The organism is Skermanella mucosa, assembly GCF_016765655.2.
In the GTDB taxonomy this organism is placed as follows: domain Bacteria; phylum Pseudomonadota; class Alphaproteobacteria; order Azospirillales; family Azospirillaceae; genus Skermanella; species Skermanella mucosa.
On sequence record NZ_CP086106.1, the window covers coordinates 1,222,006 to 1,449,654 of the forward strand.

A 227,649-nucleotide genomic window follows, 5' to 3' on the forward strand; every position below is an offset into this window, starting at 1 on the left:
GGTCCCGCTCGATGCCGCGCTTCTCCTCCAGCAACCGGGCGCGCCGCCGGTTGAGGTCATCGAGGCCGGTGCGGCCGTACCATTCCTTCTGAAGGTCGCACCGTTTCCGCAAGGCTACGATGCGCGCCTTGTGCAGCCGCTTGGTCTCCCCCTGCTTCGCCGGGTCCGGATGGAGGCTCTGGCGGAAGTGGCGGGTCAGCTCGGCCTGCGACGGGCGCCGCGACATGGTGGGCGGAAGCCCCAGGGCCGCCATTTCCTCCGGCGTCCATTCCGGCCAGCCGGTCACCGTCCCGGTGCCCGTGGGACCGGGACACAGGCTTTCCGGGATCGACAGCAGCGTCCGGGCGCGCGCGGCCTCGGTTTCGCGAAGACGCAGGCCGGTGTCGCGGTAGCGGTCGAGCAGCGCGAAGACAGGCTGCGGAACGCGGGACGGAAGGGAAGCCCCCGCCGCAGCCGAGGCGACCGGGATCGACGCGGCGACGGATAACAATGACCGGCGCGAAACCGCGCCGGGTGTGCTAAGGCTGCCATCAGCCATGATGTAGTCCTCAAAGTGTGCATCGTGGTCAGGCCGGGCTGGGGAAGGCCAATTCCCCGGTCCGGCCGCCCCTCGCGGTTGCGAAGGTGGGCCGACACTGGACCGAATACGTCCGCACGTCAAGAAATATGGATTATCAGGATAAGGCGCCGCGGACGGTTCCCGCGATGCGCGTGAATGCCGTTGCGCATTCCATCGCATTCGCCCAAATTCGGCCGCGTCCGAGATGCGCGAACATCCCGGACGCGAACCGAAAGGAGGTGATGCGTTTGGTAGTCAAGGTTCGGGTCCAGTGGGGCCGGGTCAGGTTTGAACTCCTGATCAGGCTCTAACTTCGACCGGGGAGACGGGAGAGTGCAACTTCCGTCTCTCCACCGGACCTTGGCCCCATTTTAAGCGAAATCCCGACCATACAGCAAGCGCCATCGGTTGCCGCCATACCCTGGTCCGCACGGGCATCACAATCGTAGTGTCGCATCCTGCCCGACCTGCGGGCTGTTCAGACGTGCAAACAAGTCGATGCCTTTATGCGACGATGAGCGGCCAGCCGCCGGAAGGTCCGTAAGTTCCTTCCCCGCCTGCGGCAAGATAGTTTGCGAATGACTCCATCCCGGCACTGACTCTCGCGCGCATCGATGATAGGTTCCTCGCGCTTTGAGACTGCCGAGGCGTGGGATCGTGCCGCTGGTCAATCGACTGTCCATATCCACCAAGATCGCCCTCCTGTGCATCCTCGCGATCGGGGCGATCGGCATCGTCAACCTGGTGGCGCTCCGCGCCGTGCTCCTGGCGGAGGGCGAGCGGCTGGGGTTCGCGCGGCAGGAAGCCAACATGCGCGTCGCCTGGGAAATGCTTCGGCACCTGGGCGCCCCGCGGCTCGACGACAAGGGCAAGCTGACCGCGGGCGAGACGCCGCTGGAAGGCAACATGGACCTGGTGGACCGCATCGGTTCGCTGACCGGCGGGGCGGTGACGCTGTTCTCCGACAGCCGCCGGGTGGCGACCTCCGTCCGCGATTCGACCGGACGCCGGGCGGTCGGGTCGGGGCTGGTCGATCCCGCCGTGATCGATACCGTGCTGAAGCGCGGGCAGCCCTTCCGGGGCGAGGTCGCGGTGCTGGGGGAGCCCTATCTCGCCGCCTATGATCCGATCGCCGATCCCCAGGGCAAGGTGATCGGCGCGCTGTTCGTCGGCGAGCCGCGGGCCTCCTTCATGACCATGGTGGACGCCATGGTCCGCGTCGTCGGATTGCTGGGCGGGGTCGCCGCCTTGGTGGTGGCCGCCGCGTCGTTCCTCGCGATGCGCGGGCTGCTGGGGCCGCTGACCCGCCTGCGCGCGGTCATGGGGCGGTTCGCCGCCGACCAGCTGGACGAGGAGGTTCCCTGTCTCGACCGGGCCGACGAGGTCGGCGCCATGGCCGCGTCGGTCCAGGTCTTCCGCGACCACGCGCTCAAGGTCCGCGCCATGCGGGTGGAAGAGGAACGGCTGGAGGAATTCCACCGCGACGAGGTGCGGGCCGCCATCCGCGGCATGGCCGACAAGGTGGACGGTCAGACCCGCAAGGCGATCGAGACCGTGACCGGCCAGACCGACGGCATGCGCGACGCCACGGCCGGCCTGCATGCCGCCGCGCGCAGCATGGACCGGAACGCCCGCGAGATGTCCGACACCACGGCCCAGGCGCTGGAGGCGGTGGAGACCGCCGCCTCGGCGGCGGGGCGGCTGTCCGACTCGGTGGACCGGATCAACGCCCGGGTGAAGGAGGCCACCGCCGCCGCCGGGCTCGCGGTCGCCAGCGCCCGCGACGCCGCCGGCGTCATCCGCACGCTGGATGAGGTCGCGGCCGAGATCGGCGGGATCGTCGGCCTGATCCGCAATGTCGCCTCGCAGACCAACCTGCTGGCGCTGAACGCCACCATCGAGGCGTCGCGCGCCGGGGAGGCGGGCAAGGGCTTCGCCGTCGTCGCGGCGGAGGTCAAGGCGCTGTCGCGCGAGACCGAGAGCTCGACCGACCGGATCGGCGACCTGATCACCCGCATCCAGGCGGCGGCCGGGGACGCCGGCGCCGCCGTCGGCCGGGTCGGCGACGCCATCGCGGCGGTGGACGGCATAGCGGGCCGGATCGGCACCGCGATGGAGGAGCAGTCCCTGGCCATCGCCGAGATCGCCGGCAATGTCGAGGCGACCGCCCGGGCGACCCGCGACGTCTCGGTCCATGTGGACGCCCTGTCCGGCGACGTGAGGCGCACCGACGACCTGGCGGAAAGCAGCAAGCTGGCGGCCTCGGCCCTGAGCGACGGGATCGGGGCGCTGGCGGAGGCGCTGACCCAGATCGTCCGCACCTCGACCGAGGAGGCCAACCGCCGCGCCCACACCCGCCACCCCTGCCACGTCACGACGGAGGTCGCCGGCCCGTTCGGCGCCGGAGAGGCCGAACTGCTCGACGTGTCGCGCGGCGGCGCCCTGATCAGCAGCGGCATCAAGTTCAAGGCGGGCGACCGGCTGAAGCTGCGCATCCCCGACCGGGACCAGCCCCAGCACGCCCACGTGGTCGGGGTCACCCGCCACGGCATCCACCTCCAGTTCGACCCGCCGCCGCTGGGCGAGGGGGAGGTGGCGAGGGTGGCGGGAGCCTCGTGCTGAGCGTTCGGCCTCAGGCCGGGATGGTGAAGGTCTGGATCCAGGAGACGCCGGGCTGCGCGTCGTCCTTCTGGTAGGAGAACGGCTGCGTGATGTCGCCGATCGTCAGGGCGCCCCGGTAGTTGGCCGCGGCGCTCCAGTTGACCCCGACCAGGATCAGGACGTTGAGGCCGGACGTCAGGTAGGGATCCAGGTCGGTGACGTCGTCGAACGTGGCGTCCTCCTCCTGCTCCCGGGCATAGACGACCAGTCCGTTCAGGAACACGACGATCTCGTTGTCCGCGTTGGTCACCCTCAGGGATACTCTTGCCATCTTGTACTCCTGCCGAACGATGTGGGGTTTGCGTGGAATGTGCAGCGCTGAGGAATTCGAGGCGGCGACGGCCCGGACTCCATGGGTCGCCGGAACATAGGGAAAGAAGTTTCCGCTATGCTTGGTGCATCATAATTACCCTGTTTGGAGAATGGTATATTATTGTACGTCTGTAATATAGCGATGAACATACCCTTGTATGCTGAAGAATTGGCGGATCTTTCGTCTGTCCGCTCGAAGGCCGGTCCCCTGCGGCGCCGCCCCGCCGGCCGTCCGATGCGCGCCCCCGCGCACTAGCCTTTCGCCCGTCGGAGCACCACTTTCCGTGCATGGCAAACGGCACTGAACAGAACTCGTTCGGCGGGCGCATCGCCCGCTATGCACGGGTCTCCACGGCGATGGGCGGGCTGGCGGCGCGGCTCGCCGGACAGCGCTATCTCGGCATCAAGCTCGAACGCGGCGAGCACGCGAAGGAACTGAGGGACGCGCTGGGCGGGCTGAAAGGGCCGCTGATGAAGGTGGCGCAGATCCTGTCCAGCATTCCCGACGCCCTGCCGCAGGAATATGTCCAGGAGCTCTCGCAGCTCCAGGCCGACGCGCCCAGCATGGGCTGGCCCTTCGTCAAGCGGCGGATGGCCGCGGAACTAGGTCCCGACTGGCAGAAGCGGTTCGCCAAGTTCGAGCACGAGGCCGCGTCCGCCGCGTCGCTCGGGCAGGTCCACAAGGCGGTCGGGCTGGACGGCAGGCAGCTCGCCTGCAAGCTCCAGTACCCCGACATGATGTCCGCGGTCGAGGCCGACCTCGGGCAGCTCGGACTGATTTTCTCGATCTACGAGCGCTACGACAAGACCATCTCCACCCGGCAGATCCACGCCGAGATCTCGGCACGCCTGCGCGAGGAGCTGGACTACGCGCTGGAGGCCCGGCACACGGCGCTGTACCGGGACATCCTGGAGCCGGTCGGCACCGTCCAGGTGCCGGAAGTGGTTCCGGAGCTGTCCACCAAGCGGCTGCTGACCATGGGCTGGCTCGAGGGCCGCAAGATCCTGGACTTCGTCAAGGACCATCCGGAACGCCGCAACGACCTGGCGCTCAACATGTTCCGGGCCTGGTACACGCCGTTCTACACCTGCGGCACGATCCATGGCGACCCGCACCTGGGCAACTACACCGTCCGGCCCGACGCCTCGATCAACCTGCTCGATTTCGGCTGCATCCGCATCTTCAAGCCCAGCTTCGTCAAGGGCGTCATCGACCTGTACCATGCCCTCCAGACCGACGACCGCGACCTGGCGGCCGAGGCCTACCGGGTCTGGGGCTTCAACAGGATCGACAACCAGCTGATCGATATCCTCAATGTCTGGGCCCGCTTCGTCTATGCCCCGATCATGGACGACCGGACCCGCAGGATCGACGAGACCAACAGCGCCATGTACGGGCGCGAGGCGGCGGAGAAGGTCCACCGGGCGCTGCACGAGGTCGGCGGGCTGGAGATCCCCCGGGAGTTCGTCTTCATGGACCGGGCGGCCATCGGGCTGGGGTCGGTGTTCCTGCACCTGCAGGCCGAAGTGAACTGGTACCAGCTCTTCCATGATCTGATCGGCGACTTCGACGTGAACGCGCTGGAGACGCGCCAGACCGGGCTGCTCAATCGCCATGGGGTGCCGCTGCCGACCTGACCTCCGGCGCGTGTTCCCGGCGCGTGTTGTCGATTTTCCGTGAGAAATTACGGAACCAACCCGTCAAAACCTTTGTTGAGGGGGCCAAAGGTTGCCGAACGGCGATCGGATCGCCCCCAAGACGAGGATCAATCCCCATGAACAAACTGTATTACGGTGCAGCCGTGCTGGCCCTGGCCATTGGCGTCTCCGGTCAAGCCCTGGCGCAGCAGGACACCGGCCTGAAGACCGGCCAGACCGACGGCTCCCAGACGGGCCGCGCGGCTGCCGGGGCGCAGAGCTCGGGCACCGGCGATGCCACCTTCCCGACCGGCACGACCAACCTCCAGGTTCCCTCCTCCTGCGGTCCCACCGACGTGGCCGCCGTCCGCTCCGATCTGGAAAGCGTCCAGAACGACCTGATCCGCGAGCGCATCGGCGTGCAGCTCCAGACCGCGGAGAACCAGGCGCAGGACGGCAACCGCGCCCGTTGCGCCCAGATCCTGGCGGATGCACGCAATTCGATCGTCAAGGCCGGCGGCCAGGTCAACGACATGAGTGCCGCGGCCGGCGGCGGCGTGGTCCCGCCGGCGGGCGCCCAGGGCGCCGGCAGCGGCGGTGTGGCGGGCGGCGGTCCCGTCGCGGGTTCGACCGAGACCCGCCCGATGGGTACCGGCATGAGCCGCGACGCCAACGGCAGCCTGGCGGCGGGCACCGCCAGCGGCCAGCCGATCCCGCAGCGCTACACGATCAACGACTGCCAGCCGACCACCTGGGCGTCGCTGGAGGACCGGGCCAGCCAGGTTCCCGAAAGCCGCCAGGGCGAGGTGCAGCAGCTGCTGATCCAGATCGAGCAGGAATACAACGCCGACAACAAGGGCTCGTGCGCGCAGTTCATGAACCAGCTCGCGTCGATCCTGCCGGGCGGTTCCCAGGCCCGGTAACGACCGCGGGCTTTATCACGTCCGAAACCGCCGAGGAGGGCGGCCGATCCGAAAGGGTCGGCCGCCCTTTTTCGTGCCGCATGCGACCATTGTCCACTGTGCATGGCGCGGTGCCGAAGGTTTAGTGGACATAATTCAATTGGAAAGGTTAGTGGCTAGAGCGCTTCACAAACTTTCCAGAATGCGGCATTTTGCCGTCGCATCAACCGTCCGCCATAATTCTCGGCAAAAAAATCAGCGCCAAGGGAACCAGCCAGGATGAAAGTCGCCATACCGAAGGAGCGGCGCGCCCATGAGCGCCGCGTCGCGGCCTCGCCGGATACCATCAAGAAATTCAAGCAGCTCGGGCTGGACGTCGTTGTCGAAACCGGCGCCGGTGAGCACGCCTCGATTCCCGACCAGGTCTTCGTCGACGCGGGTGCCACCATCGCGCCGGACGAGGCGGCGGCCCTCGGCGACGCGGACATCGTGCTCAAGGTCCAGCGTCCCCTGACCGAGGCCGAGGGCGGCCCGGACGAGGTGGCGCTGATGAAGCCCGGCGCCATGCTTGTCGCCATCCTCCAACCCTACCAGGCGCGCGACCAGATCCAGGCCTACGCGGACGCCAAGGTCAACGCCTTCGCGATGGAGCTGATGCCCCGCATCACCCGCGCCCAGTCGATGGACGTGCTGTCCAGCCAGGCGAACCTGGCGGGATACCGCGCGGTGGTCGACGCCGCCTCGGAGTTCGGCCGCGCCTTCCCGATGATGATGACCGCGGCCGGCACCGTGCCGCCTGCGCGCTGCATGATCATGGGCGTCGGCGTCGCCGGCCTCCAGGCGATCGCGACGGCCCGCCGGCTCGGCGGCGTCGTCTCCGCGACCGACGTGCGCCCGGCGACCAAGGAGCAGGTGCAGTCGCTCGGCGCCACCTTCGTCGCGGTCGAGGACGAGGAGTTCAAGGAGGCCCAGACGGCCGGCGGCTACGCCAAGGAGATGAGCAAGGAGTACCAGGAGAAGCAGCGGGCCCTGATCGCCGAGACGATCAAGAAGCAGGACATCGTCATCACCACGGCGCTGATCCCCGGCCGCAAGGCTCCGATCCTGGTGACCGAGGCGATGGTCCGCTCCATGAAGCCGGGTTCCGTGCTGGTCGACCTGGCGGTGGAGCAGGGCGGCAACGTCGAGGGCTCGAAGCCGGGCGAGGTCGTGGATGTCGGCGGCGTCAAGATCGTCGGCCACATCAACGTGCCCAGCCGCAACGCGGTCGACGCCTCGATGCTCTATTCCAAGAACCTGCTGAACTTCCTGACCCCGCTGATCGACAAGGAAAAGGGCCTGACGATCAACTGGGACGACGAGATCATCAAGGGCACCGCGCTGACCCGCGACGGCGCCGTGGTGCATCCCAATTTCGCCGCCGAAGCCGCGGCCAAGAGCTGAGGGGAACACAGCCGATGACAAGCCAGGAACTGGCCCAGCAGGTCACCAACCTGCAGCAGGCACTGCGATCACTCACCATCGAAGCCGACCGGCTCGCCGCCGAGACGTCCCGCCTGGCGGCCGGCGCCGTCGAGCAGGCTCCGGCGGACCACAGCTTCTTCATCACCGGCCTGACGGTCTTCGCGCTGGCGTGCTTCGTGGGCTACTACGTGGTCTGGCGGGTGACGCCGGCGCTGCACTCGCCGCTGATGAGCGTCACCAACGCGGTATCCTCCGTGATCATCGTCGGCGCGCTGATCGCGACCGGCAGCACGGCCGGCTTCACCTTCTCCACGATGCTTGGCTTCCTCGCCGTCATCCTGGCCTCGGTCAACATCTTCGGCGGCTTCATTGTCACCCAGCGCATGCTGGCGATGTACAAGAAGAAGCAGAAGAAGGCATAAAGGGAGCCCTGAACCAACATGGCCACATTAGCCCCGCTGGCATACCTCGTCGCCGCCATCTGCTTCATCATGGCGCTGCGCGGCCTCTCCAGCCCCGAGACCTCCCGCCAGGGCAATAATTTCGGCATCGTCGGCATGGTGATCGCGATCGTCACCACGCTGATGCTGCCGGGGCTGATCTCCGGCCTGTCGATCACCCTGATCCTGGTCGGGCTGGCGATCGGCGGCACCGCCGGCACCATCATCGCCCGCCGGATCGAGATGACGGCCCTGCCGCAGCTGGTCGCGGCCTTCCACAGCCTCGTCGGCCTCGCCGCCGTGTTCGTCGCGATCGCGGCGTTCTACGCGCCGGAGGCCTACGGCATCGGCACCTCGGGTGCCATCCGCACCGGCAGCCTGATCGAGATGGCACTGGGCGTCGCGATCGGCGCGATCACCTTCACCGGCTCGCTGGTCGCCTTCGCCAAGCTCCAGGGCCTGGTCAGCGGCAAGCCGCTGGTCTTCAACATGCAGCACATGCTGAATGCCGGCATCGGCATCGTGCTGGTGCTGTGCATCGTCTGGCTGTGCGTGACCAACTCCACCGTGGCGCTCTGGATCATCGTGCTGCTGGCGCTGGCGCTCGGCTTCCTGCTGATCCTCCCCATCGGCGGCGCCGACATGCCGGTGGTGGTGTCGATGCTGAACAGCTACTCCGGCTGGGCTGCGGCCGGCATCGGCTTCACGCTGGAGAACAACCTGCTGATCATCACCGGCGCGCTGGTCGGGTCTTCCGGCGCCATCCTGTCCTACATCATGTGCAAGGGCATGAACCGGTCGATCTTCAACGTCATCCTGGGCGGCTTCGGCGGCGACAGCGCGGCGGCTGCGGCCGGCGGCCCTGCCGGCGACCGGGCGGTCAAGGCGGGCTCGGCGGAGGACGCCGCCTTCATCATGAAGAACGCCTCCTCGGTCATCATCGTGCCGGGCTACGGCATGGCGGTGGCGCAGGCCCAGCACGCGCTCCGCGAGATGGGCGACATGCTGAAGCACGAGGGCGTCGAGGTCCGCTACGCGATCCATCCCGTCGCCGGCCGCATGCCCGGCCACATGAACGTGTTGCTGGCCGAGGCCAACGTGCCCTACGACGAGGTCTTCGAGCTGGAGGAGATCAACCGCGACTTCGGCCAGGCCGACGTGGCCTTCGTGATCGGTGCCAACGACGTGACCAACCCGGCCGCCAAGACCGACCCGACCTCGCCGATCTACGGCATGCCGATCCTGGACGTGGAGAAGGCAAAGACCGTTCTGTTCATCAAGCGGTCGATGGCCGCGGGGTACGCCGGCGTCGAGAACGAACTCTTCTTCCGCCCCAACACCATGATGCTGTTCGGCGACGCCAAGAAAGTTACCGAAGAGGTCCTGAAGGCCCTGGACTAAGCTGTCCGGCGTCTTCAAGGATAGATCAAAAGGCGGTGGCGCCGCGGGGCGCCACCGCCTTTTTCATGCCTGTCGTTCGACTTGCGCACCGGCTCGATCGGCGTGATATAGTTTTCTCCTGACGGCGGCCCGAGAGGGGAAAACACGATGCTCGCCTCTCTCCAGGACGCCGTGGATCGGCGCAACGCGATCCTTCAGGCGATCGCCCACGGCGCCGCCGCGATGGTGGCCCTTCCGGACTGGCGGGCCGGGATCGATGATCTGCTCGGCCGGCTCGCCGCCGCCGCCGGCGTCAGCCGGGTCTATCTGTTCGAGGTCCACGAGGTAGCGGGGCAGGGGCTGGCGCAGACCTGCCGGCACGACTGGGCGGCCCCGGGGCTGGCGCCCCTGGTCGGCGATCCGCGCAATACCGACGAGAAGCTGGTCGGCACCGACCCGACGCTGACGGACTGGACCGAGCGCCGCCGGCGCGGCGAGCTGATCCAGGGACTGACCCGCGACCTGTCCGGATACCTGCGGGAGGACTTCGAGTACCAGCGCATCCTTTCCTTCGTTTCGGTCCCGATCCTGTTGGACGGCGTCTGGTGGGGGCATCTCGGCTTCGACGACTGCGAGAGCGAGCGGGTCTGGTCCGAGCTTGAGCTGGACGTGCTGAAGACGGCCGCCGCCCTGATCGCCGGCGCGGTCGAGCGCAGCCGGGCCGCCGGCGTCCTGCGCACCAGCGAGGCGCTGAAGAGCGCGATGCTCGACACCGCGCTGGACTGCGTCATCACGATCGACGACGGCGGGCGGGTGGTGGAGTTCAACCGGGCGGCGGAACGCACCTTCGGCTGGCGCCGCGAAGCGGTGATCGGGCGGTCGCTCGCCGAGGTGATCGTCCCGCCGGAAATGCGCGGTCCCCATGAGACCGGGCTCGGCCGCTATCTGGCGTCGGGGGAGACCCGAGTCCTCGGCTCCAGGATCGAGGTCGAGGGCCTGCGGTCCGACGGCAGCCGGATGCCGCTGGAACTGGCGATCACCGAGGTGGCGACGGCGGAGGGCCGGTTCTTCACGGCCTATCTGCGCGACATCACCGAGCGCCGGCAGGCCCGCGCCCGGCTGGAACGCATGGCCTATTTCGATGCCGTGACGGGCCTGCCCAACCGCGCCCAGCTGCTGAAGCGGGTGGCGGAGCGTCAGGCGGCGTCCGAGTCGCCCTGGATCGTCGCGGTGGAGCTGACGCGCTTCGGCAGCCTCAAGATCAGCCTGGGCACCGCCTTCGCCGACACGCTCCTGCGCGCCCTGACCTCCCGGCTCGGGGAGCGCCTGGGCGACGACGCCCTGCTGGCCCGCACCGGCGACCGGCAGCTGGCCGTCCTGGGGACCGCCGCCGGCGGGGCCGAGGAAGAAACCGCCCGCCGGTTGGGCCAAGCGCTCTACGAGCCGTTCCACCTGGATGGCAGGACGGTTTTCATGACGGCGAGCTACGGCATCGCCGCCGGCCAGGTCGAGCCCGAGGCGCTTCTGCGCAACGCCGAGGTGGCCTGCGAGCGCGCGGTCGAGGCGGGCGGCGGGACCTGCTTGTATGACGAGACCATGCACGCAGCGCAGCTGGACCGGTTGAGCCTTGAAACCGACCTGCGCCGCGCGATCGATGCCGGCGACCAGATCTGGGTCGCCTACCAGCCGATCGTGGCGTTGCGGGAAGGCCGCCTCGCCGGGTTCGAGGCGCTGGTGCGCTGGGACCACCCGACCCGCGGCAGGGTGTCGCCCGGGGTCTTCATCCCGATCGCCGAGGTCACGGGGCTGATCGTGCCGCTTGGCCGGCTGGTCCTGCACAGGGCCTGCCACCAGATGGTGCGCTGGACGGCGATGCGGGGGCAGGGCGCCGAGCCGCTGTTCATGAGCATCAACCTCTCCGCCCGGCAGCTCGGCGACCGCGACCTGCTGGATACCGTGGCGGAGGCGCTGGCGGAAAGCGGCGTCGATCCCGCCCAGATCAAGCTGGAGCTGACCGAGACCGCGGCCATGAGCCAAGCCGGGGAGATGATCGGCGTTCTCTGGCAGCTCAAGGCGCTGGGATTGCGGCTGTCGATCGACGATTTCGGCACCGGCTACTCGTCGCTCAGCTATCTCCACCGGTTTCCGGTCGATTCGCTGAAGGTCGACCAGTCCTTCGTCGCGGCGATGTGCCGGTCGACCGAGAGCCGGGACATGGTCCGGATCATCGTCGACCTCGCCCATCTGCTGAAGCTTGAGGTCATCGCCGAGGGCATCGAGACGGCGGAGGACGCGAAGCTGCTGTCCGACATGGCCTGCGGCTTCGGCCAGGGCTATCTGTTCAGCGCCCCGCTGCCGCCGCAGGAGGCGGCCGGCTGGATCGCGCCCGGAAGTGCCGAGCGGGAGATATCGCTGACCTGATCAATCGTAGGTCGGCCTTCGCCCGTCAGGGCGAACGCCGACACCCTGCGTCAACGTTCCGGCCACGCTGTCGGCGTCGGCCTTCGGCCAAGGCCGACCTACAAGACTACGAGAATCTACAGCCGCGTCCGATCGCCGTAGATCACCAAAGCCGAAAACCGCCACCGGACGGTGCCGGGGCGGTTTTTGCAAGCTTGGCCTGGAATCCGCGGTCTCGACGGGCGCGGACCGTCAGTCGATCAATAGCCTTCACGCTCCATGCGCTTGCGCAGCAGCTTGCGGGTGCGGCGAACGGCCTCCGCCTTCTCACGCGCACGCTTCTCCGAGGGCTTCTCGTAGTTGCGCCGCAGCTTCATTTCACGGAAAATCCCTTCGCGCTGCATCTTCTTCTTCAGCGCGCGCAGGGCCTGATCGACGTTGTTGTCACGAACCAGCACTTGCACGGTTTGGTGTCTCTCCAACAGTTGAATTCAAACGCACGATGCGCAAAAGGCACCCGTCCGACTTTGGTCGCGGGTTCTAGCATGCCGGGGAGCCCTTTCTCAAGGACTAAACGGTTGCCGACCGCATCCGTTCCGTCAAACCGGTGCGGCGCGGGCTTTGCTTCCGCAGCTTATACACCCATACTGGGGCCATGGCTATTCTGAAGATCGCCCGCATGGGCCATCCCGTCCTGCGCCGGGTCGCCGATCCCGTCGAGGACCCGTCCGACCCGGAAATCCGGCGGCTGATCGCCGACATGGCGGAGACCATGGCCGACGCGTCGGGCGCCGGGCTGGCGGCACCGCAGGTCCATGTGCCGAAAAGGGTCATCCTGTTCATCGTGCCCGGCGAGCGCGCGACCCTGGAGGGGGAGGAGGACCGGCCGCGCGGGCTGTCGGTACTGATCAACCCCGTGATCGAGCCGGTCGGCACCGGGATGGTGCCGGGGTGGGAAGGCTGCCTGTCGATACCCGGCCTGCGCGGCATCGTGCCGCGCCACGCCCACATCCGCTACCGCGGGCTGGATGCCGAGGGCCGGCCGGTGGAACGCGAGGCCAGGGGATTCCATGCCCGCGTCGTCCAGCACGAGCTGGACCATCTCGACGGCGTGCTCTACCTGGACCGGATGCCCGACCTCGCCCTGCTGACCTTCAACGAGGAAATCCGCTACTTTCCCGACGACCTGTCGGAGTTGGCTTTGCGAGGCCGCGACGCCACATCCTTTAACCAAACCAACGATGGGAACGGGACCCAGGAATGAACGGGGCTGGAATGGAAGAAGACGGGTTCGATCTCGACCGGATCAAGGACGAAATCCTCGAAGCGATGCTGCCCAACGTCATTTTCGATGGCTGGACAAACCAGTCCCTGCGCGACGCGGTAGCACTGACCGGTCATGACGGCGGCACGGCGCAGCTGGCCTTTCCCGGCGGCATCCCGCAGATCGTCGAGCATTTCAGCGGCTGGGCCGACCGCAGGATGCTGGAGGAGCTGGACAGGCACGACCTTGCCGCCATGAAGGTGCGCGACCGCATCACCCTGGCGGTCCGGGCGCGGCTGGAGATCCTGGCGCCCCACGAGGAGGCGGTCCGGCGCGCGCTGACCTTCCTGGCCCTGCCGCAGAACGCGGGGCTGGGGGGCAGGATCGTCTATCGCACGGTCGACGCCATGTGGTACGCGGCGGGCGACACCTCGACGGACCACAACTACTATACCAAGCGCGCCCTGCTGGCCGCCGTCCTGACCTCGACCACACTCTACTGGCTCAACGACCAGTCGGACGGCAAGGCGGAAACCTGGGCCTTCCTGGACCGGCGGATCGCCGACGTCATGCGGGTCGGGCGGACCACCGGCAAGGTCTCGGGCATCGGAAACATGCTCGCCAACCTGCCGTCACCCTTCCGGTTCGCCCGGAACGTGCGCCGCCGGGCGTCCGGCTACTGACGCCTACTCGGCCGCGATACCGCGGGAGACCGCCGCCAGGGTTTCCCGCAACCCCTCCGCGACGGGGGTGTCGGCGGTAAAGCCGAAGGCTTGCGCCGCCCGGCGCGGATCGCCCAGGGACTCGCGGATGTCCCCGGCGCGGGCGGGGCCGTGGATGATGCGCGGCTCGACCCCGCCGATGCGCGAGATGATCCGCGCCAGTTCCAGCACCGTGGTCGGCCGGCCGGTGCAGACATTGTAGACGGCGCTGCCCTGCGGCTTGCCGTCCATCGCGGCCACCAGGTGCCTGACCACGTCCGAGACATAGACGAAGTCGCGGGTCTGGCCGCCGTCGCCGTTCACGGTGATCTCCCGGCGTCCGGCCACGCGGTCGGCGAAGATCGCTATCACCCCGGAATAGGGCGATTTCGGGTCCTGGCGCGGCCCGTAGACATTGAAGAAGCGGAAACCCGTGGACGGCACGCCATGGACCCGCCACGCCACCCGGCCGTGAAGCTCGCAGCCCAGCTTGTCCGCGCCATAGGCCGACAAAGGCGCGGTCGCCGCGGTCTCGGCCAGCGGCATGTCGGGGGTGTCGCCATAGACCGCCGCCGACGAGGCGTAGACGACCGGGACGGGACCGCGCGGGTTGCAGGCCCGGGCGGCGTCGAACACGGCGACGGTGCCGGTCAGGTTGATCCGGTGGGTGCCCAGCCAATCCTCGTTGCCGCGCTGTACCGATGCGACGGCCGCCAGGTGGAAGCATCCGTCCACGCCGGCCATGGCCCGGGACACCGCCGCGGCGTCCGCCACGTCCCCGACCATCAACTCGACGCCCGGCGGCAGGTTGGACCGTCGCCCCGTGGACAGATCGTCGAGCACCCGCACGCGGTCGCCGCGCGCGACCAGAGCGTCCGCCAGATGCGAGCCGATGAAGCCGCAACCACCGGTAACCAGCCAGAAAGCCATGGAATTCCCCAGAACATACGGACCGGGGGAAAACGATCGTCATGGCGCCGGGTTGCCTCGGCTGCCGCCGTGCAGAAGCATTGCTTCGAAAGGACGCTCCTCCCGGCAAAGCGGCAGCCATCCGGCCGCCGGCGGGTTATAAGGGGACGAAAGCCCCACCCGCCGCCCCATCCGTTGCCCTATCTGCCGGAGGAGAGATCATCGTGGAAGAAACGAAAATCACGGCCGCCCTGCCGACCGCGACCGTCGAGATGACGGTCCGCGAGCATCGGGACGACGGATCGGAAGTGATGACCATCAGCATACGCGCCACCCCGTCGTTCCGGTCGGTCGGCGACGCGTTCCGGCCGGCGGCCCTGATGTGGGCCAACCCGGTCGGGCTGTGGATGCGGATGGCCGCGCTCGCATGGCAGCCCTGGCTAGACCTGGCCGGAAGCGCCGCCGCCCCCCGGCTGCCGAAGCCTGACGGCCCCGCTACTCGGTGATGGCCTTGCCGGCCTGGGCCTTGTGCGCGGCCAGGGCCATCAGCCGGCGGTCGCGCCAGTCCTGCCGCGCCTGGAGCCGGTCTTCCGACAGCAGCAGGCGGCGCTGCCGCTCGATCCGGCCGGTGGTGTTCTCGTCCCAGGCCCGCGGCTCCGCCTGGCTCTGCGCCAGTTCGTAATACATCTGCCCGTAGCGCGCGATGTAATCGACGATGCCGCCCGGCGCGTTCAGGTCGATCGTCTCGAACGGGCCCATGAAGGACCAGCGCAGGCCCAGGCCTTCGCGGATGGTCTTGTCCACGTCCTCGACCGTGACCACGCCGTCCTGGACCAGCTTGAACGCCTCGTTCAGCAGCGCTCCCTGGAGCCGGTTCAGCACGAATCCTGGGATCTCGCGCGTGGTGCGGATCGGCTCCTGCCCGAGGGCCGTCATCAGCGCCTGGGTCCGCAGGACCACCTCCTCGTCGGTCCAGGGGGCGGGGATCAGCTCGACCAGGGGGATCAGGTAGGTGGGATTTACGGGATGGGCCACGAGGCATCTCGCGCGGCCCGCCAGATGCTCGGTGAAGCTGGAAGCCGGCAGCCCCGACGAGGAACTGGCGATCGCCGCCTCGGGCTCGGCCAGGCGATCCAGTTCCGAGAACAGCGCGCGCTTCACGGCAACCTGTTCGACGACGCATTCCTGCACGTGGCTGGCTCCGCCGACCGCCTCCGCCAGGTCGGAACTCGGTTCGATCCGCTCCAGCAGCCGGTCCGGCTCGACCGCGATCAGGCCGAAATTGAACAGGTCGCGCAAATTGCCTTCGATGACCTTCATCGCCAGGGGCAGGGCTTCGGGATTGCTGTCGAAAAGGGCGACCCGGCGATTGGCGCGGGCGCAGACGATCGCCCAGCCGCGTCCCACCAGTCCGGCGCCGACAACGGCGATCTTGTCCACCATGGCCATGGGGTTTCTCCACTTTCTTCGGTATCTAGCGGATCAATGACAGGAACCTCTTTCCCGCGCCGGAAGGGACCGGGAAGAGCGTCTGGCTGCGCGACCCTAGGCCCTCGAACAACCCGAATCGAGTCCGAAACGATTTATATCTCATATATTTCGTTTCTACTTTGAAATGAAGTTGAGAGTAGTCGTCGAGACTGCTTCCCTGGCCTGATCCGGTGCGCGTCGCCCTGGCGAAGCGCCCTGCCGAGGTCAGGCGACGCGGTGTCGCGGCGCACCGCCTGCCAGCACGGCGGCGACGTCCGAGACGACGTCCATGCCCATCCGCTCCATCGACTCCGCGGTGGCGGCCCCGATATGCGGCGTGGCGACGAAGTTGGGCAGGGACAGCAGGGGATGGTCGCGGGGCGGCGGTTCCACCACGAAGACATCCGTGGCGGCGCCGGCGAGGGTGCCGCCGGCGAGCGCGTCGCGCAGCGCCGCCTCGTCCACGATGCCGCCGCGCGACAGGTTCAGGACCATGGCCTCCGGACGCATCAGGGCCAGCCGGCGCGCGTCGATCAGCTTTTCGGTGTCTCGGCTGAGAGGAATGTGCAGGGTCAGCACGTCGACGCGGGGCAGCAGCTCCTCCAGGGTGGCGCAACGCTCGGCGCCGGCTTCCCGGAAGGCATCCTCGGCCGCGAACGGATCATATGCCAGGATCGGGGCGCCGAATGCCGATCTGAACAAGGCTGCGGTGCGCCGTCCGATGCTGCCCAGGCCGACCACCCCGACGGTCCTGCCGGTCAGCTCGATCCCCCGGGGCGGCGGACCGGCCAGACTGCCGTCCCGCAGCATCCGATCCAATTGGGCGATCCGGCGCGCCACGGAAAGCGCCAGGCCGACCGAGAGTTCGGCCACCGCGTTGGCATTGGCCCCGGGGGTGCTGATCACCACCACGCCGCGTTCGCGGGCGGCGTCCAGATCGATGTTGTCGACGCCGACGCCGTGCTTGCCGATCACCTTCAGCCGGAGAGCCGCCGCGATCAGCTCGCGCGGGATCTTGCCGGTCCGGACGATCAGGCCGTCCGCATCCTCGTGCCACCGCGTCCGGGCGGGGTCGTCCGCGTCGATCACGTCGCAACTTTGTCTCAGGGTCGCGACCGCGCTCGACGCGATCGGTTCCAGCACATAGACGAGAGGGCGTTCCACCATGTCAGTTTCGCATACCTGTCTTCTTCGCCCGGCCGTCGGCGTGCCCGCTGCGGACACCCTTTCGCGCCAAGCCCCATCGACGTCGTGGCTACCGCCGCCGGTCACCCCGGGGTAGACCGAAGGTAACACTCTGCTGACGCGGAGGTTCATGCCTGTCCGGCAAGCCTTTCCAAGCCAGCGCGACAAGTATGGCAGACTGCGGAAAAATCCATTGAAAAGGGACCGACTCCGGCGGGCATCGACCGGATTCCCCTACCGAATCTCTTTTTCGAGGTAACTCCCCTCGATACGGGCGACGACGCTGAACTCGTGGACGGCGCGGTCGCGCCGGTAGCGGACCGTCTTCAACTTGCCGTCGCGGCACCTCAGGTCTATGCGGTGCGGCACCAGTCCCGCCTCGCCGAAGGTGCGCGGCAGTTCCAATACGTCGCCGATCCTGACGACCCCGGCGCCCTGACCGTCCGCCACCCCGGCGGAGCGGAACCGCAGCGTCACGGCGCCGCCCGCGCCCGGCAGGTCGATCGGGCCGAAGCTGACCGGCGGCGCACGGTCTCCCTCCTCCAGGAGTTCCAGCGGGATCTCGACGTTGGCGGTGCCGAAGCCGCGGCAACCCGCCAGGGTGACGGCGACCGGCTGGGCGGAATGGAGATAGGCCGACAGGAAATAGGCCGCGGTGCCCGTCACCGCTCCCAGCGTTACGAGCAAGGCCGCCGCCATCCCGCGGCTCATGCCGCGTCCGGCAAACCTGCGCATCGGACCGGGCCGCCCGCGGAAGGCCGGGCGCTCAATAATAGTGGTCCCGGTACTCCCTGTCCCGCATCAGTTGGCCGACGATGGCCTGCAGCTGGGTTTCGCTCGTGTCGGCGACGATGACGTAGCTCTGCTCGCCGTTGCTCCAGTAGCCGACCCGGACTCCTCCGACCTCCGCCATGTGCAGTCCGTCGGCGGGGCCGTCGTCGCGCGGCGACAGGCAGATGGTCAGCCGATGACCTTCCCTGTCCTCATAGACGAGGCCGGCCAGGGGATGCTCCAGGCCCCCCATCACCCGGCCGCCGACCAGCTTCAGGCCGATCGGCGACAGTTCGGGGATATCGACCTGCTCGCCGAGGCGGGCCGAGAGCAGCCGGGCGAGGTCGGCGCCCGTCGGGCTCGCGGTTCCGACCTGCGGAACGGGGCCTTCGGCGAAGACCAGGTGGGCGCCGGTGGCCTCGACCACATAGGTCGGCAGGCGGTCCGCGATCACGTTGTGATACAGCTCGTTGGTAGTCCAGCCCGCCGCGACGAGCGCCACGATCGCCGCCGCCTGCCGGAGCCACAGCAGGGGCCGCCGCCGGCCCAGGGACCGCTGCAGGCGGGTGCCGAGCTCGTCGGCCAGCTCCCGGGTATGCTCGGGATCGGAGTCGTGAGCCGTCTCCGCGGCCCCGATCGCCGTCAGGAGCTTCTGTTCGGCATAATCGTGCAGCCGCCTCCGGGCATCCGGGTCGGACTCGAGCCATGCCAGCACGACGGCCTCCTGCTCCGCGGCCAACTGGCCGTCGAGGAACGCATGAAGGTCATTCTCGTCGATTTCGATCGTCATTCCGACCCCCCGACCAGGCGAAGCTTCGGCCGCCTGGCCTGATTGAGCATGGAGCGCAGTGCCGCGCGGCCTCGGCCGAGCCGCGACATGAACGTGCCGATCGGGACGCCCAGGCGCTTGGCCGCCTCCTCGTATTTCAACTCTTCCGTGGCGATCAGGGTCACGGCCCGGCGCTGGTCCTCCGGCAGCCGGGACAGCGCGGCCATGACGTCCTTCACCTCCAGGTGGCGGTGCTGGGCAGGCTCCGTCACGGCCTCCAGGCCGGCGGTCTCGGCGTCGGCCTTGACCGCGTTCTCCAGCGTCCGGCGCCGCAGGCCGCTGACATGGACATTGTGCAGGATACGGAACAGCCACACGCGCAGGTCCGCATCCGGCCGGAAGGTATCGGCCCCGGCGATCGCCTTCGAGAGGCATTCCTGCACCAGATCCTCCGCCTCGTCCGTATTGCGGGTGAGCGCGATGGCGTAGCGGCGCAGGCTGGCGATATGGGTCGCCATCTCCTCCTTCAGCTTGCCGTGGGGCATGGTGGTCGCCGTCCCGTCAGGCCATGGCCAGGGAGGGCATGCGCCGTCCGCCGGTCATCATGCGCTGAAGCTTCTCGACCGCCCGCGCCTCGATCTGGCGCACCCGCTCGCGGCTGATGCCGAACTGGCGCGACAGATCCTCCAGGGTCAGCGGCTCCTCGGCAAGCCGGCGGGCCGCCAGGATGGAGCGCTCGCGCTCCTGCAACTGTTCCATGGCCCGCTTCAACTGCTTCCTCCTGCGATCCATTTCCTGGCGCTGGGCCAGCAGTTCCTCCTGCGTCTCCGACGGGTCGACCAGCCAGTCCTGGGCCTGGCCGTCCTCCATGCCGGGCAGCGGCAGGTTGAGCGACTGGTCGGGGCCGGCCAACCGGCCGTTCATGCCGGTCACGTCGGCGACCGGCACCTTCAGGGTTTCGGCGAGCTGCCGGGCCTCCTCGGGGCTCAGGTCGCCTTCCTGCAGCAGGTTCATGGCGCTCTTCGCCCGGCGCAGGCTGAAGAACAGCTTTTTCTCCGCCCCGGTGGTGCCCATCCTTACCATCGACCAGGACCGCAGGATATATTCCTGCATCGCCGCCCGGATCCACCACAGGGCGTAGGTGGTGAAGCGGTATCCCCTGTCCGGGTCGAAGCCGTTCAGCGCCTGGACCATGCCCATGTTGCCTTCGGCGATCATGTCGGTCATGGGCAGGCCGTAGCCGGAATAGCCGCGGGCGACCTTCGCGACCAGGCGGAGATGGCTGCCGATCAGGCGTTCGGCCGCGTCCGGGCAGCGACGGTCACGCCAGGCCCGCGCAAGTTCCTGCTCCTCGGCCGCCTCGAGCATCGGATACTCGCGAATCCTGGAGAGATAACGCGTCAGATCCGTCCGGCTTGGCGAAGGCTGCATCCAAGTGCTCCCGTGTTCTCTGAATGTTTTCTGGTTGATCGGTTCGATCGGCTGCGTTTTGTCCAATTACGCGGGGGTCCCGGTTTTCATCCCGATTTTTCCAGTCATTTCGCGGCCCCGGTCATTTCGCGGCGTAGTGCGAATCCGGGCCTGCGTCCGCGCCCTCGGCGACCATGGTCCGGACGACGGGAAAATCCTTGGTCCTGCCGCTCCTGCTGACGTACTGCACATGCGCGACGACGTCGTTCCGGCAGTGCAGCAGGATGCGGCGGGGCGGGTCTTCGGGATCGCCGATCCGGACCGGCAGGTGGATCACGTCGTTCACCCGGCTGACGGTAGGCCCGTCCCCCCGGGCATCGGCGCTGAACCGCAGCCGAACCACGTCGGAGGTTCCCTGGTGGCGGAACGGCCCGAGCCAGACCGGCACCCTGTGGGCGTTGCCGGACTCCAGGGACGCCTGCGTGACGTCGAACAGCGGGGCGGGCAGGGAGAAGCTGACCGTCTGCTTCGGAAGTCCGCAGGCGATCTGCGCCACCTCGACCGGCTGCGGGGCCGACCGGCCCGCCAGGAACCCGGCTCCCGCCGGCACGAGCAAGGCGGCCGCCGCGATCGCGACGACCCGCCCCCTCTTCAAAGTCCACCACTTCTCCCGCCGCACCGCGCTCTCCCAAGGCCACCAGCCCGTTTCGCGACGATTACGCGGGATGAAGCGGTTTAATCCGGGGAGCGGGCGTGTCGGCGATTTATTCTTCGATCCGCGGCAAAGGCAACGGGAGCCGCGGCGCCGCCTTGACCCCCGGCCTCCGCCTGCCTAAACTCCCGGCATCATGTTGGGCTTGACGCATATGGCCGCCCCGCGGCCCCGGCGAATTAGCAACCCGGTCCTCCGCTGAGGGCCGGGCATTCCGCCTATTGACGGCGCCATCCAAACGTCGCTTCCCCGCCGCCACGGCTGGACGCGGGAGCCTCCGCGATGCTATCGCTTTTCCCTGATTTCACCCGACGACCTGCCGGTGCCTGCACCGGCCTGCCTTCGGCTGCCTGGACCCGATCATGACCCGCGACTATAAATCGACCGTTTTCCTGCCCCGCACCGATTTTCCCATGCGCGCCGGCCTGCCCGCGAAGGAGCCCGAGCTGCTGCGGCGCTGGGCGGAGCAGGGACTCCATGACAAGCTGCGCGACCTGTCTGCCGGCCGGGAGAAATTCATCCTCCACGACGGCCCGCCCTATGCCAACGGCAACATCCATGTCGGGCACGCGGTCAACAAGATCCTGAAGGACGTGGTCAGCCGGTCTCAGCAGATGCTCGGCAAGGACTCTGTCTATGTGCCGGGCTGGGACTGCCACGGCCTGCCGATCGAGTGGAAGATCGAGGAGAAGTACCGCGCCGCCGGGCAGGACAAGGACGAGGTTCCGATCCTCCAGTTCCGGGCGGAGTGCCGGCAGTTCGCCCAGGAATGGGTCGATATCCAGGCCGAGGAGTTCCAGCGGCTCGGCGTGATGGGCGACTGGTCGCACCCCTACATGACCATGACCTTCCCGGCCGAGGCGACGATCGTCCGGGAGATCCACAAGTTCCTGATGAACGGCGGGCTCTACAAGGGCGCCAAGCCGGTCATGTGGTCGGTGGTCGAGAAGACCGCCCTGGCCGAGGCGGAGGTCGAGTACCACGACCATACCTCCACCACGGTCTGGGTGCGGTTCCCGGTCTCAGCCCCCGCCACGCCGGAACTGGACGACGCCTCGGTCGTGATCTGGACCACCACGCCCTGGACGCTGCCGGGCAACCGCGCGATCGGCTACGGCCCCGACATGGAGTACGGCGTGTTCAAGGTGGCCGCCGTGGCCGAGGGCAGCGGCGCCAGGGTCGGGGAGCGGCTGGTGGTCGCCACCGCGCTGGCCGGCGACCTCGCCAAGACGGCCGGCATCACCGAATGGCGCCAGCTCTACACTCTCCCCGGCGCCCGGCTGGCCGACACCCGCTGCGCCCATCCGCTGCACGGCCAGGGCTACGATTTCCCGGTGCCGCTGCTGCCGGGCGACTTCGTCACGGCCGACGCCGGCACCGGCTTCGTCCATATCGCCCCCGGCCACGGCGAGGACGACTTCAACCTGGGCCGCAGGCACGGCATCCAGGTGCCGCAGACGGTGGACGACGACGGCTCCTACTATCCGCACGTGCCGCTGTTCGCCGGCAAGCGGGTCTACACCCCCGCGGGCAAGCCGGGCGACGCCAACGGCGCCGTGATCTCGGCCATCGCCCATGCCGGCGGCCTGCTGGCCAAAGGCAAGCTGGTCCACAGCTATCCCCATTCCTGGCGGTCGAAGGCGCCGCTGATCTTCCGCACCACGCCCCAGTGGTTCATCTCCATGGAGACGAACGAACTGAGGCAGGTGGCGCTGAAGGCGATCGACGACACCCGCTGGGTGCCGCCCCAGGGGCGCAACCGCATCGCGTCGATGATCGAGAACCGGCCGGACTGGTGCATCAGCCGCCAGCGCGCCTGGGGCGTGCCGATCGCGCTGTTCATCGACAGGAAGACCGGCGAGCCGTTGAAGGACCAGGCCGTCCTTGACCGCATCGCCGATACCTTCCAGACGGAGGGCTCTGACGCCTGGTTCGCCCGGGACCCGCAATTCTTCCTGGGCGATGCCTACGCGGCGGCCGACTACGACCAGGTGTTCGACATCGTGGACGTCTGGTTCGAGTCCGGCTCGACCCACAGCTTCGTGCTGGAGGCGCGGCCCGACCTGCAATGGCCGGCGTCGCTCTACCTGGAAGGCTCGGACCAGCATCGCGGATGGTTCCACTCCTCCCTGCTGGAAAGCTGCGGCACCCGCGGCCGGGCGCCCTACGACGCGGTGCTGACCCACGGCTTCGTGCTCGACGAGCAGGGCCGCAAGATGTCGAAGTCGCTGAAGAACGTCACCGCCCCGCAGGAGGTCGTGGACAAGTACGGCGCCGACATCCTGCGCCTGTGGGTCGTCGGCTCCGACTATTCGGAAGACCTGCGCATCGGGCCGGAGATCCTGAAGTCCCAGGCCGACCTGTACCGGCGCCTGCGCAACACGCTGCGCTACCTGCTGGGGGCGCTCGCCGACTTCTCGGAGGAGGAGCGGATCAACGTGTCCGAGATGCCGGAGCTGGAGCGCTGGGTGCTCCACCGGCTGACCGAGCTGGACGGGACAGTCCGCCAGGGCATCCACGACTACGACTTCCACAGCCTGTTCACCGCGCTGCATAACTTCTGCGCGGTTGACCTGTCGGCCTTCTACTTCGACGTGCGGAAGGACAGCCTCTACTGCGACCGGCCCGATTCGGTCCGGCGGCGGTCGGTGCGGACGGTCCTGGACCAGCTTTTCTCGTGCCTGACCGCGTGGCTTGCCCCGGTCCTGTGCTTCACCACGGAGGAGGCTTGGCTCAGCCGCCACGGCGGCGACGGCCCGTTGCCGAGCGTCCATCTGCGTACCTTCGTCGACATCCCCCCGGAATGGTCGTCGCCCGAGCTGGCGGAGAAGTGGGAAACGGTCCGCGACGTCCGCCGCGTCGTCACGGGCGCCCTGGAACTGGAGCGGGCGAACAAGCGCATCGGCTCCTCGCTGCAGTCGGCTCCGGTCGTGACGGTGACGCCGGAGCTGCACGCGGCGCTGGAAGGCATCGACCTGGCCGAGGTCGCGATCACGTCGGCGATCCGCGTCGTCGACGGCCCGGTGCCCGACGGCGCCTTCACGCTGGAGGACGTGCCGGGCGTCGGGGTCGTCCCCGAACCGGCCGACGGCGACAAGTGCGAGCGCTGCTGGAAGGTGCTGCCCGAGGTGGGGACCGATGCCGCCCATCCGTCCCTGTGCCACCGTTGCGCCGACGCCGTCGAGCACATGCCGGAGGCGGCGGAATGACCGACCAGACCCGCGGCGAGGCCGGCCGGATGGCGCGTCCCCGATCGATGATCCGTCTCGGCCTCATCATCGCCGTTTTCGTGATGATCCTGGACCAGGCGTCGAAGTGGTGGATGCTCGAGATCGTGGGAATGGCACGCGATCCCCGCGTGATCGAGGTCACCTCCTACTTCAATCTGGTCATGGCATGGAACAGGGGTGTAAGTTTCAGCCTGTTCTGGCATGAGGCGGAGTTCATGCCCTATGTGCTATCGGCGGTTGCGCTGGGCATCGTGGGCTTTCTCCTGTCCTGGCTGCGCCGGGCGGACCGCCCGTTCCTCGCCGTGTGCATCGGCATGGTGATCGGCGGTGCGATCGGCAACGTGATCGACCGGTTGCGGTTCGGCGCGGTGGCGGACTTCCTGGACTTCCATGTCCTGGAATACCACTGGCCGGCGTTCAACGTGGCCGACATGGGAATATCGGTCGGCGTCATCCTGATCGTGCTCGACAGCCTGTTCGGAGGCGGTCGGGACGGAACCGGGCCGGAGACGGACGATCGGGACCGGGCCTGAAGACAACACGAGCTGGATAAAGAGAAAACGGCAATGGACGTGATCAGCACCACTTACCCCCGTCACAACCCGCCCGTCTGCGACCGGCCGGGCCGGCGGCCCATAACACCGCTGGTCTGTCTGGCGCTGGGCGCCCTGGTGCTTTCCGGATGCAGCGGCGCGCGCCAGACCTTCGGCCTGGACCGGGCGCCGCCCGACGAATTCAGCGTGGTGACGCGTGCCCCGCTCGCCGTCCCGCCCGAATACCGGCTGCGCCCGCCCCAGCCGGGAGCTCCCCGCCCGCAGGAGGCGGAGACCCGCCAGCAGGCGGCCTCGGCGGTGTTCGGCTCGGCGCCGGAAACCCGCCAGCAGGCGGCGGCGAACAGCCCCGCCGCCACCACCGGGGAGGCGGCGCTGCTGGCTCAGGCCGGTGCCGTCGATGTCCAGCCGGGCATCCGCTCGACGGTGAACCGGGAATCGGTCACGCTCGCGGCGCAGGACAAGCGGTTCATCGACAGCCTGCTGTTCTGGCAGACTCCCGACGCGCCGGGGACCGTCGTCAATGCCCAGCAGGAGCAGCAGCGCCTGCGCGAGAACGCGGCGCTGGGCAAGCCGGTGACGGAAGGGGCCACGCCGATCATCGAGCGCCGGCGCAAGGCGCCGCTCGAAGGCTTGTTCAATTAGCCCTCCGCGCCCAGCTACTTGTCTGTCCGACTGGGACCCGCGGCATGCCGCGCGCGGGTTTCCGTCCTGCATTGGCCTTTCCAGTGAGGTGTTGCCGTGGCCGAACCGTCGCGCAGGCTGATCGCCGCGCCCGTTCTCGCATCCCTGCTGCTGTTCGGAGCCTGGGGGCCGTCCCTGGCCCAGGAGCCGCCGAGGCCCGCCGAGCCGGTCCCGGCCGCCGCCCCCGAGCCCGAGGCCCGCAAGGGGGTCTTCTTCCCCGAGAGCTTCATGCTCGACAACGGCATGCAGGTGGTCGTGGTGACCAACCAGCGGGTGCCGGTGATCACCCACATGGTCTGGTACAAGGTCGGCGCCGCCGACGAGGAGACCGGGAAGGGCGGCATCGCCCATTTCCTCGAACACCTGATGTTCAAGGCGACCGACGAGCTGAAGCCCGGCGAGTTCAGCCGGATCGTCGCCCGCAACGGCGGCCGCGACAACGCCTTCACCTCCTGGGACTACACCGCCTATTTTCAGAACGTCGCGGCGGACCGGCTTGAACTGGTCATGCGGATGGAGGCGGACCGCATGGCCGACCTCCGCCTGACCGACGAGACCGTCCTGCCGGAGCGCGACGTGGTGCTGGAGGAGCGCCGCCAGCGGACCGAGAACGAGCCGGGCGACAAGCTGTCCGAACTGGTCCAGGCCTCGCTGTTCGTCCACCACCCCTACGGCACGCCGATCATCGGCTGGGCGAACGAGATCGCCGGGCTGACCCGCGACGACGCCAACCAGTTCTACCACACCTGGTACGCGCCCAATAACGCCGTCCTGGTGGTCGCCGGCGACGTGACCGTCGATCAGGTCCGCCCGCTCGCCGAGAAATATTTCGGGCCGATCGCGCCGCGACCCGTTCCGGCCCGCGTCCGGGTCGAGGAGCCGCCCTTCGCGGCGGAGCGCCGCGTCATCCTGCGCGACGCCGAGGTGCGCCAGCCGAGCCTGCGCCGCCTGTACCACGCGCCCAGCTACAACAGGGGCGAGACGGCCCATGCCTATCCCCTCCAGGTGCTGAGCGAGATCGTCGGCGGCGGGGCCACCAGCCGGCTCTACCGGTCGCTGGTGGTGGAGCAGCGCCTCGCGACCTCGGCCGGCACCGGCTACTCGCCGGACGCCTTCGACACCTCCGTCTTCGGCGCCTATGTCAGCCCCAACTCGGGTGTCGACATGGACAAGCTGGAGGCGGCGCTGGTCGAGCAGCTGGAGAAGGTCGTCAGGGACGGCGTCACGGCGGAGGAGGTCGCGACGGCCAAGACCCGGCTGGAGCGCGAGGCGATCTTCGCCCGCGACAGCCTGCGCGGCCCGGCGATGAGCTTCGGCGTGGCGCTCGCCACCGGCCGCACGGTCGAGGACGTCGAGGCCTGGCCGGAACGGATCGCTTCCGTCACGGTCGAGCAGGTCAACGAAGCCGCCCGCGCGGTGCTGGGGCAGGCCAACCCCGTCACCGGGCTGCTGCTGCCGGCCCCGGTCCGGGAGGCGGCCGCCCAGCCCGAGCGGACCGGGCCGGCAGCCGGTCCGTCCCAGTCTAACAGTTCAGGGGCCAATAATTCGGGCCCCAACAGTTCGGGAATGATCCGATGATGCGCCGCCTTTCGATGCCGGCCTTCCTGTCCGTCCTCCTCCTCGCTATAGCCTGCTTCGCCTCGGACGCCCGGGCGATCGACATCAAGCGGGTGGTCAGCCCCGGCGGCATCGAGGCGTGGCTGGTCCAGGACAGCAAGATCCCGCTGCTCGCCATCAAGTTCGCCTTCGACGGCGGGGTCGAGACCGATCCGGCCGGCAAGGAAGGGCTGGCGAACCTCGCGTCCACCCTGCTGGACGAGGGGGCCGGACCCTATGACAGCCAGGAGTTCCAGCGGCGGCTGGCCGACAATTCCATCTCGATCAGCTTCACCGCCACGGTGGACGGCTTCTACAGCGGGGTCGAGACGCTGGTGGAGACCCAGGAGGAGGCCTTCGAGCTGGCCCGGCTGGCCCTGACCGAGCCCCGGTTCGACAAGGAGGCGGTGGAGCGGATGCGCAGCGGCGTGCTCGCCCAGATCCGCCGGGAGCAGGGCGACCCCGACTTCCTGGCCCGCCGCGCCCTGTACGAGACGGCCTTCCCCGACCATCCCTACGGCAGGCGCGCCCGCGGCACGGCGGAGAGCGTCCAGTCGATCAAGCGGGACGATCTCCGCGCCTTCGTCCGCCAGCGCTTCGCCAAGGACAACCTGACCGTCGCCGTGACCGGCGACATCACGCCCGAGCAGCTCGGCCCGGTCCTGGACCGCATCTTCGGCGGCCTGCCGGAAAAGGCCGAGGTCAAGCCTCCGGCCGACACGGTGCCGAAGGGGGCGGGGGAGACCGTGCTGGTGCCGCGCCCCCTGCCGCAGACCGTCGTCCTGATGAGCCAGCCCGGCGTCAAGCGCAACGACCCCGACTGGTTCCCGGCCACCATCATCAACTATGTGCTGGGCGGCGGCAGCTTCAGCTCCCGCCTGATGGAGGAGATCCGCGAGAAGCGCGGGCTGACCTACGGCGTCTACAGCTATCTCGTGCCGTTCCAGCACGCGGCCCTGGTGATGGCCGGCGGCTCGACTGCCAACCAGAACGCCGGCACCATGGTCGACCTGATGAAGGAGGAATGGCGCAGGATGCAGGAGCAGGGCGTGACCCAGGAGGAGCTGGACAATGCCAAGACCTACCTGACCGGCTCGTTCCCGCTCCAGTTCACGTCGAGCGAGGCGGTCGCCGACGTGCTGCTCCAGGTCCAGCGCGACGGCCTCGGCATCGATTATCTCGACCGCCGGTCCGACCTGATCAACGCCGTCACCCTGGAGGACGTCAAGCGCGTCGCCGGGCGGCTGCTCGATCCGGCGGCGCTGCTGACGGTCGTGGTGGGCCGGCCGGAGGGGATCGAGCCGACCCGGACCAGGGACGACGTTCCGAGCTGACGGCATTCCAGGCGGGGCGCGGGTGCGATAGCATGATATGCGTACCCGCGCCGGAGATGCGCTGGCAAACGCGGGGCCGAAACGGCGTCTGCCGCGTTCATCCGGTGACCCTTGGATAGACCAACGAGAGGTAAACATCTCCATGTCCGCCCTGACCGACTCCCCCGCCTGGCAGGCCCTCGCGGCGCACCGCTCCCGGATGGAGGGCGTGCATATGCGCGACCTGTTCGCGAGCGATCCCGACCGGTTCGCCCGGTTCTCGGCGCGGCTGGACGGACCGGGAGGGGGGCTGACCCTGGACTACTCCAAGAACAGGGTCACGGAGGAGACCATGGGGCTCCTGTTCGACCTCGCGCGCCAGCAGGACGTGGCCGGTTGGCGCGACCGCATGTTCGCCGGGGAGCGGATCAATACTACCGAGGACCGGGCCGTCCTGCACACGGCGCTGCGCAACCGGTCCGACCGGCCGGTCCTGGTGGACGGGCGGGACGTGATGCCCGAGGTCAACGCCGTGCTGGCCCGGATGGGGCGATTCGCCCAGGCCGTCAGGGACGGCGCCTGGACCGGCCATGACGGCGGCCAGATCACCGACGTGGTGAATATCGGCATCGGCGGCTCGGACCTCGGCCCCTACATGGTCTGCGAGGCGCTGAAGCCCTACGCCCATCCCGACCTCCGGATGCATTTCGTCTCCAACGTGGACGGCACCCACATGGCGGAGACGCTGAAGAAGTGCCGGCCGGCCACCACCCTCTTCATCATCGCGTCCAAGACCTTCACCACCCAGGAGACCCTGGCCAACGCGCACACCGCGCGCTCCTGGTTCCTGGAGACGGTCGCGGACGAATCCGCGGTCGCCAAGCACTTCGTCGCGGTCTCGACCAACGCGGCGGAGGTCGCGAAGTTCGGCATCGACCCGGAAAACATGTTCGGCTTCTGGGACTGGGTCGGCGGGCGCTACAGCCTGTGGTCCGCGATCGGGCTGCCGATCGCCATATCCATCGGCATGGACGATTTCGAGGCGCTGCTGGCCGGCGCCCACGCTATGGACGAGCATTTCCGGAACGCCCCGCCGGAATCCAACCTGCCGCTCCTGCTCGGGCTGGTCGGCATCTGGAACGCCAACTTCCTCGGCGCCGACAGCTACGCGGTGCTGCCCTACGACCAGTACCTGCACCGCTTCCCGGCCTATCTCCAGCAGCTCGACATGGAGAGCAACGGCAAGTCGGTGGACCGCCAGGGCAACCGCGTCGATTACGCGACCGGGCCGATCCTGTTCGGGGAGCCCGGCACCAACGGCCAGCACGCCTTCTACCAGTTGATCCACCAGGGGACCCGCACGGTGCCGGCCGACTTCCTGGCGCCCGTCGAGACGCAGAACCCGGTCGGCAGGCACCATCCGATCCTGCTGTCCAACTTCCTGGCCCAGCCCGAGGCGCTGATGCGCGGCAAGACCGCCGAGGAGGTCCGCGCCGAACTCCAGGGAGCCGGCCTGATCGGCGACGCGCTGGAAGCCCTGGTGCCGCACAAGGTTTTCGAGGGCAATCGGCCGACCAACTCGATTCTGTTCCGGAGGCTCGATCCGCACACGCTCGGCATGCTGATCGCCCTTTACGAGCACAAGGTCTTCACCCAGGGCATCGTCTGGAACATCAATTCCTTCGACCAGTGGGGGGTCGAACTGGGCAAGCAGCTCGCCAAGGCGATCCTGCCGGAGCTTTCCGAGGCGTCGCCGCCCGCCGGCCATGATTCGTCCACATCGGCGCTGATCGAGGCATGCCGGGAGTAGCGCGGACCCGCCCGCGCACGCTATGCTGCTCTTGGTATTTCGAAGTAACCAATTCGGCGCGCGCAGGTTCTTATGTCCCAGTCCCGTCCTCTGACGCGGATCGATCAGGCACAGCTCGACAACATCGTCCGTCGGCACGAGATGTTCCGCAATGCCCGCATGGGCGGATCGCGGGCGACGCTGTCCTTCTTTGACCTGTCCGGACTGAGCTTGGCGGGGCGGGACCTGGCCCACGCCGACTTCGTCGGTTCCGCCCTGCGCGGGGCCAACCTGGCCGGCGCCCGCCTGGACTGCGCGGCGATGTTCGCCTGCGATCTCCGGCAGTCCAACCTGGAGAACGCCAGCCTGGTGAAGACCGACCTGCGCGGCGCCTGCCTGCGCGGCGCCGTGCTGATCGGCGCCAACCTGTTCGAAAGCGACCTGCGCGACGGCACCCTGGCGGAGACCGACCGGGGCGGCAATTTCAAGATCGTCCAGGTGGAGAGCCAGCCGACCGAGGCTTCCGGGGCGGACCTGAGCGGCGCCAATCTGACCAACGCGCGGCTGTCCGGCGCCATGGCGCTCCATACCGACTTCACCGACGCGGTCATGCGCGGCTGCAAGCTGGTCCGCGCGACCATGCGGGGCGCCAATTTCAGCGGCAGCAACCTGGAGGGGGCCGATCTCAGCGGCGCCGACCTGCGCGGCGCCTGCCTGCGCGGCGCCGTCCTGACGGGCGCGTCCATGACCATGACCGAGACCGCCGGCGCCGACATGGAGGACATGCTGACCGACCAGCCGGCCGGCCAGTCCGCCGACCAGCTCGGCAAGCCGCTGGACGAGCTGGCGCGCCTCCACACCCTCTGGATCGGCAGCGGCGGCGCCCAGGGCAGCAAGACCGACCTCAGCGGCTACGACCTGCGCGGCTGCCCCTCGCTGGCGCGCATGTGCCTGACCATGGTCGCGGCGGCCGGGACGACCTTCTACGGCATGAACCTGGAGGCGGTGCAGTTCCAGGCGGCCAACCTGGAGGGCAGCGATTTCCGGACCTGCAAGCTCGCCGGGGCGGATCTGCGCGGCGCCAACCTGAAGCGCGCGAAGCTCAACAATGCCGACCTCAGCGGCGCCAACCTCCGGCCGCTGATGCTGGACGAGAAGCGGGCGATGCGCTCCGACCTGGAGGGCGCCAAGCTGCGCTACGTCAACCTGAGCGGCGCCTGCCTGCGCGGGGTCAACTTCGCCGGCGCCGACCTGTCCTTCGCCAACCTGCTGGGCGCCGACATGACCAAGACCGATTTCCGGAACGCCAAGCTGTTCGGCGCCCGGGTCGAGCGCAGCGCCGTCCAGACCGCCAACCTGGAAGGCGTGGCCGGCCTCAAGCTGTGATTTTCGTCAATGGCTGGTGACAGGGGCGGCCGGGATGCGTACATGTTGATGCATGACAATCCGCCGCCTGCCTGAAACCCTGGTCAACCGCATCGCCGCCGGCGAAGTCGTCGAGCGCCCGGCCGCCGCGGTCAAGGAACTGGTCGAGAACGCCCTGGACGCCGGGGCGACCCGGATCGACGTGATCGTGCGCGATGGTGGCCGCTCGCTGATCGCGGTCACCGACGACGGCTGCGGCATGACCGGCGACGAGCTGGAACTGGCGGTCGAGCGCCACGCCACCTCCAAGCTGCCCGGCGAGGACCTGCTGAACATCGCGACCCTCGGCTTCCGGGGCGAGGCGCTGCCCTCGATCGGCGCGGTCAGCCGCATGACCATCACCAGCCGGGCCAGGGGGGCCGACAGCGCTTGGTGCATCTCCGTCGAGGGGGGCGCCAAGGGCGGGGTGGCCCCAGCGTCCCATCCGCAGGGCACCCGGATCGAGGTGCGCGACCTGTTCTACGCGACCCCGGCACGCCTGAAGTTCCTGAAGCAGCCGCGGACCGAGTTCGACCACGCGGTCGATGCGGTGGAGCGGCTGGCGATGGCCCATCCCGGCGTCTCCTTCTCCGTGTCGGGCGACGCGCGCACCCCGATACGCCTGTCCGCCTCCCAGGGCGAACTGCTGGACGCCCGCCTGACCCGCCTCGGCGCCCTGATGGGCCGGGAATTCTCCGACAACGCGATCCCGGTCGTCGCCGAACGCGGCGCGGTCAAGCTGACCGGGCATATCGGCCTGCCGACGCTCAACCGGCCGACCGCGCGCCACCAATACCTGTTCGTCAACGGCCGGCCGGTCCGCGACAAGCTGCTGGTCGGCGCCGTGCGGGGCGCCTATGCCGACTTCCTGGCCCGCGACCGCCACCCCATGCTGGCCCTGTTCCTGGACATCCATCCGGAGGAAGTGGACGTCAACGTCCACCCGGCCAAGGCGGAAGTCCGCTTCCGTGATTCGGCCCTGGTCCGCGGCCTGATCGTAGGCGCGCTCCGGCATGCGCTGGCCCAGGCGGGGCACCGCGCCTCCAACACCGTCGGCGCCGCGACCCTGGACGCCTTCACCCCGCGGACCGAAACCCCCGCCTTCCCGCAGCAGGCGCCGTCCCGGTTCGATTTCCAGTACGCCCCCGCCGGCGCCCGATCGTCCCACATCCCGCGCGACCTGGCGGAGGCGGTGTCGTCCTTCCAGGCGCCGCTGACCGGCTTTGCCTCCCAGCCCTCGGCCCGGCCGGCGACCGCGATGGCATTCGCTGCGGAGCAGGCCCCGCCGCCCGACCATCCCCTGGGCGCTGCGCGGGCGCAGCTCCACAACACCTACATCGTGGCCCAGACCGGCGATGGCATCGTGATCGTGGACCAGCACGCCGCCCACGAGCGGCTGGTCTACGAACGGGTCAAGCAGGCGCTGGTCGACGGCGGCGTCAAGCGCCAGGGACTGCTGATCCCCGAGGTGGTCGAACTGGACGAACCCTCCGCCGCCCGTCTGGTGGCGCGGGCCGACGAGCTGGCCGAGCTCGGCCTCGTGCTGGAGCCGTTCGGCGACGGCTGCGTGGTGGTGCGCGAGTTCCCGGCCCTGCTCGGCAAGGCCGACATCAAGGGCCTCGTGCGGGACCTGGCGGACGAACTGGCCGAACTGGGCGACGCCCTGAGCCTGCGCGAACGTCTCGACGCAGTCTGCTCGACCATGGCCTGCCACGGCTCCGTCCGCGCCGGCCGCAGCCTGAACCAGGACGAGATGAACGCCCTCCTGCGCCAGATGGAGGCCACGCCCCACAGCGGCCAGTGCAACCACGGCCGCCCGACCTACGTGGAGCTGAAGCTGTCCGACATCGAGCGGCTGTTCGGCCGGCGTTAGCCCGGCATCGCCAGTGCCGCGGCCCGACGCCCGGACCTCATCGAAACCACCGGGCAGGCCACTGATCAGCTCGGCCCGACGCGCTTGCGCCGATGCAGCAGCCGCTTCTTGGCGGCGAGGGTGATCCCGCCGGCCGAGAGAACGCAGAAGGCCTCGACGGCCCACCGCCCCAGGGCATCGATCGCGAGTTCGACATTGCCCGCGCCGAGCCCCATGCCGACCAGCGCCATGCTCGGCACCAGCGCAAGGGCGATCATGACGCCCGTGGCGAAGACGGTCTGCCGCGAAGACGTGATGACGCCACCCGCGATCCCGGCGATCAGCGAGGTCGCGACCCCCGTCGCCTCGACCTTCGACCAGTAGTTCACCCAGTGCAGGCTGGTCAGGTCGGAGACCGTGTTCCCGTGCAGCGCCAGGGCGAGGGCCATGCCGAGCGCCGCCCCGAACGCCAGCAGAAGGTATCCCGCGGCGGTCGACTTGATCCCCGCCATCATTCCGCCGCGATGCCCGAGCGCTCCGAAGGCGATGCGCAGCAAGGGCGCGAAACCCGGCGCGATCAGCATCGCTCCGATCACGACATGGAGGGTGTCCGTGACCAGCCCGAACGCGGCGACGGCTCCGGACAGGGTCATGAGGAGAAGATAGTTGATGGAGAGGTTCGACTCCCGCCGCAACAGCGACCCGACCTCCTCCCAGATGGCCTCGTTCCCCTCCTCGTCGAGGGGGCGCGCGTCGCCGGAGGAGATCACCACCGAAGGCTCGCTGACCGTGACCGATCCTGCCTCCAGCACTCCCATGGCGTCCAGGAGCCTGATCACGTCCAGGGCGGCATTGTTGGTCAGGTCCACGGTCAGGACATCGTCGTCGGACCCCATGGCGGCGCCTCGGTGCAGGGTGACGCTCGCGATCCCGGGCTGATCTCGCAGGCGTTCGGCTATGCGATTCCGCGTGTCGGGCGAGGTCGTGATGGTGATCGTGCGGGGCAATGTGCCCTCCATGCATCGGGGACGGGATCACCCCTAAACCGGTGGAGAGGCGTGTCGGGCACGCGAAGAGTGGCCGGAAATTCCATCATCACGTCGGCCCGCTTCCGGCCTGCCTTGAACGAGGCCGTTATGGAACAAAAAAGATTGGCCACAGATGCACGCAGATGAACGCAGATAAGTAATTTATAAATATCTGTGTTTATCTGCGTGTATCTGTGGCTAAACAAAAATACCTGTCGTGGACGACGCTGGGTCGGAAGGAAAGGATTTTGCCACAGATTTCAGTGATATACTCAGATGATCCGGTCCGTATCTATGTCCATCGCCGTAATCTGTGGCAGAAACCTGAATCACGCTTGCGTCCCTCCCGCTATCCCAGCCAGCGGTCGATGGCGAGCCGGGCCTTGGAGTTCCCGCGCGTGTCGGATCATGCGCCTATTTGGGAAGGGTTTTGCGCAATAATGCTCCCCATACGGTTACCCCGCTGCTATCCTGCGCGCATTGGTTGGCAATGCTGTTCCGGGCGGGGCGGACGATGGGCTGGGACTACGACATCTTCTTCAGCTACGCCCACGCCGACGGCAAGGCGGCACTGCCGGTCATCGAGGCGCTGCGGGCGCGGAACCTCCGCGTCTTCCACGACGACCGGGAGATCACGGACGGCCAGTCCATCGTCCGGCGAATCGTGGAGGGGCTTGGCCGCGCCCGGATGCTGGTGGCCTGGTACTCGGCCACGTACCCGACCCGCCGCGCCTGCCAGTGGGAGCTGACCTCCGCCCTGATCGCCGCCCGGCACGAGTTCCCCGACGGCAGGACGGTCGAGCACCGCATCCTGGCGCTGAACCCGGAAGCGGGCGCCGGGCACCTCCATCCGGCCGACATCCTGGCGAACAAATACGTCGATGCGCGCGGCATCCCGGCGGAGGAACTGGCCGCCCGGGCCGCCGCCCTGCTGGACGGGCTGGCCGGCAGCTTCGGCGAGATCCGGACGCTCGGCGGCCCGCGCTGGCACGGCGGCAACCCGCGCGCCGGGTCCAGCCGGTTCGTCGGCCGATTCCCCGACATGTGGCGGATCGACGAGCGCCTGTCGAAGAACCGGATCGCGCTGATTACCGGCGAAAGCGTCGGGCTGGTCCAGGTGCAGGGCATGGGTGGCATCGGCAAGACCCTGCTGGCGGAGGAATACGCCCGGCGCTTCGCCGCGGCCTATCCCGGCGGCATCTTCTGGCTCAACGCCGCCAGAGGGCAGGACCTCGGCGCGCAGCGTCAGGGCTTCGCCGGAAACCTCGGAATCGCCACCGCCGGCCTGGGACCGGAACAGGTCGAGGGCGCGCTGAAGGAGAAACTGGCCGACCTGGACGGCTACCTGTGGGTCGTGGACGACCTGCCGCCGGGCGCCGGCCCGGCCGACCTGAACGCCTGGAGCGCCCCGACCGCCAACGGCGCCACCCTTGTCACCACCCGCGGCACCGGGCTGGGCGGCACGGGCTTCGTCCACCGGCTGGGACTGCTGTCGGACACCGAGGCCCACGAACTTCTGACCGGCCGCCGGCCCCCGCGCACCGACGCGGAGCGGGCGACGGCGCGGGAGATGCTGGATCTCCTGGGCAACCACGCCCTGGCGGTCGACGTGGCGGGTGCCGCCGTCGAGATGCTGGGCTATGCAGCCTTCCGCGACCGGCTGCGCGATCCCGCCGAGGACGCGACGGAACTTGCCGCCGAACTGGCCGACGACCTGCCGACCGGCCACGCCCGGCAGATCGCGGCCACCCTGCTGACCAGCATCGACCGGCTGGACGCGGCCGGCCTCCGCTTCCTGCACCTCGCCGCCCTGCTGGCCCCGGCACCGATCCCCCTGTCCTTGTCGGCCGATGTCTTCGCCCGGCTGCCCGGCGGCGCTGATGGCTTGGCCGAGGCCGCCCGCGCCGTCAAGGCGGCCACGCGGGAAGCCCTGGCCGAACACATCCCGGGCGACGGGGAGGATGACGGCGACGCCGCCTCGGTCCACGTGCTGGTCAGCCGCACCCTGCGCTTCCACAAGGGCGCCCCGCCGCCCGCCATGCGCGACGCCGCCTTGGCGGCGCTGACCGAGGCGATGGAGGAGGCCGGCGACATCCGCAACCATGCCACCCTGCTGCCCCTGGTCCCCCACGCCCGCGCCCTGACCGAAGACCTGCCGGATGCCCCGGCAGCCACGCTCCTGGGGTGGCTTGGTAGCTTCAACCGTGTACGGGGAGCCTACGCCGATGCGGCGGCGGATTTCCATCGAACAGTTGATGCAAGCAAAAGCCTGCTGGGCGCCGAGCATCCCGCCACCCTGCGCAGCATGAGCAATCTGGCCGAAACACTCCGGGCACAGGGCGATCACGGCGGCGCCTGGGCACTCCAGGAGCAGGTGCTGGCGCTCACCCGCTGGGTGCTGGGCGCCGAGCATCCCGCCACCCTGATCAGCATGAACAATCTGGCCGCAACGCTCTGGGCACAGGGCGACCACGGCGGCGCCCGGGCGCTCGAAGAGCAGGTGCTGGCGCGCCGCCGCTGGGTGCTGGGCGACGAGCATCCCGACACCCTGCGCAGCATGAACAATCTGGCCGAAACACTCCGGGCACAGGGCGACCACGGCGGCGCCCGGGCGCTCCAGGAGCAGGTGCTGGCGCTCCGCCGCCGGGTGCTGGGCGACGAGCACCCCGACACGCTCAGCAGCATGAACAATCTGGCCGCAACGCTCCGGGCACATGGCGACCATGGCAGCGCCCGGGCGCTCTACGAGCAGGTGCTGGCGCTCTTCCGCCGGGTGCTGGGCGACGAGCATCCCGACACCCTGACCAGCATGAACAATCTGGCCGAAACGCTCCGGACACAGTGCGACCACGGCGGCGCTCGGGCGCTCCACGAGCAGGTGCTGGCGCTCCGCCGCCGGGTGCTGGGCGACGAGCATCCCGATACCCTGACCAGCATGAACAATCTGGCCCGAGTGCTCCTGCATCTCGGTGATGCTCAGGGAGCGCGGGCGCTGGCGGCCGAGGCGTTGCCCGTCGCGTTGCGGAAATACGGGCGCGCGCCCGGGCTTTCGCGAGCCTTGATCGCCTTGGCTGAGCATCTCGGCGTGCCCATGCCGTAGTCCGCCGCCCGGCGCTGATCTTCGGACGGGAGGCGCCGAGCCCGCTTTCGGCAGGATCGCCTCGGCCGATAAGCGCGGGTCAATAATCGGTTGTTCGACCTTAGGTTGGGTAGAGCGAAGAGGCACCCAATGAAGCCGGAGCGTCGCTGTCGGCTATCGCTTCGCGATGAGAAAACTACCGGTTTAAGCGGTTTCCGGACAGGTTGAACCGCACCGGTCCATCCAGCCTGCCGTTCCATTCGCCGCGATGCGTTGGGCCCCGGTCCAACCTATGGTTTGATGCAGGGCAGAAGTGATGCAAATCGTCAATCGTAGGTTGGGCCGAGGCCCAACGCATCGGCCCGGCTGCCACGGCCGGATCGACCTGATTGGGCACGGCTCTAACCAAGGCGCTGCCTTACGTGGAGGGGCGGCGTCCCGCCGCCCATGGTGCGCGGGACGTGCACCCTCCCCCCCGGAGCGTTGCTGTCGGCTATCGCTTCGCTGGAGCCGACCTACAGGGTACCGAGGGTGCCATGCCTCTACTCGGCCGGTCCCTACCAAACGAGCGTCGATCGCCCGATGGCACCGCGCGGACCAACCTGCCGCAGCACGCCCCAGGAAAGTATTCCTTCACCAGTTCCCGCTATGCTTCGGCGTGCGCCTCGCGCCGGATCTTTGCATAGTGAATACGGACCCCGACGCGGGCGACACCGCGCCGGAAGCGCCCGTGGCTGGTCCCGCGAACCGGAAGCACGCGCCCCGCCGCGTCGTTTGTTGACATTCGCGTACATTCCCCGGGGGGAGGGGGGCGAGCCGCAGTCGCGCCTTTCCCCGCGTCCCGCCCCCGAGGATGTAGACGAATCATGACATCTGCCCCGGTTCACACCCGCTCCGCCGGCCCCCGCCGGGCCGGGTCCGGTACCGACGCCCGCAACAACACCACGGCCTCACCGCGTCGTTTGTTGACATTCGCGTACATTCCCCGGGGGAGGGGGCGAGCCGCCGGCGCGCCATCCCCGCGACCCGCTCCGCCGTCCCCCCCGGATGCTGACGGATGCTGACATCCGCCCCCGTCAGATCCGGTCCGCCAGCCCCCGCCGCGCCAGGTTGGCGACCAGCGCCCGCACGCCGAATTCCCACTTCGGCGCCTTGTCGCTCGTCGTCACCCGGTTGACCAGCGCCCCCAGCTTCGGCGTCGCGATCCGCACCACGTCGCCCACCTTGTGGGTGAAGCCGGCGCCCGGTTCGTCGCGGTCCTCCACGGGGGCGAACATGGTGCCCAGGAACAGCACGAAGCCGTCCGGGTACTGGTGGTTGGCGCCGATCGCCTGTTCGACCAGGTCCAGCGGGTCGCGGCTGATCTTCGCCATGTTGCTGCTGCCGGTCAGGGTGTAGCCCTCGGGGCCTTCCACCGTCATCGCCAGCTCGGCGCGCCGCACGTCGTCGATGCCGAACGTGTCGTCGAACAGGCGGATGAACGGGCCGATCGCGCAGGAGGCGTTGTTGTCCTTCGCCTTGCCCAGCAGAAGCGCGCTGCGGCCTTCCATGTCGCGCAGGTTCACGTCGTTGCCCAGGGTGGCGCCGACGGTCTTCCCGGCGGACGACACCGCCAGCACGATCTCCGGCTCCGGGTTGTTCCAGGTGGAGGCCGCCAGGATGCCGATCTCCGCCCCGGTGCCGACCGAGGCCATGGGCTGGGTCTTGGTGAAGATCTCGGCGTCGGGGCCGATGCCGACCTCCAGGTACTGGGACCAGACGCCGCGCTCGATCAGCAGTTCCTTCAGCCGGGTGGCGCTGTCGGAGCCGGGCTGGATCTCCGACAGGTCGGTGCCCAGCGCGTCCATCATGGTCTTGCGCACCGCCTCGGCCTTGCCGGCGTCGCCCCGGGCCTGTTCCTCGATCACCCGCTCCAGCAGGCTCGCCACGAAGGTCACGCCGCTCGCCTTCACCGCCTGAAGGTCGATCGGGCACAGGAACCACGGCTTCGACGGATCGCAGGCGTCGTGGGCGCTGTTCGCCAGGATCGCGGCAAGGTCGCCGATGCGCGGCAGGTCCGACGATTTCCGGACCAGCGCCGCCGGGTCGTCGGCGTCCAGCAGGGTGCTCATGGTCGGGGCCAGGGCGGTCAGGTCGTAGACGCCGTCCTCGCGGACCACGACCACGGCCGGGCCGGCATCGAGCTGGACTCGGCCGACCAGGGTTCCGGCGCAGCCGTCTTCCGGCAGGCATGTCTCGGGATTCAGCAGAAGGCTATTCACTCGGGTTCCTCCACGCGCGCCCTCGGGCGCGGCTTTCTTGTTCTGACACCAATCACAGCGATCAGGGATTCAAGTGGACATACCAATCCGTCCAATGACCCCGCGTCAACCATGGAATGCGCCATACGCCGGTCTGGCGCCGTGCCATCCCCTCGACATCGCCTGTTGGATGCCCACTTGACATAACGACGAACGTTTGAGGAGGCAAAGGCCCGATGCCCTCGCGTGATCCCCGAATCTGGATGTGGGCGGAAGCTCTCGACATGATGGACAAGGCGGAGCGGATGCGCCGCCAGTTCTTCCAGCCCGGCTCTCCCGGGAACCCCGGCGCCGCGCGCCGCCCGACCTGGCAGCCGCCGGTCGACCTGATCGAGACCGCCGAGGAATATTTGGTCGTCGTGGCGCTGCCCGGCGTCCGGCCCGATCAGGTCCAGGTCGTGATCGACGGCGGCGTGCTGATCGTCGTCGGCGAGCGGGCCTTGCCGGTCGGCGACCGCGCCGGCCTGATCCACCGCATGGAAATACCCCACGGCCGGTTCGAACGGCACATCGAGCTGCCGCCCGGCCCGCTCGAACTGGGCCGGCGCGAACTCGCCGACGGCTGCCTTGTGCTGTCCCTGCGCAAGGCCGGCTGAGGAGCTGACATGGCGACATTCACCCTGAACGACACCACCCCCGCCGCCGCCAACGGCGATCCCGCCGCCAACCCGGCCAATACCCCCGAGAACACCCTGGCCCTCCCGGAAGACGCGATCGCGATCGTCTCGGTGCGCAACCTCGTGCTGTTCCCCGGCGCCGTCCTGCCGATCACGGTCGGCCGCCCGCGCACGATCGCGGCGGCCCAGAACGCGGTGCGTTCCGAGAAGCCGTTCGGCGTCGTGCTCCAGCGCGACGAGACGGTGGACGAGCCGACCGGCCTCGACCTCCACCGGGTCGGCACCGTGGGCGGCGTCCTGCGCTACCTGACCGCCCCCGACGGCACCCACCATGTGGTGACCCAGGGGCAGCAGCGGTTCCGCGTGCTGGAATATCTCGACGGCTACCCGTTCCTGGTCGCCCGCGTCCAGATGATGCCGGAGCCGGAGGCCACGGACACCGAGATCCAGGCCCGCTTCTACAACCTGCGGCAGCAGGCGGTCGAGGCGGTCCAGCTCCTGCCCCAGGCCCCGCAGGAGTTGCTGGCCGCCGTCCAGAACATCCCGACCGCGTCGGCGCTGGCCGACATGGTCGCCAGCTACATGGACCTGAAGCCGGAAGAGAAGCAGGAGGTGCTGGAGACCTTCGACCTCGCCCGCCGGCTGGAGAAGGTCGGCAATTTCCTCGCCCACCGCATCGAGGTGCTGCGCCTGTCCCGGCGGATCAGCGAGCAGACCAAGGAGACCATGGACGAGCGCCAGCGCGAATACGTGCTGCGCGAACAGCTCCGCACCATCCAGAAGGAACTGGGCGAGACCGACGCCAAGCAGGTCGAGATCCAGGAACTGACCGAGGCCATCGCCAAGGCCGGGATGCCGCCGGAGGTCGAGACCCAGGCGACCAAGGAACTGCGCCGGCTGGAGCGCATGCCCGAGGCCGCCGGCGAGTACGGCATGATCCGGACCTACCTGGACTGGCTGATCGAGCTGCCCTGGTCGAAGCTGAGCGAGACCTCGATCGACATCGCCGCCGCCCGCCGCATCCTGGACGAGGACCATTACGGGCTGGAGAAGGTCAAGCGCCGCATCCTGGAGTTCCTGGCGGTGCGCAAGCTGAACCCGGAAGGCCGCAGCCCCATCCTGTGCTTCGTCGGCCCGCCCGGCGTCGGCAAGACCTCGCTCGGCCAGAGCATCGCGCGGGCGACCGAGCGCGCCTTCGTCCGGGTCAGCCTGGGCGGATTGCACGACGAGGCGGAGATCCGCGGCCACCGCCGGACCTATGTGGGCGCCTTGCCGGGCACGGTGATCCAGTCGCTGCGCAAGGCCGGCACCCGCAACCCGGTGATGATGCTGGACGAGATGGACAAGCTGGGCCAGGGCTTCCACGGCGACCCCTCGGCGGCGCTGCTGGAGGTCCTCGACCCGGAGCAGAACGGTACCTTCCGCGACAACTACCTGGGCGTGCCGTTCGACCTCAGCCGGGTCATGTTCATCGCGACCGCCAACGTGCTGGAGAACATCCCCGGCCCCCTGCGCGACCGGATGGAGGTGATCGACCTGCCCGGCTACACCGAGGAGGAAAAGCTCGAGATCGCCAAGCGCTACCTGATCCGCCGCCAGCTCGAAACCAACGGCCTGACCGCGGAACAGGCCGGCATCACCGACGACGCGATCCGGGAAATCATCCGCTTCTACACGCGGGAGGCCGGCAACCGGAACCTGGAACGGCTGATCGGCGGCGTCTTCCGCAATGTCGCGATGCGGATCGCCGAGGGGACGATCTCCAACATCATCGTCGAGCCGGGCCATCTGCCGGAGATCCTGGGTCCCCACCGGTTCGAGAGCGAAACCGCCATGCGGACCAGCGTCCCCGGCGTGGCGACCGGGCTCGCCTGGACGCCGGTCGGCGGCGACATCCTGTTCATCGAGGCGACCCGGACGCCGGGCAACGGGCGGCTGATCCTGACCGGCCAGCTCGGCGACGTGATGAAGGAGAGCGCGCAGGCGGCGCTCAGCCTGGTGAAGTCCAGGCCGGAAGTGGTCGGTCCGGAGCCGGTGGAGTTCGACAAGTTCGACATCCACGTCCACGTGCCGGCCGGTGCCATCCCCAAGGACGGCCCCAGCGCCGGCGTCGCCATGTTCATGGCGCTGGTCTCGCTGCTGACCGGCCGGACGATCCGCAGCGACATCGCCATGACCGGCGAGATCAGCCTGCGCGGGCTGGTGCTCCCCGTCGGCGGCATCAAGGAGAAGGTGCTGGCGGCCCAGCGCGCCGGGATCACCACCGTCATGCTGCCGGCGCGCAACCGCCGGGACTACGAGGAGATCCCGGAAGCCGCCCGCAACGCGCTCGAGTTCGTCTGGCTGGAACGGGTGGACGACGCCATCGCGGCGGCGCTGACCTGAACGGGCACAGCTCTAAATCGGCTCCAGGGGGGCGCTGCGGCCGAACTGCCGCGGCGCCACGTCGCGCGGGGCGGCCCAGCGCACCGCGTTGGCGATCACCCGCTGGACGGTCGGGTGGTGGTACGTGGGATAGGTCTCGTGGCCGGGACGGAAATAGAAGATCCGTCCCTGGCCCCGGGTATAGCAACAGCCGCTGCGGAACACCTCCCCGCCCTGGAACCAGCTGACGAAGACCAGCTCCTCCGGCGGCGGGATGTCGAACGGCTCGCCGTACATCTCCTCCGGCTGAAGGTCGAAATGCTCAGGCACGCCCTCGGCGATCGGGTGGCCTCGGGCGACCAGCCACAGCCGCTCCCGCTCGCCGGCGACCCGGTGCTTCAGGTGGCAGGTGGTGCCCATCAGCCGGACGAAGATCTTCGAGAAGTGGGAGGAGTGCAGGGGGATCAGCCCCATCCCGTCCAGCACCCGCTTCCAGACCCGCTCGACCACCGCGTCGTCCACGTCGCGGTGGTGCCGGTGGCCCCACCACAGCAGCACGTCGGTGCCGGCCAGCACCTCCTCGGTCAGGCCATGCTCCGGCTCGTCCAGGGTGGCGGTGCGGACCTCGTGGCCGGCGGCGCGCAGGGGGGCCGCCAGCGCCTCGTGCATGCCGTCGGGATAGAGGGCTGCCACCTCGGGATTGGCTTTCTCGTGGCGGAACTCGTTCCAGATCGTGACCCGGAGGGGCTTGCCGTTCATCGCGCTTCCTGTCTTACGGCCCGGATTCGCTGCGCTGCACAAACGAGCGGTCTGGGCGTTGGAACTTAAGCCCGTCCCGCTGGTTGCACGACGAACCCACCACATCATAGATCTCTGGCATCGGGAGACCAAGTCCATGGGGCTTTTCAGACATCGCCCGAAGCCGATCGAGCATCTGCGCCGAGACGCGCGGACGCCGAACGGCACGATCTGGACCTGCTTCGCCACCCCCGCGGAGGAGGAAGCCCTGGAGGAACCGGAGGTCGTGGACAACAGCTATCAGCTGAATCCCGGCGATATCGTCAACGTGAAGCCGTGCCGAAGCCGCCGGCGCTTCAGCATCCGGGTCAGGGACCGGCACGACGCCGTGGTGGCGATCTCCAGGATACGCTGAGACCTAGGCCTCGACCGTGTCCAGCAGTTTCTGCAACTCGGCGATGGTCCGGTCGTAATCGGCCTTCGCCGCCTTGGAGGGAGTGGAGGCCTTATGCTCGTAAAGCTTGGTGATGTAATCCCTCAGCGCGCCGGCCACGTGTCCGCGCAGTTCTCCCTCGATGGTGACGGTCGTCATGGGGCGGCGTCCTCAGGCTGTGATGACGAGGAGCAGCAGGATCGCGATCGCGATCGAGGACAGCACGATCACGTGGTTCATGTTGTTTTCCATGGGGATCTCCTGGAGCAAGGCTTCATTGAACGGGCGTTCAGATTCAATCACCCGCCGGGGCCGATTGTTCCCTGTCTCCCGAGCCCGGCCAGGAAAAGGTGAGATTTTGCCCATAGTCGGGATATCGGGCTCCTATGGCGGGTTGAACCTGGGTGACGAGGCGATCCTCGCCTCGGCCATCGTCCAGTTGCGGAGCGCCTTGACCGGCGTGGAGATCGTCGCCTTCTCCCGCAATGCCGATCACACCCGGGCCAACCAGGACGTCGACCGCGCGATCAATCCCCGCACGGCACTCCGCGACGAGATCATCCCGGAGGTCGAGCGGTTGGACGTCCTGCTGCTGGGCGGCGGCGGTATCCTCTACGACACGGAGGCGCGGACCTACCTGCGCGAGGTGGTGATCGCCCAGGCCCGCAACGTCCCGACCTTCGCCTTCTCGATCGGCATCGGCCCGCTGAAAGGGGCCGAGGAGCGGGCGGCGGTCCGCGACGGCATGAACATGATGGCCGGAATCACCGTGCGGGAAATCGGCGCCAAGCGGCTTCTGGAGGAGATCGGCTGCACCCGGCCGGTGACGGTGACGGCGGACCCGGCCCTGCTGCTGGATCCGGCCCCCTTCACCGACGACATGCTGCGCACGGAGGGCATCCCGGCCGACCGCCGCCTGATCGGCCTGTCGATCCGAGAGCGCGGCGCCGGGGCGCCCGACCTGGACGCCGGCGGCTACCATGGCCTGCTGGCCCAGGCCGCCGATTTCATCGTCCACCGCTATGACGCCCAGGTGGTGTTCGTCCCCATGGAACGCGCCGACCTGCGGGAGGCGCACCAGGTGATCGCCGCCATGTCCTCGCCGCACTGCGCCAGCGTGCTGCGGGGCTTCTATTCTCCCCGCCAGATCCTGGGGCTGATGGGGCATTTCCAGTTCGCCCTGGGCATGCGGTTGCACTTCCTGATCTTCGCCGCCATCTCCGGGGTGCCGCTGATGGCCTTGCCCTATGCGAGCAAGGTTGCGGATTTCCTCGACGCCCTGGGCGTGCCCCGGCGCGCCGGTGTCCACGAGGACAGTGCCGGCTCCATGCTGGCGGCGCTGGACCGGCTGTGGGACAACCGGGACGACCATTGCCGGGAGGTGCGGGAGCGGATCGTCCTGCTCCAGGACCAGGCGCGCCGCACCGTGCCGCTGCTGGTCGAGACGCTGAACCTTCGGTCCGCGGCGCCTGTTGACTCTTGATGTAATTATTCCTAAGTTGGAGGCGTAAATGCCTGTCCTGCGGCCTTCCCCCGATGCAGGCCCCAACCGGCCCACCATCCCGCTGCCGCCCCGCCGGGCGATCCTGGCCGGCACCGCCGACGTGCTGGTGATCGGGGGAGGCCCGGCCGGCATGGGCGCCGCGCTGGGGGCGGCCTGGGCCGGGGCCGACGTGGTGATGGTCGAACGGCACGGGTTCCTGGGCGGGAACGCGACCGCCGCGCTGGTGATGCCCTTGATGTCTTTCCACACCCAGCGCGGCGCGCCTGCCGATGTTGACAATACCCGGCTCATGCCGTCCGACCATGGTCCGGGCGAGCCGATCGTGGCCGGGGCATTGGCATCGTTCCTGGAGCGGCTGATCGGGGCGGGCGGCGCCATCCCGCCTTCCGGCGCCACCGGCTACACCGTGCCGTTCGACCCCGAGACCTACAAGGTCGTGGCGCAGGAGGTGGTCGAGGAAGCCGGGGTCAAGCTCCTCTACCACGCCTTCGCGTCGGGTATCCTGGGCGAGCCGGGACGGCCGGAGGGCGTCGTGTTCGAGACCAAGTCGGGTCCGGTCGCGGTCCGGGCCGGCACCATCATCGACTGCACCGGCGACGGCGACGTGGCGGCGCTCGCCGGGGCCCGCTTCGATGTCGGGCGGGACGGCGACGGCCGGGTGCAGCCGATGACGCTGATGTTCCGGGTCGGCGGCTTCGACCGGCAAGCCTTCGCGGATTATGTCCGGGCGCATCCCGACCAGTGGCGCGGCGTCCATGGCTTGTGGGACCTGATCGCCAAGGCCACGGCCGACGGCGAACTGGACCTGCCGCGCGAGGACATCCTGTTCTTCGCGACGCCGCACGAGGGCGAGATCGCCGTCAACAGCACCCGGGTCACCGGCGTGCTGGGCACCGACGTCTTCGACCTGACGGAGGCGGAACGGCTGGGCAAGGTTCAGATGGGCCGGATCGCCCGCTTCCTGCGCGGCTATGTTCCCGGTTTCGGGAAGTCCTACGTGATCCAGAGCGGCGTCACGGTCGGCGTGCGCGAGACCCGGCGGATCGTCGGAGACTACCGCATGACCGCCGACGACGTGCTGGAGGCCCGGAAGTTCGACGACGGCATCGCCCGCGGTTCCTACCCGATCGACATCCACAACCCGGCCGGCAAGGGCACGGTCTTGAAGCGCCTGCCGCTCGGCGAATACTACGAGATCCCCTTGCGCTGCCTGCTGCCGCAGGGCGTCGACCGGCTGATGGTGGCCGGCCGCTGCATCTCCGGCAGCCACGAGGCCCATTCCTCCTACCGCGTGACGCCGACGGCCATGGCCACCGGGCAGGCGGCCGGGATCTGCGCCGCCCTGGCCGCGCGGCAGGGAGGAGCGGCGCGCCAGATGCCGGCGATCGAAGTCCAGCGGGAATTACGCCGCCAGGGAGCCAGCCTGCGCGATCCGGCCTGAACCGGTCTGCAACAGTTACTATCGGAAGCAATCAAATCGGCTTCTATAAGGAATTACCGCAGGCGAAGTCTTCATGGACTTCGTAATTGGTATTATTTTGCATTGCTACCCTGTTGTGTCGAGTCAATACTGTTCGATGACTTCTCGGATCATCTGCCAGTTCTGTGGCAAAAAATCAATCCAGAGGGAGAGTCGAATGGCACCCGTCATGCAGCATGGCATCGTGGTTCCCGAAGCCCTGGCCGATCATCTCAAGATGAAGCTCAATCGCGAGGGGCCGTTCGATTACATGATCGAACAGGGCGGCGTCATCCCGAACCTGGAAGATCTCACCCTGCTCGAAACCTTCCTGCGCGACAGCGTCGGCGCGGAGAACGACAGCAGGAGCATTCCGGCCGGCTTCACCTTCCTGGGGCAGTTCATCGACCATGACATCACCCTGATGGAACTGAAGATGAACCAGGACGACCTGTCCCGGCGCTTCCCCGTCAACGCGTTCGTAAACCGGCGCACGCCCTTCTTCGAACTGGACTCCGTCTACGGCCTGGGCCTGGAGGCGCAGGGTTCGGGCGAGATCCTGTTCCACCCCAGCGGCAAGTTCCGCCTGGGCACCGATACCGGCGGGATCGAACAGGACGTGCCCCGCGATGCGGAGACGGAACGGGCGCTGATCGGCGACCCCCGGAACGACGAGAACAAGATCATCCAGCAGATCCACAACCTGTTCCAGCGCCTGCACAACCGGTTCATCGACGAGGGGCAGGGCTATGCCGACGCGCGCCTCTCGGTCATGCGCCATTACCAGTACATGATCCTGAACGACTATCTGGCGCGGACCATCCGCAAGGACGTGCTGGAATGGGTGATCGAGCACCAAGCGCCGGCCTATCGCGCCCTCAGCGCGCGGCATGGCGGCGTCCCCGTCATGCCGTTGGAGTTCTCGGTGGCGGCGTTCCGCTTCGGCCACAGCCAAGTCCGCGGCGGCTATGCCCTGAACGACCAGTTCGGTGCCGCCATCTTCAGCGACAATCCCGCCGTCCCGGATCTCAACGGCGGCCGGAAGCTGGAGCCGCGCCAGGCCATCGACTGGAAGTTCTTCTTCGGTACGATCGGCGAAGGCTCGGTCGTCCAGCCGAGCCGGCGCATCGACCCGCTGCTGTCACCGGCGCTGCGGCTGCTGAAATCACCCGGCATCCCGGACGCCACGGTGGACAGCCAGGCCAGCCCGCGCTCGCTCGCCAAGCGCAACCTGTTCCGCGCCGCCCAGACGGGGCTGATCAGCGGCCAGTCCGCGGCGGCCGCGTTCGGCTACAAGCCGATCGCCGACGACCAGCTCGGCCTCGACATCGTGCCGCCCCCGGCCGGCCAGAAGCTGATCCGGCACACCCCGCTCTGGTACTATGTCCTCCAGGAGGCGCATGTGCAGGAGGACGGCCAGCGCCTGGGCGAAGTCGGCAGCCGCATCCTGGCCGAAACCTTCGTCGGCGGCATGCTGGCGGCCCACTACTCGGTGCTCAAGGACGGCTGGAAACCCGCCAATCCTGCCCTCGGCACCATGGAAGGCATCGCGGCGCACGTCACGGGCTGACGGCCCCGGCGGCGCGGGCATGAAAAAGGCGATGCGGGCATCATGCCCGCATCGCCCCGACCTGCCTAGGTGACCGGATACCGTCAGAGCGTTTCGATGCTGACGGCTTCCAGGCCCTTCTGACCCTGCTGGACCTTCATCCGCACGCGCTGGTTTTCCTGCAGCGCGCCGACGCCGGACCGCTCGACGGCGGTGATATGGACGAAGACATCCTTGCCGCCGCTGTCGGGAGCGACGAAGCCGAAGCCCTTGGTGGTGTTGAACCACTTCACGGTGCCCTCGACCTCCTCGGCCGGGCCGGAGCTGCGGTCGGCGTAACCGCCGCGGTCGTTGCCGTAGCCGCCGCGATCCTGGCCATAGCCGCCACCGCCGTAGCCGCCGCGGTCATTGCCGTAGCCGCCGCGGTCCTGGCCGTAGCCACCGCGATCCTGGCCATAGCCGCCACCGCCGTAGCCGCCACGGTCGTTGCCGTAGCCGCCGCGGTCCTGGCCGTAGCCGCCGCGCGCGGGGGCGCCCATGCGTCCGGCGGGGCGGGCGGCGTCGTCACGGCGCGGGCGCGGGGAAGCGGTCGTGGTGTCCACGTCGTAGATCCGGCTGACCTGATTGCCCTTCTGGCCCTGGACCAGATCGACCACGACCGTCGAGCCCTCGGGCAGACGGTCATGACCGACCGCCGTCACCGCCGAAGCGGGCAGGAACGCGTCGGGAGACCCGTCGTCGGGCGCGACGAAACCGAACCCCTTGTTGGGGTCGAACCACTTTACGGTCGCCTTGATCTTTTCGGCGACGGGAGTTTGCTGCTGGAAGGAATGACGCGGGGCGTTGAAGCGCATGGGATAGCCGATCCGTGGAGTCTCACGAAGAACGCATTTTGTCCGCCGAACACGTCAAAAGGGTCACGGTCTCCCATGCCCCTCGGGTCAGATCTTGCCTACCCATCCCTGCCATGCCCTGCAACAAAACGCGCCTACAACCAATTATTACAGTCACGAGCGCCGCTTTCGGAAAAAGTCCCTCAGCAGCTCCGCCGCCCGGCGCTCATCCAGCCCGCCATAAGTCTCGGGAACGTGGTGGCAAGTCGCCCGGTGGAAGAAGCGAGGTCCGTGCTCGACCCCGCCGCCTTTTACATCATAGGCCCCGAAGTACACTCGGCGCAACCGAGCAAAACTGATTGCCGCGGCGCACATGCCGCAAGGCTCCAAGGTCACATATAGATCACAGTCCGGCAGGCGCGGTTCGGCACGCAAAGCGCATGCGGACCGGATCGCCAGCATCTCGGCATGGGCCGTCGGATCGGCCAGTTCCTCGGTCCGGTTCCCCGCCGACGCGAGCACCCGACCGGTCGAAGTCTCGACGATCACCGCGCCGACCGGAACCTCCCCGCGCGCGGCGGCATCCTCCGCCTCGGCAAGGGCGAGCGCCATGGGGGACGGTGTCGGGGGAAGCCTGATCATGGGGCAGACTGGCCGGCCGGCCGGGGCGGCGTCAAGGGGACGGCGCACCGGCAAACTTGCCGCACCCCGCGTTCCGCGCGGCACCGTTGCGCCGCAGCGCGAGGTCTGCCCATGCTTCAACCTCAACCCCCAGGGAGCATTCCGGCATGAGCGACCACATCTACCAGAAGATCGAGATCATCGGATCGTCCTCCATCAGCATCGAGGACGCGATCCAGGGAGCGGTCGCACGCGCCGCCAAGATGCACGACCACCTCAACTGGTTCGAGGTGGTCGAGACGCGCGGCCATATCTCGGGCGGCAAGGTCGCCCATTACCAGGTCGTCATCAAGGTCGGCTTCCGGCTGGAAGACTGACCGCCGGAAGAGGCCGTCCCTTGCGGCGGTGCCGCCGGCCCCGTAATGTCGCGGCATGTCCGAACACATGCCGCCGCACCGGGCCGGAGCCCGCCGATGACCCCGTCCGACACCTCTCCCGAAGAGGCCTCCGGCGGCCCCGAACGCATCGCCAAGCGGCTCGCCCGCGCGGGCCTGTGCTCCCGCCGCGACGCCGAGCGCTGGATCGCCGAGGGCCGCGTTGCAGTCAACGGCACGGTGCTGACGACTCCCGCGGTGGTCGTGGGGCCGGGCGACACGATCGTCGTGGACGGCAAGCCGTTGCCCGAGATGGAGCCGACCCGGCTGTGGCGCTACCACAAGCCAGACGGCCTGGTGACCTCCGCCCGCGACGAGAAGGGCCGGCAGACGGTGTTCGACACGCTTCCGGCGGACCTGCCGCGCGTCGTGTCGGTCGGCCGGCTCGACCTGACGACCGAGGGGCTGCTGCTGCTGACCAACGACGGCGAGCTGGCCCGCTTCCTGGAGCTCCCGTCCACCGGCTGGGCGCGGCGCTACCGGGTTCGGGTGAACGGCATCGCCGACCCGGCCCGCCTCGCCGGCCTGTCCCGCGGCGTCACGATCGACGGCGTGCAGTACGGCCCGATCGAGGCCCTGCTCGACCGGCAGCAGGGCTCCAACGCTTGGCTGACCATCACTCTCCGGGAAGGCAAGAACCGCGAGGTCCGCAATGTGATGGAAAGCCTGGGGCTGACCGTGAACCGGCTGATCCGCGTCGCCTACGGCCCGTTCCAGCTCGGCAAGCTGGAGCGCGGCGAGGTCGAGGAGGTGCCAAGGCGGGTGCTGCGCGACCAGGTCGCGAAGTTCTTCTCCGACCGCGGCGACGAGCCGGTCAAGCCGAACACCGGCACCGCCAAGGCGAAACCCCAGCCCAAGCCCCACGCGAAGCCGCGGACGCCGGGAGCCGGGCCGGCCAAGCGACCGGCCCCGGGGAGGCCCGCAGGCAACAGACCGGACAGCGGCGGACCGGCCGCCGGCGGGGGACCAAGGGGCAGGCATGAGACTCGTCGGCGGTAGCCTGCGCGGCCGGCGCCTGGAGGCCCCCGCCGGACGCGACATCCGCCCGACCGGCGACCGCACGCGGGAGGCGGTCTTCAACATCCTCGCCCATGCCGACTGGGCGCCCGACATCAAGGGCGTCCTGGTGCTCGACGCCTTCTGCGGCACCGGCGCCCTGGGGCTCGAAGCCCTGTCGCGCGGCGCCCGGCGCGCCGTCTTCATGGACCAGGGCCGGGACTCGCTGGATCTCGTCCGGCGCAACATCGCGTCGCTCGCCGTCGCGGACCGCTGCGACGTCGTCCGGGCCGACGCCACGCGGCCTCCCCGCGCGCAAGCCGCCTGCGGCCTGCTGCTCCTGGATCCTCCCTATGGAAAGCAGCTGGCCCCGGCCGCCCTGTCGGCCCTCCGGGCGCGCGGCTGGTGCGCTCCCGATGCCGTCGCCGTGGTGGAGATCGCCCTGGAGGACCCTTGGGAGACGCCCGCCTTCGCGGAGGCGCTGGACGACCGCACCTACGGGGACACGCGCGTGCTGTTCCTGCGGATCGGGTGATGCCGATGTCCGCTAGCAAAAATACCTGCATATAAATGCCTGAATATTCATTAATATTGCTAGAGGGAGTGAAGATTTGATATGAGTAGCCTTTCACCTGCAAAATAATCTTAAGGCGTGATTGGTGCAGATGGCCGAAAAATTTTTGCCCATACTTGCTTCGCTTCTTCCAACGATGGGCAGTGTTTAAGAGTCTGTCCGGTATGATTATTGCTAGAGCTGAAGCCGAGCGATGCGGCGCATCATGGCCAGTCGGAGGAATGCGAGTGCCGATCTGGCCAGGTTCTCGACGTGCCTGGACAGCCGCCGGCATCGGCCGATCCATGACAGCGTTCGTTCGACGATCCATCGCTTGGGTAAGACGACGAACCCTTTGGCGGTGTCGGAGCGCTTGACGATTTCCAGGTCCCAGGCGCCGATCCGGGCGACGGCGGCGGCCGTCGCCGCGCCCTGGTAGGCGCCGTCGGCAAAGATCCTCTCGATGAAGGGAAAAAGGCGGCGGGCCTCGGCCAGAACCGGGAGCGCCCCGTCGCGGTCCTGGACATCGGCGGGATGGATCTGACCGGCCAGCAACATGCCCAGGGTGTCAACCACGACATGGCGCTTGATGCCCTTGACCTTCTTGCCCGCGTCGTAGCCGATCGGATCAAGTTCAGCCCCGCCGCGTTCCGCGCTCTTGCCGCTTTGGCTGTCGATGATGGCGGCGGTGGGGCTGGCCTCTTTTCCCGCGTGTTCCCGGACCTGGACGAACAGGCTGAAGTGGATCCGCTCCAGCGTGCCGTCCCATTCCCACAGCTTGAAATACTCATGCACCGTGCTGCGCGGCGGAAAGTCCTTGGGCAGGGCGCGCCACTGGCAGCCCGTGGACAGCACGTAGAAGATGGCGTTCACGACTTCCCGGACGTTGACCTCGCGGTGACGGCCATAACGCTTCTCCGGCGGGATCAGCGGTTCGATCAGCCCCCATTCGGCATCCGTCATGTCGCTCGGGTACCGCAGTCCCTTCCTGTTGTAATGCTTGCAATTATCCTCGGTCCACACAACCGCCCCCCATCTTGCCACCCTGCAAGAGAATCATAAACGATTCCAATGACTCAAACTTTTTTCGGACAGACACTAAGGAGGGGAGACCATGAAAGATCGCATTCAATGCATTCGGTCATGCTCTACCAACGGACCGCTCACCACCGCCAGAGCCGTTGTGTGGGACAGGTGGACGATCAAGGCATTTCGGCAACGAAGACTTCTTTGATGAAAGCTGTTCAGGCCGTACGGCTAAGGCAGTATTCGGCTTGATCTTGGCGCTGAACACCCTAAAAATTAGATTAATTTGTTCTGCACCAAATCGGTTTAGGCGACCGGCCCACACCTCGGGGGCGTAAGGTGGCTCAGAATGAGCCTGCCGCGTCAATCCGCGGCAAGCAAATCTTCCGGAGCCGGGGTTTGCCCGCATTGGCGTGGGTCACGCCCTCCTGCGCGCTGGCATTGCGCCGACGGCACCTGTCGGTGAAGGCCGACGAATACAACTCTTCCCGCCGTAGCATGGCGCCAATGTCGCCAGGGATCGCGGCGACCCGATCGGCCACTTCGAGTACCCGCGATTTTTCTTTGACGCTGAACACACGCCCCTTAAGCTGTAACGTATTTTTCGGCGAAATCCTGCCGGGGCCGCCACCATCGTCAGCCCACGGCCTTCCTCGGGGACGTGACCGCAAGTACATTTTCCTTTGCTCGCACCGGTAAGCTTTGGGGGGAGCAAGCTGTCTCTCACATTGGCATGGCAGGGGCTTTTCTCTATTTAATGTTCTGATCGAAGCAGATACATTCGCCGGGGCGAAAGCCAGTAGACAAAGAATCTTCCGGGTATGGGGCAAGCTGGTTGGACTACAGTTCGAAATTCAGAGTGGCGGACCTCTTCGCTGGGGCCGGCGGATTTTCGCTCGGCGCGATCGAAGCTGGATGCGACGTGATCTTTGCCGTCGAGTTCAATCCCAGTGCCGCACTGACCTATAGGAACAACATCGGGAAACCGGCTCGCGCCGAGAACGTGATGCTCTACAACGAGGACATCACCAAGCTCGATCCTAGCGTCATTGCAGCCAGGCACTTCCATGATCGCGCCGAATGCGACCTGCTACTCGGCGGCCCGCCATGCCAAGGCTTCTCTCGCCATCGTATCAAGAATGCAGGCGTCGCGGATCCCCGCAACGCACTCATCCATGAATATTTCGGTTTCGTGCGGACGCTACGCCCGCGCGCCTTCCTCATGGAAAACGTACCGGGCATGCTTTGGCCGCGCCATAAGGACTATGTCGACGAATTCTATGCGCAGGCCCATGCCAGCGGCTACATGATCTACGATCCGATCAAGATCGATGCGCGCGACTATGGCGTGCCGCAAGCACGCCAGAGAGTATTTATCCTGGGGCTTCGGCAGGACGTAGTGGTCGATGGGTTCGACTGGCCGCCTAAGCCGACGCATTGCGCACGGCGAGACCCGATGCCCCCGAACCTCAAGCCATGGAACGACTGCAGCCTTGCCTTCACTTCGGCCCCCGAGAACGACCCGAATGATGTGCACATGCGACACGGTCAGGTGCTGATCGACGCATTCGCCACCACGCCGCCTAACGGCGGCAGCAGACACGAATCCAACCGAATCCTCGACTGCCACAAGAACCACGACGGTCACGCGGACGTCTATGGACGGATCAACCCGGCTACTCCGGCGCCGACCATGACGACGGCGTGCATCAACCCATCAAAAGGTCGCTTCGTGCACCCGACCCTCAATCACGGAATCACGGTACGGCAAGCGGCCCGAATTCAGACATTCCCGGACGACTTCGTGTTCGCAGGCGGACTAATGGCGGCAGGTCAACAGATTGGCAATGCCGTTCCTGTGGCCCTGGCTAAGCTGCTTGTCGGCCACATCAAGGCGCTCCTCTCTTCAGCAGCCAACGCCGAAAGCCGGGCATCCAAGGCGAAGGCTGTGTGATGAAGACCGTCAGCTTCAAGACCCGGGCCAGAACCGTTGACCACCTGGGACGCGAGCAGATCGCGGACGTTCCCACTGCAATATCGGAGTTGTGGAAGAACTCCTACGACGCCTACGCTCGTAATGTGTCGTTGACGATCTTCGACGAAGTTCCTCTGGTCGTCTCTATTACCGACGATGGTCACGGGATGAACTACGACGAACTCGTCGACAGATGGCTTGTCGTGGGCACGGAGTCCAAGCTCTTCGAGGACACCCGCACCCCAACCGACATGAACGGCCTGCTGGCTCGCTCCCGTCAGGGGCAGAAGGGCATCGGCCGGCTTTCCTCCGCCCATTTAGGCCCAATCATGCTGCTCATCAGCAAAAGGCGGGGCCAGGAAACGGCTGCCGCGCTGATCGACTGGCGACTATTCGAAAACCCATACCTTATCCTCTCAGACATCGAGATCCCTGTCGTTACGCTCCCGAACCCCAGAGCGATCAGCCAGCGATTGCCTGAGATGATCTCGGCCCTGTTGCAGAACGTCCGAGGCGACGGCTCGGGCACCGAACGGGACCGGCGCATAACGGCCGCTTGGAGCAGCTACGACCATGTCGCAGCATCAAACGCCACCGATCTGCTGTCGAACGCCCCGTCACAGCTGATTGTCGACGGATGCAGCGATTTCCGCATAATCGATCACCACCTATGGCTATGGCCGGTCTGGACCGCGGAGCTCGACCACGGAACAGCCATGGTCGTATCCGGAGCCACGGACGAGTTCGCAGCATTTCTGCCCGTGAACAAGAACCTGACCGTTTCCCAAACCGACCGCGACAGGTTTGTAGCCACGCTCGGCGGATTCGTTGATCCGCTGTTCGATCCCACCCGCCCTGACCTCGAGGCGGTGAGACCAGATTTCGACTATCGGGTGGATGTCTACACAAACGGAGAGCGGATCGGGATCATCGGATCGCACGACGAGTTTAATCGCACATTGACGGACCAAATGGAACACATCGTCGATGGGCGCATAGGTGAGGACGGAGTGTTCCGCGGCCAGATCAAATCGTTCGGTAAGTGGCGCAAGACGGGCAGCGACTACGTCATCCTGCGGGACTATCGGGAATTTCGTGCTTGGCGGGGTTATCCTGAAACAGAAGGAGACCCTGAATGGCCCGACGCAAAGATCCTGTTATCCCTGACGCGATCCTTGACCAGCTGCTGGCTGGAGCCGATGCGAAGACGGCATTCGACCAGAACGGCCTGCTCGACCAGCTGAAGAAGGCGCTGACGGAGCGGGCGCTGAAGGCGGAGCTGGATCATCATCTGGCTGGAGATGAGAGCGGCAACCGTCGCAACGGTTACGGCCACAAGACGGTGCTGACCGATGGCGGCTCGATGGGTCTGTCCATTCCCCGCGATCGGTCGGGGACGTTCGATCCGGCGCTGATCGGCAAATACCAGCGGCGCTTCCCCGGCTTCGACGAGAAGATCATCTCAATGTACGCACGCGGCATGTCAACCCGGGAGATCACGGGACACCTGCGGGAGCTCTATGGCATCGAGGTGTCGGCCGACCTGATCTCCACGGTGACGGACGCCGTGATCGAGGAGGTGACGGCCTGGCAGAACCGGCCGCTGGAGGCGATCTACCCCCTGGTGTTCCTGGATGCCATCCGGGTCAAGATCCGCGACGAAGGTCTGGTCCGCAACAAGGCCATCCATGTCGCCATCGGCGTGCGGGCCGACGGCGCCAAGGAGGTGCTGGGCCTGTGGATCGAACAGAACGAGGGCGCCAAGTTCTGGCTGCGCGTCCTGAACGAGTTGAAGAACCGGGGTGTGGAGGACATCCTGCTGGCCGTCGTCGATGGGCTGAAAGGCTTTCCCGAGGCGATCGCGGCTGCCTATCCGGAGACGATTGTTCAGACTTGCGTCGTTCATCTGCTGCGCCACAGCATGGAGTTCGCGTCCTGGAAGGACCGCAAGGCCATCGCCGCCGCCCTGAAGACGGTCTACGACGCTGTCGACGACAAGGCCGCCGAGATGGCTCTGAGCGCCTTTGAGACCGGGCCTTGGGGCGAAAAATACGCGGCCATCGGCAAGGCTTGGCGGCGGGCGTGGCCGGAGGTCATCCCCTTCTTTGCCTTCCCGCGCGAGGTCCGGCGCATCCTTTACACGACCAATGCCATTGAAGCGTTGAACTCAAAGCTGCGCCGGGCGGTCCGGGCCAGGGGGCATTTCCCCAATGACGAGGCCGCGCTGAAGCTCCTGTTTCTCGTCTTGAACCGCGCGGAGAAAGACTGGAAGATGCCGCCCCGGGAATGGACGGCCGCCAAAGCCCAGATGGCTGTCATCTTCGGCGACCGGTTCGCAAAGGCGATGACCGCCTGATACTGAACCCGCCCCGCCAAGCACGGAATTCCCGACAGTCCCCATCCTGCCCCCAAAAGAACTGGCGATACCCGTTGGTCCGGTATCCAGGCTTGGGCCGATGGACATCTACATCGCGACCTTCGAGCAGGAGCCGAAGAACTCTACCCATACGCCACGCGACATCGAGCGCATGAAAGAGCTGACAGAGAACCACGCGGGCTTGATGATCTACCGCGATTCCTTGCGAGTTCTTCCGTATGGCCGTGAGGACAACGACTTCTTCGAGATTGAGAAGCGCCGGAGCATGAACGCGGGCCGTGAATATTGGAACGCTCGGCGTATCTTTGGTCGTATCTCGATAACCAGGACGGGCAATCCAAATCTCAAGGACAAGGCCGGCCGCGAAGGCTTCATCGTCAACAAGGCGGCCAAGACCCTCAAGGCCCTAGTGGTCAACATCCTCAAATCGACCGCCTACGACTATTTCGGTTCGAACTCCGATGACCGGAAACTGGAGACCGCGATCACTGAGGAGAACTATCGCGCGCATCGAGCAAAGGAGCATCAGGAAAAACTGAAGAGAAAGTTGCGCTCGACCTTCAGGAAGAGCCTGCGCGCCAGCCTGACTTCGATCCCCACGGTCTCCGAACGTATTCGCAGGGATATCGAGTCGATCAGGATTGAAACCGTCGATGACATATCCGCGGCTCAAGAGGTGCTTGAGAACGCTCAGACCCAGATAGCCGAACTGCGCCTTCCGGGAGCGCCTTCACCGTTAGGGCCCTTGGAAGAAGAATACCGGCGATACCGCGGCTCGATGAACGAGCTTGGTCAGATCGTCGGTGGTTTCTCGGAAAAGGTCTCAGCCGCCGTCGAGCGGATAGCCCCACCGCTGCCGCAGGAGGTGTTGCTTAAGCAAATTCAGCGCAACGAAGCGCAATTGGCCTCTCGCGTGACTAGGTGGTCTCGTGAGATCCGAACGCTTCAGGACGAAGAACGCGAGCGGATCAACTCGCTCACGGGTGAGCGAAACAAGCTTCTGCGATTGGAAACTGCGCCCTTGCTGGAGCAGTTGGCGAAGCAGGAGGTCTCATTGTCAGCTGCATCCAAGGCCGTGTCGGACGCCAAAGGGCGGATCGATGCGGACAACGAGCTGCTGTTCAGGAACTACATCTTCGCGCTCGAGAACCTGCGGGAAAGCATCGACCTGCAGGCGGTCGCCATTCTCGGCGGCGAGGAGAGCGCAGAACTGAGGACGCAGGTCGACCGACTCAACGGTTTGGCACAGTTAGGCATCACCGTGGAGTTCCTGGATCACGAATTCAGAGGGTTCGACTCCACTATGTCCTACGCCCTGCAGCACTTGGCGACGGACCCGAGCGATAAGGCTGCGTTGAACCGGGTGACGACAGCTTATGCGGGTCTGAAGCAGATCATAGATTTCCTCGGGCCGCTGAGAATGGCGGGCCGTATAGAACCACGGAACATTTCCGGTCGGTACATATTCGATTACGTCGCCGATTTCTTCTCGAGAGCGATCCAAGAGAACGAGATTGCGTTCGATGCCAGTGAAGCTTTCCTTAAATTTACCGTGCTGGAACTGCCATCGCGGTTGCTGCCAGTTTTCATCAACTTAGTGAACAACAGCATCTACTGGTTGGTCAATGCACGCGTTGACGAGCCACGCGTTCAATTCGATGTCCGGGGCGACAGTATCGTCGTAGCCGACAACGGGCCGGGCATCGACAGCATTGATGTAAAGCGGCTGTTCACCTTGTTCTTTACACGCAAGATCGATGGAGGGCGCGGTGTCGGCCTCTATCTCTGCCAAGCCAACCTGGCCGCAGGCGGCCACCAGATCAGCTACGTCCAGAATCAGGACGATCGGGTGCTGCCGGGAGCCAATTTCGCAATCAAATTTCGGGGCGCGAACTTCAATGTCTGAAGCAGCGGCGGTTACGGCGCCGGAAGCCAATTTGTCCACTTTGATTCGAGAAGCTTTCATCGAGCCGATCAGATCGGTGCTCATCATCGACGACCGTTACCCTACCTGGGAGACAATCTTCGGGGAGCCGGGCTATGATCCGAACAATCGGAAGTGGGCCGGTCGCGAGCAAATGCTTGAGGTCGTGAGCCAGTTCCGGGCGAAGTCTCCAGCGCTGACTGTGGACATCCACGACGGCACCGACAACGCCCAGATCAGCAGCTACCTGCATCAGTCGGACCTGCTCGTCCTCGACTACCATTTGGAGCAGGTCGCTCCGTACGGACAATTGGCCGCCGGAATTCTGCGGCGCCTGATGAACAGCACCCACTTCAATTTGGTGGTCGTGCACACCGAGATCGACGACTTGATCGAGCCGTTCAACACCATCCTCCTCTCGCTGTTACCACCCATCGCGAACGAGACGGATAAGATCGCGTGCGGTCAGGAGATTATCGAGAAGGCCGAGGACGACGTGGCGGATGATATTCAGACACGGCTCGCGTCCTCCCTGAATGCTGCTGGCTATCTGGCGTATCGTCGAGCCTTGGACAAGAGCATTGCTCCCAAAGAATTCATCAATCGGGCTCCCGAGGCTGCCAGCTTCCGAGCGATCTGCGAAGAGGCGAAATGGAAGTCTGGCGAATGCCGCGTGATGTGGTATTGGGCATTGGCGAAGCATGAAGGACGGATGTCTGGGACGGCCCAGGAAACGTCACGGTACAAATGGAAGGGCCCAGACGAGACACAGTGGCCGTGGATACGAGCCAGCGGTTGTTTCGTCGCCTTCGCCCGGAAGCAAAACGCCGATCTTCTTGAGACCCTGCGTTGCGCTCTCGAGGAGTGGAAGCCGTCCCCATCACGTATGATCTCCTCGCGCATTAGGGCAGAAATCAGTGCGTTGGGCGTAATGGCGGAAGATACGACCTTCAGCGATCGACGTGCCTACTGGAAATACTACCAGGAACTTCTGGCGGCTGACATTTCCGGCGACGCCGGTGACAGCCATCGCAGGACGTTAATCGAGGCTCACGCGGCCCGCCATACCGAACGACTGCTGGACAAGGTTGGAGCCAAAGCCGTCGATTTCGGACTCAAGCTCGTCAAGTGCGATCCAAGTTCCTTGGACCCGAGCGCCGAAGGCTTTGCTTCTCACTACGAGGTCGATGCTCCAGCCGAGGGCGAGCCGGACGTCGCGCTTAATCACTACAACGCCTATATTTCCACCAAGCCCGTATCGGGGTGGCATCTTCAACCGGGCCACATTCTTCAATTGGGGACCGAGCTTTGGGTCTGCGTCTCGCCCGCATGCGACTTGGTGCCAAAGCAGAAGAACCAAATCGGCATCAGTGGATCCTCAAAGTCGTCGACGAAACCTTTCCTCGCGGTGAAGCTCCATGCCCGCCCCGCAGTTGAGCGCGCCGACGTGAATTCAAACACGATGGTCTTCCTGCTCGACGAGAAGAGGCACAAGGTAGATACCTATAGCGTTTTCCCCAAAAAGGGCGAGCATGGATCGCCCGTATGGCGGATGATGTTCGCGAGCAACCACGGTCAATTCAAGATTGAGGCAGACAAGACCGCCGATTTGAACCTTCAGATGGTGAGCGGTGAATCTGGGGCGCTCGAGATCAAATCAGTAGATGCTCGTATCTTCGCCCAACTCCGTTATGAATACGCATTGAACTTGGTCAACAAACTGGGGGTAGAATTCACCAGAATCGGCCTCGACTTCGTCGCGCCGCCAGCCGCTGAGGAAAAGAATGATGGAACGAAAACCTGAGGGAGGCGGAGAAGTAATGCCGGTTTCGGCTCTTTCAGGTGCCGAAGTCTCTGCGGAGCGAAGCCGAAACATGCGGGCGGTCCGCAGCGGAGACACGAAGCCTGAGATAGCTGTCCGAAAACTGCTCCATCGTCTCGGCTACCGGTTTCGGCTGCGGCGAGCGGATCTCCCGGGCAAGCCCGACATTGTGCTGCCTCGCTATAAATTGGTCGTCTTCGTGCATGGATGCTTCTGGCATCGGCACGACTGCAAGCGGGCGACCATTCCAAAGACGCGAACCGACTTCTGGGAGACAAAACTTTCGGCGAATGCAGCACGCGACGCGCGAGTGCTGAAATCGCTGCAGGAACTCGGATGGCGAAGCGTGGTAATTTGGGAATGCGAGACTCGTGACCATGATCTCATTGCTGGACGCATCGCCGATGCGCTTACGTCCGCAAAATCTTAAATTTACGCGAAGCGGAAATTCGGTTTGAGATGGCCCCTGTTTTCCTGGACAGTTGCCTAAGCTTGGTTTGCCCATGATAAAGATGGACCCGAAGACGGAGAAACGGAAGCAGTATTCAGGGATGCGTGCGGTCGATCATCGCGCGACGCTCGGCCAAGCCTACTTGCCGAGCCTCCTGACCGAAGAATCGTTTTTGACCTTCAGCGGGCCGATCCGGCGATAGAGTTCACCGACCTGGGTTTCGCTGATGTTGTCGTCACGATCGCTGCCGCTCTCGAACACGCCGGTCGCGCCGTCGAGCAGCGCCTTCTTTCAGGCATGGATCTGGCTGCCATGGACACCGTACTCGCCGGCCAGTTCGCCGACCGTGCAGTCGCCCTTGATCGCCGCCAAGGCCACCTTCGCCTTGAACGTCGCGCTGTGTTTCTGCCGAGACTGCTTCACTGACTGCTCCTGCTTCTAAGCCGCAATTAGGAGCAGGAGCAGTCACATACTTACCTTTCTCATTTCCGGAGTCCATCTCAGTCCGGATCGGCGGTCCTACTCCACCGTGACGCTCTTCGCCAGGTTGCGCGGCTGGTCCACGTCGGTGCCCTTGATCACCGCCGTGTGGTAGGCCAGCAGCTGCATCGGGATCGCGTAGAGAATCGGCGACACGAAGGGGTGGACGGTCGGCAGGGTGACGGTCCAGCGGACCTTGTCGCGCATGCGCTCGACGCCCGCCGCGTCCGACAGAAGCAGCACCTTGCCGCCCCGGGCCGCCGCTTCCATGATGTTCGACGCGGTCTTCTCGAACAGGGCGTCGTTGGGCGCCAAGGCGATGATCGGGACGTCCTCGTCGATCAGGGCGATCGGGCCGTGCTTCATCTCGCCGGCGGCGTAGCCCTCGGCGTGGATGTAGGAGATCTCCTTCAGCTTCAGGGCGCCTTCCAGGGCGATCGGGTAGCTGGTGCCGCGGCCCAGGTAGAGAGCGTCGCGCGCCTCGGCGACCTCATGGGCCAGCACGCGCAGCCGCTCGTCATGGTTCAGCACGTCGACCGCGCGGGCCGGCACCTCGCGCAGCGCCGCCGAGATGGAGGCTTCCTGCTCCGCCGTAATGGCGCCGCGGGCGCGGGCCATAGCGAGGGCGAAGCAGGCCAGCACGGTCAGCTGGGTGGTGAAGGCCTTGGTCGAGGCGACGCCGATCTCCGGACCGGCGAGCGTGCCGAGCACGGCGTGGCTCTCGCGGGCGATCGTGCTTTCCGCGACATTGATCACCGACAGGATGTGCTGGCCCTGGCGCTTGGCGTAGCGCAGCGCCTCCAGCGTGTCCAGGGTCTCTCCCGACTGGGAGATGAACAGGGCCAGCCCGCCCTCGGGCATGGGGGCCTCGCGGTAGCGGAACTCCGACGCGATGTCCAGTTCGACCGGAACGCGGGCGACCTGCTCCAGCCAGTACTTGGCGACCATGCCGGCATAGAAGGCGGTGCCGCAGGCGACCACGGTCACGCGCGGGATCGCCGCGATGTCGAAGGGCAGCTCGGGCAGGGTGATGCGGCCGGTGGTCGCCTGGACGAAGGCGTTCAGCGTGTCGCCGATCACCTGGGGCTGCTCGTAGATCTCCTTCAGCATGAAATGGCGGTGCTCGCCCTTGCCGATCATGGCGCCGGACACGGCCGACAGCTTGATCGGGCGGTCCACCGTCTCGCCGGCGGCGTTGCGGGTCACCACGGAGCCGCGGTTCAGCACGACCCAGTCGCCGTCCTCCAGGTAGGAGAGGCGGTTGGTCAGAGGTGCGAGGGCGAAGGCGTCGGACGCCAGGTACATCTCGTCGTTGCCATTCCCGTAGCCCACGGCCAGCGGGGTCCCGCGGCGCGCGCCGATCATCAGGTCGTGCTCGCCGGCGAAGATCAGCGCCAGGCTGAAGGCGCCCTCCAACCGCTTCAAGGCTTCGGCCGTGGCCTCGACCGGTGCCAAGCCCCGGTCGAGATAGAACGTCACGAGGTGGACGATCACCTCGGTGTCGGTCTGGGTCTCGAAGACGTAGTGGTGACCTTCCAGCTCGGCCTTCAGGTCCTGGTAATTCTCGATGATGCCGTTGTGGACGACCGCCACCTTGCGGGTGGCGTGGGGATGGGCGTTGGTCTCGGTCGGGCCGCCATGGGTGGCCCAGCGGGTGTGGCCGATGCCGATGGTGCCGGACAGGGGCTGTTCCTGGACGCGCCTGTCCAGGTTGACCAGCTTGCCCTCGGCCCGGCGCCTGTCGATCCGGCCATTGACCAGCGTCGCGACGCCGGCGCTGTCATAGCCGCGATATTCCAGCCGGCGCAGCCCCTCGATCAGCAGGGGGGCCACTTCGTTCTTGCCGATGATGCCGATAATCCCGCACATGTTCTCTTTGCTCAACTTTCACACGTCGATTCCGCACTGCACCTTACTGCCATACGGAGGCGCGGCAACCCAAGTAAACTTATGTTTCACCATGTTGCGCAGGCGTTCCGTCCCGGCGCGTGCGGCTTATGACTTGACGATCACGGGAACCGGCGCTGAAGTGCGCCCGTTACCCCAAACTGTAACCATTGCATGCAGGAAGACGATGCCGCCCAGAGTGAACCCGCTGAAGCTCAACCCGCTCCAGCTCAAGACCTTGACCCTGCTGCAGGAACTGGGCCGGCTGATCGGCACGCCCGCTCCCGACGAGGGAGAGGGCGCCCTTCTGGTCAACCAGTTCCCCCATGCCCACGGCAACCATTTCCACATGGGTGACGCCGTCGTTTCGACCGCTGACGCCAACGGCCTGAGCAACCCGGCGGTCTGGGTGGCGCTGGAGCGCAAGGGGCTGATCAAGTCCCGGTTCCCCCACGCCGCCGTGATCACTCTCGACGGCATGGGGTATGATACCGGCCTGAGCGACAAGATCCTTCACCGCTCGGACCACTGACCGCACGGACCCGGGGAGGGCAGGGGCGTCAGGCGACCACCGGCTCGACCCCGCGGGCCAGTGCCAGCAGCCGGCGGTCATGGCCGCGCTTGCCGACCAGCATGACCCCGACCGCCAGCCCCTCCGGGGCGCAGGGCAGGGTGATGGCCGGGCGGTCGAGGAAATTGAACAGCGACGGGTTGCGCAGGACCGTCATGTTGAGGCGCGTATAGTCCGCGTCGTCGGCCAGCTCGTCGAACCGGGGCGCCACGATGGGCACGGTCGGCAGCAGCAGGGCGTCGAAGTCCCGGGTCTGCTCCGCCGCCTCGGCCATGATCGCGTCACGCGCCTCCAGCAACTCGATATAGTCCACGGCGCTCATCTGGGAGCCGCGCAGGATGCGCGACGCGACGCGGGGGTCGTATCCCGCTCCGCGGGCGGCGATGAGGTCCTTATGCCAGGCCAGCGCCTCGGAGGTGACGAAACCGCCCTTGGCGTTGACCGCGGGGATGCGGGCGAGCGCCGGCACCGACAGGTCGGTGATCCGGGCGCCGGCCTTGGACAGGCGGGAGAGCGCCTCGGTGAAGGCGGCGGAGACGGTGGCGTCCAAGCCGTCCAGAACGATCTCCTGCGGGACCGCCAAGCGCAGGCCCGCGACCGGGGCGGCGTCCGGCACGGCGGGGGACTCCCCGGCCAGCACGGCGTCGAGCAGGGCGCAGCAGGCGACCGAGCGGGCGAGCGGGCCGACGGTGTCCAGCGTCCGGGACAGCGGCAGCGCGCCGGTGCGGGGAACCCGCGCCTGGGTCGGCTTGAACCCGGCCAGCCCGCAGAAGGCCGCGGGGATGCGGACGGAGCCGCCGGTGTCGGAGCCGATCGCGGCAACGGCCATGCCGTCGGCCACCGACACGGCGGCCCCCGACGACGAGCCGCCGGGGATGCGGTCGCGGTCGCGCGGGTTGCCGGGAGTGCCGTAGTGCGGGTTGACGCCCAGGCCGGAGAACGCGAATTCCGTCATGTTGGTGCGGCCGACGATCACGGCTCCCGCGGCCCGCAGCCGCGCCACCACCGGCGCGTCGGCGGCGGCCGGGGCCGCGTCCTTCAGCACGGCCGAGCCGGCGGTGGTGACCTGTCCGGCGATGTCGAACAGGTCCTTGACGGAGATCGGCAGCCCGGCGAGCGGCGACGGCACGATCCCGGCGGCGCGCAGCCGGTCCGACGCCTCGGCCTGGGCCAGCGCCGCGGCCCGGTTGACGGCGACATCGGCCAGGATGAAGACGCGGGCGCCCTCGCCGGCCGGGTCGGCGATCCGGTCGAACGCCGCCTCCGTCAGCTTGAGGCTGGTGGTGCGGCCGGCGGCGAGGTCGGCCGCCAGGGAGGCGATCGTCTGGACTGTGGGCATTCGGGAACTCTCTCCAGGTGACGTCGTGTGACTTGGCGATGATACAGGCCCGGACATGGTCGATCACGCGGGGCCGTCGGAGGAACCGGATTGTCGAGGCTCGCCCCGCTTGCCGGCCATGGCAGCCGCGACCCTTTTCCGTTTGCCCAACCGGGCCGGTTCCGATACTTACCGGCCCGGTGCGTCCGGTCGAGGCCGGACCCTTGAAGCGAATCCGGGACCCATTGCCGGCATGACCGAAACGATGAACAGAGCGCTGCTGCCCGCCGGCCTGCACGACGTGCTGCCGCGCGAAGCCGCCTTCGAAGCCACCATCGTCGAACGGCTGATGGCCGAGTTCGCGCTGAACGGGTTCGAGCGAGTTAAGCCGCCGCTGATCGAGTTCGAGGCCAGCCTGCTGTCCGGGCCGGGGGCCGCCATGGCGACCCAGACCTTCCGGCTGATGGACCCGATCTCCCAGCGCATGCTCGCGATCCGGCCGGACATGACCCTCCAGGTCGCCCGCATCGCGGTCACCCGCCTCGCCAACGAGCCGCGCCCGCTGCGCCTCAGCTATGGCGGGCAGGTGCTGCGCGTCAAAGGATCGCAGCTCCGGCCGGAACGGCAGTTCGGGCAGGTCGGCGTGGAGCTGATCGGCGCGTTGCAGCCGACGGCCGATGCCGAGGTCGTGCTGCTGGCCTACGCCGCCCTGAAGGCGGTGGGTGTGACCAACATATCCGTGGACCTGAACGTTCCGACCCTGGTCCCCTCGGTCTGCCGCGGGCTGGACCTTCCGGAGGACGAGACCGCCCGACTGCGCCAGGCGCTGGACCGCAAGGACGCCGCCGAGGTGGCGGCGGTGGGCGGCAGGGCCGCCGACCTGCTGGCCGGGATGATGGGGGCTTCGGGGCCTGCCGACCGGGCGGTGGAATTGCTGGCACGCCTGGACCTGCCGGAGGAGGCCGAGGCTGACCGCCGGCGGCTGACCGAGGTGGTCCGGCTGATCCGGGACGCCGCACCGGAACTGATGCTGACGGTCGATCCGGTCGAGCACCGGGGATTCGAGTACCAGACCGGCACCAGCTTCACCCTGTTCTCGCGCGGGGTACGCGGCGAACTGGGGCGCGGCGGCCGGTACCGGGCGGGAGGAGGCCCATCGGGCGAGCCGTCGACCGGCTTCACCCTGTATCTGGATACCGTACTGCGCGCGGTGCCCGATCCGGCGCCGCTGCCGCGCCTGTTCCTGCCGATCGGGACGGACGCCGCCGAGGGCGCGCGGCTCCGGTCCGAGGGCTGGATCACGGTGCGGGCGCTGGAAGCATTGGACGACCCGGCGGCCGAAGCGCGCCGGCTGCGCTGCACCCATATTTTCACCGGCGGCCAGATCCATCCGGCCGCCTGATCACCGAGGACCGGCGCGCCGTTCGGCCGCCCGGCCGATTGTCCGGAGGGGGCGCCAACCTTCTCCGCTGAGTAGCGTGGAGAGACGAGATGGCAAACGTAGCGGTGGTCGGCTCCCAGTGGGGCGACGAGGGTAAAGGCAAGATCGTCGATTGGCTGTCCAGCCGGGCCGACGTGGTGGTTCGCTATCAGGGCGGCCACAATGCCGGCCATACGCTGGTCATCAACGGCGTCGAGTACAAGCTGAGCCTGCTGCCGTCGGGCGTGGTCCGGCCCGGCAAGCTGTCGGTCATCGGCAACGGCGTCGTGGTCGATCCCTGGGCGCTGGTGCGCGAGATCGAGGCGATCCGGCAGAAGGGCGTCGAGATCTCGCCGGAGAACCTGTTGATCGCCGAGAACGCGACGCTGATCCTGCCGATCCACGGCACGGTGGACCGCGCCCGCGAGGAGGCGCTCGGAACGCTCAAGATCGGCACCACCGGCCGCGGCATCGGCCCGGCCTACGAGGACAAGGTGGCCCGCCGGGCGATCCGCCTGTGCGACCTGGCCGACGACGCGGTGCTGGAGGAGAAGGTCGAGAAGCTGCTGTTCCACCACAACGCGCTGCTGCGCGGATTGGGGTCGGACGAGATCAGCCGCGACGAGGTGCTGCAGGGCCTGCGGGAGATCGCGCCCCAGGTGCGGCCCTACGCGGCGGTGGTCTGGGAGAAGCTGGACGAGATGCGGCGCGCCGGTAAGCGCATCCTGTTCGAGGGCGCTCAGGGCGCCATGCTCGACGTGGACCACGGGACTTACCCGTACGTCACCTCGTCCAACACGGTGTCGGGCAATGCCTCGACCGGCTGCGGCATGGGGCCGGGCGCCGTGGGGTACGTGCTGGGCATCACCAAGGCGTACACCACCCGCGTCGGGTCCGGCCCGTTCCCGACCGAGCAGGTCAACGAGATCGGCGACCGGCTTGGCCAGCGCGGCCGGGAGTTCGGCACCGTGACCGGGCGCAAGCGCCGCTGCGGCTGGTTCGACGCCGTCATGGTCCGCCAGGCGGTCAAGGTCGGCGGCATCAACGGCATCGCGCTGACCAAGCTGGACGTGCTGGACGGCTTCGAGGAGCTGAAGGTCTGCGTCGGCTACCGCTACCAGGGGCAGGAGTTGCACCACTTCCCCGCCGGGCAGTCCGCCCAGGCCGGCGTGGAGCCGATTTTCGAATCGATGCCCGGCTGGAGCGAGAGCACTCAGGGCGCCCGGAGCTGGGCCGACCTGCCGGCCACGGCGATCAAGTATATTCGCCGGATCGAGGAGTTGATCGAGGCGCCGGTCGCCATGCTCTCGACCAGCCCGGAGCGCGACGACACCATCCTGGTGACCGATCCGTTCCAGGACTGAGACCGGGTGGAAACCAGGGAAAGCGGCGGGCCTTTGCCCGCCGTTTTCCGTTCAGGCCTCGAAGACGTCGTCCCACGCCGCCTTCAGCGCCAAGTCCACCTCCGGCAGGGTCGCCAGGTGGCCGAGGGCGTGCAGGCTGGTGACCCCGTGCCCGCTGATCCCGCAGGGCACGATGCCGGCGAAATGGCCCAGGTCCGGATCGACGTTGAGGGCAACGCCGTGGAACGTCACCCAGTGGCGGACGCGGACCCCGATGGCGGCGATCTTGTCCTCCTGGCCGGGCAGGCCGCCGTAGGGGCGCTTGTCCACCCAGATGCCGACCCGGCCGCACCGCCGCTCGCCCTTGACGTTGAACTGGGCCAGCGTTTGGATCAGCCATTCCTCCAGCCGGTTGACGTAGCCGCGGACATCAGGGCCTTCCATCCCCGCCCGCGGGCGCTTCAGGTCGATCATCACATAGGCCACGCGCTGGCCCGGCCCGTGATAGGTGTACTGGCCGCCGCGGCCGGACTGGTATGTCGGAAACCGGCCCGGCTCCAGCAGGTCGCCTTCCTTCGCGCTGGTGCCCGCCGTGTAGAGGGGCGGGTGCTCCAGCAGCCAGACCAACTCCGGGGCCGTCCCGGCGCGGATCGCCGCGGCCCTTGCCTCCATCTCCGCGACCGCCTCGGGATAGGGGACGGGGTCGTCCGAGATGCGCCACTCCACGGCCGACCGGATGGGGGAGGCGTCGGCGGAAGCGGCGAGGGGGGCGGGCGGCGGAGGAGCGGCTGTCATGGCCATATCCGGGTGTGATCCTGTTTTCTTCGAAGAAGCCGCTTCAATCGCTTGATCGCGGCATCGGGATTTGGTATTCCCCCCGCACGCTTCAAGCAAGCCCCGCGCTCAATGAAGCGGACGATGTATGCGGTCGTGGCGGAATTGGTAGACGCGCAGCGTTGAGGTCGCTGTGGGCTAACCCCCGTGGAAGTTCGAGTCTTCTCGACCGCACCATCTCTAAGTGCTTGATAATACGAAAAAGCTGTGCCGGAACCTTGACGGCACGGCTTTTTTGTTGGTCGTTGTGTCACACGAATTGTGACACAAGAAGGCTGCGCTGTCGTACAAGCACCTGCTCAAACGAGACGACAATTCCCACTTCAAGATGCTTGTTCCCGCTGACCTACTTGAATCGGTCGGGAAAGAATTTTGGCAAATCAGCCTGCGCACTGGGAACAGGCTGTCCCTCGTTTCTGCGCCGAAGTCTGGACGCGTAGCCGCGGCTGAAAGGGTTTGGACCGACGTTCCTGGCCGGATACGGGTCGGTACCGACGGCCGTCACGACGGCTCTCCCGCCGATATGTGCACGACAATGGGCTCGCCGAGGAGCATCGGCTTGAGCGGCGCCATGAAGCGCGCGTGCGCGTCGCTCGGCTCGAAGCCTTGCGTGTGGGCTTCGAGGTCACGCCAGACCACCTCGAGCAGGTAAACGTCGGGGACGTCGAGCGTCGGCACGAGGCGGTACCGCAAGCAGCCGTCCGCTCCGGCGAGCAGCGGCGCGACGCCGGCGAATGCGCTCTCGAACGCAGGGGCGGAACCAGGCAGAAGGCGCAGGAGCGCAAGCTCGGTGATCATTCGTTCTCTCCTCTCGGGGCGGACGGCCGGGGTGAACCTTCCCGACCGTCCGCGCGATGTGTCAGAGGGTTTGACGGGCGGCGGGCGAGGCGGACGCCTCGCCCGACACGTCGATCACGACCTTGCCGCGCAGTCCGCGTGCGGTGCCGTTCTCCAGCAGTTCGTGCGCCTCGGCCATGCGGGCGAGCGGCAGCGTCGCGCCGATCACGGGCTTGACCAGGCCGCGCTCGACGAGGCTTGTGAGCGCGTCGAGCTTGCCTCGGTTCTGGCGGGTGAACACGAAGTGGTAGGCCGCGTTCTTGCCCCAGGCCTCGACGAGGTTCTGCGGCTGCGCGATGTCGACGAGGCTGACCACGCGCCCGAATGCCGCGAGCGTGAGCGGGCTTCGCGTGAGCGTGTCACCGCCGATCGTGTCGAAGACGACGTTCACGCCCTCTCCCCCGGTCAGCCGGGCAACCGCCTCCACATAGTCTTCGGCGGTGAAGTCGATCGCCTCGTCGGCGCCGAGCGAATGCACGAAATCGTGGTCGCGGGCGCGCGCCGTCGTGATCACCCGCGCGCCGATCGCCTTCGCCACCTGAACCGCGATCGTGCCGACACCGCCCGCGCCGCCGTGGATGAGGATCGTTTCGCCGACCTTCAGCTGCGCGCGCTGGACGAACGCCTCCCAAACCGTGCCGCCGACAAGCGTCAAGCTCGCCGCCTCAAGGTGCGTGAGATTCCTGGGCTTGCGGCCGACGAGTTCGACATCGGCGACGTGCTGCTCAGCGTAGGAGCCGGCGTCGCCGAAGATCTTCGGTGTGTAGTAGACCTCATCGCCGACTGCGAACTCGCGAACGTCCGAGCCCAACTCCTCGATAACGCCCGAGATGTCATGGCCGATGATTGCGGGCAACGGCACGTAGTCCGTGTAGTCGCCGCGGCGGATCTGGTAATCGAGCGGATTGACGGCAGTGGCATGCACCCGCACCCGCACTTGGTGCGGACCGACCTCCGGCACCGGCACCTCGCGCAGTTCGAACGCGTCCGGCCCGCCGAAGCGGGTGAGGACGGCTGCCTTCATGGTCTTGGTCATTACGACTTCCTCTCGGTAGTAGAGGCATAGGTGGGCTCCATGGCCCAGGGTCCCGTTGGGACGCTGCCTATTTGACTTGTCGTGATTGCCCTCGGTAGCGGGTCTGACCTAGGATCAGTTTCAACGAAGCTTTGAAAGCGACGCCATGGACGTGAACGACGTGCACCTGTTCGTGCGCATCGCTCAACTCCGGAGCATCAGCTCTGCAGCCCGCGACCTGGGCCTCACTCCGGCGGGAGCGAGCGCCAGACTGGCGGCGCTCGAGAGAAAGCTCGGGGCCAGGCTCCTCCACCGAACGACGCGACAGGCGACCTTGACCGAGGACGGCCTCGCCTTTCTGCCGCATGCAGAGCACGTCGTGCTCGCAGCAGAGTCCGCCCGAGCGGCGCTCGGGCGGGAGCAAGCCGTACCGCGCGGCACCCTGCGGGTGGCGGCTCCGGCCTCGTTCGCGCGCATGCATATCGTGCCGGGTCTGCCCGATTTCTGCAGGCAGTATCCCGAGTTGGCCCTCGACTTGCGCATCTCGGACAGCGTTGTCGATCTCGTCGAAGGTGCCTTCGATGTGGCGGTTCGCTATGCCGAGCTCAGCGACTCGTCCTTCGTCGCGCGGCGGCTCGCTCCGGATAATCGGGTGCTGGTCGCGTCGCCCGAGTACATCGAGCGGCGTGGGCGGCCGAATACGCCCGACGACCTCGCAGAACACGCTTGCCTTGTTGTCGGTACGCTCGATCTCTGGACATTCCGAGAAGAGGGTGGAGAGCTCATCGAGCGGCGTATCGCCCCAAGCCTACGCATCAATGACGGCGGTGCCGTGCGCGATGCGGCCTGTGCGGGGCTCGGCGTCGCCCTGATGGCCACTTGGTGCGCCGCGGACGAGCTTCGATCCGGCGCCCTCGTACCAGCCCTTCCCGAGTACCCGCTCGTCTCGACACAGACGCTTTGGGTTCTTTACCCAAGTTCGCGCGAACTGGCACCGAAGGTGAGGGTCTTCATCGACTGGCTTGTCGAGCGATTTGGGCGGCAACCGTACTGGGACCGAGGCCTAGAGAGGATCTTAGGGAACAGCCAATGACGCTCGCTTCCGGGCACTCAGATCGCTGGGAAATTTTCGTTCACCTTACCTGATTGATGCTGGTGAGAAATTGCCTGCGGCGTTGCCGTTGCGGGGAGAGCCGGATAAAGGAGCAGCCCATCCGCTGCCTCGGAGCCTTGCAGCCCTACACGGCGAAAGAATCCCGCCGCCACAAGATCCCGTGGGCGCGCTACAAGTTCGAGAACCGGGCCGAGTACGACGCGGCGCTGGTGTGGCGAGGCAACGTGGACCCCGGCGCGGACTGGACGGCGGGGCCGACCGCAAACCTATTCCGACGTAGCGGTGGAAGCCGGGTTGATGCTGCGGCTGGCGTTCGGCTCGTGACCGGCCTCGGCATGCCGTTGTCCCGCCGGGTCGCCTGACCGGTACGGGAGAACGGCGAAATCCGCCCACTTCCTCATTCCTGCACAAAAGTCCCGCAACGGCCTCAACGTTGCGGCGCTCTTTCATGTTCGGAGCTTCACGCCGGCGTCGGCGTGGCCTCTGCGAGGGTCGCGCGGTGGTCCTGCACCGCGCGCCAGACCAGCACCACCAGGAAGAAGTGGAACAGGAACCCCACGACCGAGTAGGCGGCGATCGCGACATCCACGTCGGCGATCCAGGCGGCCACGGGCAGCACCAGGAAGCGGGGGATCAGGGTCAGGATCTCCAGGATCAGGAACCGGCGCTGCAGGTTGAGCACGGGGACCAGCATCAGCGCGGGCAGGCTGATGAAGCGCATCGCCCACCAGACGACGATCCACTGCGCGAAATAGCCGGCTTCCCGCCAGGCCTCGCCGAAGGCGAAGGCGTAGAGCCAGGGACCCAGGACGATCATGACGAGCACGGGAAGCGCGACCATCGCCGCCAGCCCGCCGGTCGTCCGCAGGAAGAGGGCCGACAGATCCTGGCCCTTGTGGAACATCTCGGCCGCGCGCTGGTAGAAGACCCGGCGGACCGCGTCGCCCAGCAGCGTGATCGGCATCTCGAACAGGCGGTAGGTGAACCAGTAGAGACCGGCCACATAGGGGCTGAACAGGGCGGCCAGCAGGATCGACGGCACGGTGATCGTGGTCGAGGAGAGCAGCGCCTGCGGCATGCTGTAGAGCGGAAAATCGCGGTGCTTGGCCGCGAGCTGCTTCATCCGCTGGCGCGTGACCATGCGCCGGAGCGACGGCAGGTCGTGGCGGATGATCTGCCAAGCGATGATCAGGGCGCCCATCGCCGTCCCGAAGATCAATCCGAGCACGAGGCCGTCCACGCCCATGCCGACCAGGCCGGCCGCCATCTGGGCGGCGGCGACCCCGAAGGATCGGCTGATCGTCGACATGGAGATGCGCTTGTACTGCTTGTGCCGGGTCGCCCACACGGCCAGCACCGCCGCCGCGGTGTTGGTCAGGATCAGCAGCGGCAGGAACCACAGCAGGCCGCGCAGCTCCTGGTATCCCAGCAGGTCGAGCAGGGGATCGCCGAGGACCCATACCGCAAAGCCCGACGCGATGCTGACCGCCACGACGATGCCGAGGCTCAGGGCCAGGATGTTGGCCGCCTCCGTCTCGGACTTCGCCATGACGATGGCGAGCTCGTACCGTCCGCTCGCCACGACCACGAAGGTCATGTTGAGCGCGCCGAACAGGGCGAAGAGGCCGAACTGGTCCGGCGTGAAGAGCCGCATCAGGATGGGATACGCAAGGACCGTCAGGACCTGGGCCATGGCCGTCCCGGAAGCGAGGACCGCGATGTTCTTCAGGAAGGGGCCACGCAGGATACGAAGTGCTGCTTGCGACAGACGGTTGGTGTCGACTCGGGCCGTCAAGGGAACTCTCTCACACAATCATTCGCAGGATGAAGCGGCGCAACACTGCCATAAACATCGGCCGGTCGCGCCGGTTCATGGGGTGAACGCATTCACGCTTTTGCTCCCCGGGATTGGGAAGGGCAAGGGATCCCTCCATCCGGGTGTGCAATATACCCCATCGGTAATCCTGGACGATCGTGTCCCGGGGGCGGTCAGTCCGAGCCGGCGGCCACCGGTTCCGCTGCCCGCGCCGCTTCGGCCGCTTCGGCCGGGGCTTCCGAATTCGCTCCGGCGAAGGGCTGGCGCCGGTCGGAACCTTCCCTATCCGCGTGGTAGGTCGCGTCCCACAGGTCGCCGAAGATCACTTCGGTGAACCGGCGGGCCGACTGCTCCCAGGTCAGCCAGGGCATTTCGGCAGTGCCGCGCACCTTTCCCGCCTTCTGGTCCCGCATCCACCGGCGCAGCGCGTCCGCCAGATCCCGTGGCGACGTGCCGGAGAAGTAGCTCGCGTGATCGCCGGCGATTTCCCGGAACACCGGAAGGTCGCGCGCCAGGATCGGCTGCGCGTGCTTCGCCGCCTCGATCAGCGGCAAGCCGAAGCCTTCATCCAGGGAGACCGCCAGCAAGGCCGAGCAGCCGCCGTAGAGCGCGTTGAGGTCGGCGTCGGATGCCCCCGCGAACCAGTGCAGGCGGCGGCCGGCCTCCGGATGGCCGCGCAGTTTTTCCACCAGAGCTTCGACTTTCCAGCCCTGCTTGCCGACGATGACCAGCTCGGCTTCCACACCCTCGGACCAGAGCTGCTCGAACGCGGCGAGCGCCTGCGCATGGCCCTTGCGGGGCTCCACGGTACCGACCGTCAGAAACACCGGATGGCGGCTGCTCAGCACGCGAGCCACTTCCGGCCCGGGCTCGCCGGCGGTGGTCCCGGCGGCGGTCGTGCCGATATCCGCACCGAGATGGAAGTGGCCGATCCTGAGCGGGGTGTCGCGCTGGACATCCAGTCTGGGCAGCCAGTCGAAGAGCTGGTCGGCGACCGACCGGGAGATGCAGATCAGCCCCTCGCAATGGATCGCGATCTGCTGAACCCAGATCCGGAAATGATGGAACGGAACGAACCAGTCCGGCTGGATGAGCGGCAGCAGGTCGTAAACGACGAAGTAGCTTCGGATGCCCCTCGACTTGAGGCTTCGGTTGAGGGCGGCCCGTCCCTCGACCAGATGGGAGGTGAGGTCGAGGCCGATGAACACGTCGCCGTTCCGGGCATCCACCAAGTCCTCCGGCAGGCCGAGGTCCGGAACGCCCATGATCCGGGCGGCGAAGCCGCGGGCGTAACGGAGGGTGCCGCTGCCATCGTCCAGCACCGGTTCGACCCGGAAGCCGGCGGGAGGGTTCTTCAGCAGCTCGATCAGGATATTCTTGGCAACCCGCTGGATGCCGGTCCCCGCGTCGCGCAGGCCGACTTCAGAGACGTCCACGAGGATCTGGCGCAGGCCGCCGCCCGAGGGCAGGTTCTCGGCGGCGCATCGCAGGACGGTTTCCCAGGCCGCCGTCCCGGGCGGCTCCGGGGATGGGATCGCCACGATGTCTTCCGCCAGATCCCGCAGGATCGACAGGCGCGCGTGCCGCCCCCAGGTTTCAATCGCTTCCACGAACCGGGCCGGCGTGGCATCCGGGCCCAGGTCGATCAGGTCTGCCGGACTCCACGTTTCCGAACCCGCCCGGGGGTGCGCGTCGCCGGCCCGGCTCACGATGCCGGCAGCGGCGGCCGCGATCCCCTCGAGACAGGGGTACCTGCCGCACGCCTCCTCCCGGTCGGCGGATCTCGCGACCTCGACGGCCGCGGTCCAGCCGTGGGACAGGTAGACTTCGCGCAACAGGAAGGGCTCGCCGGTTTCAGCCTCCAGGTCGGCGAGTGTCCGGCGGATCCCGCCGTCGTACAACACCACCGTACCGGTGACGCGGCGCAGCAGATCGAGCATCCAGGGCAGGCAGGCCCGGTCGTCCCCGATGGCGTAGACCACCCGGTCGAACTCCGCGGCGTTGGCCGTGAACCATTCCACCGTCCGGACCGGCGTCCCCGCGGCGGTCACCGGGGGGAGGATTTCGCCCCGGGCGGCGACGCATTCGACATCGTAGTGCCGGACCAGCTCGGCCGCCAGGGAGGCCGACCACGCGGCCACGGAGGACCGTTCCGGCGGCAGCGGGCCGACCAGGGCGAGCCGCGGGCGCCTCGCGGCATGCGCAGGCCACGCGGCCGGGCCGGAGGTCGGACAGGAGTGGCGCGCATGAAGCTCCTCCAGGGCGTCGAAAGCCTTGTCGGCGGTGGCCTCCCAGCTGTAGCGCCCGGCACGTTCCCGGCCGTGACGGGCCAGGTCGGCGAGAAGTCCTGGATCGCCCAGGACGGCCGCCATCCGGGCGGAAATCGAGTCAGGCGAATGCGGGTCGAACATCGCGTCGGCGCGGCCGACGACCTCGGGAAAGCTGGTCGTGTTCGAGGTGATCGCCGGCGTTCCGCAGGCCATCGCTTCCAGGGCCGGAAGCCCGAAGCCTTCGCGGAACGACGGACAGACGAACAGCCGGCATTCGCGGTACAGCTCTACCAGATCGATGTCCGATAGCTGGCCGGTCAGCACATAGTCGCTATCGGACAGCCCGGCCTCGCGCGCCATGATCGGGACCCTGATGCGGTCAGGCGGATTGACGACGCAGACCAGCACCAGCTGGTGGCTCTTCCTCAGGTCGCGCGGCAGCCGGGCATAGGCCTGGAGCAGGCCGGCGAGGTTCTTGTGGGGATCGACCGTCCCGACGAACAGCACGAAGGGCCGCGTGATGTTCAGCCGCTTCAGCAGGGCCTTGCCGCCGTCGCGGCGGGCCTCCGCCGCGTCGGCGGGGCGGAACCTGGGATCGGCAGCGGAATGGATGGTGCGGATCCGGTCGCCCCCGATGCCGAGCATTTCTGAGGCTTCCCGGGCCGAATGGTCCGATATGGCGAGAAGCATGTCGGCCCGCCGCAGGGACATCAGCTTGCGGGCGTACCATTCGGAACTGCGGGGATCGTCGGGCAGCACCTCGGGATGGGCGAGCGGTATCAGGTCGTAAAGGGTGACCGCGGTCGGAAGCCCCGGCACCGCCCCGGCGACCGACGTCGTCACGTCGTGGTAGAGTCCTTCGAACAGGCTGCTGACGTGGACGACGTCGGGGCGCAGCCCCTGGAGGAAGCGTTCGCGGATCCGCTCCGCCGCCTCGATGCGCCACCGACTCTCCCCGGTGAGGAAGCTGACGCCGGTCGGCTGCGACCATACCGGCATGTTTTCCCACGGCATCAGGCCGTCGAAAGCCTGCCTGATCGGCTCGACCGTCTGGTCCAGGGCGCCGTTCATGGCGATGAGGATCTCGTGGCCGCGCGGCGAGCGGGCCATGGCCTTGGCCAGTTCGAGGGAGTAGCGGCCAATTCCGCGCAGCCGGCTCGGCGACTGGCAGGCCTGGAGGTCCAGGACGATGCGCATGGGGGATCTCCTGCTCAGCGGGCTCGTGTCAGTGCATGCCGGAGCATTGTTTCTACGCTGCGTTCCGCCGCGGACAGGGGCCGCCCGGCCAGGGTGGCCGTGTCGGCGCCGGCCGGTAGCGGTAAGTCCTCGGCGGCCTGCGGCGGGGACGGGATCGGGGGGTGGGGCTGCGGTGCCGGCTCCTGCCGTGCCAGCAGGGCGCGCGCCCCGCGTTCGAGGGCGGGATGGCGCAGCAGGATCGGCAGGACCGCCTGCCTGATCAGCGGCCGGGCGGCCGCCCAGCGGGCCGCCTTGCGGGCGGCGCGGACGGCAAGCGCGCGGGTCGACGCCGGCTCGGGCGGCCCTCCTGATCCGATCCCGACCGCCGCCAGCGCCCGCTTCGCCCGGCGGACCGGAGCGGTCAGGCGCCACGATGTGCTGACCCGGACGGCTTCGATATAGCCGTTCAGCGAGGCCACCACGGCATCGAGTTCCGCGATCCGCCCGTGAAGGGCGGCGTTCTCGTTTCCGACCCGCTGCCATTCGGCGAGGCGGGCGTCCACGTCGGCGCGCCAGGCGGCCCGTTCGGCCGCACGGTCGGCAAGCTCCGACTGCCGCAGGGCGATCTCGCGGTCACGGGCCTGAGCCTCCGCCCGGCGAAGCTCGGCGTCCCGGAGTCGAGACTCGGTTTCCTGCCGGCGGATCTCGATCTCGCGGCGCCGTGCCGCCGTCTCCGACATGCGTGCCGTCGCATCCGCCGCCCGCGCGGCCGCCTCCATCGTCCGGGCACCGACCTCGCGGCGGCGGACTTCGATTTCGGCGGTGCGGATCCTGGCTTCCCGCTGGCGGGCTTCCGTTTCGGCGGTGCGCACCGCCGCCTCGGCGCGCCGGACCTCCCGCTCGACATCCGCGGAGGTGCGCTGCTCGGCGATCTGCCGGTTTAGATCCTGGGCCTGCTGGCGGGCGACCCAGTCGTGAGCCCGGAACCAGTCGTCGAAGATGTTCGGCGGCGTTTCCAAGCGCGGAACGAGCGCTGATTTCTCCTCCGCGACGTAGAAGCGGTTCAGCCCGTCGAAATAGACGAAGCGATAGCCGCGGTCGGTCAGCAGCGGTTCCCAACCCTCGTGGTTCGGGATCTGGGTACGGGCTACCGTCGCCTCGACCAGGATGATCCAGGGCCGTACCGATTTCAGCGAAAGGCCGCGCAGAACTGCGGCCTCCATCCCCTCGACATCGATCTTCAGGAAGTGGACGACCGATACCCCGTGCGCCGCGAGGATATTGTCCAGCGTGTCCACGGGAACCTGACGCTCGACCCAGGGAAGGCCGGAGCATTGGTGCGTCCGTGCCAGATCGGCATCGGCGGTCGACAGTTCGCTGCCGGGAATGTCGTAGAAGGTGATCGTTCCCACGGAATCGCCGGCCGCCACCGCCAGGTTGATGTCGTGGGGCCTCGCCGCCGCGAGCTGCTTGTCGAAGCCCTGGGCCGGCTCGATGTTGATGCCGCGCCACCCGCGCTCGTAAAACGCCCGGGTGACCGACTGCTCGTCGGGACTGTTGGCGCCGACATCTACATAGAATCCCTGGACGACATCGCGCAGCGCGCGGTAGAGGACGACATCTTCGAGGTTCTGGGCGAAGGAAATGAACGGCATCAGCGCTCGATCCTGATGGTAGGCGGGATCCAGGCGGTTCCGATGAAATACGGCCTGTCGTGGTTGCTCACGGTGAATATCAGTGCCAAGTCCCGCCACTCATAGTTGTTGACCAGGTGCGTGTCGGAACTGACCAGCGCGGTCGCGACCGAATAGCTGCCGGGACCCAGAGCCGCGTTGAAGGCGGCGGTGTAGGTGACGACGCTGCCCGCCGGCACGTCCTCGAGGATCTGCCCGGTGTGGAAGGTGTTGGTTCCGAAGATCGTCTGTCCAAGCCGGTCCTTGATCATGTAGCCCATGACCAGCCGCGGCAGGGCCTGGTGTACCCGGACCTGGACGCGCAACATGACCGCTTCGCCGACACCCACGAACTCCACCGGTTCGCCCCTTTGGTTCAGCAGCGCGATGTCCTCGGCCGTCGCCTCGTAGCTGCCGGAAACGGTCTGGACCGCGCCGCCCTCGCTCCGCCGCACCTCGACGGTCTGGCCTTCTCGTTCCGCCAGAAGCGCGTTGTAATAGTCCATGACCTCCTCCGGGGCGCCGTCCTTGACCTGGGTGCCGCGCTCCAGGAGGATCGCGCGGTCGCACAATGTCTGGATGGCGGACCGGTCGTGGGAGACGATCAGCAGGGTCGTGCCGCTTTCCCGGAAGGCGCGGATGCGGTCGAAGCTCTTGTGCTGGAAATAAGCGTCGCCGACCGAGAGCGCCTCGTCCACGATCAGGATGTCAGGCTTCACGGCGGTCGCGACGCTGAACGCGACGCGCATCTGCATGCCGCTGGAATAGACCCTCAGCGGCTGGTCGAAATACTCGCCGATCTCGGCGAAATCCTCGATCCCGGGCATCATGCCCTCGATCTGCCCGTGGCTGAAACCCATCAGGCCGGCGACATGGTGGACATTCTGGCGACCGGTGAACTCCGGGTTCATCCCCATGCCCAGTTCCAGGATCGCCGCGATCCGGCCGTGCACCCGGACATTTCCCGTGGTCGGCCGCAGGGTCCCGGTGATCAGCTTGAGCAGCGTGCTCTTCCCGGCGCCGTTCTGCCCGACCAGGCCGATCGCCTCGCCCGCGTGGACGCGGAACCCGACGTGGCGCAGGACCCAGTGCTCGGTCAGCGCCGCGGCCGGCAATCCGAACCAGGAAAGCACGCGCGACCACTCGCTGCCGTAAGTCCGGAAGGACTTGCCGAGGTTCTCGACTTCCAGCACGGGGGCCGTCATAGCACGTCGACCATTTCGGCCCCGGCGCGCCGGAACATGACCAGGGCGACGGCCAGCAGCGCCAGCGCGAGAACGGCCGTTCCCGCGAGAGCCGGCATGTCGGGCATCCTGCCGAACACCAGGACATCGTGAAAGGCCCCGACCAGCGGATACAGGGGATTGAAAGACAGGAGCGGCCTGATTTCCGATGGCAGCACGTCCGGCACATAGACGATCGGCGTGAACCAGAAGCCCACCTGCAGCACCAGCGGCACCACGTGGCCGATATCCCGGATGAAGACGTTCAGGATACCGAGCACGAGGCCCAGGCCCAGGGCGAGGGCCAGCGTCAGCGCGATCAGGACGGGCAGCATCAAGAGCGAGGCGATCGGAAGGCCGTGGCCCAGCACGGCGAAGACGACGAGGATCGCCAGCAGGAGCAGGGAATTCGTGACCAGGGCGCTGCCGGCCGTCACCAGGGGCAGGCAGATGCGCGGGAACACGACTTTCTTCAGCAGGTTGCCGTTGTCGATGAAAACTGTCAGGCAACGCGTTACGACATCGGTGAACAGCGACCAGCACAGGATCCCGGCGGTCAGGTAGATCGCATAGGCATAGGGTCGGTCGGCCATGTCCGGTAAGCGGGCCGAGAGAAGGGAGGAGAGGATGAGCGCGTAGATGCAGACCTGGACCAGGGGATGCGCGATCATCCAGAGCCCTCCGATCCGGCTGCGGATGAATCGGCCCATGAACTCGGTCCGGATCGATGACAGGATGAAGTACCGGTAAGCCCATGCGCCTTTGAGCATTGACAACATTCACCGATTCCCATTGCCACCGACGTATCTGATCCGTTTCGTCAACTTCGTGTTCCACGCCCGGGCCGGTTCGCCGAGGCCCTGGCGCACTGCGGGCGAAGGCGCCCGAATGAGTTAATCCGAACGCCGGGCGTATAGCATGCCCCTCAATGTTTGACGAGCGCTTCCGTACGGTTTTTCTTCGGAACTGAACAGAATATTACGATATGCACGTTTTTGATGCGTTTGCGCCGGAAATCTCTCCCCGTTGACATGGATCATCCGCGGCTCCCTGTCTGCACGTTATGATCGAGGGCTGATCCGACGCCGCCGGTTGAAGCGGCGCGATGGGGGAAATGCGGATCCGGCGGGGGCGGTCTGTTGCCTTGCGGGGTCGGGGGGCGGTGCATGGGCGACAGTGCTTGCAAAGAGATTCCGGCCGACGGGCGCGACGACATCGACGGAAGGCCGGCCAGGGGCGCCTCCGGGCGGCCGCCGCGTGCCGGCGATGTCCGCGCGGCGGAGGAAAACCGGCTGTCCCAGATCGTCGACGGGTGCCCGGTACCCGTCTTCGTGATCGATACCTCCCACCGGGTGACCCACTGGAACCGGGCCTGCGAAGTCGTGATCGGCGCCAGCGCCGCGGACATGGTCGGCACGCGAAACCAGCGGCGGATCTTCTACGGTATCGAGCGGCCGTGCATGGCGGACCTGATCGTGGACGGCGCGCCCGACGATACCGTGCGCCTGTTCTACCAGGACAAGTTCCGGCGGTCGGCGACCGTCTCCGGGGCGTTCGAGGCCGAGGACTATTTCCCGAACCTGGGCGGCGGGCCTTGCTGGCTGTCGTTCACCGCCGCCCCGCTGTTCGACGAGGACGGGGTGATCATCGGCGCGATCGAGACCCTGCAGGATGTCACCGGCCGCCGGAACGCGGAGGCGGCGCTACATGCCGGCGAACGGCGCTTCCGGGAGCTGTTCGCGAGCATGCGCGACGGCGTCGTGATCTTCGCCCCCCACGACGACGGCCGCGACTTCGTGCTGGCGGACATCAACCCGGCGGCCGAGGCGCTCTACCGCATGTCGCGCAGCCGCGCCCTGGGGCGCCGCCTGCCGGAAGTGCTGGCGTCCCCGGCCCAGCCGGAGACCACCGCCGAACAGGCGGCGGAGCTGGCCGAGGCGGTCCGGCGGGTCTGGCGCTCGGGCGTTCCGGAAAGCCTGATGACGGTCCACCTGGATTCAGGCGGCAAGCCCCTGGACTGCCGGCACAACCGCCTGGTCCGGCTGCCCACATCCGAGGTCGCCTGCCTCTCGGAGGACATCACCGACCGGCAGCGCAGCCAAGCCGAGCAGGAAATGGTGGCCAGCGTGTTCCGGCACACGGTCGAGGGCATCTTCGTCACCGACTCCGACGGCGTCATCATATCGGTCAACCCTGCCTTCACCCAGATCACCGGTTACCAGGAGGGCGAGGTAATCGGGCGGTCGTCGCGGCTGCTGCGGTCCCCCCTCCAGGAGGAGGCCTTCTTCGACGAGCTGCGGTCCCGGCTGGAAGCCGAAGGGAGCTGGCAGGGCCAGATCTGGAACCGCCGCAAGAACGGCGAGAACTTCCTGGAGTGGGTGACGATCACCCAGGTGCTCGACGCGGCCGGGCGGCCCTACCGGTACGTCGCCATTTTCAACGACATCACGGACCTTCACCGCAAGGATGAGCAGATCAAGCACCAGGCCTACCACGACGCCCTGACCGGACTGCCCAACAGGCTGCTGCTGGCCGACCGGATCGAGCAGGCCATCGCGCTGGCCCGGCGCCAGGACCATGGCGTCGCCCTTCTGTTCATCGACCTGGACCATTTCAAGACGATCAACGACTGCCATGGCCACGACATGGGCGACCGGCTGCTGGTCGAGGTGGCGCGGCGGCTGAAATCGTGCGTGCGCGAAAGCGACACGGTCGCCCGGCTGGGCGGCGACGAGTTCATCGTCGTCGTGGGCGACGCCGACGTGGCCGAGGGCGCTCCCCAGGTCTGCCAGCGCATCCTGAAGGCCCTGCGGGCGCCGTTCTCCCAGCCCCCGGTGGAACTGGTGACCGCCAGCATCGGGATCAGCCTGTTCCCGGACGACGGGGGGGATGCCGATACCCTGCTGAAGCACGCCGACATCGCGATGTACGAGGCCAAGCGCCGAAGCCGCAACACGATCAGCTTCTTCACCTCCGAAATGACTCGTACCATGATGCGGCGCCTGGAGATGGAGAGCGACCTGCGCCGGGCGATCGAGCACGACGAGCTGGCGGTCCATTACCAGCCCAAGGTGGACATCCAGAACGGCACCATCTACGGCATGGAGGCGCTGGTCCGCTGGTTCCACCCGACCCGGGGGATGGTGCCGCCCGACGAGTTCATTCCCCTGGCCGAAGAGATCGGCATGATCGTGCCGATCGGCGAGTGGGTGCTGCGTACCGCATGCAGGGACGCCATGGAACTGCGCCGCCAGGGCATCCCGATGCAGCTTTCGGTCAACCTGTCCATGCGGCAGTTCCGCGAGGCGGACCTGGTCGAGCGGATCGCCGCCACCATAAGCGAGATCGGCCTGGACCCGTCCTTCCTGGAACTGGAGCTGACCGAGTCGATCCTGATGACGGAGGCGACCCAGAGCATCGCGGCGCTCAACGAGATCAAGCGGCTCGGCGTCACGCTGTCCATCGACGATTTCGGCACCGGCTATTCCAGCCTCAGCTACCTGACCAAGCTGCCGATCGACATCCTCAAGATCGACCGGAGCTTCATCCAGCATTGCGGCCACGACGGCAACAGCGCCACGGTCGTGTCCGCGATCATCAACCTGGCGGACCAGCTCGGCCATTCCGTGGTGGCCGAGGGGGTCGAGACGGTCGCCCAGCTGGCTTTCCTGAGGGAGCGCCGGTGCAGCAGGATACAGGGCTACCTGATCGGCAAGCCGGTCCCGCTGCACACCTTCGTGGCGCAGCTCGACCGCTGGCGCAAGATAGCGGTCGCGCTGGCGAACCCGATCATCTAAGAGGCTTGCCCTGTCAAGGCAATTTCCTCCGGAGCGACGATGCCTCATTCACGGGCGAGACACCCTGCCGTAACCACCCTGCCGGCCGTCTCGGAAGAGAATCCCTGGAAGACCCTGAGCGGCGAGGTCCGCTACGAGAACAAGTGGATCCGCGTCACCGAGCACCAGGTGGTCAATCCGTCGGGCAACCCCGGGATCTACGGCGTGGTCCATTTCAAGAGCGTCGCCATCGGCGTGCTGCCGGTCGACGCCGAAGGCTGCGTCCATCTGGTCGGGCAGTACCGCTACTCGCTGAACGCCTACAGCTGGGAAATGCCGGAGGGCGGCGGCGCGCCGGACATGCCGCCGATCGAGGAGGCGAAGCGCGAGCTGCGGGAGGAGACCGGGCTGGTGGCGCGCCAGTGGCTGGAACTGCTGCCGATCCATACCTCCAACAGCATCTGCGACGAGCACGGCGTGATCTATCTCGCCTGGGACATGGAGCTCACGGAGTCGGAACCGGAGGAGACGGAGCAGCTGACAATCGTCCGGATGCCGTTCGCCAGCGTCGTGGACCTGGTGATGGAGGGCGCCATCACCGATTCCATGACGGTTGCCGCTGTGCTGAAGGCTCAACTGCTGGCTGAGAGGGGCGCATTGCCGGAGGCCCTCTCCCGATTGATGCTCCGCCGCTGAGCGAGACGGCCGGCCAGGGACAGGAGGCAATCGAATCAAGCCTGTCCGGCCCGCGCCGCCGCGCGCACTCAAGCCTGGACAAAAGAGGGTGGCGCCTATATTCCGTGCCTCAATCGGGCACGGATGCACCGTCGCCCGTCGTCATGGCCGGGGGGAGCAATGGCTGAAAATCTGCGGGACGCAGCACTCGATTACCACCGTCAGCCGACGCCCGGAAAGATCGCGGTCACGCCGACCAAGCCGCTGGCGACCCAGCGCGACCTGGCGCTGGCCTATTCGCCCGGCGTCGCCGCCGCCTGCGAGGCGATCGTCGCGGATCCCGCAGAAGCCAGCACCGTGACCAGCCGGGCCAACCTGGTCGGCGTGATCACCAACGGCACCGCCGTGCTGGGCCTGGGATCGATCGGGCCGCTGGCCGCCAAGCCGGTGATGGAAGGCAAGGGCGTCCTGTTCAAGAAGTTCGCCGGCATCGACGTTTTCGACATCGAGCTGGACGAGAAGGACCCGGACAAGCTGGTCGAGATCATCGCGGCGATGGAGCCGACCTTCGGCGGCATCAATCTCGAGGACATCAAGGCGCCGGAATGCTTCTACATCGAGGAGAAGCTGCGCGCCCGCATGAAGATCCCGGTCTTCCACGATGACCAGCACGGCACCGCGATCATCGTCGGCGCCGCGATCCTGAACGGATTGCGGGTGGTCGGCAAGCGGATCGAGGACGTGCGGCTGGTCGCGTCCGGCGCCGGCGCCGCGGCGCTGGCCTGCCTTGACCTGCTGGTCGACATGGGCATGCCGGTCTCCAACATCACCGTGACCGACATCCTCGGCGTGGTCTACAAGGGCCGCACCGAGCTGATGGACCCGCGCAAGGAGCGCTACGCGCAGGAGACCGACGCGCGTACCCTGGGCGACGTCATCGCCGGCGCCGACATCTTCCTGGGCCTCTCCGCGCCCGGCGTGCTGAAGCCCGCCATGGTCGAGCATATGGCCCCCGACCCGCTGATCCTGGCGCTGGCCAACCCCGTGCCGGAGATCATGCCGGAGGAGGCCAAGGCGATCCGTCCCGACGCGATCCTGGCGACCGGGCGGTCGGACTATCCGAACCAGGTCAACAACGTCCTGTGCTTCCCCTTCATCTTCCGCGGCGCCCTCGACGTCGGCGCCACCACCATCAACGAGGCGATGAAGATCGCCGCCGTCCGCGCCATTGCCGACTTGGCCATGGCCGAGGCGAGCGACGTTGTGGCCTCGGCCTATGGCGACCAGCTCTCCGGCTTCGGCCCGGAGCACCTGATCCCCAAGCCGTTCGATCCCCGCCTGATCCTGCAGATCGCGCCGGCGGTGGCCCGCGCCGCCATGGACAGCGGAGTCGCGACCCGGCCGATCGAGGATTTCGCGGCCTACGAGGACAAGCTGAACGAGTTCGTCTTCCGCTCCGGCCTGCTGATGCGGCCCGTCTTCGTCCGCGCCAAGGAGGACCCGCGCCGCGTGGTCTATGCCGAGGGCGAGGAGGAGCGGGTGCTGCGCGCCGTCCAGGTGGTGGTGGACGACCGGCTGGCCAAGCCGATCCTGATCGGCCGCCGCGACGTGGTGATGCGCCGGATCGAGAAGGCGGGGCTGCGGATCAGGATCGGCGAGCATGTCGATCTGGTCGACCCGGAGAACGATCCCCGCTACGCCGACTACTGGAACCTCTACCATCGCCTGATGGAGCGCAGCGGCATCTCGCCGGATGTCGCCCGCACGGTGGTCCGCACCAACACCACCGTGATCGCGGCCCTGATGGTCCGGCGGGGCGAGGCGGACGCGATGATCTGTGGCACCATCGGCAAGTACCGCAACCATCTGGGCGACATCCGCGACGTGATCGGGCTGCGTCCGGGGGTCCGCAACCCGGCGGCGCTCAGCGTGCTGATCCTGAGCAAGGGCACCTTCTTCATGTGCGACACCTATGTGTCGCCCGACCCGACCGTGCCGGAAATCTCGGAGATGACGGCGCTGGCGGCGGAGGAGGTCCGGCGGTTCGGCCTGGCACCCAAGGTGGCCCTGCTGTCCCACAGCAATTTCGGCAGCCATGACAGCCCGTCGGCCGTCAAGATGCGCCAGGCGCTGGTCGAGATCACCAAGCGCTGCCCGGACCTGGAGGTCGAGGGCGAGATGCATGCCGACAGCGCCCTGTCCGAGGAGATCCGCGCCCGGATCTTCCCGAACTCGCGCCTGAAGGGCAAGGCCAACCTGCTGGTCATGCCCGACCTGGACGCCGCCAACATCGCCTTCAACATGACCAAGGTGATGGGCGACGGCCTGTCGGTCGGCCCGGTGCTGCTCGGCGTCGCCCAGCCGGCGCATATCCTGACGCCGTCGGTGACGGTCCGGGGCATCGTTAACATGTCGGCGCTCGCGACGGTCGATGCCCAGGTCTCGGCCGCGGAGGCGGCTCCGAAGCCGTAGGCCCGACCGACCGGAGCCCGGGCGGAAGGGCCGGGCTCCGTCCGTTCGATATCTTATCGGCCGAACCGGCGGCGAGAATGAGGGCAGGATGACCGAGGCGGCTCCGGAGATCGAGCGGCCCGAGCCGGTTCGGCCCGGGCCCGACCGCGACGACGAGGCAGAGCACGAGTTCGGGGTCTCCCACGAACTCGTCAACGGTGTTCGCGAGAAGCTGGAAGACGGCAGGCTCGGCGAGGTGGAGGCGGTGGTCTCCGACCTTCACGCCGCCGACCTGGCCGACCTGGTGGAGCAGATCGGCCCCGATCACCGGGGCGCGCTGATCGATATCCTGCGCCCGGGCTTCGACGCGGAGATCTTCGCCTATCTGAGCCCGTCATTGCGCGACATCCTGGTCGACCAGCTGGAGCCGCGCGAACTGGCGGCCGCGGTCGCCGAACTGGAGAGCGACGACGCGATCGACCTGATCCAGGACCTGGACGCCGACCAGCAGCGCGAGATCCTGGAGAACCTGCCGCCGGAGACCCGGGCGCTGGTCGAGGAAGGCCTGACCTTCCCGGAATACAGCGCCGGCCGCCTGATGTCGCGCGACCTGGTGTCGGTGCCGCAGTTCTGGACCGTCGGCAAGACGCTGGATTACCTGCGCACCGAGACCGACAATCTGCCCGAAGACTTCTACGACATCTTCATCGTCGACCCGATGCACCGGGTGGTCGGCGCGGTCCCGCTGAGCCGGATCATGCGGCAGAAGCGTTCGGTCAAGGTCGGCGACATCCTGACCGAGGACATCCGCACCGTTCCCGCCAACACCGACCAGGAGGAGGTCGCCTTCCTGTTCCGACAGTACGGGCTGGTCTCCGCCCCGGTGGTGGACGGCGCCGGCCGCCTGTTGGGCGTGATCACGGTGGACGACGTGGTCGACGTGATCGACGAGGAGGCGGAGGACGACCTGCTCAAGCTGAGCGGCGTGCCGGACACCGACATCTACCGGGCGGTGCTGGACACCACGCGGTCGCGTTTCTCCTGGCTGTTCGTCAACCTGCTCACCGCGATCCTGGCATCGGCGGTGATCGCCGTGTTCGAGGGGACGATCGAGCAGATCGTGGCGCTGGCCGTGCTGATGCCGATCGTGGCGTCCATGGGCGGCAATGCCGGCACCCAGACGCTGACGGTAACCGTCCGCGCGCTGGCGATGCGCGAACTGTCCGAGGCCAACGCCGCCCGCGTCGTCGCCAAGGAGGCGCTGGTCGGAACGATCAACGGCGCGCTGTTCGCCGTTATCATCGGGCTGGTGGCCGGGCTGTGGTTCGGGGACCAGCTGCTCGGGATCGTCATCGGATCGGCGATGATCATCAACCTGTTCGTCGCCGGCCTGTGCGGGACGCTGATCCCCCTGGGGCTGGCGCGGCTGAAGATCGACCCCGCCGTCGCCAGCGCCGTGTTCCTGACCACGGTCACCGACGTGATCGGCTTCTTCGCCTTCCTGGGGCTGGCGGCGCTGATCCTGCTGTAGAACCGGCTTCCCGGACGGGGATTTCGACGGGGATCACCAGTTCAGGGTCGGCAGGACGGCGCGCGGGCGCCTGCCCGCGGCGGCGCAGAGGGCCGCCAGCCGTCCGGGATCGGGCGCTTCGCCCCAGGCGGTGCCGAGGTCCCGGCAATGGAGCCCGCCGGTCACCAGCACCGTGTCCAGTCCGGCGGCCTCGGCCCCGGCCAGGTCGGTCGCCAGGTTGTCGCCGATCGCGAGGATACGGCTGCGGTCGCCGATCCCGAGCAAGGAGAGGCAGCGGTCATAGAGATCGCCGAAGGGCAGGCCGCAATAGTCCACCTCGCCTCCCAGCTCGGCATAGCGCCGGGCGAGTGCGCCGCCGCCCGGACGGCGGTCGCCGCCGGCCAGGATCCAGCGCTCCGGATCGGCGCACAGCATCGGAAGTTCCGCCCGTGCGCAGATCCTCAGCACTTCCTCGTAGTCGGCGAGGCCTTCCTCGACGTCGTTCAGGCCGGTGCACAGGACGAATTGGGCGAGATAGGGTTGATCGACCGCCTCCATGTCCAGCCCGTGGATCAGTTCGGCGTCCCGGATCGGCCCGAAATGCAGGCAGGCCGTGCCGAGATCTTCGAGCCAGGGTTCCGGCCTGTGGCGCAGCCACTGGTGCGCCAGTTCGCCCGAGGTGAGCAGGTGGTCGAACAGCCCGGACGGCAGCCCCATGGCGTCGAGCAGGCGCGCCGCCGATGCGGTGCGGCGGGCCTGGTTGGTCAGCAGGCAGATCCGCTTGCCGGCGGCCTTGAGATTCTCCAGCACCGTCACGGCCCCGGGATAGGCCGCCGAGCCGTCGTGGAGCACGCCTCCGGCGTCGATGACGAAGGCGTCGTAGCCGTCGGCCAGCCGGGCGAGCCCGCCCAGGAGCGGGATGTCTTCATGCGTGGTGTCGGCCATGGTCGCTGTTTCCGGCTGGACGAAGGGTCGGAGCAGTGTCCCATGCCGGCCGTTGCGGACGGGTAGCCTTGGTGTCGCACCCGGCTTGCCCGAAAGATGGGGTTGGTCCCGCAGCGCCTGTGGGACCATATCGTTATGGTGGTTCCGGAAGTTCGGATCGCGGGGCTTGCGCAACGAACGATCCGGCATCCTGTTAGGCGGTGGTTAGGGGCTTCTTCAGGATGACTGACTCAAACTGAGCCGGAGACGGTTGCAAACCCGCGCTGGGAGGGGACGGACAGCATTATGGTATTCTTTTCCATCATGGCCCATCAGGCCTACGCCTGTGCGGCCTTCTGGACGTACAGCGCCGAGATGACCCTGGCCATGTACAAGTGCGTCAACACCTCCATGGACGTCTATCTCTCGACCCTGGCGGGGACGGACATTCCCGTCCGCTTCACCGACAAGGAGGGGCGCCTGTCGGGCGAGGGCAGGAGCGCGGACGTGATCCCGTTTCCGTTCCACCGGCTGGGCTCGACCCGCGCCAAGTGACGGCTCGACGGGATAAGCCCCGGGACGGCCGTCACGCCGCCGTCGCCAGCCGGTCGCGCGTGGCGGGGACTGCGGTCAACATGGCCTTCTGAAGCTTTTCGAAGGCCCGCATCTCGATCTGCCGGACCCGCTCGCGGGAAACGGCGTATTCGCGGCTGAGTTCCTCGAGCGTCGTCGGCTCGTCCTTCATGCGCCGCTCGACCAGGATGCGGCGTTCGCGGTCGTTCAGCTTTTCCATGCCGAGGGCCAGCAGGCGCCGGCGCGATTCCAGTTCGTCCGCGTCGGCGACGATGCTTTCCTGGTCGGGCCGCTGATCGACCAGCAGGTCCTGCCATTCCATTTCGCCGTCGATCGACGTCACGGCATTCAGCGAGCTGTCCGCGGCGGCCAGACGGCGGTTCATGTCGACCACCTCGGCCTCCGGAACCTCAAGCTTCGTCGCGATCGAGGTGATCGTCTCCGCCGAAAGGTCGCCGGACTCCAGTTCCTGCATTTCGCGCTTCAGGCGGCGCAAGTTGAAGAACAGCTTCTTCTGGGCGGCCGTGGTGCCCAGCTTGACCATGGACCAGTTGTGCAGGACATAGCCCTGCATGGCGGCCCTGATCCACCACATGGCATAAGTGTTGAACCGGAACCCGCGTTCCGGATCGAACTTCTCGACCGCCTGCATCAGGCCCACGTTGCCCTCCGCGATCAGGTCGGCGACCGGCAGGCCGTAGCCGGCGAAATTGCGGGCCATCTTGATGACCAGGCGCAGATGACTGCCGACCAGCAGACGCATGGCGCTCCGGTCGCCCTCGTCGCGCCACCGGCGGCCCAGATCGATCTCCTCCTCGGCCGTCAGCATCTTGAAGCGACGGGATTCCTCGATGAACGGGGTCAGGGTGTCGTCGGTATGAATGCTCAAAACGAACCTCCAAGACACGTAGTGTTCCCGCACACGAGGCCCTGACAACGAGACAGGACGGCCCGTCGCCTTTTCCGCCGCTTCTGGACGGCGAAGGCGCGACGAGGGTGCTTATGTCGGGAACGACATCTGATATGGGGATTGCGGTCCCGGCTTCAAGAAGCTGCATGGTAAATGCATCTTTAACCCGCGGCCCGGCTTCGGCCCGGCGCGCGGCGTGCGTCACCGCCCGGGCGGCCAGGACCGGTTGCCGGACGGCGGTACGCTGCCCCGGCGCCTGAACGTGCCGGGGGGCGCCATCTCGAACGGCCGGGTATGCGGCCCCTCGAACAGGCGCACCTCTCGGCGTTTGAACAAGGGGATCAGGGCCGCGCCGGCCACGAACCCGCCGACATGAGCCCAGAAGGCCACCCCGCCGTCGTCGCCGGTGGTCGGGGTCGTGGCGCCGCTGACGAACTGCAGGATGAACCAGAGGCCCAGCACGACCGCCGCCGGCACGCTGACGATCCGGATGAAGAAGAGGATGATGAACAGCATCCGAACGTTGGCGCGCGGGTGAAGGACGAGATAGGCGCCCAGCACCCCACCGATCGCGCCGCTGGCCCCGATCATCGGGATCTGCGACTGCGGCGCCGCGAACCCCTGGACCAGGGCCGCAGCGGTGCCGCACAGCAGGTAGAACACCAGGAATCGGCCCCGCCCCATGCTGTCCTCGACATTGTTTCCGAAGATCCAGAGATAGAGCATGTTGCCCAGCAGGTGCATCCAGCCCCCGTGCAGGAACATGGAGGTGGCCACGCTGGCCGGAGCAGGGACCAGCCGCAGCTCCGGCGGCAGCTGGGCGGAGCCGAACAGCACGGCGGGGATCAGGCCGAGGGAATAGACGATGGCCTGGCCGGCCCGCGGACCCAGCGACACCTGCCACAGGAACATCCCGACGCAGGCGGCGATGATCACATAGGTTACGACGGGCGTTCGCCGGACCGGGTTGTCATCGGAAAGGGGAAGCGTGAACATCGTGTCCTCGACCAGCCAGGGAGTGTGCGGCACGCCCCGCCGCGGGACCGGCACCCGGAACAAACCCGCCCGTGCCGGACGCGTTCCCTGCACCATGAGTTTCGGGCGGCAGGAGGGGAAGTTGCGGCGGACCGGGGTTCAGAAAAATTTCACGCAATAATACGACGTTTCCGGCGTGACCTGAACTAGCTTCGGCAACCTATCCAATCGATCGAAGGACTCCGGAGCCATGGGTCTCGCGCAGACTGTCGTCAATCACAGGGCATTCGTCAACGAACGAACCGTCCTCAGTCAGGGTGCCCAGACTGTTCTGGCCATAGCATTCATCCTGGGGGCCGTGGCCCTTCCGGCCCGCGCGGACGTGACCCTGAAGGAACTGGGGCGCTATTCCAACGGTGTGTTCGACAAGGGTGCCGCGGAAATCTCCGCGTATGACAAGGTTTCCAAGCGGCTTTTCGTGGTCAACGGCGCTTCGGGAGCGATCGACGTGCTCGACCTTGCCGATCCGGCCAAGCCGGCGCTGGTGACCCGGATCGACGTCAAGGCCTATGGCAAGGCCGTCAACAGCGTGGCCGTGCGCGACGGCGTGGTCGCCGCCGCGATCGAAGCCGATCCGAAGCAGGCCCCGGGCGTGATCGGCTTCTTCACGACCGACGGAACGCTGATCAGGACCGTTCCGGCGGGGGCGCTGCCGGACATGGTCGGCTTCTCGCCGGACGGACGCCATGTGCTCACCGCCAACGAAGGCGAGCCGAACGCCGACTACACCGACGATCCCGAAGGTTCGATCACCATCGTCGACATCTCCAAAGGCGTCGCCAACCTGACCGACGCCGACGTCCGGACCGCCGATTTCAAGGCCTTCGACGGAAAGCCCCTGCCGGCCGGCATGCGCCTGGCCAAGCCGGGTGCCACGGTGGCGCAGGATGTCGAGCCCGAATACATCGCGTTCTCGCCCGACGGCAAGACCGCCTACGTGACGCTTCAGGAGAGCAACGGCCTCGCCGTGGTGGATATCGCAGGGGCCAAGGTGACCGGCCTGGTCGGGCTCGGCTACAAGGACCACCTGATCCACCCGCTGGACGCCAGCGATAAGGACGGCGGCATCAATATCAAGCCATGGCCGGTCAGGGGCCTGTACCAGCCGGACACGATCGCGTCGGCCGTGGTGGGCGGCAAGACCTATCTGGTCACCGCCAACGAAGGAGACTCGCGCGACTACAAGGGGTTCAGCGAGGAGGCCCGCGTCGCGAAGCTGAAGCTCGACCCCGCGGCCTTCCCCAATGCCGCCGACCTTCAGAAGGACGAGGCGATCGGCCGCCTGAAAGTCACCAGGACGCTGGGCGACGCCAACGGCGACGGCCTGTACGAGGAGATTTATGCGTACGGCGCGCGGTCCTTCTCGGTCTGGGATGCCGAAGGGAAGCTGGTCGCCGATACCGGCGCGGGAATGGAATCCACCCTGGCCGGCCTGATGCCCGGCCAGTTCAACAGCACCAGCGACAAGAACGGCAGCGCCGACGACCGCAGCGACGACAAGGGGCCGGAGCCCGAAGGGATCGCGGTCGGCACGGTGGACGGCAAGCCCCATGTGTTCGTCGGCCTGGAGCGCGTCGGCGGCATCATGATCTACGACCTGTCGGTTCCCGCCGAGCCGCGCTTCGTGGACTACGTCAACACCCGCGATTTCAAGGGTGACGCCGCAGCGGGCACGGCCGGGGACCTGGCTCCGGAAGGCCTGCTCTTCATTTCCGCCGAGGACAGTCCCAACGGCAAGCCGTTGCTGGTCGCCACCTTCGAGGTCAGCGGGACGACCACCGTGTTCGAGGTGGCCAAGCGCTGACCCGGAGGCCCGCCGCTCCGCAGCATGGCGGAGCGGCGGGCGCGGTCGGGCAACATCAGGCCACGGCCGTGACCGTCAGGTCCCCGGACAGGCTCTCCGCCAATGCGCCGGCCTTGCAAACCGACATCATCGCCTCCGTCAGTGCGTCGATGCCGAAGGGCTTCATCAGGAAATGCCGGGCGCCCGCGGCATATGCGTCGCGGGGGCTGGCGTGGGCGCTGCAGACGATTACGGGCACGCCCAGCCGGCCCGATATCTCCCGGGTCGCCGCCAAGCCGTCGGTTCCGTCCGCCAGCGCCACGTCGACCAGCGCCAGGTCGGGACCGCTCGATTCGGCGAGATCGACGGCCTGCCCGGCGGTTTGCGCTGTCGCACAGACCAGGTGGCCCAGCTGCTCGATCACCATTGTCAATCCCATGACGACGAGTTCATCGTCCTCTGCAATGAGAAGTCGCAGTTTGGCCGCCATCCTTGGATCTCGCACTTCATCTCTGGCCGCGCGCGGGCGGACCGTCATGATTTCTTTCCCTGATAATGTCCGAAGGACGGTTCACTCTGCCATCGTCATTACGGCATATTTCCGGACCTGTAAGAGGGTCGACCGCCGGGTACGCACAGCCTGCGGGCATTACTCCCTATCCTGTCCGATCGCGGCACCCGGCCCGTGTCCCCGGTCGAAGGCTTGAAGCCCATGACCGCTTCCGGCAGCGCGGCGGCAGCCATCCGGCATGGCCATCCGGCATGGCCATCCGCCATAAGACCGCCGGGTAAAATATCTGTTACGAATGCTTGACGGTGGGGGGGTACATCCTTATTATCCGCGGACCTTTCCGGGAGGCAGGTAGTAGGCCGTTCGCGGGCTAGACGCTGCCGCCCTAGAGGCTCCGACCTGACATAGCCGCACCCGAGCTTTTTCGGACGGCGTTTGATGATTTACCCGCACGAGGCGGAGGTTACGCTTCGACGGCGGGTTTTTGCATCGTCTGGCATCTGGTTTGCCGACGACGAGATTGAATGGAAGAAGGGCTCTGATGCCGACGATCAGTCAGTTGATCCGTAAGCCGCGCCAGCCTCTGGCGGCGCGCAACAAGGTGCCGGCACTGGAAGAGTGCCCGCAGAAGCGTGGTGTCTGCACCCGCGTGTACACGACCACCCCGAAGAAGCCGAACTCGGCGCTTCGTAAGGTCGCCCGCGTGCGCCTCACCAACGGCTTCGAAGTTACCAGCTATATCCCGGGTGAAGGCCACAATCTTCAGGAACACTCGGTGGTGATGATCCGCGGTGGCCGCGTGAAGGACCTTCCCGGCGTCCGCTATCACATCATCCGCGGTTCGCTCGATACCCAAGGCGTCAAGGACCGTCGGCAGCGCCGGTCGAAGTACGGCGCGAAGCGTCCGAAGTAAGGAGATCCTGAAGAATGTCTCGTCGTCGTCGCGCGGAGAAGCGCGAGGTTCTGCCGGATGCCAAGTATGGCGACCGCGTCCTCACCAAATTCATGAACTGCCTGATGCTGGACGGCAAGAAGTCGGTCGCGGAAGCGATCGTCTATGGCGCGCTGGAGCGCGTCGAAGGCCGCGCCAAGGCCGATCCGGTCCAGGTCTTCCACGATGCCTTGGGCAACGTGAAGCCGCACCTGGAAGTCCGGTCGCGCCGCGTCGGCGGTGCCACCTATCAGGTTCCGGTCGAGGTCCGTTCGGACCGCGCCCAGGCCCTGGCCATCCGGTGGCTGATCAACAGCGCGCGCGCCCGGTCGGAGAACACCATGACCGAGCGCCTGTCGGGCGAGCTGCTCGACGCCGCCAACCAGCGCGGTTCGGCGGTCAAGAAGCGCGAAGACACCCACCGCATGGCGGAGGCCAACAAGGCCTTCTCGCACTACCGCTGGTGATCGCCCTGGCGATCTGAACCAGACAGCAGTCCGAGACCTCGACATGTCACGCTCCACGCAGCTCGACCGGTATCGCAACATCGGCATCATGGCTCACATCGATGCCGGTCGGACGACGACCACCGAGCGGATCCTCTACTACACCGGCCGGCCCGGCAGGCCCGCGGAAGTTTCCGCGGCTTCCGGGGCCGATGCCGCGTGGGCGGACGAGGACGAGGAGCGGGGCATCACGATCACGTCGGCGGCGACCACCTGTTTCTGGAACGGCCACCGCATCAACATCATCGACACGCCGAGCCATGTCGACCTTCCGGTCGAGGTGGAGCGGACGCTGAAGGTGATCGACGGCGCGCTGGCGGTCTTCGACGCCGCGGTCGGGATCGAGCCGCAATCCGAAGCCGCATGGCGGCGGGCGGACCAGCACCGCGTCCCGAGGCTGTGCTTCGTCAACAAGATGGACCGGCCGGGCGCGGACTTCTTCCGCACCATCGGCATGCTGGCCGAGCGGGTCGGCGCGACCCCGCTGCTCCTGCAGCTGCCCATCGGCGGCGGCGACGGGTTCAGCGGCGTCGTGGATCTGCTGGGTGAGCGGGCGCTGGTGTGGCGGGACGACGGGCTGGGCGCCTCGTTCCAGGAGACCGGGATCCCGGCCGACCTGGAAGGGCAGGCCGCCGAGTACCGCGCCAAGCTGGTCGAGGCCGCGGTCCAGGTCGATACCGAGGCGGCCGAGGCGTTCCTGGCCGGGACCGTCCCGGACGTCGCGACGCTGAAGGCGCTGATCCGCCGGGGCACCTGCGCGGCCGAGTTCGTGCCGGTGCTGTGCGGGTCGGCCTTCCGCAACAAGGGTGTGCAGCCGGTCCTGGACGCCATCGTCGATTACCTGCCGTCCCCGGCGGATATCGGCGGCATCCGGGGCATGGAAAGCCGGGGCACCGACGGCGAGTGGCGCGACGAGGCGGTCCGTCCGGCGGACGACGCCGCGCCGTTCTCCGCGCTGGTCTTCAAGGTCATGTCGGACCCGGTCGCAGGCTCCCTGGCCTTCGCCCGGATCTATTCCGGCACCCAGGCGATCGGCGGCACGGTGCTGAACCCGCTCAAGGGTGAGCGGGAGAAGATCAGCCGGATGCTGCAGATGCAGGCCACCGCGCGCGAAGACGTGAAGCAGGCCTACGCCGGCGACATCATCGCCTTTGCCGGCCTGAAGCATACCGCGACGGGCGATACCCTGTGCGACCCGTCGCATCCTATCGTGCTGGAGCGGACCGAGTTCCCCGAACCTCTGATCGAGGTGACGGTGGAGCCGCGGACCGGGGCCGACGCGGAGAAGATGGCCGCGGCCCTGCGGCGCATGGCCCAGGAGGATCCCTCCTTCGCCGTCGTCGCCGACAAGGAGCCGGGCCGGACCGTCCTCAGGGGCGTCGGCGAGTTCCAGCTGGAGATCCTGGCCGACCGCCTGAAGCGCGAGTTCAAGGTCGAGGCCAAGGTGGGTGGCCCGCGGGTAGCCTATCGCGAGACCGTCTCGCAACGGGCCGAGGTGGACCACACCCGCCGCAAGCAGGTCGGGGATGCCAGCCAGTTCGCCCGCGTGCGGCTGGCGGTCGAGCCGGCGGCGTTGGCGAGCGGCGTCCGTTTCGAGAGCAGGGTCGCCGCCGGCACCCTGCCGAAGGAATTCGTCCAGGCCGTCGAGAAGGGCGTCGAGGCGGCCGGGAGCGCGGGAGTCGTCGCCGGCTTCCCGGTGACCGACGTGGCGGTGAGCCTGCTGGACGGCGCGCGCCACGACATCGACAGCTCCGCGCTGGCGTTCGAACTGGCCGGCGCCGCGGCGTTCCGCGACGCGCTGGGCAAGGCGAAGCCGGTGCTGCTGGAGCCGGTCATGAGCGTCGATATCGTCACCCCGGCGGACTTCGCCGGCGGCGTCATCGGCGACTTGAGAAGCCGTCGCGGACGGATCGAGCAGGTGGACCAGCGCGGGGCCGCGGCGGCAGTGACCGCCCTGGTTCCGCTTGCAAACCTGTTCGGGTACGCCAATATCCTGCGGTCCATCAGCCAGGGCCGCGCGCATCACACGATGCAATTCGATCACTATGAACCGGTGCCGCAGGCCATCGCCGATGAGGTCCGCGCCAGGGTGGCGTAAGGCTCTCGAGTGAACTGCCGGTGACTAAGATAGATTATGGAGACTGAGGACCATGGCGAAGGCGAAATTTGAGCGGACCAAGCCGCACTGCAACATCGGCACGATCGGTCACGTCGACCACGGCAAGACCTCGCTGACGGCGGCGATCACGAAGGTCCTGGCCGAGACGGGCGGTGCGACGTTCACCGCGTACGACCAGATCGACAAGGCGCCGGAGGAGAAGGCCCGCGGCATCACGATCTCGACGGCCCACGTCGAGTACGAGACGGCCAACCGCCACTATGCCCACGTCGACTGCCCGGGCCACGCCGACTACGTGAAGAACATGATCACGGGCGCCGCTCAGATGGACGGCGCGATCCTGGTGGTCTCCGCGGCCGACGGCCCGATGCCGCAGACCCGCGAGCACATCCTGCTGGCCCGCCAGGTCGGCGTCCCGGCGATCGTGGTGTTCCTGAACAAGGTCGACATGGTCGACGACCCCGAGCTGCTGGAGCTGGTCGAGCTGGAAGTGCGCGAGCTGCTGAGCAGCTACGACTTCCCCGGCGACGACATTCCGATCGTCCACGGCTCGGCGCTGATGGCGCTTGAGGACAAGAGCCCGGAGATCGGCAAGGAAGCCGTGCTCAAGCTGATGGCCGCGGTGGACGAGTACATCCCGCAGCCGGAGCGTCCGGTCGACCGTCCGTTCCTGATGCCGATCGAGGACGTGTTCTCGATCTCGGGCCGCGGCACCGTGGTGACCGGCCGCGTCGAGCGCGGCATCGTCAAGGTCGGCGAGGAAATCGAGATCGTCGGCCTGAAGAACACGGTCAAGACCACCGTGACCGGCGTCGAGATGTTCCGCAAGCTGCTCGACCAGGGCCAGGCGGGCGACAACATCGGCGCGCTGCTGCGCGGCACCAAGCGCGAGGACGTCGAGCGCGGCCAGGTGCTGGCCAAGCCCGGCTCGATCACGCCGCACACCGTGTTCAAGGCCGAGGCCTACATCCTGACCAAGGAAGAGGGCGGCCGGCACACGCCGTTCTTCACCAACTACCGTCCGCAGTTCTACTTCCGGACCACCGACGTGACCGGAATGGTGGCGCTGCCGGAAGGCACCGAGATGGTGATGCCCGGCGATAACGTCGCCATGACCGTCACCCTGATCGCCCCGATCGCCATGGACGAAGGCCTGCGCTTCGCCATCCGCGAGGGCGGCCGCACCGTCGGCGCCGGCGTCGTCGCCAGCATCATCAAGTAAATCGGTTCGGGTTCGCTGTGGGGTTGGTCCCCACGGGCGCAACAAGTTAGCCGGCGAAGAGGGGCCGCTCCCCGGAGCGGCCCCTTCAGCGGCAGAGAAACGGGTTTTGAAGACGATGGACAGTCAGAATATCCGGATCCGCCTGCGGGCGTTCGACCATCGCGTGCTCGACCAGTCGACCAGCGAGATCGTCAACACCGCGAAGCGGACCGGCGCACGGGTTCGGGGTCCGATCCCCCTGCCCACGCAGATCGAGAAGTTTACGGTCAACCGCTCGCCGCACATCGACAAGAAGTCGCGCGAGCAGTTCGAGATCCGGACGCACAAGCGCCTGATCGACATCGTCGACCCGACCCCGCAGACCGTGGACGCGCTGATGAAGCTCGACCTCGCCGCCGGTGTCGACGTCGAGATCAAGCTCTAAGCACGAGTGCTTCAAGAATAGGGTTAAGGGACCTCTCCCCCTGAGGATGTCCCTGGTTAAGGAGAAGTAAACCATGCGATCCGGTTTGATCGCGCAGAAACTGGGCATGACCCGCGTCTTCACGGACGAGGGCGAACATGTGCCGGTCACTGTGCTGAAGGTCGACAACTGCCAGGTTGTCGCCGTGCGCACCGAGGAGACCGACGGCTACACCGCCGTCCAGCTCGGCGCCGGTACCGCCAAGGTCAAGAACGTCACGAAGCCCCAGCGCGGCCACTTCGCTAAGGCGAAGGTGGAGCCCAAGCGCAAGGTGGTGGAGTTCCGCGTCGATGCCGACGCCCTGATCGAGGTCGGCGCCGAGATCTCGGCCGCCCACTTCATCCCGGGCCAGCTCGTGGACGTCACCGGGACGACCATCGGCAAGGGCTTCGCCGGCGGCATGAAGCGGTGGAACTTCGGCGGTCTGCGCGCGACCCACGGCGTGTCGGTGTCGCACCGCTCGCATGGTTCGACCGGTAACCGCCAGGACCCCGGCAGGACCTTCAAGAACAAGAAGATGGCCGGTCACCTGGGCGCCGAGCGCGTGACCACCCAGAACCTGAAGATCGTCCAGGTCGACGAGGACCGCGGGCTGATCCTGGTCAAGGGCGCCGTCCCGGGCTCCGAGGGCGGCTGGGTGCTCGTCCGCGATGCCGTCAAGCGCAAGGCTCCGGAAGGCCTGCCGTTCCCGGCCGCGATCCGCGCCCGGACCGATGGCGCCTCCGCTGCTCCCGCACCCGAGGCCCCTGCCGCCGAGACCGGCGCCGAGCCGACGGAGTGAATGAGATGAAGACGACCGTCAAGAATCTGAATAACGAAGAGGTCGGCGAGATCGATCTCGACGAGGCGGTGTTCGGCGTTCCGCTGCGTACCGATCTCCTGTCCCGCATGGTCAATTACCAGCTCGCCAAGCGGCGGACCGGCAACCACAAGACCAAGGGCGTCTCGGAGATCAGCGGCACGACCAAGAAGCCGCATCGCCAGAAGGGCACCGGCCGCGCCCGCCAGGGCTCGCTGCGGTCTCCGCAGTTCCGCGGCGGCGCCGCGATCTTCGGTCCGGTCGTGCGCAGCCATGCCCACGACCTGAACAAGAAGGTCCGCAAGCTGGCCCTGAAGACCGCGCTGTCGACCAAGCTGGCCGAAGGCAAGCTGGTGGTCCTGGAGACCGCCACGGCCGACAGCCACAAGACCAGGGAGATGGTCCAGCGCTTCAAGCAGCTCGGCCTGACCTCGGCGCTGATCATCGACGGCGCCAACCTGGATGAGAACTTCGTGCGCGCGTCGAGGAACGTCCCGTTGATCGACGTGCTGCCGGAGCAGGGTGCCAACGTCTACGACATCCTGCGCCGCGACACGCTGGTTCTGACGCGCAACGCTGTCGAGCAGCTGGAGGCTCGTCTGAAATGAGCAAGATCTCGAAACCTTCGGTGAGCCAGGAGCGGATGTACGATCTGATCACCGCCCCCGTCATCACCGAGAAGTCGACGATGGGTTCCGAACACCGTCAGGTCACGTTCAAGGTTCCGATGGACGCGACCAAGCCGGAAATCAAGGCGGCGGTGGAAGGGCTGTTCAAGGTCAAGGTGACGGCGGTCAACACGCTGATCACCAAGGGCAAGACCAAGCGCTTCAAGGGTATCTTGGGCCGTCGTTCGGACTTCAAGAAAGCGGTCGTGACCCTGGCCGAAGGCCACACGATCGACGTTACCACTGGCGTCTAAGGCTGAACTGACCGATGGCACTCAAGAACTTCCGGCCCATCACGCCGTCGCTCCGCCAGCTCGTGCTGGTGGACCGTTCGGAGCTGTGGAAGGGCAAGCCGGTCAAGTCCCTCACCGAGGGCCTGACCAAGAGCGGCGGCCGCAACAACACCGGCCGCATCACCGCGCGCCGGATCGGCGGCGGCCACAAGCGCCGCTACCGCCTGGTCGACTTCAAGCGGCGCAAGTTCGACGCGCCGGCCGTCGTCGAGCGGCTGGAGTACGATCCGAACCGCACCGCGTTCATCGCGCTGGTCCGCTACGAGGACGGTGAGCTGGCCTACATCCTGGCGCCCCAGCGCTTGAAGGTGGGCGACAGCGTCGTCTCCGGCGAGCGCGTGGACGTGAAGCCGGGCAACGCGATGCCGCTCAGGAACATCCCGGTGGGCACGATCGTCCACAATGTGGAGCTGAAGGCGGGCAAGGGCGGCCAGCTGGCCCGTTCGGCCGGCACCTACGTCCAGCTCGTCGGCCGCGACCAGGGCTATGCCCAGTTGAAGCTGGCGTCGGGCGAGCTCCGCATCGTCCGCGGCGAGTGCCTCGCCACGATCGGCGCGGTGTCCAACCCGGACCAGTCCAACATCAACCTGGGCAAGGCCGGTCGCAATCGCTGGCTGGGCAAGCGCCCGTCAGTCCGTGGCGTCGCCATGAACCCGATCGACCACCCGCACGGCGGTGGCGAAGGCCGGACCTCCGGCGGTCGCCATCCGGTGACCCCGTGGGGCAAGCCGACCAAGGGCAAGAAGACGCGGAACAACAAGAAGACGGACGGGCAGATCCTGCGCCGCCGTCATTCGAAGTAAAGGAGTTACGTCGTGGCGCGCAGCGTCTGGAAGGGGCCGTTCATCGACGGCTACCTGCTGAAGAAGGCCGATAAGGCGCGGGCAAGCGGGCGTAACGAGATCATCAAGATCTGGTCGCGTCGCTCCACCATCCTGCCCCAGTTCGTCGGTTTGACCTTCGGCGTTCACAATGGTCAGAAGTTCCTCCCCGTCATCGTGACCGAGAACATGATCGGCCACAAATTCGGCGAGTTCTCTCCGACCCGGACCTATTACGGCCATGCGGCCGATAAGAAGTCGAAGAGGAAGTAGCCATGGGCAAGGCAGCGAATGCGCCTCGCATCGCCGAGAACGAGGCGATGGCGTTCGGCAAGATGATCCGTTCCTCGGCCCGCAAGCTCAACCTCGTCGCCGAGCTGATCCGCGGCAAGAGCGCGCAGGCGGCCGTCGCCGACCTGACCTTCTCCAAGCGGCGCGTCGCCGACGAGGTCAAGAAGGTCCTGCAGTCGGCGATCGCGAACGCGGAGAACAACCATCAGCTCGACGTGGACCGGCTTTACGTGGCCCAGGCCACCGTCGGCCGCGCCCTGGTGATGAAGCGGTTCCACGCCCGCGCCCGCGGTCGCGGCGCCCGGATCGAGAAGCCGTTCAGCAACCTGACCGTGGTCGTGCGCGAGCGCGAAGAAGCGGTGGAGGCCGAGTAACATGGGTCAGAAGATCAATCCCGTCGGGCTTCGGCTCGGCATCAACCGCACTTGGGATAGCCGCTGGTATGCGGATCGGGACTACGCCGACCTGTTGCATAGCGACCTGAAGCTGCGTAGTTTCCTCCAGGGCCGGCTTCAGCAGGCCGGTGTGTCCCGCGTGGTGATCGAGCGGCCTGCGAAAAAGGCCCGCGTGACCATCCATTCGGCGCGCCCGGGGGTTGTTATCGGCAAGAAGGGTGCCGATATCGAGAAGCTTCGCGGCGAGCTGGCGAAGATGACCGGTTCGGACGTCAACTTGAACATCGTCGAGATCCGCAAGCCGGAGATCGACGCCAAGCTGATTGCCGAGAACATCTCCAACCAGCTGGAGCGCCGCGTGGCTTTCCGCCGCGCCATGAAGCGTGCCGTGCAGTCCGCGATGCGCCTGGGAGCCCAGGGCATCCGGATCAACTGCTCCGGCCGCCTCGGTGGTGCGGAAATCGCGCGCATGGAGTGGTATCGCGAAGGTCGCGTGCCGCTGCACACGCTGCGTGCCGACGTGGATTACGGTGTCGCCACCGCGAAGACCACGTACGGTACCTGCGGCGTGAAGGTCTGGGTGTTCAAGGGCGAAATCCTTGCGCACGATCCGATGGCGCAGGACAAGCGCGCCAATGAACAACAGGCCGGTCCCAGCGGACGGCCCGAGCGCGGCGAGCGCGGCGACCACCACCGGGGTGATCGCGGCGAGCGTGGCGATCGCGGCGATCGCTGAACGGCAGGATACTAGTAGAGGGCACATGCCATGCTAAGTCCTAAGCGTACGAAGTACCGCAAGGCACACAAGGGCCGTATCCACGGCACGGCAAAGGGCGGCACGCAGCTCAACTTCGGCGCCTATGGCCTGAAGGCCATCGAGCCGGCGCGCATCACCGCGCGCCAGATCGAGGCGGCCCGCCGCGCGATCACCCGTCACATGAAGCGTCAGGGCCGCGTCTGGATCCGGATCTTCCCGGACGTTCCGGTCTCGACCAAGCCGGCCGAAGTCCGCATGGGCTCGGGCAAGGGCTCGCCCGAGTTCTGGGCGGCCCGCGTCCACCCCGGCCGCATCATGTTCGAACTGGACGGCGTCCCCGGCGACCTGGCCAAGCGGGCTTTCGAGCTTGCCGCCGCCAAGCTGCCGATCAAGACCCGGTTCATCACCCGCCTGGGCGAGGAGTTGGATCAATGACGAAGCCGACCGATCTGCGCGCCAAGACCGCCGACGAGCTGAACGACCAACTCCTGACCCTGAAGAAGGAGCAGTTCAACCTGCGCTTCCGCCGGGCCTCGGGCCAGCTCGAGAACACCGCGCGCGTCGGCCAGGTGCGCCGCGACATCGCGCGCATCAAGACCATCCTGGGCGAGCGCGTGCGCTCGTCCGCGTCGTAGGAGTTTACCCATGCCCCGGCGTGTTTTGCAGGGCACGGTCGTCAGCGACAAGGGCGATAAGACGATTATCGTCCTCGTCGAGCGTCGCGTGATGCACCCCGTGTACAAGAAGTTCATTCGGCAGTCGAAGCGTTATGCTGCCCATGACGAGGCCAACCAGTTCAAGACGGGCGACCAGGTCTTCATCGAGGAATGCCGCCCGATCTCGAAGCGTAAGCGCTGGATGGTCCTTACCGACGCCGCAGCAGCGGCAGCCGCCGGCGCCTCCGCCGGCTGATTGAAGAGGTCTGACATATGATCCAGATGCAAACCAACCTGGAGGTCGCCGACAACAGCGGCGCGCGCCGGGTGCAGTGCATCAAGGTGCTTGGCGGGTCCAAGCGCAAGGTGGCCGCCGTGGGCGACGTGATCGTCGTCTCGGTCAAGGAGGCCATCCCGCGCGGACGCGTCAAGAAGGGTGATGTGCACCGTGCGGTCATCGTCCGCACGTCCAAGGAGATCCGGCGCACCGACGGCAGCTCCATCCGCTTCGACCGCAACGCCGCCGTCCTGATCAACAAGCAGGGCGAGCCCATCGGGACCCGTATCTTCGGGCCGGTGACCCGCGAGCTGCGCGGCAAGAAGTTCATGAAGATCATCTCGCTCGCGCCGGAGGTGCTGTGATGTCCGCAGCCAAGATCAGGAAGAAGGACAAGGTCGTCGTCATCGCCGGCAGGGACAAGGGTAAGACCGGCGAGGTGATCGAGGTCCTTCCCAAGGAAAACCGGGTCAAGGTGCGTGGCGTGAACATCGTCAAGAAGCACCAGCGCCAGACCCAGACCTCTGCCGGCGGCATCCTGGAGATCGAGGCGTTCATCCACGTCTCCAACGTCGCCCATGTCGACCCCAAAGACAACAAGCCGACCCGAGTGGGTTTCAAGACCCTCGAGGATGGCCGCAAGGTGCGCGTCGCCAAGCGGTCCGGCGAAGTCATCGATCTGTGAGCGCCACCATGACGACCAGGCTGAAGAAGCAATACGACGACGTCGTACGCCCGAAGTTGAAGGCTGAGTTCAACTACGCCAACGACATGGAAGTGCCGCGGATCGAGAAGATCGTCATCAACATGGGTGTTGGCGAGGCGACTACCGACGGCAAGAAGGTCAATTCGGCCGTGGCCGAACTGACCGCTATCGCTGGCCAGCGGCCGGTGGTGACCAAGGCCCGCAAGTCGATCGCGCAGTTCAAGCTGCGTGAAGGCATGTCGATCGGCTGCAAGGTGACCCTGCGTCGCGAGCGCATGTACGAGTTCCTCGACCGTCTGGTGACGGTTGCCCTGCCGCGTGTCCGCGACTTCCGCGGCGTGCCGGGCAACAGCTTCGACGGCCGCGGCAACTACGCCATGGGCTTGAAAGAGCAGATCATCTTCCCGGAGATCGATTACGACAAGATCGACGAGATCCGGGGTATGGACATCATCATCGTGACGACTGCGAAGACCGACAAGGAGGCCAAGGCGCTCCTCAAGGGCTTCGACATGCCGTTCGTCAGCTGAGCGGCAGGAGGTTACAGCCATGGCCAAGACAAGTGCCATCCAGAAGAACAAGCGCCGCGAGCGCATGGTCAAGCAGTTCGCCAACAAGCGCGCAGCGCTGAAGGCGATCGCCAAGGACCCCTCGCTGACGCCCGAAGATCAGTTCGCCGCCCGTCTCAAGCTTGCCGAGATGCCGCGCAACTCGAGCCGGACCCGCGTCCGCAATCGCTGCGAGATGACTGGTCGTCCGCGCGCGTTCTATCGCAAGTTCAAGCTTTCGCGCATCACGCTCCGCGACCTGGCCTCCAACGGCCAGATCCCGGGCATGACGAAGTCGAGCTGGTAAGGGGGGATCGGAAAGATGTCTTTGAGCGATCCTTTGGGCGATATGCTGACCCGTATCCGCAACGGTCAGCGGGCCCACATGACCAGCGTCGACAGCCCGGCATCCAAGCTGCGGGCGAGCGTGTTGGAAGTCCTGAAGCGCGAGGGTTACATCCGCGGCTATTTCCAGGAGGAACTGCGCCCCGGTATCGCGCAGCTCCGGATCGAGCTGAAGTATCACGAGGGCGAACCGGTCATCAAGACCATCAGCCGCGTGTCCAAGCCCGGCCGTCGCGTCTACTCGAAGATCAAGGACCTGCCGCGCGTCTACAACGGTCTCGGGATCTCGATCCTGTCGACCCCGCGGGGCGTGATGTCCGACAACGAAGCCCGCGCCGCCAATGTCGGCGGTGAAGTGCTTTGCCGCGTGTTCTAAGAGGCAGCCATGTCACGAATTGGTAAACACCCCGTGCCGGTCCCGGCTGGCGTTGACTTCGCCGTCAACGGCCAGACCCTGACGGCCAAGGGCAAGCTGGGCCAGCTCAGCATGACCCTGATCGATGACATCGCGGCCTCGCTGGACGAAGGCAAGGTCGTCGTCAAACCGCGTCATGCGGACAGCAAGCGCGGCAAGATGATGTGGGCGACCTCGCGGACTCTCGTGGCCAACATGGTCAAGGGCGTCAGCGAGGGCTTCACGGTCAACCTCGAAATCAACGGCGTCGGCTATCGCGCCGCCGTGCAGGGCAGCGACCTGGTTCTCCAGCTCGGCTACTCGCACGACGTCACGTATCCGATCCCCGCCGGGATCACGATCAAGACCGAGCGTCCGACCGCGATCTCCGTTTCCGGGGCCGACCGCCAGAAGGTCGGCCAAGTCGCCGCAGAAATCCGTCAGTTCCGCAAGCCGGAGCCCTACAAGGGCAAGGGCATCAAGTACGCGACGGAAACTCTGCTGCGCAAGGAAGGCAAGAAGAAGTAGGGGTACGGCCGATGAAAACGTCAAGGGAACTGAACGTACGCCGCAAGATGCGGGTGCGTACGCAGATCAGGAAGAAGGCGGGCGGCCGGCCCAGGCTGTCGGTTTTCCGGTCCAGCAAGCACATCTACGTCCAGGTGATCGACGACAGCGAGGGCAAGACCCTCGCGTCCGCGTCGACCATCGACAAGGATCTGCGCGAGTCGCTGAAGACCGGCGCCGACATCGAAGCCGCCAAGCTGGTCGGCAAGCTGATCGCCGAACGGGCGACGGCTGCCGGCGTCACGCAGGTGGTCTTCGACCGCGGCGGCTATCTCTTCCACGGGCGCGTCAAGGCGCTTGCCGACGCCGCGCGTGAAGCCGGCCTGTCGTTCTAAGGGGACCCGAATATGGCACGCAATGAAAGAGGCGGCGAGCGCGACCAGCGCGGCGGCGACAACAGGGACCGTCAGAACCGGGGCGGCGATCGCGAAGAAAGCGATCTGGTAGAAAAGCTGGTCGGCATCAACCGTGTCGCCAAGGTGGTGAAGGGTGGCCGTCGGTTCGGCTTCGCGGCCCTGGTGGTCGTGGGCGATGCCAAGGGCCGCGTCGGCGTCGGATCGGGCAAGGCCCGCGAGGTGCCGGAAGCGATCCGCAAGGCGACCGACCAGGCCAAGCGCACCATGATCCGCGTTCCGCTCCGCGAGGGCCGGACCCTGCACCACGATGTGCACGGTCACTTCGGCGCCGGCCGCGTCGTCCTTCGGGCGGCTCCGACCGGTACCGGCATCATCGCCGGTGGTCCGATGCGCGCGATCTTCGAGGCGCTGGGCGTGCAGGACGTGGTGACGAAGTCAATCGGCACCTCGAACCCGCACAACATGATCAAGGCGACCTTCGACGCCCTGGCGCAGGTGGTCAGCCCCCGGGCCGTGGCCGCACGCCGCGGCCGCCGGGTCAGCGACATCCTGGGCCGTCGCGACGCGACCGGCACCGAGATCAAGGAGGCCTGATCATGGCTGACGAGAGCAAGAGCACCGTCATCGTGACGCAGATCGGCAGCCCGATCGGTCGCAAGAAGGATCAGCGCGAGACCCTCGTCGGTCTCGGGCTGAACAAGCTGCACCGCACGCGGGAGCTGGAGGACACCCCTTCCGTCCGCGGCATGATCGCCAAGGTTCAGCATCTGGTTCGCGTCGAGAGCCAGGGCTGAGAACGGGCGAGGGGATAACAAGATCATGAAACTCAACGAGATCCGGGACAATGCCGGCGCCCGCAAGAACCGCATCCGCGTCGGACGCGGTATCGGTTCGGGCAAGGGCAAGACCGGCGGCCGCGGCGTGAAGGGTCAGACCTCGCGTACCGGCGTCGCGATCAAGGGCTTCGAAGGCGGTCAGATGCCCCTGCATCGCCGCCTGCCGAAGCGCGGCTTCACCAACATCTTCGCCAAGGACTACGCCGTGGCGAACCTGGGCAAGATCCAGCAGGCCATCGAGTCCGGCAAGCTGAACGCCTCGCAGCTCATCACCGGAGAGATCCTGGTGGCGGCCGGCGTCGCCCAGAACAGCCGCGACGGGGTCCGCCTGCTGGCCAAGGGCGAGCTGACGACCAAGGCGAGCTTCAAGGTGGCGGGCGCCTCGGCGTCGGCCATCGCGGCGGTCGAGGCCCTGGGCGGCACCGTGGAAGTCACGGTGCCCAAGAAGACCGAAGAGGCTTCCGCGGCCGAGTGATCGACCGCGAACGTCAGGCCGGCGCCTCCCCAGGGGGCGCCGGCCATGCCCGTTACGACATACTTCGCACGTGAGCGTCGAGGAATAGAATATGGCATCAGCGGCCGAACAGCTCGCCGCCAATATCAACTTTGGCGCCTTTGCGAAGGCTACCGAGCTGAAGAAGCGGATCTGGTTCACCCTCGGGGCCCTGATCATCTACCGGCTCGGCACCTACATCCCGCTGCCGGGCATCGATCCCAACATCCTGGCCGACATCTTCCGCCAGAACTCCGGCGGCATCCTGGACATGTTCAACATGTTCTCGGGCGGCGCCCTGTCGCGGATGACCATCTTCGCCCTCAACATCATGCCGTACATCTCGGCATCGATCATCATCCAGCTCATGACGGCGGTGTCCCCGACGCTCGAGCAGATGAAGAAGGAGGGGGAGAGCGGCCGCAAGAAGCTCAACCAGTACACCCGCTACCTGACCGTCCTGCTGGCGACCGTGCAGGCGTACGGCATGGCGGTAGGCCTCCAGGGCATGACGGGGTCGACCGGCCCCGCGGTGGACAACCCCGGCGTCTTCTTCCTGGCGACGACCGTCATCACGCTGGTCGGCGGCACCATCTTCCTGATGTGGCTGGGCGAGCAGATCACGGCCCGAGGCGTCGGCAACGGCATCTCGCTGATCATCTTCGCCGGCATCGTCGCGGAGCTGCCGCGGGCGCTGGCCGGCACGCTGGAACTGGGGCGCACCGGCGCGCTGTCGACCTTCTTCATCATCTTCCTGCTGCTGATGGCGGTGGGCGTGATCTTCTTCATCGTGTTCATGGAGCGGGCCCAGCGCCGGATCATCGTCCAGTATCCCAAGCGCCAGGTCGGCAACCGGATGTTCGGCGGCGAGAGCTCGCACCTGCCGCTGAAGCTCAACACGTCGGGCGTCATCCCGCCGATCTTCGCCAGCTCGCTGCTGCTGCTGCCGCTGACCGTGGCGGGCTTCTCCGGCGGGCAGGGGCCGGAGTGGCTGACCGCGATCACGACCTACCTGGGCCACGGCCAGCCGCTGTACATCATCCTGTACGTGGCGCTGATCGTGTTCTTCTGCTTCTTCTATACGGCGATCGTCTTCAATCCGACGGAGACGGCCGACAATCTGAAGAAGTACGGCGGCTTCATTCCCGGCATCCGCCCGGGCAAGAACACGGCCGACTATCTCGACTATGTCCTTACGCGACTGACCGTCGTGGGTGCGGCATATTTGTCCGTCGTCTGCCTATTGCCCGAAATCCTGATTTCGCAGTACGCCGTCCCGTTCTATTTTGGCGGCACCAGCCTCTTGATCGTCGTCACCGTCACGATGGATACCGTCGCGCAGATACACTCTCATCTGCTGGCGCATCAGTACGAAGGCCTGATCAAGAAGGCCAAGCTGCGGGGGAGGAGAGGATGAATTTGATACTGCTGGGACCGCCGGGAGCGGGCAAGGGGACCCAGGCGAAGCGTCTCGAGGATCGGCACGGACTTGTCCAGCTTTCGACCGGGGACATGCTGCGGGCGGTCGTCGCCAGCGGTGCGCCGCTGGGCCAGCAGGCCAAGGAGATCATGGCCGCCGGCAAGCTGATGCCGGACGAGCTGATGATCGAGATGATCGCCGACCGCATCTCCCAGCCGGACTGCGCGGCCGGCTTCATCCTCGACGGCTTCCCGCGGACGGTCCCCCAGGCCGAGGCCCTGGACCGGATGCTGGAAGAGAAGGGACTGAAGCTCGACCACGTGATCGAGATGAAAGTGGACGACGCCGCGCTGGTGGAGCGGATCACCGGGCGCTACACCTGCTCCAAGTGCGGGCGCGGCTATCACGACACGTTCCAAAAGCCGGCCGTCGAAGGCGTCTGCGATGCCTGCGGCTCGACCGAGTTCACCCGGCGGGCCGACGACAACGCGGAGACCGTGACCACCCGGCTGGCCGCCTACCACAAACAGACCGCACCGATCCTGCCCTACTACGAGGCCCGCGGTGTACTGGAAGCGGTGGACGGTATGGCCGACATCGACGAGGTGACCGGGCAGATCGAGGCGCTGCTTAAGGACAAGGCAGCCTGAGGACTTCGGCATCCTGCCGATGCTGCCTCCTCGATTACGGTTGTGAGACAGACACCGGTTGACTCAAGGGGCGCGGCGAGTATACTCCGCGCTCCTTGGTTCCTGAGGGAACCGAGACGTGAATACTCGTCCTGATTCGGCACGGCTGGTCAGGACCGTGACCGAGACGGACGGCCCCTTACGGGCCACAGATCAAATGTTAAGGAGACGAGCGTGGCGCGTATTGCTGGCGTCAATATCCCGGCGCAGAAGCGCGTGGAGATCGGCCTGACCTATATCCATGGTATCGGACCTTCCAAAGCCAAGGAAATCTGCGGCAAGGTCGCCATCCCCGCTGAACGCCGTGTCAACGAACTGACCGACGACGAGATCCTGAAGATCCGCGAAGTGATCGACAGCGACTACCGTGTCGAGGGCGACCTGCGCCGTCAGGTGGCGATGAACATCAAGCGGCTGATGGACCTGGGCTGCTACCGTGGCCTGCGGCACCGCAAGGGCCTGCCGGTCCGTGGCCAGCGCACGCACACCAACGCGCGCACCCGCAAGGGGCCGGCCAAGCCGATCGCCGGCAAGAAGAAGTAAGAGATAGGACGGACAGGATCCATGGCCAAGCCTTCTGCCGCTTCCGCGCGCCTTCGTCGTCGCGAGCGCAAGAACATCACCTCGGGCGTCGCTCACGTCAACGCCTCGTTCAACAACACCATGATCACGATCACCGACGCGCAGGGCAACACCATCGCCTGGTCGTCGTCGGGCTCCCAGGGCTTCAAGGGATCGCGGAAGTCGACCCCGTACGCGGCGCAGATCGCCGCCGAGGATGCCGGCCGCAAGGCGCAGGAGCACGGCATGAAGACCCTCGAGGTCGAGGTCAAGGGTCCTGGTTCGGGGCGTGAGTCCGCCCTGCGCGCGCTGCAGTCGGTGGGCTTCGCGATCACCTCGATCCGCGACGTCACGCCGATCCCGCACAACGGCGTCCGCCCGCCGAAGAAGCGCCGCGTCTGATTTATCGGACGGCTCTCTGCCGGATCAGCCTTCGTCGAAGGAATCCGGGGAGGCGTTCACTACCGCGCCTCCAGTTGCCCGCCGTTCCGGGAAAGCCGGCCATAGAGCCATCATGGCCGGTCAAGCATGGGGATGGCGGCCGAGATTGCCGAAACCCTTCCTGTTCAGGAAGGGTATCGGCATTTCTGCGTTGGCACACTGGATATGGCGCGTCAACCCGATGGCATGAGGTCAAGACGTGATCCAGAAGAATTGGCAGGAGCTGATCAAGCCGAACAAGCTCGACATCCAGCCGGGCGACGATCCGCAGAGGGTCGCGACCGTGGTTGCCGAACCGCTGGAGCGGGGCTTCGGCCTGACGCTCGGCAACGCGCTTCGTCGCGTCCTGCTGTCCTCCCTCCAGGGTGCTGCCGTCACTTCGATCCAGATCGAAGGCGTGCTGCATGAGTTCTCGTCGATCCCCGGCGTGCGCGAAGATGTCACGGACATCGTCCTGAACATCAAGACCATGGGCCTGCGCCTGCACGGCGACGGACCCAAGCGGATGCGCCTGCGCGCCGACGGTCCCGGCGAAGTGACCGCCGGCATGATCGAGACCGGCGCCGACATCGAAGTGATGGATCCCGACCTGGTGATCTGCACCCTCGACAACGGCGCCCGCCTGGTGATGGAACTGACGGTCGAGAGCGGCAAAGGCTATGTCCCGGCCAGCCAGAACCGCCCGGAAGACGCGCCGATCGGCCTGATTCCGGTGGACGCGCTGTTCGCGCCGATCCGCAAGGTTTCGTACAAGGTCGACAATACCCGCGTCGGCCAGGTGACCGACTACGACCGCCTGTCCATGCAGGTCGAGACCAACGGCGCCGTGTCGCCCGAGGACGCGGTGGCGCTCGCCGCCCGCATCCTCCAGGACCAGCTCCAGCTCTTCATCAATTTCGAGGAGCCGACCCACGCGGTCGCCGAGGAGCGGGGCGAGGAGCCGCCGTTCAACAAGAACCTGCTGCGCAAGGTGGACGAACTGGAACTGTCGGTCCGGTCGGCCAACTGCCTGAAGAACGACAACATCGTCTATATCGGCGACCTGGTGCAGAAGACCGAGGCGGAAATGCTCCGCACGCCGAACTTCGGCCGCAAGTCGCTGAACGAGATCAAGGAAGTCCTCTCCCAGATGGGTCTCCACCTGGGCATGGAAATCCCGAACTGGCCGCCCGAGAACATCGAAGAGCTGGCCAAGCGTCTCGAAGAGCCGTACTAAGCACGACCAAGCACCATCTCCGTCCGCCGTACCGGTACCCGCCTTCCAGCGGGCCGGGCGGCGGACTTCACCATCGGTCCCGTGAGCGGGGCCAAGCCAGAGGAAGGAGCACGCAACCATGCGTCACGGTATGAGCGGCCGGAAATTCAATCGCACGTCCAGCCACCGCAAGGCGATGTTCAGCAACATGGCCGCCGCGCTGATCAAGCACGAGCAGATCAAGACCACCCTTCCGAAGGCGAAGGACCTGCGTCCGATCGTCGAGAAGCTGATCACGCTCGGCAAGAAGGGCGGCCTTCACAACCGCCGCCTTGCCTATGCCCAGCTCCGGGACGACACCGTCGTCGCCAAGCTGTTCGGCCCGATCGCCGAGCGCTACACCGACCGGCCCGGCGGCTACACCCGCGTGCTGAAGGCCGGCTTCCGGTACGGCGACGCCGCTCCTCTGGCTTTCATCGAGCTGGTCGATCGCGACGTCGCGGCCAAGGGCCAGGACAGCGGTCCGGTCATGGTCGATGACGAGGACGAAGCCCAGGGTTGATCCGACGGACCCAGCGGTTGAGAAAACGAAAGGCAGCCCTCGGGCTGCCTTTTGCGTTCAGGAGTCAGTCTCACCCTTCAGGGAGCAGGTCATGGTGGCGAAGTCGAGTGGACTTGTGCGGGCGGCGTTGGCGCTCGGGTGCTTGGTTCTGGCCTCCTGCGCCGCCCCGGAGCGCGGACCCCGCAGCGGTACCGTCGTCGCTCCGTCCGAGGGTGGCGGCGCGCCTGCGCGCGCGCCGGCGGACGACCTGCGGCCCAACGCGACCCGGGACGACCGCTATTCCTGCCGCCGCGCCTGCGACCGGGATTATTCCGTCTGCATGGATGCCGGGGCCACACGGCGCGGCGGTGTCCTGGGTAATTCCGGCTATGCGAGCGCCACCTGCGAGCGTCAGCTGAACATGTGCATGGTCCGCTGCAACTCGATCCAGTGACGCTTCGGCTTCCGGGTTTCCGGAACCTCTTCTTCTCCCCGTCGCGAATACCCAGATTTCGGTGCATGATGCCGCAGTTTCCGTTCCTCCGCCTCGTCCTGCTGCTGGTCGCCGGCCTGGGGCTCGCCGATCCCGCCTTCGCCCAGCAGCGTGCCGTCCCGGACACGCGCCAGCAGATCACGCTGTCGTTCGCCCCGCTGGTCAAGCAGACCGCGCCCGCCGTCGTCAACATCTACACCCGCCGCGTGGTCCAGCAGCGCATGTCGCCGCTGTTCGATGATCCGTTCTTCCAGCGCTTCTTCGGCCAGTCCGCACCGTTCGGGATGCCGCGGGAGCGTGTCGAACGGTCGCTCGGGTCGGGCGTCATCGTGGGCGCCGACGGGCTGGTGGTGACCAACGACCATGTGGTCAAGGACAGCGACCAGATCACGGTGGTGCTGGCCGACCGGCGGGAATTCGAGGCGCGGATCGTCTCGACCGATCCCAAGACCGATCTCGCCGTCCTGCGCATCACGCCGCCGCGCGGCGAGCGCCTGCCTTTCCTGGCGCTGCACGACAGCGACGACCTGGAGGTGGGCGACCTGGTGCTCGCGATCGGGAACCCCTTCGGCGTCGGCCAGACCGTGACCAGCGGCATCGTGTCTGCGCTGGCCCGCACGGCGGTGGGCGTCAGCGACTTCAACTTCTTCATCCAGACCGACGCGGCGATCAATCCCGGCAACTCGGGCGGTGCCCTGGTGTCCATGGACGGCAGGCTGGTCGGCATCAATTCGGCCATATATTCCCGGAGCGGCGGCTCGCTGGGCATCGGCTTCGCCATCCCGTCCAACATGGTGCGCACCGTGGTCGAGGCCGTGGCGAGCGGCGGAAAGCTGGTGCGCCCCTGGCTCGGCGTGGACGGCCAGCCGGTGACCGCCGACATCGCCAATTCCCTCGGACTCGACCGGCCGGCCGGCGTGCTGGTCAACGCGGTCGACCCGAAGAGCGCCGCGGCAAGGGCCGGCCTGCGGGTCGGCGACGTGATCACCGCGATCAACGGCCGGACCGTCGATGACCCGGAGGGGCTCAAGTTCCGCATCGCCACCATGCCGGTGGGCGGGCAGGCGGCGCTGACGGTGACGCGGGGCGGCTCCGTCCGCCAGGTCGCCTTCAAGGTGACGGCGCCGCCCGAGGATCCCCCGCGCGACACGACGCCGCTCGACGGGCGTCAGCCGCTGGCCGGGGCCACGGTCGCCAACCTGTCGCCGGCGCTGGCCGAGGAGATCGGCTTCTCCGGCCCTGCCGAGGGCGTCGTCGTCCTGGAGGTGACGCGCAACAGCCCGGCCGCCCGGGTGGGCGTCCAGCCGGGCGACGTGGTGCTCCGGATCGACGACCGGGAGGTCTCCAGCGTGGCCCAACTCGGCAAGCTGGTGTCCAGGCCCCAGCAGAGCTGGCGGGTCACCGTGCGTCGGGGCGACCAGGTGCTGACCTCCGTGGTGGCGGGATGACGCTGTTCTCGGCATCGGCCCCGCGTCCCCTGGCGGATCGCCTGCGTCCCAGGACCCTGGAGGAGGTCGTCGGGCAAGACCACCTGCTCAAGCCCGCCGGCCCGATCGGGCGCATGGTGACGAGCCATCGCCTTGCCTCCATGATCCTGTGGGGTCCGCCCGGTTGCGGCAAGACGACGATCGCGCGGTTGCTGGCCGACCAGACCGAATTCCACTTCGAGCCGCTGTCCGCCGTCTTCTCCGGCGTCGCGGACCTCCGCAAGGTGTTCGAGGCGGCCAAGCAGCGGCGGGTCGCCGGTCGCGGGACCCTGCTGTTCATCGACGAGATCCACCGCTTCAACCGCAGCCAGCAGGACGGCTTCCTGCCCTATGTGGAGGACGGCACCGTCACGCTGGTCGGCGCCACCACCGAGAACCCGTCGTTCGAGTTGAACGCCGCGCTGCTGTCGCGCGCCCAGGTCTTCGTACTCAACCGGCTCGACGACGCCGCCCTGGAACTGCTCCTGTCCCGCGCCGAGGCCGAAACCGGCAAGACGCTGCCGTTGGACGCGGACGCGCGGCAGGCGATCAAGGCGATGGCCGACGGCGACGGCCGCTTCCTGCTCAACCTGTGCGAGGAGCTGTTCGCCCTGGCGCCCGACCGGCCGCTCGACACGACCGCGCTGGCCGGCACCATCCAGCGGCGCGCACCCCTCTATGACAAGTCGCAGGAGGGCCACTACAACCTGATCAGCGCGCTGCACAAGTCGGTACGCGGGTCGGATACCGACGCGGCGCTCTATTGGCTGGCGCGGATGCTGGCCGGCGGGGAAGACCCCCGGTTCATCGCCCGGCGGCTGGTGCGGATGGCGGTCGAGGATATCGGCCTGGCCGATCCACAGGCGCTTCCCCAGGCGCTGGCCGCGTGGGAGACCTATGAGCGCCTGGGCAGCCCCGAGGGCGAGCTGGCGCTGACCCAATGCGTGATCTACATGGCGACCGCGCCCAAATCCAACGCCGCCTATACCGCGTCCAAGGCGGCGATACGGTCGGCGCGGGAGACCGGTTCGCTGATGCCGCCCATGCATATCCTGAACGCGCCGACCAGGCTGATGAAGGGCCTCGGCTACGGCAAGGGATACGAGTACGACCACGACACGCCGGAAGGCTTCAGCGGCCAGAACTATTTCCCCGACGGCATGCCCCGGCAGCAGTTCTATCGTCCGCCCGAGCGGGGCTTCGAGCGCGAGATCCGCAAGCGGCTGGACTACTGGAGCAAGCTGAGGGCCCAGAAGGCCGCCGATCCGGACCCGGAATGACCGGCTCCTTCGACGGCCATTTCGACGGCTTCATCGGCATCGACTGGTCCGGCGCCGCGGGCAAGCGGTACCAGGGAATCGCGGTGGCCGAGTGCCCCGCCGGCAGCGCCGCCCCGGTCCTGGTCGATCCTCCCGGCGGCGGGCGCGCCTGGACACGCATCCAGGTGCTGGACTGGCTCGACGCCCGGATCGGCCAGGGCGGCCGGCTGCTGATCGGGATCGACTGCGCCTTCTCCCTGCCGTTCGACACGGCGGCGGGGTATTTCCCGGACGGGACCGGCGACGTGTTCGCCTTGTGGGACCTGGTCGAGCGGGCCTGCCATGCCGATGCCGACCTGTTCGGCGGGGCTTTCCCCCGCGATCCGGCCTATGCCGCCGGTTACTGGACCGCCGGTCCGCGGGCCGAGGGGATGGTTTTGGGGCGGCGGGCAACGGAGGACGCCTGCCGGGCCGACGGCTACGGCTCGCCGGAAAGCCCTTACAAGCTGATCGGCGCCAAGCAGGTGGGCAAGGGAGCGCTGGCCGGCATGCGCCTGCTGCGCGCCCTTCGCGCCCGGCGGGACGACGTGGCGGTCTGGCCCTTCCAGGAGCCCGGGAGCGGCGGAACGCTGGTGGAGATCTATCCCAGGCTGTTCCTGATGCGCGCCGGCTGGGGCCTGCGCAAGGTCCGGAGCTGGGCCGACCTGAACCGCTGCCTCACCCTGTTGGACAGCGACCCGGTGGAGGAGGACCGTCCGGAGCCCAGCGACCACGAGACCGACGCCCTGGTCTCCGCCGCGGGCCTGCGCGTGCTGTCCGGCCTGCCCGAGGTCTGGAATCCCGCCGCGCTGACCGAGCGCGCCCGCCGCCAGGAAGGCTGGATCTTCGGCGTCGGCCTGCGGCGCTGAACGGGTCGCCATGCCTTGCCCCGACCGTCCCGCCCGGCTAGGCTGCGCGCTTCATCGAGGAAGCCCGACCGCATGACGTTCTCTCCAACCCTTCTGCTCGCGGTCGCCGCCGGCGGCGCCGCCGGGTCGGCCGCCCGATTCGTGGTGATGTCGGCGATCGGCCATTGGCTGGGCACCGCGTTCCCCTTCGGCACCCTGGCGGTCAACGTGGCCGGCTCGTTCGTCATGGGCGCGCTGGTGGAGCTGTCCGCGCTGGCCTGGAGCCCGTCGCCGGAACTGAAGGCGCTGCTCACCGTCGGGGTGCTCGGCGGGTTCACCACGTTCTCCACCTTCTCGCTCGATGTCGCTGTCCTCATGCAGCGGGGGGAATTGGCGGCCTCGGCCGCCTATATGGTGGTCTCGGTACTGTTTTCGGTCGGCGGATTGTTCGCCGGCCTTTTCTTGATCAGGGGCATGCTCGGGTGAGCGAGGTCGAAACACGCACAGTCGCCGGCGAGGAGTCGGAGATCCGGCTGGACCGCTGGTTCAAGCGGCATTTCCCGCAGGTCAACCATGGCCACCTGGAGAAGCTGCTGCGGACCGGGCAGATCCGGGTCGACGGCAAGCGGGCCAAGGCCAATGTCCGGCTGGAAGCGGGCCAGACCGTGCGCATCCCGCCGCTCGGGGATCTCCTGGCCGAGCCGGCGCCGGGAGCGGCCAAGCCGAAGGTCAGCCGCAAGGACGCGGCGGAGATCCAGGGGCGGGTGCTCTACCGCGACGCCGACGTGCTGGTGATCGACAAGCCGCCAGGGCTGGCGGTCCAGGGCGGGACGGCGACGCCCCGGCACCTCGATGCCATGCTGGACGCCCTGCGGTTCGACGCGGACGAGCGGCCCAAGCTGGTCCACCGGCTGGACAAGGACACGTCGGGCGTGCTGGTCCTGGCCCGCAACGCTTTCGCCGCGACCAAACTGGCGGCGGCGTTCCGCGGCAAGGACGCCCGCAAATACTACTGGGCGGTGACGGTCGGCGTGCCCCGCCCGTTCCAGGGCAAGGTGGACGCTCCCCTGGCCAAGGAGCCGACAGGCCGGGGCGAGCGGGTCGCGATCGACGACGAGGAGGGCAAGCGCGCCGTCAGCCTCTATCAGGTGATCGAGCACGCCAACAAGAAGGTCGCCTGGGTGGCGCTGTGGCCCTTGACCGGCCGCACCCACCAGCTGCGCGTCCACATGGAGGCGATCGGCACGCCGATCCTGGGCGACGGCAAATATGGCGGCCCCGACGCCTTCCTGGCCGGCGCCGGCGTTTCCGGCAAGCTGCACCTGCATGCCCGCCGCCTGATTCTGCCCCACCCCCGCGGCGGCCGGATCGACGTGACGGCGCCGCTGCCCGAGCACATGGTCAGGACCTGGGATTACTTCAGCTTCGATAAGGAGAATGACGGCGATCCCTTCGCGGCGCTCGATTGACGCCGGGCGGGCTTAGCGCCGCCGCGTTTTCGTGCTATTGGGACGAAAAAGCAGGGTGCTAAGAATACAAGGAAAAACCCGACCATCATGCCCTTCAGCGACACATCCCGGCCTGCTTCCAGGCCGCTGCGCCTTGCCCTGTTCGACTGCGACGGGACCCTGGTGGACAGCCAGTTCGCGATCGTCGCCGCCATGAACGCCGCGTTCGTGGCGCTGGGGCTGCCGCTGCCCGACGCGGCCGCCGTCCGCCGCGTCGTCGGCCTGCCGCTGGTCCAGGCGATAGCCGTCCTGCTGCCGGACGGCCAGCCGAGGCTCCACATGGCTCTGGCCGACCGCTACAAGCTGGCCTTCTCCGATGCGCGAAACCGGGGCGCCCACGAGGAACCGCTGTTCCCGGGCATCCGCGATGCGCTCGACGCGCTGGAGAATGCCGGCCTGCTGCTGGGCGTCGCGACCGGCAAGTCGCGCCGGGGGCTGGTCGCCACGCTGGACCAGCATGGGCTGCTGGACCGCTTCGCGACCCTCCAGACGTCCGATACCGGCCCCGGCAAGCCTCATCCGGACATGGTATTCCGCGCGCTGGCGGAAACCGGGGTGGAAGCGGCCGACACCGTTGTCATCGGCGACACCACCTACGACATGTTGATGGCCGGCAGCGCCCGCGCCGGCGCGGTCGGCGTCGCCTGGGGCTATCACGAGGTGGCGGAACTGACGGGAGCCGGGGCGCAGCGGGTCTGCGAGACGGCCGACCAGGTGCCCGTGGCCGTCCTGTCGCTGCTCGACCGCTAGAACGCCCATCGGGCGCAATGGATGAAGTGAGAGATGAAGAGGTTCTACAAGGAAGTCACGGTGGCGCAGACCGACGCCGGCCATGAGGTCCGGCTCGACGGCCGGCCGCTTCGCACCCCGGCCAAGGCGCCCCTGGCGCTGCCCAAGCCCGACCTGATGCGCGCCATCGCCGACGAGTGGGATGCCCAGCGGGAAAACATCAAGCCGGCCGAAATGCCGGTGACCCAGCTGGCCAGCACCGCCATCGACCGCATCCCCGCCCAGCGGGCGGAGATCGTCCGGGCGGTCGCCGCCTATGCGGAAACCGACCTGCTGTGCTACAGGGCCGACCATCCGGCCGAATTGGCGGAGCGGCAGGAACGCATCTGGCAGCCGCTGCTGGACTGGGCCGCCGTCCGCTACGGCGCCCAACTTGAAGTCCATACCGGCATCATGCCCAAGCCCCAGCCGGCCGAAGCCTGCGCGCTGCTGGCCCGGGCGGTGGAGGACCTGGACGATATGGCCCTGGCCGGCCTTCAGAACGCGACCTCGGCGCTGGGTTCCCTGGTGCTGGCGCTGGCCCTGATGGAGGGCAGGATCTCCGCCGAGGAGGCCTATGCCGCGGCCCAGCTGGACGAGACCTTCCAGATCGAGCAGTGGGGCGAGGACGCGGAGGCCACGGCCCGCCGCGCCGCCCTGCGGGCGGACATCCTGGCGACGCGGCGGTATCTGGATCTGGTTAAGGCTTGAATGGTATCAATGGGAACCGGTTACCTTCAGATCACACCACGGCGGCCATGACCCTCGACCAGATTGAAGCCAAGATGCGCAAGCGTCTGACGCAGTTCCGCGCCTTCAACGGCGCAGCCCGATTCGACTTCGGCAAGGACGGCCTGCTGCGGCTGGACGCGACCAAGACCCCGGCGACCCTGCACCGGGAAGACGGCGATGCGGTCTGCACCATCCGCATGACGCTGGAGAATTTCGACCGGATGCTCGACGGCGACCTGAACCCGACGCTGGCCTTCGCGACCGGCAAGCTGAAGGTCCAGGGTTCCATGGGCTCGGCGCTCAAGCTGGCGTCGCTGCTGGAGGAGTGACCGCCAGCAGCTCCCGAAACGCTTCCGCGGCCGGCGGCAGCGAGCGGCCGGTCTTCAGGACCAGCGTGATGGAGCGGCGCAGGCGCGGTTCGGCGATCCGGAGCGACGGGATCGCCGGGTCCAGGCGCAGCTCGATCGCGGTGGAGGGTAGGATGGCGATGCCCAGGCCGGCCCGCACCAAGCCCAGCGCCGTGCTCATGTAGGTGACCTCGTAGGCCGGCGCGGCGAGGTGGCCCAGGTCGAAGGCCCGGTCGGTGAGGCGGCGCACGCTGCTCGACATGTCCATCAGGATCAGCGGCTCCCCGGCGAGCCGTTCGAGGCTGACCTCCCGCTCATGGCGCAACGGGTGCGTCGCCGGGACCACCGCCCGCATCTCGTCCTCGAACAAGGGAACGTCCGTCAGGCCGGCTTCCGGCTCCAGGTCGGCGCCGATGCCGAAATCGACGCTCTCGTCGCGGACCATCATGTTGATCCGCTCGACCACGGAATCGCGGATCACGACCCGGATGAGCGGATGCCGTTCCTTGAACCGGGCGATCAGCGGCGGAAGCACCGTGGCGGCGACGGAGCCTACAACAGCCGGTATTTCGGCCCGGTGGCGACTGCCGTCGTAACCGGAACCGCCCGAGCACTGCTAATCAACCGATCCATATTCTCTTTCTAAATCGGCAAGCTGTCCGGGACCGGAGGCCTGGTCACGGCGGCGACCGTGAAGGAGCAACTCCTGTACGAGGTCACCGACCCGTCCGGCTATGTCACCCTCGACGCGGTCGCCGACTTCCGCGGCGTGCGGATCAGGCCGGTCGGTCCCGACCAGATCGAGGTCACCGGCGGAACGGCGCGACCGCGTCCGGACACGCTGAAGGTCAGTGTCGGCTATCATGCCGGCTTCGTCGGGGAGGGGGAGATTTCCTACGCCGGGCCAACGCGCTCGGCCGTGCCCGGCTCGCCGGCCGGATCCTGGCCGAACGGCTGAGGCCGCTGGTCCAGGATCTGGCCGTCGAGTGCCTCGGCGGCGAGGCGGTCCGGCGGCACCTGTCGCGCACGGTCACGGGCGAGTTGGTCCGTTTCGAGATGCCCAACGTGCGGCGCTCCAGTTCGTCTGCCGCCAGGCGCTCCACAGCGGGGTCACGACCTCCCTGGCGATCGATCCCGATGGCAAATGCCTCAGTTCCGAACTGCTCGAACTGGAGATCGATGCCGGGGAATTATGTGCCTCAGGGTTGATTTCAATTTTGGGGTTGATTGCAATTAACTTTAATGTAATCCGGATGCGGAATGATCTCCTCCAGCCGGGACGGTTTGGTGCCGTCCGCATCCGGAGGGTGAGCATGTCGGTTGGGGCTGGATCGGTTGCGGTTGGACAGTGCTTCGTCAAGGCGGGCGCCTCGTACCCCGATGTCTGGCAGGTCGTCAGCATCGACCGGCCGCCGGGCTCCATCGCCCACGCCCGCTTGGTCCGCCTGAGCAATCCCGACGACAGGAAGACGCTGTCGCTGGTGGCCCTGGCCGATCGGCGGCAGTACGTGCCCCACGAAGGCAGCAAGATCCTGCGCCGCCGGCTGGGGGCGCTGTAGGCGCTCAGGCCGCCGTCTCCGTCAGGCCCAGGGCTGCCAGGGTGTCCTCCAGCGCCGATTCGAGGCGGGCCAGCAGGCGGAATGCCTCTTCGGGGGGGTGGTCGGCATCCTCCAGCAGATGGGCGATCGCCTGCACCCGTGTCGCGCCGAAGCTGGCAGCCACTCCCTTCAGGCTGTGGGCGGCGCGCCGGGACGACCCGGCATCACCGGAGTCCAGTGCGGTGCGCAGGGCGGCCAGTTCCTCCCGCGCCGAGTCGGGGAACATCTCCATCATCATCGCGTAGCTCTCCCCGACGGCCGCGCGCAGCTCGTCGAGCCGGCCGGCATCGATCAGCGGCAACTCGACCAGCAGGTCCGTCCCTGGTTCCGGAGGGCAGTCGCCTGCGCCGTCCGGGGGCGTTCCGCCTTCCTCGGCCTCGCCGGCTTTTCCGGTGCCGTGGGTCAGGGCTGCGATGGCCGAGGCCAGCGCGCTCCAGTCGATCGGCTTGGTGAAATAGCCGTCCAGCCCTGCTTCCAGGTATCGCTCGCGGTTGCCGGAGACCACGTCGGCGGTCAGCGCCGCGATCGGAACGCGGCCGGCCGGGCCGGGCAGGGCACGGATCTCGCGGGTGGCGGAGGCGCCGTCGAGCACCGGCATCTGCATGTCCATCAGGATCAGGTCATAGCCACCGCGCCGCGCCGCTTCGACGGCCGCCCGGCCGTCCTCGACGGCATCGACACGGTGGCCCAGCCGTTCCAGCATCCTGACCACCATCAGGCGGTTGACTTCGTTGTCCTCGGCCAGCAGGACGCGTGCCCTGCGTCCGGCCGCCGCGGGAGCGGCCGGGGCCGGCTCCGGCGGGGGAAGCTCGGCACGGCTTCGTCCCAGCCGCACCGTGAAATGGAAGACGGAACCCTTCACCAGGGCGCTGCGGACGCCGATCTCGCCGTCCATCGCCTCGACCAGCCGCTTGCAGATGGCCAAGCCGAGGCCGGTTCCGCCGAACCGGCGCGTGGTCGTGGTGTCCGCCTGGACGAATGCCTCGAACAGCCGGGATCGCTGCTCTTCGGTCATCCCCATGCCGGAGTCCGTCACCTCGAACCGCAGCAACACCCTGTCGCCTTCCTCGTCGCGGAATTCGGCGAGCCGGACCCGGACGGAACCCGCCGCGGTGAACTTGATCGCGTTGCCCACCAGGTTGAACAATACCTGACGCAGGCGGGTCGGATCGCCGGACACGACGGACGGAGCGCCGGCCGGGATGTCGGCGGTCAGCCGCAAGCGCTTCTCCGCCGCCCGTCCGGCGAACAGCTGGATCACGTCGGCGACGGTCCGGCGCAGGTCGAAGGGGATCGTCTCCATCTGGAGCTGGCCGGCTTCGATCTTCGAGAAGTCCAGGACGTCGTTGAGGATGGTAAGCAGGATCCCGGCCGAGGCGGCGAGCGTCTGCACGTAGCCTCGCTGCTCCCCCGACAGCGGTGTGCCCATCAGGAGGTCGACCATGCCCATCACGCCGGTCATGGGGGTGCGCAGCTCATGGCTCATCATGGCCAGGAACTGCGATTTCGCGTCGCTCGCCTGCTCCGCCACGCGGCGCGCCGCGTCCAGGTCGATCGCCAGCTTGCGAAGCTCCACCGCCTGGGCGGCCAGCCGATCGCTCGCCTCGCGAAGCTCCTGCTCGTAGCGGACCCGCTCGGAGACCTCGCGCATCGCGGTCAGCAGTCCACCATGACCCTCGGGCGTTCCCTCCAGCCTGCCCGCCACGCTTTCGAACCAAAGCCAGCGTCCGTCGCTGTGCCGCAGGCGGAACACCGCCGGCCCGGGCAGGCCGTCCATCATCTCGGCGTGCTTGCGCTCGATCAGCGGCAGGTCACCGGCATGGATGAACTCACCCAGGCGGCGGCCCACCATGTCTGCCGGAGCGCGTCCGAGCTGCTTCTCGCAGGAAGGCGACACATAGAGGATCGTCGTGTCCGGAGCGTGCAGGCAGATGATGTCGGTGGCGCTGTCGGCCAGCAGGCGAAGCCGCCGCTCGCTCTCCCGGACCTTCGCCTCCTGCTCGCGCAGGGGGGTGATATCGGTCAGGATGCAGACGATGCCGCCGTCGCGGGTTCGCCTTTCAGAAACCCGGAAGTGCCGGCCGTCGGGCAGGCGCTGCTCGGTCGGCGTCTCCGGCGGGAAGCGGTGCGCTGCAACCCTTTCCGCCACCCAGGCTTCGCGGTCGGCACCCGCGTCCGGGATCTCGCGGCGGGCGATCCCGGCCCGCAGGATCTCCTCGAAGGTGACACCGGCGGGGGAGTCGAAGGCGGCGAGCTGGGGCGTGGCCGCGACGTAGTTGTCGTTGTACAGCACCAAGCGGTCGTCGGCGTCATAGAGGGCGAACCCTTCGGATATGCTGTCGATCACGTCCCGCAGGCTCTGCTGCGCCGTGCGCATGCCATCCTGGGCAAGCTTGCGGTCCGTGACGTCGGTGCCGACGCTCTGGTATCCCTCGATCCGGCCCGCCCGGTCAGCGAGGGCCACGTTGCGCCAGCGGATCCAGCGCTGCTCGCCCGACGCCGTGACCACGGCGTTCTCGTTGACCATGACCGGCGAGTCGCCATCCCCAAGCGCGGTGCGGCTGCCGAACAGCGTGACGACCCGCTCGCGGTCCGAGGCGGGCAGGGTATCGGCGAAGCGGCGGCCGACCAGGGAACCCGGTGTTCCGCCCAGCATCCTGGCATAGGCGTCGTTGAGATAGGTCAGCGTGGTGTCGGGCAGGAAGCGCGAGATCAGATCCTGCTGCTCGTCGAGCACGCCGCGGTAAAGCTCCGCCATCCGGGCCAGCTCCTGCCCGGCGGTCCGACGGGCGGTGACGTCGGTCGCGGTCCCCATCAGGCGGGCGGCCCTTCCGGCGCAGTCCAGCAAGGGGACCACCCCGATCCTCACCCAGTGCGCGTGGCCGTCCAGGACGAACTGGTGGTCGAAATCGACGGCGCCGGACACGTCCAGGCAGCCACGGAGCCCTGCGCCCGGGTCCCGCTCCACGAAGTCCCGGAAATCCTCCTCGGAGAACCCCGACATTGTTCGGAACCGCCGGTTCATGCAGAGGGGGCGGAGCCGGCCGTCCTCCGTCGCGTCCACGACGAAGGCCGGGGCGCCGACGGTCTCGATGATCCCCGACAGTTCGTTCTCGGCACAGGTCGCGAGCATCGGTGCGTCTGTTCTTTCCCGGTTCGAACGAAGAGGAGCGGCACGTTCCCGGCATCCGGTACGAAACCCCCAGGCCGCCGGGCCGGACTGCACCATGTATAGAGAAGGGTTGCGTTTCGTCAATCCGGACGTGCGCCGGCTTCAAATCGGTCGCAGGCCGTGGCGACCGATTGGGAGAACGTCGCGCTTCGAACCATTGCCGTGACTTCGCTGCGCCATGCACGATACGCTCGTGTCCAGCCCGTCCGGGCTCAATCGATCGGATCGACCCGACCATGAACGGCACGCCAAGCCAACCATCCCACGATCCGGACGGCCGGGAGCCGTCCACCCTGTTCGACCGAGCCCGCGAATATCTGCTGGCCGGGAACACGGCGACGGCCGACACGATCCTGCAGCGCGGCCGGCTGCTGGCACCGGACGACGCCGCCATGGCCTATCTCCATGGCCTTTGCCTGATGCAGGCGGACGATCCGCGGTCCGCGGCGGAAGCTTTCGCCGCTGTGCTCCGGCTCGATCCCGGCAACGGCAGGGCCGCCCTGTTGCTCAGCCGCGCGCTGTGCCGGGCCGGCGACCGGGCGGAGGCGTCGCGGTGGCGGACGGAGCTGGAGCGCCGCCACCCCGGCGATCCCGCGCTGTTGAACGAGCTTGCCGCCGACCTGCTGGAGGAGGGGGACGAACCCGCCGCCGCGCGCCTGCTCGACCAGGCGATCCAGGCGTCTCCGGACGATCCGGACGTGCTGCACAACCTGGGTGTCGCCTGTGCCCGGCTCGGCAGCCTGGAGCGTGCCGAGATGCTGCTGCGCCGGTCGCTGGAGCGCCGGCAGGGCATGCCGGCCCGGCGCGACGCGTCGGAAGCGGCGCTGGCCGGCGTCCTGGCGACGCGCGGATTCTTCGACGAGGCCGAGGCAATCGCGGGCGGGCTGCTCGACCGCGGCGCCGAGGAGGTCCATGCCTGGACGGTCCTCGGCACCGTGGCCGCGCGGCAGCGGCGGCCGGCGGCGGCGGTCGAGGCATTGCTGAAGGCCGAGGCGCTGGCTCCGGCCGATCCGGGCGTCCTGTCCAACCTGGCGGCCGCCCTGGACGAGGGAGGGCGGGTCGGGGAAGCCGAGGAGCGCTGGCGGCGCTTGGCGGCCTGCGGTCATGGAGAAGCGGAAGCACGGACACGGCTTGCGTCGCGCACCCCCGCGGCGGGTGAGGCGATCCGCCGGCTGCTTCCCCTGGATGCCCTGAAGCCCCCGGACGGCGGTCCGGTGGAACTGTCCGGGATAGACCTCTGCATCGACCAGTGGCATCTGGTCCAGGACGACCGTCTGGCGCTCGACCTCGTGTTCACGCCGCCGCTCGGCGCGAGCAGCTTCGTTGCCGCCGCCGACGGGACCGGCTTCGTGCTGGTGCGCGACGACCTGGACCGGCACCGGATCGACGAACCGGCGGTCTTCCTCGGCGGCACCGGCAATTACTATCACTGGATGCTCGACACCCTGCCTCGGCTGGCGGCGGTCCAGGGGCTGGACGGGCGGCTGCTGGTCAATTCAGCGCCGAACGGCTTCCAGATGCGGACGCTGGGGCTGATGGGCGTTCCGTCCTCCCGCCTGATGGTGCCCGACGCGCCGGCCCTGACGCGATTCGCCCGCCTGACCGTTCCGGGCCTGGTGTCGCGGCCCCGGCGCGCCGACGGCCAGATGGACTGGATGGTGCCGTCGGTGGGGCGGGAGGCGGCGGCATGGGTGCGGGACCGGCTGATGGACGGGATCGCCGTCCGCCCCCGGAAGCCCGGGCGCATCCTGGTCTCGCGCGAGGGCTCGCTCTTCCGGCGGTGCGACAACGAGGGGGTGATAAGCCAAGTCGCGGCGCGGCGCGGCTTCGTCACCGTGAGGCTGGAGGAACTGTCGTTCGACGAGCAGGTCTCGCTCTTCGCGGGGGCGGAGATCGTCATGGGCGTCCACGGCGCCGGCTTCACCAACATGCTCTTCGCGCCGCCCGGGGCGCTCCTGATCGAACTCCACCCCGCCGGCCATCTGCCGGAGTTCTACCGCCACCTGACGCGGCTGATGGGGCAGGGGCACGCGGCGATCGGCGGTGCCCTCACCCAGGCGCTTCGCCCGGCCCGCGAGTACAATTGGAATTTCAGGATCGATCCGGCCGAACTGGACCTGCGCCTCGCCGAGCTGGGAGCCTAGGCCGGACCGCCGGTCAGCCCTGGGCGATCGAGGCGACCAGCAGGAACAGCACCACGGCGCCGAAGACCGCCCAGCCGACGCGGGTCAGGCGTCGGCGGACGGCGGGGAAGAGCGCCGCCAGGACGGCCAGGATGAGCAGGATCTTGAAAAGCATGGGCCTTTGTGCACGCCGCCCGCGATCCGCGCAAGCCTGCCCGCCTTGTCAGTCGCCGTTGTCAGCCGCCGTTGTCCACCACCGTTGTCAGCCTGCCCGGCCCTGGGCCGCCGGCTGCGCGTGGCCGCGTGCCCGGCTGCCGTGGGTCAGGGAGAAGGCCCAGGTGATCTCCGCCCCGAACAGGAAGATCTGGGCGGAGTAGTATACCCACATCAGGACGATCACCAGGGCGCCGGCGGCGCCGTAGGCCGACGCGATGTTGCTGCTTCCCAGGTAGAGGCTGATCAGCAGCTTGCCGATCGAGAACATCACCGCCGTGATGAAGGAGCCGAACCAGACGTCGCGCCACGGGATCCGGGCGTCCGGCAGCATCTTGTAGATCATCGCGAACAGCGTCGTGACCACGGCCAGCGAGATCACCAGGTTGGTCACCTGCATCATGAGGTCGAGGCCCGGCATGATGCCGGCGAGATAGTCGCTCAACGCCGTCAATCCCGCGCTCACGACCAGCGAGACCAGCAGCAGGAAGCCGATGGCGCCGATCAGCGACAGGCTCAGCAGGCGTACCTTGACCAGCCACACGACGCTCGATCCCTGCGGCGGCTCGGCCTTCCAGATGACGTTGAGCGAGGACTGGAGTTCGGCGAACACGGTCGTGGCGCCGACGATCAGCGTGACCAGGGCGACAACGGTCGCGATCGTCCCGGAGACCGGCTTCCCGGCGCTGGCGATCATGGCCTGGAGCGCCGCGGCACCCTCGCGGCCCATCATGCCCTCCAACTGGCCCATCAGGGCCCCCTGCGCCGCCTCGGGCCCGAACACCAGCCCGGTGATCGCGATGATCAGCAGCAGCATCGGCGCCAGCGAGAACAAGGTATAGAACGCGATCGCCGCGCCCATGCTGGCTGCCCGGTCCTCAAGCCACCCGTTGAAAGCGGTTACCAGAATCCGCCAGGCTTTTCCGAACGGCACGTGATCCAACCCTTTCATAGGAAATCCCCGGCGGCGCCGGAAGCGCCGTCGGGGATCGGTAGTCCCTGGAACTGCCGGGGACCCGAAGGCCCCGGGCTCCGTCCTCAGATGTCGCGGTCGCGATCGACCGCGCGGTCGGTAGCGGTCCGGTCGGTATCGACGGCCCGATCGACGTCCACCTCGGTTCGGCGCACCGTGTCCGAGACATGCTCGGTCCGCTCGGTGACATCCTTGCCGACCACGACCTCCTCGGTGATGCGGGCGGTCTTGGAAACGACGGCCTCCTCGGAGGTCTCCGTCAGGTTGACGGTCCGCTCCCGGAAGGCGTCAGCCCCGGCATCGACGGGACGATCGACCGCGCGGCGTTCCACATGGACCGATTCCTCGCGCAGCCGGACGCTTTCCTCGACCGGCGTCTCGACCACGTAGCTGCGGACCCGGACGCCGCCGCCCTGGACCTGCCGCTTGCCGACGGCGATCTCCTCCTCGGCGATCGGGATCACGGTCTCCTCGCCGGCGGCAGTCCGGTCGCCGGTCGTGGTGTTGGAGGTCCGCATGGACGACGCGGCCTCGGTCAGGCCGGTGCCGGTATAGGGGCCGGCATCCTCGTCGTAGCGGCTCCAGCCCTCGGAACGCCAGCGCGAGCCGCGCTCGTCGATGTCCACCGCGCCATGGTTGCTCATGATCTCCAGGCCGCGCTCGACATTGTCGTCGGCCAGGCGGGCGATCACCAGCGCGCCGCCGCGGCGGACGCCCTCGGCATAGACATGGGAGTCGTCCTCGGGAACGCCGGCGCTGCGAAGACGGCTCAGGATGCCGCCCGACGCGGTGCCGGGCGTCGCCGCCGTCCCGGTCCCTGTGGTCATCCCGGCAGCGCCGGTAATGCCGGGCACGCCGGCGGCCATCGATCCGGCGCCCAGCGACGGGTCGGAGGCACCGGCGCCGGACAACCCGGCGGAGCCGATTGAGGAACTGTCGATGGTCTCGGTGCCGGTGAAGCCGGCGGCGGAAAGATCGCGGGTGACGCCTTCGGCTTCGGCGGCACTGTCGTAAAGGGCGACGACGGTCTTTGTCATTGCTTGGCGCTTTCTTTTGCTGTGGATGATCCGGTCGGATCGCCGTCGGCGGTCTCGCGCTCGACGATTACGTCCTGCGACCGGAGCGTTACGTTTTCCTGATGGCGGCTTTCCGTCCTGCGGCGACGGATATGGATCTCCTCGCGCAGGAACAGCCGCTTTTCGACGACAAGGCGTTCTTCGACGACCGGTATCACCAGCGTTTCGCCGTCGTCGTAGACTTCCGGCGTCTCGTGGATTTCCCGGTCGATCGCGACCCTTTCCACGTCGACGGCGACGGATGCCAATGCCTGGTCGATCGCCTGTTCGTGCTCGCGCGTCACGGTCCGTACCCGGACCCGGCCGGTCTCGACCTCGCGCGTGCCGATCCTCAGCTCTTCCTCGACAACCGGAATGGTCTGCGGCCGTGTCTGGTCGTCCGGTCGATCCGCCATGTCTTGGGGCCTTATCAGAACAGGTAGAGCAGGGCGAGGATGATCAGGACCACCACGACGGCGGGAATGATCCATTTCGCGGGCGAAGCCGCCGTCGCCGCGCTGGCCTTGCGGTTCGCGTCACCCGCCGTGTCGGTCGAACCGGCTGCGGTCGACGCGGTCCCGAGGGAACTGGCGCCGGCCGTCCCGGCGGTGGTGGAGGCGGCGGTGTCGCTGCCGGTCGAATAGACGCCTATCTTGTCAGGATTTGCGCCGCGTGCCGATGTGTCGTCCGTGTTCGTCATGGGGGGCGAACCTCTCGTGATTGTCGATCCAGATGTGCAACCACAACAGCGGCGACCGGCATTGATCGCGCGGACTAATTTGGGCCGTGTTTATCCCAAAAGAGCAATCGGGGGGGCACCTGCTCGGAGCGGGCGACGCGAAGCATCCGCGCTTCCAATAGCGAACGCCCCGGAAGCTGGTGCTTCCGGGGCGCTTCACTGCGGCTTTCTGGTCCGCCGTTCCGTATGTCCGGAGCCGCCCTGAATGGACGGCCCGGTACCGGGGCGGCGGAATAATCAAGGACGATGCAGGGGGCGGCACCGTTCCGACGCCGGCGCTCCGGGATACCAGTCCTGGAGCGCGAATGGGTAATCCGCCGGCTTTCCGCTCGGTCAGCCGTTCAGGGCGTCCTTGAGGCCCTTGGCTGCCGAAAACTTCGCCTGCTTCGACGCAGCGATGGTGATCTTCTCGCCGCTCTGGGGATTGCGCCCTTCGCGAGCGGCCCGTTCAGCCACGCTGAAGCTGCCGAAGTTCGGAACCTTGACCTCGTCGCCGGACGCCAAAGCCTGGGCGATGACAGTGAACGCGGCGTCGACCGCCTTGCCGGCATCCGCTTTCGTCTGCCCCGTCTGGTCGGCCACGGCGGCCACGAGTTCGGCTCGATTCATGGTGCTCCTCGATAATCACTGGTTTCGGATCTTGCACAACGTCGGGCGTCTATAAGCCACGAACACTAAGAGGTAATGAAGAATGGCTTCTGTCCAGCGCTTTCCCGTTGGCCCTGTCTCTTGGGGCGGAGTTGTCACAACGCTGCATCACCAGAACCCCCCTTTCGGGTTGGGAATCGTGCAAAGCCTGCCTTGGCTGCACGTGGCCTGTCAGAAATCAAGCGGCAATTCTCAGTTCGGCGGCGGCGCGGCGGCGCTGGATGGAATCGCCGGACGGCACCTCCGCGAGTAGGATCTGTTGTATCCGGTGCCGCCGCGCGCTCACGTGCGGTCGCCGAAACACGGTTGGACAGCGCCAGCGCAAGAGGATCGACCATGGCTGACGAAAACTCGAAAGACAGCGAAGCGCCGCCGAGGACGGAGGCGGTGCCTCCCGCCGTGCCGGAAGCAAGTGACAGCGGCATCTCGGCGTGGCAGCCGGGAACGGCGGGCGGATCGCCGCCCGAAACGCCGATGCCGCCGTCCGATGCGCCGGGCGGCGAGACCGACATCGCGGCGGTTCGGGGCCGGATCGCCGAACTGCAGCGCGAGATCGACCGCCTTGGCGCGCTTGTCGACGGAGCTGTCGGCAAGCTTTCGCGGGACGACGGGAGAGGCGGCGGCCGTTAAGGCGCCGCGATCCCGGTGCCAGCCAGGATTCTGTTCGCCGGATTTTAACTTAATAATAATGTGGAAACAAAAGATCCACATATAATTTGGGATATCCTGTTGACCTGATGGGATTTGGCCGCAAATATGACGGCGACCCTTCGGGGTCCGCGGGCATTTGATGGACTCAGCTTGCGCCGCGTCACCAAACGCTAAAGCGCCACGAACAGGATCGTGGCTCGAATTCGAGGAGACCGATCATGTCCACGGCCCATCGCCCCGGACCTTCCGCGCGCGGCTTCAGGAAAATGCCGATCCGTTGTCGCTGATCGCGGCCACGTTCGCCCCTATCCCGTATCAGACCGGAGGCGGCACAGGAGTGCCGGCCTCCGCATAGGCATCGGAGCCGTGCCATGACCCCCGCGCGTGCATACGCCATCGAAGTTCAAGGAAACCAGGCCGGCGTCGTCGTCGCCGACGCCAACCGCTTCATCTTCTTCGCCGCCGACCGGGCTTTCGGGGCCCTTGACCGCAAATCCTTCCGCAGCCCCGCCGAGGCGGAACGGGCGGCCCGGGATGTGCTTCATCGCCGGCGGTCCATTCCGAGTCGAGGAGCGGCATATGTCCGACATCGGTGAACTGGTCAGGAACCTGTCGCTCTATTCGGCCGGCATCGCCCTGCTGTGTCTCGCCTTCATGCTGATTGTCCAGGCGTTCTGACTTGTCCCAGCCCCGGCGAATTACCGGGAAGGCCGGTCCGCTCCTCAGCGGACCGGCTGGTCGCCGGTTTCCGGTGCCAGTTCCATCCCGCGCCCGCCGATACCGGCCGCCTCGGCGATCCGGCGGCTGATGCCTCGCGCGACCCGTCCGCCGAATCGCTGCGACGTGGTGACGGGTTGAAGCGCCAATGCCACCGATGCGGTGCCAACGGCCTTGAACAGCCGCCGTTCCGCGAAATGGATGCTGGTATTGCGGTAGTATTGGCTGCCCACCCCGGCCACCGCCTCGCGCAACCGCACGATGGCCGGCCGTGCCGACCGTGCCGCGACGAAATCGTCCAGTTCCAGGTCGCAGCCGGCCAGGCGAGCCCTGTTCCTCGCCTCGATGAAGGAGAACAGCACGCGCTGCTTGGCGGACCGATGGGCCGTCACGCTCTGGCCGTGGATCCGGTAATGGGTCAGGACCTTGGGCAGTGTCCGGACCTGGCCGCGGTCGGCCAGCCGGCTCAACAGTTCGATGTCCTCGGCGCCGTCGAAACGCGGATCGTACCCGCCGAGTTCCAGGGCGAGGTCGCGTCTGAACATGACGGTCGGGCCGAGCACATAGATCACCTTGCCGGTTCGGCGAGCCTCTTCGAATTCCGAGGCATTCACCGGCCCGAGCTGGGTTCCGCGCAGGCGGCGGCCGTGACGGCTGATAAGGCGGGCACCGCCACCCCAGCAGACCACGTCCGGATGACGTTCCGCTGCCCTGACCTGGGTTTCAAGCCGGTCCGGCACGGCGATGTCGTCGGCATCGAGCCGCGCGATCCAGGGAAACCGGGCCTCCCGCAGGCCGACATTGCAGTTCCTGCTGACGCCGCCATGCTGGTTGCGGATGAGCCTGATCCGCCCGTCCTTACCGGCCAGTTCCTCGACGATCCCGATGGTGTCGTCCGTGGAGCCATCGTCACAGACCAGAAGCTCGAAATGGGGAAAGGTCTGGGCGATGACGCTGTCGATGGCTTCACGGATGAAGGCCGAAGAATTGTACGATGGCATGACGATGCTGATCATGGTGCTCACATGAGTTTGCCGTCACAGACGGAAGGTGGCGTTTGATCGATCGTGCCGCGAACGACCGGTTACGGGGTAGGGCGTGTATCGGCATCGACAAAGCCGTGGCAGTAATCAGGGTTGCTCGGCCTCGCCGCACCATTCAAAACTTCCAGGGCATCATTGACAAAACTCTTGAATATCTTGGCATCCGAATACATGAAGCTTCAGGAGGTTTTTTTGATGCGAATTGAGTTGATCTTTCGCGAATCTCCATCGGTTCATGATTTACTATCAGAGGGTTGTCGCCGAGGGTCAAATGCTAAGCTGTTTTAGGCCGATCGGGCACTCGAATGCGCAAATTTTAACCGGAAGAAGATAAAGTGCCCCATGCAATGGTAAGAAAATGGTGGCACGTTTCTCCAATAGCATGTCATCCGAAGTTCATTTGATCATGGCTTCAGTAAAATTACGGAATAATTATTTTAGAAGGCCGAGTTATATTTTCACATTACAGAATAAATACGTGATTCTGGTGTATGTCACGAAATGTGCGGTTCAAGCGGCTTGCAGGTCTCATGCTTCTGCGATGATCCCTCGCTGGAAACTTCGTTTCGCCGATCCTGCAAAAAGAGATGGCAGAATGTGTAGATAAATTAAAAATTTCTTTAAAAGAAATTGCATCCGGAATGCCCGCACCGCGAGGTCATGCCGAGTCAGAAGCGTTATTGCTCCGTCAGGCCCGCGGAATCGGGCCATTCTTACGTGGATGTCTCCAACCTGATTGATAATTTGAATGGCATAATGAAGAGCTGTTCAATACTTGGTATTTATTATTTTAATCGCGTTATGGCGATTTCGATTAAGGAAAACTCCCAAGGTCTTATCCAAAAGGGCGTATGGACATTCCCGGCTAGCCGGGAGCTATATAACTCATCTCTTGCGGAAACCAAATTTTGGTGAACTTGGTAAGTAATACGATGATCACGGATCTTCGCAGCTTGACCAACGGAACATCAATTGAAACCGACGTCTGTATAGTTGGCGCCGGTGCTGCCGGCATTACGTTGGCAATGGAACTTCTAGGGCATGATTTTCGTGTCTGTCTTCTAGAAAGCGGCGGTCTGGACTTCGAGGACGATATCCAGGCCTTGAATGACGGCGACTGCGTCGGCGAACATCGGGTCGATCTGCTGTGGAGCCGCCTGCGTTATTTCGGCGGAACCACAGGCCACTGGGGTGGCAATTGCGCGCCGCTCGACGAGCATGATTTCGAGGAACGCGCCTGGGTGCCGGACAGCGGCTGGCCGTTCCCGAAAACGGAGCTGGATGACAGCTATCCCAAGGCCTACGAATATTGCGAGCTGCCGTCGGGCAATTTCTCGGCCGACTACTGGGCGGCGCAGTCCGCGTCCTTCCGGGAGCGGCGGATCGCCCTGGCGGGCGATCCGATCGGCGAGAAGATCATGCTGAAAAGCCCGCCGACCCGCTTCGGCGAGGTCTATCGGACAGCGCTGGCCAGGCCGGGGAATCGATGCGACGTCTATCTCCACGCCAATGTCGTGGAGATCGAAACCACCGAGGAGGCCAGCCGGGTCACCGCCCTGAGGACCCGGGGTATCGACGGGCAGACCTGCCGCTTCCGCGCGGGCATTTATATCCTGGCGTCGGGAATCGAGAACGCGCGCCTGCTGCTGCTGTCGAACCGCGTTCGCCCCCGGGGGCTGGGCAATGACCACGACCTGGTCGGCCGCTACTTCATGGCGCACACGACTCTCCGCACCGGGCGGGCGATGCTGTCGCTGCCGGAAGGAACCGCCAGCTATTACGCGACCCTCGGGTGGGAGCAGCGTTTCCTCAGCGAGATAAACCCCTTCATCGACGCGCTGCAGCCCAGCCGCGCCGCGCAGGAGCGCGAGGGTATCCTGAACAGCGTCGTGTTCTTCGAGGAAAGCTACGAAGGCGAAAAGACTCCCGGCTTCGTCGCCATGCGACGGATCGCCAAGCAGATCGTCCATGGCCGCATGCCACCCAACCTGTTGCGTGATCTCGGGATCGTGGTCGGCGACCTGGACGAGGTGGTGAAGGCCCTCTATGCCCGGAGTTTCGGCGACCGCAGCTACAAGATCCTCCAGACCCGGTTCTTCTGCGAGCAAGCGCCCGACCGGGACAGCCGGGTCATGCTCGGGGACGATCTCGACGCACTGGGGCAAAGGAAGCTGGTCCTGGATTGGCGGTTGAACGACCTGGACAAGCGCACGATCATCAGGACCCAGAAACTGCTGGCGGAGCAGTTCGGGGCACTCGGCGTCGGGCGTCTCCAGGTGGAGTTCGACTCCGAAGCCGACCCGTGGCCCAAGGGCGTCGACTCCTCGGCCCATTTCATGGGGACGACCCGGATGAGCACCGATCCCCGCCGCGGTGTCGTCGATGGCGACTGCCGGGTCCACGGCATCGACAATCTTTACGTGGCCGGCGGGTCGGTGATGCCCACGTCGGGCGCCACCATGGTGACCGTGAACATCGTGGCGTTGGCCGTGCGCCTGGCGGGACACCTGCGGAGCCGGCTGAGTTGAGCCGGCTGAGTTAAATTGGGGGAACATCCCGAGCGGAGACCGAAGATGAACCGACGTGAACTCCTCGCCACTGCCACTGCCACTGCCACTGCCGCGGCGGTCCTGCTGTGCGGCTCGCCGGGACCGGCCCGCGCCGCCGCCCTGCCGGAAGCCCGGCGGCTGCTCGCCCTGCTGCGCTCCCCGGCGGCGGCCCGCCGCATCGGCCGGGCATACCTGGAAACGGCGGCGGACGAAGCGGACCCGGCCAAGCTGGTCACGCTCATCGTGGGCGACGGCGCGGATGGCGGGACTGCGGACGGCGACCTGCTCCGGCACGTGGCCGAACGCCAGCGGGCCGACTTCGCCGCGGGCCGGACGGTCAAGCTCGACGGCTGGGTGCTGTCCCGCACCGAGGCCCGCCTGTACGCCCTTGCCGCGGTCTAGAGTGGTTCCACGGCCTGCCGTTCCACTCGTCGCGATGCGTTGGGCCGTGGCCCAACGCATCGGTTCGGCTGCCCCGGGCGGGTCAAGCTGATCGGGTACCGCGCTAACGGGGGCGACGCGAACGTAAATCAGGTTCTTGCCACAGATTACGGCGATGGACAAAGATACGGACCGGATCATCTGAGTATATCGCGGTCATCTGTGGCCAATTTTCTTCATCCCATGCCGGATGCTGGCCGGCCTGATAATGGAGTTTCCGACCGGGTCGACCCGATCCACACGACCTGATCGGGTACCGCTCTGGGTCTCCCGACTGGTGCCCGCTGCCGGGATCGAACCGGCACGACCAAAGGTCGAGGGATTTTAAGTCCCTTGCGTCTACCAATTCCGCCAAGCGGGCACGGGGGAGCAGCGAGACACCCTAATCCGCCCACGCACGCCCCGCAAGCATCTTGCCGAAGGCGGTTGCAAAGCCATCTAGCGGGGCATGGACAACATCAATTGGCTCGGTCTGACATCCCTGCTGCTGGTCGCCATCTTGGTTGGACCGGCGGCCTTCCGCATGAACCGCGGCGGCGGGTGGCTGCCAAAGGTGGCTGTGTGGCTCGCGATCCTGGTCGGACTGATGTTCGCGTACGAGACCTTCGGGCCGTTCTGACCCGAAACCCCGTCCCGTCAGTCGTGGTCGAACATGCCGTTCATCGTCATGACGCCTATGGCGATGGCGACGGTCCCGAACGTCGCCATCAGTCCGAAGAACAGCAGCAGGATGGCAAGGACGCCGCCGTCGCTCTGCCCCATCAGGGTGCGCAGGCTGGCGATGTCGAGCAGCAGCAGGCCCATTCCCAGCACGCCGCCGCCCGCCGCACCGCTCGTCAGGTGCTTCAGAAGGAACATCACCAGGCGCTTCTCGAATGACCTCATGGAGAGGTAGGTGGGATGCCCAAGCCCTGCGTCAAACTGTCGCTGGCGTGATTCGCCGGAACCAGCCGTCAGTCTTACTCCCTCAGGAATACCCCACCGTGACCGACGGCTCGCCGCCCAGATCGCGGACCAGGGCCGCCACCTCTCCGGTCGCTTCCTCCAGCATGGCCTCGTCGGTGCCGTGCAGGACCAGGCTGACGCCGTATTCCTTGTTCCGAAGATAGGGATAGCTGCCGATCTCGATCTCGGGGAATCGCTTCTGCACGGCTTCCAGGCCTTCGGCCAGCGTTCCCTCCGGCAGGCCGCAGCTCACCGTCCGGGCCAGCATGCGGGCGCCGCCGCGCAGCCGGGGGAGCAGGTTTTCCACCATGCCCTGCATGATCATCGGCACGCCGGCCAGCACGAAAACATTGCCGATCTGGAAGCCGGGAGCCTTGCTGACGGGGTTGTCGATCAGGATTCCCCCGGCCGGGACATTGGCCATGCGCAGGCGCGCCTCGTTGATCTGGTCCGTCTTGTAGTGGGCCTGCAGCCGCGCGACCGCCTCGGCGTTCCGTTCCAGCGCCACGCCGAACGCCTTCGCGATGCATTCCGACGTGATGTCGTCGTGGGTCGGGCCGATGCCGCCCGTGGTGAAGACATAGGTATAGCGGGCGCGCAGCGCGTTGACCGCGTCGATGATCTCGGCCTCCAGGTCGGGGACGACCCTGGCCTCGCGCAGGCGGATGCCGATGCCGTTCAGCTTCTCCGCCAGGAAGGGCAGGTTGGCATCCTTGGTCCGCCCCGACAGGATCTCGTTGCCGATGATGAGCAGGGCGGCGGTGACGTCCGCCTCCCGGGTTTGCTGGGTCATGGTCGCGCTTCTTCCCTGGTTCGCTGTGCCGGCTCGAACGTCGATCCCGGTGCAACAGGCCTCGGACTGGAAAGTCGGGGATATGCTCGCCGATGGCAAGCGTCCGGTCAGCGCTGGTCCAGCATGCGGCGCACCGTTTGTGCCAGTATCCCGGCTTCGACAGGCTTGATCAGGATCTGCCCGATCTCCGGGTCCAGGCCCAGCTCGGTGACCGGATCGCCGTAGCCACTGCACAGGATCACCGGCAGCCGAGGGAAATCCTCCGCCAGCCGGGCCGCCAGCTCCTGGCCCGACATTCCCGGCATCATCTGGTCGGAAATCACGAGGTCCCAGGCGCCCGGCTCCTCGCGGATCACGGACAGCGCCTCCTCCGCGCTGATGCAGCAGCCGACCTCGTAGCCCAGCCGCTCCAGGCCCTGGGCGATCACGCTGGACACCATGTCCTCGTCGTCGACGATCAGGATGCGCTCGCTGCCGCGCGGCGCGTTGGCCGCCCAGTGGGCCTGCTCGACCACGGCGCCCTCCAGGGTCGGCAGGTAGACCTGGAAGCGGGTTCCCTCGCCGGGCTTGCTCTCGACCATCATCGCGCCGCGATGGGCGCTGACGATGCCGTGCACGGCGGCCAGCCCGAGCCCGGTGCCCTTGCCGATGCCCTTGGTGGTGAAGAAGGGCTCCAGCATGCGCCCCATCACCTCGACCGGCATCCCGGATCCGTTGTCGGACACGGTCAGCCGCACGTAGCGGACCGGATGGTCCCGGTTGATCGGCAGCACGCCGATCCACATGCAGGTCGAGCCGGGACGCTCGCCGGGACCCATCCGGGCCGGTATCAGGTCGCCCCGCAGGTCCAGCGCCTCGCGCAGCCCCTCCGCGCAGCCGCCGTCCAGGGTCGGCATGTCGATCTCCAGCGCCAGTTCCCCCGGCCCGGTGCCGATCGCGTCGGCCGCGTTGACGCACAGGTTCATCAGGACCTGGCTCATCTGGGTCGGGTTGGCGTGGACCAGCGCCGAAACCGCGTCGACGCGGCAGGTCAGGTTGATCGACTTGGGCAGGGTCGCGCGCAGCAGGGCGACCGTCTCGTCCAGCACCGCGATCATGTTGACGGTCTCGCGCTCCACGCCCTCGGACCGGCTGAAGGCCAGGATCTGCTGGACCAGCCGCTTGGCGCGCTCGCCCGCGACCATCAGCTGCACGGCGAATTCGTGCTCCGGCGCGGCCGGGTCGAGATCCTCGACCAGGAACGAGGCGTAGCCCATCATGGCGGCCAGGATATTGTTGAAGTCGTGGGCGATGCCGCCGGCCAGCCGGCCGATCGCCTCCAGCTTCTGGGCTTGGTGGAACTGCTCGGTCAGCCGGGCGCGTTCTTCCTCGGCGCGCCGGCGTTCGCTGATGTCGCGCACGATGTAGACCATGCCGCCGTCGTCGAGCGCGGTCAGCGTCAGGTCCTGGGCGAAGGTGCTGCCGTCGCGGCGGCGGCCGGTCACCTCCCCGCGCCAGCGCCCCTCCTCGATCAGGCGGGGCAGCGCGTCGGACTGCAGGTGGATCCGCTCGGCGGCGGCGTAGAGCGACAGCCAGCTCCGACCCAGCAGGTCGCGGGTGTCGTCGAAGCCGTGCATGCGGGCATGGCTGTCGTTCAGGTAGGTGAAGGTGCCCGCCTGGTCGAGGATCGCGACGCCGTCGGCCGACGCCTCCAGCGCCGTCAGCCGGTGCCGCAGCAGGTGTTCGGCCTGCTTCTGGGCCGTGATGTCGGTAAAGACGCTGACGGTGTCTCCCCCCGCCGTGCGGCGGCGATCGATCAGGAGCACCCGGCCGTCGCCCAGCGTCTCCTCCCACGGCGCATCGCGGGGGGCGGATGCGGGGGACGGCGCCGGCGCAAGCTCCCCGCGCGCGCCGAGATACTCCGCGTTGCCGAATACCACCGCGCCGGCGGCATCCAGCAGCATGAAGCCTCCCGGAACCGAGTCGATCGCTTCCCGCAGCCGCGTCAGGGAGGCCATGGCTGACGCCTCCGCCCGCCGACCGGCTTGGCCGCGGCGCTCGGCATCCCGTGCCCGTCGCCAGAGGGCGAGAGCCGCCGCCGCGCCGATGCCCAGGCCGATCGCCAGGCCTTCCATCGTCGGCCAGTCGGCGATGCCGGCCAGCGTCAGTCCCGCCATCGCCGATGCCAGGATCGCGCAGGCGACCGGGGCCGACCATGATGCCCGGGGCTGCCCCAGCCCCTCGTCTGGGTGATCCGCGCGCTGGGTCGTCACTGCAGTCGGCGCGCCTCCTGCGCCCGCAGCGCGGCCTGGGTCCGGTTCTTGGCGCCCAGCTTGCGGCAGATGCCGCGGATATGCAGCTTGATGGTGACTTCCTGAAGCTCCAGGGCGCGGGCGATCTCCTTGTTGGACCAGCCTTTCTCGAGGTACTGGAGGACCTCCCGCTCGCGCTGGGTCAGCAGGGCGTGGCCGTCTGCCTCGGCGGCCTCATAGGCCGGGGCGTCCACCGCGCCGAAAGGGACGAACTTCTCCCCCGCCATGATCAGGCGGATCGCCGAGACCAGCGCCGGGCCGGTAAGCGTCTTCGGCAGGAAGCCCTGCGCGCCCAGGTCGATCGCGGTCCGCACGTCCTCGTGGCTGGCGCCGCCGGACATGATCACCACGGGAACGTCGGGAAGCCGTTCGCGCATCCTGCGCAGCCCGTCCAGCCCGTCCATCCCGGGCATCCTCAGGTCGAGGATGACCAGGGCGAAGTCGCCGGCTTCATCGACCGCCTTGTAAGCCGTGGTGAAGCTGTCGACCGACACGATCTCGGCGTCGGGCTCCAAGCGTTCGATATAGCTTTTCAGCGCATCCCGAACCATGTTGTGGTCGTCGGCGAGCAGAATACGCATGCTAAGCAATCCCGAGGTACGAGTTGCTTCAGCTATATCATAAAAAGTTAGTCAAACCTTACTTGAGTCCCCGGAAACCTATACGAAAGTTTGAGGTGGTCCGAGGCCCGGCGGAAGGGCGGAAGCGGTTGCCATGATCCTTCCGGACGTCCTTGCCCCCGGCCTCGACCTCGTGCTGTGCGGGACCGCGCCCAGCCGCGCCTCCAAGGAGGCGGCGGCCTATTACGCCATGCCGGGAAACCGGTTCTGGCCGACGCTGCACCTCGTCGGCCTGACGCCCCGATTGCTGAAGCCCCATGAATACGGGGAGGTTATCCGGTACGGGCTGGGACTGACCGACCTGTGCAAGACCGAATGGGGCAGCGACCAGGAGCTGACGAAACACTGTTTCGACGTCTCCGGCTTCGTCGCCAAGATCGACCGCTGCAGGCCGGCCGCGGTCGCCTTCGACAGCAAGAACGCCGGCAAGACCTTCTTCCGGCGTGCTTCCGTCCGGTACGGCCTCCAGGATGAGACCCTGTTCGGCGCCGCGATCTTCATCGTGCCGTCGCCGTCGGGCCGCGCGCGCAGCCACTGGGACACGGCGCCCTGGCAGGAATTGGGCGAGTTCGTGGCCCGGCGCCGCGCCGCCCGCGGTTCCTGACCGCGTGGAAGCGCGGCGGGGCGTCGCTATGTCCTGGGTATTACCTCTTTAGTCGTATTTGACGATGGACCTGTGCCCGCGGTTCTGGTAACAGACAGGCAACGGGACAATCCTTCGCACCCGGAATTTTCATTTATTTAGGGCTAAATGCATTGGCCGGTCGGCCTGACCGGGCCGCGGGGTGGATGGAACGTGGCCGATTTATTGCCCCTGATTCATTCCGAGGACGAGGCCGGCAAGGCAACCCTGAGCTTGCCGGACGATCTCGACCTGCCGGTCGCAGCATCCCTGGTGGAGAGCCTCCGGGCCGCCTTCAGCGAATATTCGGACATCGTCGTGATCGCCGCGACCGTGGAGCGGGCGAGCACGGCCGCCGTGCAGGCGCTCGTGGCGGCGACGCGGCATGCGGAGGGAACCGGACAGCGCTTCGCGATCGCCGCGCCGTCCGATGTCCTGACGGATGTATGCGGGGACCTCGGCTTGGCCGGTTGGCTTAAGGAGTGGAGCCTGAAATGAAGAAGAAAGTGCTGACCGTCGATGACTCGCGGACAATGCGCGAGATGGTCTCGTTCACCTTGCGCGGTGCCGGGTTCGACGTCGTCGAGGCCATCGACGGACAGCAGGCCCTCGTGGTGCTGGCGAGCCACAAGGTCGACCTCATCCTGGCCGACCTGAACATGCCCAACATGGACGGCATAAGCCTGATCCGGAAGGTCAGGGCCAGCGGCGGGCACCGGACCGTGCCGATCCTGATGCTGACGACGGAGTCGGACGACGCCAAGAAGCAGGAGGGGCGGGCAGCCGGGGCGACGGGATGGATCGTCAAGCCGTTCAATCCCGAGAAGCTGATCCAGGTCGTGCAAAAGGTCATGGGCTGAAACCGCCATGACCGGCGCCTATCTAGACGACCTCGACCGATTCAAGGCGACCTATTTCGACGAATGCGCCGAGCTCCTCGCCGTCGCCGAGGCGGGGTTGCTGCGCCTCTCGCCGCAGAACATCGACCTGGACGAGATCAACGCCGTGTTCCGCGCCGTCCACTCGATCAAGGGCGGCGGCGGCACCTTCGGCTTCTCCCAGCTGGTCACCTTCACCCACGAGTTCGAGGCGGTCATGGACCGCCTGCGGGCCCAACAGATCGGCGTCACGACCGAGCTGGTGGACGTGCTGATCCAGGCCAACGACGTCATGGCCCGGCTGCTGACCTGCGCCCGCGACGGGCTGCCGGTTCCGGCCGGGCTGGCCGACGCATCCGCCTCGGATCTCAAGCGGTTCCTCCAGAAGGACGCCTCCGGTTCCGCCGCGCCGACAGCGGCGCCCCGTCCGCAGGCCGCGTGCAAGCCGCCGCCGGCCGCCGCCCTGCGCAGCTTCGTCATCTATTTCATGCCCAAGAGCGACCTGCTGCTCAGCGGCAACGAGCCCGCCTTCCTGCTCAGGGCGCTCAAGCGGCTCGGCCAGGCCGAGGTGGTCTGCGACATGGGGCGGGTCCCGCCGCTCTTCGAGCTGGACGGGGAGAGCCTGTACCTGTTCTGGCAGATCGCCCTGACCGGCACCACCGACGAGGCCGCGATCCGCGACGTCTTCGAATTCGTCGTGGACGACTGCCAGGTGGATATCGTCGAGACCACCGGACCCGCCGATGGCGGGGAGGAGGAGGCGTTCGGCCTGTTCGCGGAGAACCTGCCCTATGTACCGCCGGGCCAGCTGACCGTCTATGAGGCCGGCGCGGTGGAAGGCGCCCAGGCCTCCCCGGCGCGGCCGGAGGGCGGCGCCGGTTCCGCCGCTGCCGGCGGTGGCGGTGGCGGTGGCAGTGGCAGCGGTGGGCTGGGCGGGCACACCATCCGCGTCGACCTTGACAAGGTGGACAGGCTGGTCAACCTGGTCGGGGAGATGGTCATCACCCAGGCGATGATCAGCGAGCAGCTCCGCGACGTGCCGCCCGGCACGCTCCAGCAATTGGTCGAAGGGCTGGAGGAGCTGAGCCGCCATACCCGCGAGCTTCAGGAGAGCGTGATGGCGATCCGGGCGCAGCAGGTCCGGTCCGTCTTCTCCCGCATGCCCCGGCTGGTCCGCGAGGTCGCCGCCCAGACCGGCAAGGAAGTCATGCTCGCCACCTCGGGCGAGACCACCGAGGTCGACAAGACCGTGGTCGAGAACCTGGTCGATCCGCTGACCCACATGATCCGCAACTCGATCGACCACGGCCTGGAAACGCCGGACGAGCGGGAGACGGTGGGCAAGCCGCGCAGCGGTACCGTCCATCTTTCCGCCCAGCACCGCTCCGGCCGGATCGTGATCGAGGTGGCCGACGACGGACGGGGGATCAACCGGAAGCGGGTGCTCCAGAAGGCGATCGAGCAGGGACTCGTCCCCGCCGGTGCCAGCCTGTCGGACGAGGAGATCGACAACCTCATCTTTCTGCCCGGATTCTCCACCGCGGACGCCGTCTCGGCCATTTCGGGACGCGGAGTCGGCATGGACGTCGTCCGGCGCAACATCGCCAGCCTCGGCGGACGGATCGGCGTCCATTCGACGCCCGGCGTCGGCACGCGCTTCGTGCTGTCGCTTCCGCTCACCCTGGCCGTGCTGGACGGGATGGTCATTTCGGTCGGCGAGCAGCGCTTTGTCCTGCCCCTGACCAACATCATCGAAAGCCTGCGGCCCCGCAAAGCCGACCTGCAGAGCGTCGCCAACCAATGCGACGTTATCATGGCGCGCGGCGAGTATGTGCGGCTGGTCTATGTCGACCGCCTGTTCCGCATCGACGGCGCGATCGGCGACCCGACGCGGGGGCTGGTCGTGCTGGTGGAGACGGAGGAAGGCGGGCGCCTCGGCTTGGTGGTGGACGAGGTGCTCGGCCAACAGCAGGTCGTCATCAAGAGCCTGGAAAGCAACTTTCAGCGGCTGGACGGCGTCTCCGCCGCCACCATCCTGGGCGACGGGCGCGTCGCACTGATCCTTGATGTCGCCGGCCTGCAGAGCATGAGCCGCCACACCCCTACCCGTGCGGTTCCCGCCGCCGCACTGCCCGCCGCCTAGGATAAGACAGATGGCAACAGTCCCTTCGGCCGCCCTGCCGGCCGTTCCGCGAGGTCAGGCCGGACCGGTCTCGGCCGAGGAACAGTACGTCACCTTCACCGTCGGGACGGAGGAGTACGGCGTCAACATCCTGTCCGTGCGCGAGATCCGCGGCTGGACGCCGGAGACCAAGCTTCCCAACATGCCGGATTACGTGCGCGGCGTGGTCAACCTGCGCGGCATCATCATCCCCATCTTCGATCTGCGCGCCCGCTTCGGCGGCGGGCAGACGGAAGTGACCAAGCGTCACGTGGTCGTGGTCCTGCAGGTCGGCGAACGCACCCGGGGCATCCTGGTCGATGCGATCTCCGATATCCTCACCGTCGCCCACGACGCGGTCAAGCCGCCGCCGGACATCGACAGCGGGCTGATCGACCAGCAATACCTCAGCGGTCTGGTCACGGCGGAGAACCGCATGGTGACCCTGCTGGACGTGACCCGCCTGTTCGCAGGCGACGCCGTCGAGGAACTCTCTTCCCAACATATCCAGATCCCCCATCAGGCGCAGGCCTGAGCAGAGCCGCGAAGGGATTTCAAAATGTCCGTCACCCATCAAAGTTCCGCCCTGGCTCGGCTCGGCATCAACAAGCGCCTGTCGATCGCCTTCGGCCTGATGATAAGCCTGCTGGTCGCCGGCTTCGGCTATGGCGGCTACAGCCTGCTGACTATGCGGGACAACGTCATCCGTCTTGGCGAAATCGGGGAAGAGGCGAGGCTCGCCAAGGAACTCGAATCGGAAATGGTGGGCATGCGCATTGCCGTCCGCAACTTCGCGTTCACCGGGGACCAGAAGCTGCCGCCTGTCGTCCGCAACCTCCACACGGCCCTGCTGGGTCGCATAGCCGCCACGAAGAAGGCGGTCGAGGATCCGACGCGGCTTCGGCTCGTGACCGACATCGAGGCGCTCGCGGCCGAATACCTGGTCAGTTTCGAAAAGCTCGTCGAGCTGCGGACCAGGCAGGATTCCATGGTGCGCGAGCGGATGGACCTCCTGGCGGACAGCGTCTTCCGGCACTTCACCGAGATCAAGGAAAAGTCGGCCGCGGCCGGCGCTCTCACCGCGTCCTTCGCCGCCGGGGAAGCGGCGGAACATTGGCTCGTGGCTCGGCTGGTGGTGGACCGGTTCCTTGTCAGCGGGGACCCCTCGGCACGGCGGAAGTTCGACGAGAACCTCGGCGAAATGCGAGAGCATCTGGAAGAGCTCGATGCCGTGCTGACCGATCCGAAACTAAAGGAGGCGCGGGTTGAGTTGGCGGAGGGGGCCGACCGGTTCGCGGCCGGGTTCGCAGAGATCCTGTCGAGCAATGTGGAAATCCTGCGTCTGCGCGACGAGGTTCTGCTCAACCTCGGGACGGCGACTTCCGGCAAGGCGGTCGAAATCGTCAGGTCCGCCGAGGCCAGCCAGGCCGGGATCAGGGCGGCCACGGCGGCCGATGTCGAAAATGCCCTGACCATCACGGCCGTTATCGGCGCGATCTCCATCCTGATCGGCATCATCGCCGCCCACCTGATTTCACGCAGCATCATCAACCCGGTCAATGCGCTCCGCAAAGTGATGGCCGACCTGACGGACGGCGACCTGGCGGTCACGGTTCCCGGCACCGCCGACCGCGACGAGCTCGGCGACATGGCCCGTGCGGTGGATGCGTTCAAGACCGTTGCCGTGGCGGCGGTGCGGACCCGCATCGGTCTCGACAACGTCAGCGCCAACATCATGATGTCCGACGCGGACGGCAAGATCGTCTATTGCAACCGGGCGATCATGGGCATGTTCAGCGCGTGCGAGGCCGACCTGCGCAAGAGCCTTCCGGCTTTTGACTCGAAGACCCTGATCGGGACGAACATCGACCTCTTCCATCGCGATCCGTCGCACCAGCGCCGGCTGCTCGGCGGGCTGACCGGCAGTCACAAGGGCATCGCCAAGGCCGGAGGTCATACCTTCCAGGTCATCGCCCATCCGGTGTCCGGCCAGCGCGGGGAACGCCTCGGCACCATCATCGAATGGCGCGACCTGACCGAGGAACTCCAGGTCGAGGAGGAAATCGGCGGCATCGTCGCCGGCGCGGTTCGGGGCGACTTCTCCGCCCGGATCGAGCTGGCGGGCAAGAGCGGGTTCTTCCTGACGGTCAGCGAGGGCATCAACGATCTGGCCGAGAATGTCTGCGCGGTCGCCGAGGATCTGGCCGCCGTCCTCCAGGCCCTGTCCCACGGCGACCTGACCCGCCGGATCGAGAAGGACTACGAAGGCGTCTTCCAGCGCCTCAAGAGCGACTTCAACTCCACCGCCGAGAAACTGTCCGACATCGTCGGCCGGATCAGCCAGTCCACGGCCGCGATCTCCGAAGCGGCGCGCGAGGTTTCGGCGGGAAGCCTCGACCTGTCCGAGCGGACCGAGCAGCAGGCCTCCAGCCTGGAGGAGACGGCGGCCAGCATGGAGCAGCTCGCCGCGACGGTGCGCAGCAACGCCGACAATGCCAAGCAGGTCAACGAAGTCGCCTCGACCGCCCGTACCGCCGCCGATCGCGGCGGCAAGGTCGCGGGCGACGCGGTGGACGCGATGCGCAGGATCGAGAGCTCCAGCCAGAAGATCAGCGACATCATCGGCGTGATCGACGAGATCGCCTTCCAGACCAACCTGCTGGCGCTGAACGCTGCGGTCGAGGCCGCCCGCGCCGGCGACGCCGGGCGCGGCTTTGCCGTCGTGGCGCAGGAGGTCCGGACGCTCGCCCAGCGCTCGGCCCAGGCGTCCAAGGAGATCAAGGCGCTGATCATCGACAGCAACACCCAGGTTCGCGACGGCGTCGATCTGGTCGGCGCGGCCGGCGGAGCGCTGTCGGACATCGTGGAGGGCGTCAGCCGGGTCGCCGACCTGGTCGCGGAGATCGCCCGCGCGACCGCCGAGCAGGCCAACGGGTTGGACGAGATCAATGGCGCCGTCGCCCAGATGGACGAGATGACCCAGAAGAACGCGGCCCTGGTCGAGCAGAGTTCGGCCGCGGCGCGCTCGATGGAGGGGCAGGCCCATGACCTCGGCTCGCTGATCTCGTTCTTCAGCGTCTCCGGCGCCTTGTCTCCCGCCGCCGAGCTTCCGGCGCGGCCCGCGCCGGTGCCGATGCGCAAGGTCGCGACCGGCGCGCGGCCCGTTCCGCGCCCAGCCGCCCGACCCGCCGCCGAGGCCAAGAGGGTCGTCCAGCATCCGACCACCCTGCGCCGGGTCGAGACCAACGACGATCCCGACTGGAAGGAGTTCTGAGCAGGCGCCACGGCCCCGGCTCATGACGTTTCATGACCTTTCATGACATCTGGCGACATGCCCCGCGCGGGAGGGATCGAATGACTGAAGCGGCGCACCGGAGCGCACCGGTCGGCCGGGGCCGGGAGGGCAGCCTCTCCCGGACCACCGGCGAGCGCGAGTTCCATTTCACCCGCGGGCATTTCGACCAGATCGCGGCGCTGCTCCAGCAGCTCACGGGCATTCATCTCGCTCCCCACAAGGTCGAGATGGTCTATTCCCGCCTTGCCCGCCGGCTGCGGGACCTGGGCATGGCGGACTTCGACGCCTACTGCGCCTTCCTGTCGTCCGAGTCGGGGGAAAGCGAGATCGGCCTGCTGGTCAACGCCCTGACCACCAACCTGACCCGCTTCTATCGGGAGCCCCACCATTTCGAGCACCTGGCCACGGTCGTGCTGCCCCGGATCCAGGAACGGCAGGCCGGCGCTGCCAAGCCGCGCCTGAGGATCTGGTCGGCGGGTTGCTCCTCGGGGGAGGAACCCTACACGATCGCGATGACCGTGGCCTCGACCGTGCCCGACCTTCACCGCTGGGACGTCCGCATCCTGGCGACCGACATCGATACCCACATGGTCGAGACCGCGCGCCGGGGGCTCTACGCCACGGACGCGGCAACGGCCATCCCCCCGGCGGTCCGCTCGCGCCACACCGCGGAGCAGCAGCAGGGAACCCGCCGGGTTCTCTCCATGGGCGAGGGCCTGCGCCGGCTGATCACCTTCAAGCCGCTGAACCTGCTTGAAGACTGGCCTATGCGCGGACCCTTCGATGCGATCTTCTGCCGCAACGTGCTTATCTATTTTGACAGGCATGGTAGGACGGAAGTGATAGGGAAGTTCCACCAACTCCTGGATGGCGATGGGCATCTCTATCTCGGCCATTCAGAAAGTCTCTACGGCGTTTCCGAACAGTTTCGCCAAGTGGGGCCGACCAGCTATCAGGCCATACCATGAAGCATGCCGCACGCGCGCTTGACGACCGCAGGGGGAGTGTTCCGAGCCTGGACGAGCCCAATGAAGGCTATTTCCATCCGGGCTTCCGCGCCCATGCCGTCAAGGTCCTGCTCGGCGAGCACAAGATCACCCAGCGGCCCGACGAGATGCTGGTCACCACCCTCGGTTCCTGCATCGCCGCCTGCGTCCGCGATCCGATCCTGGGCCTTGGCGGCATGAACCATTTCCTGCTGCCGGAAGCCCCCGCTGGGAACGACGGCGGGGTCAACGCCGCCGCGCGGTACGGCGGCGTCGCCATGGAACGCCTGATCAACGAGATCCTGCGGCGGGGCGGCCGGCGCGACCGGCTGGAGGTCAAGGTGTTCGGCGGCGCCAAGGTGATCGCCAGCAGCAATCCCATCGGGCGCCGCAACGCCGAGTTCGTGCTGGGCTTCATAGCCGCCGAAGGGCTGACGCTGGCCGCGCAGGACCTGGGAGGCACCCTCGCCCGGCGCGTCCATTATTTCCCGAACACCGGGAAGGTGATGCGTCGCCTGATCCGGCAGGAAGCGGTGGAGGACACCATCCGCAGCGAGATGCGGTTCATGTCCGACCTGGGCGCCAAGCCGGTCGAGGGTGATATCGAGTTGTTCGGGGATTGATGATGGGCAAGCCGATCCGGGTCGCGATCGTGGACGACAGCGCGCTGATGCGCCGGATGCTGACCGAAGCGCTGGCCGCCGAGCCGGGCTTCGAGGTGGTCGGTCATGCCGCCGACCCCTACGAGGCGCGGGAAATGATCAAGTCGGCCAACCCGGACGTCCTGACACTGGACGTCGAGATGCCGCGCATGGACGGGCTGACCTTCCTGGAGAAGATCATGACGCTTCGGCCGATGCCGGTTGTCATGGTCTCGACCCTGACCCGGGAGGGCGCCGACGCCACGGTCCGGGCCCTGGAACTGGGGGCGATCGACTGCATCGCCAAGCCCAACGGCGCCGAGGGCGAGCGCTTCGTCGACTTCCGCGACGAACTGGTCGGCAAGCTGAAGGTGGCGGCCCATGTCCGCCTGGGGCCGCCCCGGGCGAAGCCGGCGCGGGCCAAGGCGGGAGCCCGCGGCGGCGGCGGCCGACTGATCGCGCTGGGCGCCTCGACCGGCGGGGTCGAGCGCATCCGCGATATCCTGGAGGTTCTGCCGGAAGGATCGCCGCCGATCCTGATCGTCCAGCACATGGGCGCCTTCTACGTGCCGAGCTTCGCCGCCCGGCTGGACCGCCAGTCCGCGATGACCGTCAGGATGGCCGAGTCCGGCATGCGCGTGACGGCGGGCGAGGTGCTGATAGCGCCCGGCGACCGTCACATGGCGTTGCGCCGGGACGGATTCGGCTATCTGTGCGAGATCGTCGACGGACCGCCCGTCAGCGGTCACCGGCCGTCGGTCGATGTCCTGTTCAACTCGGTCGCCGAGGTGGCCGGTGCCAACGCGGTCGGCGTGATCCTGTCGGGGATGGGGCGCGACGGCGCATCCGGGATGGCGGCGATGCGTGCTGCCGGGGCCTGGACGATCGGGGAGAGCGAGCAGAGCTGCGTCGTCTACGGCATGCCGCGCATGGCCAAGCTGGGCGGCGGCGTCGCCGTCGAGATGCCGCTCGGACAGATCCCGGCCGAGATGCTCCGCGCCGCGGCGGCCCCCGCAGCACGGTCGAGCTGATGACGGACGGGGGAGACTGACCGATGTCGTTCGGATTGTTGAAGAGCATCGCCGGCAGCCGTTCCGACGCGCTGCCCGCGGCGGTCCGCCCGGTTCCGGCCCCGACACCGGCGGCGGAGCCGCCGGCCGATGCCGGGTACGACGAGTTGCTGGGCCGCTGGCTCGGCTTTTCCGAGCTTCAGAACCATTGCCTGGACGCCCTGGCGACCGAGGTGAGGCGGACCAGCGACCTGGTCGAGTCCAGCACGCTGGAGATCAGCTCGCGGTTCCGCGATCTCGCCACCTCGGCGCGGGAGCAGACCAAGCGGGTCGAGGACATCATCGCGGTCGCCAACTCCGTCACGATCGATGGCGAAGCCATTCCGCTCGACCGCGTCGTCGCGACGATGCAGCAGATTTTGGTTGAGATGGTGAACAACATCGTCAACCTGTCGAAGCAGGCCATGACGATGGTCTATGTGCTGGACGATGTCGTCCGGGATGTCGGCGAGGTCGAGAAGAGCATCGCCGACATCGACACCATCAACCGCCAGACCAATTTCCTGGCGCTCAACGCGACCATCGAGGCCAGCCGCGCGGGCGAGGCGGGCAGGACCTTTGCCGTGGTCGCCAACGAGGTGCGGCACCTATCCAAGGCGACCGGGGACCTTGCCGGCCGCATGCGCGACAAGGTCGGCGCGGTCGTCGTCGGCGTCCGGCGCGGCCACGAGATTCTGCGGGACATCGCCAATACCGACCTGTCGCCGCAGATGCTGGCGAAGGACCGCATCGACATGACGATGATGAGCTTGGTCGCGCAGAGCCAGCATTTCCAGAGCGTGCTCCAGGACGCCGCGCGGGTCTCGACCGAGATTTCCGCCCATATCAGCCAGGTCATCACCCGGATGCAGTTCCAGGACTTGGCCAAGCAGCGCCTGGACCACGTGATCGACGGCATGACCGTCATGTCGAACGGCCTTGGCGAACTGGGCGCGAGGACGCGCCTGGCGTTGCCGGCCGGCGCCCAGGCGGACTTCCCGCAGGAATGGGTGGACCAGCTGCTGTCCGGCATGACCCTGAGCGAGCTTCGCCAGCGCTTCGTCCGCCGCATGCTGCTGGCGGGCTCGGCGCTGGATGCCCACGGGGCGCTGGACCACGAGACGGGCATCCCGGAGGCCGACGGCGTGGATCCGGGCCTGTCGGACGGCACGGACGACGACAATGTCGAACTGTTCTGATCGAGCGTGAGATTGCCCGGCGGCGGCAGCGCATTCTGCCATTCATGGAGCGGTGTATAGAGATGGATTACCGTATCGAGCTGGACGACCTGGAGGCGCGCATTTTCGTCACGGGCCGCCTGACCTTCAACGACCATGGCAAGGTCCGCAGCATGATCCAGGAGATGGTGCAGAGCCCTCCGAAGCGTCAGGTCATGATGATCGGCGGGCTGGAGTTCGTGGACAGCTCCGGCCTGGGCATGATCCTGGTCGCGCGCGAGGAGGTCGCCCAGGTCGACAAGAAGCTGTTCCTCCGCGGGGCGCAGGGGCAGGTCAAGCGGGTCCTTTCGGTCGCCCAGCTGGACAAGATCGTGGACATCCAGGACTGAAGCCGATTTCGGACGAGCCGGTCATGCGGGCGAGCACGCTCTACGGTGTCGGACTGACAGCCGAGCACCTCCAGGAGATCGCGACGCTGGTCGGCCGCGGCGGCTGCCCCATCGTCTGCGGGCTTCCGGGGGACGCCTGCGTCCGGATCGACGGTGCGGCCGTGCTCGCGGCCGGCCTTGACCAGGCCTGCCTGAACGAGGTCCTGGACCGGGGAGCGGGGGCCTGCATCGAGGTCGGTTCGCTCGACGCCCCGGCGGCGGCGGAATGCGTGCGGCGTGCGGCGGGCTGGACGCTGTTCCTGTCCCTGACCACGGCCAGCGCCTATCGGCTGCCCGTGGCCCACGCCGTGGTGGCCGCGATCGACGGGATCATGTCGCTCGGGCAGGAGAGGTGCTACGACATCGAACTGGCGCTCCAGGAGGCCGTCAGCAATGCGGTGATCCACGGCAACCTGGCCGTGTCGAGCCTGCGCGGCCCGACGCTGGCTGCGCTGGACGCCTTCTCCTGCGACATCAGCGAACGGCTGGCCGATCCGGCGCTGGCGAACCTGCGGGTCGGGATCGCCGTTTCGATCGGCGACGCGGAGTTCACCATCGAGGTGATCGACGAAGGTCCCGGTTTCGTGCCGAAGCCCCGGGCGCCGACGACGGCGAGCGGGCGGGGCATCGGCCTGATCGAGTCCTTGGCGGCCGGTTGGGAACTGCTGGACGACGGCCGTCGGGTCCGCATGAGGTTCGCCCGATGAACGGCGGGATGGAGATGGCCTCCGCGGCGGCGCTGACCGAGCTCCGGCAGGTCGGGATCCTCGACTGCCTGATCCTGGTGGTGGACGATACCGACTTCAACCGCACCTTGATCACGGCGATGCTGCGGCAGGCGGGGTTCCGCCGGATCGAGCATGCGGTGGACGGCATCGACGCGCTGCGCAAGATCGACCATGAAATGCCCGATCTGGTCATCCTGGACATCGTGATGCCCGGCCTGGACGGGTTCGAGGTGTGCCGACGCCTGCGCGCCGAGGACCGCTTTGCAGACTTGCCCGTCCTTGTACAAACCGCCCTGTCCAACACCGAGGACCGCAACAAGGCCTTCCAGCTCGGCACCACCGACCTGATCACCAAGCCGATCGACCGCAACGAGTTGCTGGCCCGGGTCCGCATCCATCTGGAGAACCGGATGCTGATCCAGGACCTCCAGCTTTACCGCACCCGGCTGGAGAACGAGCTGGCCATGGCGCGGGAGATGTACGGCCACCTGCTGCCGACCGCGGCGATCTTCGACCAGATCAGCCGCGACAGCGGCGTGCGGATCCGTCATCACCGGGCGGTCTCATCCGAACTGGGCGGCGACATCTGGGGCGTCATCCCGCTGCCGGAGGGACGCTTTGGACTCTATCTGCTGGACATGACCGGGACCGGCGTGTCGGCGGCCTTGAACGCGTTCCGCATGCATACCGTGCTCCATGAACTTGCGCCGTTGGCATCATATCCCTCCCGCTTCCTGACCGAGGCCAATGCGCGGGCCGTCGGGCTTTTCGAATCGGACGAGCGGGCGGCGATGATCTATGGCGTGGTCGACCCGATCGCCGGGACCTTTTCCTACACCACCGCGTCGGCCCGGCGGCCGATCCTGGTCCGGCGCGGCTCCGACATGGCGACCCTGGGCGAGGCCGACGGCGCGCCGGTCGGCCATGCCGCCGGGAGCGTCTACCGCACCCGCACCCTGGCGTTCGGTCCGGGCGCCATGCTGCTGCTCTACAACAATGCCGTGCTGACGGCCCTGCCGGGCGACGGCGGCCGGGCGGCGGAACGGGCGCTCGCCGACCTCGCGGTTCCGGCCCTCCAAGCGCCCGGCCTGGACGAGGCCCATGACCGCATGGTCGCAGCACTCGCCCAAGCGGTCGGCGACCGGCCGGGGCAGGACATGACCCTGGTCTTCCTGGCCAAGGACGCTTGTACGCCTCCCTGGGCGGAGCGGTAGATGAGCAGGTCAGCCTCCGCGTCGGTCAATATCCGGAACGCCCGGATCCTGGTGGTCGACGACAACCGGGTGAACCGCCACCTGCTGGTCGCCGTGCTCCAGCGCGGCGGCTTTCCCAATGTCGAGATGGCAGAGGACGGGATCGACGCCCTGGCCAAGATCGAAACGAATGCGCCCGACCTGATCCTGCTCGACCTGATGATGCCGAAGCTGGACGGCTTCGAGGTGTGCCGCAGGCTGCGAACCGATCCCAACCGCCGCGACCTGCCGATCCTGGTCCAGAGCAGCCTGTCGGGCTCCGAGGATCGGACCCGCGCCTTCTCGGTCGGAGCGACCGATTTCGTCAGCAAGCCGATCAACGCGACCGAACTGCTGTCCCGCGTCCGCATCCACCTGGAGAACCAGGCGCTGCTGCGCGACCTGCAAGGCTATCGCCGCCGCCGCCAGGGCGAGCTGGCGCTGGCGCGGAGCATGCAGGAACGGCTGCTGCCGGCCCCCTCGCGGCTGCGGGAGACCGAGGCCGACCTGGGCCTGAGCCTGTCGGCCCATTTCGAGCCGTCCTCGGAACTGGGCGGCGACTTCTGGGACCTGCGGCGCGACGGGCGCGGCAGGCTGATCGTCTGGCTGGTCGATTTCTCCGGCCACGGCGTCGGCGCGGCGCTCAACACTTTCAGATTGCACGCGATCCTGCGGCAGATGGACCTGAACGATTTCGACCCCGCCGACCATCTGCGCGAGGTCAATGAACGGGTCTGTCCGCTCCTGCGCAGCGGCCAGTTCGCGACCATGCTGGTCGGCGTGATCGATGCCGAGAACAACACGTTCCACTATGCCTCTGCCGGGGCGCCGGCGCCGATGGTCTGGCAGGCGGGCGACGCCGTGCCGGAGTTCGGCGACAGCAGCGGCTTGCCGGTCGGCATCCTGGCCTCGGCCCGTTACCAGAACCGCGACCTGGCCCTGCCGGTCGGCGGAAGGCTGTTCCTTTACAGCGACGGCGCCAGCGAGCTGTGGACCGCCGAGGATACCGTGCTGGGCGAGGAGGGTCTGCTCGACCTCGTCCGCGGGCACATGCACCAGGAGGAGGATGCCGGCTTCCTGGCCGGCCTGCTCGGCTCCCTCACCGCGCTGGGAAGCTTCGACGACGACGTGACCGCGCTGGTGCTGACCCGCCGGGCATGACGCGATCGATCGTCAGTCGTCGGCGATCGGGTCGTAGAAGGCGGCGGAGAAACCCGCCTTGTCCCGGCTTTCCTCGTTGAAGGGACGCTTCAATCCGCCCTTGAAATGGGTGCGGACGAGGTTCTGCCAAGTGGGAATCGGCGGGACGTCCAGTTTGTCGCAGACATGCTCGAACCAGCGCCGGCCGGCGGCCACGTGGGTGATCTCGTCGTCGTGGATGATCTGGAGCGCGTCGGCGCCGGCGTCGTCGCCGACGGTGCGGAGGTTCCGGATCATGGCGGGCGTCACGTCCAGCCCGCGCGCCTCCAGCACCAGCGGCACGATGGCGAGGCGGGCGGCGAGGTCGTGGGCGGTGTCCCGGCTGGCCTGCCACAGCCCGTCATGGGCGGGCAGGGCGCCGTAATGGCTGCCCAGGTCGGCCAAGCGGCCGCATAGCATGTCGAAATGCCGCGCCTCGTCGTCGGCGACCTGGACCCAGTCGTCGGTGAAACCCTTGGGCATTTCCGCGCCGAAGCGGGCGACGATGTCCCAGGACAGGTCGATGGCGTTCAGCTCGATATGGGCGAGCGCGTGGATCAGCGCGGTCCGCCCGGCGACGCTGCCGGCCTTGCGGCGCGGCGGCATGTCGCGCGGCTGGCGAAGCTCCGGATAGTCCGGACGCGCCGGCCGGTCGGGCGGGACCGGCGGGCCGGGCGGCTCGATCCCGGCCAGCGCGCCGGTCCGCCACTCCTCGGCGAAGCGGCGGGAGAGGCGGACCTTCTCGGCAGGATCGGCGGTGGTCAGGACGGTGACGGCGGCAGACCGGATGCTCATTGTATGATGTTCAGCGGCGCCCGTAGGCGATGAACTCCCCGTTCAGGAAGTCCGGCTTGCCGTAGCCCAGCGGCTTGCCGTCGGGGGTCTCGATGGAGCCGCCGGCCGCCAGCAGGATGGCGTGGCCGGCCGCCGTGTCCCACTCGCAGGTCGGGCCGAAGCGGGGATAGATATCGACCTCGCCCCGGGCGATCAGGCAGAACTTGAGCGCGCTGCTGGAGTGGCGGTGCTCCTTCACCAGCTTGCCTTCCAGGAACTTGTCGAGCCGTTCGCGGTCGCCGTGGCGGCGGCTGGACAGGACCACCAGCCCGTCCGGCGGAACCATGCGGGCGGAGATCGGCACGTCGCCGCGGCCCTGGACGCAGTGGACGGCGGTGCCGGGACCGGCCGCCGCATAGAGGTCGCCGTCCACCGGCAGGTACATGACGCCCAGGACCGGGACGCCGTCCTTCACCAGCCCGATATTCACGGTGAACTCGCCGGTGTGCTCGACGAAGCTGCGCGTGCCGTCCAGCGGATCGACCAGCCAATAGGTGCCGTGGTCGCCCGGCGGGGACTTGCCGGCGGCGTGCTGCTCCTCCGAGATGGCGGGAATGTCCGGAGTCAGGTGGTGCAGGGCCGGCAGGATGACGGCTTCGGCGGCGTGGTCGGCGGCGGTCACCGGACTGCCGTCGGACTTGACGTGGGCGGTCACCGTGTCCGTGTAATACCGGAGTATGACCTGACCGGCCTCCCGCGCGATGGTGCGCACGGCCGGAAGCAACTTGGCAAAGCCGTGATCCAGGCTCTGATCCGCCCTACGATCTGACATGAGTCCCCCAAAGGTCACAAGATAGGGAGCATACGCCCCCGCGCGACCCTTGGGGAACCCCCGCCGACGTTATTCGGCGGCGATCGCGGGGCGATGCTCCTGGATCAGGCGCCAAATCTTCTGCGGTGTTGCAGGCATGTCCACATGCCGCACCCCGTAGACCGACAGCGCGTCCACCACGGCGTTGATCACCGCGGGCGGCGCCCCGATCGCCCCGGCCTCCCCGGCGCCCTTCATGCCGAGCGCGTTGGTCGTGCTGGGCACCTCGTTCAGCTTGAACTGGACGAACGGGATGTTGTTGGCCCGCGGCATGCAATAGTCCATGAAGGAGCCGGTCAGCAGCTGGCCCGAGTCGGGGTCGTAGACGCATTCCTCGTACACGGCCTGCCCGATGCCCTGTCCGACGCCGCCATGGACCTGGCCGGCCAGCATCATCGGGTTGAGCACCTTGCCGAAATCATCGACCACGGTGTAGCGGACGAACTCGATCCCGCCGGTGTCCTCGTCGATCTCCAGCTCGCAGACGTGGCAGCCGTTGGGGAAGGTGGCGGCCGGCGGCGTCCAGCGGGCCTCCTCGTCGAAGGCGAAGCCGCCGTCGGCCGGCGCGCTGGCCTTGGCGACATCCTGGATCGTCACCTTGCGGTCGGTGCCGACGATGGTGAAGGTCCCGTCCTCGAACCCGATATCCACGGCCGCTGCCTCCAGCAGCTCCGCCGCCTTGGCCCGGGCCTTCTCGATCACCCGTTCCGCCGTGTCGGACAGGGCGGCGCCGCCGACCGGGATGGAGCGGGAGCCGCCCGTGCCCGAGCCGAAGCTGATCCGCGCGCTGTCGCCCTGGACGATCTCGATGTCCTCCGCCGGGATGCCCAGCCGGTCGGAGACGATCTGGGTATAGGCCGTCTCGTGCCCCTGGCCGTTGGACTGGGAGCCGATCAGCACCGTCACCTTGCCGGCGCCGGACATCTGGATCGTCGCCTGCTCCGGCCCGCCGCCCGAGCAGGCCTCGATATAGGTGGCGAGGCCGATGCCGCGCAGCTTGCGGCGCGACCGCGCCTCCGCCCGGCGCTGCTCGAAGCTGGTCCAGCCCGACAGTTCCAGCGCGTCGTCCATGTTGCGGGCGAACTCGCCGGTGTCGTAGGTGAGGCCCAGGGCGGTGTTGAAGGGCATCGCCTCCGGCGGGATGAAGTTGCGCCGGCGCAGCTCGCCCGGATGCATCCCCAGCTCCCGTGCCGCCGCGTCCACCAGCCGCTCCAGCAGGTAGGCCGCTTCCGGCCGGCCGGCTCCCCGGTAGGCGTCCACCGGGTTGGTGTTGGTGAAGACGCCCTTGACCAGCACGTGGATCGCCGGGGTGGTGTAGACCCCGGCCAGCATGGCCGTGCCGGCGTCGGTCGGGATGTAGGGGCCGAAGTTCGACAGGTAGGCGCCCAGGTTGGCGACGGTGGAGACCCGCAGCGCCAGGAACCTGCCGTCGGCGTCCAGCGCCAGGTCGGCGTGGGAGACGTTGTCGCGCCCGTGGTCGTCGCTGAGGAAGGCCTCGCCCCGCTCCGACGTCCACTTGACCGGACGGTTCAGCTTGCGCGCGGCGAACAGCGACAGGACATATTCCGGATACATGAAGATCTTCATGCCGAAGCCGCCGCCCACGTCGGTGGTCAGCACGTGGAACTTCTCTTCCGGCTCGTTGAAGATCTGGGTCGCGAGCTGGGTGCGCAGCCCGTGGACGCCCTGGCTGGAGACGTAGAGGACATAGCGGTCGGTGTCGTCGATCGAGGCGAGGCAGGCCCGGCCCTCCATCGAGTTCGGCACGATCCGGTTGTTCACCAGGTCGATGCTGACCACCTTGGCGGCCTTGGCGAACCCGGCCTCGGTCGCGGCATGGTCGCCCTTTTCCCATTCGAAGCTGAGGTTGCCGGGCGCCTGCTCCCACACCTGGGGCGCGTTGGACGCCAGGGCGCCCACGGTGTCGGCGATGGCCGGCAGCTCCGAATAGTCGATCATGACCAGCTCGGAGGCGTCGCGCGCCGCGTCCAGCGTCTCCGCGACGATGAAGACGACGGGGTCGCCCACGTGGCGGACGCGGCCCTTGGCGAGGGCCGGGCGCGGCGGCATCACCAGCGGCTGGCCGTTGCGCTGGACCAGCGGGACGTTGCAGGGCAGGGGGGCGATGTTGGCCGCCTCCAGGTCCTCCACCGTGTAGATGCCGAGCACGCCGGGGGCGTTGCGGGCGTCTTCCAGGTCGATGGAGACGATCTCCGCATGGGCGTGGGGCGAGCGCAGGACATACCCGTAGGTCTGCCCCGGCAGGGAAATGTCGTCGGTATAGCGCCCGCGCCCGGTCAGCAGGCGGGCGTCCTCGGTGCGCGGCACCGCTTGTCCGATTCCAAACTTGGCCATGTGATCTGAACCCCCCTGAAGGAATGCGCCGGCAGATTGTGCTGCCTGGTTGTGCCGTTGTCTCCGTAAGCCAGAGAGTTTATGCGTGTCCAGCCGGATGACAAACCCCGGAAGTGGTCTTACCTGACATGTCCCGAAAAGATGCTCGGCGGGCAGCGCAGGGTCCTTATGTTCCTGGATGTTTCACCGATCAGCTGAGCTTGGAAAGCACCGGAAAGCCATGTGCGGACGCTACACCCTCGCGACTCCGGTCGCCGAAATGAGCCGGATGTTCGGCTTTCCCGACCTGCCGAACCTGCCGGCCCGCTTCAACATCGCGCCGACCCAGGACGTCGCGGTGGTGCGCTGGCTGGACGACGAGAAGCGGCGCGCGCTGTCCCTGGTGCGCTGGGGGTTGGTGCCCCACTGGGCCGACGATCCGTCGATCGGCAGCCGGATGATCAACGCGCGGTCCGAATCGGTGGCCGACAAGCCGTCCTTCCGCAGCGCCTTCGCCCGCCGCCGCTGCCTGGTCCCGGCCGACGGGTTCTATGAATGGCAGCAGCATGTGCCCAAGGGGGCGAAGAAGCAGCCCTTCCGCATCCGCCGCCGCGACAGGCAACCCTTCGCCTTCGCCGGATTGTGGGAGACCTGGAAGGGACCGAAGGGCGGCCCTGACCTGGACCACCCGCTGGAGACGGTCACAATCGTGACGACCACGGCCAACGGCGTGCTGAAGCCGCTGCACGAGCGGATGCCGGTGATCCTGGCCGAGGACGACTATGCCGCGTGGCTGGACCCGGAGACTTCCGTGGAAGCCGCCGGGGCGCTGCTTCGGCCCTGCCCGGAGGATTGGCTGGAGGCCTATCCGGTCAGCACGCGGGTGAACAGCGTGCGGAACGACGACCCGTCCTGTGTCGATCCGGTCGAGGGGGCCGGGGGGACGGCGGGGACGCCGGAGCCGAGGCAGCCGAAACTGCTGTGACGGGGGGATGACGCCCCCCGGGGTGTGGCCGCGGATGTCATCAAACGTGATCATGGCGGCGGGCGCTCCTGTCCCGGAGGTGCCGAGGGGGCCACAGATTACGGCGATGTCCACAGATGGGGGCGATATGTAGGCTTTTGTCATGATCGGACGGTGGCGTTCCTGCCATTTGTCTCCTTATGGTCTCCTTTCATCTCGTATCATCTTACGCGGGCTTGACTCGCGCATCCACGTGCGAACCATCACGGCGAAGGATGCTGACATCATCCCCCCGGATCATGTCAGCAAACGTGATCATCCGTGCGCAGGGGGCGGGTTGGTGCCGTGGTCCTGCGGGACTGTCGGGAATTCCGTGCTTGGCGGGGCGGGTTCAGTATCAGGCGGTCATCGCCTTTGCGAACCGGTCGCCGAAGATGACAGCCATCTGGGCTTTGGCGGCCGTCCATTCCCGGGGCGGCATCTTCCAGTCTTTCTCCGCGCGGTTCAAGACGAGAAACAGGAGCTTCAGCGCGGCCTCGTCATTGGGGAAATGCCCCCTGGCCCGGACCGCCCGGCGCAGCTTTGAGTTCAACGCTTCAATGGCATTGGTCGTGTAAAGGATGCGCCGGACCTCGCGCGGGAAGGCAAAGAAGGGGATGACCTCCGGCCACGCCCGCCGCCAAGCCTTGCCGATGGCCGCGTATTTTTCGCCCCAAGGCCCGGTCTCAAAGGCGCTCAGAGCCATCTCGGCGGCCTTGTCGTCGACAGCGTCGTAGACCGTCTTCAGGGCGGCGGCGATGGCCTTGCGGTCCTTCCAGGACGCGAACTCCATGCTGTGGCGCAGCAGATGAACGACGCAAGTCTGAACAATCGTCTCCGGATAGGCAGCCGCGATCGCCTCGGGAAAGCCTTTCAGCCCATCGACGACGGCCAGCAGGATGTCCTCCACACCCCGGTTCTTCAACTCGTTCAGGACGCGCAGCCAGAACTTGGCGCCCTCGTTCTGTTCGATCCACAGGCCCAGCACCTCCTTGGCGCCGTCGGCCCGCACGCCGATGGCGACATGGATGGCCTTGTTGCGGACCAGACCTTCGTCGCGGATCTTGACCCGGATGGCATCCAGGAACACCAGGGGGTAGATCGCCTCCAGCGGCCGGTTCTGCCAGGCCGTCACCTCCTCGATCACGGCGTCCGTCACCGTGGAGATCAGGTCGGCCGACACCTCGATGCCATAGAGCTCCCGCAGGTGTCCCGTGATCTCCCGGGTTGACATGCCGCGTGCGTACATTGAGATGATCTTCTCGTCGAAGCCGGGGAAGCGCCGCTGGTATTTGCCGATCAGCGCCGGATCGAACGTCCCCGACCGATCGCGGGGAATGGACAGACCCATCGAGCCGCCATCGGTCAGCACCGTCTTGTGGCCGTAACCGTTGCGACGGTTGCCGCTCTCATCTCCAGCCAGATGATGATCCAGCTCCGCCTTCAGCGCCCGCTCCGTCAGCGCCTTCTTCAGCTGGTCGAGCAGGCCGTTCTGGTCGAATGCCGTCTTCGCATCGGCTCCAGCCAGCAGCTGGTCAAGGATCGCGTCAGGGATAACAGGATCTTTGCGTCGGGCCATTCAGGGTCTCCTTCTGTTTCAGGATAACCCCGCCAAGCACGAAATTCCCGATAGTCCCGGTCCTGCATCACTCCATCTCGTCATGCGCGGGCTTGACCCGCGCATCCACGTGCGAACCTTCGCGACGGCAATTGCTGACATCACCGTCCCGGATCACGTCAGCAAACGTGATCATCCATGCGCAGGGGCAGGCTGGTGTCGTGGACCCTGCATTACTCCTTCCCGTCATACGTGGGCCCGACCCGTGCATCCACGTGCGAACCTTCGCGACAGCGATTGCTGACATCATCCCCCCGGATCACGTCAGCAAACGTAGTCATCCGCGCGTAGGGGCAGGCCAGTGTCATGGCTCCTGCATTACTCCCTCCCGTCATGCGCGGGCTTGACCCGCGCATCTCCGTGCGAACCTTCGCGACGGCTATTGCTGACATCATCCCCCCGGATCACGTCAGCAAACGTATTCATCCGCGCGCAGGGGCAGGCCAGTGTCATGGTTCCTGCATTACTCCCTCCCGTCATGCGCAGGCTTGACCCGCGCATCCCCGTGCGAACCTTCGCGACGGCGATTGCTGACATCACTCCCTCGGATCACGTCAGCAAACGTATTCATCCGCGCGCGGGAGAAGGCGGGTGCCGTGGGTCCTGATATTCACGCTGCAAAGATCCGGCACCGAGATGCGGCGACAAGCCTAGCGCGAATTGGTGAAGGAATACCTTCCTGACAGCACGAAAGATGCTGTCGCGCGAACGTTTCAATTATTTTTATACAAATAGGAGATAAAGAAGGCGCCAAGATGTCCGCAAGGTAGTGCGGGCACCGAGGCGCCGGCCCGATTCCGTGCCGGCAGGTCCATAGGCAATCGGGGGCACGGACTTGGACAAAGGCAGGGATCTGGTCGCCGCGCTGGCGGGGACATTCATGGTGGCCTGGGCCGGCGGCGGGGCGGGTGTCGCCGTCGCGGCATCCTCCGACGGGGCGGACCCGCTGAAGCGCTATATCGAGGCGATCTCCGACGCGGCCGTTCCGACCCCGGCCAAGATCGACGATCGCCTGGTGCCCATCCGTCGCGATAACGCGGCCCTGCGCCGGGAGACCGAGGCCGCCGACTCCCGGGTCAAGGTCGTGTCCTGGATGTCGGAAAGCGCGTTCCAGCGTTTCTATTCCCAGCCGGAGGAACTGCCGGCGGACAAGTCGGCCCCGCCCAACTGGGGCACGGTGATGTGGGTGACGGCCGTTCCGCAGGTGCAGGACTTCTGCCGCTCGTTGGGCACCCGCGACACGGTCGCGATCACCAATCGCCTCCTTCAGCTTTTCGGGCTGCCGCCGACCGGTCAGAACGCGCGCTTCGTGGAGATGTGGGTGTCGCCCAAGGACATGCTGCGCCCCTGTCCCGACCGCGAAGTGGACGACAGCCGCTGCGAGGTCGATACGGCGAGCGACGTGGACGATTATCGGACCTGGTTCACCGGCAACTATGCGAAATCCTACAACGCCTCCGGTTTTCCGTGGACCCGGCTGGGATACACCTATGACTGGGCGCCCGCCGACGACAGGGCGAACCCGAACAAGCCCAAGGGCGCCAGCGAGTTCATCCTGAGGCCGGGAACGCCCTATACGATCACGGGGCGGTACACGACCGCGGAGTATTGCCAGCGGCCGGCGCGGTGAAGGCGGGGCCGTGATGCAGGGCGGTGAATTTGATTGACCCCGGGGTGCCGGCGAGTATGATCCCGGCACTTTCCCCAGGGAGCCCCTGTGGCGGAATCGGTAGACGCGGCGGACTCAAAATCCGTTGCCAGTGATGGCGTGCCAGTTCGAGTCTGGCCGGGGGCACCAATCAAACCAAAGCTTCGTGCGCATGAGGGCCTGTTGCGGGCTTCACTCAATGACTGTATTGCAGTCTCGCCCGGGTAGCAGGAGATACGTAATCAGGCGTGAGCCAGGTAAGTTCCGAGGTATGTTGCCCGGCGGCTGGCCATGTCAAATTGCGGCGCTGTCTTGATAAAGATGCGCCTCACTCATATTGAAGCTTAGTGCGTTGTTTTTCCGAGAGAGAAGTGATTCCTGCATTGTACTCGGCGAATGAAACCGCTTTCTTTTCAAAACGAACCAGGCATTGAAAGTCATCTTTGTTTCACTGTCATTAGGGAGCTGAACATCACTCGTCCTGTACACGGCCTACCCTATACGCTTTTCCACTCCCGCACAGGCGGCCATTGTTGGGCGGCGTGAAGCACGCGAAGGATCGTCACCGCGCGAGTGTCTTCGGTATAGACAACTACGTAATTTGTTCGAACCACCATTTCGCGTGTGCCGGCGACTCGGCCGGTCCGGTAGAGCTTCGGATGTTCAGGCAGCTTTGCAGTCTTGGCCTCAATGTCGTTCTTTAGACGCTGAGCGGCGTCCAAATTGTCATCTGATATGTAATCAAGTATTGCCAGGAGATCGGCGCGGGCCGTTTCCCGCCACTCAAGCACCGCCACGACGTTTCCTGTCGATCAAGGCTTGAGCTTCGTCCATGACATGTTGATGAGATGCCGCTGGGCTTGTGTCGGCCAGCGCCTCGTGAACCTTGGCCCGAAACCATTCGTCATAAGCTTCAGGTGTCACAGTCAATCCGATCGGCAGCGCGCCTTCTTTGGCAATGCGCGTAAGCAAGATACGTACGGCATCCGAGACAGTGAGGCCGACATTGGCGAGCTTTTCCGTTGCATCAGCCTTGAGTTTGTCATCCACGCGGATGTGCAGCATTGATGTCTGGGCAGCCATCGCCGGTTCTCCTGTTGCAGGCTCCTATCATGTATCTCAATTGAGATACGATCAAGGGCGTAATGTCCCCGAGGTTGGCATGTGGCCATTGCGTGATCTACGGTATGTTTACTTGGATGTCGAAACTCGTTCTTCATCCTGACCGGGCTTGTCCTGCGGGGCTCAATCAGCGAAGGCTTGATGAAACATCCTCATCCCGCTACCCCTTGGAGGTAGCCCCTAGTGAATCTGCCAGAAATACAGCTTCTTTGTCAGTAATCATGGTTCCGCTAGCGCGGACAGCGGTTGTCATATTACCCCGCATTAATGACCAGCCAATTAAGAATTGGCTTAGAGGATCAACTAAAGAGGTCAGACGCACAAGCGCCATCGGACATGCTTTCCCGTTGCTAGCTTCCCCCATTGCGCGTGGCCCAATAAATTCGCCGATACCAAAAACTCCTCGTGGATCTTTGCCCTGCTTCATGAGCCAAACACGATCCCCGAATCGAGCTTTTGTAGACTGAAACCGCCAGGGTTCGTCAGCATAGCCGTTGTTGGTACAAAGATTTAGCAATCCTATGATCTTACTATGTGGAAATCCTTGGTTTTCTTCTACCCAACTTATTATGAAGTCCGCCACCTATGCTCCACTCCTCTTAGTTTTTTCCGTTTCACAGCTTGATGCCCGTTTAATGATTCGACTAAACAGCAATAGCTGGCGGAAAATTATCCCCTAGATCTAATACATTTTACTTCGTCGATCATTTATCAAACCGGCTTTCACCCCCAAAGCAGCCCCGCCGAAATCACCACCCCCGTCACCACCAGCACGATCAGGCAGAACCCCATCACGTCCTTCGCCTTCAGCCCCGCGATCGCCAGCGCCGGCAGGGCCCAGAAGGGTTGGATCAGGTTGGTCCAGGCGTCGCCCCAGGCGACGGCCATGGCGACCTTGGGGAGGTCGGCCTTCAGCTCCATTGCGGCGGGAAGCATCACCTGGGACTGCACCGCCCACTGGCCGCCGCCCGAGGGGATCAGGATGTTCAGCAGGCCGGCGCTCCAGAAGGTGAAGAGGGGCAGGGTGTCGGCGGTGGAGAAGGAGACGAACCATTCGGACAGGCTCCGGGCCAGGCCGGATTCCACCATCATCCCCATGATGCCGGCGTAGAAGGGGAATTGGATGACGATGCCGGCGGCACCCTTCACGGCTTCCTGGAGGCTGTGGAGGAAGCGGTAGGGCGTGCCGTGCAGCAGGATGCCGAGGAACAGGAACGTGAAGTTGACGATGTTCAGGTTCAGCGCCAGGCCCTTGTCGATCACATAGAGCGCGATGAACAGCAGGCCGAGGCCGCCGACGATCCAGGAGATCGCGCGGCTCTGCTCCAGCCAGTCGGCCGGGCGGTCGATTCGGCCGGCGTCCTCCGGGTCGATGTCCACCAGCTTGGCCGGGTCCACGTGGACGGGCTGGCCGCCATGGCCCAGCATCAGGCGGTTGGTCAACGGGATCAGGACGAACAGGGCGGCGACGATGATCAGGTTGTAGCTGCTGAAAAGCGTCTGGCTGGTCGGGACGATGCCGATCAGACTTTCGCTGAAATGGCCGGGAGTGGCGATGGTCAGGGGGACCGAGCCGGAGAGGCCGCCGTGCCAGATCACGAAGCCGGAATAGGCGCTGGCGATCAGCAGGCGGTAGTCCACCGTCGGGACGGCGCGGGCGAGCTGGCGGGCGAACAGGGCGCCGATGACGAGGCCGAAGCCCCAGTTGATCCAACTTGCCGCCAGGGACACCAGCGTGACCATGACGATGGCCTGTCCCGGCGTCTTCGCCAGCCGGGCGATGGCGGAGAGTATGCGCCTGAAGAAGGGCGTGCTGGCCAGAACGAAGCCGGTCACCAGCACCAGCACCATCTGCATGCTGAATTCCAGCAGCTGCCAGAACCCGCCGCCCCAGTAGCGGGCCATGGCGAGCGGCGAGGCGCCTTCGAACAGGATGCCGGCGGCATAGACGAGCAGGGTCAGCAGCAGCACGAGAACGTAAGGGTCGGGCAGGTAACGCTCGACCAGGTTCGTGGACCAGTTGGTTGCTGCGCCCAGCATTGGCGTCTCCCCCTTGTTGATTCCGTGCCGGCGTGCGGTGCCGGGTCGGGTGTTTGCGGGCAATCAACCCGCAGGGGAGCCGGAAGTTCAGGGGTTGTGGAAGAATGCCGGGGGCTGTCGCGAATCGGGAGCTGGCTCCCCTTCGTCATGCGCGGGTTTGACCCCGCGCATCCGCGCGCGCGTTGGCATGATCAAGGTTGCGCGTGGATGGCCGGATCAAGTCCGGCCATGATGAAAAGGAAGCGTTTCAGTCTCTTGGCATGGCCTGTGCGGCGATGGCCGTCAGTCCAGGATCGTGCCTAGCAGGCCGCCGCCGGCGCCGCCGATCACGGCTCCGCGCTTGCCGTCCACGGCATAGCCGCCGGCGGCGCCGACTCCCGTGCCGACCATCTGTTCCGTCGAGCATGCTCCCAGCGCCAGCAGGGCGAATACAACACCGATAAGCTGCTTCTTGCTCATGATTTGATCTCCTTCTGAGCATTTAACAGACAAGCCGGTGTTTCATTCCCTGGGGCGAGGGGGTGCGGCGGCGGTACTGCTTCAGGCCTTGCCGGACTTCTTCGCGGCTACTTCGCGCGTCTCGGCCACGGGGCTCAGCGCGCCGCGGCCGTCGAACCAGGAGACGAGGTTGTCCACCACGAGCTGGCCCATGGCGTTGCGGGTGTGGACCGTGCCGGAAGCCACGTGGGGCAGCAGCACGGTGTTCTCCATCGCGATCAGCTCGGCCGGGACGTTGGGCTCGTCGGCATAGACGTCCAGGCCGGCGGCCAGGATCGCCCGGGAGCGGAGCGCCTCGATCAGGGCGGCCTCGTCCACCACGGTGCCGCGGCCGACATTGACGAAGATGCCGTCGGGTCCGAGGGCATCGAAGATTTCGCGGCCGACCATCCGCTCGGTCGAGGCGCCGCCGGGAATGACCGAGATCAGCACGTCCACCTGGCGGGCCAGATCGACCGCGTCGGCGACATAGGCGTAGTCGACGCCGTCCTGCCGGGTGCGGCCATGGTAGGAGATCGGCAGGCCGAAGGCTTCGAGTCGCTTGGCGATTGCCTTGCCGATCCGGCCCAGGCCGAGGATGCCGACCTTGCGCCCGCGCAGCGACGCGGTGAGCGGGAAGGCTCCCGAGGGCCACTTTCCGTCGCGCAGGTGGCGCTCGGCTTCCGGGATGCGGCGCACCGTCGAGATCAGCAGGCCGATCGTGAGGTCCGCGACCTCGTCGGTCAGCACGTCGGGGGTGTTGGTCACGACGATGCCGTTGCCGCCGGCCCACTTGGCGTCGATCTGGTCATAGCCGACGCCGAAGGCGGAGACGATCTCCAGCGCGGGGAGCCTGCCCATCAGCTGCTCGTTCAGCGGGGCGTGCCCGCCGGCGGCGATGCCGCGGATCCGGGGGCCGTGCTCGGCCAGGAAAGCGTCCCGGTCGGCGACCTCCCACAGCCGGTGAACGGTGAACAGGCGGTCGATCTGGTCGGCGACCACGGGCATCATCGGGGCGATCTGAAGGATTTCCGGGCGGGCCATGGCTTGTATCAGCACCTTTGTTGTCTGTTCCCTCCGCCTTGTGTCCGGCGGCTACACACCATGGCGCGTCTGTCAACTCCAGGCAAGTTTCGTTCCAAAAGAAAACAAGCTTTGTCGTGGCATAAAGCCGCGTTACAGTTCTCGAAAGCCTCCGGACCAGAGAGGCGCAATCAGGGGGGAGATGAGCCCGTGGCGACTGGCACGGACATTCTCGATACCATACGCACGCGGCTTTTCACGGCCGTGCTGGGCGACGTCATGGACACGCGCGGGCTGACCCGCCAGTTCCTGCCGCCGGCGATCCGCCCGATCGATCCCGACACCGCTCCCGCCAGGGTGATGGCCGGCCGGGCCATGCCCGTGCTGGAGGCCGACTGCTGTGGCGACGTGGAGTGGCGGGGGGGCCGGGTCCGGGGGTGGTCCCGGGAGCGGGCAGGGGGGAGGAAATCCCTTTCCGTTCGGGTTGATGCTCCGCGCGCTCGACGAGCTGCAGCGGGACGAGGTCTATGTCTGCACCGGCGGCTCGCCGCGCTATGCGCTGTGGGGCGAGCTGATGAGCACGCGCGCCCGTGCGCTGGGAGCGGCGGGGGCGGTGGTGGACGGGTTCCACCGCGACACGCTGGGGATCAGGAAGCTCGGTTTCCCGGTGTATTCCCACGGCTCCTATGCCCAGGACCAGCGGATGCGCGGGCGGGTCATCGACTTCCGCTGCCCGATCGAGTTCGGCAACGGCGTCCGGATCAATCCCGGCGACGTGGTCGTCGCCGACATCGACGGCGTGGTGGTCGTTCCGGCCGACCATGCCGCCGACATCGTGGCACTGGCGCTGGAGAAGGTCGAAGGCGAGGAGAGCGTCCGGCAGATGATCGAGCGGGGCGAGCGCACCGAGGACATCTTCGGGAGGACCGGCATCATGTAGCGGAACCCGAGAGCGCGCCGGTCCCGATGTTTCTTTATCTAACAATCAAAAAACGAGAACGGGGAGAAGAAGCGATGAAGTCGTTGTTGGGTGCGGTTCTGGCCGTCTGCATGGCCGCGACGGCGGGCCAGGCGATGGCCCAGGAAAAGCTGAACGTCTATTGGGTCAAGGGCTTCTACAAGTCCGAGGACGACGCGCTGTTCGAGGCGATCAGGAAGTTCGAGCAGAAGACCGGAGTCAAGGTCGAGCTGTCCCAGTACCCCGTGCAGGACATGATCCCCAAGACGGTCGCGGCGCTGGATTCCGGCACGCCGCCGGATGTCGCCTATGCCGACGTCTATGATTTCCAGGTCACCGGCAAATGGGCCTTCGAGGGCCGGCTGGAGGACATCACCGACGTCCTGGAGCCGATGAAGGACCGGTTCGCGCCGAACACCGTGGAGACGGCGTACCTGCTGAACGAGAGCACGGGCAAGCGCGCCTATTACGCCTTCCCGATCAAGCAGCAGACCATGCATATCCAGTACTGGATCGACATGCTGAACGAGGCGGGTTTCCAGGAGTCGGACATCCCCAAGACCTGGAAGGAATACTGGGCCTTCTGGTGCGGCAAGGTGCAGCCGGCCTACCGCAAGGCTTCTGGCCAGCGGGCCTATGGCATCGGGCAGCCGCTGGGCGTGGACAGCAGCGACTCCTTCTATTCGTTCCTGACCTTCGCCGACGCCTACAACGTCAAGATGGTCAACGACGACGGCAAGCTGCTGGTCGACGATCCCAAGGTCCGGGAAGGCTTGGTCGGCGCGCTGACCGATTATACCGACCCCTATGGCAAGGGCTGCGCGCCGCCGTCGGCCACGAGCTGGAAGGACCCGGACAACAATGTCTCCTTCCACAACAAGACCACCGCCCTGACCCACAACGCGACCATCTCGATCGCGGCCAAGTGGCTGGACGACATGAACAACGCGACCCTGACCCAGGAGCAGCGGGACCAGGCCAAGAAGAACTATGACCAGCTGATCCGCACGGCGGGTTTCCCGCAGAAGCCCGACGGCAGCAAGATGGTCTACCGCGCGGCGGTCAAGACCGGCGTGATCTTCTCCAACGCCCGCAACAAGGAGCGCGGCAAGGAATTCGTGAGGTTCCTGCTCGAGGAGGAGAACCTGACCCCCTATGTGGAGGGCTCGCTCGGCCGCTGGTTCCCGGTCACCAAGGAGGGGCAGGAGCGTCCGTTCTGGAAGGCCGATCCGCACCGGCTGTCGGTCTACAACCAGTTCAAGGACGGCACCGTGACCTTCGAGTTCACCAAGAACTACAAGTTCACGATCCTGAACAACGAGAATGTCTGGGCCAAGGCGGCCAACCGGGTCATCAACGAGAAGGTGCCGGTGGACAAGGCGGTCGATGAGATGATCACCCGCATCAAGGCGGTCGCGGGCTGATCCCGGCACGATGAGGCGGAGGGGCGGCGGGACGCCGGCCCTCCGCGGTGCCCGCTTTCCATCCCACCATCACGGCGGACGCGATGAACACGATTGCGGTTTCCGAAACGGATGCCGAGGCCCCGCCGAAGCGGCGGGGCTGGTCGCCCACACGGGTCTGGGGCACCATCCTGCTGGTGCCCTATGTCCTGGTCTTCCTGTTCTTCGTGGTCTATCCCGTATGCTACGGGTTCTGGCTGGCGCGGGACCCGCAGAGCTATGTCCAGCTGTTCGAAGATCCGATCTTCGTCCGGTCGATCTTCAACACGCTGGTCTTCCTGCTGATCGGCGTGAACCTGAAGATGATGGTGGCGCTGCTGCTGTCGGGGTTCTTCCTGCACGACCGGATCTGGATCCGCTGGCTGTCGCTGATCTTCATCCTGCCCTGGGCGGTGCCGTCGATCCCGACGATCCTGTCCGTGCGCTTCATGCTGAACCCGGAATGGGGCGTGATCAACCAGCTGATCTTCCGGTTCACGGCCGAGGACGGGCCGAACTGGCTGAACGACCCGACGCTGGGCCTGACCTTCTCCATCCTGGTCCATATCTGGAAGAGCCTGCCGTTCTGGACGCTGATCCTGCTGTCCGGGCGGCTCGCGATCTCCAAGGACCTGTACGAGGCGGCGTCGGTGGACGGGGCGAGCTCGGTCCAGCAGTTCCGGTTCGTCACCTGGCCGTCGATGAAGACGCTGTACGTGACCTGCACGGTGCTGTCGATGATCTGGACGCTGGGCGACTTCAACAGCGTCTACCTGCTGACCGGCGGCGGGCCGGCCGACCTGACCCACGTGCTGGCGACGCTGGGCATCCGGTACCTGCGGCTGGACCAGGTGAACCTGTCCATGGCGGCGATCGTCACGGCGCTGCCGCTGGTGCTTCCGCTGGTCTATTTCATGATGAAGCGGCTTTCGAAATGACGGGGTTGCCGGAATGAAGAGGTTTTCCCTGGCGGGGATCGCGGGCGAGGCGAAGCTTCTGCTGATCGGCATCCCGGTCCTGATCTGGACCATGCTGCCCATCTACCACCTGTTCCTGTTCGCGATCTCGCCCCGGGACGCCGCCTTCTCCGGCAATGTCTGGCCGGAGGAGCCGACGCTGCGGAACTTCGAGATCGTGCTGAACCAGGACCATTATTTCCTGATCCACTTCTGGCAGCAGCTGGCCAATTCGCTGATCGTGGCGATCGCGACCGGAGTGCTGACCCTGCTGGTGGCGACCTTCGCCGCCTTCGCGATCAGCAGGCTGAAGGTGGAGGGCGGGCGCACGGTGATGAACCTGGCGCTGTTCACCTATTTCATCCCCGCGGCCTTCCTGGCGGTGCCGATGTACCGGACCATGGGGCTGTACGGGCTGCTGAACAGCAAGTGGGCGCTGATCCTGGCAATGGTCACGGTGGCCTCGCCCTATGCGATCTGGGTGCTGAAGCAGGCCTCGGACAAGCTCCCCTACGAGCTGGACGAGGCGGCGGTGGTGGACGGCGCGTCGCCGATGCAGCTGTTCTGGATGGTCTATCTGCCGCTGATGAAGCCGTCGCTGGTGGCGGTCGGGACCTATGCGCTGCTGCTGGCGTGGAACGAGTATCTCTACGCCTTCCTGCTGCTGTCCCGCGACACCGACATCACCCTGCCGGTGGCGCTTGGCAATTTCCTGGCGGCGGACGACTCGCCGTGGGAGCTGCTGATGACCACCGGGCTGATCTACGCGCTGCCGCCGGCGGCGATCTACTACGCCTTCAAGCGCTACATGGTCTCCGGCCTGACCGCGGGCGCCGTCAAGAGCTGAGCGTGACCGACATTTGGGGAATCAATCATGGCCTCGGTTGAGATCAGGGACGTCCGCAAGTCCTATGGCACGGCGCAGGTGCTCCATGGCGTGTCGGTCGATATCCGGGACGGCGAGTTCGTCATCCTGGTGGGGCCCTCGGGCTGCGGGAAATCGACGCTGCTGCGCATGCTCGCCGGGCTGGAGAGCATCACCGGCGGCGAGATCCGCATCGGCCCGCGGGTGGTCAACGACGTGCCGCCCAAGGAACGGGACATCGCCATGGTGTTCCAGAACTATGCGCTCTACCCGCACATGACGGTGGCCGAGAACATGGCCTTCTCCATGCGGCTTCGGCGGGCGAAGAAGTCGGAGATCGAGGTGCGGGTCAACCGGGCCGCCGAGATCCTGGGCCTGACCAAGCTGCTGGCCCGCTATCCCAAGGAGCTGTCCGGCGGCCAGCGCCAGCGCGTCGCCATGGGGCGGGCGATCGTGCGGGACCCCAAGGTGTTCCTGTTCGACGAGCCGCTGTCCAACCTGGACGCCAAGCTTCGGGTCGCCATGCGCGCCGAGATCAAGGAGTTGCACCAGCGGCTTCGGACCACGACGGTCTATGTCACCCACGACCAGATCGAGGCCATGACCATGGCCGACAAGATCGTCGTGATGCGCGACGGGATCGTGGAGCAGGTCGGGGCGCCGCTGGACCTGTACGACAGGCCGGACAACCTGTTCGTCGCCGGCTTCATCGGGTCGCCGGCCATGAACCTGATCGAGGGCCGGATCGAGGGTGGAAGCTTCGTCAGCCAGGGCGGGCTTCGGCTGCCGCTGCCGGCGGGGTGGGAGGACTCTGCCGGCCGGCCCGTCACCTATGGGCTGCGGCCCGAGCACATCACGCTGAGCGACACCGGCGTGCCGGTGGAGGTGGTGGTGGTCGAGCCGACCGGGTCGGAGACCCTGATCGTGGTCAAGGGCGGGCAGACGGAACTGGACTGCCTGTTCCGCAGCCGCATCCTGCCGGCCCCCGGCGAGACGTTGCGCATCCGGCCCGACACCGCGCACGTGCATCTTTTCGATAGCGAAACGGGCCGCCGGCTGGCGGCGCAGGGTTGAGGACCAATGGCGAAACTTGCTTCGATCGAACCAGGGTTCTACCGCATCCCGCTGCCGGTGGTGCTGACCGACAGCACCCATGGCGAGATGAAGGCCTTCGAGCTGAACACCGTCCGGCTGCGCGATGCCGACGGGGCGGAGGGCGTCGGCTATACCTTCACCGTGGGCCGGAACGGCGGCGCCGTCGATTCCGTGCTGACCCGCGAGATCCCCGAGTTGATGCAGGGGGAGGAGGCCGACGCGATCGAGTGGCTGTGGCAGAAGGCCTGGTGGGCGCTCCACTATGGCGGGCGGGGCGGCCCGACGGTGCTGGCGCTGTCGGCCTTCGACATGGCCCTGTGGGACCTGAAGGCTCGGCGGGCCGGGCTGCCGCTGTGGCGGCTGCTGGGCGGCTACGATGCCAAAGTGCCGTGCTATGCCGGGGGCATCGACCTGGAGCTGCCGTTGGACGCGCTGCTCCGCCAGACCGACGACAACCTCGCCAAGGGGTTCCGGGCGATCAAGATGAAGGTCGGGCGGCGGGACCTGTTCGAGGATGTCGAGCGGGTCGCGGCGATGCGGGAGCATCTGGGCCGGGGCTTCCCGCTGATGGTGGACGCCAACATGAAGTGGGGGGTGGACGAGGCGATCCGCGCCGCCCGGGCGCTCCAGCCGTTCGACCTGACCTGGCTGGAGGAGCCGACCATTCCGGACGACCCGGCGGGCCATGCCCGCATCGTCCGCGAGGGCGGGCTGCCGATCGCGGCCGGCGAGAACCTGCGGACCCTGTGGGAGTTCAAGCTCTACATCGCGGGCGGCGGCGTGACCTATCCGGAGCCGGACGTCACGAACTGCGGCGGCATCACGCCCTTCATGAAGATCGCTCACCTGGCGGAAGCCTTCAACCTGCCGGTGACCAGCCACGGCGCCCATGACGTGACGGTGCATCTGCTGGCCGCCTGCCCGAACCGGTCGTTCCTGGAGGCCCACGGCTTCGGGCTGGACCGCTACATCGCGGAGCCGCTGCGGATCGAGGAGGGAGTCGCGATCGCACCGGAGCGGCCGGGGCACGGGATGGAGTTCGACTGGAAGGGGTTGGAGAAGATCCGGGGCTGATCCCTTGACCGGAGGCCCGCTCGCACTAGAACATTATGTGAACGAGTGCGGGCGGGAAAATGGAACTGCGAGAGAAGCTGGAAATCCTGGCGGATGCTGCCAAGTACGACGCGTCCTGCGCGTCGAGCGGATCGGACCGCAAGACTTCCGCCGGGACCAAGGACGGGATCGGCTCGACCGAGGGCATGGGCATCTGCCATGCCTATGCGCCGGACGGGCGCTGCATCTCGCTGCTGAAGATCCTGCTGACCAATTTCTGCGTCTATGACTGCCTGTACTGCGTCAACCGGCGGTCCAGCAATGTCCGCCGCGCCCGCTTCACGCCGGAGGAGGTGGTCAGGCTGACCCTGGGCTTCTACCGGCGCAACTATATCGAGGGACTCTTCCTCAGCTCCGGCATTATCCAAAGCCCCGACTACACGATGGAACAGCTGGTCCGGGTGGCGAAGATGCTGCGGGAGGACCATGGCTTCCGCGGCTACATCCACCTGAAGACGATCCCCGACGCCTCGCCCGAGTTGCTGGCCGAAGCGGGGCTGTATGCCGACCGGCTCAGCATCAATATCGAGCTTCCGTCGGAGCCCTCGCTGGACCGGCTGGCGCCGGAGAAGGACGCGGGGGCGATCCGGCGCTCTATGGGGCGGCTGCGGCTGCGGATCGAGGAGGCGAAGTCGAGCCCGCGCGAGCCGCGCTTCGCGCCGGGCGGCCAGAGCACCCAGATGATCGTCGGGGCCGACGGGACCGACGACCGGGGCATCCTGGCGACCAGCGACCGGCTCTATACCGGGTACCGGCTGCGCCGGGTCTATTATTCCGCCTTCAGCCCGATCCCGGACGGCAGCTCCAGCCTGCCGCCGGGAGCGCCGCCGCTGGTCAGGGAGCACCGGCTGTACCAGGCCGACTGGCTGATGCGGTTCTACGGCTTCGACGCGGGGGAGATCGTGCCGGACGGCGGGCTGCTGGACCTGGAGATCGACCCGAAGCTGGCCTGGGCGCTGGTCAACCGCCACCGCTTCCCGGTGGATGTCAACAAGGCGGACCGGGAAAGCCTGCTGCGGGTGCCCGGCATGGGCGTACGTACGGTGGACCGGCTGCTGTCGATCAGGAAGCACAAGGCCGTACGCCTGGAAGACCTGGGGCGGCTGAGGGTACAGGTCGCCAAGGTGGCGCCCTTCGTCACCACGGCGGACCCGCAGGTGGGCCGCTCGCTGCTGGACCGGATCGACCTGCGGCAGAGGCTGGCGCCCCGGCCGGCGCAGCTGGCGCTGCCGCTGTTCGCCTGAGGCCGGTATGCACGCGGTCGAGCTGGCCCATCCCGTCGATTTCGAAGGCTGGCGCGCGGCGGCGCGGCGGATGGTGCTGGCCGACGCCCGGCCGGAGGCGGTGGACTGGCGGGTAGGCGCCCAGGCGGGACTGTTCGGCGATGCGGCGGCACCGATCGTTCCGGAAGCGGTACGGAACCGCGCCTTCACCGTGCCGAAGGACTTCCTGGAACTGGCGGAGACCGTCGTCTGCCACCGCGACCCGGCGCGCTTCGCGCTGCTCTACGGATTGCTCTGGCGGCTGACTCATGGGGAGCCGAAGCTGCTGGAGATCGTGTCGGACCGGGAGGTCCACCGGGCCGAGGCCATGGCGCGGGCGATCCGGCGCGACATCCACAAGATGCACGCTTTCGTCCGGTTCCGCGAGCGGGAAGGGCATTATCTCGCCTGGTTCGAGCCGGACCACTTCATCGTGGAGCGGGCGGCGCCGTTCTTCGCCCGCCGGTTCACCAACATGGACTGGTCGATCCTGACGCCGGACCGCAGCGTCCATTGGGACGGCGGGACGCTGCATTTCACCCCCGGAGCCAGCCGGGCCGAGGTGCCCGACGAGGACGCGCTGGAGGATTACTGGCGCAGCTATTACGCCAGCATCTTCAACCCGGCCCGGCTGAAGGTCGCGGCCATGCAGTCGGAGATGCCGCGGAAATACTGGCACAACCTGCCCGAGGCACGGCTGATCGCCCCGCTGATCCGCGACGCCGGCCGCAGGGCCGCCGCCATGGTCGAGAGCGGGGTGACGCTGCCGGCGCCCAAGTCCGGGCGTTGGGCCGAGGCCGTGCCGGATGTCCGGGCGCCGGAGCCCGAGGGCGGTCTCCAGGCCTGCCGGCGCTGTACCCTGTGGCGGAACGCGACCCAGGCGGTCCCGGGCGAGGGGCCGACAGGAGCGCGACTAATGCTGGTGGGCGAGCAGCCGGGCGACCAGGAAGACCTGGCAGGCCGAGCATTCGTCGGGCCGGCGGGGCAGTTGCTGGACCGGGCGCTGGTCGAGGCCGGCATCGTGCGGTCGGACTGCTACGTCACCAACGCGGTCAAGCATTTCAAGTTCACGCCGCGCGGCAAGCGCCGCATCCACCAGAAGCCCGATGCCGGCGAGGTCGAGCATTGCCGCTGGTGGCTGGAGGAGGAGGTCGCGGCGGTCCGCCCGCGCCTGATCGTGGCCTTGGGCGCCACGGCCGGCCGGGCGCTGCTGCGCCGCGAGGTCACGGTCCAGCGCGAGCGCGGCGCCGTCCTGCGGCTGGAGGAGGGGCGGTCGATGCTGCTGACCGTGCACCCGTCGTACCTGCTCCGGCTGCCCGATCCGACCGCGAAGGCGGCGGAGTACGATCGTTTCGTCACCGATCTGAAGCTTGCTACCTCTTTTGCGACGGCGCCGTGAACGGCGGCCGGTGGCATTCTCCGGTTATCGATGGGGAGTGACCATGCAACCACGATTTGGCCATGCCGTACTGACAGAGGACGACCGGAGGCGCCTGCGCGACCGCCTGGAGCGGCTGGGCGAGCAGAAGGTCAGGCTGATGTCGGGGGTCGACTGCGTACGCTATTTCGGCAACTGGCAGGCCGCGGAGTTGGTCGACGAGTGGCTGGAGGTCAAGGACGCCGAACGCCAGGAACAGTCGGGACTGCTGAGGCGCCTGTTCGGAAGGAAGTGACCTCTCCCCCATTCCGGCGATTGAGTTTCGCCGCCCGGGCGGCTAGGCGTACGCTGCCCGCCGCGCCGCCGGAGCAATTCGCCCGGGCAGAAGGGCAGGGACCGGATCATCCCTTCACTATGCCGCTCCGTGACGTTACTATGGCGAATTCGGTTTACGGCATTGCGATTGAACATTCAGCCGCCGCCGTATGTTCCAGAAGGAACTTGTCGCTGTCCCTGAAAGGCCATGCGCCCACGACCCTGGCCCATGAACCCGATGCGGCCCCGAAGAGACCAGGCTGAAGAAGTAGCATGCGCTCGGCGTGAGGCCGGTGCGGAGATTTGCAGGTGGAAATGACTTCCAGGATGACCGAAGTGACCGAGCCTTATTCCCACGTCCAAAAGGCCGCCGCCTGGGTGGTCCACGCCGTCACGGCGAGCGGGGTGGTGCTCGGGCTGATGGCCCTGCTGGCGCTGGTGGACAACAACGCCGAAGGCTGCCTGCTCTGGCTCGGCGCGGCGCTCCTGGTGGACGGGGTGGACGGGACGCTGGCCCGCAAGTTCTCGGTCAAGCGGGTGCTGCCGAATTTTGACGGCGCGACCCTGGACCTGGTGATCGACTATCTGACGTACGTGTTCATCCCCGCGATCTTCATCTACAAGTTTATCCCGCTTCCGGGACCGCTCGAACTGGTGGCGGTGGCCTTCATCCTGCTGTCGGCGCTCTATTGCTTCTGCAACGTCAACATGAAGAGCAACGACAACTACTTCGTGGGATTCCCGGCGGTCTGGAACGTGGTCGCCTTGTACCTCTTCATCCTGGACCTGGACCCGGCGGTCACCTTCGCCCTGATCACCTTCTTCGCCCTGATGACCTTCACCACGGCCAAGTTCGTGCATCCCTTCCGGGTGCCGCACCTGATGCCGGTCAACATCGCGATGACCGCGGTCTGGATGATCAGCAGCCTGCTGCTCGTCCTGAACCAGCCGGACGACCCGATGGTGCTGATGGTTCCGTGGATCGTCGCCTCCGCCTGGTTCACCGGCATCTGCGCCTGGCGGACCGTGCTGGGATACGCGCGCGGCGCCTGACCGGCCGGCGCGGGCCTCTCTTTCTGCCAAGTCCGTTTGACCAATGGACAACCCGGCCCGGAGTCGTGTGACTCTGGATGCCGGTCGGTAGAGTCCTGGTAGGAGGAAGCATCCCGATGCGAAATTATGCCATCCTGCGAAATCTATCTCCCCTTGCGACCGCGGAGCCGTTCGAGCGCCGCGCCCGGAGCCTGGGCCGGGGAACCGTCATCGTGCCGCCGCCCGAGCCGATGATCGACGTGGCGCGGCTGACCTCGCGCCAGGTTCGGGAAGTGGCGCGCGATCCGGGCGTCCGCGGCATCGCTCCGGTCATGCCCATCGCGCTGATCCGGCCGTTCGAGATTCCCGAGGCGGAGGCCGCCACCCAGGCCTGGGGGATCGGCGCTGTCCGGGCCGACGTCTCGGCCTTCACGGGGGCCGGGGTCACGGTGGCGGTGCTGGATACCGGCATCGACGCCGACCATCCCGCCTTCGAGGGCGTGGAGCTGGTCCAGGAGGATTTCTCCGGGTCGGGCAACGGCGACAGGCAGGGGCACGGCACCCACTGCGCCGGCACGATCTTCGGACGCGACGTTGACGGCACGCGGATCGGCGTCGCCCGCGGCGTCGGCCGGGCCCTGATCGGCAAGGTGCTCGGCGACGACGGCAGCGGCGACAGCGACATGATCTTCCGGGGCATCCAGTGGGCGGTCCAGGAGGGCGCCCAGGTGATCTCCATGTCCCTGGGGTTCGATTTCCCCGGGCTGGTCGCCCGGCTGGTGGCGGACGACTGGCCGCCGGAACTGGCGACCTCGGTCGCGCTGGAAGGCTATCGCGGCAATCTCCGGATGTTCGACGCCCTGATGGAGATGGTCGAGGCGCGGGCCGCCTTCTCGACGGGCACCGTGCTGGTGGCCGCCGCGGGCAACGAGAGCCGGCGCGACCGGAACAAGGACTTCGAGGTCGCCGTGTCGATCCCGGCGGCGGCCCAGGGCATCATCTCGGTCGGCGCGCTGGGCCAGACCGGGACGTCCCTGGGCGTGGCGCCCTTCTCCAACACCTTCCCGCAGGTCAGCGCCCCGGGCGTCAACGTGCTGTCGGCCCGGGCCGGCGGCGGTCTGGTCGCCCTGAACGGCACCAGCATGGCGACCCCCCATGTCGCCGGCGTCGCGGCGCTGTGGTGGGAGGCCATGGGCGGCGCGCCGGCCCGGATCGCCGCGTCGGCCGTCGCCGCGAAGATCCTGGGGCAGGCGCGGACCGACGTCTTCCTGTCGGATGCGGACCCGGCGGACCACGGGCTGGGGCTCGTCACGGCGCCGTGAGCCGGCGCCCGGGGTGAAACCACCGGGCCGGGCGGCGTGTTGTCGAGGAGGTTCCCGTCCCATGAGGTCTCCTTGAAACGCGTCGTCCCCGGCCTGCTGCTGGTCGCCTTGCTGGCGGGCTGCCAAGCGCCTGTCCGCATGTCCAACATGATCGTTCCCGGCACCGATCGGATAGCAGGACAGACCGACCGCGCGCTGGCGGTCCAGGTCGGCAGCGTGAGCGGGGGAAGCTCCCTGAACGTCCTGAACCAGATCCGGGTTTCCGACCTGGACCTGCGGGAAGCGCTGATCAACTCGCTCGCGGTGCGCGGCGCCCTGGCGGCGAGCCAGCCGCGCTACCGGGTCGATGCCGAACTGCTCCGCACGACCCGGGGCTTGCAGGAGATCCTGCTGGGGCTCAACGTGACGGCGGAGGTGGAGATCCGCTATCTGGTCACCGACACCGCGACCGGGGCGGTCGTCCTGTCCCGGCCGATCGTCTCGACCGGGACCGCGTCCTCGTCGGATTATTTCAGCCCGACCGAGCGGACGCGCGTCGCGACCGAGCGGGCGATCCAGGACAACATGCGGAAGCTGCTGGCGGAGCTTTACGGTTTGTGACCCGCCCCGGTCGCCCCCTTTGCCCCTGGATCATCACTCCGCCGGCTGGCGGTTTCGCAGGTCCTGGAGCTGGCGGTTCAGGTCCTCCGCGACGGAGTTGGCGGGGCGGGTGAAGCGGGCGAGCAGGTCGTAGAGCACCGGCGTGACGAAAAGGGTCAGCAGGGACGCGACCGTCAGCCCGCCGATGATCACGGCGCCGATCGCGACCCGGCTCTCGGCGCCGGCCCCGGTGGCGAGCAGCAGGGGAACCGCGCCCAGCACGGTGGACAGCACCGTCATCAGGATCGGCCGGAAGCGGAGCGCCGATCCTTCCGTGATCGCCTGCCGGACGTCCATCCCCTCGGCGCGGAGCTGGTTGGCGAACTCGACGATCAGGATGCCGTTCTTCGCCATCAGGCCGATCAGCAGCACCATGCCGACCTGGCTGTAGATGTTCAGCGACAACCCGCCCAGCGCCAGCGCGGCGAGAGCGCCGGCGAGGCCGAGCGGCACCGTCAGCATGATGATCAGCGGATGGATGAAGCTTTCGAACTGGGCGGCCAGCACCAGGAAGACGATCAGCAGCGCAATCCCGAAGGTGATGGCGATGCCGCCGGAGGTTTCCAGGAACTGCTGGCTCTGCCCGGTGTAGCTGATCCGGCCCTCGGGTGGCAGCTCCTCCGCCGCGATCTCGTTCATGAAATCGATGGCGGAGCCCAGGTCGTACCCGTCGGCCAGCGACGCCGAGACGGTGATCGACGGCAGCCGGTCGAACCGCTTCAACTCGGGCGCCGCCGCCAGCTCCTCCAGGGTGACCAGCGCATTGAGCGGGACCAGCGATCCGTCGTCGCCGGCCCGGACGAAGATGTTCTTCAGGTCGGCCGGCGTCTGGCGGTCGCTGTCGCGCGCCTGGATGATCACGGGATAGACCCGGCCCCGGTTGATGTAGTCGGTGACCTCGCGGGACGCCAGCATGGTCTGGAGCGTGCTGCCGATCTGCTCGATCCCGATTTCCAGGTCGTCGGCCTTGCGTCGGTCGATCAGCACGTTGAACTGGGGCCGCGTCGCCTCGAAATCGGTCTCGACGTTCTGAAGGCCCGGGTTCTCCAGGGCGCGGGCGACGATGCGGTCCGACCATTCCTGGATCGTGGCGTAGTCCTGGCCGCCGATCACCACCTGGAGCGGCGCGCTGCTGCCGCGCTGGCCCAGGCCCGCCGGGTTGACCGGGAAGGCGCGGACGCCGGGTATGCCGCTGACGCCGGGAACGATCGAGTTCACGATCTCGCGCTGGCTCCGCTCGCGCTCGGACCAGTCGGCCAGGCCCGCCACCACGAAGCCCCGGCCCGGCTGGTCTCGGAAGCCCACGATGGCGAAGATGCGGTCGGCTTCCCCCGATTCCCGCAAGGGGGCCAGGACTTCCTCGATCCGGCGCACGTTGGCATCGGTGTAGCCGACCGTGGCCCCCTCGGGGGCGGTCACCGGGATGAAGAAGACGCCGCGGTCCTCCGTCGGGGTCAGCTCGCGCGGGAGGATGTCGTAGAGCAGGACGGTCCCGGCGGAGACGGCACCGGCCACCGCGAGCACCAGGACGGGCATGCCGAGCGCGCGCTTGAGCAGGCGCCGGTAGGCTTCCGCCATGCCGTTGAAGGCGTGCTCCAGCCCCCGGCCGATCCGCCCGGGCTTGTCCTCGGCGCGCAGCAGCTTGGAGCACAGCATGGCGCACAGGGACAGCGCCACGAAGGTCGAGATCGCGACCGCCGCGGCCATGACGACGCCGAACTCGGCGAACAGGCGGCCGACCTGTCCCTCCAGCGTCGAGATCGGCAGGAAGACGGCGACCAGGGTCAGCGAGGTCGCGATCACCGCGAAGGTGACCTGCCGGGTACCGAGGAAGGCGGCGGCCAGCGGATGCTCGCCCCCTTCGACCCGCCGCTGGATGTTCTCCAGCACGACGATCGCATCGTCCACCACCAAGCCGATGGCGAGCAGGAGCGCCAGCAGGGTGAGGACGTTGATCGAGAAGCCGAAGGCATAGATGAAGGCCAGCGTGCCGATCACGGCGACCGGAATGGTGACGGCCGGCACGATCGTTGCGCGGGCGGAATGAAGAAACAGGAAGATCACCGCGATGACCAGCAGCACCGACATGCCGAGCGCTATCACCACCTCCTCGATCGACTGGGAGATGAAGATGGCATCGTCGGAGCTGACCATCACCGACATGCCCTCGGGCAGGGTGGGGCGCAACGCCTCCAGCTCGGCGCGAACCTGGTTGCTGACCTCGATCGTGTTGGCCTGGGACTGCCGCAGCACGCCCAGCCCGACGGCGGCCTGGCCGTTGGACCGGACGACCGAATCGTCGTCCTCGACACCCAGATCCACCTGGGCCAGATCGCCGAGCCGGACAGGGAAATTGCCGACCTGCGCCACGACGATCTCGCGGAACTCCTCCACCGTGCGCAGCCGGGTGTCGGTGCGGATGGTGAACTGGCGGGAGACCGATTCCAGCTCTCCCGCCGGCAGTTCCACATTGTTCCGCCGCAGGGCCGATTCCACGTCGGCGACGGTCAGGTTGCGGGCGGCCAGCGCCTCGCGGTCCAGCCAGATGCGGATGGCGTAGCGCCGCTCCCCGAAGATCTCGACCTGCGCCACCCCGTTCAGAACCGACAGCCGGTCCACGATGAAGCGGCTGGCATAGTCGTTGATGTCGGCCGGAGTCATGCGGTCGCTGGTGATGGCGATCCGCATGATCGGCTGGGCGTCGCTGTCGGTCTTGACAATCTCCGGCGGGTCCGCCTCCTCGGGCAGGTCGATGGAGACGCGACCGACCGCGTCGCGCACGTCGTTGGCCGCCTGGTCGATGTCGCGGGAGGTGACGAACTCGACCACGACGCGACCGCGACCCAGGCGACTGGACGAGCGGATGCTACGGATGCCGTCCACGCTGCTGATGCCGCCCTCGATCACCTCGATGATCTCGGTGTCGATGATCTCCGGCGCTGCGCCGGGATAGGTCATCGTGATCGTGACGACGGCGGTGTCCACGTCGGGCAGCTCGCGCACCGGCAGCCGCAGCAGGGCGGCGATGCCGATGACCACGATCAGCGCGCTGAGGACGATCGAGAGGACCGGACGCTTGATGCTGAGATCGGAAATCATCCCCTGCGCTCCGCCACCTTGTCGGCGCGGTCCTCGGAAGTGGGGGCCGGTACGGTGGGCAGCCGGACGGCCGAGCCGGGGCGCAGCCGCTGGAGGCCCGCGGTCACGACGCGGTCACCGATCCCGATGCCCTCGACCACCTCGACCTCGCCGACCCGGCGCTGGCCCAGGCGGATCTCGACCCGCTCCGCCCGGGGCTCGGCCGGCGTTCCGACGATGCGGTAGACGAAGTTGGAGCGTCCTTCGGCCAGCACGGCCTCCTCCGGGACCAGGATGGCGTCGGGGCGGGTGGACAGGGTGACCCGGGCCAGCATGAACAGGCCGCCGGGCAGGCGTCCCTCGGGGTTGGGAAATTCGGCACGGACCCGGAATGAACGCGATACCGCGTCGATCCGGGTATCGATGGCGGCGACCGCGCCGGTGAAGTCGGTGTCCGGGAAGGCCGTGCTGGTGGCGCTCACGGGCTGGCCCTGGCGGATCGCGCCGAAGAAGCGCTCCGGCACCGCGAATTCGAGCTCGATGACGGACAGGTCGTCCAGCCGGGTCAGCACGGTGCTGTCGGTGACGCGGGCGCCCACGTCGACCTCCCGCAATCCGACGATGCCGGCGAAGGGGGCGTTGACCGTCCGGTCGCGCAGCCGCTGACGCTCCGCCGCGACGCGCGCCTCGGCCGTGAGGAAGGCCGCGCGAAGCTCGTCCACCCGCGCTTCGGAGACGGCGCTGTTGGAGACGAGCCGTCGGGCGCGCTCCAGCTGCGCCCGGGCATCGACCAGGACGGCTTCGGCCTCGGCGAGGTTCGCTTCCTGGATGCCGCGGTCCAGCCGGACCAGGGGCTGGCCCTGTTCGACGCGCTGCCCGGTCTCGAACAGGATCTCGTCCACCCGGCCGCTGTCGTCGGCGATCACTTCGATCGACTGGCGCGGCCGGGTGGTGCCCACCGCCTCGATCACCTCGGAAACCTCGCCCCGGCGGGCTTCGGCGACTTCGACGGGAACGGCGGGAGGGCCTTCCCCGGCTTGCTGGGCGGCGTCGCTTCCCGGCGTCTCCAGGTACCACCAGGCACCTGCGGAAAGGGCGATCAGGACCAGGACGATGACGATCTGGCGGACCATGGTCATCGAGCGGCTCTTTGCATGTAGGGTTCCCCGGCGGCGGTTCGATCCCCTATAAGCTTGCGGCGGAACGGCTCAGGACAAGGGTAAATCGGAACCGAAGCACCGGGAATCCCGCAGTTCGGCCGGACATAGGGCCAATACCGCTCACTTTGGGCATCTCTGATGTTGATACGGCATCATGTTATTGATGCCGGCGGCTGGGCCGATGTCGCTAAAGACAGCGTGCTTGCTGCTGGGCAGCCGCACTGGTGATCACGTCACCCTTGGAGCTTTGACGCCCACAGTGCCGGAAGACGTGATCGATCAGGTGCTGACATGCCGGCGGCGATTGATGGACGGGTCTTACCTGAGCCACATCCGGTCCAGTCTGACCAGGAAACCGCGACGATCGTGGTTCAGGTTGTCGAGTGGCGCTTGGAAGGCATGCCCGACTCAGAGCTTCCCATTCGCCTGATCATCGGTCTGCTGTAGAACCCCGCCGGCCCCAATTCCGCATCAACATATTGCGGGCAAGCAAAATTTAATTAGTAAACGAAATTTAAAAGACCGCAGGGAAAATGTCCAGAAATGTGACTATTTTTCCAGTTTACGGGAAATCGGATGTTCAGTGATGGCGCAACATCTTAAAGCTGTGCGACATCTTGGCAGATTTCGCGTCGAGGCGGTTTCTTGTGGGATTAATCCAAAAGTGGTAGCTTCCGGCCGTGTCTGAAGCAGGAAGCCACTGATGCCCAACGATGATTACGCAGGCGGAACTATAACCGTCGGATACGTGCCGGTTGGCGGATCAACAACGGGGACCATTGAAGCTTACGGCGACACCGATTGGTTTGCTGTCCTGCTTCAGTCAGCTGTTGTCTATAATGTTGACTTGGAAGGGATGGCGACCTCTGCCGGGACGTTGAGCGACCCGGTTCTTCGTCTGCGCGATAGCGGAGGCATACTGTTGGCGAGCGATGATGACAGCGGTATCGGCTTAAATTCCAGTATTACGTACCGAGCTGGAGCACCAGGGACTTATTATCTCGATGTTCGTTCATTCTCAACCTACTCAACTGGAACTTATACTTTAAGCGCCAGGGCCATAGCGGATGACTATGGTAGCAACAGCGGCACCGCCGGGCGGGTGAGTGTCGGCGGCTCCACGACGGGTGCGATCGAGACCAGTTCCGACGACGATTGGTTCGCAGTCACCCTCACCGCGGGCGAGCGCTACGGCATCGGCATCACCGGCACCACGCTGAGCGATCCGTGGCTGCGGCTCTACGACGCCAGCGGCAGCGAACTGGCATCCGACCGCTATAACTGGGGAAGCGCCGCAAGCCTCGCCTATACCGCGGCAGCCACAGGCACCTACTACATCTCGGCCGCGCACAGCTACCAGTCGACCTGGTCCAATTACACAGGCGGCTATACGGTGTCGGTCCTGGGCGACGATTTCCGCGCCGACAGTTCCACCACCGGCCAGGTGAGTGTCAGCGGCTCGACGACCGGCACGATCGAGACCAATGCCGACGACGACTGGTTCGCGGTCACCCTCACCGCGGGATATGCCTACGACTTCAGCCTTGGCGGCGGAACCCTGTCCGATCCCGCCCTGCGCCTCTACGATGCCGCCGGCACCCTCCTGGCCTCGGATCTTTACAACTGGGGCGGCTCGGCCAGCCTGACCTATACCGCGGCCCAGAGCGGGACCTTTTACGTCTCTGCTGCCCACACCTATTCATCCGCGTGGTCGAACTACACCGGGACCTACACGCTCTCGGTCGCCGGCGGTGCGGCTGCCGACGACTATGCCGCGACCGGCCAGACCACCGGACGGGTGAATGTCGGCGGCTCGACGACCGGCATTATCGAGCGCAACGGCGATGCCGATTGGTTCGCAGTCACCCTCACCGCGGGCGAGCGCTACGGCATCGGCATCACCGGCACCACGCTGAGCGATCCGTGGCTGCGGCTCTACGACGCCAACGGCAGCGAACTGGCATCCGACCGCTATAACTGGGGAAGCGCCGCAAGCCTCGCCTATACCGCGGCAGCCACAGGCACCTACTACATCTCGGCCGCGCACAGCTACCAGTCGACCTGGTCCAATTACACAGGCGGCTATACGGTGTCGGTCCTGGGCGACGATTTCCGCGCCGACAGTTCCACCACCGGCCTGATCGCGGTCGGCCAGTCACTCAATGGCGCCATCGAGACGGCTGGCGATGAGGACTGGCTCGCTCTGGATGCTGTCGCGGGCACTGAATACTCGTTGTCACTGGCCGGGACGACGCTCTCCGATCCTTGGATGCGCGTTTTTGACAGTTCCGGAACCCTTCTGCTATCCGACCGATACAACTGGGGCTCCGATGCGACGCTCTCCTTCACGGCATCCAGCACGGACCGCTACTATGTTTCGGCCGCGTCAAGTTCCAACTACTACGGGAGCCACGGGACTGGTGCGTACCAACTGCTGTTGAGCAGCCAAGTCGACGATTACGCCGGTGACTCTTCTACCACGGGCCGGATTTCGGCAGGGGAAAGCATAGCCGGGAACATCTCTTTTGCTAATGACACCGACTGGTTCCGGATTTCACTGATCGCCGGAACCCGATATGTCATGTCCCTGAATGGCTCCATCACGAGCGATGGCACTCTTTCCGATCCTTGGTTGGAACTGCGGGATGGGGACGGCACGCTCATCGCTTCGGACGATGACAGCGGCATCGGCCTCAATGCCCAGATCAACCATGTTGCCGTCCAGTCGGGTACCTATTTCTTGTCGGCCGAGGCATTTTCGAGTTCTCAGACCGGCACCTATACCCTGGTGGTTGCGGATTCCTCGGCTGAGGACGATTATGCTGCCAACACCAGCACGACAGGGCAGGTCGCAGTAGGTGGGTCGGTGACCGGCTCGGTGCAATTTTCTGGTGACAGCGATTGGTTCGCCTTATCGTTGCAGGCAGATACGGTTTACCAATTCGATCTCGAGGGATCGGCGACACAACGCGGTACTCTCAGCGACCCCTTGCTCCGGCTGCGCGATGCGGGCGGCGCGGTGCTGGCGAGCGATGACGATGGTGGCACCGGGCAGAACGCACAGATCGTCTTTACCGCCACGACGGCGGGAACCTACTACCTTGCCGCCGAGGCCTTCGCTGGTACAGGCAGCTATACGGTGCTGGCATCCACGATTGCAGATGACTTCGCGGGTGATCCAGGGACCACCGGGCAAATCACCGTCGGCGGAAGCATTTCCGGAACTGTCGATTTCAATGGTGACGAAGACTGGTTCGCCGCGACACTAACGTCCGGCAACACATACGTCATCCCGATGCGGGGAAGCAGCGGACAGGACGACACCCTGCGGGATGTCCGTGTGTCCGTCTTTGACGCCACATCCACGCTGATCGCCTGGGCGCAGGACACTACCGGCAATGGCGCTCAGATCACTTTGCAACCAACTTCGACCGGGACCTACTACATCGCGGCAGCCGGTGTATCGCACGACACCGGCGATTACACGATCGATCTAATCGAACAGGCAACGGTCACCGATGATTATGCCGCTTCGACTGCGACCACCGGTGCAGTCTCCATCGGCGGGTCCACAGCCGGCACGCTGGAGTACGGCGGGGATGCCGATTGGTTCAGGGTATCGTTGACAGCCGGGACTTCTTACAGCTTGGGGGTCGGTGGCCAAGTATCCGGGCTCGGCACCCTGACCGATCCTTACCTGCACCTGTACGATGCGGCCGGCATCCTCCTGTATCAGGTGGATAACAGCACCACCGATAGCCGCTTCAGCCCGGATCCCACCCTCCAGTTCACCCCCGGAACATCGGGAGATTACTTCCTATCGGCGTCGGGCGCGCGGTCCAGCCTGTCCGGCACTTACCAGGTGTCGGTTGCGGAACTCGGGACCAATGGGGGCGACGACCACCCGAATACGCATGACAACCCGAACTGGACGCCGCAAACCGTAGATATTGGGGGGAACCGGTCCGGAGAGGTGGAGACGACCTCCGATGTGGATGTATTCGTCGTCACGTTAGAGTTAGGATCAACTTACAGTTTTTCCGCCGATGGAGATCCCGTTAACAACCGTCCGCTTGCCGATCCGTTTTTGAGATTGCTGGACTCTTCGGGGAGCATCGTGACCAGCGATGACGATGGCGGTCCGGGCCTCAATGCCGCGATCACTTACACCCCGATAACCAGCGGGCAGTTTTATTTAGCGGTCAACAGCATTGCGGCGACCTCTCAGCGCACTGGTGATTATCGTGTCTCGGCCGCCACAGTTCAGAACGACGGCACGCCGACGGACGATTTCGCCGCGGACAGCTCCACATCCGGGCGGGTGGCTATTGGCGGAACCGCTGCCGGCACGATCAACCGGAACGGCGACAAGGACTGGTTTGCTGTCACGCTGCAGGCCGGTATGTCCTATGTGCTTGAGGTTCGTGGGGCCGATACCGGCAACGGCACACTGGCCGACCCGGGGCTTAAATTGTTCAACCCCCAAGGGTTGCTGGTCGGCGAGGATGGCAACGGTGGAACCAGCAGCGATGCCCGCCTGACTTTCATCGCGGCAGTGGGGGGAACCTATTATCTGTCGGCGGAATCCCAGTTGGAAACTGGAACCGGCACTTATCAGGTTCGTGCTCGGCTTCTGGACGCAACAACATCCGATCCGTTGCTGGCCAATCAATGGCATCTCAACAACACTGGGCAGAGCGGCGGGACGGCCGGGATCGATGTTCGGGCTTTTACGGCTTGGCAGGATTACTCCGGTCATGGCGTCCGGGTCGGCATCATTGACGATGGTGTTCAATCGACCCATCCCGATCTTGACGGCAACACCGATACGCGGACCGATTACGACGCCCGCGATAACGATGACGATGCCGATGCCGGCGCTTACGACGATCGCCACGGCGTCGCCGTTGCCGGTCTAGTCGGGGCGGAACGCTTCAACGGGATCGGCGTGGTCGGCGTCGCCTATGATGCAACCATCGTCGGCTTCCGCATGGGCTTTGGATCGAACGGAACACTGGGGCAGATCACGTCCAACTTCGTCCGTCAATCGCAAGTCGACGTCTCAAACAACAGTTGGGGCTTCGGGGGCTATTTCTTCGACGATCTCGACGGCAGCACCTTCACCGCGACCAACACGGCGATCCGCGGCGCCATAGAAAACGGGCGCGGCGGGCTAGGCACGATTATTCTGTTCGCTGCGGGCAACAGCCGCTTGGAAGGCCAGAACACCAACTACCACGGTTTCCAGAACGCACGAGAGATCATCACCGTCGCGGCCATCGAGGACGACGGCACTTACAGTTTCTACAGCACACCGGGGGCCTCCATCCTGGTGGCATCCCCCGGATCAGGCGTTCCCGGCAGCATCGTGACGACCGATCGTATCGGCAGCTACGGTTACGATGTCACCGATTACACATCGCGCTTCAACGGAACTTCGGCGGCAACCCCGATCGTCAGCGGTGTCGTTGCCCTGATGCTGGAAGCAAACCCGAACCTGGGCTACCGTGATGTCCAGGAAATCCTGGCACTTTCCGCCCGACCGATCGATGCCGCATCGCCGGACTGGACGACCAACGGGGCAAACACCTGGAACGGCGGCGGTTTCCGGGTCAGTCATGACTACGGATTCGGTCTGGTCGACGCGACTGCGGCAGTCCGTCTGGCTGAGACCTGGACGCTTCAAGGCACGGCCGCCAATGAGATTGAGGTCACCGCTCGTACGGAACCGAACTCAACGATCCCCGACAACAACAGGACTGGCATCACGAGCGAGCTGACCATCATCGATCCGATCGAGTTGGATTGGGTGGAAGTGGTGGCCGACATTCGGCACGGCAACATCGGCGATCTGACCGTCACCCTGATCTCGCCCGACGGGACAAGGTCGATTCTCGTTGATCGGCCCGGCGTGACATCGACTACGCCATCGGGCAGCAGCAATGACGATATCCGCTTCACCTTGTCGTCCAGCCATCACCGGGGCGAGACCAGCATCGGAACTTGGCGTCTGAATGTGGTCGACCATTCGGCCGGCACCACCGGCAGGCTGGTTGAATGGAGCCTGCGGCTGTACGGAGACGCCGCTACCAATGACAACAACTATGTCTATACCAACGCGTATGCCACACTCGCGGAATCGGAACGCCGGACGCTGGTTGATCGAGGCGGTACCGATACGATCAATGCCGCGGCCGTCAGCGGCAATTCGACGATCAACCTGACTGCGGGCACCAACAGCATTCTGGCAGGTACTGCCCTGACGATCGCCGCCAGAACAGAGATCGAGAACGCCTATGGAGGTGATGGCAACGACACGCTGATCGGCAATTCTGGTGCCAACCTTCTGAGCGGCGGCCATGGCAGCGATATGCTGACGGGCGGGGACGGTGACGATACGCTTTATGGCGGCGCTGGCCGGGATGTTGCAATTTTTGCTGGCGCTTTCGGCGACTATACGATCACGGCTGGGAACGGCTTTGCCACCGTGCGCGACAACCGCGCCGGCGGCGGTGATGGCACAGATACGCTTTATCAGATCGAAACGCTTCGGTTCGCCGATGTTTCATACGAGTTCGACAACCTCAATCAAACCCCGACCGTCAACACAACGCTGCCCGACCATGTGTTCTTGGCGGAGCAGGCAATTTCCTTCGGCGTACAGCAATCTGCCTTCCAAGACGCCGACGTTGGCGACCGCCTGGAGATTGATGCGAGGCTGAGCGATGGCAACGCTCTTCCTTCCTGGCTGACTTTCGACGCCAACTCCCGTTTGTTCTTCGGGTCTCCAGATGCGGCCGAACTGGGTGTCTACGATATCAGGGTCACGGCGACGGACAGCCATGGTTCGGCAACGACTTCGACGTTTTTCATCGTTGTCACGCCATCAGGCTTCAGCAGTATCGAGTACCTTGCCAGCTACGGCGATCTGGCGGCTGCATTCGGCACTGATGAGGTGGCTGCTGCCCGCCACTATGTTGCTTCGGGCCGTTTCGAGGGACGTGCTCAGGACGCTTTCAGCGGGCTAGACTATCTGGCCACCTACGGGGATCTGGCCGCGGCGTTCGGCACCGACGAACGGGCGGCGGCCCTGCATTACATCGGGAGCGGACGGTCCGAAGGGCGCACCGCCGATGGCTTTGACGGGCTCGACTACCTGGCCACCTACGGGGATCTGGCCGCGGCGTTCGGCACCGATGAACGGGCGGCGGCCCTGCACTACATCACGAGCGGCCGGGCCGAAGGGCGCACCGCCGATGGCTTCGACGGGCTCGCCTATCTGGCCGCCTACGGGGATCTGGCCGCGGCGTTCGGCACCGACGAACGGGCGGCGGCCCTGCACTACATCACGAGCGGCCGGGCCGAAGGGCGCCTGCCAGGCGGATCGGCAACCAATACCCTGTTTGCATTCGATGCCCTGTCGCAGCAGCATAATTCGGATACCTGGCTGAGTTGATGACCGATGAGCAACAGGTGGTGAGGCTTTGAAGCAATTCATGAAGGCCACCGAACTTGGCCGGGCACTCAAGGCATGTCGTCTCCATTTCGCCCTGGCGGCCCTGTTCAGTGCCGGCATCAATCTGCTTTATCTGGCTCCGCCGCTGTTCATGATGCAGGTCTATGATCGCGTTCTGAACAGCGGCAGCGAAGCGACACTGTTTTATCTGATCCTGGCCTTGTTCATCGCGCTAGCCACGCTCGCAGTGCTGGACGACGTGCGGGCACAGGCACTGACGCGCGCCGGCGTCCGGCTCGACCAGCGCCTCGCGGCTCGGGTGCTGTCATCCCTGATCGATCTTGGCTTGTCCCGCCGGACCCCCCCAAGAGCCCAAGCATTGCGAGATCTGGAAACGCTCCGGCAATTCGTGTCCAGTCAAGGAACCCATGCGCTGTTCGACGCACCATGGATGCCGATCTACCTGCTGGTTCTGACCTTGATCCATTCCTGGATGGGGCTATTCGCGCTGGCAGGGACGGTCGTGATCGTCTGTCTCGCCGCAGCCAACGAATATGCCACGCGCGTCGCGCTGCTGCTCGGAAACGAGCAGTCGATCCGCAACCATGCTGCGGCCGAGGCTACGCTCCGCAATGGGGAAGTCATCCAGGCGATGGGTATGCAGCGTGGGCTGATGCGACGCTGGCGGCAGAACCGCGCCATGGCTCTCGGCTTGCAGATTGTCGCCTATGATCGCAATTCTTTTTATTCCAGCCTGATCAAACTGCTTCGGCTATTCCTCCAATCCCTGATGCTGGGCTTGGGAGCTTGGCTTGCCATCGAGCGGCAGATTTCGCCGGGTGCCATGTTTGCCGCCAGCATTCTATTTGGCCGGGCAATGGCTCCGGTCGAGCAGATGATCGGTGCGTGGCGTCAATTTGTCGGGGTGCGGGAGGCTTATGGCCGGCTCGGCGATCTCCTTCGTGCAGTTCCCCCCAATCCGGAGCGTATGCAGCTTCCCGACCCGGAAGGTGCCCTGTCGCTCACCCGTCTGATCTTTGCCCCGCAGAGTGCTGATCGGGCGGTCATCAAGGGTATCGATCTCTCCATTGGACGGGGTGAGGCAGTTGGCATAATCGGTCCCAGCGCCGCCGGCAAATCTACGCTGGCCCGGCTCATGGTCGGTGTGTGGCGTCCCAGTGCCGGTGTCGTCCGGTTGGACGATGCCGATGTGTCCCAATGGGATCGCGAACAACTCGGGCGGCATATCGGCTACCTGCCCCAGGATGTGGAACTGTTCTCAGGGACAGTGTCGGACAACATCGCCCGATTCCAGGAGACACGGGCCGACGCCGTGGTTCAAGCCGCCAACAGGGCTGGCATCCACGATCTGATCCTTCGCTTGCCCGACGGGTACGATACCGAAATTGGGGAAGGCGGTGCAATCCTGTCGGCGGGCCAGCGCCAGCGCATCGGCCTTGCCCGTGCACTGTTCGGCAATCCCCGGCTGGTCGTATTGGATGAGCCCAATTCCAATCTGGATATCGAGGGGGAGCAGGCGCTGACTCGTGCCGTTAGCCAGTTGAAGGCCGATGCGGCCACAGTGATTGTCATCACCCATCGGCCCAGCATCCTGGTTGCGGTCGATCGAATCATCGGTTTGCGCGATGGCACGGTCGAGATGGACGGGCCTCGCGGCGAGATCCTGGCACGAATCTTCCCGCCACCGGGCCGCCCGGCCCAAGCTCAATCACCGACTATTGTCGAGCCGTCGAAATGGTCCGAGACCCGCCGGCCCGTGGAACAGGCATGAGAGGAACAGTCCATGACCGAAACGGCCATGTCCGGCACGGCGACCGGTCCCTGTTCAGCCCGCGTCGACGACGGCATCGGTCGGCCGATGATCATAGGACTCTTCTCCATTCTGCTCTTCTTCGGCGGTCTGGGTGGCTGGGTGTCAATGCTCCAGATCGACGGGGCGGTGATCGCCCAAGGTTTGATCAAGGTCCAGGACAACCGGCTAACCTTGCAACATCGTGAAGGTGGAACGGTCAAGTCCCTGGAAGTCAAGGAGGGCGACAGGGTCGAAGCGGATCAGGTCCTGATCAGGTTGGACGACACCGAGTTGAAGGCCAATGTCGAAATCCTGACACGCCAATACAATACCCTGAGTGCCCTGGAAGGTCGTCTGATCGCCGAGCGGGACGATTTTGCGGAAATCCGGTTTGATCCGATCCTGACCGCCAAACGTGCAACCGACCCGGTGATTGACGCGCTGCTGCGGGGGCAGGAAAGCTTGCATCGAAGCCGGCGCGAAGCGTTTCTCAACGAGATCAGCATTCTCCGGCAGCGCATCGCCCAACTGGGTGAGCAGATCCGCGGCCATGAGGGGCAGGCCCGGTCGCGCAACGATCAATTGCGCCTGATAAGGGAGGAATTGGCCGGTACACAGGAACTATACTCCAAGGGACTGGCGCCGAAGACAAAAGTCCGGGCGCTCGAACGGGCTGCGGCCAGTCTGGAAGGAGAGCGGTCGGAGCATTCATCGAACATCGCGCGTGTGCAGGAAGCGATCACTGAGGCGGAATTGCAGATCGTGCAATTGAAGCGTGATCGGATGGCGGAGGTGTTCAATTTGATGCGCGACAACTCCGATACCCTGTTCGTTTTGGAGCCGCGCCTGATGGCAGCGCAAGCGGCCCTGGCCCGGGCCGCGCTTAAGGCGCCCACCGCCGGCGATGTCGTCGGATTGCGGATCTTTACTGAAGGGGGCGTGATCCGGCCGGGCGAGCCGATCCTGGACATCGTGCCCGAACGCCGCGAACTGGTTGTCGAAGCCCATATCGATCCACGAGATATCGACGATATCCGATTGGACCAACAGGTTCAGGTCCGCCTAGTCGGCTTCAGACAGCGTAATATTCCGGCCATTCGAGGCACGATTAGACAGGTCTCCGCCGATCGGTTGATCGAAGAGCGATCGGGAACGCCGTACTATACGGTGATCGTCGAAGTCAACGAACTGGACACCGCCAGCACCCCGGAAATCAGGCTGGTAACCGGTATGCCGGTCGAGCTTGTCGTCCCGCTGAAGGCGAGGACCGCGTTGGACTATCTGCTCGAACCCCTGTACGAAAGCTTCCATCATGCATTTCGGGAGTGAGTGCGTTGGACCACATGCGTTGACGCTGTGAGATAGCCTCTGCCAACTCATGCGCGAGGCTGCGGACGACGAATCAGGAATGCCAAGCAGCGACAGGCTGCCAAGGCCAGAAATGGAGCCTTTCGAAAATTTTCGATCCTGGCGTGCCTCGAACCTCTCCCGAACAGACTGCGGAAGCCGACCTGCGGCAGTTTACAAAAAGGGAAGCGCCGGCGGTCTCCCGCCAGCGCTTCTGCTGCTTCCGTGTGCTCGGCTGACCCTCAGTGCGAGTGGCGCGGCATGCCGCTGGTGTGGACGACATCCTGGTACTTGACCGCCATCTCCAGGCATCCGCCGTCCGAGAGCTGGCCGACCAAGCCGCGGTAGAGTTCCTGCCACGGTGTCTGGTGCTTCAGCTCCGGCAGCTTCAGCGCGGCGCGGCGGGCCGCGATCTCCTCGTCGGAGGCGAGCAGGTCGACGCGGCGCTTGCGCAGGTCCACCCGCACCTTGTCGCCGGTCTTCAGCAGGGCCAGGCCGCCGCCGACCGCCGCCTCGGGCGAGGCGTTCAGGATCGACGGGCTGGCCGAGGTGCCGCTCTGGCGTCCGTCGCCGATCGTCGGCAGGGAGACGATGCCCCGCTTGATCAGGTGGTCGGGCGGCTGCATGTTCACCACCTCGGCGGAGCCGGGATAGCCGACGGTGCCGCAGCCGCGGATGAACAGGATGCAGTTCTCGTCGATGTCGAGCGACGGGTCGTTGATCCGCGAGTGGTATTCCTCCGGCCCGTCGAACACGATCGCCCGGCCCACGAAGGCGTCGGGATCGTCGGGGTTGGACAGGTACTGCTTGCGGAACTCGGGGCTGATGACGCTGGTCTTCATCACCGCCGAGTCGAACAGGTTGCCGCCCATGACGAGCATGCCGGCCTCTTCCATCAGCGGCTTGTCGTAGGGGCGGATCACGTCGTCGTCCGGATCGGGCGCCCGCTCGACGTTCTCGCCCATCGACTTGCCGGTGACGGTCGGCGCGCCGGTGTGGATGCGGCCGGCCTTGATCAGTTCCTTCATGACCGCCGGGACGCCGCCGGCCCGGTGGAACGCCTCGCCCAGGTAGAAGCCGGCCGGCTGGCAGTTGACCAGCAACGGGACATCGTGCCCGAACTTCTGCCAGTCTTCCAGCGTCAGGTCCACGCCGACATGGCGGGCGATCGAGATCAGGTGCGGCGGGGTGTTGGTCGAGGCGCCGATCGCCGAGGCGACCACGATGGCGTTCTCGAACGCCTCGCGGGTCATCACCTTGCGCGGGGTCAGGTCCTCGCGGACCATGTCCACGATGCGCTTGCCGGTCAGGTAGGCGATCTGGCCGCGCTCGCGGTAGGGGCCGGGGATGGCGGCGCAGCCGGGCAGGGACATGCCCAGGGCCTCGGCGATGGAGTTCATCGACAGGGCGGTGCCCATGGTGTTGCAGTGGCCGACGCTGGGCGCCGACGAGCTGACCATGTCCATGAACTCGTCATAGCCGATCTTGTCGGCGGCGAGCATGCGGCGCGCCTCCCACACGATGGTGCCGGAGCCGGCGAGCTTGCCCTTGTAGTGGCCGTCCAGCATCGGGCCGCCCGACAGGACGATGGCCGGGATGTTGACGGTCGCGGCACCCGCCAGCATGGCGGGCGTGGTCTTGTCGCAGCCGGTGGTCAGCACGACGCCGTCGAGCGGATAGCCGTACAGCACCTCGACCAAGCCGAGATAGGACAGGGTCCGGTCGAGCGCCGCGGTCGGCCGCTTGCCGGTTTCCTGGATCGGGTGGACCGGAAATTCCAGCGGGATGCCGCCGGCTTCGCGGATGCCGTCCTTGACGCGGGACGCCAGCTCGAGGTGGTGGCGGTTGCAGGGCGCCAGGTCGCTGCCGGTCTGGGCGATGCCGATGATCGGGCGGCCGGACTGGATCTCCTGCCGGGTAAGCCCGTAATTCAGGTAGCGCTCGATGTAGAGGGCGGTCATGTCGGGGTTCGACGGGTCGTCGAACCAGGCTTGGCTGCGCAGTCTGCCCGAGGCGTTCTTCGCGGATGTCTCTGAGGTCATGGTTCTCCCCTCGCTCCGTTCTTGTGGCCCGTTCTTGTGGCCCGCTTTCGTGACCGCCAGTTTGGCTGGTATGGCAGTCAGGAACAATAGGGCGGAGGCAATAAATCCGCAGTCGCGGGGTGGCGGCGCGGGGAAGCGGGTTCATTTCGCCACTTGGGAATTGGCTTAAATTAACGATTTGTTGCTTCTCCGGATGATAACGTCTTGCCGTGCGGTGGCGGATCGGTACGGGAAGACAGATGAGCGCGCTCAACGGTTCAGCCGGAGTGATGTGGCCATGATGAATCGCCCGAGGCAGGATCGCCCGCCTCGCGACTGGGTGCGCGTCAAGCCGGGGGAGAAGGCTGCGGCGGTTCCGGAGAAGCCGCAATACGACGACGAACGCCTGCTCAAGCTGCTGCAGTCCGCGAAGCGCGAACTGCAGGGTCTTCGCCTGATCCATCTCCATCTGTCGATCCTTCAGGACAAGAATTACGGCGACATCCACGAGATCAAGCGGGCGGTCCAGGCGATCGCCGACAACTCGGCTTATCTGCAGCTGTTCACCCTGTCCAACGACGATGTGCTGATCCTGTACAAGGGCATCAAGTTCTCGACGATCACGGAGGCCTGCCAGAAGATCGAAAAGCTGATGCTGTCCCGGACGAAGATGACGGGGCCGAACGCCTACCGCGAGAATTCGCTCTACTCGATCATGGAGCTGTCGCTCAACTTCGTGAACGTCATCCGGTTCATCGAGGGTCTGGACAAGGACGGCGGCGGCGGGGACGCCGCCAAGGCCGCCACCAAGGAGCCGATCAGCCTGGAGGAACTGGCCAAGATCGAGCGCCAGATCGGAAACTTCGACCTGTCGCCCTTCATGCTCAACCAGCCGATCGTCGATATCCAGGCAGAGGAGGATAATCGGCGCGAGTATTTCGAGATCTATATCGCCGTGAAGTCCCTGGAGGATCGCCTCAGCCCGGAGTTCGACCTGACGGCCAACCGGTGGCTGTTCAATTACTTCACGTCCAGCCTGGACCATGCGGTCCTGAAGTCGCTCAACCATGGCGTCGACTTCATCCGAGGCCACAAGATCGGGCTGAACCTCAATCTCAGCACGATCATGTCGTCGGCGTTCGTGAAGTTCGATGAACGGCTGACCATGGAGTTGCGCGGGAACATCGTGCTGGAGATCAACAAGGCCGATCTGGTCGAGAATATCGAGACCTACAAGGAGGTCGTCGAGTTCGCGAACAACCGCGGCTATTCGATCTGCATCGACGGCATCACCCCGATGTGGGTCGAGCACATGGACCTGGAATACATGGCCTGCGACTATGCCAAGATGTTCTGGAACAACGATCTTCTGGACATGAGCGAGGCCGCGCTGGAAAGATTCGGCGCGAAGATCCGCAGCCAGGAGAACTGCCGCTTCATCCTGGGCCGGTGCAGCAGCGTGACCGGCCTGCTGTTCGCCCAGAAACACGGCATCCATCTGGTCCAGGGGCGCATGGTCGATACCATCCTGCGCAAGGGCGTCAGGATCACCGACGCCCTGAAAACGGCCAACATCATGGAGACGGACGACTGAGGAGGCCGAATTCAGCCTGTCGCGGGGCGATCAGCGTTTCAGGAACAGCAGGACGCCGTCGAACCAGTTCATCGCGATGAGATCGGGCGACAGGCGGGAGATCCAGGAGCCCCGGTCGTAGGAGGGGCCGATGTCGCCGCTTCCGCAGGTGATGAAGTGGGTCGGGTGCGGAACGTCGGGGGACGCGACGCCCATGGCGTCGGGCGAGGCGTCGTAGGTTTCCTCGATCAGGGTCCGCAGTGGCAGGGTCTCGGTGGTGATCCGCGGCGACTCGCAGGTGTGGCCATCCATGGCGAGGCTGTCGCCGGTGACGTGGAGGCGCAGGGCCAGCAGGGCGGGATCGTCCGGCAGATAAGCGGTCACCCCCGCCGTATTGACCTTGGCCGACGATGCCGACCAGGTGCCGGCGAGAGCCGGCGGTACCTGGCCGGAGCCCGAGGGGGCGGCGTCGGCCGCGCAACCCGCCAGCAGGAACGCGGCGGCCATGGCCGTCCACGCTCTTGCCGCGTTCCCGATGATCATCGCCGAAGGCTCCCGTCACGCATCCATGCAGTGACCGGGACCTTACACGGGCGTGTTGAACAGTTCCACTTCGAGGTTGCGCCGGTTGACGAGGCCCTGGACCACCTGTCCGCCCGACTTGTTCCAGAGCTTGAAGCTCTCGGCGGCGGCGGCGAAGTCGCCCTTGTTGATGTTGGCGACGACCGAGCTGTTCTTGAAGTTGCCGCCGCCGATATTGTAGTCGAGCGACACCATCGCGTCGAACTGGTTCTGGTTCACCGCGACCTTGACGTAGGTCTTCACGTCCTTCTCGTAGGGCGGAAGGGCGATGTTGAGCAGCGCCTCCTCCTGCGCCTGGGTCAGGGTCACGGCGCCGGAATTGGCCTGGACGAAGGCCTTGGCGCTATCGCCGGTCTTGCCCGCCGCCAGGGACAGGGTCTGCGCCGCGTCGGCGGAGACGCCGATGTTCGTCAGGTCCGCGATGATCTGCGCCGCGGTCCGGTGACCCAGGTCATAGCCCGGCCCGAGCGTGACGCCGCTGCTGCCGCCCGGCCAATGGGGCTTGTTGCTGACACCCTTCTGCGCTTCCCGATTGTAGAGGAAGGTCAGGCCGTTGGGGGAGACCCTCTTATCGGCGTTCGGTCCGCCGGCGGTTCCAGTCATCGCACACCATAGTATCGAGTTGCACAAACCTAACCAAATAGGGTAATAGCATACTCCTATTTGGTTAGGTAAAATGCAATATCCCTTTGGCGTGCCATGGGTGGAGCTCTGGCAACGTAAAAGTGGTCAGATCCTCATGAGAACGACTGCCGCGCCCAGCGCGAGGGTGCAGGCGGCCAGCAGGCCCAGGGCGATCCATACCCCTTTGTTCGGGGATGAGGCGGGGCGCTGCTTCAGGCTGTTGTTGAGTTCGTGCAGGCTTTCGTCGATTCGCAGCAGGAATACCTCGATCCCGCCGACCTGCTGCTGAAGCGCCTCCTGCGCCGCCGCCAGCGCGTCGAGGCGCTGGTCCGCCCCGGGGGCGGCCTGCCCCTGCTTGAGCAGTTCGCGAAGGCCGCGCAGGACCGTCTGCTGGTTGCGCTGCGTCGCGTCCATCAGGGCGGACATGCGGAGCAGGGTGGGGCCGAGGACGCTTTCGGTCACCGATTCCACGTCGGACGGCAGGCGCAGCGGGACGGTCTCGCCGGTGACGGGGGAGCGGGCAAGCGCGGTCGGCATCTCGCCTTCGGCAAGGTCGAGCACCGTTTCGAAGGCGTGGCAGCCGTCCCCGACGCCGTTGGCCTTAAGGTCGTCGCGCGGCTGGTTGGCGAACACCTTGGCGACCAGATGGTCGCCGACCCGGATCTCCACCTCCAGGTGGTCGGCCGGCCGGGCGCGGTCCCAGGCCCAGCCATAGAGCCGGCCGCCCTTGATCGCGTCGATCCGGCCGTCGATGTCGGCCGGCTGCGGGGCAAGTGTTTGTAGCACTGCGGACATTCGGAATTCCCGTACTGCGAACCGGTGCCTCGTGGCACCGTTTGAAGCCTGTAGGTCGGGTAGAGCGAAGCGGCACCCGACAAGCAGACGCCCGGGTGTCGGCCGCCGCTTCGCTCTAGCCGACCTACGTAGCGCCCTTTCTTCGTCATGCGCGGGCTTGATCCGGTCATGACGATGCGAAGGGGGCGCTGCCGGGGGAAGCCTCCCCTGTCGATCGGCAATCATCGGCCCGGACAGCCATGCGGTTTACGCCACCTGGAGCCGGCGGGGGCGGGCGACGCCGTGGTGCATCTTGTGGTCGATGAAGTTCTCGTCGAGGAAGGCTCGCATGTCGCGGAAGCGCTGGTAGTAGGTGCGGTTGAAGCGTTCGAACCGGGCCTGGTCCCAGTAGTCCTCCAGCACGAAGGGTTTCTGCGAGAACACGTCGTAGCAGGGGATCGCGAAGGTCTCGGCGAACTCCACGGTGCGGCTGTCATAGCTGAAATAGATCGACGGCGTGCGGTTGGCGAGCGCCATCAGGTTGCCGTGCAGGCGGTAGCCCAGCACGAGGTCCTTCGACCGCACCAGGTCCTCGTAGTCGGAGACGACGTCCGAGTACCAGAGCTTGGTCTTGTAGAGCTCCTCCATCTCCGCGTCGAGGAACCACTTGCCGATCCAGCCATTGTTCTTCAGCTCGGCCAGGGCGTGGGCCTTCTGCTCGTCGGTGCCCCAGAGCAGCTTCTTCTCCTCGACCTCGCCCTGCATCATCATGACGATGTCGAACCGGCGCGCCATCTCCTTGACCACGTCGCGGTGGCGGGTCAGGTAGGTCTCGATGTTCTGGGCGTAGGCGGCCGAGACCTCGCGGCGCATGGTGAACCCGACCTTCTTCACCTGGTCGAGCGGCGGCAGGTCGATGCGCAGGTCGGGATCGTTGTTGCGGAAGGCGGTCGGGCAGCCGACGATCCGGACGTTCTTGATGCCCAGGTCCCACAGCACCTCGGCGGTGTAGGTGCCGCGCACGCCGAGCGACGCCGACTTGTCGGCGATGATGCTCCAGATCCGCTTGCTCTGGTCGGACAGCTGGAGCTTGCCTTCCACCGGGGCCTGCGCGCCGACGCCGAAGGCAAGGATCGGAATCTTCAGCTTGGGCAGGACCTGCTCGGCGTTCTCCCAGTCCATGTGGCTGTGGATGTAGTTCGAGCCGCGCAGGAAGACATAGTCGTATTCGGCGTTGTAGCGCTCGACGTCGCCCGGCTTGACGTTGCGGATCGTCAGGACGTCGAGCTTGTCGTAGTTCAGCAGCTTCAGCGAGGAGTCGAAGACGAACGCGTCGCCGATATTGTGATAGTGGTCGATGTGCTTCTGGACCTGCTGGTATTCATACCAGCGGACGCAGTCGTGATCATAGACTTCGCCCGACGGGATCATGACGAGGATCTTGGCCAAGGGATTTCTCCTGGTGACTTTTTGACAGGTTGGGAGCGGCGGGTCGAAAACGGCGGTTTGTAAGATCTAGAGGGGCTGGGCCACGGCGCGGTCCAGCACCTGGGTGCCCTGAGCCGCGGCGGGTTTCGCCGGGATGTCCTGCGCGGCGGAGGCGCCGAGCAGGGCGTTGAAGATCTCGGTGTGCCGGCGGGCGCATTCCTGCCGGTCGATCGGCCGCTTGATCCGGGCGCGCAGCCGGTCCCACAGGTCCGGGGTGCGGAGCACGTCGGTCAGGCGGTCGACCAGGTCCTCCACGCTGGCGTTGCGGAAATGCAGGCCGTCCACGTTGGCGGTGACCTTCTCGGCCATGCCGCCGATGTTGCTGGCGATGACCGGGCGGCCGTGCAGGAAGGCTTCCTGGATCACGACCGGCGAGTTCTCCCACCAGATCGACGGGATGATCAGCCAGTCCACGTCCTTCATCAGGCTGGGCAGTTCCGCCGAGCGGTAGCTGCCGTAGAAGCGGACGCGGTTGCCGGCCTTCTCCGTCAATTCGTTGAACTTCTTCTGGAAGGCCTCGGGCTGGCGTTCCAGGTTGCCGCCGAAGATCATCAGCGCGCTGTCGTCGCCCCAGTCCTTGTCGGAAACACGCGACACCGCCTCGACCAGCACGTGCAGGCCCTTGAACTCGGTCACCTGGCCGAAGAAGCCGAAGCGGTTGCGGCGGCCGCCCTTTGGCAGGGGACGCGGCGGCACGATGTCCTCGACCGTCAGGCCGTTCTCGATCATGCGGAACTTCTCGCGCGGCAGGCCCCAGTCGACGTAGCGGTCGATCAGGAACTCGCTCGGGCTGACGTAGAAGTCCGCCATCTCCAGGAAGGTCTTGAGGAAGGCCTCGCGCTTGAAGAACTGGCTTTCCGGGATGTGGGGGAAGCAGTTGGTGCATTCCGCGGGCGAGGAGCGGTAGCACAGGGTATTGCGGCTGGTCTTCACCATCTGGCCATGGTGGTGGCAGATCGACAGATATTCGTGGAAGGTCACCACGACGGGGACCCGCGGCAGCGCCTGCTTGATCGCGAAGATCGTCTCCACCCCCAGGCCCAGGAAATGGTGGAAATTGATCACGTCGGGCTGGAGGTCCACCACGTAGCGGACGAAGTCCTGGCGCAGGCCGGGCAGGTTCCGGTTGGAGCAGCGGAAATGGTCGTAATCGTTGGCGTAGTAGAGGATCTCGCGCTCCTTCTGGCGGAGGCTCATCAGGGCGCTGTCCTTGTGCCGGTTGACCGGCGGGCCGACCCGGGCGAGGTAGAAGCTCTCCCAGCCCGGCAGATCGTGGATGCCGTTGAACAGGTTGTAGGACGCCACCTCGGCGCCGCCGAGCGAGAAGGTCGGGTGGCCGTGGCTGATGATCAGGACTCGCTTGTCCCTCTTGACGCTGTCGGTGACGGTCATCGGTCAACGCTCCCGAGCGAGTGGGTGGAGTGGAGGCGGGGCCATTTGCGCTCGAATCCCCAGCGGTCGACGAGGCCGCCGGTCTGGAGCCAGTATTCCTGGGCCTGGTCGCGCGGGCCCTCGTCCAGGGCGATCAGCTCGACCGTCGGCAGCCACAGGCAGGCATGGCCGCCCGCGCGGAGCTTCAGGCAGAAATCCACGCCCTTGTAGTCGGAACCCACGAAGTCCCGGCTGAATCCGCCGGCCTCCAGGAAGGCGGCGCGGGGGAGCAGGGCGCAGTCGGTCGAGGCGGCCTGCACCTGGGTGATCTCGCGGCCCTTCAGCCAGTCGCGCGAATAGCCGGCATATTGCGACACCGCCGAGTCGGCGCTGATCCGCTGGATGCCGGCGAACCGGATCGAGTAGTCCTCGTAGAGCAGCGTCGGGCTGAGCATGCCGGTCCTGCCGCAGGCCTTGTAGGCCCGCTCCAGCTTCGATAGCCAGCCGGCGGCGGCCGGCAGCACGGAGGGCGAGAGCAGCAGCAGCATGTCGGATGTGGCGTGCCGGACCCCCTCGTCCATCGCCTGGTAGGCGTCGTGGGCGTGGGGGCAGGGGATCAGCCGGATCGAGAGGCCGTAGAAGTCGGCGAAGCGCCGCAGCGACGGGGACAGCCGCTCGTGGGCGGCGGCCCCGGCCGCGATGACGATCTCGGTCCCGTCGAAATCCCGGTCCACCGCCAGCTTCGCCAGGGTGACGTCGATGTCGTCGCGCCCGTCGGCGACCGGGATGACGACCGAGAGCCGGGGAGCTTCCGCGGCGGTACCCATGGCGTAGGCCGGGACGGTGATCTCCGAGGAGGCGGGCGCCCGGCCCGCGGCCTGGACCAGCGGACCGATGTGCCGCGAGATGATGGTCTCCGCGGCGGGATCGTTCAGGTTGACGGCGGACAGCAGGCGGCGGAGCGCCGGGGCCGTGGCCCGGGACGTCGGCACGGGCACGAAGGCGCAGGAATCGTCGCTCAGCGACAGTTCCAGATAGCGTTCCGGCTGGTCGGCGCAGGCGGCGGGTTCCGGCACGAAGGCGAGGAAGCCGTGGGCATCCTGGCCGGGCACGATCTTGCCGGCGAACAGGGAGTCGGCGGCGAAGCCCTCGCTGACGTCCCGGCGGTTGGTCCGGCACCAGTCCCGGTCGATCCTGGCCGACAGCCCGATACCCTTCAGGGTGATCGCGGAGACATGGCGGTCGGGGTCGAGCACCCAGCCCGTCACCAGGGTGCCGGCGCCGGGAACCCGGACGGCGGTGTCCAGGCCGACGCGGACCGGCAGTTCCAGCCGGCTGATCGTCTCGAACCCCTCGTACTGGGCGTTGGACAGGCGCTTCAGCGCGCGCAGGACGGCCGGTTCGCCGGTCAGCGTCGGCAGCATGGCGCGCAGGTGCGGAACCGCGCTCCGGTCGTTCAGGAGGGTGCGGTTCTCGAAGATGTCCAGGTAGCACCAGCCCTTGGGCGCCTTGTGGTAGATCCGGCGGATCGCCGGCAGATCCAGGGCGTCGGCACCGTGCAGGACGCCCAGCACGCCGCGCGCCGTGGACGGCAGGTCGGACCGTTCGAAGCTGCCGACCGTGCTCGGGAAGGTGAGGCAGCCGTCGGTCTCCACGATCAGGTCGCGCTCGCCGGCGGCGAGGTTGAACGACCACCCCTGCACCAGCGCGCCCAGGCCGGTCATGCAGCCGAAGATCTCGGCGAAGCCGTCGGGCTGGGCCATCGCATGGAGGAAGGCCAGCATCAGCCGGGTCAACCGCTCCGACGGCCCGGCCTCCCCGAAATTGGCGTGCAGGAAGTCGAACACCACCGGCATCGCCTCCGGCATGTCCTCCTTCAGGGTGGACAGCAGCGTCCAAGGATTGATCTTGATGTTCTGGATCGCCGGGATCGCGTAACGGGTGCCCCGGTCGGCCCCCGTGATGGAGAGGCGCTGGGGCCGGATCCGCGCGATGTTGTCGAACCGCAGCAGGGCCACGAACCACTGCGAGACCTCGTCCCGGTGCCAGAAGTGCCCGTCATAGCTGCCGGCGGCGCTGCCTTCGGAGAAGCTGGCGGTTCCCGAGGTCGGCAGCGCCCGGTCTATCCAGCCGAACAGCAACAGGGTCTTTTCGTCCACCAGGACCGCGATCTGGATGTCCGCCTTCGGGGTGATCTCTTTCATCGTCGTGAACTCCGCAACGTCGCGGCTGTCGTCAGGCCGGCATAGAGGCTGCGGTGCTCGGCGGCGCTCTCGGCCACCGTCCGCACCGGCGAAATGTTGGAGGCGAGGCGCTGCCACAGGCCCGGCAGGGTCATCGCCCTGCGCATCGCGCGCGCCAGGTCGGCCGCGTCGCCGGTCCGGAAATGCAGCCCGTCATGGTCGTCGGTGACGGCCTCGGCCATGCCGCCGATGTCGCTGCAGATCACCGGGCGGCCCTGCTGGAAAGCCTCCTGGATCACCAGGGGGGCGTTCTCCCACCAGATCGACGGCGTGATCACCCAGTCCACCGCGTTCAGCAGCCGCGCCATCTCGTCCCGGCGGTAGGCCCCGTGGCGGATCACCCGGCCGCCGCAGGACTTCGCCGCCTCGTCGATCTCCGCCTTGAAGGCGTCGGACTGGAACGGCATGCCGCCATGGACGTGCAGGACGAAGTCCTCGTCCTTTTCGGCCAGCATCCGCGCCGCGTCGAGCGCCACCCGGATGCCCTTGTAGGGGCTGAGATTGCCGAAATAGCCGAAGACGTTGCGCCGCGCGGAGGATTGTCCGCTGGCCGGCGCCCGCTCCTCGGCCGGGGCGGCCGGGCGGCCGTTCCGCAGCACGGCGATCCGGTCGGCCGGAAGGCCCCAGGCGACATAGCGGTCGCGCAGGAAATGGCTGGGCGCGATGAAGCGGTCGACCAGCGACAGCATGCCCTTGAGGTGCTTCTCCCGGAGCACGAACTTGTCCGGGGTGCGCTCCGGGAAGCAGCGGTGGCAGGCGTCGGGGGAGGCGCCCGGGCACAGCCGGTGGCCATCGGTCGTGACCATCTGGCCGTCGTTGGCGCAGATCGGATAGTAGTCGTGGAGGGTATAGACGATCCTCGCGCGGGGCAGCACCCGGCGGATCAGGAACAGCATCTCCACGCCCAGCAGCAGGGTGTGGTGGATATGGACGATGTCGGGCCGGAACGACTGGAGCAGGGTCGAGAGGTCGGGGACGATGCCGTGCAGGTCGATCTGGCTCTGGTAGAAGCGGTCGAAATGCCCGGCCCACAGCACCAGCTCGTCCGAGCTGCGGCCGACCGTCTGGAAGTTGGTGCCCGGCTTCTGGTCGCGGTGGACCTTGTTGGTGCAGGCGAGGAACATCGCCTCGATCCCGTCCACGTCCTTCATGTGGCGGAACAGGTCGTGGGCGAAGATCTCCGTCCCGCCGGGATGGAAGCTCGGGTGGTTGTGGCAGACGAACAGGACGCGCGGGGCGGAGCCGGGCCGGGACGACGTCATGGCAGGGCGGCCCTTTCCAGCACCAGCAGATCCTGGTAGCTGACCGCGTTGGTCCGGCCGCACCAAGTGCCGTAGACGGTCGGCCGGGCCGGCTTCAGCCCGACCGAGGCGAAGAGGTCGAGCAGGAACGCCTCGCCGTGGGCGACCGCGGCCGAAGGGACCGCCGGGTCGGCCAGCCAGGTCGGGCCTTCCGCGTCCGGGTCGAAGGCCAGCCGCCGGTCGCCGCCGCGCAGGGCTTCGCGGGCGACGTCGTTCATCAGGAACAGGCTGAGGAAGCAGCGCCCGCCGGGACGCAGCAGCCGGCTTATCTCCCAGGCGTAGGCCAGGGCCTCGGCCGCCTGGAGATGGGTCAGGACGGAGGTCAGCAGCACGAAGTCGAAGCCCTGGTCGCGGAACGGCAGAGTGACGGCGGTCGGCTCGATCCGGCCCTGCGGATTGTACAGGTCGTTGGCCACGTCCATGTGGTGGAACCGGAAGGCGGGGTAGGCCGGCGAGATCGTCCGGTTGCACCAGTCGATGCCGCCCGGAACCACGTCCATGCCGTCATAGGTGCCGTCGGTCAGGTATTGGGTCAGCGGCAGCGCCATGCGGCCGATGCCGCAGCCGATCTCCAGCACGCGGTCGGTCGGGCGCAGGTCGCCCAGCTTGACGAAATGCTTCAGGAACTCGGCCCCGATGGCGCGGAAATCCCCGTCGCCGACGAAGATGTTCTCCGCCGGGGGAACCGGCATGAAGCGGTTGCGGACGATCTGCTCGCACAGCCAGTCGATCCGCTGGGCGTCCCGCGCGTCCTGGCGGACCAGCAGCTTGATCACGCGCTGGTTGGCCGGAACGGGGGTGGGCTGGGCGGGAACGGACGACGGGAGGATGGGTTGTGGCGTGCTCATGCTGCCGAAGTCTTTCTGCTGCGGTTGCGGCGGCGGGCCGGGGGGCGGCCATGGGATCGGCCAAGGGATCGGGAGGTTTCGTCGGCCGGCCAGTCCCGGCCCATCAGGTCTTCCATCAGGCCGGACCAGCGGCCGGAATGGAGCCAGGCGTTGTATTCGGAGGCGACGCCGCGGGTGTAGCCGGCATGGCGGCTGATCGACTGGCGCTCCAGGTGGTAGAGCTCGACCGCCGGCACGTAGCGGATCGCGCGGCCCGATGCCCGGACCTTGAGGCACAGGTCCGAGTCCTCGTAGTCGCCGATGATGTAGTCCGTGGTGAAGCCGCCGACCTCGCGGAAGACGTCGGCCGGCATCAGCAGGCAGGCGCCGGTCACGCCGGGGACCGCGCGGGGCAGGCAGGCCGGGGCGAAGTCGCGCGGCATGCCCTTGTGGTAATGCTGGTTGATCCAGCGTCCGCGGTAGTCGCGGCCGAAGAACAGCCCGGCATGCTGGAGCGACTCATCCTCGAACAGCAGCTTCGGGCCGACGGCGCCGGTGTCCGGCGACGCCTCCAGCGCGGCGACGAGCTTTGGCAGCCAGCCGGGCCGGTCGGGGATCACGTCGGAATTGAGGAACAGCAGGTGCCGGCCGCGCGCGACCGCGGCGCCCGCGTTGTTGGACGTGGAATAACCGTGGTTGGCGGCGTTCACCACGAGGGTCAGCGGCAGCGCGTAGAGCCCGTGCAGGCCGTGCAGGTAGTGGCGCAACTCGTCGCGCTGCTCCGGGCTGTCGAGGACCAGGACGATCTCGGCCCCGGTCGCCATCGCCGGGTCGATCGCGAAGGCGGCGATCTGGAAGCGCAGGAATTCCAGGTTGCGGTAGAGCGGGATCACGACCGACACCGCCGGATCGGCGACCGGCGCGCCGTAGCGGAAGACCTCCGGGGCGGGAACGTCGTCCGTCATGGCGGCGTGGATCGGCGCCACGGCCGGGGCGATGCAGGTCTCCAGCGCCGCCTGGGTCACGAAGGGCGGGGGCATGCTGCCCAGCACGGCGGCGCGCACGTCGGCCGGGTTCAGCGGGCGGGGCGGCGGCACGATCTCGATCCGGCCGCCCGAGCGGAGCAGCAGCTCGCAGCGGTACTGGAGCGCCGGGGCCGGGTCCGGCGCACCGGGGACCCAGGCGGCGAAGCCGGCGGGCGAGGCGGACTTGTAGATCGCCGCGACATCCTCGCGCGGGAAGCGGTGGGGCAATGCTGCGAGGGTCCGCTGGTCGCCGAAGGGCGAGGTGATCCGGAGCTGCTCGACCATGCCGTGGGGATCGTGCAGCCAGCCGGCCAGGAACAGCCCGCCGTCGCCGGTCGATACCGCGACGTCGATGTCGCCGCCGACATGCCGGTCCGCCGCCGCCACGTGGCGACGCGGCAGGGGCATCAGGACCTGGAGCTCGCGCACCGCGGCGGCGGCCTGGGGTTCGTCGGCGGCGCGGAGCGCCAGCGCGCGGAGGACGTGGTCGCGCAAGTGTTGCGGGCACGGCTTCAGCCGTTCCAGCCATTCGAGCAGGGTCGGAAGCTCGGCCGGAATCTCCGCGACCGTGCGGCAGGCGAGGCCGGTGCGGCCGAGCAGGACGACCAGCGTCCCGGCTCCGCACAGCGCCCGGTCCATCACCAGGTGGAGGGGCAGGCGGCCGCGCTTGTCCGGCACGGCGCCGACGGCGGGCGGAACCTCCAGCCGGCGCATGCCGCCCGGGGTGATCACGACCGTCGCGGCGATCTCCCCGAAGGCGGCCGAGACGCCGCCGTCGCACAGGGCGAGCTGCCGGGTCGGGGCGCAGCGGACCGTCAGGGTCGCGGGGTTGGGCGACAGCTCCAGGATCAGCCGGCGGCACAGCTGGGCGAACCGCCCGTCGTTCTGCAGGCTGAAGGCGCTGCGGCAGAAATCCAGCAGCAGGCGGACCACGCGGAGGCGGGCGCCGCCGTCCAGGCCGCTCATCAGCAGTGCCGCGTCGAATTCGGTCCGGTCGGCGGGATGGGCGGTCGCTACCGGGCGGGATGATTCGTTCCGGAAGTCGACGGTCCGGGCGCCGGCCGGGCAGCGGAGCACGGCGATGGTGCGCTCCCCGCCCCAGCCGGTCGGGACGGTCAGAAGGGTATAGGGGCGCGGAGCCTCCGCCCCGTCGATCGAGGGAACGATGCGGCCGGACCGGCCCGGCGCGGCGGTTTCCCACACCGCCATGACGAAGTCGCCGCCGACGCCGTGCAGGCGGGCGGTGGGAACGGCGGTGTCGGGATGGAGGGCCAGGGCGGTCGGGAGCATCGGCATCCGTGGGGTGTCTGGGGGATCGGAGTAGCGATGGCGCCAGGGGAACCGGCGGCAGCCCCGGGGCTGCCGCCAAAGTCCCTTAGCTGATCACGAAGAAGGCGTTCGGGTTGTTCTGGACGTCCTCGGCGTTGACGTTCATCAGGGTGATGGTGTCGCCGTTGCCCAGGTCGACGACCGCGTTGCCGCCGGCATCGAGCACCCGCGCCGCCATGTCGGCCGCGCTGGAGATGTCCAGGCCGTTGATGTTGCGGGCGATCTGAAGGATGTCCTCGCCGGCCCTGAAATCCATCACGACGTCCTGGCCGCCGCCGCCGGTGAAGACGAAGGTGTCGCTCTCGGAGCCGCCGTTCAGGGTGTCGTTCCCGGTGCCGCCGCCGATGATGTCCTTGCCGGACCCGCCGAACATGACGTCATCGCCCGCGCCGCCGAACAGAACGTCGCCGCCGCTCTCGCCGCGGATGATGTCGTTGCCGTCGCCGCCCATGACGATGTCGTTGCCGGTTCCGCCGTTCAGGGTGTCGTTGCCGGCGCCGCCGTCGATCACGTCGTGGCCCGCCCCGCCGTTGACGATGTCGTTGCCGTCGCCGCCGTTGACGACGTCGTCGCCCGGGCCGGCGTCGAGGATGTCGTTGCCCGAGCCGCCGTCGATGATGTCGTTGCCGGCGGCGCCGGTGATGATGTCGTCGCCGTCCCCGCCTTGGAGCACGTCGCTGCCGGCCCCGCCCAGGAGGGTGTCGTTGCCGATGCCGCCGAATAGCACGTCGTTCCCGGCGCCGCCGTCGAGCAGGTCGTTGCCCTCGCCGCCGAACAGCATGTCGCTGCCGGCGCCGCCCAGCATCTGGTCGTCGCCGCCTTCGCCCATGAGTATGTCGTTGCCGGCCGCGCCGAAGACCACGTCGGCATCTGCCGTGCCGGTCAGGTAATCGTCGTAGGAACCACCGGGAAGGGTTGCCATATCAAGCCTCCAGTAAAGGGATCAGCGAAGCATTGTTTCCGTGCTTTCGATAAGAGGAAACTAGCGTCTCAAATCTTAATCGATGGTTAAATTTGGTGCTCTGCCGCAATTTTGTACCAATGCTAAAATAAGCTTCTGAAGTACTCAAGCTCGTGTTCGTAAAACCATACTCCTTTACTTTGAATGGGGTATTCAAGAGTTTGCAAATTGGTTTGAAAATCGAAGCAATAAGACGTGGCTCGTTGTTTTCTCTTTCGGAGAAGGCTCAGCCCGTCGCCGCCAGCTCCAGGTGCGCTTCCCCGGACCGCCCCGCCGGTTTGTCGACGCTGCCGGCGAGGTGCCGGATCAGCTGAAGGTGGCGGGGAAGCAGGTCGGCCAGCGCGTAGCGTTCGACCACGCGGCGGCGCGCGGCGGCGCGGATCGGTTCCATCTCGGCGCGCCGGTCGAGCGCGTCGGCGATCCTGGCCGCGATGTCGTCGGGGGAGAAGAAATCGGCCAGCAGGCCGTTGACGCCGGGTTCGACCACCTCGCGCACCGCGGCGTTGTCGGCGGCCACCACAAGGCAGCCGGTGGAGAGCGATTCGAGCAGCGACCACGACAGCACGAACGGCACGGTCAGGTAGACATGGACGTCGGTCGCCCGGAGCATGTCGCGGTAGATCGGGTATTCCAGCGGGCCAACGAAGTGCAGCCGGGAGCGGTCGAGCCCGGGCAGCTCGTCCAGCATCATCCGCTTGTAGGTCCGGCCGGGCGGCGGCAGCCTGCTGTACGACACGCTGTCGTCGCCGCCGATCACGATATGCAGGTCCGGCCGCTCCCTCAGCAGGATGTCGGCGGCGCGCATGAACTGGGGAAAGCCGCGATAGGGCTCCATCCCGCGGGTCGCGTAGGTCACGACCTCCCGGGCGGAGGAGAGGTCGAGCCCGGGCAGGACCATGGGCGTTCCGGGCTCCGGCGAGAAGAAGCGGGTGTCGATGCCGTCATGCATCAGGGTCAGCTTGTTCTGGAACGCCGCCGGGAATTGGCCGCGCTGGAACACGGTCGGGCAAACGCCCCAGTCGCAATTGGCCAGCTCCATCTGGATCGCCGCGTTGCGGCTGCGGATCCGGCAGGCGTCGTCGGCGCTGACCGGGCCGTCCAGATAGTCTGCGTCGCTTCCCCGGGCGTGGTAGAACCACTCGAAATAGCCCAGCAGGGGCGTGTCCGGGAAGGCGTCCTTGATGAACAGGCCCGGGCCGAACCCGGCGTGGGCGCAGACCAGGTCGGGCACGAAGCCGTCGCGCTTAAGCCGGTCGCACAGCCGGTAGACCGCCTGCCCGTGCAGCACCGCGTCCTCGAACGGGCGGACATAGTGGTGGGTCTGCGGTCCCGGCGGGCGCGACGGCGTGAAGACGCGCTTGTCCACCCCGGGGATCGACCCGGTCCGGTCCTTCGTGATGAAGACGACCTGGTTGGCAGGGTCGGCGGCCAGCTCGGCGGCCAGGTGCTGATAATGGCCGGGAAAGTGGTTGTGCACGAACAGGATGCGCATGGTTCGCCGTCCGGTCATTCCTCTCGGAACGCCCGCCTCATGCTGTCTGTGATGGGGCTGAGGAAATAGTCGATCGCCCGCCGCTTGGCGTTGATCATGATGACTTCCGCGGGCATGCCGGGGACCAGTTCCACATGGTGGAGCGAGGCCAGCGACTCGGGGTCCAGCCTGACCCGCGCGGTGAAGTAGGACTGGCCCGTCCGCTGGTCGAGCACCTGGTCGGCCGCGACATACATCACGTGCGCGTCGATCGTCGGGACCTTGCGCTGCTTGTAGGCGCTGAGCCGGACGTTGGCGACCTGTCCGACCCGGATGCTGTCGATGTCGGCCGGGCTGACCTGGGCCTCGACCACCAGCTCGTCGTCGATCGGGACCAGGTCCAGGATCGGAGCCCCGGCGCCGATCACGCCGCCCGGCGTGTAGAAGCGGATGTCGGTGACCTTGCCGTCCTGGGGAGCGACCACCTCCTTGCGCTGGACGATGTCGGTGGCGCCGCGGGACCGCTCGGTCATGTCCGCCAGCGTGCCCTGGGTCTGCTGGAGCGCGTCGGCGATCTCCGTCCGTCGGTCGTGCTTGAGCGACAGGATCTCCAGCTCGGCGGCGGCGATCGCCTGCTCGGCCTGGGACTCGTTGGCCGCCAGTTCGCCGACCCGGCCCTTCAGCTCGGCCGACAGGCGCTGCATCTCCAGCAGCCGGGGCCGGCGCTCGTAGCCCTTTTCCAGCAGGGCCCTGATGGTCCCTAGTTCCTCGTCGGTGTAGCGCAGGCGGTCGGCGGTGGCGCTGGCCTGGGCCTTCAGGGCCGCGATCTGCTCCCGGAGCTGGTCGATCTTGCGCCGGTTGATCGCCAGCGATCCGTCGTAGCTGTCCCAGCGTGCCGCGAACAGGCGCTGCTCGGTCGCCATGGCGTCCGCCGCGACCGTGCTGCGCTTGCCGGCCTCGACAAGATCCTCGGGGAAGACCAGCGAGCGCTGCTCAGCCTGCTCGGCGCGGAGGCGGGCGACTCGGGCCTGGGCGGTCCAGAGCTGGTTCTCGACCTGGCCCAGCAGGGCCTCGGCCTGGGTGCCGTCCATCCGCAGCAGGACTTGGCCCGCCTTGACCCGGTCGCCCTCCTTGACCAGCAACTCGTGCAGGATGCCGCCTTCCAGGTGGGAGATGGTCTTGCGGTGGCTGTTGGCGATGACGGTGCCCTGGGCGATGGCGGCGCTGCTGAGGTCCGCGGTCACTGCCCATCCGATGAAGCCGCCGAACCCGACCAGGACCGCGACCGTGCCGGCGATCATGGTGTTGCGCAGCGACGGCTCGCGCGGCGCCGCCTCCAGGGTCACGGTCCATACGGGATTATTGGTCGGGAGCGTCATGACGCTTGTCCTGCCTGAACGCCGTCCGCGAGGGCCTTGCCGGTCTTGACCAGGCGGGCCACGTTGGGCGCGGTCGCGACCTGGCGCGTGCCGGGCGGGGCGGAGATCGCCTTCAGCACGTCGGCGCGGGCGCCGAACTGGTCGATCATGCCGTCCTTCAGGACCAGCAGCTTGTCCACCGCGGCAACCACCGAGGGCCGGTGGGCGATCAGGACGACGGTCGTGCCGGCCGCCTTGGCCTTGGCGATCGCCTGGAGCAGGGCCTGCTCGCCGGCGTTGTCGAGGTTGGAGTTGGGCTCGTCCAGCACCAGCAGGCGCGGGTTGCCGAACAGCGCGCGGGCCAAGCCGATCCGCTGGCGCTGGCCGCCGCTGAGGCTGTAGGCGCTGTCGCCGACGCTGGTGTCGTAGCCGAACGGCAGCCGGCCGATCATCTCGTGGACGTCTGCCATCTTGGCCGCGTTCACCACGTCCAGCGGGCTAGCCTCGGTCATGCGCGAGATGTTCTCGCGGATCGTGCCATCGAGCAGGGAGACGTTCTGGGGCAGGTAGCCGACGCTGAGGCCGAAGCTCTCCCGCTCCCACAGGAAGGTGCTGTGGCCGTCCAGGTAGATGCCGCCCGAAGTGGGTTCCCAGATGCCGACCAGCAGGCGGGCCAGGGTCGATTTGCCGGCGGCGGACGGGCCGATGATGCCCAGCGTCTCGCCCGGTTCCAGCGAGAAGGAGATGCCCTTCAGCACCGCCTTGTCGACCCCCGGCGGGATATAGACGAGCCGATCCACGCTCAGCCGTCCCTCGGGCCGGGGCAGGGGCATGCTCTGGCGGCGGCCCTGGGTGCCGTTCAGCAGGCCGCGCACCCGGCCGAAGGCCGACAGGGCGAACACCCATTGGCGCCAGCCGTCGATCAGCTGCTCGAACGGCTGGAGCATGCGGCCCATCAGGATGCCGGCCGCCATGGCGCTGCCGGGCGACGCCTCGCGGTCGATCACCAGCACGCAGGCGGTCGAGATCATGGCGATCTGGAGGATCAGCCGGAGCGAGCGCGAGACGGCGGTCAACGCCTTGGCCGCGCTGTTGCCCCGGTTCAGCAGCTCGATCATGCGGTACTGGCTGCGCTCCCACCGCCTGGCCACCGCCGGCAGCATGCCCATCGCCTCGATCACTTCCGCGTTCCGGACGGTGGACGCGATGTCGCCGAAGGATTTCGCCGCCGCCTCGTTGGCCTGGGCCAGCGGGCGCCGGGTCAGCAGGTCGGTCAGCACGCTCATCAGGAACAGCAGCACGGCGGCGCCCAGCGCCAGCCAGCCGTAGATCGGGTGCAGCAGGAACAGGACGACCAGGAACATCGGCACCCACATCACCTCCAGCGGCACCGTGATGGCGCTGCCGGTGATGAAGGAGCGCAGGTCGTTGAGGTCGCGGATCGCCTGGGTCGAGTTGCGCTGGCTGCCGTGCAGGGTGTCGATGACGGCGGCCTGCAGGGTCGGGACGTTCAGCCGCATGGCGATCAGGTCGCCCATGATCAGGAAGACCCTGGTCCGGATGAAGTCCAGCACCGCGTAGAGCATCAGCCCGCCGACCGCCACGACCGCCAGCATGATCAGGGTGTCGGTGCTCCGGCTGGTCATGACGCGGTCGTAAACCTGCATCGTGTAGAGCGGCACGATGAGCATGAGTATATTTACGAAACAGCTGAGCACGGCAGCAAACACCATGCCCCTGCCGAGATGCCGCAGCGTACTGCGGAGTAGTGCGTGGTCATTCATGCAGGGGACAAGCTCCAAGGCGGACGCTGGGTGCGATGCAATATTGGAGCAAATTGTTAAACGGGCGTTAAACGGCCGTTTCCCGATCAGTTGAGCCGGTCAAAGATTTCAGTGCTCATCAGAAGATAGGACAAATTCAAAACAAAATTCGGCATAAGTCGCCCCCGCGTGCAGAATTCGTCCCATCCGGGGATGCGTGCCGATGGGCCTGGATTGCGCTGAAATTCAAATGAAAATCTGCTCGGTTTGACTGCATGTCCATCATGCTTTCTCCTAAATAAAACTGGTTAATATTCAAGTATGGCCCGGATCTGTATTAACTTGCAGGTAATAGTCGTGTGATAAATACCATGTTCAATGGGGCTCGGAACCAGCCGGATCCCAGAGTTTCCCGCATCAAGAGCCGTCAAGATACCGGCAGGAGGGCGCAACGCTCCTCCTGGGCACCCCCCCGGTTTAGAGCGGCTCAATAAAGGAGCTTTGCATGCCTCATCAGGAAACGGTTCTGGTCACCGGCGGCGCCGGTTTCGTCGGCAGCCACTGCGTAGCCGAACTGGTCGCCCGCGGCTATTCGGTGGTCGTTTTCGATAATCTCCAGCAGGGACACCGTGCCGCCGTCCCGGCCGAGGCCGAGCTGGTCGAGGGCGACCTGGCCAGCCCGGCCGCGCTGACCCGCCTGTTCAGCGCCTTCCGCTTCGACGCGATCCTGCATTTCGCCTCGAACTCGCTGGTGGGGGAGTCGATGCGCAACCCGCACCTCTACCTGCACGACAACGTGGTGAATGCCCTCAACCTGGTCCAGTTCGCGGCCGACAACGGCGTTCGGCGCTTCGTTCTGTCCTCCACCGCCAACCTGTTCGGCATGCCGGACCGGATGCCGATCGACGAGAACACCGAGATCGATCCCGGCAGCCCCTATGGCGAATCCAAGTTCATGATCGAACGGATCCTGCACTGGGCCGACAGGGTGCATGGCATGCATTCGGCCTGCCTGCGCTATTTCAACGCAGCGGGAGCCCACCCCGACGGGCACCTGGGCGAGGACCACGACCCCGAGACGCACCTGATCCCGCTGGTGCTCGACGTCGCGGCGGGAAAACGGCCGCATATCGAGATCTTCGGCGACGACTACCCGACCCATGACGGCACCTGCATCCGGGACTACATCCACGTATCCGACCTCGCCGACGCCCATGTCCGGGTCCTGTCCGCGCTGGACCACCGCAGCTGCCGGTACAACCTGGGCAACGGCAGGGGCTACACGGTGCGCGAGGTGATCGAGACGGCCCGCAGGGTGACCGGCCGCGACATCGCGGTGAAGGTCGGCGCGCGGCGTCCCGGCGATCCTCCCGTCCTGATCGCGTCGAGCGAGCGGATCCGCAGGGATCTCGGCTGGGATCCGCGTTTCCCGGATCTGGAAACGATTATCCGCCATGCCTGGGATTGGCGCTGCCGCAACCCTCACGGATACGAGTCCGGCCCTGTTCGCGAACTGATCGCTGTCGGCTAACAATAGAGGTACAGACTATTTACGGTTCTTTTACAACTCTGAGCAAGGGTAAGAGGCGAATGTAAGTACGGGTTTACCCTGTCGGGGATGGGAAAGAATGAGCGGGAAAATCGCATATAATAATAGTTCGAATTTAGCGACGAATTCCCGCTCGATGTACCGCTGGGAAGAGGCGGCAGAACGCCGAACCCAATGCCAACCACAGAGCGAAGCTTTATTACCTCGACGAGGAAAACAACGTGCCTACCAATGGACTGGCCTTCAAACGCAGCGTTCAGCCGGCTCAGACGGAAAAGGTGTCCAATGATGTGCTTCCCAAGCCCGACGGGATCGAAGGTGCGCGCATCGGACGAGGGGGGGAGGGCATGAACGGCATTTCCCGCCCCGAAACCGCGGCCATCAGCCAAGTTTCCGACGGCGCCGACGAACAGCGGCCGGGGCGTATACCCGCGACCGCGATCTACCACGACATCGCCCGCATCGTCGAGCGCATGCACCGCCGTTTCCTCGACGTGGTCCGCGTCGAGCTGGGGCGGGTCGGCATCGACGACATCAGCCCGGTCCAGGTGCTCATGCTGATGAACATCGGGACCGAGGAGCTGTCGGTGCGCGACCTGATGGAGCGCGGGTACTATCTCGGCTCCAACGCATCCTACAACCTGAAGCAGCTGGTCGAGACCGGCTACGTCGACCGCGCCCCCTCGCTGCGCGACCGCCGGTCGGCCCGGCTGCGCCTGTCGGAGAAGGGCATGAGCCTGTGCGGCGAACTGAGGCGGCTGGAAGCGACCCAGGCCGACGCCCTGATCCGCACCGACGACGACAATGCCGATTTCGACACCACGTACCGCACCCTGCGCCGGCTGGAGCGGGCCTGGAGCGACATCATCCGCTACGACGAGCGGGATTTCGATTAGAGGACCGGGAAACCGGGGTCGGACCACCATTTCCCCGGAATGTTGTCGCGATGGAACGCTTGGGGGAAATGGTGGTCCGACCCCGGTTTCACTCGCCGGCGCCCGAACTGGTATCGTTCCCGATGCGGAAACGAAGGACATGATCGCCACTTCCGTCAATTGCGCGCTGAGCTATGCCGACGTCCAGCGCCTGCTGGCCGATCCGTCGCCCGAGGCGCGGATCGCGACCGTGTCGAAGCTGGTCTCCGACCTGGAAGGCGGTGAACTCGCGGGTCCCGAGAAAGCCATCGCGACCGACATCCTGCACCGGCTGGCGATGGATGCCGAGGCCGCGGTGCGCGAGGCGGTGGCCTGGCAGATCCACAACAGCCCTCTGCTGACCGACTCGCTGGCGACCCGCCTGGCGCGTGACATCGGGCGGGTCGCGTTCCCGGTCCTGCGCAACGCTCCCCGCCTGACCGACGATCTCCTGCTCCAGGTCATCGCCGACCGGGACGCCGAGAAGCAGCTGGCGGTCGCCGGGCGCCCGGAAGTGTCCTCGCGGGTCGCCGACGCCATCGTGGAAACCGACAACGTCACGGTGATCGTCCGCCTGCTGCGCAACGACGGCGCGGACATCCGCGACGCGACGCTGCACAGGACCCTGGACCGCTATGGCATGCTGGGCGCCGTCAACGAGGCGATGGCCGGGCGCTCCGGGTTGTCCCTGGCGGTGATCGAGAAGCTGATCGCCTATGTCTCGGAGGAAATCCGCAGCCGCCTCGTGGAGCGGCACCGGCTGTCTCCCGTGCTTGTCGCGGAGATCGTCGGGCGCGGGCGCGAGGCCGCGACCATGCTGCTGCTGAAGCCGCTCGCCGACAGTACCGCCGACCTGGAAGCGATGGTCCGCCATCTCGACCGCGACGGGCGCCTGAGCCCTTCGATGATGCTGCGGGCGCTGTGCGCCGGTGAACTGGATCTCTTCACGATCGGGCTCGGCGTGCGGGCCGGCGTCCCGGTGGAGACGGCGCGCCTCCTGGTCTGGGACGACGGTCCGCTGGGCCTTCGGGCGATCTTCGGGAAGGCCGGGTTTCCGCAGGCGCTGCTGCCGCCCTTCCGCACCGCGATCGAGGTGGTCAAGCGGATGGACTATGGCGGGCGCGATGACGGGCGGGAGGATTATCAGGTCGCCGTCCTGGCGCGCGTCTTCGAGGAGTGCGGCGCGATCGAGGAACGGATGGTCGACGACCTGCTGCTCCAGCTGTTCGACCAGAAGTCGGACGAGGTGATCGAGCGGGCGATGGAACGGGCGGGAATGCCGTTCCATCCCGTCCGCGCCGCCCGCTGAAGGCTCGGACGCTGTACAGGCGTTGAAAAAGCCGCGATGCTTGACGATGTTCGGCATCGCCGCTTTTCCGCTTCCGGTACGATTGCTGCCTTCATGCCCTTTTCCGACCAGCCGATGCCCGTCCCGCTGACCCGCGAGGAACTTCTCGACCATGATCGCCGCCGCAGGATGATGGAGGCGTATCCGTGGATGAAGACCTGGACCGACGAGGAGCTGGACCGCTCGCTGGAGCAGACCCTGAAGTCCCGGCCGGCGGACGGGACGGGCCGGGGGGGCATCTGGGTCTTCGCCTACGGCAGCCTGATCTGGAACCCGACCTTCGCCTTCGTCGAGCGGCGCACGGCCCGGATCCGCGGCTATCACCGCCGTTTCTGCCTGCGCGCCGACATGGGGCGGGGAACGCTCGAGCGGCCCGGCCTGTTTCTCGGCCTGGACCGTGGCGGCCAATGCGCCGGCGTCGTTTTCCGCATAGCGGAAGAGCAGGCCGCGCATGAGCTGACGCTGCTCTGGCGGCGTGAAATGATCACCGGAGCCTATATTCCGCGATGGCTGAAGGCCGAAACCGAAGAGGGACCGGTTCACGCCATCGCGATGACGATAAACCGCAATTATTCCCGCTATGTGGGTGACTGGACCCATGCAGAGACAATCAAGGCTATAGCGATGGCAGAGGGTCGGTTCGGCCGTTGCTCCGACTATTTGTTCAATACCGCCGAACATTTGGCGGAACTGGGATTGCGCGATCGCATGCTGGAGCGTTTTGCCGCAGAGGTACGCCGATTTCTTGCCGGATAGAGTCGCGCCACTGCCACACCCCCAAAGAGAATGTGGACATTACAGACCCGATGCCACTTATTCAATGAACTCCAAAATTCTTCCCGCCAACCAGTATCCGGTTACGTCCAAGTATGATCACAGATGTGCGCAACTTGTCCGATGGGACGGTGATCGACTCCGACATTTGCATCGTGGGAGCCGGTGCGGCCGGCATTACGCTGGCCATGGAACTGATCGGCCATAACTTCTCGGTCAATCTGCTGGAAAGCGGCGGGCTCGACTTCGAGGACGACGTCCAGGCGCTGAACGACGGCGACTGCGTCAGCGAGCACAAGGTCGATCTGCTGTGGACCCGGCTGCGCTATTTCGGCGGCACGACCGGCCACTGGGGCGGCAACTGCGCGCCGCTCGACGAGCGGGATTTCGAGGCCCGTCCCTGGGTGCCCGACAGCGGATGGCCTATCTCCAGGAAGGACCTGGAACGGTTCTACCCGCGGGCGTACCGTTACTGCGAACTGCCGTCCGACGACTATTCGGTCGAACACTGGGCCGAGGTATCCGAGAAGTTCCGCAAGAGCCGGATTCCGGTCACCGGCGAGGAGATCGGCGAGAAGCTGTTCCTGAAAAGCCCGCCGACCCGCTTCGGCGACGTCTACCGCGCGGACCTTGCCAAGCCGGACAGCCAGTGCACGGTCTATCTCCATGCCAACGTCGTCGAGATCGAGGCCGCGGAGGACGCTTCCGAGGTCCTGGGTCTCCGGACCCGCGACGTGGGCGGGCGTGGCTGCCGCTTCACCGCCCGGATCTTCATCCTGGCGAGCGGCATCGAGAACGCGCGGCTCCTGCTGTTGTCCAACAAGGTCCGCCCCAACGGGCTGGGCAACGACCATGACGTGGTCGGCCGCTACTTCATGGCCCACACCACCATCCGCACCGGCCGCGCGATGCTGGAGGTGCCGAAGGAGACGGTGCGGTTCTACGGCCTGGACAGTTGGGCCACCCGGTTCGAGAGCGGCGGCGCCCCCTTCATGAACGCCCTCCAGCCGACTTATCCGGTCCAGGAGCGGGAGGGCATGCTGAACAGCGTCGTGTTCCTCGACGAGTCCTACGAAGGGGAGCACGCGCCGGGCTTCGTGGCTCTGCGCAAGATCGTCAAGCAGATCATCCATGGCCGCATACCCGACCGACTCGGCGAGAATCTCGGCAAGGTGATCGGCGACCTCGACTCGGTCGCCAAGGCGCTCTACGCGCGGGCCAGCGGCAACAGCGACTACCGGGCCGTGGAAATGCGCTATTTCGCGGAGCAGGCGCCCAACCGCGACAGCCGGGTCATGCTCGGTTCCGAGCGCGACGCCCTCGGGCAGAACCGGCTGGTGCTCGACTGGCGGCTCCAGCAGATCGACAAGCACACGATCCTGCGCACCCAGGATCTGGTCGCCCGCGAGTTCGGCAAGCTCGGTGTCGGCCGCCTGAAGGTCGAGTTCGAGAACGAGGAGGATCCCTGGCCGAAGGGCGTCGATTCGTCGGCGCACTTCATGGGAACCACCAGGATGAGCAAGGATCCCCGCCAGGGAGTCGTGGACGAGAACTGCCGGGTCCACGGTATCCGGAACCTGTACGTCGCCGGCGGGTCGGTGTTCCCGACGGCCGGGGCGACGATGGTGACGATGAACATCGTGGCCCTGGCCGTGCGTCTGGCCGACCACCTGATCGGCAAGCTGGCGTAGCCGGCGGCTGTCTGACCCCGATATCCCTCGTTGGCACCAAAAAGGGGCCGCAGCAGCCTCAGTCTGAGATCGGGTATGTCACGATATCGACCGCGGCGCCGGTCACCGTCACGGCGGCGGAGCCGACGGTGGTGACCGCTCCGACCGTCGTGCCCACTATGCCGCAGCCGCAAAGGTTAGTGAGCAGGCAAAGTAAAGCGGTAATTCGAAGCATGGATGCGCTATCCTGAAGCCGGCGTTACCTCGATGGTATCGGCCATGCCTCCTTTGATGCACTATCCGGCTCCCGGCCACAAGACCGTCATGATCGATCCGCAGATTGTTCCGGACCAAAGGGAACGTGCTGGTGCAAATTGAGCGTGGCCGCGCATACCGCCTTTCGTTTTCCTGATCGACGCATATCGGGTTTCAGACTTGAACGACCTCATCCTCTTCATCCTGGTCATCAGCGCCCTGCTCGTGGTCGCCAGCCTGCTCCAACCCCTGGCCGACCGCCTGCGCCTGCCCCATTCGGTGCTGCTCGCCGCGGTCGGAGTCGCGATCGCCGCCGCCGCGGTGACGCTCGTCCCGGGCAGGGAACCCCGGATGATCGGGGAGGCGGCCTCGGCCATCGCCGAAATGTCGTTCAGCTCCTCCACATACATCCTGGTTTTCCTGCCGGCGCTGCTGTTCCAGGCGGCTCTGACGATCGACGTCAGGCGGATGATGGAGGACGCGGCTCCGATCCTGCTGCTGGCGGTGGTCGCCGTGTTCGTCGCCACCGCGGTGATCGGGCTGGCGCTCTGGCCGCTCGCGGGGGTGCCGCTGGTCGTCTGCCTGATGCTGGGATCGATCGTGGCGACCACCGACCCGGCGGCGGTCATCGCGATCTTCCGCGATATCGGGGCGCCGGCGCGGCTGGTCAGGCTGGTCGAAGGCGAGAGCCTGCTCAACGACGCTGCCGCCATCGCGATCTTCTACGTCCTGCTGGAGATGATCGTCTCGGGCGACGAGCCCGACCTGCTGATGGGCGCCTGGGACCTGGCGCTGGACCTGGGCGGCGGCACCGTGCTGGGCATCGTGGGCGCGCGGCTGGCGGTGGCGGTGATCCCGCTGCTGCGCGGACGGCGCACGGCGGAGGTGACGCTGACCCTGGCGCTGCCCTACCTTATATATGTGACGGGCGACCATTTCCTGGGAGTCTCCGGCGTCGTCGCGGTGGCGGTGGCCGGCCTGGTGTTCGGCGCGGGCAGCCGTTCCCGGCTGTCGCCGTCGGGCTGGGCGTACCTGGACGCGGTCTGGGAACAGGTGGCCTTCCTGGCGGGGTCGCTGGTCTTCATCCTGGCGGCGCTGATGGTGCCGAAGCTTCTGGTGGACGTCAGCGCGCATGACGGCTTCCTGCTGCTGGTGATGGTCGCGGCGGCGCTGGTCGCGCGCGCCCTGGTGCTGTTCCTGCTGCTGCCGCCGCTGACCCTGCTGAAGCTCAGCGCGAAGATCAGCAATTCCTACAAGCTCGTCCTGACCTGGGGCGGGCTGCGCGGCGCCGTGACCCTGGCGCTGGCCCTGTCCGTGACGGAGGCCCGCGGGATCGGGGGCGAGGAGCAGCGGCTGGTGACCGTGCTGGCGACCGGCTTCGTGCTGTTCACCCTGTTCGTCAACGGCACGACGCTCCGCATGGTGATCAAGCTTCTGGGGCTGAACCGGCTGTCGCCGCTCAACCAGGCGCTCCGCACCCAGGTCCTGGCCCTGTCGCTGGCGGAAGTCCGCGACTCGGTCCAGGAGACCGCCCAGGAATACGAGTTCGCGCCGACCGTCGCCCGCGCGATCCAGAAGCCCTACGACGCGAGGATCGCGGAGGTGACATCGGGCGGCAGCCTGGAGGAGCGGATCTCCGACCGCGACCGCATCACGCTGGGGCTGATCTCGCTCGCCAACCGCGAACGCCAGCTGGTGCTGGAGCACCATGGCCTCCAGACCGTGTCGGGCGACATCATCGAGGCGCTGTTGCGCAACGCCGGGGAGATCTATGACGGTGCCCGGACCGGCGGCCGGATCGGTTACAACCGGGCGGCGCGCAAGATCCTGCGGCTGCCGCGCGCGTTCCGGTTCGCCTATTCGCTGCACCGCTGGACCGGGGTCGAGCGCCCGCTGGCCCGGCAGGTGTCCAAGCGGTTCGACAAGTTCCTGGTGCGCCGCCTGGTGCTGGAGGAACTGATCCGCTTCAACAGCCGCAGCCTGAAGCCGCTGCTGGGGGACCGGGTCGCCGAACTGCTCGGCGAGGTGCTGGGCGGCCGGATGGAAGCCTCCTCCAAGGCGCTGGACGCGCTGGAGCTGCAATATCCCGAATATGCCGAGGCGCTGAGCCAGCGGTTCCTCCGCAAATACGCGCTCCGGCGGGAGATGGTCCGCTACGAGAGCCTGTATCACGACGGCCTGATCGGCCAGGAGCTGTTCGAGGACCTCCGCCGCGGCGTCGAGGTACGCCGGCGCGAGGCCGACCGGCGGCCCAAGCTGGACCTTCGGCTCGACAAGGTCGCCCTGATCGCCCAGGTGCCCCTGTTCAACGGCCTGGAGCCCAAGGATATGGCGCGGCTGGCGAAGATCCTGCGATCCCGCCTGGCGCTGCCCGACCAGACCTTCATCCGCGCCGGGGATCGCGGCAACGCCATGTACTTCATCTCGTCGGGAGCGGTCGAGGTGGTGCTGCCGGATCGCCGCATCCGGCTGGGACGCGGCGACTTCTTCGGCGAGATGGCGCTTCTGGACGGCGCGCCGCGCCGGGCGGACGTGGTGGCGCTGACCTACTGCACGTTGCTGGAACTGCGTTCCGGCGACTTTAGCAAGTTCCTGAAGGCCAACCCGCACATCAGCGATCAGATCGACCAGGTCGCCCGGGAGCGCGGGGTGAAGCGGGTGGCCTGACCGGCCCCGCCAACCCCCTCCCTATCGGCCGCCGGAGACTGGCACCAGCGCGCCGCAGACATAGGACGACTGCTCCGACAGCAGCCAGACGATCGCCTGCGCCACCTCCTCGGCGGCGCCGACGCGCCCCTCGGGGACGCCGCCGACCAGCCTTTCGAGCCGGCCGGGGATGCCGCTGGCGTCGTGGATCTCCGTGTCGATCAGGCCGGGATTGACGGCGTTCACCCGGATGCCTTCCGGCCCCAGCTCTTTCGACAGGCCGATGGTCAGGCTGTCCACGGCGCCCTTGCTGGCGGCGTAGTGGACGAACTCGTTGGGGGAGCCCAGCGCCGCCGCCCTGGACGACACGTTGACGATCGTGCCGCCCCGGCCGCCGCGGCTCTTCGCCATGCGCCGCGCCGCCTCGCGGGCGCACAGGAAGGGGCCGACGACGTTGATCGCCATCACGCTCTCGACCGTCTCGGCGGTCAGGTCGAGAAGCTTGCCCGCAGGGCCGGTGATGCCGGCATTGTTGACCAGCCCGGTCAGCGGGCCGAGCTGGTCGTCGACGGCGGCGAACAGGCGCATCACGTCCTGCTCGCGCGCCATGTCGCCCTGCACGGTGATGGCCCGGACCCCGTGGGAACGGGCGTTGCCGGCGACCGCCTCGGCCTTGGCCTGGTCGCGCAGGTAGTTGACGCAGACGTCCCAGCCGGCCTGGGCCGCGAGGCGGACCGTCGCGGCGCCGATGCCGCGGCTGCCGCCGGTCACGACGAGAATTCCAGCCATCACCCTATCTCCCCTGTCGGTCTTCTTCTTGTAAGGTCCGGTCCTGCCGTCAGGGCAGGATGTAGCTCGTCTTCACCGTGGTGTAGAACTCCGCCGCGTAGCGGCCCTGCTCGCGCGGGCCGTAGCTGGACGCCTTCCGGCCGCCGAACGGCACATGGTAATCGACGCCCGCGGTCGGCAGGTTGACCATCACCATGCCGGCCTGGGAATTGGCGCGGAAATGGTTGGCGTGCTTCAGCGAGGTAGTGGCGATACCGGCCGACAGGCCGAACTGGGTGTCGTTGGCGACGTGCAGTGCCTCCTCGTAGTCCTTCACCCGGATCACCGTGCCGACCGGCCCGAAGATCTCCTCCCGGTTGACCCGCATGTCGTTGGTGGTCTCGGTGAACAGGCAGGGCGACATGTAGAAGCCCGGCGTGTCGCGGTTGAGGCGGTCGCCGCCGAACACCTTTCGGGCGCCTTCCTCCTGGCCGATCGCGACGTATTTCAAGTTTTGGTCGAGCTGTCGCTGGTCGACCGCGGGACCCATCTGGGTCTCCGGCTTCAGCGCGTCGCCGACCACAAGTTTGGAGATCCGCTC

General features: G+C 66.8%; 206 protein-coding genes, 3 tRNA genes and 2 pseudogenes (2 of these 211 cut by a window edge). 134 read left to right on the top strand and 77 right to left on the bottom strand.

The genetic code is table 11. The features are described 5' to 3' along the window. Positions 1–538, bottom strand: partial view of a hypothetical protein gene (locus JL100_RS05615; RefSeq protein ID WP_202682102.1) — the 5' portion only. 47 nt of this gene lie to the left of the window's left edge; only the first 538 of its 585 coding nucleotides appear in the window; the start codon lies at positions 536–538; its stop codon lies off the left edge, out of view. Between the two features lie 678 nt (positions 539–1,216). Here JL100_RS05615 and JL100_RS05620 point away from each other — a divergent pair. Further along, positions 1,217–3,181 carry a methyl-accepting chemotaxis protein gene (locus JL100_RS05620; RefSeq protein ID WP_202682101.1) on the top strand — a complete coding sequence of 655 codons (1,965 nt, stop codon included), beginning with the start codon at positions 1,217–1,219 and terminating at the stop codon, positions 3,179–3,181. A 10-nt stretch (positions 3,182–3,191) separates the two neighbouring features. Here JL100_RS05620 and JL100_RS05625 read toward each other — a convergent pair whose 3' ends face one another. Further along, on the bottom strand, positions 3,192–3,491 hold the full coding sequence (locus tag JL100_RS05625) for a hypothetical protein (RefSeq protein WP_202682100.1): 300 nt from the start codon (positions 3,489–3,491) through the stop codon (positions 3,192–3,194). Positions 3,492–3,820: 329 nt separating this feature from the next. Between JL100_RS05625 and JL100_RS05630 the strand changes: the two genes are divergently transcribed. The 6 genes from JL100_RS05630 to JL100_RS05655 all read left to right on the top strand — a co-directional run bounded on the left by JL100_RS05630 (position 3,821) and on the right by JL100_RS05655 (position 11,777). After that, a complete protein-coding gene (locus tag JL100_RS05630) occupies positions 3,821–5,170 on the top strand; it encodes an ABC1 kinase family protein (RefSeq protein WP_202682099.1) in 1,350 nt (449 codons plus the stop codon). 137 nt (positions 5,171–5,307) lie between these two features. Next, positions 5,308–6,093, top strand: a complete 786-nt coding sequence (locus tag JL100_RS05635) for a hypothetical protein (protein WP_202682098.1) — start codon at positions 5,308–5,310, stop codon at positions 6,091–6,093. Positions 6,094–6,351: 258 nt separating this feature from the next. Next, complete coding sequence (locus JL100_RS05640) at positions 6,352–7,515, top strand: Re/Si-specific NAD(P)(+) transhydrogenase subunit alpha (protein WP_202682097.1); 1,164 nt, start codon at positions 6,352–6,354, stop codon at positions 7,513–7,515. A 14-nt stretch (positions 7,516–7,529) separates the two neighbouring features. Further along, positions 7,530–7,958 carry an NAD(P) transhydrogenase subunit alpha gene (locus JL100_RS05645; protein ID WP_202682096.1) on the top strand — a complete coding sequence of 143 codons (429 nt, stop codon included), beginning with the start codon at positions 7,530–7,532 and terminating at the stop codon, positions 7,956–7,958. 18 nt (positions 7,959–7,976) lie between these two features. Next, positions 7,977–9,377, top strand: a complete 1,401-nt coding sequence (locus tag JL100_RS05650; protein WP_202682095.1) for an NAD(P)(+) transhydrogenase (Re/Si-specific) subunit beta — start codon at positions 7,977–7,979, stop codon at positions 9,375–9,377. A 147-nt stretch (positions 9,378–9,524) separates the two neighbouring features. Next, on the top strand, positions 9,525–11,777 hold the full coding sequence (locus tag JL100_RS05655; RefSeq protein WP_202682094.1) for a putative bifunctional diguanylate cyclase/phosphodiesterase: 2,253 nt from the start codon (positions 9,525–9,527) through the stop codon (positions 11,775–11,777). Positions 11,778–12,016: 239 nt separating this feature from the next. Here JL100_RS05655 and rpsU read toward each other — a convergent pair whose 3' ends face one another. Beyond that, positions 12,017–12,220: a 30S ribosomal protein S21 gene (gene rpsU, locus JL100_RS05660; RefSeq protein WP_012974546.1), complete on the bottom strand. Its 204-nt coding sequence runs from the start codon at positions 12,218–12,220 to the stop codon at positions 12,017–12,019. 191 nt (positions 12,221–12,411) lie between these two features. Here rpsU and def point away from each other — a divergent pair, with 191 nt between their 5' ends. Then, on the top strand, positions 12,412–13,020 hold the full coding sequence (gene def, locus JL100_RS05665) for a peptide deformylase (protein ID WP_202682093.1): 609 nt from the start codon (positions 12,412–12,414) through the stop codon (positions 13,018–13,020). After that, the gene (locus JL100_RS05670) at positions 13,017–13,703 is read left to right on the top strand and encodes a COQ9 family protein (RefSeq protein ID WP_228421090.1); all 687 of its coding nucleotides are present in this window, start codon (positions 13,017–13,019) and stop codon (positions 13,701–13,703) included. The genes def and JL100_RS05670 overlap by 4 nt, the downstream gene beginning before the upstream one ends. A 3-nt stretch (positions 13,704–13,706) precedes the next feature. Here the strand turns inward: JL100_RS05670 and JL100_RS05675 are convergent, their stop codons facing one another. Next, complete coding sequence (locus JL100_RS05675) at positions 13,707–14,651, bottom strand: NAD-dependent epimerase/dehydratase family protein (RefSeq protein ID WP_202682091.1); 945 nt, start codon at positions 14,649–14,651, stop codon at positions 13,707–13,709. A gap of 203 nt (positions 14,652–14,854) precedes the next feature. Here JL100_RS05675 and JL100_RS05680 point away from each other — a divergent pair, with 203 nt between their 5' ends. Further along, positions 14,855–15,136 carry a hypothetical protein gene (locus tag JL100_RS05680; protein WP_202682090.1) on the top strand — a complete coding sequence of 94 codons (282 nt, stop codon included), beginning with the start codon at positions 14,855–14,857 and terminating at the stop codon, positions 15,134–15,136. Here JL100_RS05680 and JL100_RS05685 read toward each other — a convergent pair. From JL100_RS05685 to JL100_RS05715, 7 genes are all read right to left on the bottom strand, one after another. Continuing rightward, entirely contained in the window at positions 15,126–16,079 is a 954-nt protein-coding gene (locus tag JL100_RS05685) for a 3-hydroxyacyl-CoA dehydrogenase (protein WP_323378421.1), read from the bottom strand. The genes JL100_RS05680 and JL100_RS05685 overlap by 11 nt on opposite strands. A 246-nt stretch (positions 16,080–16,325) precedes the next feature. Next, complete coding sequence (locus JL100_RS05690; protein ID WP_202682089.1) at positions 16,326–17,267, bottom strand: hydroxyacid dehydrogenase; 942 nt, start codon at positions 17,265–17,267, stop codon at positions 16,326–16,328. Between the two features lie 252 nt (positions 17,268–17,519). Further along, a complete protein-coding gene (locus JL100_RS05695; RefSeq protein WP_202682088.1) occupies positions 17,520–17,996 on the bottom strand; it encodes a hypothetical protein in 477 nt (158 codons plus the stop codon). A 55-nt stretch (positions 17,997–18,051) separates the two neighbouring features. Then, a complete protein-coding gene (locus tag JL100_RS05700) occupies positions 18,052–18,846 on the bottom strand; it encodes an anti-sigma factor family protein (protein ID WP_202682087.1) in 795 nt (264 codons plus the stop codon). Next, complete coding sequence (locus JL100_RS05705) at positions 18,843–19,370, bottom strand: sigma-70 family RNA polymerase sigma factor (protein ID WP_202682086.1); 528 nt, start codon at positions 19,368–19,370, stop codon at positions 18,843–18,845. Before JL100_RS05705 ends, JL100_RS05700 begins: the two co-directional genes overlap by 4 nt. A gap of 16 nt (positions 19,371–19,386) precedes the next feature. Further along, positions 19,387–20,256, bottom strand: a complete 870-nt coding sequence (gene rpoH, locus JL100_RS05710; RefSeq protein WP_202682085.1) for an RNA polymerase sigma factor RpoH — start codon at positions 20,254–20,256, stop codon at positions 19,387–19,389. 121 nt (positions 20,257–20,377) lie between these two features. After that, positions 20,378–20,890 (bottom strand): hypothetical protein, encoded by a 513-nt coding sequence (locus JL100_RS05715; RefSeq protein ID WP_228421091.1) that lies wholly within the window; start codon positions 20,888–20,890, stop codon positions 20,378–20,380. Between the two features lie 419 nt (positions 20,891–21,309). Between JL100_RS05715 and ileS the strand changes: the two genes are divergently transcribed. From ileS to mutL, 8 genes are all read left to right on the top strand, one after another. After that, positions 21,310–24,156: an isoleucine--tRNA ligase gene (gene ileS, locus JL100_RS05720; protein WP_202682083.1), complete on the top strand. Its 2,847-nt coding sequence runs from the start codon at positions 21,310–21,312 to the stop codon at positions 24,154–24,156. Next, a complete protein-coding gene (gene lspA, locus JL100_RS05725; RefSeq protein ID WP_228421092.1) occupies positions 24,153–24,710 on the top strand; it encodes a signal peptidase II in 558 nt (185 codons plus the stop codon). The genes ileS and lspA overlap by 4 nt, the downstream gene beginning before the upstream one ends. Positions 24,711–24,743: 33 nt before the next feature. After that, the gene (locus JL100_RS05730; protein WP_202682082.1) at positions 24,744–25,373 is read left to right on the top strand and encodes a DUF3035 domain-containing protein; all 630 of its coding nucleotides are present in this window, start codon (positions 24,744–24,746) and stop codon (positions 25,371–25,373) included. Positions 25,374–25,469: 96 nt separating this feature from the next. Continuing rightward, positions 25,470–26,990, top strand: a complete 1,521-nt coding sequence (locus JL100_RS05735; RefSeq protein WP_228421093.1) for a M16 family metallopeptidase — start codon at positions 25,470–25,472, stop codon at positions 26,988–26,990. Next, positions 26,987–28,342 carry a M16 family metallopeptidase gene (locus tag JL100_RS05740; protein ID WP_228421094.1) on the top strand — a complete coding sequence of 452 codons (1,356 nt, stop codon included), beginning with the start codon at positions 26,987–26,989 and terminating at the stop codon, positions 28,340–28,342. Before JL100_RS05735 ends, JL100_RS05740 begins: the two co-directional genes overlap by 4 nt. Before the next feature lie 142 nt (positions 28,343–28,484). Further along, a complete protein-coding gene (pgi, locus tag JL100_RS05745; protein WP_202682081.1) occupies positions 28,485–30,131 on the top strand; it encodes a glucose-6-phosphate isomerase in 1,647 nt (548 codons plus the stop codon). Positions 30,132–30,203: 72 nt separating this feature from the next. Further along, positions 30,204–31,496: a pentapeptide repeat-containing protein gene (locus tag JL100_RS05750; protein ID WP_202682080.1), complete on the top strand. Its 1,293-nt coding sequence runs from the start codon at positions 30,204–30,206 to the stop codon at positions 31,494–31,496. A gap of 52 nt (positions 31,497–31,548) precedes the next feature. Further along, positions 31,549–33,387, top strand: coding sequence for a DNA mismatch repair endonuclease MutL (gene mutL / locus JL100_RS05755; RefSeq protein WP_202682079.1), 1,839 nt, complete (start codon positions 31,549–31,551; stop codon positions 33,385–33,387). A gap of 65 nt (positions 33,388–33,452) precedes the next feature. On the opposite strand, the gene JL100_RS05760 is transcribed toward mutL, so the two are convergent. Further along, the gene (locus tag JL100_RS05760) at positions 33,453–34,373 is read right to left on the bottom strand and encodes a DUF389 domain-containing protein (protein ID WP_202682078.1); all 921 of its coding nucleotides are present in this window, start codon (positions 34,371–34,373) and stop codon (positions 33,453–33,455) included. A 511-nt stretch (positions 34,374–34,884) separates the two neighbouring features. Here JL100_RS05760 and JL100_RS05765 point away from each other — a divergent pair. After that, entirely contained in the window at positions 34,885–37,494 is a 2,610-nt protein-coding gene (locus JL100_RS05765) for a tetratricopeptide repeat protein (protein WP_228421312.1), read from the top strand. Between the two features lie 1,055 nt (positions 37,495–38,549). On the opposite strand, the gene JL100_RS05770 is transcribed toward JL100_RS05765, so the two are convergent. Beyond that, the gene (locus tag JL100_RS05770) at positions 38,550–39,734 is read right to left on the bottom strand and encodes a fumarylacetoacetate hydrolase family protein (protein WP_228421095.1); all 1,185 of its coding nucleotides are present in this window, start codon (positions 39,732–39,734) and stop codon (positions 38,550–38,552) included. Positions 39,735–39,949: 215 nt separating this feature from the next. Between JL100_RS05770 and JL100_RS05775 the strand changes: the two genes are divergently transcribed. Then, positions 39,950–40,369 (top strand): Hsp20/alpha crystallin family protein, encoded by a 420-nt coding sequence (locus JL100_RS05775; RefSeq protein WP_201073120.1) that lies wholly within the window; start codon positions 39,950–39,952, stop codon positions 40,367–40,369. Between the two features lie 9 nt (positions 40,370–40,378). Next, positions 40,379–42,775, top strand: a complete 2,397-nt coding sequence (gene lon / locus JL100_RS05780; RefSeq protein WP_202682076.1) for an endopeptidase La — start codon at positions 40,379–40,381, stop codon at positions 42,773–42,775. Positions 42,776–42,787: 12 nt separating this feature from the next. On the opposite strand, the gene JL100_RS05785 is transcribed toward lon, so the two are convergent. Continuing rightward, a complete protein-coding gene (locus JL100_RS05785; RefSeq protein WP_202682075.1) occupies positions 42,788–43,513 on the bottom strand; it encodes a ThuA domain-containing protein in 726 nt (241 codons plus the stop codon). 136 nt (positions 43,514–43,649) lie between these two features. Here JL100_RS05785 and JL100_RS05790 point away from each other — a divergent pair, with 136 nt between their 5' ends. Continuing rightward, the gene (locus JL100_RS05790) at positions 43,650–43,907 is read left to right on the top strand and encodes a hypothetical protein (protein ID WP_202682074.1); all 258 of its coding nucleotides are present in this window, start codon (positions 43,650–43,652) and stop codon (positions 43,905–43,907) included. 3 nt (positions 43,908–43,910) lie between these two features. On the opposite strand, the gene JL100_RS05795 is transcribed toward JL100_RS05790, so the two are convergent. Continuing rightward, the gene (locus tag JL100_RS05795; RefSeq protein WP_202682073.1) at positions 43,911–44,084 is read right to left on the bottom strand and encodes a hypothetical protein; all 174 of its coding nucleotides are present in this window, start codon (positions 44,082–44,084) and stop codon (positions 43,911–43,913) included. A 12-nt stretch (positions 44,085–44,096) separates the two neighbouring features. After that, positions 44,097–44,228 carry a hypothetical protein gene (locus JL100_RS36470; RefSeq protein ID WP_267133602.1) on the bottom strand — a complete coding sequence of 44 codons (132 nt, stop codon included), beginning with the start codon at positions 44,226–44,228 and terminating at the stop codon, positions 44,097–44,099. 55 nt (positions 44,229–44,283) lie between these two features. Here JL100_RS36470 and JL100_RS05800 point away from each other — a divergent pair, with 55 nt between their 5' ends. The 3 genes from JL100_RS05800 to JL100_RS05810 all read left to right on the top strand — a co-directional run bounded on the left by JL100_RS05800 (position 44,284) and on the right by JL100_RS05810 (position 48,458). Next, positions 44,284–45,408: a polysaccharide pyruvyl transferase family protein gene (locus JL100_RS05800; RefSeq protein ID WP_202682072.1), complete on the top strand. Its 1,125-nt coding sequence runs from the start codon at positions 44,284–44,286 to the stop codon at positions 45,406–45,408. A gap of 28 nt (positions 45,409–45,436) precedes the next feature. Continuing rightward, the gene (locus JL100_RS05805; RefSeq protein ID WP_202682071.1) at positions 45,437–46,870 is read left to right on the top strand and encodes an FAD-dependent oxidoreductase; all 1,434 of its coding nucleotides are present in this window, start codon (positions 45,437–45,439) and stop codon (positions 46,868–46,870) included. A gap of 196 nt (positions 46,871–47,066) precedes the next feature. Continuing rightward, positions 47,067–48,458 carry a peroxidase family protein gene (locus JL100_RS05810; RefSeq protein WP_202682070.1) on the top strand — a complete coding sequence of 464 codons (1,392 nt, stop codon included), beginning with the start codon at positions 47,067–47,069 and terminating at the stop codon, positions 48,456–48,458. 83 nt (positions 48,459–48,541) lie between these two features. Here JL100_RS05810 and JL100_RS05815 read toward each other — a convergent pair whose 3' ends face one another. Then, positions 48,542–49,291 (bottom strand): cold-shock protein, encoded by a 750-nt coding sequence (locus JL100_RS05815; protein WP_202682069.1) that lies wholly within the window; start codon positions 49,289–49,291, stop codon positions 48,542–48,544. 153 nt (positions 49,292–49,444) lie between these two features. Then, positions 49,445–49,882 (bottom strand): nucleoside deaminase, encoded by a 438-nt coding sequence (locus tag JL100_RS05820; protein ID WP_202682068.1) that lies wholly within the window; start codon positions 49,880–49,882, stop codon positions 49,445–49,447. A gap of 176 nt (positions 49,883–50,058) precedes the next feature. Here JL100_RS05820 and JL100_RS05825 point away from each other — a divergent pair, with 176 nt between their 5' ends. The 3 genes from JL100_RS05825 to rsmD all read left to right on the top strand — a co-directional run bounded on the left by JL100_RS05825 (position 50,059) and on the right by rsmD (position 51,856). After that, positions 50,059–50,268 (top strand): dodecin, encoded by a 210-nt coding sequence (locus JL100_RS05825; RefSeq protein ID WP_201073093.1) that lies wholly within the window; start codon positions 50,059–50,061, stop codon positions 50,266–50,268. Positions 50,269–50,364: 96 nt separating this feature from the next. Beyond that, the gene (locus JL100_RS05830; protein WP_202682067.1) at positions 50,365–51,324 is read left to right on the top strand and encodes a pseudouridine synthase; all 960 of its coding nucleotides are present in this window, start codon (positions 50,365–50,367) and stop codon (positions 51,322–51,324) included. Then, complete coding sequence (gene rsmD, locus JL100_RS05835; protein ID WP_202682066.1) at positions 51,305–51,856, top strand: 16S rRNA (guanine(966)-N(2))-methyltransferase RsmD; 552 nt, start codon at positions 51,305–51,307, stop codon at positions 51,854–51,856. The genes JL100_RS05830 and rsmD overlap by 20 nt, the downstream gene beginning before the upstream one ends. Positions 51,857–52,069: 213 nt before the next feature. On the opposite strand, the gene JL100_RS05840 is transcribed toward rsmD, so the two are convergent. After that, positions 52,070–52,897 (bottom strand): IS5 family transposase, encoded by an 828-nt coding sequence (locus JL100_RS05840; RefSeq protein ID WP_202682065.1) that lies wholly within the window; start codon positions 52,895–52,897, stop codon positions 52,070–52,072. An 862-nt stretch (positions 52,898–53,759) separates the two neighbouring features. Between JL100_RS05840 and JL100_RS05845 the strand changes: the two genes are divergently transcribed. From JL100_RS05845 to JL100_RS05870, 6 genes are all read left to right on the top strand, one after another. Then, the gene (locus JL100_RS05845; RefSeq protein ID WP_202682064.1) at positions 53,760–54,854 is read left to right on the top strand and encodes a DNA cytosine methyltransferase; all 1,095 of its coding nucleotides are present in this window, start codon (positions 53,760–53,762) and stop codon (positions 54,852–54,854) included. After that, positions 54,854–56,119: an ATP-binding protein gene (locus tag JL100_RS05850; protein WP_228421096.1), complete on the top strand. Its 1,266-nt coding sequence runs from the start codon at positions 54,854–54,856 to the stop codon at positions 56,117–56,119. Before JL100_RS05845 ends, JL100_RS05850 begins: the two co-directional genes overlap by 1 nt. Further along, the gene (locus JL100_RS05855) at positions 56,011–57,231 is read left to right on the top strand and encodes an IS256 family transposase (protein WP_201072050.1); all 1,221 of its coding nucleotides are present in this window, start codon (positions 56,011–56,013) and stop codon (positions 57,229–57,231) included. The genes JL100_RS05850 and JL100_RS05855 overlap by 109 nt, the downstream gene beginning before the upstream one ends. Positions 57,232–57,331: 100 nt before the next feature. Further along, the gene (locus JL100_RS36990) at positions 57,332–59,158 is read left to right on the top strand and encodes a sensor histidine kinase (RefSeq protein WP_202685112.1); all 1,827 of its coding nucleotides are present in this window, start codon (positions 57,332–57,334) and stop codon (positions 59,156–59,158) included. Next, positions 59,151–60,980 (top strand): response regulator receiver domain, encoded by a 1,830-nt coding sequence (locus JL100_RS05865; RefSeq protein ID WP_202685111.1) that lies wholly within the window; start codon positions 59,151–59,153, stop codon positions 60,978–60,980. Before JL100_RS36990 ends, JL100_RS05865 begins: the two co-directional genes overlap by 8 nt. 70 nt (positions 60,981–61,050) lie before the next feature. Next, positions 61,051–61,428 (top strand): very short patch repair endonuclease, encoded by a 378-nt coding sequence (locus JL100_RS05870; RefSeq protein ID WP_407697011.1) that lies wholly within the window; start codon positions 61,051–61,053, stop codon positions 61,426–61,428. A 159-nt stretch (positions 61,429–61,587) separates the two neighbouring features. Here JL100_RS05870 and JL100_RS36475 read toward each other — a convergent pair whose 3' ends face one another. The 3 genes from JL100_RS36475 to glmS form a co-directional block, all read right to left on the bottom strand. Further along, positions 61,588–61,710 (bottom strand): hypothetical protein, encoded by a 123-nt coding sequence (locus JL100_RS36475; RefSeq protein WP_267133603.1) that lies wholly within the window; start codon positions 61,708–61,710, stop codon positions 61,588–61,590. 30 nt (positions 61,711–61,740) lie between these two features. Then, on the bottom strand, positions 61,741–61,872 hold the full coding sequence (locus tag JL100_RS05875; protein ID WP_202685110.1) for a transposase: 132 nt from the start codon (positions 61,870–61,872) through the stop codon (positions 61,741–61,743). A gap of 96 nt (positions 61,873–61,968) precedes the next feature. Continuing rightward, complete coding sequence (gene glmS, locus JL100_RS05880) at positions 61,969–63,798, bottom strand: glutamine--fructose-6-phosphate transaminase (isomerizing) (protein ID WP_202685109.1); 1,830 nt, start codon at positions 63,796–63,798, stop codon at positions 61,969–61,971. A gap of 205 nt (positions 63,799–64,003) precedes the next feature. On the opposite strand from glmS, the gene JL100_RS05885 reads away from it, so the two are divergent. Beyond that, complete coding sequence (locus JL100_RS05885; RefSeq protein WP_202685108.1) at positions 64,004–64,348, top strand: hypothetical protein; 345 nt, start codon at positions 64,004–64,006, stop codon at positions 64,346–64,348. Positions 64,349–64,376: 28 nt separating this feature from the next. On the opposite strand, the gene JL100_RS05890 is transcribed toward JL100_RS05885, so the two are convergent. Then, on the bottom strand, positions 64,377–65,726 hold the full coding sequence (locus tag JL100_RS05890) for an amidase (RefSeq protein WP_202685107.1): 1,350 nt from the start codon (positions 65,724–65,726) through the stop codon (positions 64,377–64,379). 232 nt (positions 65,727–65,958) lie between these two features. Between JL100_RS05890 and JL100_RS05895 the strand changes: the two genes are divergently transcribed. Together JL100_RS05895 and JL100_RS05900 are read left to right on the top strand one after the other, a co-directional pair. Next, positions 65,959–67,107, top strand: coding sequence for an ATP phosphoribosyltransferase regulatory subunit (locus JL100_RS05895; RefSeq protein ID WP_202685106.1), 1,149 nt, complete (start codon positions 65,959–65,961; stop codon positions 67,105–67,107). Between the two features lie 89 nt (positions 67,108–67,196). Next, positions 67,197–68,489 carry an adenylosuccinate synthase gene (locus JL100_RS05900; protein WP_202685105.1) on the top strand — a complete coding sequence of 431 codons (1,293 nt, stop codon included), beginning with the start codon at positions 67,197–67,199 and terminating at the stop codon, positions 68,487–68,489. Between the two features lie 51 nt (positions 68,490–68,540). Here JL100_RS05900 and lipB read toward each other — a convergent pair whose 3' ends face one another. After that, positions 68,541–69,194 carry a lipoyl(octanoyl) transferase LipB gene (lipB, locus tag JL100_RS05905; RefSeq protein ID WP_202685114.1) on the bottom strand — a complete coding sequence of 218 codons (654 nt, stop codon included), beginning with the start codon at positions 69,192–69,194 and terminating at the stop codon, positions 68,541–68,543. 198 nt (positions 69,195–69,392) lie between these two features. On the opposite strand from lipB, the gene JL100_RS05910 reads away from it, so the two are divergent. Then, a tRNA-Leu gene (locus JL100_RS05910) sits at positions 69,393–69,479 on the top strand. 324 nt (positions 69,480–69,803) lie between these two features. On the opposite strand, the gene JL100_RS05915 is transcribed toward JL100_RS05910, so the two are convergent. Beyond that, a complete protein-coding gene (locus JL100_RS05915; RefSeq protein ID WP_202685104.1) occupies positions 69,804–70,100 on the bottom strand; it encodes an antibiotic biosynthesis monooxygenase family protein in 297 nt (98 codons plus the stop codon). A gap of 61 nt (positions 70,101–70,161) precedes the next feature. Further along, a complete protein-coding gene (locus tag JL100_RS05920) occupies positions 70,162–71,175 on the bottom strand; it encodes a zinc-dependent alcohol dehydrogenase family protein (RefSeq protein ID WP_202685103.1) in 1,014 nt (337 codons plus the stop codon). 145 nt (positions 71,176–71,320) lie between these two features. Between JL100_RS05920 and JL100_RS05925 the strand changes: the two genes are divergently transcribed. Both JL100_RS05925 and JL100_RS05930 read left to right on the top strand, forming a co-directional pair. After that, positions 71,321–72,247 (top strand): LysR family transcriptional regulator, encoded by a 927-nt coding sequence (locus tag JL100_RS05925; protein ID WP_202685102.1) that lies wholly within the window; start codon positions 71,321–71,323, stop codon positions 72,245–72,247. A gap of 137 nt (positions 72,248–72,384) precedes the next feature. Beyond that, positions 72,385–72,586, top strand: a pseudogene (locus tag JL100_RS05930) (IS5/IS1182 family transposase); the annotation flags it as partial. A 142-nt stretch (positions 72,587–72,728) separates the two neighbouring features. Here JL100_RS05930 and JL100_RS05935 read toward each other — a convergent pair. The 5 genes from JL100_RS05935 to JL100_RS05955 all read right to left on the bottom strand — a co-directional run bounded on the left by JL100_RS05935 (position 72,729) and on the right by JL100_RS05955 (position 81,097). Next, positions 72,729–74,063 (bottom strand): lipopolysaccharide biosynthesis protein, encoded by a 1,335-nt coding sequence (locus JL100_RS05935; protein WP_202685101.1) that lies wholly within the window; start codon positions 74,061–74,063, stop codon positions 72,729–72,731. 194 nt (positions 74,064–74,257) lie between these two features. Continuing rightward, positions 74,258–77,551 carry a glycosyltransferase family 4 protein gene (locus JL100_RS05940; RefSeq protein WP_202685100.1) on the bottom strand — a complete coding sequence of 1,098 codons (3,294 nt, stop codon included), beginning with the start codon at positions 77,549–77,551 and terminating at the stop codon, positions 74,258–74,260. Between the two features lie 14 nt (positions 77,552–77,565). Further along, positions 77,566–79,185 carry an FkbM family methyltransferase gene (locus JL100_RS05945; RefSeq protein ID WP_202685099.1) on the bottom strand — a complete coding sequence of 540 codons (1,620 nt, stop codon included), beginning with the start codon at positions 79,183–79,185 and terminating at the stop codon, positions 77,566–77,568. Continuing rightward, positions 79,185–80,408 carry an ABC transporter ATP-binding protein gene (locus JL100_RS05950; protein ID WP_202685098.1) on the bottom strand — a complete coding sequence of 408 codons (1,224 nt, stop codon included), beginning with the start codon at positions 80,406–80,408 and terminating at the stop codon, positions 79,185–79,187. Before JL100_RS05950 ends, JL100_RS05945 begins: the two co-directional genes overlap by 1 nt. After that, a complete protein-coding gene (locus tag JL100_RS05955; protein WP_407696957.1) occupies positions 80,405–81,097 on the bottom strand; it encodes an ABC transporter permease in 693 nt (230 codons plus the stop codon). Before JL100_RS05955 ends, JL100_RS05950 begins: the two co-directional genes overlap by 4 nt. Positions 81,098–81,592: 495 nt before the next feature. Here JL100_RS05955 and JL100_RS05960 point away from each other — a divergent pair, with 495 nt between their 5' ends. The 4 genes from JL100_RS05960 (at position 81,593) to mgtE (ending at position 88,859) form a co-directional block, all read left to right on the top strand. Beyond that, positions 81,593–84,223: a sensor domain-containing protein gene (locus tag JL100_RS05960; RefSeq protein ID WP_202685096.1), complete on the top strand. Its 2,631-nt coding sequence runs from the start codon at positions 81,593–81,595 to the stop codon at positions 84,221–84,223. A gap of 39 nt (positions 84,224–84,262) precedes the next feature. Beyond that, complete coding sequence (locus JL100_RS05965) at positions 84,263–84,898, top strand: NUDIX domain-containing protein (protein WP_202685095.1); 636 nt, start codon at positions 84,263–84,265, stop codon at positions 84,896–84,898. 159 nt (positions 84,899–85,057) lie between these two features. Next, positions 85,058–87,349: an NADP-dependent malic enzyme gene (locus tag JL100_RS05970; protein ID WP_202685094.1), complete on the top strand. Its 2,292-nt coding sequence runs from the start codon at positions 85,058–85,060 to the stop codon at positions 87,347–87,349. Between the two features lie 88 nt (positions 87,350–87,437). After that, on the top strand, positions 87,438–88,859 hold the full coding sequence (gene mgtE / locus JL100_RS05975) for a magnesium transporter (protein ID WP_202685093.1): 1,422 nt from the start codon (positions 87,438–87,440) through the stop codon (positions 88,857–88,859). 33 nt (positions 88,860–88,892) lie between these two features. Here mgtE and JL100_RS05980 read toward each other — a convergent pair whose 3' ends face one another. Further along, positions 88,893–89,783 (bottom strand): TIGR01459 family HAD-type hydrolase, encoded by an 891-nt coding sequence (locus tag JL100_RS05980; RefSeq protein WP_202685092.1) that lies wholly within the window; start codon positions 89,781–89,783, stop codon positions 88,893–88,895. 285 nt (positions 89,784–90,068) lie between these two features. On the opposite strand from JL100_RS05980, the gene JL100_RS05985 reads away from it, so the two are divergent. Next, positions 90,069–90,317, top strand: coding sequence for a hypothetical protein (locus JL100_RS05985; RefSeq protein WP_202685091.1), 249 nt, complete (start codon positions 90,069–90,071; stop codon positions 90,315–90,317). A gap of 31 nt (positions 90,318–90,348) precedes the next feature. On the opposite strand, the gene JL100_RS05990 is transcribed toward JL100_RS05985, so the two are convergent. Both JL100_RS05990 and JL100_RS05995 read right to left on the bottom strand, forming a co-directional pair. After that, positions 90,349–91,164, bottom strand: a complete 816-nt coding sequence (locus JL100_RS05990; RefSeq protein ID WP_456115316.1) for an RNA polymerase factor sigma-32 — start codon at positions 91,162–91,164, stop codon at positions 90,349–90,351. A 282-nt stretch (positions 91,165–91,446) separates the two neighbouring features. Continuing rightward, positions 91,447–92,334 carry a rhomboid family intramembrane serine protease gene (locus tag JL100_RS05995; protein ID WP_228421098.1) on the bottom strand — a complete coding sequence of 296 codons (888 nt, stop codon included), beginning with the start codon at positions 92,332–92,334 and terminating at the stop codon, positions 91,447–91,449. A 136-nt stretch (positions 92,335–92,470) separates the two neighbouring features. Here JL100_RS05995 and JL100_RS06000 point away from each other — a divergent pair, with 136 nt between their 5' ends. Continuing rightward, positions 92,471–94,084 (top strand): choice-of-anchor I family protein, encoded by a 1,614-nt coding sequence (locus JL100_RS06000; RefSeq protein ID WP_202685089.1) that lies wholly within the window; start codon positions 92,471–92,473, stop codon positions 94,082–94,084. A 55-nt stretch (positions 94,085–94,139) separates the two neighbouring features. Here JL100_RS06000 and JL100_RS06005 read toward each other — a convergent pair whose 3' ends face one another. Beyond that, entirely contained in the window at positions 94,140–94,553 is a 414-nt protein-coding gene (locus JL100_RS06005) for a response regulator (protein ID WP_202685088.1), read from the bottom strand. A gap of 562 nt (positions 94,554–95,115) precedes the next feature. Between JL100_RS06005 and rpsL the strand changes: the two genes are divergently transcribed. The 40 genes from rpsL (at position 95,116) to JL100_RS06205 (ending at position 121,306) form a co-directional block, all read left to right on the top strand. Next, entirely contained in the window at positions 95,116–95,487 is a 372-nt protein-coding gene (gene rpsL / locus JL100_RS06010) for a 30S ribosomal protein S12 (protein ID WP_037461346.1), read from the top strand. A 14-nt stretch (positions 95,488–95,501) separates the two neighbouring features. Continuing rightward, positions 95,502–95,972 (top strand): 30S ribosomal protein S7, encoded by a 471-nt coding sequence (rpsG, locus tag JL100_RS06015; protein WP_037461345.1) that lies wholly within the window; start codon positions 95,502–95,504, stop codon positions 95,970–95,972. A 43-nt stretch (positions 95,973–96,015) separates the two neighbouring features. Continuing rightward, positions 96,016–98,109: an elongation factor G gene (gene fusA, locus JL100_RS06020; RefSeq protein WP_202685087.1), complete on the top strand. Its 2,094-nt coding sequence runs from the start codon at positions 96,016–96,018 to the stop codon at positions 98,107–98,109. Between the two features lie 52 nt (positions 98,110–98,161). Next, a complete protein-coding gene (gene tuf / locus JL100_RS06025) occupies positions 98,162–99,352 on the top strand; it encodes an elongation factor Tu (RefSeq protein WP_201073040.1) in 1,191 nt (396 codons plus the stop codon). A gap of 115 nt (positions 99,353–99,467) precedes the next feature. After that, positions 99,468–99,776, top strand: a complete 309-nt coding sequence (gene rpsJ, locus JL100_RS06030; protein WP_037453618.1) for a 30S ribosomal protein S10 — start codon at positions 99,468–99,470, stop codon at positions 99,774–99,776. Between the two features lie 73 nt (positions 99,777–99,849). After that, positions 99,850–100,596 (top strand): 50S ribosomal protein L3, encoded by a 747-nt coding sequence (rplC, locus tag JL100_RS06035; RefSeq protein ID WP_202684739.1) that lies wholly within the window; start codon positions 99,850–99,852, stop codon positions 100,594–100,596. A 5-nt stretch (positions 100,597–100,601) separates the two neighbouring features. Next, entirely contained in the window at positions 100,602–101,222 is a 621-nt protein-coding gene (gene rplD, locus JL100_RS06040; RefSeq protein WP_158044270.1) for a 50S ribosomal protein L4, read from the top strand. Positions 101,223–101,227: 5 nt separating this feature from the next. Continuing rightward, on the top strand, positions 101,228–101,536 hold the full coding sequence (locus JL100_RS06045) for a 50S ribosomal protein L23 (protein WP_201081528.1): 309 nt from the start codon (positions 101,228–101,230) through the stop codon (positions 101,534–101,536). A 14-nt stretch (positions 101,537–101,550) separates the two neighbouring features. After that, on the top strand, positions 101,551–102,378 hold the full coding sequence (rplB, locus tag JL100_RS06050; RefSeq protein ID WP_202684740.1) for a 50S ribosomal protein L2: 828 nt from the start codon (positions 101,551–101,553) through the stop codon (positions 102,376–102,378). A gap of 12 nt (positions 102,379–102,390) precedes the next feature. After that, positions 102,391–102,669 (top strand): 30S ribosomal protein S19, encoded by a 279-nt coding sequence (gene rpsS / locus JL100_RS06055; protein ID WP_158044272.1) that lies wholly within the window; start codon positions 102,391–102,393, stop codon positions 102,667–102,669. Between the two features lie 2 nt (positions 102,670–102,671). Further along, on the top strand, positions 102,672–103,061 hold the full coding sequence (rplV, locus tag JL100_RS06060; protein WP_202684741.1) for a 50S ribosomal protein L22: 390 nt from the start codon (positions 102,672–102,674) through the stop codon (positions 103,059–103,061). Position 103,062: 1 nt separating this feature from the next. Then, a complete protein-coding gene (gene rpsC, locus JL100_RS06065) occupies positions 103,063–103,818 on the top strand; it encodes a 30S ribosomal protein S3 (RefSeq protein ID WP_202684742.1) in 756 nt (251 codons plus the stop codon). A 30-nt stretch (positions 103,819–103,848) separates the two neighbouring features. Further along, the gene (gene rplP, locus JL100_RS06070) at positions 103,849–104,274 is read left to right on the top strand and encodes a 50S ribosomal protein L16 (protein WP_037453595.1); all 426 of its coding nucleotides are present in this window, start codon (positions 103,849–103,851) and stop codon (positions 104,272–104,274) included. Continuing rightward, positions 104,271–104,474 (top strand): 50S ribosomal protein L29, encoded by a 204-nt coding sequence (gene rpmC / locus JL100_RS06075; protein ID WP_158044275.1) that lies wholly within the window; start codon positions 104,271–104,273, stop codon positions 104,472–104,474. Before rplP ends, rpmC begins: the two co-directional genes overlap by 4 nt. A gap of 10 nt (positions 104,475–104,484) precedes the next feature. Further along, positions 104,485–104,751, top strand: coding sequence for a 30S ribosomal protein S17 (rpsQ, locus tag JL100_RS06080; protein WP_158044276.1), 267 nt, complete (start codon positions 104,485–104,487; stop codon positions 104,749–104,751). A gap of 17 nt (positions 104,752–104,768) precedes the next feature. After that, positions 104,769–105,137 (top strand): 50S ribosomal protein L14, encoded by a 369-nt coding sequence (gene rplN / locus JL100_RS06085; protein WP_158044277.1) that lies wholly within the window; start codon positions 104,769–104,771, stop codon positions 105,135–105,137. After that, positions 105,137–105,457 carry a 50S ribosomal protein L24 gene (rplX, locus tag JL100_RS06090; RefSeq protein WP_158044278.1) on the top strand — a complete coding sequence of 107 codons (321 nt, stop codon included), beginning with the start codon at positions 105,137–105,139 and terminating at the stop codon, positions 105,455–105,457. Before rplN ends, rplX begins: the two co-directional genes overlap by 1 nt. Before the next feature lie 8 nt (positions 105,458–105,465). Beyond that, the gene (gene rplE / locus JL100_RS06095; protein WP_202684743.1) at positions 105,466–106,008 is read left to right on the top strand and encodes a 50S ribosomal protein L5; all 543 of its coding nucleotides are present in this window, start codon (positions 105,466–105,468) and stop codon (positions 106,006–106,008) included. Positions 106,009–106,027: 19 nt separating this feature from the next. After that, entirely contained in the window at positions 106,028–106,333 is a 306-nt protein-coding gene (gene rpsN / locus JL100_RS06100) for a 30S ribosomal protein S14 (protein ID WP_202684744.1), read from the top strand. A 15-nt stretch (positions 106,334–106,348) separates the two neighbouring features. Then, on the top strand, positions 106,349–106,747 hold the full coding sequence (gene rpsH / locus JL100_RS06105; RefSeq protein ID WP_201073013.1) for a 30S ribosomal protein S8: 399 nt from the start codon (positions 106,349–106,351) through the stop codon (positions 106,745–106,747). 9 nt (positions 106,748–106,756) lie between these two features. Further along, complete coding sequence (rplF, locus tag JL100_RS06110) at positions 106,757–107,293, top strand: 50S ribosomal protein L6 (protein ID WP_202684745.1); 537 nt, start codon at positions 106,757–106,759, stop codon at positions 107,291–107,293. A gap of 11 nt (positions 107,294–107,304) precedes the next feature. Next, on the top strand, positions 107,305–107,667 hold the full coding sequence (rplR, locus tag JL100_RS06115) for a 50S ribosomal protein L18 (protein WP_202684746.1): 363 nt from the start codon (positions 107,305–107,307) through the stop codon (positions 107,665–107,667). Between the two features lie 12 nt (positions 107,668–107,679). Continuing rightward, entirely contained in the window at positions 107,680–108,282 is a 603-nt protein-coding gene (rpsE, locus tag JL100_RS06120; protein WP_158044284.1) for a 30S ribosomal protein S5, read from the top strand. Positions 108,283–108,284: 2 nt separating this feature from the next. After that, complete coding sequence (gene rpmD / locus JL100_RS06125; protein WP_202684747.1) at positions 108,285–108,482, top strand: 50S ribosomal protein L30; 198 nt, start codon at positions 108,285–108,287, stop codon at positions 108,480–108,482. 25 nt (positions 108,483–108,507) lie between these two features. Next, entirely contained in the window at positions 108,508–108,999 is a 492-nt protein-coding gene (gene rplO, locus JL100_RS06130) for a 50S ribosomal protein L15 (RefSeq protein WP_202684748.1), read from the top strand. A gap of 91 nt (positions 109,000–109,090) precedes the next feature. Then, positions 109,091–110,434: a preprotein translocase subunit SecY gene (gene secY, locus JL100_RS06135; RefSeq protein WP_202684749.1), complete on the top strand. Its 1,344-nt coding sequence runs from the start codon at positions 109,091–109,093 to the stop codon at positions 110,432–110,434. Next, complete coding sequence (locus JL100_RS06140; protein ID WP_202684750.1) at positions 110,431–111,087, top strand: adenylate kinase; 657 nt, start codon at positions 110,431–110,433, stop codon at positions 111,085–111,087. The genes secY and JL100_RS06140 overlap by 4 nt, the downstream gene beginning before the upstream one ends. Positions 111,088–111,300: 213 nt before the next feature. Continuing rightward, a complete protein-coding gene (rpsM, locus tag JL100_RS06145) occupies positions 111,301–111,669 on the top strand; it encodes a 30S ribosomal protein S13 (protein WP_202684751.1) in 369 nt (122 codons plus the stop codon). Between the two features lie 21 nt (positions 111,670–111,690). Further along, positions 111,691–112,089 (top strand): 30S ribosomal protein S11, encoded by a 399-nt coding sequence (gene rpsK / locus JL100_RS06150; protein ID WP_044425939.1) that lies wholly within the window; start codon positions 111,691–111,693, stop codon positions 112,087–112,089. A gap of 238 nt (positions 112,090–112,327) precedes the next feature. Continuing rightward, positions 112,328–113,344 carry a DNA-directed RNA polymerase subunit alpha gene (locus JL100_RS06155; protein ID WP_202684752.1) on the top strand — a complete coding sequence of 339 codons (1,017 nt, stop codon included), beginning with the start codon at positions 112,328–112,330 and terminating at the stop codon, positions 113,342–113,344. A gap of 118 nt (positions 113,345–113,462) precedes the next feature. Then, positions 113,463–113,885, top strand: a complete 423-nt coding sequence (gene rplQ, locus JL100_RS06160; protein WP_158044291.1) for a 50S ribosomal protein L17 — start codon at positions 113,463–113,465, stop codon at positions 113,883–113,885. A 91-nt stretch (positions 113,886–113,976) separates the two neighbouring features. After that, complete coding sequence (locus tag JL100_RS06165; RefSeq protein ID WP_202684753.1) at positions 113,977–114,318, top strand: hypothetical protein; 342 nt, start codon at positions 113,977–113,979, stop codon at positions 114,316–114,318. Between the two features lie 65 nt (positions 114,319–114,383). Further along, positions 114,384–115,805 (top strand): DegQ family serine endoprotease, encoded by a 1,422-nt coding sequence (locus tag JL100_RS06170; RefSeq protein ID WP_202684754.1) that lies wholly within the window; start codon positions 114,384–114,386, stop codon positions 115,803–115,805. Next, positions 115,802–117,103 carry a replication-associated recombination protein A gene (locus tag JL100_RS06175; protein ID WP_202684755.1) on the top strand — a complete coding sequence of 434 codons (1,302 nt, stop codon included), beginning with the start codon at positions 115,802–115,804 and terminating at the stop codon, positions 117,101–117,103. Before JL100_RS06170 ends, JL100_RS06175 begins: the two co-directional genes overlap by 4 nt. Continuing rightward, positions 117,100–117,990: a hypothetical protein gene (locus JL100_RS06180; RefSeq protein WP_202684756.1), complete on the top strand. Its 891-nt coding sequence runs from the start codon at positions 117,100–117,102 to the stop codon at positions 117,988–117,990. The genes JL100_RS06175 and JL100_RS06180 overlap by 4 nt, the downstream gene beginning before the upstream one ends. A 72-nt stretch (positions 117,991–118,062) precedes the next feature. Next, a complete protein-coding gene (crcB, locus tag JL100_RS06185; protein WP_202684757.1) occupies positions 118,063–118,455 on the top strand; it encodes a fluoride efflux transporter CrcB in 393 nt (130 codons plus the stop codon). Then, complete coding sequence (locus JL100_RS06190) at positions 118,452–119,438, top strand: RluA family pseudouridine synthase (protein ID WP_202684758.1); 987 nt, start codon at positions 118,452–118,454, stop codon at positions 119,436–119,438. The genes crcB and JL100_RS06190 overlap by 4 nt, the downstream gene beginning before the upstream one ends. An 87-nt stretch (positions 119,439–119,525) precedes the next feature. Next, positions 119,526–120,227, top strand: a complete 702-nt coding sequence (locus tag JL100_RS06195) for an HAD-IA family hydrolase (RefSeq protein WP_202684759.1) — start codon at positions 119,526–119,528, stop codon at positions 120,225–120,227. A gap of 33 nt (positions 120,228–120,260) precedes the next feature. Continuing rightward, on the top strand, positions 120,261–120,956 hold the full coding sequence (locus JL100_RS06200; RefSeq protein WP_202684760.1) for an ATP12 family chaperone protein: 696 nt from the start codon (positions 120,261–120,263) through the stop codon (positions 120,954–120,956). Positions 120,957–121,030: 74 nt separating this feature from the next. Next, positions 121,031–121,306, top strand: a complete 276-nt coding sequence (locus JL100_RS06205) for an SCP2 sterol-binding domain-containing protein (RefSeq protein ID WP_267133604.1) — start codon at positions 121,031–121,033, stop codon at positions 121,304–121,306. Here the strand turns inward: JL100_RS06205 and JL100_RS06210 are convergent. Next, the gene (locus JL100_RS06210; protein WP_202684762.1) at positions 121,278–121,859 is read right to left on the bottom strand and encodes a LysR substrate-binding domain-containing protein; all 582 of its coding nucleotides are present in this window, start codon (positions 121,857–121,859) and stop codon (positions 121,278–121,280) included. The genes JL100_RS06205 and JL100_RS06210 overlap by 29 nt on opposite strands. Before the next feature lie 156 nt (positions 121,860–122,015). Between JL100_RS06210 and JL100_RS06215 the strand changes: the two genes are divergently transcribed. The 3 genes and pseudogenes from JL100_RS06215 (at position 122,016) to JL100_RS06220 (ending at position 122,883) form a co-directional block, all read left to right on the top strand. Further along, on the top strand, positions 122,016–122,282 hold the full coding sequence (locus tag JL100_RS06215) for an acyclic terpene utilization AtuA family protein (RefSeq protein ID WP_267133605.1): 267 nt from the start codon (positions 122,016–122,018) through the stop codon (positions 122,280–122,282). Then, a pseudogene (locus tag JL100_RS36995) lies at positions 122,188–122,442 on the top strand (hypothetical protein); the annotation flags it as partial. The gene JL100_RS06215 and the pseudogene JL100_RS36995, both read left to right, overlap by 95 nt. 195 nt (positions 122,443–122,637) lie before the next feature. Then, positions 122,638–122,883 carry a hypothetical protein gene (locus JL100_RS06220; RefSeq protein ID WP_202684763.1) on the top strand — a complete coding sequence of 82 codons (246 nt, stop codon included), beginning with the start codon at positions 122,638–122,640 and terminating at the stop codon, positions 122,881–122,883. Between the two features lie 4 nt (positions 122,884–122,887). Here JL100_RS06220 and JL100_RS06225 read toward each other — a convergent pair whose 3' ends face one another. After that, positions 122,888–126,055, bottom strand: coding sequence for a PAS domain S-box protein (locus JL100_RS06225; RefSeq protein ID WP_202684764.1), 3,168 nt, complete (start codon positions 126,053–126,055; stop codon positions 122,888–122,890). 275 nt (positions 126,056–126,330) lie between these two features. On the opposite strand from JL100_RS06225, the gene JL100_RS06230 reads away from it, so the two are divergent. After that, a complete protein-coding gene (locus tag JL100_RS06230) occupies positions 126,331–128,238 on the top strand; it encodes a glycosyltransferase 61 family protein (RefSeq protein WP_202684765.1) in 1,908 nt (635 codons plus the stop codon). A gap of 13 nt (positions 128,239–128,251) precedes the next feature. Here JL100_RS06230 and JL100_RS06235 read toward each other — a convergent pair whose 3' ends face one another. The 6 genes from JL100_RS06235 to JL100_RS06260 all read right to left on the bottom strand — a co-directional run bounded on the left by JL100_RS06235 (position 128,252) and on the right by JL100_RS06260 (position 131,806). Then, a complete protein-coding gene (locus JL100_RS06235; protein WP_202684766.1) occupies positions 128,252–128,392 on the bottom strand; it encodes a hypothetical protein in 141 nt (46 codons plus the stop codon). Between the two features lie 87 nt (positions 128,393–128,479). Beyond that, on the bottom strand, positions 128,480–129,292 hold the full coding sequence (locus JL100_RS06240; protein WP_407696959.1) for a YihY/virulence factor BrkB family protein: 813 nt from the start codon (positions 129,290–129,292) through the stop codon (positions 128,480–128,482). A 176-nt stretch (positions 129,293–129,468) separates the two neighbouring features. Next, a complete protein-coding gene (locus JL100_RS06245) occupies positions 129,469–130,440 on the bottom strand; it encodes a YsnF/AvaK domain-containing protein (protein ID WP_202684768.1) in 972 nt (323 codons plus the stop codon). Beyond that, positions 130,437–130,874, bottom strand: coding sequence for a YsnF/AvaK domain-containing protein (locus JL100_RS06250; protein WP_202684769.1), 438 nt, complete (start codon positions 130,872–130,874; stop codon positions 130,437–130,439). The genes JL100_RS06245 and JL100_RS06250 overlap by 4 nt, the downstream gene beginning before the upstream one ends. A gap of 14 nt (positions 130,875–130,888) precedes the next feature. Continuing rightward, positions 130,889–131,158: a hypothetical protein gene (locus tag JL100_RS06255; RefSeq protein WP_202684770.1), complete on the bottom strand. Its 270-nt coding sequence runs from the start codon at positions 131,156–131,158 to the stop codon at positions 130,889–130,891. Positions 131,159–131,530: 372 nt separating this feature from the next. Further along, positions 131,531–131,806 carry an HU family DNA-binding protein gene (locus tag JL100_RS06260; protein WP_201072935.1) on the bottom strand — a complete coding sequence of 92 codons (276 nt, stop codon included), beginning with the start codon at positions 131,804–131,806 and terminating at the stop codon, positions 131,531–131,533. 375 nt (positions 131,807–132,181) lie between these two features. Here JL100_RS06260 and JL100_RS06265 point away from each other — a divergent pair, with 375 nt between their 5' ends. Then, on the top strand, positions 132,182–132,475 hold the full coding sequence (locus tag JL100_RS06265) for a hypothetical protein (RefSeq protein WP_202684771.1): 294 nt from the start codon (positions 132,182–132,184) through the stop codon (positions 132,473–132,475). A gap of 743 nt (positions 132,476–133,218) precedes the next feature. Here JL100_RS06265 and JL100_RS06270 read toward each other — a convergent pair. Then, positions 133,219–134,229 carry a glycosyltransferase family 2 protein gene (locus JL100_RS06270; protein ID WP_202684772.1) on the bottom strand — a complete coding sequence of 337 codons (1,011 nt, stop codon included), beginning with the start codon at positions 134,227–134,229 and terminating at the stop codon, positions 133,219–133,221. 1,130 nt (positions 134,230–135,359) lie between these two features. On the opposite strand from JL100_RS06270, the gene JL100_RS06275 reads away from it, so the two are divergent. Both JL100_RS06275 and JL100_RS06280 read left to right on the top strand, forming a co-directional pair. After that, positions 135,360–136,784: a GMC oxidoreductase gene (locus JL100_RS06275; RefSeq protein WP_202684773.1), complete on the top strand. Its 1,425-nt coding sequence runs from the start codon at positions 135,360–135,362 to the stop codon at positions 136,782–136,784. 45 nt (positions 136,785–136,829) lie between these two features. Then, positions 136,830–137,207 carry a hypothetical protein gene (locus JL100_RS06280; RefSeq protein ID WP_202684774.1) on the top strand — a complete coding sequence of 126 codons (378 nt, stop codon included), beginning with the start codon at positions 136,830–136,832 and terminating at the stop codon, positions 137,205–137,207. Positions 137,208–137,521: 314 nt separating this feature from the next. On the opposite strand, the gene JL100_RS06285 is transcribed toward JL100_RS06280, so the two are convergent. Further along, positions 137,522–137,607 (bottom strand) — tRNA-Leu (locus JL100_RS06285). Between the two features lie 87 nt (positions 137,608–137,694). Here JL100_RS06285 and JL100_RS06290 point away from each other — a divergent pair. Then, positions 137,695–137,865 carry a hypothetical protein gene (locus JL100_RS06290; RefSeq protein ID WP_202684775.1) on the top strand — a complete coding sequence of 57 codons (171 nt, stop codon included), beginning with the start codon at positions 137,695–137,697 and terminating at the stop codon, positions 137,863–137,865. A 17-nt stretch (positions 137,866–137,882) separates the two neighbouring features. Here the strand turns inward: JL100_RS06290 and JL100_RS06295 are convergent, their stop codons facing one another. The 4 genes from JL100_RS06295 to JL100_RS06310 form a co-directional block, all read right to left on the bottom strand. Next, the gene (locus JL100_RS06295; protein ID WP_228421318.1) at positions 137,883–138,104 is read right to left on the bottom strand and encodes a hypothetical protein; all 222 of its coding nucleotides are present in this window, start codon (positions 138,102–138,104) and stop codon (positions 137,883–137,885) included. 109 nt (positions 138,105–138,213) lie between these two features. Further along, entirely contained in the window at positions 138,214–138,984 is a 771-nt protein-coding gene (locus tag JL100_RS06300) for a competence/damage-inducible protein A (protein WP_202684777.1), read from the bottom strand. 107 nt (positions 138,985–139,091) lie between these two features. Next, a complete protein-coding gene (locus JL100_RS06305) occupies positions 139,092–141,236 on the bottom strand; it encodes a hybrid sensor histidine kinase/response regulator (protein ID WP_202684778.1) in 2,145 nt (714 codons plus the stop codon). After that, on the bottom strand, positions 141,233–141,856 hold the full coding sequence (locus JL100_RS06310; protein ID WP_202684779.1) for a response regulator: 624 nt from the start codon (positions 141,854–141,856) through the stop codon (positions 141,233–141,235). The genes JL100_RS06305 and JL100_RS06310 overlap by 4 nt, the downstream gene beginning before the upstream one ends. Positions 141,857–141,989: 133 nt before the next feature. Between JL100_RS06310 and JL100_RS06315 the strand changes: the two genes are divergently transcribed. The 14 genes from JL100_RS06315 to JL100_RS06380 all read left to right on the top strand — a co-directional run bounded on the left by JL100_RS06315 (position 141,990) and on the right by JL100_RS06380 (position 156,254). After that, positions 141,990–142,499, top strand: coding sequence for a mismatch-specific DNA-glycosylase (locus tag JL100_RS06315; RefSeq protein WP_202684780.1), 510 nt, complete (start codon positions 141,990–141,992; stop codon positions 142,497–142,499). 192 nt (positions 142,500–142,691) lie between these two features. Then, positions 142,692–143,015 (top strand): STAS domain-containing protein, encoded by a 324-nt coding sequence (locus JL100_RS06320; RefSeq protein WP_228421099.1) that lies wholly within the window; start codon positions 142,692–142,694, stop codon positions 143,013–143,015. Continuing rightward, on the top strand, positions 143,012–143,377 hold the full coding sequence (locus JL100_RS06325; RefSeq protein ID WP_201072913.1) for a response regulator: 366 nt from the start codon (positions 143,012–143,014) through the stop codon (positions 143,375–143,377). The genes JL100_RS06320 and JL100_RS06325 overlap by 4 nt, the downstream gene beginning before the upstream one ends. A gap of 7 nt (positions 143,378–143,384) precedes the next feature. Further along, entirely contained in the window at positions 143,385–145,538 is a 2,154-nt protein-coding gene (locus JL100_RS06330; RefSeq protein ID WP_202684781.1) for a chemotaxis protein CheA, read from the top strand. A 10-nt stretch (positions 145,539–145,548) separates the two neighbouring features. Beyond that, positions 145,549–146,091, top strand: coding sequence for a chemotaxis protein CheW (locus JL100_RS06335; protein WP_202684782.1), 543 nt, complete (start codon positions 145,549–145,551; stop codon positions 146,089–146,091). Between the two features lie 24 nt (positions 146,092–146,115). After that, on the top strand, positions 146,116–148,830 hold the full coding sequence (locus JL100_RS06340; RefSeq protein WP_228421100.1) for a methyl-accepting chemotaxis protein: 2,715 nt from the start codon (positions 146,116–146,118) through the stop codon (positions 148,828–148,830). Between the two features lie 80 nt (positions 148,831–148,910). Then, positions 148,911–149,819 carry a CheR family methyltransferase gene (locus JL100_RS06345; protein WP_202684783.1) on the top strand — a complete coding sequence of 303 codons (909 nt, stop codon included), beginning with the start codon at positions 148,911–148,913 and terminating at the stop codon, positions 149,817–149,819. Next, on the top strand, positions 149,816–150,460 hold the full coding sequence (locus JL100_RS06350) for a chemotaxis protein (protein ID WP_202684784.1): 645 nt from the start codon (positions 149,816–149,818) through the stop codon (positions 150,458–150,460). The genes JL100_RS06345 and JL100_RS06350 overlap by 4 nt, the downstream gene beginning before the upstream one ends. A 2-nt stretch (positions 150,461–150,462) precedes the next feature. Beyond that, positions 150,463–151,509 carry a protein-glutamate methylesterase/protein-glutamine glutaminase gene (locus JL100_RS06355; RefSeq protein ID WP_202684785.1) on the top strand — a complete coding sequence of 349 codons (1,047 nt, stop codon included), beginning with the start codon at positions 150,463–150,465 and terminating at the stop codon, positions 151,507–151,509. A 23-nt stretch (positions 151,510–151,532) separates the two neighbouring features. Next, positions 151,533–152,726 (top strand): methyl-accepting chemotaxis protein, encoded by a 1,194-nt coding sequence (locus tag JL100_RS06360; protein ID WP_202684786.1) that lies wholly within the window; start codon positions 151,533–151,535, stop codon positions 152,724–152,726. A 62-nt stretch (positions 152,727–152,788) separates the two neighbouring features. Continuing rightward, positions 152,789–153,094: an STAS domain-containing protein gene (locus tag JL100_RS06365; protein WP_202684787.1), complete on the top strand. Its 306-nt coding sequence runs from the start codon at positions 152,789–152,791 to the stop codon at positions 153,092–153,094. Between the two features lie 23 nt (positions 153,095–153,117). After that, complete coding sequence (locus JL100_RS06370; protein WP_202684788.1) at positions 153,118–153,840, top strand: ATP-binding protein; 723 nt, start codon at positions 153,118–153,120, stop codon at positions 153,838–153,840. After that, positions 153,837–155,075: a response regulator gene (locus tag JL100_RS06375; protein ID WP_228421101.1), complete on the top strand. Its 1,239-nt coding sequence runs from the start codon at positions 153,837–153,839 to the stop codon at positions 155,073–155,075. Before JL100_RS06370 ends, JL100_RS06375 begins: the two co-directional genes overlap by 4 nt. Then, complete coding sequence (locus tag JL100_RS06380) at positions 155,076–156,254, top strand: PP2C family protein-serine/threonine phosphatase (RefSeq protein ID WP_202684789.1); 1,179 nt, start codon at positions 155,076–155,078, stop codon at positions 156,252–156,254. 12 nt (positions 156,255–156,266) lie between these two features. Here JL100_RS06380 and JL100_RS06385 read toward each other — a convergent pair whose 3' ends face one another. From JL100_RS06385 to JL100_RS06395, 3 genes are all read right to left on the bottom strand, one after another. Beyond that, positions 156,267–157,067, bottom strand: coding sequence for a ferritin-like domain-containing protein (locus tag JL100_RS06385; RefSeq protein WP_202684790.1), 801 nt, complete (start codon positions 157,065–157,067; stop codon positions 156,267–156,269). Positions 157,068–157,077: 10 nt separating this feature from the next. Continuing rightward, the gene (cysQ, locus tag JL100_RS06390) at positions 157,078–157,878 is read right to left on the bottom strand and encodes a 3'(2'),5'-bisphosphate nucleotidase CysQ (RefSeq protein WP_202684791.1); all 801 of its coding nucleotides are present in this window, start codon (positions 157,876–157,878) and stop codon (positions 157,078–157,080) included. Between the two features lie 69 nt (positions 157,879–157,947). Continuing rightward, positions 157,948–160,272, bottom strand: a complete 2,325-nt coding sequence (locus JL100_RS06395) for a xanthine dehydrogenase family protein molybdopterin-binding subunit (RefSeq protein ID WP_202684792.1) — start codon at positions 160,270–160,272, stop codon at positions 157,948–157,950. A 220-nt stretch (positions 160,273–160,492) separates the two neighbouring features. Between JL100_RS06395 and JL100_RS06400 the strand changes: the two genes are divergently transcribed. Then, entirely contained in the window at positions 160,493–161,236 is a 744-nt protein-coding gene (locus tag JL100_RS06400) for an SOS response-associated peptidase (protein WP_202684793.1), read from the top strand. Positions 161,237–161,612: 376 nt separating this feature from the next. Here JL100_RS06400 and JL100_RS06405 read toward each other — a convergent pair whose 3' ends face one another. Then, positions 161,613–162,833 (bottom strand): IS256 family transposase, encoded by a 1,221-nt coding sequence (locus JL100_RS06405; RefSeq protein WP_201072050.1) that lies wholly within the window; start codon positions 162,831–162,833, stop codon positions 161,613–161,615. A gap of 874 nt (positions 162,834–163,707) precedes the next feature. Here JL100_RS06405 and JL100_RS06410 point away from each other — a divergent pair. Further along, positions 163,708–164,502, top strand: a complete 795-nt coding sequence (locus JL100_RS06410) for a hypothetical protein (RefSeq protein ID WP_202679908.1) — start codon at positions 163,708–163,710, stop codon at positions 164,500–164,502. Between the two features lie 81 nt (positions 164,503–164,583). Then, positions 164,584–164,670 (top strand) — tRNA-Leu (locus JL100_RS06415). Positions 164,671–165,017: 347 nt separating this feature from the next. Here the strand turns inward: JL100_RS06415 and JL100_RS06420 are convergent. From JL100_RS06420 to JL100_RS06445, 6 genes are all read right to left on the bottom strand, one after another. Continuing rightward, on the bottom strand, positions 165,018–165,317 hold the full coding sequence (locus JL100_RS06420; protein WP_202679909.1) for a type II toxin-antitoxin system RelE/ParE family toxin: 300 nt from the start codon (positions 165,315–165,317) through the stop codon (positions 165,018–165,020). Then, positions 165,304–165,603, bottom strand: coding sequence for a type II toxin-antitoxin system RelB/DinJ family antitoxin (locus JL100_RS06425; protein WP_202679910.1), 300 nt, complete (start codon positions 165,601–165,603; stop codon positions 165,304–165,306). Before JL100_RS06425 ends, JL100_RS06420 begins: the two co-directional genes overlap by 14 nt. Positions 165,604–165,802: 199 nt before the next feature. Continuing rightward, positions 165,803–166,225 (bottom strand): hypothetical protein, encoded by a 423-nt coding sequence (locus JL100_RS06430; RefSeq protein WP_202679911.1) that lies wholly within the window; start codon positions 166,223–166,225, stop codon positions 165,803–165,805. Positions 166,226–166,365: 140 nt separating this feature from the next. Then, positions 166,366–167,682 carry a short-chain fatty acid transporter gene (locus tag JL100_RS06435; protein WP_202679912.1) on the bottom strand — a complete coding sequence of 439 codons (1,317 nt, stop codon included), beginning with the start codon at positions 167,680–167,682 and terminating at the stop codon, positions 166,366–166,368. A gap of 282 nt (positions 167,683–167,964) precedes the next feature. Next, a complete protein-coding gene (locus JL100_RS06440; RefSeq protein WP_192499307.1) occupies positions 167,965–168,141 on the bottom strand; it encodes a hypothetical protein in 177 nt (58 codons plus the stop codon). A gap of 81 nt (positions 168,142–168,222) precedes the next feature. Continuing rightward, complete coding sequence (locus JL100_RS06445; protein ID WP_228421102.1) at positions 168,223–169,218, bottom strand: 2-hydroxyacid dehydrogenase; 996 nt, start codon at positions 169,216–169,218, stop codon at positions 168,223–168,225. Positions 169,219–169,669: 451 nt separating this feature from the next. Between JL100_RS06445 and JL100_RS06450 the strand changes: the two genes are divergently transcribed. From JL100_RS06450 to JL100_RS06505, 12 genes are all read left to right on the top strand, one after another. Further along, positions 169,670–170,122, top strand: a complete 453-nt coding sequence (locus tag JL100_RS06450) for an RraA family protein (protein ID WP_202679913.1) — start codon at positions 169,670–169,672, stop codon at positions 170,120–170,122. Positions 170,123–170,196: 74 nt separating this feature from the next. Then, a complete protein-coding gene (locus JL100_RS06455) occupies positions 170,197–171,564 on the top strand; it encodes an ABC transporter substrate-binding protein (RefSeq protein ID WP_202679914.1) in 1,368 nt (455 codons plus the stop codon). A gap of 83 nt (positions 171,565–171,647) precedes the next feature. Next, complete coding sequence (locus JL100_RS06460) at positions 171,648–172,520, top strand: carbohydrate ABC transporter permease (RefSeq protein ID WP_202679915.1); 873 nt, start codon at positions 171,648–171,650, stop codon at positions 172,518–172,520. Between the two features lie 13 nt (positions 172,521–172,533). After that, the gene (locus JL100_RS06465; RefSeq protein ID WP_202679916.1) at positions 172,534–173,385 is read left to right on the top strand and encodes a carbohydrate ABC transporter permease; all 852 of its coding nucleotides are present in this window, start codon (positions 172,534–172,536) and stop codon (positions 173,383–173,385) included. Between the two features lie 27 nt (positions 173,386–173,412). Then, positions 173,413–174,477, top strand: a complete 1,065-nt coding sequence (locus tag JL100_RS06470; protein WP_202679917.1) for an ABC transporter ATP-binding protein — start codon at positions 173,413–173,415, stop codon at positions 174,475–174,477. A gap of 6 nt (positions 174,478–174,483) precedes the next feature. Further along, a complete protein-coding gene (locus JL100_RS06475) occupies positions 174,484–175,572 on the top strand; it encodes a mandelate racemase/muconate lactonizing enzyme family protein (RefSeq protein WP_202679918.1) in 1,089 nt (362 codons plus the stop codon). Between the two features lie 59 nt (positions 175,573–175,631). Further along, positions 175,632–176,855, top strand: coding sequence for a putative DNA modification/repair radical SAM protein (locus JL100_RS06480; RefSeq protein ID WP_202679919.1), 1,224 nt, complete (start codon positions 175,632–175,634; stop codon positions 176,853–176,855). A 7-nt stretch (positions 176,856–176,862) separates the two neighbouring features. Next, positions 176,863–178,272, top strand: coding sequence for a UdgX family uracil-DNA binding protein (locus JL100_RS06485; RefSeq protein ID WP_202679920.1), 1,410 nt, complete (start codon positions 176,863–176,865; stop codon positions 178,270–178,272). Positions 178,273–178,315: 43 nt separating this feature from the next. Continuing rightward, positions 178,316–178,546, top strand: coding sequence for a hypothetical protein (locus JL100_RS06490; RefSeq protein ID WP_202679921.1), 231 nt, complete (start codon positions 178,316–178,318; stop codon positions 178,544–178,546). Positions 178,547–178,893: 347 nt separating this feature from the next. Then, a complete protein-coding gene (gene pcsA / locus JL100_RS06495) occupies positions 178,894–179,619 on the top strand; it encodes a phosphatidylcholine synthase (protein WP_202679922.1) in 726 nt (241 codons plus the stop codon). Positions 179,620–179,735: 116 nt separating this feature from the next. After that, entirely contained in the window at positions 179,736–180,920 is a 1,185-nt protein-coding gene (locus JL100_RS06500) for a S8 family peptidase (protein WP_202679923.1), read from the top strand. A gap of 72 nt (positions 180,921–180,992) precedes the next feature. Then, positions 180,993–181,520: a hypothetical protein gene (locus tag JL100_RS06505; RefSeq protein ID WP_202679924.1), complete on the top strand. Its 528-nt coding sequence runs from the start codon at positions 180,993–180,995 to the stop codon at positions 181,518–181,520. Positions 181,521–181,553: 33 nt separating this feature from the next. Here the strand turns inward: JL100_RS06505 and JL100_RS06510 are convergent, their stop codons facing one another. Next, positions 181,554–184,658: an efflux RND transporter permease subunit gene (locus JL100_RS06510; RefSeq protein WP_202679925.1), complete on the bottom strand. Its 3,105-nt coding sequence runs from the start codon at positions 184,656–184,658 to the stop codon at positions 181,554–181,556. Beyond that, positions 184,655–185,776 carry an efflux RND transporter periplasmic adaptor subunit gene (locus JL100_RS06515; RefSeq protein WP_202679926.1) on the bottom strand — a complete coding sequence of 374 codons (1,122 nt, stop codon included), beginning with the start codon at positions 185,774–185,776 and terminating at the stop codon, positions 184,655–184,657. Before JL100_RS06515 ends, JL100_RS06510 begins: the two co-directional genes overlap by 4 nt. Before the next feature lie 724 nt (positions 185,777–186,500). On the opposite strand from JL100_RS06515, the gene JL100_RS06520 reads away from it, so the two are divergent. The 3 genes from JL100_RS06520 to JL100_RS06530 are packed head-to-tail and all read left to right on the top strand — an operon-like array spanning position 186,501 to position 196,395. Beyond that, on the top strand, positions 186,501–193,253 hold the full coding sequence (locus tag JL100_RS06520) for a pre-peptidase C-terminal domain-containing protein (RefSeq protein ID WP_202679927.1): 6,753 nt from the start codon (positions 186,501–186,503) through the stop codon (positions 193,251–193,253). A 40-nt stretch (positions 193,254–193,293) separates the two neighbouring features. After that, complete coding sequence (locus JL100_RS06525) at positions 193,294–195,045, top strand: type I secretion system permease/ATPase (RefSeq protein ID WP_202679928.1); 1,752 nt, start codon at positions 193,294–193,296, stop codon at positions 195,043–195,045. 12 nt (positions 195,046–195,057) lie between these two features. After that, entirely contained in the window at positions 195,058–196,395 is a 1,338-nt protein-coding gene (locus JL100_RS06530; protein ID WP_202679929.1) for an HlyD family type I secretion periplasmic adaptor subunit, read from the top strand. A 260-nt stretch (positions 196,396–196,655) separates the two neighbouring features. Here the strand turns inward: JL100_RS06530 and JL100_RS06535 are convergent, their stop codons facing one another. After that, complete coding sequence (locus JL100_RS06535; protein ID WP_202679930.1) at positions 196,656–198,455, bottom strand: IlvD/Edd family dehydratase; 1,800 nt, start codon at positions 198,453–198,455, stop codon at positions 196,656–196,658. A gap of 277 nt (positions 198,456–198,732) precedes the next feature. On the opposite strand from JL100_RS06535, the gene JL100_RS06540 reads away from it, so the two are divergent. After that, positions 198,733–200,028 (top strand): EAL domain-containing protein, encoded by a 1,296-nt coding sequence (locus JL100_RS06540; protein ID WP_228421103.1) that lies wholly within the window; start codon positions 198,733–198,735, stop codon positions 200,026–200,028. 30 nt (positions 200,029–200,058) lie between these two features. Here the strand turns inward: JL100_RS06540 and JL100_RS06545 are convergent, their stop codons facing one another. The 13 genes from JL100_RS06545 to JL100_RS06605 all read right to left on the bottom strand — a co-directional run bounded on the left by JL100_RS06545 (position 200,059) and on the right by JL100_RS06605 (position 217,052). Then, positions 200,059–200,550, bottom strand: a complete 492-nt coding sequence (locus JL100_RS06545; protein WP_202679931.1) for a hypothetical protein — start codon at positions 200,548–200,550, stop codon at positions 200,059–200,061. A 42-nt stretch (positions 200,551–200,592) separates the two neighbouring features. Beyond that, positions 200,593–201,192: a pesticin C-terminus-like muramidase gene (locus tag JL100_RS06550; RefSeq protein WP_202679932.1), complete on the bottom strand. Its 600-nt coding sequence runs from the start codon at positions 201,190–201,192 to the stop codon at positions 200,593–200,595. A gap of 126 nt (positions 201,193–201,318) precedes the next feature. Beyond that, complete coding sequence (locus JL100_RS06555; protein ID WP_202679933.1) at positions 201,319–202,008, bottom strand: hypothetical protein; 690 nt, start codon at positions 202,006–202,008, stop codon at positions 201,319–201,321. A gap of 246 nt (positions 202,009–202,254) precedes the next feature. After that, positions 202,255–203,436, bottom strand: a complete 1,182-nt coding sequence (locus tag JL100_RS06560) for a polysaccharide pyruvyl transferase family protein (RefSeq protein ID WP_158044353.1) — start codon at positions 203,434–203,436, stop codon at positions 202,255–202,257. A 66-nt stretch (positions 203,437–203,502) separates the two neighbouring features. After that, complete coding sequence (locus tag JL100_RS06565; RefSeq protein ID WP_202679934.1) at positions 203,503–204,867, bottom strand: glycosyltransferase family 4 protein; 1,365 nt, start codon at positions 204,865–204,867, stop codon at positions 203,503–203,505. Further along, positions 204,864–207,050 (bottom strand): glycosyltransferase family 2 protein, encoded by a 2,187-nt coding sequence (locus JL100_RS06570; protein ID WP_202679935.1) that lies wholly within the window; start codon positions 207,048–207,050, stop codon positions 204,864–204,866. The genes JL100_RS06565 and JL100_RS06570 overlap by 4 nt, the downstream gene beginning before the upstream one ends. Next, positions 207,047–208,351, bottom strand: coding sequence for a glycosyltransferase family 4 protein (locus JL100_RS06575; RefSeq protein ID WP_202679936.1), 1,305 nt, complete (start codon positions 208,349–208,351; stop codon positions 207,047–207,049). Before JL100_RS06575 ends, JL100_RS06570 begins: the two co-directional genes overlap by 4 nt. Continuing rightward, positions 208,348–209,238, bottom strand: a complete 891-nt coding sequence (locus JL100_RS06580; protein WP_202679937.1) for a class I SAM-dependent methyltransferase — start codon at positions 209,236–209,238, stop codon at positions 208,348–208,350. The genes JL100_RS06575 and JL100_RS06580 overlap by 4 nt, the downstream gene beginning before the upstream one ends. Continuing rightward, positions 209,235–211,532 (bottom strand): glycosyltransferase, encoded by a 2,298-nt coding sequence (locus JL100_RS06585; protein ID WP_202679938.1) that lies wholly within the window; start codon positions 211,530–211,532, stop codon positions 209,235–209,237. Before JL100_RS06585 ends, JL100_RS06580 begins: the two co-directional genes overlap by 4 nt. An 85-nt stretch (positions 211,533–211,617) precedes the next feature. Continuing rightward, on the bottom strand, positions 211,618–212,493 hold the full coding sequence (locus JL100_RS06590) for a calcium-binding protein (protein WP_202679939.1): 876 nt from the start codon (positions 212,491–212,493) through the stop codon (positions 211,618–211,620). A gap of 265 nt (positions 212,494–212,758) precedes the next feature. Beyond that, on the bottom strand, positions 212,759–214,024 hold the full coding sequence (locus tag JL100_RS06595; protein ID WP_202679940.1) for a glycosyltransferase: 1,266 nt from the start codon (positions 214,022–214,024) through the stop codon (positions 212,759–212,761). 14 nt (positions 214,025–214,038) lie between these two features. Further along, complete coding sequence (locus tag JL100_RS06600) at positions 214,039–215,382, bottom strand: HlyD family type I secretion periplasmic adaptor subunit (RefSeq protein WP_202679941.1); 1,344 nt, start codon at positions 215,380–215,382, stop codon at positions 214,039–214,041. Beyond that, entirely contained in the window at positions 215,379–217,052 is a 1,674-nt protein-coding gene (locus JL100_RS06605; RefSeq protein ID WP_407696961.1) for a type I secretion system permease/ATPase, read from the bottom strand. Before JL100_RS06605 ends, JL100_RS06600 begins: the two co-directional genes overlap by 4 nt. 577 nt (positions 217,053–217,629) lie before the next feature. Between JL100_RS06605 and galE the strand changes: the two genes are divergently transcribed. From galE to JL100_RS06640, 7 genes are all read left to right on the top strand, one after another. Continuing rightward, complete coding sequence (galE, locus tag JL100_RS06610) at positions 217,630–218,655, top strand: UDP-glucose 4-epimerase GalE (protein ID WP_202679943.1); 1,026 nt, start codon at positions 217,630–217,632, stop codon at positions 218,653–218,655. Positions 218,656–219,020: 365 nt separating this feature from the next. Beyond that, entirely contained in the window at positions 219,021–219,569 is a 549-nt protein-coding gene (locus JL100_RS06615; protein ID WP_202679944.1) for a MarR family transcriptional regulator, read from the top strand. Positions 219,570–219,708: 139 nt separating this feature from the next. Further along, entirely contained in the window at positions 219,709–220,896 is a 1,188-nt protein-coding gene (locus tag JL100_RS06620; RefSeq protein ID WP_202679945.1) for a DUF2336 domain-containing protein, read from the top strand. 36 nt (positions 220,897–220,932) lie between these two features. Next, entirely contained in the window at positions 220,933–221,691 is a 759-nt protein-coding gene (locus tag JL100_RS06625) for a gamma-glutamylcyclotransferase (RefSeq protein WP_202679946.1), read from the top strand. 134 nt (positions 221,692–221,825) lie between these two features. Continuing rightward, entirely contained in the window at positions 221,826–223,400 is a 1,575-nt protein-coding gene (locus tag JL100_RS06630) for a GMC oxidoreductase (RefSeq protein WP_202679947.1), read from the top strand. 216 nt (positions 223,401–223,616) lie between these two features. After that, positions 223,617–223,757, top strand: a complete 141-nt coding sequence (locus JL100_RS06635; protein ID WP_202679948.1) for a hypothetical protein — start codon at positions 223,617–223,619, stop codon at positions 223,755–223,757. 57 nt (positions 223,758–223,814) lie between these two features. Continuing rightward, entirely contained in the window at positions 223,815–226,301 is a 2,487-nt protein-coding gene (locus JL100_RS06640; protein WP_202679949.1) for a cation:proton antiporter, read from the top strand. 21 nt (positions 226,302–226,322) lie between these two features. Here the strand turns inward: JL100_RS06640 and JL100_RS06645 are convergent, their stop codons facing one another. Next, positions 226,323–227,069, bottom strand: coding sequence for an SDR family oxidoreductase (locus JL100_RS06645; protein WP_202679950.1), 747 nt, complete (start codon positions 227,067–227,069; stop codon positions 226,323–226,325). A 49-nt stretch (positions 227,070–227,118) separates the two neighbouring features. After that, a protein-coding gene (locus JL100_RS06650; protein ID WP_202679951.1) for an aldehyde dehydrogenase family protein crosses the window boundary here: on the bottom strand, positions 227,119–227,649 show its final stretch. It continues 900 nt past the right edge of the window; the window shows 531 of its 1,431 coding nt (coding positions 901–1,431); its start codon lies off the right edge, out of view; its stop codon occupies positions 227,119–227,121.

What these genes read in the sequence shown, in the direction of transcription:
- JL100_RS06300 (WP_202684777.1), bottom strand. Translation starts at nt 138,984, where the DNA reads ATGACCCAGCAAACCCGGGAGGCGGACGTCACCGCCGCCCTGCTCATC.
- ileS (WP_202682083.1), top strand. Translation starts at nt 21,310, where the DNA reads ATGACCCGCGACTATAAATCGACCGTTTTCCTGCCCCGCACCGATTTT.
- JL100_RS05895 (WP_202685106.1), top strand. Translation starts at nt 65,959, where the DNA reads ATGACCGAAACGATGAACAGAGCGCTGCTGCCCGCCGGCCTGCACGAC.
- lspA (WP_228421092.1), top strand. Translation starts at nt 24,153, where the DNA reads ATGACCGACCAGACCCGCGGCGAGGCCGGCCGGATGGCGCGTCCCCGA.
- JL100_RS05685 (WP_323378421.1), bottom strand. Translation starts at nt 16,079, where the DNA reads ATGGCCATGGTGGACAAGATCGCCGTTGTCGGCGCCGGACTGGTGGGA.
- secY (WP_202684749.1), top strand. Translation starts at nt 109,091, where the DNA reads ATGGCATCAGCGGCCGAACAGCTCGCCGCCAATATCAACTTTGGCGCC.
- JL100_RS05675 (WP_202682091.1), bottom strand. Translation starts at nt 14,651, where the DNA reads ATGGCTTTCTGGCTGGTTACCGGTGGTTGCGGCTTCATCGGCTCGCAT.
- rpsN (WP_202684744.1), top strand. Translation starts at nt 106,028, where the DNA reads ATGGCCAAGACAAGTGCCATCCAGAAGAACAAGCGCCGCGAGCGCATG.
- JL100_RS06200 (WP_202684760.1), top strand. Translation starts at nt 120,261, where the DNA reads ATGAAGAGGTTCTACAAGGAAGTCACGGTGGCGCAGACCGACGCCGGC.
- JL100_RS06265 (WP_202684771.1), top strand. Translation starts at nt 132,182, where the DNA reads ATGGCTGACGAAAACTCGAAAGACAGCGAAGCGCCGCCGAGGACGGAG.
- cysQ (WP_202684791.1), bottom strand. Translation starts at nt 157,878, where the DNA reads ATGTCAGATCGTAGGGCGGATCAGAGCCTGGATCACGGCTTTGCCAAG.
- JL100_RS05750 (WP_202682080.1), top strand. Translation starts at nt 30,204, where the DNA reads ATGTCCCAGTCCCGTCCTCTGACGCGGATCGATCAGGCACAGCTCGAC.
- rplC (WP_202684739.1), top strand. Translation starts at nt 99,850, where the DNA reads ATGCGATCCGGTTTGATCGCGCAGAAACTGGGCATGACCCGCGTCTTC.
- JL100_RS06565 (WP_202679934.1), bottom strand. Translation starts at nt 204,867, where the DNA reads ATGACCGTCACCGACAGCGTCAAGAGGGACAAGCGAGTCCTGATCATC.
- JL100_RS05830 (WP_202682067.1), top strand. Translation starts at nt 50,365, where the DNA reads ATGACCCCGTCCGACACCTCTCCCGAAGAGGCCTCCGGCGGCCCCGAA.
- JL100_RS05970 (WP_202685094.1), top strand. Translation starts at nt 85,058, where the DNA reads ATGGCTGAAAATCTGCGGGACGCAGCACTCGATTACCACCGTCAGCCG.
- JL100_RS05945 (WP_202685099.1), bottom strand. Translation starts at nt 79,185, where the DNA reads ATGCCGTTCATTTCCTTCGCCCAGAACCTCGAAGATGTCGTCCTCTAC.
- JL100_RS06205 (WP_267133604.1), top strand. Translation starts at nt 121,031, where the DNA reads ATGCGCAAGCGTCTGACGCAGTTCCGCGCCTTCAACGGCGCAGCCCGA.
- JL100_RS06405 (WP_201072050.1), bottom strand. Translation starts at nt 162,833, where the DNA reads ATGGCCCGACGCAAAGATCCTGTTATCCCTGACGCGATCCTTGACCAG.
- JL100_RS05785 (WP_202682075.1), bottom strand. Translation starts at nt 43,513, where the DNA reads ATGAACGGCAAGCCCCTCCGGGTCACGATCTGGAACGAGTTCCGCCAC.
- rsmD (WP_202682066.1), top strand. Translation starts at nt 51,305, where the DNA reads ATGAGACTCGTCGGCGGTAGCCTGCGCGGCCGGCGCCTGGAGGCCCCC.
- JL100_RS05850 (WP_228421096.1), top strand. Translation starts at nt 54,854, where the DNA reads ATGAAGACCGTCAGCTTCAAGACCCGGGCCAGAACCGTTGACCACCTG.
- JL100_RS06385 (WP_202684790.1), bottom strand. Translation starts at nt 157,067, where the DNA reads ATGAGCATCCGGTCTGCCGCCGTCACCGTCCTGACCACCGCCGATCCT.
- mutL (WP_202682079.1), top strand. Translation starts at nt 31,549, where the DNA reads ATGACAATCCGCCGCCTGCCTGAAACCCTGGTCAACCGCATCGCCGCC.
- JL100_RS06340 (WP_228421100.1), top strand. Translation starts at nt 146,116, where the DNA reads ATGTCCGTCACCCATCAAAGTTCCGCCCTGGCTCGGCTCGGCATCAAC.
- rplX (WP_158044278.1), top strand. Translation starts at nt 105,137, where the DNA reads ATGTCCGCAGCCAAGATCAGGAAGAAGGACAAGGTCGTCGTCATCGCC.
- JL100_RS06470 (WP_202679917.1), top strand. Translation starts at nt 173,413, where the DNA reads ATGGCCTCGGTTGAGATCAGGGACGTCCGCAAGTCCTATGGCACGGCG.
- JL100_RS06245 (WP_202684768.1), bottom strand. Translation starts at nt 130,440, where the DNA reads ATGACAAAGACCGTCGTCGCCCTTTACGACAGTGCCGCCGAAGCCGAA.
- rplP (WP_037453595.1), top strand. Translation starts at nt 103,849, where the DNA reads ATGCTAAGTCCTAAGCGTACGAAGTACCGCAAGGCACACAAGGGCCGT.
- JL100_RS06350 (WP_202684784.1), top strand. Translation starts at nt 149,816, where the DNA reads ATGAAGCATGCCGCACGCGCGCTTGACGACCGCAGGGGGAGTGTTCCG.
- JL100_RS06435 (WP_202679912.1), bottom strand. Translation starts at nt 167,682, where the DNA reads ATGCTGGGCGCAGCAACCAACTGGTCCACGAACCTGGTCGAGCGTTAC.
- rplN (WP_158044277.1), top strand. Translation starts at nt 104,769, where the DNA reads ATGATCCAGATGCAAACCAACCTGGAGGTCGCCGACAACAGCGGCGCG.
- JL100_RS05960 (WP_202685096.1), top strand. Translation starts at nt 81,593, where the DNA reads ATGGGCGACAGTGCTTGCAAAGAGATTCCGGCCGACGGGCGCGACGAC.
- tuf (WP_201073040.1), top strand. Translation starts at nt 98,162, where the DNA reads ATGGCGAAGGCGAAATTTGAGCGGACCAAGCCGCACTGCAACATCGGC.
- JL100_RS06460 (WP_202679915.1), top strand. Translation starts at nt 171,648, where the DNA reads ATGAACACGATTGCGGTTTCCGAAACGGATGCCGAGGCCCCGCCGAAG.
- JL100_RS06235 (WP_202684766.1), bottom strand. Translation starts at nt 128,392, where the DNA reads ATGCTTTTCAAGATCCTGCTCATCCTGGCCGTCCTGGCGGCGCTCTTC.
- JL100_RS06375 (WP_228421101.1), top strand. Translation starts at nt 153,837, where the DNA reads ATGAACGGCGGGATGGAGATGGCCTCCGCGGCGGCGCTGACCGAGCTC.
- JL100_RS05950 (WP_202685098.1), bottom strand. Translation starts at nt 80,408, where the DNA reads ATGACGGCCCCCGTGCTGGAAGTCGAGAACCTCGGCAAGTCCTTCCGG.
- JL100_RS06525 (WP_202679928.1), top strand. Translation starts at nt 193,294, where the DNA reads ATGAAGGCCACCGAACTTGGCCGGGCACTCAAGGCATGTCGTCTCCAT.
- JL100_RS06545 (WP_202679931.1), bottom strand. Translation starts at nt 200,550, where the DNA reads ATGATCATCGGGAACGCGGCAAGAGCGTGGACGGCCATGGCCGCCGCG.
- JL100_RS06225 (WP_202684764.1), bottom strand. Translation starts at nt 126,055, where the DNA reads ATGCTCGCGACCTGTGCCGAGAACGAACTGTCGGGGATCATCGAGACC.
- JL100_RS06250 (WP_202684769.1), bottom strand. Translation starts at nt 130,874, where the DNA reads ATGGCGGATCGACCGGACGACCAGACACGGCCGCAGACCATTCCGGTT.
- JL100_RS05865 (WP_202685111.1), top strand. Translation starts at nt 59,151, where the DNA reads ATGTCTGAAGCAGCGGCGGTTACGGCGCCGGAAGCCAATTTGTCCACT.
- JL100_RS05670 (WP_228421090.1), top strand. Translation starts at nt 13,017, where the DNA reads ATGAACGGGGCTGGAATGGAAGAAGACGGGTTCGATCTCGACCGGATC.
- rpsG (WP_037461345.1), top strand. Translation starts at nt 95,502, where the DNA reads ATGTCTCGTCGTCGTCGCGCGGAGAAGCGCGAGGTTCTGCCGGATGCC.
- JL100_RS05705 (WP_202682086.1), bottom strand. Translation starts at nt 19,370, where the DNA reads ATGCCCCACGGCAAGCTGAAGGAGGAGATGGCGACCCATATCGCCAGC.
- JL100_RS06270 (WP_202684772.1), bottom strand. Translation starts at nt 134,229, where the DNA reads ATGATCAGCATCGTCATGCCATCGTACAATTCTTCGGCCTTCATCCGT.
- JL100_RS06520 (WP_202679927.1), top strand. Translation starts at nt 186,501, where the DNA reads ATGCCCAACGATGATTACGCAGGCGGAACTATAACCGTCGGATACGTG.
- rpsL (WP_037461346.1), top strand. Translation starts at nt 95,116, where the DNA reads ATGCCGACGATCAGTCAGTTGATCCGTAAGCCGCGCCAGCCTCTGGCG.
- JL100_RS05740 (WP_228421094.1), top strand. Translation starts at nt 26,987, where the DNA reads ATGATGCGCCGCCTTTCGATGCCGGCCTTCCTGTCCGTCCTCCTCCTC.
- JL100_RS05630 (WP_202682099.1), top strand. Translation starts at nt 3,821, where the DNA reads ATGGCAAACGGCACTGAACAGAACTCGTTCGGCGGGCGCATCGCCCGC.
- JL100_RS06510 (WP_202679925.1), bottom strand. Translation starts at nt 184,658, where the DNA reads ATGATTTCCGATCTCAGCATCAAGCGTCCGGTCCTCTCGATCGTCCTC.
- JL100_RS06570 (WP_202679935.1), bottom strand. Translation starts at nt 207,050, where the DNA reads ATGAAAGAGATCACCCCGAAGGCGGACATCCAGATCGCGGTCCTGGTG.
- JL100_RS06590 (WP_202679939.1), bottom strand. Translation starts at nt 212,493, where the DNA reads ATGGCAACCCTTCCCGGTGGTTCCTACGACGATTACCTGACCGGCACG.
- JL100_RS06180 (WP_202684756.1), top strand. Translation starts at nt 117,100, where the DNA reads ATGACCGGCTCCTTCGACGGCCATTTCGACGGCTTCATCGGCATCGAC.
- JL100_RS06600 (WP_202679941.1), bottom strand. Translation starts at nt 215,382, where the DNA reads ATGACGCTCCCGACCAATAATCCCGTATGGACCGTGACCCTGGAGGCG.
- JL100_RS05980 (WP_202685092.1), bottom strand. Translation starts at nt 89,783, where the DNA reads ATGGCCGACACCACGCATGAAGACATCCCGCTCCTGGGCGGGCTCGCC.
- JL100_RS06645 (WP_202679950.1), bottom strand. Translation starts at nt 227,069, where the DNA reads ATGGCTGGAATTCTCGTCGTGACCGGCGGCAGCCGCGGCATCGGCGCC.
- JL100_RS06515 (WP_202679926.1), bottom strand. Translation starts at nt 185,776, where the DNA reads ATGACCATGGTCCGCCAGATCGTCATCGTCCTGGTCCTGATCGCCCTT.
- JL100_RS06230 (WP_202684765.1), top strand. Translation starts at nt 126,331, where the DNA reads ATGAACGGCACGCCAAGCCAACCATCCCACGATCCGGACGGCCGGGAG.
- JL100_RS05635 (WP_202682098.1), top strand. Translation starts at nt 5,308, where the DNA reads ATGAACAAACTGTATTACGGTGCAGCCGTGCTGGCCCTGGCCATTGGC.
- JL100_RS05915 (WP_202685104.1), bottom strand. Translation starts at nt 70,100, where the DNA reads ATGATCACCGAGCTTGCGCTCCTGCGCCTTCTGCCTGGTTCCGCCCCT.
- JL100_RS05690 (WP_202682089.1), bottom strand. Translation starts at nt 17,267, where the DNA reads ATGGTGGAACGCCCTCTCGTCTATGTGCTGGAACCGATCGCGTCGAGC.
- JL100_RS05820 (WP_202682068.1), bottom strand. Translation starts at nt 49,882, where the DNA reads ATGGCGCTCGCCCTTGCCGAGGCGGAGGATGCCGCCGCGCGCGGGGAG.
- JL100_RS06335 (WP_202684782.1), top strand. Translation starts at nt 145,549, where the DNA reads ATGGCAACAGTCCCTTCGGCCGCCCTGCCGGCCGTTCCGCGAGGTCAG.
- JL100_RS05695 (WP_202682088.1), bottom strand. Translation starts at nt 17,996, where the DNA reads ATGAGCCGCGGGATGGCGGCGGCCTTGCTCGTAACGCTGGGAGCGGTG.
- JL100_RS06355 (WP_202684785.1), top strand. Translation starts at nt 150,463, where the DNA reads ATGGGCAAGCCGATCCGGGTCGCGATCGTGGACGACAGCGCGCTGATG.
- glmS (WP_202685109.1), bottom strand. Translation starts at nt 63,798, where the DNA reads ATGTGCGGGATTATCGGCATCATCGGCAAGAACGAAGTGGCCCCCCTG.
- JL100_RS05645 (WP_202682096.1), top strand. Translation starts at nt 7,530, where the DNA reads ATGACAAGCCAGGAACTGGCCCAGCAGGTCACCAACCTGCAGCAGGCA.
- JL100_RS05825 (WP_201073093.1), top strand. Translation starts at nt 50,059, where the DNA reads ATGAGCGACCACATCTACCAGAAGATCGAGATCATCGGATCGTCCTCC.
- JL100_RS05985 (WP_202685091.1), top strand. Translation starts at nt 90,069, where the DNA reads ATGGTATTCTTTTCCATCATGGCCCATCAGGCCTACGCCTGTGCGGCC.
- JL100_RS05900 (WP_202685105.1), top strand. Translation starts at nt 67,197, where the DNA reads ATGGCAAACGTAGCGGTGGTCGGCTCCCAGTGGGGCGACGAGGGTAAA.
- rplB (WP_202684740.1), top strand. Translation starts at nt 101,551, where the DNA reads ATGGCACTCAAGAACTTCCGGCCCATCACGCCGTCGCTCCGCCAGCTC.
- JL100_RS06535 (WP_202679930.1), bottom strand. Translation starts at nt 198,455, where the DNA reads ATGACCTCAGAGACATCCGCGAAGAACGCCTCGGGCAGACTGCGCAGC.
- JL100_RS06575 (WP_202679936.1), bottom strand. Translation starts at nt 208,351, where the DNA reads ATGACGTCGTCCCGGCCCGGCTCCGCCCCGCGCGTCCTGTTCGTCTGC.
- JL100_RS05885 (WP_202685108.1), top strand. Translation starts at nt 64,004, where the DNA reads ATGCCGCCCAGAGTGAACCCGCTGAAGCTCAACCCGCTCCAGCTCAAG.
- JL100_RS06345 (WP_202684783.1), top strand. Translation starts at nt 148,911, where the DNA reads ATGACTGAAGCGGCGCACCGGAGCGCACCGGTCGGCCGGGGCCGGGAG.
- JL100_RS06165 (WP_202684753.1), top strand. Translation starts at nt 113,977, where the DNA reads ATGGTGGCGAAGTCGAGTGGACTTGTGCGGGCGGCGTTGGCGCTCGGG.
- def (WP_202682093.1), top strand. Translation starts at nt 12,412, where the DNA reads ATGGCTATTCTGAAGATCGCCCGCATGGGCCATCCCGTCCTGCGCCGG.
- JL100_RS05730 (WP_202682082.1), top strand. Translation starts at nt 24,744, where the DNA reads ATGGACGTGATCAGCACCACTTACCCCCGTCACAACCCGCCCGTCTGC.
- rplE (WP_202684743.1), top strand. Translation starts at nt 105,466, where the DNA reads ATGACGACCAGGCTGAAGAAGCAATACGACGACGTCGTACGCCCGAAG.
- rplQ (WP_158044291.1), top strand. Translation starts at nt 113,463, where the DNA reads ATGCGTCACGGTATGAGCGGCCGGAAATTCAATCGCACGTCCAGCCAC.
- JL100_RS06450 (WP_202679913.1), top strand. Translation starts at nt 169,670, where the DNA reads ATGCTCCGCGCGCTCGACGAGCTGCAGCGGGACGAGGTCTATGTCTGC.
- rplV (WP_202684741.1), top strand. Translation starts at nt 102,672, where the DNA reads ATGGGCAAGGCAGCGAATGCGCCTCGCATCGCCGAGAACGAGGCGATG.
- JL100_RS05890 (WP_202685107.1), bottom strand. Translation starts at nt 65,726, where the DNA reads ATGCCCACAGTCCAGACGATCGCCTCCCTGGCGGCCGACCTCGCCGCC.
- rplD (WP_158044270.1), top strand. Translation starts at nt 100,602, where the DNA reads ATGAAGACGACCGTCAAGAATCTGAATAACGAAGAGGTCGGCGAGATC.
- JL100_RS06195 (WP_202684759.1), top strand. Translation starts at nt 119,526, where the DNA reads ATGCCCTTCAGCGACACATCCCGGCCTGCTTCCAGGCCGCTGCGCCTT.
- JL100_RS06400 (WP_202684793.1), top strand. Translation starts at nt 160,493, where the DNA reads ATGTGCGGACGCTACACCCTCGCGACTCCGGTCGCCGAAATGAGCCGG.
- JL100_RS06620 (WP_202679945.1), top strand. Translation starts at nt 219,709, where the DNA reads ATGATCGCCACTTCCGTCAATTGCGCGCTGAGCTATGCCGACGTCCAG.
- fusA (WP_202685087.1), top strand. Translation starts at nt 96,016, where the DNA reads ATGTCACGCTCCACGCAGCTCGACCGGTATCGCAACATCGGCATCATG.
- JL100_RS06455 (WP_202679914.1), top strand. Translation starts at nt 170,197, where the DNA reads ATGAAGTCGTTGTTGGGTGCGGTTCTGGCCGTCTGCATGGCCGCGACG.
- JL100_RS06175 (WP_202684755.1), top strand. Translation starts at nt 115,802, where the DNA reads ATGACGCTGTTCTCGGCATCGGCCCCGCGTCCCCTGGCGGATCGCCTG.
- JL100_RS06220 (WP_202684763.1), top strand. Translation starts at nt 122,638, where the DNA reads ATGTCGGTTGGGGCTGGATCGGTTGCGGTTGGACAGTGCTTCGTCAAG.
- JL100_RS36990 (WP_202685112.1), top strand. Translation starts at nt 57,332, where the DNA reads ATGGACATCTACATCGCGACCTTCGAGCAGGAGCCGAAGAACTCTACC.
- JL100_RS05775 (WP_201073120.1), top strand. Translation starts at nt 39,950, where the DNA reads ATGCCCTCGCGTGATCCCCGAATCTGGATGTGGGCGGAAGCTCTCGAC.
- JL100_RS05870 (WP_407697011.1), top strand. Translation starts at nt 61,051, where the DNA reads ATGCGGGCGGTCCGCAGCGGAGACACGAAGCCTGAGATAGCTGTCCGA.
- JL100_RS05790 (WP_202682074.1), top strand. Translation starts at nt 43,650, where the DNA reads ATGGGGCTTTTCAGACATCGCCCGAAGCCGATCGAGCATCTGCGCCGA.
- JL100_RS06615 (WP_202679944.1), top strand. Translation starts at nt 219,021, where the DNA reads ATGAACGGCATTTCCCGCCCCGAAACCGCGGCCATCAGCCAAGTTTCC.
- rpsH (WP_201073013.1), top strand. Translation starts at nt 106,349, where the DNA reads ATGTCTTTGAGCGATCCTTTGGGCGATATGCTGACCCGTATCCGCAAC.
- JL100_RS05920 (WP_202685103.1), bottom strand. Translation starts at nt 71,175, where the DNA reads ATGACCAAGACCATGAAGGCAGCCGTCCTCACCCGCTTCGGCGGGCCG.
- JL100_RS06490 (WP_202679921.1), top strand. Translation starts at nt 178,316, where the DNA reads ATGCAACCACGATTTGGCCATGCCGTACTGACAGAGGACGACCGGAGG.
- JL100_RS05955 (WP_407696957.1), bottom strand. Translation starts at nt 81,097, where the DNA reads ATGATCGCGCATCCCCTGGTCCAGGTCTGCATCTACGCGCTCATCCTC.
- JL100_RS05925 (WP_202685102.1), top strand. Translation starts at nt 71,321, where the DNA reads ATGGACGTGAACGACGTGCACCTGTTCGTGCGCATCGCTCAACTCCGG.
- JL100_RS05815 (WP_202682069.1), bottom strand. Translation starts at nt 49,291, where the DNA reads ATGCGCTTCAACGCCCCGCGTCATTCCTTCCAGCAGCAAACTCCCGTC.
- rpmC (WP_158044275.1), top strand. Translation starts at nt 104,271, where the DNA reads ATGACGAAGCCGACCGATCTGCGCGCCAAGACCGCCGACGAGCTGAAC.
- JL100_RS06635 (WP_202679948.1), top strand. Translation starts at nt 223,617, where the DNA reads ATGCGCTATCCTGAAGCCGGCGTTACCTCGATGGTATCGGCCATGCCT.
- rpsE (WP_158044284.1), top strand. Translation starts at nt 107,680, where the DNA reads ATGGCACGCAATGAAAGAGGCGGCGAGCGCGACCAGCGCGGCGGCGAC.
- JL100_RS05855 (WP_201072050.1), top strand. Translation starts at nt 56,011, where the DNA reads ATGGCCCGACGCAAAGATCCTGTTATCCCTGACGCGATCCTTGACCAG.
- JL100_RS06440 (WP_192499307.1), bottom strand. Translation starts at nt 168,141, where the DNA reads ATGAGCAAGAAGCAGCTTATCGGTGTTGTATTCGCCCTGCTGGCGCTG.
- JL100_RS06240 (WP_407696959.1), bottom strand. Translation starts at nt 129,292, where the DNA reads ATGGGCGCGGCGATCGCGTTCTATACCTTGTTCTCGCTGGCGCCGATG.
- JL100_RS06255 (WP_202684770.1), bottom strand. Translation starts at nt 131,158, where the DNA reads ATGACGAACACGGACGACACATCGGCACGCGGCGCAAATCCTGACAAG.
- JL100_RS06360 (WP_202684786.1), top strand. Translation starts at nt 151,533, where the DNA reads ATGTCGTTCGGATTGTTGAAGAGCATCGCCGGCAGCCGTTCCGACGCG.
- JL100_RS06170 (WP_202684754.1), top strand. Translation starts at nt 114,384, where the DNA reads ATGATGCCGCAGTTTCCGTTCCTCCGCCTCGTCCTGCTGCTGGTCGCC.
- JL100_RS05940 (WP_202685100.1), bottom strand. Translation starts at nt 77,551, where the DNA reads ATGCGCATCGTCCTGGACCTCCAGGCCTGCCAGTCGCCGAGCCGGCTG.
- JL100_RS05655 (WP_202682094.1), top strand. Translation starts at nt 9,525, where the DNA reads ATGCTCGCCTCTCTCCAGGACGCCGTGGATCGGCGCAACGCGATCCTT.
- JL100_RS06365 (WP_202684787.1), top strand. Translation starts at nt 152,789, where the DNA reads ATGGATTACCGTATCGAGCTGGACGACCTGGAGGCGCGCATTTTCGTC.
- JL100_RS06280 (WP_202684774.1), top strand. Translation starts at nt 136,830, where the DNA reads ATGAACCGACGTGAACTCCTCGCCACTGCCACTGCCACTGCCACTGCC.
- JL100_RS06625 (WP_202679946.1), top strand. Translation starts at nt 220,933, where the DNA reads ATGCTTGACGATGTTCGGCATCGCCGCTTTTCCGCTTCCGGTACGATT.
- JL100_RS06395 (WP_202684792.1), bottom strand. Translation starts at nt 160,272, where the DNA reads ATGGCCAAGTTTGGAATCGGACAAGCGGTGCCGCGCACCGAGGACGCC.
- pcsA (WP_202679922.1), top strand. Translation starts at nt 178,894, where the DNA reads ATGACCGAAGTGACCGAGCCTTATTCCCACGTCCAAAAGGCCGCCGCC.
- rplF (WP_202684745.1), top strand. Translation starts at nt 106,757, where the DNA reads ATGTCACGAATTGGTAAACACCCCGTGCCGGTCCCGGCTGGCGTTGAC.
- JL100_RS06000 (WP_202685089.1), top strand. Translation starts at nt 92,471, where the DNA reads ATGGGTCTCGCGCAGACTGTCGTCAATCACAGGGCATTCGTCAACGAA.
- mgtE (WP_202685093.1), top strand. Translation starts at nt 87,438, where the DNA reads ATGACCGAGGCGGCTCCGGAGATCGAGCGGCCCGAGCCGGTTCGGCCC.
- JL100_RS06580 (WP_202679937.1), bottom strand. Translation starts at nt 209,238, where the DNA reads ATGAGCACGCCACAACCCATCCTCCCGTCGTCCGTTCCCGCCCAGCCC.
- JL100_RS06480 (WP_202679919.1), top strand. Translation starts at nt 175,632, where the DNA reads ATGGAACTGCGAGAGAAGCTGGAAATCCTGGCGGATGCTGCCAAGTAC.
- JL100_RS06485 (WP_202679920.1), top strand. Translation starts at nt 176,863, where the DNA reads ATGCACGCGGTCGAGCTGGCCCATCCCGTCGATTTCGAAGGCTGGCGC.
- JL100_RS06380 (WP_202684789.1), top strand. Translation starts at nt 155,076, where the DNA reads ATGAGCAGGTCAGCCTCCGCGTCGGTCAATATCCGGAACGCCCGGATC.
- JL100_RS06290 (WP_202684775.1), top strand. Translation starts at nt 137,695, where the DNA reads ATGGACAACATCAATTGGCTCGGTCTGACATCCCTGCTGCTGGTCGCC.
- JL100_RS05700 (WP_202682087.1), bottom strand. Translation starts at nt 18,846, where the DNA reads ATGACGATCGAAATCGACGAGAATGACCTTCATGCGTTCCTCGACGGC.
- JL100_RS06005 (WP_202685088.1), bottom strand. Translation starts at nt 94,553, where the DNA reads ATGGCGGCCAAACTGCGACTTCTCATTGCAGAGGACGATGAACTCGTC.
- JL100_RS06500 (WP_202679923.1), top strand. Translation starts at nt 179,736, where the DNA reads ATGCGAAATTATGCCATCCTGCGAAATCTATCTCCCCTTGCGACCGCG.
- JL100_RS06540 (WP_228421103.1), top strand. Translation starts at nt 198,733, where the DNA reads ATGATGAATCGCCCGAGGCAGGATCGCCCGCCTCGCGACTGGGTGCGC.
- JL100_RS06550 (WP_202679932.1), bottom strand. Translation starts at nt 201,192, where the DNA reads ATGACTGGAACCGCCGGCGGACCGAACGCCGATAAGAGGGTCTCCCCC.
- JL100_RS06140 (WP_202684750.1), top strand. Translation starts at nt 110,431, where the DNA reads ATGAATTTGATACTGCTGGGACCGCCGGGAGCGGGCAAGGGGACCCAG.
- JL100_RS05765 (WP_228421312.1), top strand. Translation starts at nt 34,885, where the DNA reads ATGCTGTTCCGGGCGGGGCGGACGATGGGCTGGGACTACGACATCTTC.
- pgi (WP_202682081.1), top strand. Translation starts at nt 28,485, where the DNA reads ATGTCCGCCCTGACCGACTCCCCCGCCTGGCAGGCCCTCGCGGCGCAC.
- rpsQ (WP_158044276.1), top strand. Translation starts at nt 104,485, where the DNA reads ATGCCCCGGCGTGTTTTGCAGGGCACGGTCGTCAGCGACAAGGGCGAT.
- rplO (WP_202684748.1), top strand. Translation starts at nt 108,508, where the DNA reads ATGAAACTCAACGAGATCCGGGACAATGCCGGCGCCCGCAAGAACCGC.
- rpsJ (WP_037453618.1), top strand. Translation starts at nt 99,468, where the DNA reads ATGGACAGTCAGAATATCCGGATCCGCCTGCGGGCGTTCGACCATCGC.
- JL100_RS05990 (WP_456115316.1), bottom strand. Translation starts at nt 91,164, where the DNA reads ATGCTGACGGCCGAGGAGGAGATCGATCTGGGCCGCCGGTGGCGCGAC.
- JL100_RS06370 (WP_202684788.1), top strand. Translation starts at nt 153,118, where the DNA reads ATGCGGGCGAGCACGCTCTACGGTGTCGGACTGACAGCCGAGCACCTC.
- JL100_RS06325 (WP_201072913.1), top strand. Translation starts at nt 143,012, where the DNA reads ATGAAGAAGAAAGTGCTGACCGTCGATGACTCGCGGACAATGCGCGAG.
- JL100_RS06595 (WP_202679940.1), bottom strand. Translation starts at nt 214,024, where the DNA reads ATGCGCATCCTGTTCGTGCACAACCACTTTCCCGGCCATTATCAGCAC.
- JL100_RS06310 (WP_202684779.1), bottom strand. Translation starts at nt 141,856, where the DNA reads ATGCGTATTCTGCTCGCCGACGACCACAACATGGTTCGGGATGCGCTG.
- JL100_RS06530 (WP_202679929.1), top strand. Translation starts at nt 195,058, where the DNA reads ATGACCGAAACGGCCATGTCCGGCACGGCGACCGGTCCCTGTTCAGCC.
- JL100_RS05965 (WP_202685095.1), top strand. Translation starts at nt 84,263, where the DNA reads ATGCCTCATTCACGGGCGAGACACCCTGCCGTAACCACCCTGCCGGCC.
- JL100_RS05650 (WP_202682095.1), top strand. Translation starts at nt 7,977, where the DNA reads ATGGCCACATTAGCCCCGCTGGCATACCTCGTCGCCGCCATCTGCTTC.
- lon (WP_202682076.1), top strand. Translation starts at nt 40,379, where the DNA reads ATGGCGACATTCACCCTGAACGACACCACCCCCGCCGCCGCCAACGGC.
- JL100_RS06585 (WP_202679938.1), bottom strand. Translation starts at nt 211,532, where the DNA reads ATGCTCCCGACCGCCCTGGCCCTCCATCCCGACACCGCCGTTCCCACC.
- rpsK (WP_044425939.1), top strand. Translation starts at nt 111,691, where the DNA reads ATGGCCAAGCCTTCTGCCGCTTCCGCGCGCCTTCGTCGTCGCGAGCGC.
- rpmD (WP_202684747.1), top strand. Translation starts at nt 108,285, where the DNA reads ATGGCTGACGAGAGCAAGAGCACCGTCATCGTGACGCAGATCGGCAGC.
- JL100_RS05625 (WP_202682100.1), bottom strand. Translation starts at nt 3,491, where the DNA reads ATGGCAAGAGTATCCCTGAGGGTGACCAACGCGGACAACGAGATCGTC.
- JL100_RS06555 (WP_202679933.1), bottom strand. Translation starts at nt 202,008, where the DNA reads ATGTCCGCAGTGCTACAAACACTTGCCCCGCAGCCGGCCGACATCGAC.
- JL100_RS06260 (WP_201072935.1), bottom strand. Translation starts at nt 131,806, where the DNA reads ATGAATCGAGCCGAACTCGTGGCCGCCGTGGCCGACCAGACGGGGCAG.
- JL100_RS05795 (WP_202682073.1), bottom strand. Translation starts at nt 44,084, where the DNA reads ATGACGACCGTCACCATCGAGGGAGAACTGCGCGGACACGTGGCCGGC.
- JL100_RS06465 (WP_202679916.1), top strand. Translation starts at nt 172,534, where the DNA reads ATGAAGAGGTTTTCCCTGGCGGGGATCGCGGGCGAGGCGAAGCTTCTG.
- JL100_RS06425 (WP_202679910.1), bottom strand. Translation starts at nt 165,603, where the DNA reads ATGGCTGCCCAGACATCAATGCTGCACATCCGCGTGGATGACAAACTC.
- rplR (WP_202684746.1), top strand. Translation starts at nt 107,305, where the DNA reads ATGAAAACGTCAAGGGAACTGAACGTACGCCGCAAGATGCGGGTGCGT.
- rpsC (WP_202684742.1), top strand. Translation starts at nt 103,063, where the DNA reads ATGGGTCAGAAGATCAATCCCGTCGGGCTTCGGCTCGGCATCAACCGC.
- JL100_RS06605 (WP_407696961.1), bottom strand. Translation starts at nt 217,052, where the DNA reads ATGCTCATCGTGCCGCTCTACACGATGCAGGTTTACGACCGCGTCATG.
- JL100_RS06295 (WP_228421318.1), bottom strand. Translation starts at nt 138,104, where the DNA reads ATGTTCCTTCTGAAGCACCTGACGAGCGGTGCGGCGGGCGGCGGCGTG.
- JL100_RS05810 (WP_202682070.1), top strand. Translation starts at nt 47,067, where the DNA reads ATGGCACCCGTCATGCAGCATGGCATCGTGGTTCCCGAAGCCCTGGCC.
- JL100_RS06330 (WP_202684781.1), top strand. Translation starts at nt 143,385, where the DNA reads ATGACCGGCGCCTATCTAGACGACCTCGACCGATTCAAGGCGACCTAT.
- rpoH (WP_202682085.1), bottom strand. Translation starts at nt 20,256, where the DNA reads ATGCAGCCTTCGCCAAGCCGGACGGATCTGACGCGTTATCTCTCCAGG.
- JL100_RS06475 (WP_202679918.1), top strand. Translation starts at nt 174,484, where the DNA reads ATGGCGAAACTTGCTTCGATCGAACCAGGGTTCTACCGCATCCCGCTG.
- crcB (WP_202684757.1), top strand. Translation starts at nt 118,063, where the DNA reads ATGACGTTCTCTCCAACCCTTCTGCTCGCGGTCGCCGCCGGCGGCGCC.
- JL100_RS06315 (WP_202684780.1), top strand. Translation starts at nt 141,990, where the DNA reads ATGATCCTTCCGGACGTCCTTGCCCCCGGCCTCGACCTCGTGCTGTGC.
- JL100_RS05640 (WP_202682097.1), top strand. Translation starts at nt 6,352, where the DNA reads ATGAAAGTCGCCATACCGAAGGAGCGGCGCGCCCATGAGCGCCGCGTC.
- galE (WP_202679943.1), top strand. Translation starts at nt 217,630, where the DNA reads ATGCCTCATCAGGAAACGGTTCTGGTCACCGGCGGCGCCGGTTTCGTC.
- JL100_RS05805 (WP_202682071.1), top strand. Translation starts at nt 45,437, where the DNA reads ATGCCTGTCCTGCGGCCTTCCCCCGATGCAGGCCCCAACCGGCCCACC.